The organism is Brevundimonas sp. GW821-FHT09G01 (assembly GCF_059416065.1).
This window is the reverse complement of sequence record NZ_JBWKOL010000001.1, coordinates 495,882-719,762: the sequence shown is the minus strand read 5'-3', so window position 1 is coordinate 719,762 and position 223,881 is coordinate 495,882. Positions and strand designations below refer to the sequence as shown.

Here is a 223,881-nt window from a genome sequence, read left to right as displayed (position 1 = left end):
GCCGTAGACCCGGCTGCGCTGGTCGTATTCCGGCGCCAGCACAGAGGCCCAGCCCAGCTGGCCCAGGGTGGCGATCGAGAAGCCGAGGTAGAGCACCAGCAGCCAGGCGAAGAGATAGGCCGCCCCGGCGCCCGGCTGAACCAGCACGAACATCATCAGGGCCGACAGCATCAGGACCGGGGTCGAGGCCACCATCCACGGGCGGTAGCGGCCGAACCGGGTCTTGGTCCGGTCCATGGCCCAACCGATGAAGGGGTCGAAGGTGATGTCGATCAGGCGCACGGCCATGAACACCGTCGCCACCACGCCCAGCTCCAGGCCGACGAAGGTGGCGTAGAACTCCGGCAGGGTGACCGGCAGGGCCACGCCGAAGGCCGCCAGCGGCAGGCAGACGGTCGAGAAGGCGGCGAGCACGGCGTTGGAGCGGCGAGCCGGGGCGGGCGGAGCGGCGTCGGTCATGGACAGGTCCGGTGCGACGGTCCCGAGTCGCCGTCCGCGCCACCATGCCGCCTTTGCCGTCCGCGCGCGAGGGTCGCGAAGGGCCTTGCCGCCGACATGATCTCCGGGCCACCATCCCTCCATGATCCGGGGCGTCCTCCTGTCGAGACTCGCGGCCAGCGCGGCCCTGCTGGCGGGCCTGTGCCTGGCCGGCGCCGCCTCGGCCCAAGGACGTGGGGAGGGGCGCGGCGGCTGCGAGGCCGATCCGGTCGAGTGGGGCGGCCCGGCCTTCGCCAACGCCGTCTCCTTCCAGCGCATGGAATGGGCGCCCTTCAGCGCGACCGAGTTCGGCTGGGAGACCTATCTGCCGCTGATCCAGAAGGAGATCGGCACGGACTGCGCGCCCGCGTCGCCGCGCTTCTCCCGGGCGCTGGCCGAGTTCCAGTACAGCCACGGCCTGCCGCCGACCGGCTGGTTCGACGCGGCGACATTCCAGGTGTTCCGCGGCGTCTGGCAGGAGCGGCGGCCCTTCATCATGGCCCGAGTGCGCGAGCAGCCCTGTCCCGATCCGCCGCCGCTGTACCAGCTCGGCTATCTGGTCGAGTCCGAGGAGCACGCCGACCGCCTGACCCGGCTGCTGCGCCGCGACGTGCTGGACGCCTATCGCGAGCTGGTCGCCGCCGCCCGCGCCGAGGTGCCCGAGGTGGCAAACGATCCCGAGTTGCTGCAGATCTTCTCCGGCTTCCGGGATCCCGAGGCGGACGCCGCCCGCTGCGCCCAGCAGGGCAATTGCGACGGCCTGCGCCGCGCCGCCTGTTCGCCGCACCGGACCGGAACGGCCGTGGACCTCTACGTCGGTCAGATCGCCGGGCTGGGGGTGGACAACACCTCGGCGGTGAGCCGACTGCACATGACGCGCGGCCCGACCTATCGCTGGCTGGTCCGGAACGCGGGGCGGTTCGGCTTCGTCCCCTATGTCTATGAACCCTGGCACTGGGAGTGGGTCAGCCCGACCGGCGGCTACGTCGGCGCGCCCCCGCCGCCCTGATGCGTCCGCTGACGCCGGGCGAGACCGCGCTGGCCCGCGAGGCCTTCGGGGACAGCCTGGAGTGCGAGACCATCCGCTTCCTGCCGGCCCCATGGCCGTTCGATCGGGCCTTCGTGCCCGGCCGCTGGTTCTGGCGGGACTGGATCGTCTGGCCCAAAAGGTCGCTGCCGGCCGACCTGTCGACCGCGCCGCTGGGCCGCCAGTCGACCTTCATCCATGAGCTGACCCACGTCTGGCAGGCGCAGCACGGCGTGAACCTGCTGACCGCCAAACTGGGGGCAGGGGACAGCCTGGCCAGCTACGCCTATCCCCTGGCCGCCGACTGCGACTGGGACCATCTGAACATCGAGCAGCAAGCGATGGTGGTGGAGCACCGCTTCCGGCTGTCGCGCGGAATGACCGTTCCCGCGGACCAAGCCTTCTACGACCGGGTGTGTCCGATCAACCGTGCCTAGTGCATGGGACCCGCGACGATCTCCAGCTTGTTGCCGTCCGGATCCAGCAGCACGGCGCCGTAGTAGTCCGAGGCGATGTCCGGGTGGGCTCCGGCCGGGCGGACGACGGTCGCGCCCAGGGCCACGGCGGCGTCGAAGGCCTCGTGCACGGCGGCGCGGCCGGGGGCCGAGAAGGCGATGTGGCTGCCCAGGCCGGCGACGCGTTCGCCCGACACCGGATAGACGAAGAACTGACGCACCAGACCGCCGGGGCCGAAGGCGAGCTCCGAGTCCGAGGCCGCAGCCTCGCCGTGGCCCAGGGGCGAGAAGAGGGCGGCGTAGAAGCGCCGGGCCGTGTCGAGATCACGAACGCCGACGGAAAGATGATCGAACATGAGGGCTGCTCCCGGCCTGTTTGGATGGACGTGGGAAACCGGAACGGTCTTCGCAACATTCCTGCGGCGGGCTCTTGCGCCTCACCGGCCGACCGCTCAAATGGGCACTGATACTGTTGCTGTATCTAAACCCTCAGGAGATGCCTTATGGCCCGCGTTCTGGTTCTCTATCACTCCACCTACGGCCACATCGAAACCATGGCCGAGGCGGTCGCAGAGGGCGCGCGCTCGATCGAGGGCGTGACGGTCGATATCAAGCGCGTGCCGGAACTGGTGCCGGAAGAGCTGGCCAGGGAGAGCGGCTACAAGCTGGATCAGAGCGCGCCGATCGCGACCGCGGCCGATCTGGAGAATTATGACGCCGTCATCGTGGGCGCGGGCACCCGCTACGGCACCGCCGCCTCGCAGATGCGCAACTTCTGGGACCAGACCGGCGGCGTCTGGATGAAGGGCGCGCTGGTCGGCAAGGTCGGCGCGGCGTTCACCTCGACCGCGACCCAGCACGGCGGTCAGGAAACCACCCTGATCGGCCTGATCCAGACCCTGCTGCACCACGGTATGCTGATCGCGGGCCTGCCCTACGCCTGGAGCGGCCAGCAGACGATGGACGAGATCACCGGCGGCTCGCCCTACGGCGCCTCGACGATCACGGGCGGGACCGGCGCCCGCATGCCCAGCGACAACGAGCTGGACGGCGCCCGTTTCCAGGGCCGCTACGTCGCCGAGACGGCGAAGAAGCTGTTCGGCTGATCATGCGGCAGCCGGCGATCTTCTTCGGTCACGGTTCCCCGATGAACGCGCTGGGCGGTCCGTTCGCGGACGCCTGGCGCGCGCTGGGCGAGGCCGTGGGCAAGCCGAAGGGCGTGGTCATGGTCTCGGCCCACTGGGAAACCGGCGGGCTGGGCGTGACGGCGCAGGCGCAACCGGAAACCATCCATGATTTCGGTGGCTTCCCTGAAGAATTGCATGCGATGCAGTATCCCGCGCCGGGGTCGCCGGAGCTGGCCGCGCGGGTGTCGGAGCTGACCGGCGCCATCCTGACCACCCAGTGGGGGCTGGATCATGGGACCTGGTCCGTGCTGGCCCACGTCTGGCCCGAGGCCGATGTGCCGATCGTCCAGCTGTCGCTGAACCGCCAGTTGGACGCGCGCGGTCACTATGAACTGGCTCGACGCCTGGCGCCGCTGCGGAACGAGGGGATCATCATCGCCGGTTCGGGCGACTTCGTGCACAACCTGCGCGCCTGGAAGCGCGCGGGCGGCGAGCCGTATGACTGGGCGGTGCATTTCAACGAGGCGGTGAAGTCCGCCTTCGTGCGCGGCGACGACGACGCCCTGGTCGACTGGGTCGGCCTGGCCGAGGACGCCCAGCTGAGCGTGCCGACCGACGAACACTATCTGCCGCTGCTCTACGTCGCCGCCCAGCGGATGCCGGGCGACGACGTGAGCTTCTTCAACGACGTCATCGAGGGTGGATCGATCTCGATGACGGGCGTCAGGATCGGCTGATCAGCCGCCCTTCTTCATGGCGCTGTCGACCGACCACGGGCCAGGGCCCGCGGCGACGAAATACAGGAAGACGAAACAGTACAGGGCGATGGTCTCGCCGCCATTGACGATCGGGAACGCGCCCATCTTGGCGTGGACCATCCAGTAGCCGACGGCGCAGAAGCCGGAGGCTAGGAAGGCGACCGGACGGGTGAACAGGCCGATCAGGAACAGGGCGCCCAGCACCAGCTCCAGCGGACCCGACAGGCCGGCCAGGCTGAGGCCCGGGGGCGGCACGCCGTCGACGGCCGGGAAGCCCAGCACCTTGGCCGTGCCGTGGCTGATGAACAGAAGACCCGTGACGATCCGCAGGACGCTGAGCAGCTGCGGCTGATAGGCGGAGAACTTGTTGAACATGGAACCCTCCCTCTCGTTTCAGAGAACGGCACTCTGAGCCGAGTCGGGCGGGGTACAAGTCAGACCGGCCTGATCAGGCGGCCCAGGTCACGCGGCCTTGTCGACCTCGGCCATCTGCTGGATGGCGACGTAGTCCGTCTTACCCGTGCCCAGGACGGGCACCTCGCCGACGCGCATGATCTTCTTGGGCACCGCCAGCTCGGGTGCGCCGTGCTCGCGGGCCCATTCGGCCAGGCGGGCGACATCGGCGTCCTTGCGGTCTGTGACCAGCACCAGCTTCTCGCCCTTGCGGCTGTCGGGGATGGAGACCACGGCGTGGCGCGATTCCGGCCAGACGGCGCTGGCTAGGCCCTCGACGGCGGTCAGGGAGACCATCTCGCCGCCGATCTTGGCGAAGCGCTTCACCCGACCGAGGATCTCGATATAGCCCTCGTCGTCGATGGCGACGATGTCGCCGGTGTCATGCCAGCCGTCCTTGAGCGGCTCGATGGCGCGGGGGTCGTCGGCGGACAGATAGCCTTCCATGACGTTGGGGCCGCGCAGGTACAGCCGGCCGCCCTCGGCGATGCCGGGCACCTCTTCCAGCTTCCAGTCCATGCCGGGCAGGATCTGGCCGACCGAGCCGGGGCGGTTGCGGTCCGGATGGTTCACGGCCACCACAGGCGCCGCTTCCGTGGCGCCGTAGCCTTCCAGCAGCTTCAGGCCGTGGAAGCGGGTGTTGAACAGGTGGTGGGTCTCGTCGCGCACCCGCTCGGCGCCGGCGACCACGAACTGGAGCGTGGAGAAGTCGTCCGGCCCGGCGACGCGGGCGTACTGGTTCAGGAAGGTGTCGGTCGCGAACAGGATCGAGGCCTTCACCTGCGGCAGCAGCTCGACGATCTGCTTGGCGTGCAGCGGTGAGGGGTATTGGAAGGCTTTCATGCCCTGCAGCAGGGGCAGCAGCACGCCGCCGGTCAGGCCGAAGCAGTGGAAAGTCGGCAGCGGGTTGAACATCACCCACTCCGGCTTCAGGTGGATGTGCTGGGCGACCTGGCGGCAGTTGGCGACCAGGTTCAACTGGCTCAACACCACGCCCTTGGGCGCGCCGAAGCTGCCGGAGGTGAACAGCACCACGCCGGGCGACGATGGGTCGGCCTTCACGGCGAAGCGCTTGGGCATCATGCCGGCCATCAGGCCGTACAGCTTGTCCTGCAGGCCGATGGAGGCGCGCACGTCGTCCAGCCAGACGATCTCGGCCACGGTCTCGATGTCGGCGATCAGCTCGTCCAGCTTGGCCTGCTGGATGAAGCGGCGGGCGGTCAGGACCTTCTTCACGCCCGCGGCGGCCAGCGCCGCCTTGATGTTCCGCTCGCCTGCCGTGAAGTTGATCATCACCGGCACGCGGCCGTGCGCGTGCAGACCGTAGAAGGTCACCACCACGCCCATGCTGGACGGCAGCAGGATGCCGACGCGTTCTTCCAGTTCGGTTACCGCGGCGATCTTGCGACCCAGGACGAAGGCGGCGCGGATCAGGCCGGTATAGGTCAGGGGCTTGCGATCCTGGTCCTCCAGGATCTCCTTGTCGCCATAGGTCTCACGCGCGGCGATCAGGGCGTCGAATATGGTTTCTTCGCCGACCTTGGCTTCCAGCGGTACGCGCAAAACTCATCCTCCGTCGGCGCGTTGTCCCGCGCCCGTGCTTTAGAGCGGGGAAACTAGTGCGCGGCGTTCACCTTGAAAAGATGCGTTACCTTGCGTGAGGTTCCGCCGCGCCTTGCCTTCGCCGCAGGGAAAGACGACATACCGCCTTCAAGCCTTCGGAGCCCGAGCCCGCCTTGGTCACCCTGATCGACACGTTGAAGAAGACGCCGTCCGAACTGCGTCACCCGGAAAAGCAGAACCGCCCGGAGACCGCGGTGCTGAAAAAGCCGGACTGGCTGCGCGTCAAGGCGCCCGGATCGGGCCAGTACAACGCCACCAAGGAGATCGTCCGCTCCAAGGGGCTGGTGACCGTCTGTGAAGAAGCGGCCTGCCCGAACATCGGCGAGTGCTGGAGCCAGAAGCACGCCACCCTGATGATCATGGGCGACACCTGCACGCGGGCCTGCGCCTTCTGCAACGTCAAGACAGGCCTGCCCCAGCCGCTGGATCCGGAAGAGCCGGCCAAGGTCGGGCTGGCCGTCGCCCAGATGGGCCTGAACCACGTCGTGATCACCTCGGTGGATCGTGATGACGTGTCCGACGGCGGCGCGGCCCACTTCGCCGAGGTGGTGCGCCAGATACGCCTGCAGGCGCCCAACACCACCATCGAAATCCTGACGCCTGACTTCCTGCGCAAGGACGGGGCGGCCGAGGTGATGATCGACGCCACGCCCGACGTCTTCAACCACAACCTCGAGACGGTTCCGCGCCTCTATCTGAAGATCCGGCCCGGCGCCCGCTACTTCCACTCGTTGCGACTGCTGCAGATGGTCAAGGAGCGTGACCCGAACCAGTTCACCAAGTCCGGCATCATGGTCGGCCTGGGCGAGACCAAGGAAGAGGTCATGCAGGTGATGGACGACATGCGCTCCGCCGGCGTCGACTTCATCACCATCGGCCAGTACCTGCAGCCGACCCGCAAGCACGCGGCCATCGAGCGCTTCGTCACGCCGGAAGAGTTCAAGGCCTATGAGGCGATCGCCCGCGCCAAGGGCTTCCTGATGGTGTCGGCCAGCCCGCTGACCCGCAGTTCGCACCACGCCGGCGACGACTTCGCGCGGCTGAAGGCGGCGCGCCTGGCCCAGACCGGTCGCTGAGCCGCGCTTGGCCGTCCACCGCGTCACGAAAATCCTGCCCTATCAACCGGATCAGCTGGCCGAGCTGGTAGCGGACGTGAAGGCCTATCCCCAGTTCGTGAAGTGGGTGACGGGCATGCGGACCTGGAACCGGCGCGAGGAGCGCCCGGGCGTCTGCGTCGAGGACGCCGAGGCCTCGGTCGGCTTCTCCTTCCTGACCGAGAAATTCTCGACCTGGGTGCGGCATGACCAAAACCGGCCGATGGTCGAGGTCGGCCTGCTGCGCGGGCCATTCCGGCACCTGAAGAACCGCTGGGAGTTCTTCCCCGACCCCAAGGGAACCCGGGTGGAATTCATGATCGACTTCGCCTTCCGCTCGCACCTGCTGAACGGGATGCTGCAGGCCAATTTCGACCGGGCGGTCTCGGCCCTGATGTCCAGCTTCGAGGCCGAGGCGGCGCGGCGCTACGGGCCGCGAGCATGAGCTTCGATTTCGACGCGACGGTGGTGGGCGCCGGCGCGGTCGGGCTGGCCTGTGGCCGGGCGCTGTCCAGGCGCGGACTGACGGTGCTGGTGCTGGAGGCGGCGCCGCACATCGGCCAGGGCGTGTCCTCTCGCAACAGCGAGGTCATCCATGGCGGCCTCTACTATCCGACCGGTTCGCTGAAGGCCCGGTTCTGTGTCGAGGGGCGGCGGCTGCTCTACAGCTTCCTGGACAGCCATAAGGTCGACTACCGCAAATGCGGCAAGCTGGTCGTGGCGACCGAGGAAGCCGAGGTCGAACGCATCGAGGCCATCTTCGACCAGGCCGCGGCCAACGGCGTCGAGGGGCTGGAGCACCTGACCGGAGCCCAGGCGCGGGCCCTGGAGCCGGGTCTGAACGCCCACGCGGCCATCCTGTCGCCCGAGAGCGGCCTGTTCGCCAGCCACGACTACATGCTGGCCCTGCAGGGCGAGATCGAGGACGCGGGCGGCTCCGTCGTCGTATCTACCCCCTTCGAACGCGCCGAGCCCCTGCCTGCCGGCGGCTTCACGATCACGGCGGGCGGGCCAGATTCGGGGGAGGGCGGCGCGACCCTGACGACCGGCCTGTTGGTCACCGCGCCGGGTCTGCAGGCGCAGGATGTCGCCGCGCGGATCGAGGGCTATCCTGCCGACCGCATCCCCAAGGGGCGTCTGGGCAAGGGCGTCTACTTCCGTCTGACCGGCAAGGCGCCGTTCGAGCGGCTGGTCTATCCGCCGCCCATCCCCGGCGCGCTGGGCACCCATTACCGGAAGGATCTGGGCGGGCAGGGAGTGTTCGGCCCGGACCTCGCCTATGTCGAGACCGAGGACTATTCGGTCGATCCCGCCAAGGCGGCGGAGTTCGAGCACTACATCCGCCGCTTCTGGCCCGGCCTGCCGGACGGCGCGCTGACGCCCGACTACGCCGGCATCCGGCCCAAGCTGCATGGCCCGGGCGAGCCGCAGCCGGACTTCCAGCTCAGGGACCGGTCCGATCACGGGCTGGACGGGCTGGTGGCCCTGTTCGGCATCGAGAGCCCTGGCCTGACCAGCTCCCTTGCCATCGGCGAACGGGTCGCCGACATGTTGGCGCATGACTGAGCTGACGATCCGGGACGCTACCCCGGCTGACATTCCCGCCCTGCACGCCCTGGTCGAGAGCGCCTATCGCGGCGAGGCGTCGCGCGCGGGCTGGACGACGGAAGCGGACCTGCTGGAGGGCCAGCGGACCGATGTCGAGGAGCTGGTCTCCATCCTGGCCGATCCGGAGCAGGGCCTGTTGACCGCATGGCGGGGCGACGACTTGATCGGCAGCATCCTGATCGCCCGACGCAGCGAGGGCGTCGGCTATTTCGGCATGCTGTCCGTCAGCCCCACGAGTCAGGGCGGCGGCCTGGGGCGAGCGCTCGTCGGCGCGGCCGAGGCGGCCCTGGCCGACCGATTCGGCGCCCGGCGGGTGTCCATCTGGGTCTTTCCCCAGCGTGAGACCCTGATCGCCTGGTACGAACGGCTGGGCTATGCGGCCACCGGCGAAACCCAGCCGTTTCCTTATGGCGACGCGCGTTTCGGCCTGCCGCTGCGGGATGATCTGAGCTTCATCGTCATGGAAAAGGCGATCGGCTAGGTCTGTCGCCGCAACTGCCTTGAAATCGCCAGCGGGTTCATGCATAAGCCCGCGCTCGCTGGCGGCTCGTTCGGGCCGCCGCTGTTGTTTTCGCGCCCTTACCGGCGCCCGACCAGAAGATTGAGACGGAAATGGCCGTTCCGAAGCGCAAAGTATCGCCCTCGCGTCGCAACATGCGCCGCGCTCACGACTCGCTGGGCGCGAACGCCTACGTCGAGGACAAGGACACGGGCGAGCTGAAGCGCCCGCACCACATCGACCTGAAGACCGGCACCTACCGCGGTCGCCAGGTTCTGACCCCGAAGGAAGACTAGTCTTCTGACGGACCCGGCTTCGGCCGGACGAAAGATTTTAACGGCGCGCGATGACCTCGCGCGCCGTTTTCGTGCGTTTATGGCCCCAGACCATCTTCTGGAGCGCCCCATGATCCGTCGTATCCTGCTGACCACCGCCGTCATCGGCTCCATCGGGGCCCTGGCCGCCTGCAATCCGCCCGAGCCCGCCGCGCCGCCAGCCGAGCCCGCGCCGGCCCCGGCGCCCGAGACCCCGACCCCAGCGCCGTCCAACGTTCTGACCGCCAACGGCTTCGGTCCGCTGCGAATCGGCATGACGACCGCCGAAATCGAGGCGGCGCTGGGAGCGGACTCCAATCCGAACGCCGTCGGCGGCGCCGATCCGGCCAGCTGCGACATGTTCCATCCGGCCCGCGCGCCCGAGGGGCTGCTGGTCATGACCAACGACGGCGCCCTGGCCAGCGTCTGGCTGACCCGCGCCTCGACCGTGACCACGGATCGCGGCTTCAAGATCGGCGACGAGGCCGCGGCGGTGAAGGCCGCCTACGGCGCCTCGGCCGTCGTGGTCCCGCACAAGTACGAGGCCGCGCCCGCCGAATACATCACCGTCTGGGCCACCGCCGACCACACGGGTCCGGCCGCGCGAGGCGTGAAGTACGAGATCGGTCAGGACGGCAAGGTGAAGTCGATCGCCGGCGGCGGGCCGTCCATCGAATACGTCGAGGGCTGTTCCTAACCCTTCGGCATCTCGAAGGTGAGCGTCACGGCGTCGGCGGAGCGATCCGCCGGCCCGTGATAGACCGCCTCGATGTTGTTGCCGTCGGGATCGAACAGGAAGGCGGCGTAGTAGCCGGGGTGGTAGATCGTCCGCTCGCCGGGCGGTCCGTTGTCCCGGCCTCCAGCTTTCAGGCCCGCGTCGTGGAAGCGGCGCACCGTCTCCTGATCCGGCGCCTGGAAGGCGAGATGGACGTGGGTGGGCTGATCGCCCGCGTCGATCCAGAATTCGTCCGCCCAGAGGTGGGTGTCCTCCTCGGTGAAGGGGATGCCGAGCGCGTCGAACACCGCCTTGTAGAAGGTCTTCGCGGCCTCCAGGTCGGGCGAGCGGAGGTGCACATGGTCGATCAGCCGGCCGCGTTTCAGTTCCATGAGAGGGCTCCTTTGAAGAGCTAACGCATGACGGGTTGAGCCGGGTTCCTTGCCGTGCCGGGGCAGGGCGGGCTAAACGCGGCGTCTGATCGCCTCGCACAGCAGAGTCCTCCCATGACCGACATCGCCGAAATCGTCGCCCGCCAGATCCTCGACAGCCGGGGCAATCCGACGGTGGAAGTGGATGTGATCCTGGACGACGGCTCGTTCGGCCGCGCCGCCGTGCCCTCGGGCGCCTCGACCGGCGCGCACGAAGCCGTCGAACTTCGCGACGGCGACAAGGATCTGTGGGGCGGCAAGGGCGTCCAGAAGGCCGTCGACGCCGTCAACGGCGAGATCTTCGACGCCCTGTCCGGGATGGACGCGGAAGACCAGCGCCGCATCGACGAGTCGCTGATCGGTCTGGACGGCACGGCCAACAAGGGCCGCCTGGGCGCCAACGCCATCCTGGGCGTCTCCCTGGCCTGCGCCAAGGCCAGCGCCGTCAGCTCGAACCTGCCGCTGTACCGCTATCTGGGCGGCGTCTCGGCCCGCGTGCTGCCGACCCCGATGATGAACATCATCAACGGCGGCGCCCACGCCGACAATCCGATCGACATCCAGGAGTTCATGATCCTGCCGACCGGCGCGGAGACCTTCTCGGAAGGCCTGCGCATGGGCGCCGAGATCTTCCACTCTCTGAAGAAGGCCCTGAAGGACGCGGGTCACAACACCAACGTCGGCGACGAGGGCGGCTTCGCCCCCAACCTGCTGTCGGCGGAAGCGGCGCTGGAGTTCATCACCAAGGCCGGTCAGGCCGCCGGCTACCTGGCGGGCGAGGACTTCCACCTGGGCCTGGACGTGGCCGCCACCGAGTTCTTCAAGGACGGCAAGTACGTCATGGCCGGCGAGGGCAAGACCTTCGACGCCGACGGCATGGTCGGCTACCTGGCCGACTTGTGCGAACGCTTCCCGATCGTCTCGATCGAGGACGGCTGCGCCGAGGATGATTTCGACGGCTGGCGTCTGCTGACTGAACGCCTGGGCGACCGCGTCCAGATCGTCGGCGACGACCTGTTCGTGACCAACCCGGCCCGTCTGGCCGCCGGCATCGGCGAAGGCCTGGCCAACTCGATCCTGATCAAGGTCAACCAGATCGGCACCCTGTCGGAGACGCTGGATGCGGTCGATATGGCCCACCGCGCCGGCTACACCGCCGTGATGAGCCACCGTTCGGGCGAGACCGAGGACTCGACCATCGCCGACTTGGCAGTCGCCACCAACTGCGGTCAGATCAAGACGGGCTCGCTGGCCCGCTCGGACCGGACGGCCAAGTACAACCAGCTGCTGCGCATTGAGGAACTGCTCGGCGACCAGGGCATGTACTACGGCGACGGCATGCTGCTGAAATAGGCGGAGCGCCGGAACTCATTCTTCCGGGCCGAGAATTCAGAAGACTGCAGATTCAACATGAACCGGCGCCTCGGGTGGGGCGTCGGGGGATGCGGCTGTCAAAGACGGGAGCGCGGTTTGGCGCGCTGGCGCGCCAAAAACGGATGAGTCAGCGGGGCTGGCGCCGGCGCCAGATTCTACGGCCAAGCTACGGTTCGTTAGGGCTTTTCGATCATCACTCGTCAATCACGAGTCCACGCTCAGAAGGAGCGTCCGAGTGCCCGATCGTATGAAGCCTTACGTCCCCTCCTGCGTCCTCCTGCTGCTGATCGCCTATCTGGGCGTCCAGGCCCTGACGGGCGAACGGGGATTGCTGAGCGGCGGAGAGCGTGACGCGCTTCTGCAAAGGCGTGAGAGCCAACTGGCGGATATTCTTGAACAAAAACAGGATCTGGAAGTGCGCGTGCGCTACCTCCGGACCGACAGCCTGTCGCGTGATCTGCTGGAAGAGCGGGCCCGCGCCGTGCTGGGCTTCGCCGACCCTCGCGACTATGTGATCCGGGTCGCGCACCCCGTCGAACAGGGCGCCGCGCCGCGCCGTTCGTGAACTTTAGTTACAGCTTGGCCGGGGCGCTTTGCGTTTCGGGAACGAAGGCTGCTAAAGCCCCTTTCCGTAACGACAAGAGACCCTGCAGAGTGGGGTCCAACCGGGAGATGACGGATGGCGAAAGCCCCCGCCGCCAAGACTGATTCAAAGAAGATTCCCAATACGCCGACGGCCTCCAAGGAGGACCTGCTGCGATTCTACCGCGAGATGGTGCTGATCCGCCGTTTCGAGGAGCGCGCGGGCCAGCTGTACGGCATGGGCCTGATCGGCGGCTTCTGCCACCTGTACATCGGCCAGGAGGCCGTGGCGGTGGGCGTTCAGGAGAGCGTCAAGCAGGGCCACGACAAGATCATCACGGGCTATCGTGACCACGGTCACATGCTGGCCGCGGGCATGGACCCGAAAGAGGTGATGGCCGAGCTGACGGGTCGTATCGGCGGCTCGTCCAAGGGCAAGGGCGGCTCGATGCACATGTTCGACGTGCCGACCGGCTTCTACGGCGGTCACGGCATCGTCGGCGCCCAGGTGGCGCTGGGCACCGGCTTGGCCTTCGCCGGCAAGTACCGCGGCGATGACTCGGTGGCCTTCGTCTACTTCGGCGACGGCGCCTCGAACCAGGGTCAGGTCTACGAGAGCTTCAACATGGCCCAGCTGTGGAAGCTGCCGGCCATCTACATCATCGAGAACAACCAGTACGCCATGGGCACGAGCATCGAGCGCTCGTCGTCCACGACCGAGCTGTACATGCGCGGCGCCAGCTTCGGCATCCCGGGCGAGCAGGTCGACGGCATGGACGTGCTGGCGGTCCGCGACGCCACGGCCCGCGCCGTGAAGCGCGCCCGTGAAGGCGGCGGCCCCTACATCCTGGAAGTGAAGACCTACCGCTATCGCGGTCACTCCATGTCGGATCCGGCCAAATACCGGTCCAAGGAAGAGGTCGACGAGGTCAAGAAGACCCGTGACCCGATCGATCACGTGAAGATGCTGCTCGAACAGGCCAAGGCCACCGAGGACGAGCTGAAAGTCATCGACAACGAGATCAAGGCCATCGTCGCCGAGGCCGTTCAGTTCGCTCAAGAGAGCCCGGAGCCCGATCCGTCCGAGCTCTATACCGACGTCTACGTGGAGGCCTGATCGTGACGGACATTTTGATGCCGGCGCTGTCCCCCACGATGGAAGAGGGCACGCTGACCAAGTGGCACATCAAGGCCGGAGACGTCGTGTCCGCGGGCCAGGTGATCGCCGAGATCGAAACCGACAAGGCGACGATGGAAGTCGAGGCCGTGGATGAGGGCGAAGTGCTCGAAATCCTGGTTCCCGAAGGTTCGGAGAACGTGAAGGTCAACACGCCCATCGCCCGTCTGGCGGGCGAAAACGGCGCCGCCGCGCCGGCGCCCAAGGCTGACGCGCCCAAGGCCGAGGCCGCTCCGGCGGTCGCGACCTCCGGCTCCGGCGAGAAGGAAGAGAAGACCGACGACACCGCCGCCGGTCCGAAGGTCGAACTGCGCGACCCGGAAGTCCCGGCCGACGCCAAGCTGGTCAAGACGACCATCCGCGACGCCCTGCGCGACGCCATGGCTGAGGAAATGCGCCGCGATGACCGGGTCTTCCTGATCGGCGAGGAAGTCGCCCAGTACCAGGGCGCCTACAAGGTCAGCCGCGAGCTGCTGCAGGAGTTCGGCGACCAGCGCGTCGTTGACACCCCGATCACCGAGCACGGCTTCGCCGGCCTGGGCGTCGGCGCCGCCATGGCGGGCCTGAAGCCGATCGTCGAGTTCATGACGTTCAACTTCGCCATGCAGGCGATCGATCACATCATCAACTCCGCCGCCAAGACGCTGTACATGTCGGGCGGTCAGATCCGCGCGCCGATCGTGTTCCGCGGCCCCAACGGCGCCGCCAGCCGCGTCGGCGCCCAGCACAGCCAGGACTATTCGGCCTGGTACGCCCAGATCCCGGGCCTGAAGGTCGTCGCGCCCTATGATGCGGCCGACGCCAAGGGCCTGATGAAGGCGGCGATCCGCGATCCCAACCCCGTCGTCTTCCTCGAGCACGAGATGATGTACGGGCTGGAGTTCGACGTGCCGGAGATCGAGGACTGGGTCGTGCCGATCGGCAAGGCCAAGGTCCGCCGCGAAGGCACGGACGTCACCATCACCGCGCACAGCCGCATGGTCGGCTTCGCCCTGCAGGCCGCCGAACAGCTGGCCGGCGAAGGCATCAGCGTCGAGGTCGTAGACCTGCGCACCCTGCGTCCGCTGGACACCGAGACCATCGTCGAGAGCGTCAAGAAGACCAGCCGTCTGGTCTCGGCCGAAGAAGGCTGGGGTCCGATGGGTGTCGGCGCCGAGGTCGTGGCCCGGGTGATCGAGCATGCCTTCGACTACCTGGACGCTCCGCCGCTGCGGGTGCACCAGGAAGACGTGCCGCTGCCCTACGCCGCCAACCTGGAAGCCCTGTCGCTGCCGGGCGTGGACAAGATCATCAAGGCCGTGAAGCAGGTGATGGCATGAGCGAGCCCAGCGATTTCCAGCTGACGACGCCCGAGAGCATCGCCGCCGATCCGGAAGCCATCGAGATCATCCGCATGTGGTGGTCGAAGAATCAGCCGGTGATGTCGGTGAAGCCCGCCTTCAACAACCCGGCCCAGTTCGGCGAGCTGCTGGCCATCGCCGCGCGCCACATGGCCTACGGCTACGCGGTGCGTCACGGCCACAATGAGAAGGAGGCGTACAACCGCATCCTTCAGGGGCTGAGCGAGGCGATCAAGGCCGACAACGTCCAGACGGTCGCGGAGCCGACCGCGCCCTCCGGGAGCGTGCAATGACCGACATTCTGATGCCCGCCCTGTCTCCGACCATGGAGGAGGGCGTCCTGAGCAAGTGGCACGTCAAGGCGGGCGACGTGGTCAAGGCCGGCGACGTGATCGCCGAGATCGAAACCGACAAGGCCACGATGGAAGTCGAGGCCGTCGACGAAGGCGAGATCACCGAGATCCTCGTGGCCGAAGGGACCGAGGGCGTGAAGGTGAACACCCCCATCGCTCGTCTGAAGGATGAAGGCGGCGCGGCCGCTCCGGCGCCGAAGGCCGACGCGCCCAAGGCCGCTGAAGCGCCGAAGGCGGAAGCCGCGGCGCCGGTCGCCGCCGAGGCCCCCAAGGCAGCTCCGGCTCCGGTCGCCGCTCCCGCCTCGGTGAAGACCGCCGACGGCGGCCGCCTGTTCGCCTCGCCCCTGGCGCGCCGTCTGGCCGCCCAGGCCGGCGTGGACCTGGCCTCGGTCAAGGGCACCGGCCCGCACGGCCGCATCGTCAAGCGCGACATCGAGGCCGCGGGCAAGGGCGGCGCCAAGCCGGCTTCGGCCGCTGCCGCCGCTTCGGGCATCGCCTCGCGTCCGGTGCAGTCGCTGGCCCAGATGGGCATCCCGGACGGCAGCTACGACCTGATCCCGCTGGACGGCATGAAGAAGGCCATCGCCCGGCGCATGGTCGAGGCGGTCCAGCAGGTGCCGCACTTCCCGCTGTTCATCGACGTCGAGATCGACGCCCTTCTGGCCGCCCGCGCCAAGGTCAACACCCTGCTCGAAAAGAGCGGCGTGAAGGTCTCGGTCAACGACTTCGTCATCAAGGCCGCCGCCATGGCCCTGAAGGCCGTGCCGGAAGCCAACGCCAGCTACACGCCGGAAGGCATCGCCATGCACCACAACGCCGACGTGGCGATGGCGGTGGCGATCGACGGCGGCCTGATCACCCCGATCATCCGCAAGGCCGAGCTGAAGTCGCTCTCGCAGATCGCCACCGAGTCCAAGGACCTGGCCAAGCGCGCCCGCGACCGCAAGCTGAAGCCGGAAGAGTTCCAGGGCGGCACCTTCTCTGTGTCCAACCTGGGCATGTTCGGCATCAAGTCGTTCTCGTCGATCATCAACGAGCCGCAGGGCGCGATCATGAGCGTCGGCGCGGGCGAACAGCGCCCTGTCGTCAAGAACGGCCAACTGGCCGTCGCCACGGTGATGACGGTCACGATGACCTGCGATCACCGCGTCGTCGACGGCGCGACCGGCGCCCGCTTCCTGCAGGCGTTCAAGCCGCTGATCGAAGATCCCGTGACGATGCTGGCGTAAGACGAAAGGCAGGGCATGACCTCGGTCTATGACTTCACCGCTACCGGTATCGACGGGACCGAGGTCCCGCTGTCCCGGTTCGAGGGGAAGGCCCTGCTGATCGTCAATGTCGCCTCGCGCTGTGGCTTCACGCCCCAGTACGAGGGGCTGGAGACCCTGCATCGCGAGCTGGCGGACCAGCCGTTCGAGGTGCTGGGCTTCCCGTGCAACCAGTTCGGGGCGCAGGAGCCGGGCAAGGCGGACGAGATCGCCAGCTTCTGCTCCACGACCTACGGCGTCGACTTTCCCATGTTCGACAAGATCGAGGTCAACGGCCCGAAACGGCATCCGCTCTACGACTGGCTGACCAGCCAGAAGAAGGGCTTTCTGGGCAGCCGTGACGTGAAGTGGAACTTCACCAAATTCCTGACCGACCGGGAGGGCAGGGTGATCGCCCGCTACGCGCCCCAGGTCGAACCCCGGGCCATCAAGGCCGACATTGAGAAGTTGATCTGACCATGGCTGCTGAATTCGATCTCGTCATCATCGGTTCGGGCCCGGGCGGCTATGTCGCCGCCATTCGCGCCTCGCAGTTGGGCCAGAAGGTCGCCATTGTGGAGCGCGAGGCGCTGGGCGGCATCTGCCTGAACTGGGGCTGTATCCCGACCAAGGCCCTGCTGAAGTCGGGCGAGAAGTACGAGAGTCTGAGCCATCTGAAGGACTACGGCCTGTCGGCGACCGGCGCGTCGTTCGACTTCGACGCCATCATCCAGCGGTCGCGCGGCGTCGCGTCCACGATGAACAAGGGCGTCACCTTCCTGATGAAGAAGCACAAGGTCGAGGTGATCGAGGGCGAGGCGAAGCTGGAGAAGGGTGCGGGAGCGCCCAAGGTGGTCGTCGCCCTGAAGGCCGGCGGCAGCCGCTCGGTCGAGGCCAAGGCGGTCATGCTGGCCGTCGGCGCCCGCGCCCGCGCCCTGCCGCAGATCGGCCTGGAAGCCGACGGCGACAAGATCTGGGCTTACCGCGACGCCCTGGCCCCCAAAAAGCTGCCCAAGACCTTCGTGGTCATCGGCTCCGGCGCCATCGGCCTGGAATTCGCCAGCTTCTATCGGGCCTTGGGCGCGGAAGTTACCGTGGTGGAAGCGGTCGATCGCATCATGCCGGTCGAGGACGAAGAGGTCTCCAAGGCCGCTCAGAAGGCCTTCGAGAAGCGCGGCATCAAGTTCCGCGTCGGCGCCAAGGTGACCAAGGTGTCCAAGACCGCCGCGGGCGTGAAGGTCGACGTCGAGATCGGCGGCAAGGCCGAAGCACTGGAGGCCGAGGTCTGCATCTCGGCCGTGGGCATCACCGCCAACACCGACGGCATCGGCCTGGAGGCGCTGGGCGTCGAACTGGATCGCGGCCACATCAAGATCGACAGCCACTGCCAGACCAATGTGAAGGGGCTGTTCGCTATCGGCGACTGCGCCGGCGCCCCGTGGCTGGCGCACAAGGCCTCGCATGAGGGCATCCACGCCGCCGAGTTCATCGCCGGCTTCAAGACCCCCAACGTCAACTCGCCCATCGCCGGCTGCACCTACACCCAGCCGCAGGTCGCCTCGGTTGGGATCACCGAACAGGCCGCTCGCGAGGCCAAGCGCGAGGTCAAGGTCGGCCGCTTCCCCTTCAAGGTGAACGGCAAGGCCGTGGCCGCCGGCGAGACCGAGGGCTTCGTGAAGACCATCTTCGACGCGAAGACCGGCGCCCTGATCGGCGCCCACATGATCGGCCACGAGGTCACCGAGATGATCCAGGGCTACGTCACCGCCATGACCATGGAAGCGACGGAAGAAGACATGTTCGGCATCGTCTATCCGCACCCGACCATGTCGGAGGCGATGCACGAGGCCCAGCTCGACGCCTATGGCCGCGTGCTGCACATTTGATGCTGACGGTCCGCTACGCCCTGACCCGCGAGGAGCTGCGGGCCTGGTACAAGGTCACATGGCTGCGCAAGCTGTGGATGTTCCACCTGGCCATCGTCGTCCTGCTGTGCGGGAGCTTCGCGCTCGGTCAGGTCGGCGGATCGACCCTGTCCGGGCTTCAGCTCGGCGTGGCGGCCAGCGTGCTGATGATCCTCTTCATGGTCGTCTGGCCGCAACTGCGCTACCGACCGGAAGAACGCGCCCTGACCTTCGACGCCGAGGGGTTGTCGTACGTGCGTGGCCCGCAGACCGGACGCATGCCGTGGGCCCAGATCGGCTCGGTCGCCGACGCCGAGGGCGGCATCATCGTGACCGGTCGAAATCATAACGCCTTCATCGTTCCGACGCGGGCGTTCGGCGGCGAGGCGGAAAAGATCGAGGCGTTCGCCATGATCAGCGGCCTGTATCGGCAGGCGCTCTAGCGCTTCTTGCCCAGCTCGGCGGCGATGTCCTTGGTCATCCGGCCGACCTTGCGGTGGGCGGCGGTGATCTGGTCGCGGGTCACGCCCCAGCGCTTCATCCAGTACTCAACGGCCTGACGTTCCGACAAATCCAGCCGGTCCTTATCGATGAAGCCGCGCTTGTCCTTCAGACCCGCCATGTTCGCACCTTTCGTGAACGGACAGGCCTACGCCGATGCGGGCGTTCAGTGAAGCTCCGTGCTGGATCCCGGCAGGCCCAGCCGGGCCAGCTTGTCGGGATTGCGGGTGATGTAGACGGCGACGATCCGGCCGTTCTCGACCTCCAGGGCCGTGGTCTGCAGCGTGCCGTCGCGTTCGTAGCTGATGTAGCCGGGCAGGCCGTCGATGCGGGTCCAGCGCACCAGGATCGCCGGCAGGGTCAGCTTGCGGTGCAGGCCGCTGAACAGGCGCACGAGACGGTCCATGCCGACGATGGGGTGCAGCCAGGCGTTGGCCTTGCCGCCGCCGTCGGAGGTCAGGATGACGCTGTCGGCCAACAGCGCGCGTAGGCTCGTCACGTCGCCGTTGTTAGTGGCGTGGAAGAAGGCCTTGGCGATCCGCTCGCCTTCCTCCGGCGCCACCGGGTAGCGAGGGCGGGCGTCCTGAATGTGTTTCCGGGCGCGGACGGCGAGCTGGCGCACGGCCGCGGGGTCACGACCCAGGGCGGCGGCGATCTCGTCCATGGGCGCCGAGAAGACGTCATGCAGCAGGAAGGCCGCGCGCTCGAGCGGCGACAACCGCTCCAGCGCCATCATCAGCGTCAGGGTCAGTTCATCCTCGGCCGGGGTTTCCTCATCCGGCTCGAACACCGGCTCGGGCAGCCAGTTGCCGACATAGGCCTCGCGGCGGGAGCGGGCGGACTTCATGACGTCGAGGGACAGGCGTGTGACGGTGCGGACCAGAAAGGCCGCCGGCTGGCGGACCTCGTTCAGGTCCACGCCCTGCCAGCGGATCCACGCCTCCTGCACCACATCCTCGGCCTCCGCGAAGGAGCCGAGCATGCGGTAGGCGATGCGGACCAGACGGGTCCGGTTCGCCTCGAAGAGGTCGGTGGCGCTCTGATCCCCGGTCATGCGTCCATTCGCACCCGCCGCGGATTTCAAAGCAAGCCCTCGGCGGTCATGGACGCGCGCACCGCCGGTCGGGCGCGAAGCCGGTCGCGCAGCGCGGTGAGCCGGTCGGGCGTCTCCACCCCGAACCGCTCGGCCCAGAGCAGCATCACGAACAGATAGAAGTCCGCCACCGACGGCGTGGCCCCGAACAGGAAGTCGTCCGTCAGGGACGCCTCCAGCGGCGCCATCAGCGTCTGGATCGTGGCGGCGGCCGCGGCCTTGTCGGCGGCCGTGCCGGCGTGCCACATCGGCTTGAAGGCCCGGTGGATCTCGGTCGTGATGTAAGTCAGGGCCTCCAGCACCCGGGTCCGGCCCAGCGGACCGGGGTGCGTCAGGGTGGGGGACTGGCCGGCGATCCAATCCAGCAGGGCGACGTTCTCGGTGATCATCTGGCCGTCGTCGAGGATCAGCGCCGGGACGTAGCCCTTGGCGCTGACGGTGTGGAAATCCACGCCGGTCTCCGTGCGGTGGGTGCGCAGGTCGACCAGTTCCAGATCGAACGTGAACCCGGCTTCGCGCAGGGCGATGTGGTCCGCGAGGCTGCAGGCGAGGGGAGAGTAGTAGAGCTTCATGGTGCTTTCCCTCAGTCCGCGCTGATCGACTGGCGCAGCCAGTCTTCGAGCGTGTCCTTGCCCAGCAGCGGGTTCGGCCCCGGCGTCAGGGTGTCGTCCCGCAGGGCCGCGCCGAAATACAGGGTGGCCGGGTCGGCGATCACCGGGCGGCGATCCTCCACCGTGCTCAGATATTCCTCGGCGAAGTCGGTCAGGCGAATGGCTTCGGGGCCGGCGATCTCCACCGTGCCGTTGACCGGCGCGCCCAAGGCCAGGTCGACGAGCGCCGCCGCCACGTCGTCGGCCGAGACCGGCTGGATCAGGGCGGCGGGCAGACGCACTTCGTCGCCCACGGCGCCGGACTGGATGATGCCAGTGATGAAGGGGAAGAACTGGGTCGAGCGCAGGATGGTCCAGGGCGTCGGCGACGTCCTGATCAGCTCTTCCTGCACCAGCTTGGCGCGGAAATAGCCGCTGGCCTGCAGCCGCTCGGTCCCGACGACGGATAGGGCGATGTGGTGGCCGACTCCCGCGGCGGCCTCGGCGGCCAGCAGGTTGGTCCCGGCGGTGCGGAAGAAGTCCATCGCCGCCTCATCCGTGAACGACGGCGAGTTGGCCACGTCGATCACGACCTGGGCGCCCTGCAGCGCCTCGGCCAGGCCTTCGCCGGTGAGGGTGTTGACGCCGGTGTTGGGCGATGCGGCCAGCACCTCATGGCCTTGCCGGCGCAGCCCTTCCACGACGCGCGAGCCGATCAAGCCGGTGCCTCCGATGACGACGATCTTCATCCTGCTTCTCCCTGCGTGCGCCGGCCGTTTGGCCGGGCTCATGCCAGCAAGGACGAAGCGCGGACGCGGAGGGTGACATGGCCGACGCAGAATTCGCTGCGGCGGTCAGCGGTTCTTTGTTTTCTTTCGGCTATTCAGTTCAATCGCCGCCCGGATCAGGGCCTTGAAGGCGGTCGGGTCAAGCGCCGCGCCCTCTGGGAGGTCGATGGCGCGGCGGGTTCCGCCGTCCAGGCCGGCGTTGAACAGGCCGGTCGGGTCCGGCAGGGCGGCGCCCTTGGCGAAGGTCAGCTTGACCGCGGCCTTGTAGGTCTCACCAGTGCACAGGATGCCCGCGTGCTCCCACACGGGCACGCCGCGCCATTTCCAGGTCTCGACCACCTCGGGATCAGCCTCGTGGATCAGGGCGCGGACGCGGGCCAGGGTCTCGCCGCGCCAGTCGTCCAGCGTTGCGATCCGGCCATCGATCAGGGCGGAGGCGGAGGGCCCGATGTCGTCGGACACGGTGGAGGTCATTGTCATGGTCGTCGCGCCTTTCACATCTTTTCGCCGGGCAACCGGCCGGCCTGTTTCACCCAGTCGACGAACCGGGCCTCGTCGAGCGTGTCCGCCTCGTGGATGTCGAGGTAACGCACCAGCTTCTGTTTGGACGGTCCGGGCGGGGGCGGTTCCAACTCGGCCCCTTGGAAGAAGCTGACCTTCACGTAACGGGTGAAGCCATGCATCCCGAGGAACCAGCAGCCGTCCTCGACGCCATAGAGCGGCGAGTTCCACTTCACGGCCTTGCGGACGCCGGGGACCGCCTCGACGATCAGGGCGTCGAGGCGGCGGGCGAGAGGGCTCTTCCAGCCGGGAATGGCGTCGATCCACGCCTGCACCGGGGCGTCGCCATAGCCCTTGGCGATCTGCGGGTTGTCGCCGGACAGCAGGACGGGCTTCCCGGTCACTCGGCGCCCCGCACCAGCAGTTGATCCAGATTGTCGAGGAACTGCCGCCAGCCGTGGGTGGCGCCGCCGAGCGCCTGTTTCTGGTCGGGTCGGAAGCCGGCCTGCTCCATGCGAAGGTGCGTGCCGTCCGCTGTCGGGGTCAGGGTGAAGGTCACCAAGCTGGACAGGTTGTAGGCCGGGTCGTCGTGGGCGAAGTCCCAGGTGTAGGCCAGGGTCCGGTTGGGCTCGACGGTCAGGACCTCGCCGTCCAGCACGCCGCCCCATTCGCCGCGAAGGTTGAATTTGCAGCCCACGACGGGTTCGAAATCGGTCTTCATCAGCCATTCCTCCATCAGGTGGGGCTGCGTCAGGGCGCGCCACAGCTTTTCGGGCGGGAAGGCGAACTCCCGCTCGATGATGACGGAGCGGGTTTCGGTCGAGGTCATTGGTCCATCCTTCTGAGCAGGTTTTCGAGGTGGTCGAAGCGGTTTTCCCAGAAGCCGTTCATTCGGCCGGTCCAGTCCGCCAACGGCGCCAGGGCCTCCAGCTGCGCGCTGTAATGGGTCTGACGGCCCTCAGGCCGGTCGCGCACCAGTCCGGCCTGTTTCAGCACCCCCAGGTGTTTGGACACCGCAGGCTGGGACACGCCCGCGCGCGCCGTCAGGGCCGCGACCGTCTGCTCCCCGTCGCGGCACAGCCGCTCGAAGATGGCGCGCCGCGTCGGATCGGCGAGCGTGCGGAACAGGATGTCATGGGCTTCGGTCAAAACGTATAACTCTGTGGCTATGAGTTGTCTCATAACTCGAGATATATGAATGTGTCAAATGCCTGATGGGTGTTTACGGGCGCCGTCCAGCGGCCTGCCTAGAGGCAGTCTTCGTTGAACCGGCTGACGCCGGCCCACCTGCAGGCGCCGTCGATGCAGTCGATGAGATTGCTGGAGAAGGCGTTGGCGTCGTGGTCGAAAATCTGGAACCAGCCGCCGTCGTCCCAGACGGCGGTGGGCATGCCCATCGCCTTGGCGTGGACCGCGTCGAAACGCGCGTACCAAAGCCGGATGTTGTTGCAGTTCATGGTCGCGTGGCGGCTTTTCCAGCCGACGCCCCATTCGCCGATGAAGACCGGCATGCCGCCGCCGGTCGTCGCGGCCCAGTTCGCCATCACCCGCATCGGGCCGGCCATGTCCTCTTCGGTCCAGGGGTCGGCGTAGTCGCCCTGGTTGTCGCCGGCGAAGGTCCAGGGATTGTAGTGGTGGAAGGTCGCCATGACGTAGGGGTCGGCGCCGCCACCCACCGCGTCGAGGTTCGGCCATGTCGTGGCCATTTCGTGCGCGCCGAACCACTGGTTGCCGCCTATGACCACGATGCGCTCAGGATCGGTCCGCCGGATGCGCGCATACGCCTGTCCGGTCATGGCCCGCAGGGTTTCGGGCGGCATGGGGTCATGATTGCTCAAGTGGGGCTCATTGAGGATCTCGAAGATCAGCCGTCCGTCCCGGTCGTGGAAGGTCGTGCTGATATCGGCCCACAACTGCGCCAGGACGTCGCCGCGCCCGTGATCCTTCAGTCTGCTCTCATGGTGGGCGTTGATCACCACGTGTAGGCCGGGGCGGGAGAGAGCGTAATCGATCACCGCCTCCAGCTGGGCGAGGCGCGGCGAGGCTCGGTCCAGGCGACCGGTGTCGGGATCGGCCAGGGTCGCGCCATCGACAGCCTCGGTCCAGGTGACCGGAATCCGGACCGCGCGAAAGCCGCGCGCGTAGTAGGCGTCGATCTTCGGGCGCGCGGTTTCAAGCGTGGCCGGATGCTGACTGTTGTCGAACATCTGGCCCAGGTTGAAGCCCTTGCCCATGGCCTCCGCCGCCTGATGGGCGGTCGGCCGATCCGCGGCGGACGCTGGGAACGGCGCAGCGATGCACAGCAGCAGGACCGTCGACAGGAGCAGCAGGGCGCGTGGCCGAATGGAACGGTGAAACATCGCGGCTCCCGAGAGATGACGGGGGAGGGCAACAGGGCGATCCCGCCGCCGTCAAGGCTGCTCGGTCCCGCCGACGGACAACTCTCGTATCAGCGCACCCGCCGAACCCCCAGCACGGCGGCTCCGCCGAGAAGGGCGATCACGGCGATCAGGCTCATCAGTTGCGGCCAGGACTGACGGTCCGCACCGAGGGCGACGAGGACCAGCCCGGGCGCCAGCACGGTAGGCAGGGTGTTGGTCAGGTTCATGATCCCGAGGTCGCGGGCCGCGTCCCGGCGGGACGGCAGAACCTGCGCCACCAGGGCGGCGTCGACCGTCGTATAGAGGCCGAACCCGACGCCATAGAGGCCGTAGCCGATGAGCGGGCCTGGCCATCCGGGCCAGCCGGCGAACACCATCAGACCCGCGGCCATCAGGCCGGCGGCGAGCAGGATGAAGCCCTTGCGCCGGTTGCATCGGTCCGAAGCCAGACCGCCCAGGAAGCCGGAGACCACGACGAGAACCGTGGACAGGGCGATCAGTCTGGCCAGGCCGCTCTCGACGGTCGATCCCGGAAACTGCTCGGCGTAGCGGGCGTGATCGGCGAGATAGAACAGCATGTAGGCGTTCACGACGCTGGCTGCGATCTGAAGGCAGAAACGCGAGGTCCAGGCGAAGCCGAAATCACGCGAAAGCCGGGGAATGGACCAGGACCGCCGTTCCGGAACCCCCGCCGCCGGCCCTTCACGATAGGTCAGCAGGAAGGGTAGGAGGCAGCCGACGACCAGTAGGCCGAGCAGGGTCATCCGTGGCCCGGTGTCGGCGAAGAGCGGCGCGGTGATCAGCACGCCGCTGGCGGCCCCCAGCGGCGCACCGAGGCCCAGGAAGGCGGCGACGCGGCCCTTCTGTCCATCGGGAACACGGTCCGCCAGGACGGCGGTCAACGGCGCGAACATCATGTTGAAGGCCAGCTGGAACAGCATCACGCCGGCGACGAGGACGAGCGGGCTCCGCGCCGCCGCGATGAGCGCATAGGCGAGGAGCACGCCCGCCAGGCCGGCCATGATCCACGGGCGGCGCCGCCCCAGCCGGTGCCGGGTCCGGTCGCTGGCCCAGCCCACGGCCATGTTGGCGACGCTGGCGACCAGCGCGCCCCAAAGGGTGACGAGACTGAGGAGGCCTATCTTGTCAGCCGGGGCCAGGCTCTGGGCCTGCAGCGGAACCAGCAGGGAGAGCAGGGGGACAAAGGCGATGAACGCCCCGACATAGGCCAGGGTCAGGACGGCGATGAAGCCTGCTCGGACGGGGGTCGCGGGACCGCCCTCAAGGTCTTGGACAGCCTTCATGGTGCGCGGACAGTGGCCAATGTCGATTTATGGAGCGAGCGAAATCTTGCGTGATGCGCGGCGAAGACCGCATATCAGTCCCGCTGACGGACCACTGGACACCGTCACCGGGGAGACTGCCGCCACGATGACCGCGACGATCTACGATGTCGCCGCCCTTGCGGGCGTCTCCATAAAATCCGTGTCTCGCGTGCTGAACCGTGGACCGAATGTCAGCGCCAAGCTCGAGGCCAAGGTGCTGGCCGCCGTCGAGAGCCTCGACTACCGGCCCAATCTGTCGGCCCGCGCCCTGGCGGGCGCGTCGTCCTATCTGATCGCCGCCTTCGTGGACGCCGAGTTGACGCTGGAGCACTGGCGCAGCGGGCGCGGCAACGACTACCTCAGTCGTCTCGAATACGGCGCGCTCGTCGAATGCCGCAAGGCCGGCTACCACCTGATGGTCGAACTGGTGGACTACGGATCGCCGAGCCTGGAGTCCTGGCTCCTGGCCCTGCTGCGGTCGCTGAAACCCGACGGCGTGCTGCTGACGCCGCCGAACTCGGACGATCCCCGTGTGCTCGAGATTCTTGAGCGCAACGGCACGCCCTTCGTGCGGCTGGGCGCGGAGGTCGACCTCGACCGCGGCATGCGGGTGTTCATGGACGACCGGCAGGCCGCGGAGGACATGACCGCCCACCTGATCGCGCTGGGACACCGCCGTATCGGTTTCATCACTGGACCGGGCAGTTATGCGGCGAGCCGCAAGCGCCGCGAAGGCTTTGAGGCGGCGATGGAGCGGCATGGCCTGGAGATCGACCGCGGCCTGATCGTTGAAGGCGACTTCACCTTCGATTCGGGACGGCGGGCGGGAACCGCCATCCTGAGCCGGGCGGAGCGCCCGACCGCCATCTTCGCCAGCAATGACGACATGGCTCTCGGCGTGCTCAACGCCGCGGCCGCGCTCGGCGTGGCGACGCCGGCCGCCCTGGCGGTCTGTGGGTTCGACGACACTCCCAGCGCCATGCTGAGCACGCCGCCCCTGACCACTATTCGCCAGCCGGTGGCCGAGATGGCGGCGGCGGCCACGCGGCTGCTGCTTCCCTCGTCCGCCGGGCGACCGGGCCATGCGGAACGGGTGGACTATACTTTGGTCGACCGGTTCTCGACCCATCCGGCCGGTTGATGGGAGGCTCCGTGACAGCGCTGTCAAATTAGATTGACAGCGCTGTCAAATCTGAACAGTGTAACCTGAGGAAACGGACGGGCCTGTGAGCGCGTCGGTATGATGGAATCCTGGTGAACAGGGTCCACGGGGAGGGAAGACCATGACCACGTTCAAGCGTTCGCTTCTGCTCGGCTGCGCGTCTCTGGCCATAACCGCCGGTGCAGCCCAGGCGCAGACGGCTCCGGCTGCCGCCGCGGCGGAAAGGCAGGACGAGGCCACTGACATCGGAGAGGTGGTCGTCACCGCCGAACGGCGCGAGCAGACGCTCCAGAACTACGCCGGGGTGGCCCAGGTCATCACCGGCGAAGACCTCCGGGCCGTTGGCATCGATCAGATCGAGGATCTCCAGTCCGCCATCCCGGGCCTGTCCATCTCGAACCAGGAAGGCAACGTCCAGATCTACATCCGCGGCGTGGGCACGGCCAACAACACCGAGCTGGGCGATCCTTCGGCGGCGACCCACCTGAACGGCGTCTATCTTCCGCGTCCCCGAGGTCTCGGCGGACTGTTCTTCGACCTCGCGCGGGTGGAGGTGGCCAAGGGGCCGCAAGGCACCCTGCGCGGTCGCAACGCCGTGGCCGGCACGCTGAACATCATTCCGAACATGCCGCGTCTGGGCGTGTTCGAAGGATTCGCCCAAGGGGAAGTCGGCACGCTGGAGACGGCCGGATACGAAGCCGCCGCCAACATGCCGATCGGCGAGAACCAGGCCCTGCGCCTGGCCGTGTACGGCGTGGATCGCGGTACCGCCTATGAGAACGTGGGCAACGACCAGAGCCTGGATCCGACCGGCGAGCAGCAGCTGTTCTCGGCGCGCGCGACCTACCTCTACCAGCCCAACGAGCGCTTCCGCCTGACTTTCATGGGCGACTTCGAATCCGAGCGCGGCACCGGCTATCCCGCAACCAACATCCGCAACGGCCTGGTCAACGGCGGCACGCCCGATCAGCTGGAGCTGCGCGAGGTCCTGTATCGCGGCCCGCAGGGCCTGGTCGAGAACGACAACTGGGGCCTGGCGCTGAACGCGTCCTACGACTTCGGTCCCGCGGTGCTGGAATACACCGGCAGCCGCCGCAACGTGGACTACTACCAGGTCAACGCGTCCAACGAGGGCGTGGTGCGTCCGGGCTATGGAGCGGCCAACGTCGACTACGACAATTTCGGCACGCAGTACTGGCTGACCCTGTCGGAATCCGACGTCCATGAGCTGCGGCTGTCGTCCGCGCCCGGCGCCGAGACGGTCTGGTCGACCGGGCTGTTCTACTTCAAGGAAAGCCAGCAGGTCGGCTTCCTGTCCGTGGTCGACAAGGGCCAGTTCTACTCGGGTACGGAATTCACCTTCCCGGACGTCCAGTCCGATTCCTTCGCGGCTTATTTCGACGTCACCTATCCGGTCACCGACCAGCTGCGCCTGAAGGCCGGCTATCGCTACACCGAGGAGAACAAGTCCCGGCGCGGCATCGGCGGCAACTGGGTGCTGGGTCTCGGCTCGGACGGCTTCGGCTGCTGCTTCACCACGCGCCTCGGCACCGAGGGTTTCCGGCCTAACTTCACCGGTCGAGCGAGCTATGCTCCGCCGACGCCGGGCAACAATCAGGAGGCCGCGCGCTACTTCCTGGGCGCCTTCACCCCTGGCGCGCGCGACACCTTCCTGGACCAGATCGCCGGCGTGGCCGACGGCTCCCGGCCGAACGGAACCTGCGTCAATCGCCCCGACACCCAGCCGGGCGGCGGCGGACAGGTCTGCCCTCCCAACGGCCAGCACAGCTTCTTCCAGATCTCGGCCCCGGGAGAGCAGGTTGGATCGTATGAGGACTCGTTCAGCGATTACCGCATCGGCTTCGAGTACGACCTGACGACCGACAACCTGTTCTACGGAGCCATTTCGACGGGCCACAAGTCCGGCGGCTTCAACGATACCATCGTCATCAACGGCGTATCGACGGCGCCGACCTTCGCGCCGGAATCCGTGACCCTGTTCGAACTGGGGACAAAGAACACCTTCCGCCCCGCCAGCGGCCGGATCGACGTCAACGCCAACATCTTCCTGTACGACTATGCCGACCAGGTGTTCCAGACGCTGGTGTCCCTGGGCAGCGGTCCCGGCGGCGCCAGCGCCGGCTTCTCGCAGCAGAACATCAACGTCGCCCAGTCGACCATCCAGGGCTTCGAAATCGAAACCCGTTTCGACCTGCCGTTCGGCATGCGTCTGGACCTCATCGGCTCCTATATCGACGCCCAGGCGGACGAGGGCGCGCTGACCGACACCCGGGGCACGGACTACGGGGACGGCACGCCGAACTTCAACGTCGATATCGGCGGCAACGACCTGCCGAACGTGTCCAAGGTGAACCTGAACGCCCATCTGCAGCAGACCATCGACCTGTTCGGGGGGAGGGCGGACTTCCACCTGCTGGCCAACTATCGCTCGTCCTACTACCTCAACATCTACAACGAGCTGCCGGTGATCCAATTCACCGCGCGGCCGGCGGATCCGGCAGGGCAGGCGGCCTATGACGCCTTCAAGGCGTCGGTCGCCGGGACCACCATCAACCCGAACGCCCCCCTTTCGAGCCCGTACCTGCGCAGCACCGACGCGCGCGCGGGCGGTTTCTGGGCGCGCCAGGAGGGCTATGTCACCGTCAACATCGGCGCCGGCTGGGAGCCGTCGAGCGGCCGCTACCGGATCGAGGGCTATGTGAACAACCTGTTCGATGAGACCGTCGTCGAAAAGCAGCTGGTCTCCGATCAGGTCGTCAATGTCCTGTTCCTGAACCAGCCACGGACCGCCGGCCTGCGCCTGCGCGCCAACTTCTAATCTCCTGAACTGGGGCGACGCGGTCCTTTGGACGCGTCGCCGCTTTTTTCAGTATCGCGTCGTCTCGAGGTTCAGCATGTCCGTGTCCCGCCGAACGCTTCTGTGCGCTGCCGCCCTGGCGGCCGTTCTTTCGGGTTGCGCGCCTCTGACAGCCCAGGCTCAGAACATCGGAAGCGCCACGGCCGATCCCGCCGTATGGCCCGCAGCGGCCAGCCCGGCGGCGATCACGGACGCGCGCACGGAGGCCATGATCGACGGCCTGCTGGCCCGCATGACGATCGAGGAGAAGGTCGGCCAGCTGATCCAGGCCGACATCGGCTCCGTGACGCCGGCCGATCTGGCGACCTATCCGATCGGATCGATCCTCGCGGGCGGAAACTCGGCCCCGGGCGGCAACGAACGGGCGCCGCTGGCGGACTGGGTCGCCTTGTCCCGCGCCTTCCGCGCGGCGGCGGCGAACCGTCCCGGCGCGGCCATTCCGCTAATGTTCGGCATCGACGCCGTCCACGGCCATAACAATATCGTCGGCGCGACCCTGTTTCCGCACAATATCGGCCTGGGCGCGGCGCGTGACCCGGGCCTGATCGAGCGGATCGGCGCGGCCACCGCCCAGGAAGTCGCCGCCTCGGGGGCGGACTGGACGTTCGGCCCGACCCTCGCGGTGCCGCGCAACGACCGCTGGGGCCGCTCGTACGAGGGCTACGGAGAGAACCCGGAGATCGTCTCCAGCTACGCGGGACCCATGACGCGCGGCCTGCAGGGCGAACTGGTGGCGGGCCGGTCTCTCTCGCGCGATCACATCGCCGGATCGGCCAAGCATTTCCTCGCGGACGGCGGCACGACGGACGGCGTCGACCAGGGCGATGCGGTGATCCCGGAGGCCGAACTCATCGCCCTCCACGCCCAGGGCTATGTGCCGGCCATCGACACCGGCGTCCTGACGGTCATGGCCTCTTTCTCGAGCTGGAACGGCGTGAAGATCACGGGCAACCACTCGCTGCTGACGGATGTCCTGAAGGGGCGAATGGGCTTCGAGGGCTTTGTCGTGGGGGACTGGAACGCCCACGGCCAGATTCCCGGCTGCAGCAACGAAAGCTGCCCCGAAGCCATCAACGCCGGGCTGGACATGTTCATGGCGCCGGACAGCTGGCGCAACCTCTACGTAAACACCTTGGCGCAGGCACGGGCAGGGGAGATCCCGGCCGCTCGCCTCGATGACGCCGTGCGTCGCATCCTCAGGGTCAAGATCAAGCTCGGGGTCTTCGATCGCGATCGGTCGCTTGAAGGGCGCGCCGACATCCTCGGTTCAGCGGAGCACCGCGCCCTGGCGCGCGAGGCGGTCCGGAAATCCCTGGTCCTGCTCAAGAACGAAGGCGTGCTGCCGATCCGGCCCGGCGCGCGCGTCCTCGTCGCGGGCGACGCCGCGGATTCCATCGGACAGGCGTCCGGCGGCTGGACGGTGACTTGGCAGGGCGCCGACACGACCAACGCCGACTTCCCCGGCGGCGTCTCGATCTGGGCGGGGCTCGAGGCCGCGGTGAAGGCGAGCGGCGGCGCCGCCGAACTGAGTGCGGACGGATCATGGGCCGCCCGGCCGGATGTCGCCATCGTCGTGTTCGGCGAAACGCCCTACGCCGAATTCCAGGGCGATATCGAAACCCTCGACTTCGAACCCGAGGGGCCGCTGGCCTTGCTGCGCCGTTACAAGGCGGCCGGCATTCCGACGGTCTCGATCTTCCTCAGCGGACGCCCGCTGTGGACGAACCCGGAGATCAACGCCTCGGACGCCTTCGTCGCGGCCTGGCTGCCCGGCACGGAAGGGGCCGGCGTGGCCGATGTGCTGGTCGCGGGTCCCGACGGCCGGGCGCCGTTCGACTTCACGGGCCGTCTGTCCTTCTCCTGGCCGCGAGACGCGGGCCAGGACGTCCTGAACGTGGGCGAGCCGGGCTATGCGCCGCAGTTCGCCTATGGCTACGGCCTCAGCTATGCGGCGCCGGCCCGCACCGGCGCGCTGTCCGAGGATCCCGGCGTGACCGTCAGCCGAAGCAATGTCGATCGCTACTTCACCGACGGCCGCGTCCAGTCGCCCTGGTCGTTGATGCTGCGGGACGAGGGCGGCGACAGCCGGGCGGGCGCTATTCTGGCCGCGACCAGCCCGCGCGGCGCCTTGCAGGTTCGATCGACGGACGGCGCGGCGCAGGAAAGCGCGATGAGCCTGACGTTCAGCGGGCCGGCCGAAGCCCTGATCACGGGACCGCCCGTCGATCTGTCCCGCCAACGTAACGGCGACATGGTGCTGGGATTCTCGATCCGTCTCGACGGGCCGCTTTCCGGACCGTTGGAGCTCGGTTTCGGGCGGGCGCGCACCGACATCGCGCCACTATTGCGCGACGCCCGTCCGGGCGTCTGGCGCTCGATCCGGATTCCGCTGGCCTGTTTCGACGGGGATGGTTCGGGCGTGGCGGCTCTGGAAACGCCGTTCCTGCTTCGATCAGGGCAAAACCAGCGCGTGTCGGTCGCGGAGATCGGCCTGATCAGCAACGAAGGCGGGCTGGGTTGCCCGGCGGTGGGGCCGCGCTAGCGGCCGGCACGGGCTCAGGCGGAGATCTGGAGCCGGAAAAGCCGACACGCGGTTGTCGGTTTCTCCGGCTTTCGCGATTCCGGTCCATTGAAATCAATGTCAAATCGACAGGTTGCCGTTTCCTCGTGAGCTGAGCTCGCTGCGGGCGGCCGAGACATGGTCGAAGGGCATGGGCTTCAGCCGTGTCGCGCTGGGTGTTTTCGCGAGCAACGATTGCGGGCGGCGCTTCTGCGAGACCGCTGGATTTCGGCCCGAAACTTCCGCGTGGTGAAGCGACGCTAGCAAGGCGACTTGAGTAGAAGCGGCCCGTTGGGGGCTGCGGCGCCGAGGTCCGCTCCATGGCGCAATCGCGCCGTCATTTTACGCTCTAGGTCACGGCGTTGCTTTGGTGGGGGGATGGCCGCCGGCGTGTTGGGAGGGTGAGGGGCGTCGCCAGCCGTCCCCCGGCATCGACCTTGCGCCATGAGCGGCGCCCGACGGACGCGCCTACCGTGGCTGTCCTGCAACGCTCGCTTGAACCGGTCCCCGCAAAGCGCCTTTCGGCGTATCGATGCGCAGAAAGCGAACCAATTGGTATATTATAAATTCTGAAAGACCGGTCCAACTGGCTTGACTTAGTGGTCCGCCCAAGGAAGCTTCGGGCCAACAAAACAAAAGGCTCAAGGGAGGGCCGCATGCAGGTTTGCTTTGGCGCGCGGAGGCCGCGCGCAGTCGCGCGTGGTCGGTCGATCTTGCTGGCGGGTGCGTCGGCGATCTGTTGGGCGGCCGCCGCGCCGACTTTCGCCCAGGACGCCCCGGTCGTCACCGAGGACGCCACCCTCGACGAGGTCGTCGTCACCGGCACCCGCCGCACGATGCAGACCTCCATAGAAACCAAGCGCCAGGAAGCCACCATTGTGGACGCCCTGACGGCCGATGAAATCGGTGATCTGCCGGCCCTGTCGGTGGGGGAGGCGATCGAGACCATCACCGGCGCGGCGTCCCACCGCGAGAAGGGCGGCGCATCTGAAATCGCCATTCGCGGCATGGGGCCGTTCCTGGGCGCCTCCACCTTCAACGGTCGCGAGGCCTCCAACGGCAGCGGCGACCGATCGGTCAACTTCAACCAGTTCCCCTCCGAACTGATCAACCAGATCAAGGTCTACAAGACCCAGCAGGCCAATCTGATCGAGGGCGGCGTGTCCGGCCTGGTGGAACTCGGCACCCTGCGGCCGCTGGATTTCAACCGACGTCGCATCCAGATCGAGGGAAAGATCAACTACAATCCTTATGAGGATCGGCTGCTGAACGAGCCCTCCCCGGGCTATCGGGGGACCCTCAGCTTCGTGGACCAGTTCGATCTGGGCGGTCTGGGCAAGCTCGGCCTGTCGCTGGGCTTCCAGCGCAACGACGTCACCAATCCGGAAGAGGTCTACAACGCCAGCTCGACCTGGGTGGCCTGTAACGCCAGCACCACCCAGACCGGCAACTGCGCCGAGGTGTCACGCGCCCAGGCCGCGGCCGGCACGCCCTTCTATCTGGTTCCGAACAGCTACATCTTCCGTCAGATCGAGGAAGACGACACCCGCGACGCCTGGTTCGGCGCGATCCAGTGGCGGCCGAACGACCGCCTGAACATCAACCTCGATTATCAGTACTCCGATCGCTCCTACAATGAGCGGCGCAACGAGCTGGGCATTTCGGAAGGCCGCTATGGCCTGACCAATCGGGTCGTTGACGAGAACCACGTGCTGCTGGCCGTGACCGGCAACAGCTCCATCGAGACCAACTCGACCTTCAAGAACCGTTCCGAGACCTATGAGGGCGCGGGTCTGAACGTCGAGTATTTCGTGAACGAGTCCCTGACCCTGAGGGGCGACGTGTCCTGGTCGCACACCTTGCGCAACGAGACCGACCGCAATGTTCGCCTGCGCTCGGATCCGCTGGACATCTACGGCGTCCGCACCCCGATGAACAATCAGCGGGTGCCCTACACCATGGATCTGCGCAACGGTCCGGTCCCGACCTTCACCATCGATCCACGTTTCGACATCACCAACCACGATCTGTTCAGCGACGACGCCCGCATCCGCCGCGACCAGAGCCAGCGCGATCACGAGATCTTCGCAAGCCGGTTTGACGCCACCTATGAGCCTTCGGACGGGTTCTTCACCGCCTTTGACGCCGGCGTCCGCTACTCGACGATGACGTTCAAGGACTTCGACAATCGGGTCGAGTTCACCCAGGACGATCGCGCGGTGGACCGCGCCGCCAACCTGTTGTGTCGTACGGCCTTCCCGCAGACCGACTTCCTGGACAGCTCGTCGTCGAACAGCATCAAACGATGGGCGACCTTCGACGCCGTCTGTCTGTTCGAAGCCTATTCGGGGGTGCCGGACACCGGCCTGCCGCTCGACATCCGCGCCGTTGAGAACCGCGACGTCTCGGAAGACGTCTGGGCCGGCTACGGCATGGCCAGCTTCGCCGGCATGGCCGGCGACCTGCCGTTCCGCGGCAATGTCGGTCTGCGTGTCGTGGACACGCAGGTCGCCTCCAAGGGCCTGCGCGCCGATCTGAACGTGGTGGACAACGGCGACGGCACGATCAGCCTGGTCCCGACCGGCGAGTTCGATGAAACGGTCATCGAGCACGGCACCACGCGCTGGCTGCCCAGTCTGAACCTGACCTTCGAGCTGAAGGACGACCTGCTGCTGCGTGGCGGTCTCTTCCGCGCCATGTCGCGTCCGGCGCCGAGCGCCCTGGGCGCGGGGCGGATCATCACCGTCGACAGCGGCGCGGACTATTCGAACGTGGCCGAGGCCCTGCGCAACATCACCGCCAACGGCAGCCCGCGCCTCGAGCCGCTGATGTCGTGGAACGCGGACCTGTCGCTGGAATACTACGCCAACCGCGACTCGATGTTCGCCTTGGCGGTATACGCCAAGCAGTTCACCGGGGGCTTCCGGCCCGTCGCCTATGACGAGACCTTCGTCATCGATGGCCAATCGGTCACCGTGCCGGTCGTCCAGACCGAGAACAGCGACGACGAAAGCACCCTGCTGGGTTTCGAGGTCACGGGAGCCTACCGCTTCTCAAGCCTGCCGGCGCCGTTCGACGGCTTGGGGATCAAGGTCAGCTACAGCTACGCCGACCTGGACTTCGAGAATGAGGATGTCCGCCTGGGCGATGTCATCGACGCCGCGACGGGGGTGGTGACCGAGGGCATGATCCCGCCCGCCGGTCTTTCGGGTCTGTCCAAGGACGTTCTGTCGGCCCAGATTTACTACCAGATCGGCGACCTGGATCTGCAGGCGATCTATAAGTACCGCTCCGACTATTATCAGGACTTCGTCGGCGGCAATTCGCAGCTGCGCTACGTCCATGGGGCAGGAACGGTGGACTTGCGGGCCAGCTACCAGTTCGGCCGCGACACCCGACTGCAGTTCGAGGCGATCAACATCACCGATGAACCGCGCATCGAGGATATGCCGGTGTGGGGATCGACCCGCGGCTACTACGCCTACGGGAGCAAATACTACGTCTCGATGCGGCGCAGGTTCTGATCGAGTGAGGGGTGTCGGACCGATTGGCCCGACGCCCCGGTTCGGCTAGGCTGCACGTATGAGTCAGAAGCGCCTATTCCATACCGTATCCGAACAGATCCTGCAGTTGATCGCGGATGAGGGCTACGGCCCTGGCGCGAAGCTGCCGGGCGAACGCGAGTTGGCGGAGCAGTTCGGCGTCAGCCGCGTCACGGTGCGTGAAGCCGAGGTGGCGCTGCAGGCCCAGGGCAAGCTGGTCATCAAGACGGGTTCCGGCGTCTTCGTTTGCGGCGTCGCGGCCCCCCACGCCCTGCCGACGGTCAGTCCCTTCGAGGTGACGGAGGCCCGCTCCCTATTCGAATCCGAAGCGGCCGCCTTGGCCGCCTCGGTGATCACGCCGGAGGCGCTGGAGCGTCTTGAGTATCTTGTCCGGTCGATGGACGGGAGCAATCCCGACCTGGACGCCGACGCCGCCGACCGGGAGTTTCACCGGGTCATCGCGGCGTCCGCCAACAATGTCGCCGTTTTGCACACCATTGAAACCCTGTGGCGCATGCGGACCGAGCAGCCGCAGGTGATGGCCGCTCACAAGGCGATCTGCGAGATCGACGACTCCTCCCGGGTCGAGGAGCACATGGCCATTCTCCATGCTCTTCAGGCGCGCGATCCGTCGGGCGCCCGGCGCGCCATGCGCGCCCACTTCAACCGCCTTCTATCGGCCATGCTAGACGCCAGCGCGGCCCAGGCGCAGCAGGAGCTGGAACGCCAGACGGCGGCCAGCCGCGAACGGTTCCTGATCAGCACCCGAGCAGTCTAGCGACAATCGACCGGACCAATTGGTCTGTAATCTATACCGGTTTTTCAGAACCAAGTGGTTGGCGCGGCCGGTTCTTACTGTTAGCGTCCCCCTGTCGGCCGCAGAGCCGTCAGCGAGTCCGCGTCAAGCCGGACCGAATGGGAGGCGAGAATGTTTGCCAGATGGGCGGCCGCCGCGGCCGTATTGCTTTGGGCGGGAGCCGCCGCAGCCCAGACCTCGACCGTGGTCAACGATCCGCAGGCGTATCAGCGGGCCGTTCGCGCCGCGAAACCGGGCGACACCATCGTCCTGGCGGACGGCGTATGGACCGACTTCCAGATCCTGTTCGACGCCGAGGGGCAGCCGGGCCGCCCCATCACCCTGACGGCCCAGACGCCGGGGCGGGTCATTCTGTCGGGGCAATCCAATTTGCGCATGGCCGGTCGGCAGCTGGTGGTGTCGAACCTCGTCTTTCGTGACGGCTACTCACCGACCGGAGAGGTGATCTCGTTCCGCCGTTCGCGGGATCGTCGCGCGGTGGAGAGCCGCGTCACCGGCGTGGTCATCGACGGCTTCAACAAGCCGGATCGCGGGACCTCGGACAACTGGGTGGCCCTGTACGGCTCGCACAATCGCTTCGACCACAACCATCTGACGGGCAAAACCAATCTGGGCACCACCCTGGTCGTCGTCCGCGACGAGCAGCAGGGGCTCGATAACCGGCACCGCATCGACCACAACTATTTCGGCCCGCGCCCGAACCTGGGCTCGAACGGCGGCGAGACGATCCGCGTCGGCTCCAGCGCCGACTCCCTGTCGGCATCGAACACCGTGGTCGAGAATAACTGGTTCGAGGGCTGCGACGGCGAGGTGGAGATCGTCTCCAACAAGTCGGGCGGCAACACCTACCGCGGCAATGTCTTCTTCCAATCGCGCGGGGCCCTGGTGCTGCGTCACGGCGCCGGAAATCTGGTCGAGTCCAACGTCTTCATCGGCGGAAACAAGCCGCACACCGGCGGCATACGCATCATCAACGGAAACCAGACCGTCCGGAACAACTACATGGAAGGCCTGGCGGGCGACGGCTTCGGCTCGGCCTTCAGCATCATGTACGGCGTGCCGGACTCGCCGATCAACCGCTACCATCAGGTGGACAATGCGGTGATCGAGAACAACACCATCATCGGCGCGCGCAGCATCTTCCTGGGCGCCGGCATGGATGAGGAGCGGTCGGCCGCGCCGATCAACAGCCGCTTCGCCAACAACCTGATCGTCGCCGCGGACGGCCGCCGCGATCCAGTACGTGTTCTGGGCGATCTGTCCGGCATCGCCTTCGCGGGAAACATCCAGAGCCCGGCGGTATCGGACAGCCTGACCCGGGGCTTCGAGGGCCGCGCGGTCACCCTGACCCGCGGACCCGGCGGGCTTCTGGTCCCGAACGGGCTTGACGGCGTCGGCGCCTCGCGGGACCTGCGCATCGTGGCCCGGGGCGGCACGGGGGTGGACTGGTATCCCAAGCACGGCCAGCAACCCCGTCTGGACACCGGCGGGGAGGTGGCGGTGCCGCCCGGCGAGGGCGCTCTGGCCGATGCGGCCGAAGCCGCCGCGCCCGGCGCTGTACTGACCCTGGCCGCGGGACGCTATTCGGTCGATCGCACAATCCTCGTCGACGCCCCGCTGACGGTGCGAGGACCCGCCGAGGGTGAGGCCGAGATCTCCTTCTCCCGTCCGGCGCTGTTCCAACTCCAACGGGGCGGCTCGCTGAAGCTGTCGCGCGTGGCCGTCACCGGGCGCGACGCGCCCGACGAGGTCGGCAATGCGGTGATCAGAGTCGCGGCCGGTTCGAACGCCGCCAATTTCGAGATCATCGTCGAGGACAGCCGGGTCTCGGACCTGATCGTCAATCGAGGGTTCGATGTCATCGCCCTGGGCAAGGGCAGCATGGCGGATCGGGTGCTGCTCAAGGGCGTCACGGTGGACAACGTCAGCGGCGCGGTCGTTTCAGCCGCCGCCGAAACCGACGACCGTGGGACCTACAACGTCGAGACGATCCGGATAGAAGGCGGGACCTTTCGCCGGGTCGGCGGGCCGGTTGTCGACCTGTATCGCGGCGGTACGGACGAGAGCACCTTTGGGCCGCGCCTGTCGGTGACCGACGCGGTCTTCGACAAGGCGGGGTCCGTCACGACCCCCGCCTTGTTGATGCGCGGGGTCCAGTTCGCCGAGGTCACGGGCAACCGGCTGACCGACAGCGGCGCCATTCGCTTCAGCCATCGTGTCGGTGAACCCGTACTGGTCGTTCGCGACAACCAGTTGGTGCGCACGCCGCCGCTTGAGTCCGACGCCGCCTCGGTGGCGGTCCTGCCGGAGACTTTGTGATGATCCTCAGGCTTTCCCTGTCGGCCCTGCTGCTGGCCGGAGCGGTGACCGGCGCGACGCCTGCCGCAGCCGCTGCGGTCCCGTCCGCCGTGGTCCAGGCCCGGACGGCGACGACGCCCGTATTGACCAGTCCCGACGACTGGCGGCGCATGGCCGAGGCTGGCGGTCAGTATCCCATGTTCGCCGCCGAGCAGGCGCGGGTCGAACGGATGGTGCGCGCCGCCATGGGGCGCGAGATCGACGTGCCGGTCCCGCGCGATCCGGGCGGCGGCTATACCCATGAACAGCACAAGCGGAACTATCAGGCGATCTATAACGCCGGGGCCCTGTACCGCCTGACCGGCGATCGCGCCTACGCCGACTTCGCGCGCGACCTGCTGCTGAAGTACGCCGATCTGTATCCGACCCTGGGCGCCCACCCGGCCGGACGCGGCCAGATTCCGGGCCGCATCTTCTGGCAGACGCTGAACGACTCCGTCTGGCTGGTCTATTCGATCCAGGGCTATGACGCGATCCGCGAGACGCTGAGCGCCGAGGACCGTGAGAAGATCGACGGCCAGGTCTTCCGCCGCATGGCGCGTTTCCTGTCGGACGAGACGCCGAACAATTTCGAGCGCATCCACAACCACGCCACCTGGGCCGTCGCCGCCGTCGGCATGACCGGCTACGTCCTGCGCGACGCCGAGATGTCCGAGAAGGCCTTGATGGGTCTCAAAAGGGATGGCTCGGCCGGCTTCATCGCCCAGATCAATCAACTGTTCTCGCCGGACGGCTACTACGAGGAAGGGCCGTACTATCAGCGCTATGCGTTGGCGCCCTTTATCATTTTCGCGCGGACGATCGAACAGAACGACCCGGAACGCGGCATCTTCCACCACCGTGACGGCGTGCTGTTGAAGGCCGTCGACGCGGTGATCCAGTCCAGCTACGGCGGCTACTTCATCCCCATCAACGACGCGATCCTGGACAAGGGGCTGGACACCGAGGAACTGGTGACCGGCGTGGCCGTCGCCTATGCGCGATCGCAGGACTCCGGCCTGCTGTCCATCGCTGAGCGGCAAGGGCGCACCCTGCTGTCGCCGGACGGCCTGCGCGTGGCCCAGGGCGTGGCGGAGGGCCGGGCGCGTCCGTTCGACTTCCGCTCGATTCTGTTGCGCGACGGCGCCGACGGCGCGCACGGCGGCCTAGGCATCCTGCGCGAGAACGGCGAGGACGGTCAGGCCCTCGTGTTCAAGGCCACGGCCATGGGCATGGGCCACGGCCATTTCGACAAGCTGAACTGGCTCTTCTACGACAACGGCCAGCGGGTGGTGACCGACTACGGCGCCGCGCGGTTCCTGAACATCGAGGCCAAGGCGGGCGGCATCTATCTGCCGGAGAACAACAGCTGGGCCAAGGCGACCGTCGCGCACAACACCCTGGTGGTGAACGAACGCAACCAGTTCGGCGGCGACTGGCGCATCGGCGAGGATCGGGCGCCTGAAGTGCTGTTCTTCGAAAAGGGGGAGGGGACCCAGATCGTTTCCGCCCGCCAGACAGGGGCCTATGACGGCGTGGTCTTCACCCGCACCCAGGCGCTGGTCGAGCATCCGGATCTGGGCCTGCCGATCGTCATCGACCTATTGCGGGCCACCAGTTCGACGGCGGCGCGGTTCGACCTGCCGCTGCACTACAACGGCCACATCATGAACGTCGGCTTCGAAGCTCAACGGGCCGTGGCCGAGCGGCCGGTGCTCGGCCGCGCCGACGGCTATCAGCACTTGTGGGTCGACGCCTCCACGGCGGCGGCGGAGCAGACCCGAAGCCTGACCTGGTTGCTGGACGGCCGCTTCTACACCTGGCGCTTCGGAGCCAGCGCGCCGTCGCGCGCCATCCTCGCCGAAAGCGGCGCCAACGACCCCAGCTTCAACCTGCGTCGCGAGCCGCTGTTGATCCAGCGTGTCGACGGCCAGTCCGAGGTGTCCTTCTTCGGCGTGCTCGAGCCGCACGGTCGCTACGACGGCACGGCCGAGACGGTGACCGGCGCCGACAGCCGCATTCAAGACGTCAAACGGGTGCGCGGCGACGGGGCGGAGGTGATCGTCCTGACACTGGCCTCGGGCAAGACCCTGGCCCTGGGCATAGCCGACGATGTGACGGCGGGCGTGGCCCATTCGGTCTCGGCCGACGGGCAGACCTGGCGCTGGAGCGGCCCCTGGGCCCGACTGGATCGATAGAGAGGCCGGCGCGCAGGCGACCGACCCGTGACGGGAGTGCGAGAGTGATGCAGAAACGATCCGCAGTGCGGTGGCTGATCATCGGCCTCATCGCCGTGGCCACGGTGATCAACTACATCGACCGCAACGCCCTGGCGGTGATGTGGCCGGAGATCGCCGACGACATTGGCGCGACCAAGGAGGACTACGCTCTTCTGGTCACCGTCTTCATGCTGTTCTACGCGGCCGGCCAGTTCGTCTTCGGCCGGTTGTTCGACAAGATCGGCACCCGGATGGGCTTCGCCCTGTCGATCGGGGTCTGGTCGATCTCGATCGCCCTGCACGCCGTCGCCAATTCGATCACCTCTTTCGGCGTCTTCCGCGCCGTGCTGGGCATCAGCGAGGCCGGCGCCTGGCCGGGCGCGGTCAAGGCGAACGCAGAGTGGTTCCCCCCCAGGGAACGCGCCTTCGCCCAAGGCATCTTCAACGCCGGCGCCTCGATCGGCGCCATCATCTCGGCGCCGCTGATCGCCCTGCTGTTCCTGTGGTTGGGCTGGAAGGGCACCTTCATCCTTGTCGGCGCCCTGGGCTTCATCTGGTTGCTGCCCTGGCTGGTTATCTACCGCGCGGGTCCGGACAAGCATCCTTGGGTCAGCGAGGCCGAACGGGTCCTGATCCTGGACGCCCAGGCCGACGCCGGCGGCCCGGTCGGTCCGATCTACACCCCGACGCTGAAGCAGATGATGTCCCATCGCCAGAGCTGGGGCCTGGTCCTCTCGCGCTTCTTCCTGGACCCGATCTGGTGGCTGTTCGTGTCCTGGCTGCCGATCTATCTGGCCGAGACCTTCAACTTCGACATCAAGCAAATCGGCATCTTCGCCTGGGTGCCCTTCGTCGGCGCCATGATCGGCAGCCTGTCCGGCGGCTGGCTGTCGGGCAAGCTGATCGCGTCGGGCTGGAGCGCCGACCGCGCCCGCAAGTGGGTCATCACCCTGGGCTGCGTCATCATGGCGCCGGCGCTGCTAGGGGCCGTCCTGGCGACCGACCCGACCCTGGCGGTGCTGACCATCGCGGTGGTTCTGTTCGGCTTCCAGGTCGCCATCGGCAACATCCAGACCATTCCGGGCGACCTGTTCCACGGCAAGTCCGTGGGGTCGCTGGCCGGCGTCGGCGGCATGGCGGCCGTGGCCGGGACCCTGATCACCACCTGGCTGGTGCCGACGATGACCAAGGTCTCCTACGCCCCGATCTTCATCCTGGTGGCGTCGCTCATCCCGCTGAGCCTGATCGCGATCTGGTGGATCACCGGACCGGTCCGGAAGCTGGATGCTCCAGACAGCGAGACGTCCGGCGCCCGGGCTCCGGGCGACCAGGCCTGACAGCGTTTCCAATCCCTTCTTCCCTTAGGACCACGACAGACATGACGTTCAAGAACAAGGTGGCCATCGTCACCGGTGGCGGCCGCGACATCGGCCGGGCCGTTTCGCTTCAACTGGCGGCTGAGGGGGCGAAGGTCTGCATCAACTTCGCCAATGACGAAGCCAGCGCGCAGGAAACTCTGCGCCTGATCCAGGAGGCCGGCGGCGAAGCGATCCTGCACCGCGCCGACGTCACGGACGCCGCGGCCGTGGACGGGCTGGTCGCCGCGACCCAGGCGGCTTTCGGCCGCAAGATCGACGTGCTGGTCAACACGGCCGGCGGCATGGTGGCGCGCAAGCCGCTGGCCGAGATCGACGAAGGCTTCTTCCACACGGTCATGGACCTGAACCTGAAGTCGGTCTTCCTGACCACAAAGGCCGTGGTTCCGCACATGGAGGCGGGCGCCGCCATCGTGAACTTCGCCTCGCTGGCCGGCCGTGACGGCGGCGGTCCCGGCGCGGCGATCTACGCCACGTCGAAGGCCGCTGTGATGACCTTCACCCGCTCGATGGCCAAGGAACTGGGCCCCAAGGGCATTCGTGTGAACGCCCTGTGCTGCGGCATGATCTCGACCCGTTTCCATGACGACTTCACCAAGCCCGAAGTCCGCCAGGCCGTGGCGAACGGCACGCCTCTGCGTCGCGAAGGGCGTCCTGAGGAAGCCGCCGCGACGGCGGTGTTCCTGGCGTCCGACGCGGCCGGCTTCATGACCGGCGCCAACGTCGACGTGAACGGCGGAACCTTCTTCTCTTGATCCTGAACGCCGAGGGGTGCTGACGATGCGTGGTATGATGACGGCCGTGGCGTGCGCCGCCGCCCTGGTCCTTGCGGCCGGCCCCGTCCGAGCCCTGGCCGCTTCCGGCGAGCCGGTCTGGGTCGCGGCCTGGACCGCTTCGGCGGCCCCGGACCGCAAGGATGGAACGCCCGAGGCGCCGGTGCTGTTCAACGCACAGACCGTGCGTCAGGATATGCGGATGGGGACTTCGGCGACCGCCCTGCGGTTCCGTGTCACCAACGAATTGGGCGTCGCCCCCCTGCACCTCGACGACCTGTCCGCGCGCCTGACGAACAGGCAAGGCGCCGTCGTGCCCGTCACCTTCGGCGGCCGAAGCGAGGTGGTCATCCCGGTCGGGGCGGCCTGGATCAGCGATCCGGTCGCGCTGACGGTGCCGGCGTTCGGCGACGTATCACTGAGCATCCACTTCCCGGAGGCGACCCAGCCGGCCGTGCGTCGCACGCCGGTGCGGATCGTCGAGGGGCGTGGCGACGTGCCGGACAGCGCCCGCGTCGTCCGCCGTCAGAACGTCATCTCAGCCGTCTACGCCCAGCGTGACAGCGCCCCGACCGTGGTGGTCGCCCTGGGCGATTCCATCACCGAGGGGGCGACGGCGACGCTGGACGCGCACCGGGAGTGGACCAGCCTTCTGGCGCGCCGCTTCGAGGCGACCTGCCCGGGCCAAATCGTCGTGCTGAACCAGGGCATCAGCGGCAATAGGCTGATGGACCACGGCCGCAGCCATTCCGCCCTCGCGCGGTTGGACCGTGACGTCATGGCCCTGCCGCAGGTCGACTATGTGATCCTGCTCGAGGGCATCAACGACATCCGTCACAACGGCGATCCGGCCCGCCCGGGACGAAACGCGGCGGACATGATCCTCGGCTACCGTCAGGTGGTCAGTCGGTTGCATGACCGGAATATCCGCGTCATGGGCGGCACCTTGACGCCCTTCGAGGGCTCTGAGCGCTATGAGCCTGTGTCCGAGGGCACGCGGCAGGCGCTGAACCGCTTCATCCGCGAGGACGGGGTGTTCGACGGGGTGATCGACTTCGACGCCGCTGTCCGCGACCCGGCCAAACCGGAGGGCTTCCGCGAAGGAGCCAGCCGCGACGACCGCCTGCATCCAAGCGATGAAGGGTATCGCCTGATGGCCGAGAGCATCGATCTGGCCCTGTTCGGCTGCCGCCCGGCATGAATGATCCGATGACCGGCTGGGCGGTCCCGGCCGCCGAAGGCCGGGCCTGGGACTGTGTCGCTCTGGGCGAAGTCATGCTGCGCCTCGATCCCGGCGAGGACCGGGTGCGTAGCGCCCGTGCCTTCAACGTCTGGGAAGGCGGCGGCGAGTACAACGTCGCGCGCGGCCTGAGCCGCACCTTCCGCCGTCCGACCGCGGTGCTGACAGCCCTGCCGCGCAACGAACTGGGCGTGTTGACCGAGTCCCTGATCGCCTCGGCGCGGGTCGATGTCCGTCATGTCCTGTGGCGCGAGTGGGACGGCATCGGGCGGAACACCCGTATGGGACTGAACTTCACCGAGCGGGGGTTCGGCGTCCGGGCGCCCTTGGGCGTGTCGGACCGGGCCAACTCCGCCGCCTCGGCCCTGACGCCCGAGGATTTCGACTGGGACGCCCTGTTCGGCTCCGGCGGCGCGCGTTGGCTCCACACCGGCGGCATCTTCGCGGCTCTGTCGGAGAGCACGGCGCGCACCGCCGTCGCGGCGGTGAAGGCGGCGCGTCGGCATGGGGTGCCGGTCTCCTACGACCTGAACCATCGCGCCAGCCTGTGGAACAGCCATCCCGATCCATCGGCGGCGCGCGAGGTGAACCGCTGCATCATCGCCGAGGCCGACCTGCTGTTCGGCGATGACCATGGACTGCGCGCCTGTCTGGGGCTGACCGACGATTGGGCCGGTCGCCGCGGCTGGCCGACGGATCCCGCGCCCCCGGCTAGGGCGGCCACTCTGGCCTTCGGCATGTTCCCGAACCTGAAGGGCGTCGCCTATACGCTGCGCGATCCGCGCAGCGCTTCGGCGAACAGCTGGCAGGGCGTCTTCCATGACCGGATCGATCGGCACGTCTCGGTGCTGCGATCCGATCTGGAAATCCTAGATCGGGTGGGCGGCGGCGACGCCTTCGCCTCGGGCGTCATCCACGCCCTGCTGAACGGCGAGGACGGACGGCGCGCCGCCGAACTCGGTGCAGCCCACGGCGCCCTGGCCATGACCACGCCCGGCGACAACGCCAATGTCGGTGAGGACGAGGTCGAGGCCCTGGTCCGCGGCGACAAGGCCGCCGCCCGGCGCTGAGCGGAGGCGGAGAGGTTCGGAGCAAGAGGCCCGAAGCCATCCGGCGCGCCCGAACGGCCGGCGTTGGTCACGGGCCGGCCGAGTCCTTCCAGCTCCGCCTGGAGCCGGACCGGAAGGGCCGCCCCCGGGGCGCAGGCCGTAGCCGGCGGTCAGGGAGTCGCCGAGCAGGGTCAGCCGGGACGGCTCAAGCGGCCAGGGTTCGCAGCTCAAGCGGCTCCGAGCAGAAGCCAAAGGCGGGATTGGCCAGCACCGAGACCGCGCGTTCGCCGTCATAAAGGGCGATGGTCTCGAACGCCGGCCAGAGCTCGGCCAGCCGGGCGAGTTCCGCGTGCGCCGCCTCGTCGTCCGCCGCGCCGAGAGCCGCGATCTCGCGGACCGGCGCGCCTGGCAGGTTGACGATGCAGTAGTAGGACATCACGCCACTCTCTTTCACGACGGCGCCGGAAACGGCGGACCCCGTCCAAGGTTCCCTGCCGAGTGAAAGCGGGCAGGGGGACAACGGGCACGGGTCGCACGCCGCCGACAGCGCCAAGGGCTCCGCCCCCTCGCGCCAGTCAGGGCGAAGCGGCTGCGCCGTCGGGCCGGCGGGTCCAACGGGCCCTAGCTATCCTGGTCTCGCCGACGGGGAGGGTTTCAGGCGCGGTTCGCGTGCCTGAATCCATGTAGTCATAAAGCGCCGACGGCCGTAAGCGGCTCAGGTCGCCCGCTCACGGGGCAGGCGGTCAGCATGTTGAAGGCGTCGATCGAGATGGTCATCTCCCGGCGGAGCCAGGTAGTGAAAGCGCGCTCCGCGGCGCTCTGAACCTGGCGGCGGCCGGACCGGTACAGGCGATAGGCGGCGTTCAGTGGTCGGGCCTCGCCGCCGCACCGGCGCAGGCGGCCGTCGGCAAGGAAGGGTTCGGCCAGTGTAACCAGCCCTGTTTGATTCCCGCGTTTGTCACGGTTGATTGCCGACCCTAGCCTCGCAAAACCCGCGCAAAATTTCTGCTGAATCCACAATTGCTCCTCGACGCCTGATCCAGAATTACTACCGTCTGGGCCAAAGTAGCATTTCTGAATTCCCTGCCGTCTAGTGCGAGGCTGCATTAGGGCGTTTGGTCATTGGCGATAGGAATCGCCGATCAATGCCATCTGGACCCAGAGATCATGAGGAGTGGCTAAGGCAACGGTTCTACGTTGCTCGGCGCATCGCTGCCGGCGAGTTCGGTGGCTTCGCTCTTTCAACGAGCGTGCTCAAGGCGACGCTGCAGGTCTCCCTGAAGACCCATCAAGGCGACATCAGGCGCGCCAAGATATTTGAGACATTCGAACAATGGCGGCCCGCAAAGACAGGCCCCAAGCCCGGAACTCGAACGTCCACTCGGGTAGCCCGCGTCATCGAAGAATGGGCCTATCAACGCGCGGGCGAAAAGCGGAACGATCGGAAGCTCAGCCGTGACCTTGCTTCTCATTTCGAGCTCCTAGGCCTGTCAGCCAGTGAGCAGCCCTCGGAGTCGACGATCACGCGGGCCCTCATCGGGATATACGAGCGCGATCCGGCGCATTTCGCCGCCCAGCGCCACGGAAGGCAGGGGCGGCGGCTCCACATGTTGCAGAAGGGATCGCTGGAGGCGGAGCGTCCACTCCAGTACGTGGTCATCGATCACACGCCCGGTGACGCCCGATGCTTCAGCATCGAGGGGAAGGAGGTGATCATCAGACCGACGCTGACCACGGCGAGCGACGTGTTCACGGGCGTCTACCTGGCGGGCTTCCTTTCGAGATTTCCGCCCAGCCGACAGACCGTGGCCTTGGCCATGGCGATGATCACGACCGACAAAACCAGCATGCTGCGCAGCTATCTCGTCCCCGGAGAGTGGGAGTGCGCGGGAGTTCCTGAGTGCATCATGGTGGACGGCGCAGCGGAGTTTGCGAATGATACCTTCAAATGGTCGTGCGACCGGTACTCCATCGATCTTGAGATCGGGCTGCCGGGGCTTCCTGAAGCCCGGTCAAGGCACGAGCGATCTTTCCGGACGCTGAACTCCGACATCCATGAATGGCCAGGCGCCACGCTCAGCAATCCGCAAGAGCTGAAAGCCCATGGCGGCGAGCGGCCCGTTGAACTGTCATTCGAGGAAGCGCAACGCCGCTTGTTGCTGGCGATCATGGAATTCAACAACGAAACCTTTTCCGGCATGGAGCCGCCGCGCATCTTCAAGTGGCGCCAGTACGTCAAGGCGCACCCCGCACGCCGCTTCGAAACCCTCGATCAGCGCACGACCTTCATAGACTTCCTGCCGCACAAGTTCGCCAAGCTTCAGGCTAGCGGGATTCAGTTTGAAAACTGCTGGTTCAGATCCGGGGATCTTGCGAAACCTCTGTTCGAAAATACCAAGCAAGTCCGTTTTCATTGGGATCCCCGCGACACGACCGAGATCTACGTCTCGATCGCCGATGGTCCCTATCTAACGATCCCGAGGGCGACGCGGCGGCATGCGCCGCGGGATTTGTACGAGCTGCGCTTGTACAACAAGGGGCTTCGCGAGAAAGCCAACGAGGCCAAGGACTCCCTGCTGCTGGCGCAAATCCGGGCCGCCAAGAAGGCTGACGTGTCCGGGTACCTTCGCCACATGAGCGATGATTTCGCCCCCGAACGGCTGCGCCTTCCGCCGCCTGCCCCTACCTCCACCCTGGACCTGTCAGGCTTCGCTCCCAAGCGGCTTGACGTCGACCCGCCTGTTCGGGTGAACGAGCCGCCTCCCGCGCCGGGGCTTGGTGATCGGCCGCCCGCCGGATTGGACGTTCCCGAGTTTCCGACGAGGCTGAAATGACTGCGATCGACCTGGAGTCGTTCGGACACCTGATCCCTGAAGCAGCGCGCCTAGTGAATGCTTCCGAAGCGACGCGGTTCGCCTTCATCGGACGCGACAAGGTGATCGAGACCCCGGCCTTCCAACAGGTTCAGCAATACGGGGAAGAACTGTACGCCCACGCACAGATTCAGCGGCCCCCGAATGGTTTGATCACCGGGCCATCCGGCATCGGCAAGACTCATGCGGTCGAGGCCCTCCTCGACCGCCATCCGCCCCGCCGCCACAAAGCCAGCGGTGAACTGCGGGTGCCGATCCTGATGCTGGAATATCCCCCGGAGCCGAGCAAGCGCTGGTTCGCTACCGCGATCGCCGAGGGGCTGGGCTACACGATGCCCTTGCCCCGCCAGAGCTGTGACATCTACGCTTTGCTGTTGCGGCGCATGGACCTGGCCCGGACTCGCCTCATCATCTGCGAAGAAGTTGGGCAGATCGACGACTGGGGCCGAGAGCACGTTCTTTATTTCTACGGGCTGACCCGGTGGCTTTCCAATCAGACCAAGATCCCGATCATCTACACCGGTACTGATCAGGCCGCCGACCTGATCGACGGCGATGTGCAGCTCAAACGACGCTTCGAACGGCTGCGACTTGATCCGTGGGAGGCCGACGCGAGCTTCGGAGGCTTCATCAAAGCCTATCTGCGAACGCTGCCGCTACGCCACGAAACCGTCGTCGACCTCAGCCTGATCGACCGTGTACATGAAGCGGGGGAGGGGATCACCGACACCGTCGTAAAAATCCTCAACCGGGCGGCCAAGCGCGCCATTCAGACCGGCGCCGAGCGGATTACCGCCTCCGATATCGTCGCCGACGCCGTGTTGCCCCCAGTCACCACGATCGGGCGGCCTCTCGCGCGGCGCCGCAAGCGCAGGCGGCGGGTTTGAATATTGTATCTCGCCGCCCGCCCGGATTCGGGCGCACTCGACAATGGGGGTCCCATTGAGACCTCGGAGGCGTCGGCCGACGTTCAGCTACGCTCCAGCTCCTGTCGAGGACGAGACCCTGGGATCTTGGGTCCAGCGTGCCGCGTGGGGGCAAGAGACTTGCGGCTCCCGGCTTGCCGGCCCGGGCGACATCGACTGGTTTCCACCCACCGAGATCCTGTCGTTGTTGGCCGAGCGGGGCGAGCAGACCATCGAGACGCTCGGAGCCATGGCTTTGAGTCGACGCTATCCCCTCGCCACACGCCGCGACTTCGCCTTGGCCGAGGGTCTCGTATTTCCGGCCTGCCACGCCTTCTGCCCGCTGTGCGCCGGGCGAGATCTGGATCAGTTCGGTCACGTGATCCTGCGCGCTGGGAACGCCGGGCTGTGGCGGCTGACATGCGCGGAGCACCGTTGCCTGCTCGACAGTGTCGAGGCCGAGTATGAGATCACGCCTCACCGGATGATCACCCAACGGCAATGGCTGGATGGCCGCATCCGCGCGGGACGGCCCGCGTTCCCGGCGCCACCGGTCGCGCTGGCTTTCGAACGCGCAATTGAGCGGGCCGGCAAAGCGTGCAACCCGGGGCCGCTATGGTTGGAGCGCGATCCTCAGCAGTTTCTGGCCGCTGCGGCCTTTCTGACCAACTATGTGCTGATGCTGAGGCGGGCTGGCGGCGGGCGGGCTCCGTCACCTGCTTGGGCCCTATTGGGTGCGCGCATGCCTGGCGTGTTTGGTGAGGGGGTGAGTGTCTGGGACGAGGGTTTGCTGCACCGCCTGCCGACTTGGCTTCGGGTGCGGGCGATGACGGCCTGCGCTCGGCTCTTGCTCAGGCCTCGGGCAGCGGATCGCTTGGGGGAGACTTACTGGTGGACGCCGCCTGGCGCGCAGCGCGATCACTTCGGTTCGGCCTGGACCGCGGCTACAGGCACCTTGGGGCGTGCCTCCCTCGAGATGCTGTGGGAGGCCGCAACAGCGTGGTCGCCGCCGTTGCGGACGGAGGTTCGCAAGGTGGTAGCGCATCGTTTGGCAGCCATCGGTGCGTTCGGACGCTGACACCGATGCGAAATCGCTTGATCGCGGGCGCGGCTCGCTGTCTGATTCGATCATGGCCGCTACCGCCCAACGACCGACCTATATGGAGGAGCGCCGCGTGGCGCTCAGCGTGCGGCTGCCGCGCGAAATGCACAGCCGGATGCGCAAACTGGCGATCGACAGGGATTGCCGGGTCAATGACCTCTATCAGGAAGTCCTGCGGATCTATCTGGTCGAGCGCCTTCCAGGAGAGCCCTTCTTGCAGGCGCCGCCGACTAACGCCGCGCCGGTGACGTTGTGGCTGGAACCGGCGTTCAACGAGCAGCTCAAGGCTGCCTTGGAGAAGCGTTGCCTGACCGCGACCAACATGGTGGTCACCGCGCTGCTTTATCATTTCGGCGAGGGCGATCCGACGTCACCGACTCGAGCGGCTTTCGTCACTGCCGCCTGACACGTCGGCCCGTTCTAACCCGAGAAAGCGCGAGGCCGTACGGGAGTCAGGAGATTTACGGCTACGAGCCAACTCACGCCCGCCGGATAACCGCCTTCAAGCGGTTCTCTGAGGGGGCCTGAGGACGACGAGGCGGACCGCCTACGTGGGGGTGCTCTATTTGCGAACCCGGAACGAACCACTCTTCTGGCTAACGCTTGCTCCATCTTTGAACGGAATATCGCAAGCACTCCGATCGTCCAGGAAGGTTTCAGCGAAGTACTTCAGGAGCCGGGAATCGCGCATTACCTCAAGATCGCCGGGCAGATGGTTGATGACCTCCTGGCTGGCTAGAACGATGAGCTTAGCTCGGGGCCTGGACGCCATGACGTTGAAGCGATTCAGCGACAGCAGGAACTCATCCTCGTCGGCGATCGCGTCCGGATCTCCCAGCGCATAGCTGGCGATGATCACGTCGCGCTGCTGCCCCTGAAAACGCTCGACCGTGTTCACCGCGTCACGGATGAGACTGCGGTCATCGCCGAGCGGCTCGAACAGCGCCTGCAGCTTGGACACCACTAGCGCCTTATGCGCCCGGTGCGGCGTGACCACGCCAACGGCCTTGGTCCAGAAGCTTTCGGCGTCATGCACTCCGGTGCCCAGGGCCTCCGGATCACCGTTCAGGACAGCGCCCAGGCGGTCGCGCAGCATCCACAGCAAGGCCGCCACGGTCTGGGCTTCAAACTCGTTCCACTGACTGCTGCGTCCTTCCGGATAGATAAAGGCGCAGATCGGCTGGTGGGGGTCGAGCAACTGGGCGAACGCCGCGCCGAACGCCAAGCTCGAAGGCCAGTTCGCCGGCGTCGTCGAGGGGAGGGGAGCCTCCAGACGCATGCGCAGATCAGGAAAGCGGGCAACAAGACCCGCCGGGTATCCCGCGAACCGTCCCAGACCGACAATCTCGCGGTTGGACCGGTAGTTTTCCAGCAAGTCCTTCGAGACCACCCCGCGGTAGTCGGCGAGGAAATCGTAGACTGAGCCGACCAGCGTCTCCAGGCCGAGCGGCGCCTGGACCGACTGGATCGGCGGAAGCTGCTTGGGATCGCCGACGACGATCGCCGACCCACCCTGCGCGAGCGGCGCAAGCGCCAGCACCGCGTTGGCCATGTCCATCTGCGAGGCCTCGTCGATCAAGACCACGTCGAAGAGCGCCTGGGCGACACTGCCTTTCAGGCCCGCGAACTTGGTCGCCTGCTGGGGCGGCGCCGACACGATTACCGACATCGTCCCGCCGGATAGAAGGTCATGGAGGTCGCAGATGTCCGGCGAGGCCTTGTCGTTGAGGAGATTGACGCCCGCCGGAAGCCCCGGGGCGTCCGGCTTGGCGTCCGAACGCAGGCGGGCCAGCCGAACCTTGCCGGTCGTCGCCTCCCCCAGCGCGACGATCTGGCTGAAGGTGCGCAAGACGACGTTGTCGGTCGCATCATAGGTGTTGCTCGTCACCAGGATCCGGATGGGTTTGTCGGCGGCGTGCGCTTCCAGAAGCAGGCCGAGCAGGATGGCGCGAAGTGTCTGGGACTTTCCGGTCCCCGGGGGGCCCCAGATGAGGGCGAGGCGGTTTTCCATCGCCTCCCGCCAGGCCTCCCACTGACTGTCGTTGAGTAGAACGCCCAGTCCCTCCAGCGTCGCCCGCGCCGCGGCGGCGTTGCGGCCAGTGGGGGCTAGGGCGGTGTTCCGGGTGTCCCAGAGCACGTCCGCCACGGGCACGTGGGCTGTCGCGGTCTTGGGCGCGGCCTTGCCGATGACATGGGCGGTCGGGGCGCCGGCGCTGATCGCCAGGGGCGGGTTGCCGATCGCCTTGAGGGCGGCCTCAAGCCTGTCGGTCAAGAAGTCCTTGACCTGGTGATCCAGGACAACGTCCCGACGCAGGTCGAGCGTGGACTCGATGCGTCTCAGGAAGGCTTCGACCTCGGGCTTGAATTCGACGGCGACCAGGCGCGCGTCACGATCGATCGCGACCAGCTGAGTCGACGTCAAGGCCCCCGGAGAACCGAAGTCGTTGATCCAGGGCGGCAGATTTTGCGGGAGCGGCACGCCCCCAGTGAAGTCGCTGACGCGCCGCGAGTAGAAGCCCGGTTCGGAGGCCGGAGACAGCGCGCAGAGGAAATCACCCTCCTCGAACTTCGCCTCGCGCGACCCTTCGGCCAGGGTGTAAATCCGCACCCCGGGGCGCAGCATGACGCCCAAGGTCTTGGCCGCGGCCGTCAGCGCCGGTCCCGCCAGCTCCTGCTCCAGCCGCGCGGCCAGATATTTCGCCTCCCGCTCGTGCACGGGCATGGCCAGGGAAATGCCGTGCTCCAGGCTGACAACCTGAGCGTTGAGCTTGGCAAAGGCGTACCAGACCTGCCCGTCGGCGCTCACGCCGCGCAGCGACGCCGGCGGCTTGATGTCCGAAATCTTCGGCGCGCGGCTGCGCAGCTGGCCCTGCAGATCGAGACGCAGGCGCCACATGATCGAATGCAGCGCGCGCAGCTTAGTCGTCACGGTCGAGCGCAGCTGGCCGACCTGCTGGCTCCAGGGGCGGGGCTGGCCCATACGGGTCCAGATTTCGTGTGCCCGCTCCGACGGCACCTGATCGGACAGGGGGTCCTCGAAGATCACCGGAACGCGGAACTCGAACGGCGCACCGCCCGGCTTCGTCGGCGGCGCATAGGTCCGCGCCAACTCCAGCAGAGAATAATAGTGGGGAATGGGCGCGGCCACGAGCGCCTGAATCGCGTTGCGCACGATCGTGATGGGCGCGTTCACCGAGCGCAGCCTTGCGTTCTCGATGATCTCCTCGGGCGGAAACAGCCAAGCCAGCTTCTTCAGGCTGCCGTCGGCCAGGACGTGCTGGAGGTTGCGGCCGATCACTCGCATCATGTGGTCGTAGGTGACGGTGTCCCAGATGTAGATCTGAACCGTCGCATCGGCTTTGGCCTTGGTCGCGTCCGAAAGCGCCCTTTCGACATAGGCCAAGAAGCTCAGCAGCTCGCGGGTCTCACTCTGGACGCTGCGGGTGTCGTTCACGAACACCTGCGCCTCGATCTTTTCCCGCTGGCCGCTGGCGTAGGAGTGGCCGCCGACGCCGAAGGCCAGCGTCAGGCCGCTGCCGAGGTCGAAGTCGGCCGACAGATAGAGATTTAGATCGGCCCAGTTAGGGATGACCGCCGAGGTCCCCGACCCGGCCGGAATCTGGCTGTCGCCGCTGGCCAGAGCCTGGGCGCGGCCCGCCACGACCGTTCTGGTCGCGCGTAGCTTGGGATGGCAGTCGAACGCGGCGTCATCGGCCTGCAGCGGTGCCAGCGATCCGGTCGTGCTGATGTTGCGGTCGACGAGGGCCCGGCGGGCTCCGCGCGGCAGGAAGGCGATGGAGCTGAGATGGCCCTGCGCCCTCGCCAGGGGCATGCAGTGGTCCGGGTTCTCCGGCGTGGTCGCGTTCCACACGTAGCCGAGGTACTCGCATCCACTGCATCCGGTGCTCACGTGCCAGTCGAGATCCTTCCAGGGACGCGAGAGCGCCTCCGGCAACTCGACGACGAAGAAGTGTCTCAGACGCGGCGCAAAGACGTCGATCTCGAGAGTCTCGATGTCCTCATTCAGGGCTATGGCCAGTTCGTCGGCCGTCGCCACGGTCCCGGCCCTTTGCCGCTCCGCCTGGAGGCGGACGATCGCCGCCGCGTCGTGGGAACCTGGCCAAATGGCGGCCTCCGCGACGACGGCGAAGCGGTCGGCATAGCCGTTGTCGGCGAGCCAGCCAGCCAGGGCTAGCGAGTAGTATGTGATCTCGGCGAAATAGGACGCGCTCGGCTCGGCGGTCATCTTGATGTCGATAACCCGCAGGCCGGTCCGGCCATCGGCGTCGTGCACCGAGCCATCGGCCTCGACGACCCGGCCCACATCAGCGGGGGCCAGCACCTGGATCAGGTCGGGGACCAGTTTGGCGAAACCGAGGGACTGGGCAGCGGCCAGGGCGTCGATGCCGATGGCGGTCTGAAAGGTTGGTCCCACCTCAAACGCCGGCCGCACCAGGAACACCCCCGGTTTGGCGGCGGCCATCACATTTCGAAGCTTCTGGTCCTGGAAGTCCGCGCCGGTCACGACGCCGACCACCGACGCCGTGCCGAAGGTCGTCTGCAGGTCCTTCAGCTTGTCCTGCTCCCAGCGCCCGCCCTCCTGCATGAGCGCCGCCATGCCGGTGCGAGCCACCGCCTTGGCCGGCATGCCCTGGGCGTCACGTTCCGGTTGATAGTCCTTGTTTTCAGGCGAAAGGAGAAGTCGCAGCTGTCTCGGGCAATCGGTGCGGAAGTAATTGCTAATCACGCGTTTGCTGAGATATGGCACCGGCAACCCCCCAATACTTGGGGACACCCTAGGGTCGTCGTAGCGCATCCTCAAGCGAGATCGGGTTCGACTCTTTCTGTCTTCGCCCCGGGGCCAAGGCCTTGCCGACCAAGGCGGCCCTGCGCAGCGCCGCCCCGTCGATGGTGTTGAACGGAAGCGGCAATTGGCCATAGCGGTCGAGCCACCGGGCGACCTCGGCATCGACCTCGGCGACGTCCTTGTCGCTCACCCAGAGGAGCGGCGTGGGCCCCGCGCCGTGGCGAAGGACGAATACGGCGTCCCACAAGCCGCGATCACCCTGGGCATGCAGGCCGCTGCCAGCCTCTCCAGGCATGGGAAGGACGCTGGTGATCCGCAGGTCCGTGCGCGCGATCGCCTCGGCGAGCGCCCTCCAGGCGGGCGCGTCGGTATGGCGGAAGGAGAACGCCACGATGCCGTCGGGCTTCAACACGCGAGCGATTTCCGCGAAGGCCTGGCCAAGGCCGTCGGTGTAGCGTTCGACGCTGCCGGCCCGCGATGTGTTGGCCACGAGGCTGTGGGCCAGAATGTCCTGCTGCTCGCGCGCGTCCAGCACGTTGAGACCCTTCAGCCAGGGACCGAAGAAGCGTGCGAGTTCGGAATAGGCGATGTTGTCGAAATAGGGCGGATCGGTCATCACAACGTCGATCGACCCGGTTTCGAGGAAGGCCAGATTGCCCGCCGTGCCCATGTGGATCTGGTTGATTCGCCGCTGGGCTCGCGTCGGCACCTCAACGAAGTCCTTGGCACCGACCGGTTCCTTGGGCCTACGCGCGTAGGCCGCCGCCGCGCTCAGCTTGCGGATCGCGTTCGGAAACGAGCCGCGGCCCGCCCGTTCGATCCAGGGATTGAGTTCGACCGGGCGCTGGATATGGCGGAACGCCCGCAGCGAGAACAGCGGCGTCAGGCGCCGCCAGCCGCCGGCGTAGGACGCCATCATGCAGTTGGTGGTCAGATGGTCGCTGAACGCCATCGCCACCGCGCCGCGCAAGGGTTGGTCCAGACGGGAGATCTCGTTGGCGAGTAGGCCCAGATGCAGCAATTGGCGGTCGTTGAAGAGGTCACGCCAGCGGCGATAGCCATAAGCGCTGAGCCGCTCGTCCGACCAGCCGGTCGTGTCGATCGCGTCGTCGGGGATCAGCACCTCGCCCGCCTGCTCGGCCTCGGCGAGCGCCGCTTGCGCCCGCTCGTAAAGCCGGACGTCCTCGTCGGTGGCCTGGCGGAACGTGCGTTGCGACATGGGGACGACGCGATTGCCTATTCCGGGCGCGATCGTCTCTACGGCAAACAGCCGCCAGCGGGGGGCGCCGCACCGCCGGCCGTGATCGATCAACTGCTCGCCATGCTCGCAGCGCGGGCATTGTGCCCGTCCGCGCAAGACCGCACCATGGTCGCAATCGGTGTGATGTCCGCAGCTGGCGCAGTCGAACGCCGTCGTACGCGCCGGTAGGGTGTGGATCGCGCCGCACGCGGCGCAAAAGGCGTGACGCTTGACGCCGTCATCGGCCAGGACGTGGTTGGGATGGGCGTCGAAGTGGTGGCCACAGCGGCCGCATTCGACGACCTGAACCCAGAAGTGATGCACCGTCTGGTCGTCGCCCTTGCAATGGAACGCCGCCAATCGCGCCCCGACCTTGGCCTTCAACTCGGCCAGGATCGGCCGCAGGTCAGGAAGGTCAGCCGCGGCCAACTCCATCCGGCTGACGGCGCAGGCAACGGGGTCCACGTCGCAGCCGTAGGCCGTCGCCCCCAGGCGCGAGGCTTCGAACACGGACGTGCCGCCGCCAACGAACGGGTCCAGCACCTTCAGACCGCTGAGGTCCGCGCCGCCATAGTACAGCTTGTTGAAGTCGGCCGTCGGCGACGCGGTTACGCCGATAAGCAGGCTGCGGAAAACCGATCCAAGCCGCCGCGCGAACCACTTGTGCGCGGTATAGATCGGGCGTGGCCGGCGTCCCTCCCGGATGGCGAACCCGACCAACTGTCCGATGGGAAGCTGTCCAGCCTCCACCAGGGACCGCCGATAGACCCTGGCGCGTCCCCGCGCCCTCTTCTCGTTCTGCTTAAGGGACGTCGGCATTACTTTCCTCTGGAAGATTCTCCAAGCCGCGTCACTATTTCCAGCCTTTAAAGCGGGGTCGCCTCCTCGTCCACCGGTGAAGCCTGTTCGCCAACAAGTTGCTCGCTCCCTTGGCATGCAAAGACGGTGCTCGACGCGCCGACGCTTGTGCCGGGGCGTGCTCCCACCGCGCCCACTTCCACGGCGAAGACGTCGGCGCCGACGACCATCTCCACACTCAAGCCGCCCCCGGTTGCCCGGCCGCCGAGGATCACTAACCGCGGCACGAGACCGGAATCGGATGATGCGAACGAAGCCCTAGCTGGTGCGAAAGTGCCAGTCTGCGTTGGCGGTTGTACGTCTTGATTTTGGCCCGATCCCAAGGACGGCTTCTGGCGCTCTCCGCTAGCTGGCCAGCGGGACATGAGCGAGTTTGTCCAGGTTTGGACGATATAGATCGCGCGGATCCGCCCATCCTTGTGATCCAGGGCGGTAGTTCGAAGGCGCCGTCCGTTCCAAGCCATCGCCAATGTGGGCCAGCTCGAGCCCACATCCCCCAATCCAAAAATGTCCAGACCGGGCAGGGTCCTTCGGTTCAGAACGGTGGTCATTCAAGTCATGCCGTGCTCTATTGCTACGCTTGGTTGAACTGTCGCGGGAGGCAACTTGGAAAGGGACAGCGCGGATATCGCCCAGATCTCCTTCTACCTCGCCAAGGCTGACGCGACGTTGGAGACCATCGTCGACCCCGAAGCTGCTTTAGCGGCCCGGCAGGCGCTGCGGATTGAAGACTTTGAGGTTGGAGATGCGAAATGTCGCGTCGTCTACTTCGAGACGCTGACCACCAAAACGAATCCGCCCTGGCTGGATTTCCTCAATGACAGGTTGGAGGGCGAAGCGAAGATCGCTTTCCGCTCGGCTAGTCGAAGCGCTAACGGCCTCCTCCTTGTCGAGGTCGAGGGCCGGCTCCTGGCGGCGACGTTCGGTCGGAGCGCCTCATCTTGCCTAGACCGCCGCCGCCTAGTGCTGGATTTTGGCATCAAGACCGCAATGAACCTGTGCGGAAACGAGGCCATCCGGCAGACCAAGACGCAAAGTACAGCGATTACGACTACTCATATCGATCGTCAGGTCGCGAAGCCGTCCGACACCTTCGTCTTCGGGCTCTCGGAGGCGGAGGACCTCAGCTATATCTCGGCGCATCTGAAGGGGAACAAGCGGGTCACCCTGCAAGGCCGGGACAGCCTTACCTACAAGATCATCGGCGAGGAGAAGCTCAGTTGGGACCGCCTGGTCGCTGAGTGCCGTACCTTCATCGCGATGTACGACAGCAAGGAGTACGTCGATCTCTTCCCGAACTACCGCAATCTCCAGCCGGCGACGGACAATCAGCGGGATCGGCTCAACGAAGCCCTGATTATCGCCTTGAGGAGCGGAGACTTCACCAAACTGACGCTGACCGTTCCCGAATTTCTGTCCGACGACGAGTTCAGCTTCGCCTTCTCGAACCGTCCGCAGCGCGACAACCACATCTATGCCTATCTGGATGTCGAGCAGCTCGGCCGGGAGGTGAAGCTGGCCGACATCACCATCGAACGGTTGCAGAAGCGTTGGGTCTACGCCTACTCGGCCGCCGAGGACCGGATTCTCGAGCATCGGAAGTGGCGGCTGTTCAACTGCCTTGGCCATGAGCAGACTCTCGATGGACAATACTTCATCCTGAGTGACGGCCGATGGCTCCGCTTCGACGACGACTTCTACAAGAGTATCGTCGACTTCACCGCCCATCGGCTTCGTATCGAACCGTTCGAGGCGCTCTATGGCGGGATCGACATCAGTGACGACGCCTCCAAGAAGAATCTGGAGGGCAAGTTCAATGAAGAAGTCGTTCGGCGCCGTCCAAGCGCGATCCTGTTCGACCGGGCGAAGCTGAAGATCGGCGCGGGGCGTAAGGACAAGGAATTCTGCGACATTCTCGATCTGACCGACGACGGCATGATGCGCATCGTCAACGTCAAGCAGTTCAAGGATGCTTCCTCGATCAACTACCTATTCGCGCAGTCGAAATTCTACTGCGAAGCCTTCCTTCAGGACGAAGTGTTCCTGTCCGAGATCCGCGGCCATATTGCGGCGAGCGCTTGCGGATCGAGAGACCGCTACCTCGACTATATCAAAGAGACGGTCGAAGCGGTGCGGGGCGAGGCTTACCGCGTCTGTCTCTGGCTGTTGTACCGAGAGCGCGACCCTGCCCCTACAAAAGACGACATCCCGCTCATCTCGCAGTACGAGTTGAAGCTGATGCACGACCATCTCAAACGGATCTGCAAATTCGACGACATCGTCATGCGCTTCGTCCCGGTCGCCACCAAGCAATATACGACGAGCAAGAATCCGAAGCCGAGAGACGGTTGATCACGTCATGATCGATTGAATGCCTGGTTTCTGGCTCCGCCTCGATGTCCGCTGGTGGCGCAGCGCAGATACCAGACGCCCGATCTCAGCCGGACGCGTAAGCTCCCGGAGGGATTGGGCTAGGAACATCGCCATCTGCGGTCAGCGTCCGGTTCGGTCTCTGCTGGCGGCCCGTGGTACATCCGCGCTTCCGCATGTGGCGACAGGAGGACTGGCGGGGTGACTTCCCGACGATCGGCGACATAGCGCGTCGCGGCTGGTCGCTGAGCGTGTCGTAGCCCCGGGCGAGCACCCGGTAGCCTGTGTAGGACGCCAGGAGGACGATCAGTTCACCGTTGCCGCGCCCGCTGAACGCCACGCCCAGATTGGGGGCAAGGGGTAGATCTTCTGGACGAGGGGGCCGGCTCGCCCTCCGCCGTCGTCATCAAGGTGTTCGCCAGGACCACCAGTTCGTTCGCTTGAAGTGACCAGACCAGAGCTGTCATTTCGGAATTTCCTCGGGAGCTTGTACGGAGACGAGCCTGCGACCCGTGGGATCAACAAGGAGTCTCAGGATTATGGAGCTGGAGGAGATCTCTATCGAGGGCGAGGAATATTATGTCGTCCCGGAGGAAGCGTTCGAATTCCTGCCGGAGGAATGGCGGCAACAGTTCCAATCGCTCGCCGCTGACGGCCGCGCTGTCCTCAAATCGGTCGATCCCGAGATTTCTCGATTGAGCCGTTTGGCCAACTCGTTCGCCACCTTGGTGACCCTCAAACATATCAAGGCGCGATTGGCCGGCTACCGGTTCTCGCCCGACCTGGAGTCGATCCTGGAACTCGAGATGCTGACCACGGCATTCGCGGTGACCTATGCACGTCTGTTCCATGGCGGCCGGGCCAGTGGTTTCTCGCGCGCTGATCTACCGGCGCGCCTACGGCCAGTCCATGATGAGATACTTGAGCTTCGCAACAAGCGGTTCGCTCACAACGACGGTCACCCTTCGATCGAGAACGCCATGCACATCGACTTCAACCAGCAGCAGTTCTCGGTACGCTTTGGTCTCCAGCTGGGGTTCTACGTCGGCGGGGCCAAGCCGTGGCACGACCTGGTGAATCATCTGGACGAAGCGGTCGTCGACCGTCTTGAAAAGCTCACCGGACGCCTGAAGGCGAGAACGGGCTATGACTGGACCTTTGCGACAGGGCCCGAGTCCGCCTGAAACACTACGGAAAGGGGGCCGATTGCACTTGCTGTCAGGCAGGCGACCCCAGCGCTGTGCCAATTCTCGCGTTCGGCTGGACGCGTCCGTGAAGCTCGTGACAACTTGTGGTCCTGCCGCAGCGGGCGCTCGGAGCGATGCAAGTGACCGAAGAACTCATCGCAGTCTCTGAGGATGTTTCCGTCGAACCGACGGCTCCAGTCACGACCGAAAGCGCGTCGCGCTACGTACAGGGCATTTTTGACCGGGAACTTGGGTTGACGCTGCATGGCGTCGAGGTCGGCTCCAGCCGCGACGACGCGATGCGCGAACTGACCAATACCACAGCCACCCTCTATGCCGACCGCGTCCTGCGCGAGTTGATCCAGAACGCCTACGACGGAACGCTGGGAGCCAAAGACCCGCGGATCGTTCTGCGTCTGGACGAGCGCCAAGGCGAGTTTGGCGCGCTCTATGTCGCCAATGACGGAGCCGGCTTCGGCTTTGACAACGTTGACGCTGTCACCAACGCCGCGCTGAGCAACAAGCGACCGGGAAACTTTATCGGCCATAAGGGGCTGGGGTTCCGGAGCGTCCTTCTTCTGTCCGACCATCCCGAAATCTATTCAGCGGGAGCCGCCAGGCCGGGGGACCGCTTCGACGGGTTCCGCTTTCGCTTCGCCCGCCCGGACGATGAGCACGAATGGCTCCAGGTCCGGGGACGGATCGACATGGCGGGCGGCGTGGTCGGCCGCACGCACACCCTCCAGCTTCCTGTGGCATTGTACGACGAGCCGGATGACGTGTCGGCGTTCGCCCGTGAAGGCTTCGCCACTGTCATCAAGCTTCCACTTCGCGACGCGTTCGCGCTGGAGCGCGCGCGCAATGAACTCACGACCTTGTTAGAAGAGGCGACCCCGCTTGCTCTGTTCCTGGAACGCCTTGCGTCCCTGTCCATCGAGCGGGTGTCGGAGGACGGCGCGGCCCAGAAGCGGGACACCTCGCGCAAACCGACCCCCTGCGAGTTGAAGGATCCGAGCGGGATCATCACCCTGACTGAGGTTCATATCGATCGACGGCGCTATCTCCATGCCCGGATGACCGCGCCGCCCGCACGATTTTTCAAGGCGATTGAAGAGGCGATCGCCAAACGTCATCCGGTCGAGAAGTGGCGCGAATGGAAGGGGCCCGCGGTCGTGTCCGTCGCGCTTCCGCTTACCGGCGACGCCAAGCCCGGCGTCTATTACGCCTTCTTGCCGACCACCAAGGCGTCGCCGTTCAACGGGTTCGTCGACGCGCCCTTTTTTCCCAATCCCGATCGACAAGACATCGCGCTCGACAATCCACTGAACAGCCTTCTCATGGATGTCGCTGCGGAGCTGTGCGTCAGGTTGTCGGAGTTGCTGGCGCAGCTAAACGACACCCAGGCCGATCGGTGCCAGGCTGCGGTCGACGCGCTGGCCTGGCGGGGCGACCCTGACCGCTTGGCGGCTGCAGCCGAACGCCTCGACATCTCCGTGGGCGGATTGAAGCTCCCGGCGCTCCGGCGTCCCACGACGGAAGCGCGTTGGGCGCGGTTCGACGAGATACTAGACTGGGATGACGCGGCCTGGAAGTTGATCGATGGCGCGCGACTGGTCCGTGTGTGCGACGTGCCCATGCTGAGACGGTCGTTGGGCACCGAACGGACTGCAGCCCTAACCGAGATGTTCGAGGCGGTCGATTATGGCCTCGAAGCCCAGCCGGAGGTCTGGTCAGAGTGGGCGCCGAAGTTGTGTCTGGATCTTGCGCGGCGCAGCAAGACCACGCGTCGCGACTGGGAGGGATTCTATTCCGATCTCAGTCGGATGCCGGACGTACTGCCGCATTTGCAGGGGACCGTCATCTTCCGGACGGCGGATGGAACGATCGCACCGGCCAACGCGGAGGGGCAGGAAACCCAAATCTTCGTCAATGCAGATTTAGGAGACGAGGGGATCGCTTCGCGTCGTCTGACTGGAGCGCGGCGCGCCGTCATGCCCCCCGGGGGCATGGCCAAACGTATGAAGCTGGCCGATCCAAGCCTTTCCTGGCCGCGCCCGGTGGTGGACGCGTTGGTCACAGCAGGCCTCGTCAACGAGTACAATGTTCCCAAGCTGTTGGCGCAGTCCGGCGCCCTGCTCGGCAAGAAACCCCAGAAGCAGACTGTCATCGCCGCCTTGGGTTGGGCGTTCGCTCTTTGGAAGGACCATCGGTCGATCCCCGCAGATGAAGCGCTGAAACTGTCGGATCTCATGGTGCCCCTGGCCTCGGGCAAGCTCGTCAGAGCCGCGGCGGCCCGCTTCTCCAGCGGCTGGCGCGACACCCAAGGCGATCTCCTTGCGGATTTCTGCCGGGAAGGCGGAGCGGTATCCGCCGGCGTGGCCAATCTGGCGGCCTCCCTGTTGCCCGAATGGGAGGCCTGGCCTCTCAAGGATCGCGGAACAGCCGCAGAGTGGGTGACCTTTCTCCGATTGGTCGGCGTCGGCGATGGGCTGATGGTCGTCTACCATCCATTCACCCCTCAAGGACCGTCCTTCTGGTGGCTGCTGAAGCAGGCGGATGGACAGCCTATCGCATTGGAGCGTCGGGTCGGGCCGGAATGGCGGCGGGAGCTTTCGACCGTTCCACAGCAAGGCTTTGCGTACCAAAGCAATCTCTACGATCCGGGCCAGACGTTGGTCGCCCTCCCGGGGCAGGGAGATTACGGCGACATGCCGGACGCCGCGAGACTCGCCTATGCGCGATTGATCGTGCGCCACCTCGAGACCATGCCGGTGTCGCGGTGGAAAACAACGTTGCTTCGGCAGGGCGGCAACTACGACAGGGTGCTGTACTCCAGCCCCCTCAAGGCCTTTTTGACCCAAGCCGCGTGGTTGCCCCTGGCGAGGGGGGACGACATCGTTTGGACGAAGCCGGCGGACGCCTGGTTCGCGCCCAAGTCTGATCCTCTGCCTCGTTTTGTTAGACGGATCGAGCAGAGCGTCCGGGACGTGATCGAGACCCTTCCGGCGGTGCGAAAATCCCTCGTGGAGGTCTTGGGTCTCAGGCTCTGGAATGAACCGGCCTCGGCGACCGCGCGCGTTCAAGCGCTCGGCGACTTCCTTCGAGAGGGGATCAACGACGCGGATCACGACCAGTTCAAGAAGGAGTATCGTGACGCCTGGCAGGACTATCTGGCGGGCGTCTCAGCGCGGCCTCTGGGGGGGCGGCTTGTTCTGCCGGTCGACGTAGGCGGCCGGCTCACGGCGCTTTCGACCAGTCGTGACGACGTCGACCGACCTACGATATTCGTAGGGGAAGCAGCTGGCGGAGGTCTCGAGCAGTTGGTCGGCGCGCTGGGCCACCCCGTGGTCACCGCGCCGATCGACAAGTCCGACGATGTGGTCCAGGCGCTCGGGGGTGCGGTCGGCGGATCGTTCCGACGTGTCGATGACGCCGGTGTCGCGATTTTCGCGGATGGCCAAGCCCTGGTTGACCTGGGCTCGGCTCCACTTCTGATCGAGCCGGGCCGCGAATGGCTCGCCGAAATATTCGTTCTCGTCTTGGAGCAGGCCGGCGGTTTCAGCAGCCGCAACACTCCGCGGGTGCGACAGAGCCTGTACGACGATCTCAAAAAGGTTCGGGTCTACAAGTCGACGTCGCTCGAGGTCGAGGTGGACGGCATTCGAGGTGCTATACCGCCGTCGCTCCAGGGCGTGATCCCGATACCGGACGACGCGGCACCCGCGGTCGCGCTAACCGCCGCGCCGGGCGACATCACCTGGGGGGATCTGACCCGCACCGCCCAGGCCATCGCCTTGGCCATCGGGAGAGGTCACTTGAAGGTGAACTTCCGGGCTGTGATCCTGGCGCTGGCCGAAGGACGTCATTCTGACCCGCTCGAGGCACCGGAGGACCAGGACGTCGCGCACGCCCTGATGATGTCGCTTGAGCGTGTTCAGGAGCTTCAGCGCTCCCTTCGATCGACCAACCGGCGGCTCATTGAATGGCTGGCTCCGATCGTTCACGCGCTCTACGGCGCAAAGGCCGCTGACGCCCTGATCGCCCGGTCCGATGTTTTGTTCGAGGATCATGATGTTCTGAGGACCCTGACCGGTGCCGGCGTCAGCCAGGTCGAAGCGGAATCGATCCTGAAGATCTGCCGCGATGTCGACAGTCTCGACAGCGCCCGGCGCCGCCTGAACATCGATTTCGCCTCCTTCAATCGCAGCCTTTCGAGCCTCGGCGCTGGCTGGGCGCCGATTTCATTCGAAGCCCGTCTCAGGAGTCAGTTCGACGCGCGCCTTAACGAGCGGCGTCCCGTCCTGGAGGCACTTGTCCGGGATGCTTATCTGAAGGCGTATGACGCCGGATCGCCGCTTTCGGACTATCTGACGGCCAAGACGCTCTCATGGGCGACCTTCGATGAGCAATGGATTGAACGCCTTGACAATCTGGCGGCTGAGCTGATCGACGAACGGATCGAGGACCAAGCCGGTCAGACCCTGCCGCCTGGGGCTGCGGCGACCCTTGAGCCCATGGATGACTTGCGGCGGCGGGCGCGCGAAGTTCTGGCCGCGGAAATCGAAGCCGTTCGACGCATTGTCCGGATTTGGGTCAATCGCAACCCGACCGCCGTTCTGCCGGCCGTCTGGAGCGAGCCTGCAGACCAGATCATTCGAATATGTCTAGCCTCCGGCGTCTTCGACTTCCGGGCCGTTGGTGCGGTGGAGCTGCCGGTCGCCTTGCGCCGGGCGGGGCTCTGGCCGGCTGGGATGCCCGACAGTCTGTCGATAGACGCCTTGGGCATCAAGGCCGCCGACCTCGAGGACGAGCGCCAGAAGGAAGCCCAGCGGGTTCTCGAAGCTCAGAAACGGCGTCGCACCATCGCGTTCGGAGCCACCGACATCGATGGGGGCAGCGAGACATGTTTGACGGAAGTGTCACAGGCCCTGGACGCCATCGTCGGGTCATCGGCGTTCTGGAAGCGATCCGGACCGGCGGTTCTGCGACCGGTGGCCGCCCCCGCTCGATCCGGACGGTCGTCGGGCCGGCGCACCTCCGGCAGGGACCCGGAATATATGACCGACGAGCAGAGGAACCTTCTCGGCTTCGCCGGCGAATTCGCAGCTTACCATTATCTCAGGCGGGCGGCACCAAGCTTTGCGGATGAACATTGGGTTTCGTCATTAGGACGGCGCTATCTGGGCCTGGCACCGATGGCCGATGACGACGGGGCGGATTTTTACATTCCCCGATCGCGGATTCCGCTCTTCTACGAAGTCAAGGCGCACACAGGCGATCCGGGCTATGTCGACCTCGGGCCTACCCAGGTCGCGCGGGCGGCGGAGTTCGCCAATGATCGACAGGGACGCTGGCGAATCCTCTACGTGACCCACGTCAGCAACCCCGCCCTCGTGACGGTCCACGAACTCGACAATCCGTTCTCCACCCGAGCCCAATCGTCTTATCGGCAGGCGAGCGGACAAGGAGTCCGCTTTTACATGGACCGCGAACCCTAGTTCAGGCCGAGCGGCCCGTAGAGGCAAGTGTCGCGACGGCCCCTCTCGATAGGCGGCAAGAGGGGGGGCTCTTTTTACTGAGGGGCTGCGTCTGTGTTGTCCCTGGCCAACGCTCGATAGAGCGTGCTGCGCGAGACACCCAACGACGAGGCGATCCCTTCCATAGTCTGGTCAGGGTGGTTCAGGAGGAGTCGGGCCTGCGCGATCTGTCGACCCGTGAGCGCAGGCTTGCGGCCACCCTTACGGCCGCGCGCCCGGGCAGCAGTAAGACCTGCCATGGTCCGCTCGCGAATGAGATCCCGCTCCATTTCCGCAAGCGCCGCCATCATGTGGAAGAAAAACCGCCCAGCGGGAGTCGTGGTATCGATAGCGTCGGTGAGGCTGCGGAAGGCGACACCGCGCGTTTTCAACTCGGAGATCAGGTCGACCAGTTGGCGAACGGTGCGACCGAGCCGGTCCAGCTTCCATACGGTGAGCGTGTCGCCCTCACGCAAGTAACCGAGAGCTTCCGTCAAACCCCGACGCCGCCTCGGGCGCCCGGGGCGGCGTCGGTGAAGATCTGGCCGCAGCCGACAGCCTTCAGGGCGTCGGTCTGCAGATCAACGGTCTGATCCATCGTCGAAACGCGGGCATAGCCGACCATCATGTCGCAAAACTCATCGAAGGAGTGATTTGCGGCACATAGAATCAGCGACAGGGTTTCGACACAAGCGCCATACGATTTCATCGACCAAGCGGAGAGGAGAGGGCGGTTGTTTCAGAAACGATCGTTTGTGCGACATGTTTGGGCGCTGCAGATCGCGTCGATGCCTGCATCAGTTCAATCAGGCAGCCGAAGATGCGGACCTCTCCTTGCGATCGCCAGCAGTGCCAAAGCCGGGAGCGGGCTTGAGGCCCAGTTCGTCGTCCGGCGCGGCAAAGATCTGGTTGTCCACAGTTCAATTCCGAAGACGAAATCCGAGCGCTGGATATTCCCGGATTGCGAATCGCCCACGAATCACAGCATGAGGTTCACCGACGCGATATACATGCGTTATCCCCAGAGGAACCACTAGATGTGGGGCCTTGTGGATAACTCCGCCCAGATTTGGGCCTCAATTTGACTTCGCGTTTTTCCTGCCGCAGATCATGATCAGCGACGCCTCGTTAACGAACGAAGCCGCCGGGTGGCGACCCGACGGCTTCACATTCGAGAACGAGGACCTGGCCATCCATTGCCTGGCTGCCGGGGCTTCGCCTGGACGAACACTGCGGTTAGAATCCGCAGCCGGTCGAATGTCAAGCTGGGCGGTTCACCCCCGTAAGGGATTGCCGTCCTATGTCTTGGTCACATCAGACCGCGCTTGCTCGCATTCAGAAACACCAGCAGTCCGTCCCGCAGACGGACATCACCGTCGAGAGTTTCACCGACTTCTTGGCCGATCGGCGTCGGATGGCCGAGGTCGCGCACCGTCTCGGAACGACGCCGGAGCCGATCTGGCGGGTCGGCCGCAATCGGGCGGTGACCACCCACGCGGTGCACGTCTACGCCAATCTCATGGATTTCAACGATGCCCTCCTCGAGGCCGGGCGGGAGACGGAAGCCAGCCACGAACGGGCCCTGCAGCTTCTGCATCTCCACTACGGGGCCTGCGACGCCCTGATCGAGACGTTTGATGTTCAACGCGTCGATTTCCACGGGTCTCGCCTTCATGCCGTGGTCCTGACCCCGGCCGGCCCGGAACGGGAAGCCGAACGGATCGCGAAGGCTCTGGCTTTCAGCGCCGCCCTGATCCAGATGGTCGACCAAGCCGGTCGACGATATGGCGACGACTTGCGGACGCGGGTGCGCATCGGCATCGACAGCGGCGCGGCGGTGGCGATCAACAGCGGGACCCGCGGCGAGCCGGACCCGCTCTTCGTCGGGTCGCCCGCCAATCACGCCGCGCATCTGGCGGACGGCGATGAGCCGGGAATCTACGTCAGCGAGCGGATCGAACGGGCGCGCCGGATGGGACAGCCCCTTGCGTCGGCGGGGACCTACCGTCTCCGTGACGACGTTGTGGCCAGCGCCTTCCAAGGCTCGATCGACGTCCGCGGCGCCGAGCTGGGCGGCGTCGGCCGGTTCGACCGCGCCTTCGCCCAGTTCGTCGCCGACCGCGACGCGATGAAGGCGACGGCTGGCGGGCCGCGACCGGCCAGCTTCGCCTTCCACTATCGAGCACCGCCGCTGCGCACCCTGGATTTCGCGGACCATCCGCCGAGCCGGGCGATCCGCATGCCGGTTGTGTCCGTCTTCGCCGACATCGCCGGCTACACGCGCTACGTCGATGAGGCCATCCGCACCGGCCGCGTTGCCGAGGCCGTAGCGAACCTCTACATCCTGCGCGCTGAGATGGCCGACGTCCTCCAGAAGGATTTCGGCGGTCGCAAGATCCGCTTCATCGGCGACTGCCTCCACGGCCTAATCGCGGAAGGTGACGCCCGCCAGACCCATTCCAGGGACTCCGTCCGTCAGGCGGTTCTCGCGGCTGGCGGCATCCGGTCGTCCTTCGAACTCTGCCTGAAGCTGCTTCCGGGCCTTGGCAATCTCGAGGGCGTGGCCATTGGAATTGAGCTGGGGCAGACGCCGATCTGCCGGATTGGTCTGGCGGGTGACGCGAGCGTCCGGTGTTCCGCGAGCAAGGCCACATGTCTGTCCGAAGCGATCCAGCAGGAGTGCAGCGGTCATGAGACCGCCATCGGCGATCGCGCCTTCGCTGAGGGCGATGCGCGCGTCCGTCACCTGTTCGGGGACGCGCATTGCGTCCCGGGCCTGACCTATGAGGCGGCTGAGGCTCAGCTGGCGGGCGTGTCGTCGCCGGCGGTAGTGTCTCACCAGCCTCCGATGGAGGCGCACAGCCGGTCATGAGCGCGCTCGACTTCCTTGAGGCGATCCGTCCGGACTGGTTCCGCTTCAGCGAGCGGACGAACTTCGGCCTCGCGGGGTCGGCTCATTTGGGCGCATGGGCTGACAGCGGCCTGCGGCTCCACATCAGCGACGAGAAAGAGCCGCGCGCCCGCGAGGCCACCGTGGGTCATCTGCTCCCTCACGCCTGTTCCGAGCGGCATATCGAGTTTGATGGCCGGTTCTGTCTCGGGCTGAACCGGCCGGGGATCGCGTCACGGAGACAGGCTCGTCTCTGGTGGACGCATCTGGAAGCCTTCGTCCGGTGTCAATCCGCGGCCGCGGCGACCGGCGTCTGGCCGCTGGGCCACGGTCTCGATCATGGGGACGCGGGCGAGTACCATCGGCGAGCGCTTCGCCTTTCGGAGTCGCTCGGGATCGCCGAAGCCTATCTGGACGCATGGCTCGGTCAGCCGTCGTGGATCAGCGGGGAAGGCCTTCTGGCGATCGGCGACACGGCCGGGCGCGCAAAGGTGACGGGTCCGCGCCCGCGAAAGCCGAAAGTGTTCGGCGGGCGGCGCGCCCGATTGAAGTTGCTGGAACTGGTCATCCTTGAGCGGGCGCGCCGCCGGCGCGTCGAAGAGTTCTGGAAGCGGGCGAAGCAGTCTGGACGGACGTGCTGCGGCACGATGCGGAACTGTCGCCTCGAACGGGTGATGCCCGACGGCACCGGCAAGGAGATCGCGGCATGAAGGCCGGAGACACCAAGGCCCTTGAGCCAATCCTGCTGACGAACCTGACGCGGGCGATCGACTTCGTGAAGTTCGGCGAGGCCAAGAACGCCGCCCTGCTCACATTCGCTTCCGCCTGGCTTCTCGGCTCGGCGAACCTGGTGATGAACCCGGCCGCGCGGGCTATTCCCCAGATCCTATGGGGTGTGATCTTCGGTGCGCCCTTCCTCGGTGTCGCGGCCTTCTTTGCGGTCCTGTCCTTCTTGCCGCGCGACAGCCTGAAGAGCTTTCTGCGCAGGGACCCGGACGCGACAAATCTCATGTTCTTCGGTCACCTTGGAGCCTTGGAGCCTAAAGAGGGGTTTAAGCATATAGCGGATCGCTACCTGGACCGCACAGGCCGCGGGGAGTTGACCGAGGCCTATCTGTGTGACCTCGGCTGTCAGATTGTCGTCAATAGCAAGATCGCCAGCTGGAAGTTCGGCTTGTTTCGGAAGGGTGTCTTCGCGCTCCTGCTCGGACTCCTTATCTATTTCTTCAACGCCGTCCTTCTCGTCCTCGATCGAGGGTTCTGAGCGACCTCGAATGACCAACGGAGTGCCCAGCCTCGCTGCGCACCACAAGCTCGGATCAGAAGGTGAGGGGCCTATTGCCCAACGCTCACTCCGATGATCAGTCGCAACTGCTCGAAGCCGAACTATCGCCGCCAGCTGAGCTGTCCGAGTTGCAGGACGACGAGGTGTCCGCGGTAACGGCCGAAAGCACGGCTACCGATTGCATCGCGTCATCAGCAAGTTCGCTGTCGATTTGCGCTGGCCGATGCCGATCCTCCGGCTTGGGCATCGGCCAAAACATGACGAGCAACGCTAGAAGCAAGGTGGTGACGACCGCTACGGTCACAATCAAACCGAGGAACTCAAGAACCGAGAACGTCATAGGGCCCAACTTCGCAATCTGCCATCGCGAAGGATGGTGCCTGACTGCTTCGATGTCATTTGGAGAAAGACTCTGACGCAACGCGGCAACCAATTGTGAGGCAGAATTGGAAACCAATCGAAACGGCGGTCAATTGTGGGCCGCTACACCAGCAGCGGAATAGCGAGGGCGACTCTTTTATCGCCTAAGATATATTATGCGAAATAAGAGCTGAAATTTCAGATCGATTTGAGGCATTCCGTCGATTTCACAAGGCTCTAGCTGAAAATTTGCAGAAGCCGTCTCAGCGGATTCTTACCGCGCGCGATCCTGCAGGCGGGCTGCGAGGCTCGAGGTGTCCCAGCGGGCGCCGCCCAGGGACTGAACTTCGGAATAAAATTGATCGACCAGCGCGGTCAGCGCCAGGTGGCTGCCGTTGGCGCGGGCTTCGTCCAGGACCAGGCCCAGATCCTTGCGCATCCAGTCGACGGCGAAGCCGAACTCGAACTCGCCCCTGGCCATGGTCTTCCAGCGGTTGTCCATCTGCCAGGACTGCGCTGCGCCCTTGGATACGGCGTCATAGACGGCGTCGGTGTCGAGGCCCGCGCGCTCGGCGAAATGCACCGCCTCGGCCAGGCCCTGGACGACGCCGGCGATGCAAATCTGGTTGACCATCTTGGTTAACTGGCCCGCGCCGGACGGCCCCATGTGCTTGACCGCCTTCGAATAGGCCATCAGCGTCGGCTCGACCCGCGACAGGGCCCCGGCGTCGCCGCCCGCCATGACGCTGAGCTGGCCGTTCTCGGCGCCCGCCTGGCCGCCGGATACCGGGGCGTCGATGAAGAAGGCCCCCTGCCCCGCCGCCAGGTCCGACATCTCGCGCGCCACCTTCGCCGAGGTCGTAGTGTGGTCGACGATCACCGCGCCCCTGGCCAGATGCGGCAGGGCTTCCGTCACGACCTGGCGCACGTCGTCGTCGTTGCCGACACACAGCACGAACAGTTCTGCGCCGACCGCGGCCTCCGCCACCGTGGCGGCGAAGGCGCCGCCATGGGCGTCCGCCCAGGTCCGGGCCTTGTCCGGGGAACGGTTGTAGCCCGCCACCGCATGGCCCGCGGCGACCAGATGGCGCGCCATCGGTCCGCCCATGACGCCCAGGCCTGCGAAACCGGTCTTCATTCGTCCACTCCAAGGGATCCGTAGCGACCGCGCCAGAAGGTCAGGGCGTCGCCGTCCGAGGCGGAAAAGGCCTCGACCCGGCCGATGACGACCATGTGGTCGCCCATCTGGATGCGGTCATGCACGGTGCATTCGAACCGGGCCAGCGCCTCGGGCAGGCACGGCGGGCCGTCCAGGCGGCGTTCGAACTCGCCGGGCTCCAGCAGGGCCACGCCCCGGGCGAAGCGCGCGGCCGTCTCTCGGTCCGTGGCGGGCAGGATGTGAACGGCGAATCGCTCGGCGGCGGCGAACACCGGCCAGCGTTCCGACCGCTCGTCGATGCACCACAGCAGCAGGCGCGGCTCCAGCGACACCGAGGTGAAGGAGTTGATGGTCAGGCCCAGCGGCCCTTGGGGGCTGTCGGCGGTGACCACGCAGACGCCGGTGGCGAACGCGCCCAGCGCCCGGCGATAGGCCAGGGTCTCGTCGGTCGGGTGTTCCGGAGGCGGTTCAAGCGTCACGTCCCCGACCTAGGGGGCCGCGCCCGGCAAAACAAGCGCCGTCTGAGCAAGGCGCCGTATGGGAAACGTCGCCTTAACCCTGTTGCTTCAAACCTCGATCAGTTTCGCCGGTTGAGGCCCGTATTCCATGTCCATGAGCGATCGTCCGATCCTCATCAAGAAGATCAAGAAGGGTGGCCACGGCGGCCACCACGGCGGCGCGTGGAAAGTCGCCTACGCCGACTTCGTGACCGCGATGATGGCCTTCTTCCTGCTGATGTGGCTGATCAATACGACCGATCCGGAGCAGAAGCGCGGCATCGCCGAATACTTCGCTCCCGCCAGCGTGTCGGCGACGACCTCGGGCTCGGGCGGCATCCTGGGAGGAACCTCGCTGGGCGACGACGGCGCCAAGTCGTCGGGGTCCAACTCGGTCATCACCCAGCTGGCGCCGGAAGCGCCGCAGGATCCGGCCGAACAGGCGGGGCAAAGCTCGGATCTGACGGGCGCCAGCGAGGCGCAGCTGCGCGAGGAGATCGCCCGCCGAGAGGCCGCCGACTTCGCCTCGGCCGCCGAATCCCTGCGTCAGGCCATGCAGTCGATGCCGGAGCTGGCCGAGCTGTCGAAACAGCTGATCATCGACCAGACGCCGGAGGGCCTGCGCATCCAGCTGGTCGATCAGGAAGGCCGCTCGATGTTCGAGCAGAACTCCTCGCGCCCGAACGCCCGCGCCCAGGTCCTGCTGCGCGCCATCGCCCGGGTCATCAACCAGCTGCCCAACCGGATCTCCATCACCGGCCACACCTCGGCGGCGCCGGGGTCGAACCGGGCGACCGGCCCGAACGACTGGACCCTGTCGGCCGAGCGGGCCAACGCCTCGCGGCTGGTGCTGCAGGCGGCGGGCGTCGATCCGGACCGCGTCTACCAGGTCTCGGGCAAAGCGGGTTCGGACCCCCTCTATCCCGACGATCCGACCCTGGCGGGCAACCGCCGGATCGCCATCGTGCTGCTGCGCGAGGCGCCGGTCCTGCCCACGGACACCAGCCTGTGACCGCCCGCCCGTCACGACCGGTTCGGGTGACGGGCGAACGGGCTTGCGCTGCGCTGCAACACGGGGCCAAATCCCGTCATGGACAGGTCGCCCGAATTCGGACCGGATTGGATGCGGACCTAGACGCGTGACCCGGTTCGTTCCCCAGCGCCAGCTTCGCTTCTACATGACCTCGGTCGCGCCGTGCCCCTATCTGCCGGGCCAGACCGAGCGGAAGGTGTTCGCCAACCTGCCGTTCAGCGAGGGCGCCCACGTCAATGACGAGCTGACCCAGGCCGGTTTCCGCCGCAGTCAGAACATCGCCTACCGCCCCGCCTGTGAGACCTGCGACGCCTGTGTCTCCGTGCGCGTGCCGGTCGCCGAGTTCGCCTTCTCCCGCTCGCAGCGGCGGGTGCTGAAACGCAACGAGAGCCTGTCGCGCGATCTCGTCGAGGCCGAGGCCACGGCCGAACAGTTCGATCTGCTGCGCCGCTACCTCGCCGCCCGCCATTCCGAGGGCGGCATGAACGGCATGGGCTGGGCCGACTATGTGGCCATGGTCGAGGATACGGCCGTGCGCACCCATGTGATCGAGTACCGGGCGCCCTCCTCCGACGGCGGGCCGGGCGATCTGGTCGGCGTCTGCCTGACCGACCTGCTCTCCGACGGCTTGTCGATGGTCTACAGCTTCTTCGATCCGATGCTGGAGGACCGTAGTCCGGGCCGGTTCGCCATCCTGGATCACATCCGGCAGGCGGCGTCCGTGGGCCTGCCGTACGTCTATCTCGGCTACTGGGTCCGCGGGTCGCAGAAGATGGACTACAAGGCCGGCTTCCGGCCGATGGAACAGCTGACCCGGCTGGGTTGGGAACGGCTGACCGACGAAGCGGTCAGGCCTTCCGAAGGCGGACCGGGGAACGATCACCCCGCCTGATGACGCCCTTGGCTTCCAGGTCCAACTGAACGCATTTCGCCCACCAGCCCGCCGTGGCCCCGCCGGGGAACAAATCCTGCGGCAGGTCGCCCTTCAGCGAGGAAAGGATATCCGCCGGCGTCGCCCCGGGTTCGCTGGGCGGCACGGCTTTCAGATAGGCGGCCCGCATCGCCTCGTACTTGTCGGCGTCCACGGACTGGACCGAGCCGGGGCTGGTGAAATTCTCGACCTCGATCTTCCGCTTCGCCATCGGCGGGTCCAGTTCAGGTTATGGGGACCGAGGTGCTTGCGGAGAAGGATGAGCCATAGGCCTCCTCGCCCGTCCAGGGACCGGGGTCGCGCCCTCCTCCGAACCGGATCAGGGCGTCTATACGCTTCTGGATCGGCGGATGGCTGGCGAACATGCCTTCCAGCCCGACGCCGTCCGGCTGGTTGTCCAGGAACAGCTGCTGCAGCTCGTCCGGCCCCTTCAGGCTGGAGCGGCCCTCGACCTTGCGCAGTGCCGAGATCATGGCGTCGGGGTTTTTGGTCAATTCGACCGCGCCGGCGTCGGCCACATACTCGCGGGTCCTCGACAGCATCATGCGGATAACGATGGCCAGGACGAAGCCGACCACGGCGAACGCGATGCCGATCAGGATCAACGGCATGGCGTTCTTGTTGTCCTCGCGCCGCCGTCCGCCGCCGGAATAGAGCAAGGCCCGAAACACCAGCTCGGCCAGCACGCTGATAATCCCCGCGAAGATCGAGGCGATCACCATGGTCCGCACGTCCTTGTTGATGACGTGGGTCAGTTCGTGAGCCAGCACGGCCTCCAGCTCGTCGCGGGTCAGGCTCTGCACCAGTCCGCGCGTGACGGTGATGCTGTACTGCCCCTCGTGCAGACCGGTGGCGAAGGCGTTCAGGCTGTCGTTGTCGATGACCCGCAGCGTCGGCGTACGCAGGCCGCGCGAAATCGAAAGATTCTCAAGCATATTATAGAGTTCCGGCTCGGTCCTGCGTTCGACCTTCCGCGCGCCGGTCAGCATGTCGACCATGGTCTGGCTGCCGAAATAGGCGATGGCGAACCAGACGGCGGCGACGAGGAGGGCCAGCGGAATGGTCGCCCCCAGCCAGGAGGCGGCCAGGGCCATGTCGTCGCCCAACGCCTTGCCGGAGCCCGGCAGGACACCCAGCCCCATGAGGATGAGCTGGATGCCGTAGATGATGCCGATCAGCAGGATGGGGAAGGTCACCAGCAGGATGACCGACCGCGTGTTGTTTGCCCAGATGTGGGTCTGGAGCCCGACGGCGCCCATGATCGGTTCTTAGAACTTCACCTGCGGCGGGGCGGCGTTCATGGCGGCGCGGTCGCCCTCGCCCACGTCGAAGAAGGGCTTGTCCGAAGCGAAGCCGAACAGGCCGGCGAACAGGACGGTCGGGAACTGGCGGCGCACGGCGTTGAACTCGCCGACCGCATTGTTGAAGAAGCGGCGGGCCGCGGCCAGCTTGTTCTCGATGTCCGACAGTTCAGCCGACAGCTGCTGGAAATTGGTGTTGGCCTTCAGGTCCGGATAGGCCTCCGACACGGCGAACAGGCGGCCCAGGGCGCCGGTCAGCATGTTTTCGGCCTGCACCTTGTCGTTGACCGAAGTGGCCCCGGCGGCGGCGGCGCGCGCCTGGGTCACGGCGTCCAGGGTGCCGCGCTCGTGGGTGGCGTAGCCCTTCACCGTCTCGACCAGGTTCGGGATCAGGTCCTGACGCTGCTTCAGCTGCACGTCGATGTCGGCGAACGACTGGTCCGCGCGCTGGTCCAAGGCGACGAGCTTGTTGTAGCCGCCGACGACGACAAACAGCAGCACCAGAACGACGACGCCGATGATGATCCAGGTGATCATTGCATTCTCCAACCGGGCCAGATCTCCGGCCCCTTCCGGACAGTATGAGGCCGAGGCCTTGGGCCGAATAGTGAAATCGGCGTCATCGGCTTACGCCTTCGTTGCGTCCGCCGCGGAGGGCCTTGGCGACATAGCCGGGCACGGCCTCCGCATGGGCAGGGACGTGCCAGGTCGCGACCGCCTGCCCCGCCGCACGGGCCGCGAACCGGGCGACGTCGGTCGCGGCGGAGCGGGCGGCGGCGTGCGAGGCCAGCGATAGACGTTGAACCTCGGCCAGGTCGAGCGCTCGACGGCCTTCGGCCCAGGCGCGGATCGCTTCGACGGCCGCCCGGGGGCGCCCGTCATCGGGATGTTCGCGCTCGAACAGGGCGAGCACGGACTCGGCCTGGCGGGCGGCCTCAAGGGCCAGGGCGCGATGGGCGGCGGTTTCCCGCTGGACCCGCGCCCCGGCCGTCACCGGAACTTCCGCATGCCCCGCGGCCCCTGACGGCCCGCCTGGGCGCGCTTGCCCAGCCAGTCCTTCCAGTCGGGCCAGTTGCGGCGGCGGCCGCCGCCGTCGGCCCATTCCGGCCCCTGTTCGGCGTTGAAGGTGGCGACGTCCACAAGGCCGCCCTGCTTGAAGCTTTGCAGCTTCACGCCCTTGCCGCGGCCCATCTCGGGCAGTTCGGCGACGGGGAAGATCAGCGCCTTGATGTTCTCGCCGATGGTGGCGACGTGGTCGCCGGTGACGCGCAGCGCCGCCAGCAACTCGCCGTTCAGCACCTGCTTGCCGCCGCGCTTCTGGGCCAGAAGTTCATCTTCGGGGGCCACGAAGCCGTAGCCGGCCTTGGACGCGATCAGCAGCTTGCCGCCCGGCTGATGGGCCAGCAGGTTGATGATCTCGGCCTTCTCATCCAGTTCGATCATCAGGCGCAGCGGCTCGCCGTGGCCGCGGCCCGAGGCCAGCTTGTCGGCGCCGACGGTGAAGATACGCCCGTCCGAGGCGGCGACCAGCAGCTTGTCGGTCGTATAGGTCGGGACGAGGAAGGCGAGGCTGTCGCCCTCCTTGAACTTCAGCTCCGAGGGATCGTCCACCTTGCCCTTGGCGGCGCGGATCCAGCCGCGTTCGGACAGGATGACGGTGATCGCCTCGCGCGGAATGAAGGCCTCGACCGGCGCGAAGGCCGAGCTGTCGACGGCTTCGGCGATGGTGGTGCGTCGCGGCGAGATCAGCGCCTTGCGCACAGCCTCCAGATCCTTGCCGACCTGTTTCCACTGCTTCGCCGGCGAGGACGAAAGCGATTGCAGGTTGGCAAGTTCGTCCGACAATTCCTTGTATTCGTTCTCGATCGCCATTTCCTCGATCCGCGCCAGCTGACGCAGGCGGGTGTCGAGGATGTAGTCGGCCTGCATTTCGGACAGGCCGAAGCGCGCGATCAGGACCGCTTTGGGCTGCTCCTCCTCGCGGACGATGCGGATGACTTCGTCGAGGTTGAGGAAGACGATCCGCAGGCCTTCCAACAGGTGCAGCCGCTTCTCGACGCGCTCGATGCGCCACTGGGCGCGGCGGACCAGCACCTCGCGGCGGTGATCCAGGAAGGCCTGCAGGCAGGCCTTCAGGCCCATGACGCGCGGCGTGTTGGTGGCGTCCAGCACGTTCATGTTGATCGGGAAGCGGACTTCCAGATCGGAAAGCTTGAACAGGCTTTCCATAAGAACTTCAGGTTCTACCGTCCGGGACTTCGGCTCGATGATGAGGCGAATGTCCTCCGCCGACTCGTCGCGCACGTCGGCCAGCAGCGGGGCCTTCTTGTTCTCGATCAGGTCGGCGAGGTCAGCGATCAGCTTCGACTTCTGCACCTGATAGGGCATCTCGGTGACGACGATGCGCCAGACGCCGCGGCCCAGGTCCTCGGTCTCCCAGCGGGCGCGCAGGCGAACGCCTCCTCGCCCGGTCTCATAGGCGTCCAGGATGGAGGTGTGACCTTCCACGGCCACGCCGCCGGTCGGGAAGTCCGGCCCGGGCACGATCTGCACCAGTTCTTCGGTCGTCGCGTCCGGCCGTTCCAGCAGCAGGTGGCAGGCGTCGATGAGTTCGCCGACGTTGTGCGGCGGGATCGAGGTGGCCATGCCGACGGCGATGCCCGACGAGCCGTTGGCTAGCAGGTTGGGGAAGCCGGCGGGCAGGACGACCGGCTCCTCGTCCTGGTCGTCGTAGGTGGGGCGGAAATCGACCGAGTTCTGGTCGATGCCGTCCATCAGCAGCACGGCGGCGGCGGTCAGCTTGCACTCGGTGTAGCGCATGGCCGCGGCGTTATCGCCGTCGATGTTGCCGAAATTGCCCTGTCCGTCGACCAGAGGATAGCGTTGGGCGAAATCCTGGGCCAGGCGCACCAGGGCGTCATAGATCGAGGCGTCGCCGTGCGGGTGATAGGTGCCCATCACCTCCCCGACGACCTTGGCGCACTTCCGCGCCGCGGCCTGCGGGTTCAGGCGCATCTGGTGCATGGCGTACATGATGCGCCGGTGCACCGGCTTGAAGCCGTCGCGAACGTCCGGGAGGGCCCGGTTGGTGATGGTCGACAGGGCGTAGGCCAGATAGCGCTTGGACAGCGCCTCGCTCATCGGCTCATCGACGATGCGACCGCCTTCCGGCGGGGGGGTATGAACGGTCATGGGTTCCGAATCGGACGATTTGAACCGCCAGTCTAGCCCCTGAACCGCCCGCTCTGTGGATGGAAGATCGGGCCGTCAGATCAGCGGTCCGGATAGCGGATGGGGCGCGACTTCACGCCCCATCCGCCGGACCCGATCAGAAGTGGCGGCGCAGCGAGATGAACGCCTGACGCGGTGCGCCCGGCAGGAAGGTCTGGCGACCCGCGCCGTTCTGGAACCCGCCCGAACCGACCGTCGAAATATAGTCTTCGTCGAGCAGGTTGGTCACGTTCAGCTGGATCTCCGTGCCATTCAACCAGGAGGCGCCGTCGGTGAAGCGGTAGCCGGCGGTCAGTTCGACCAGGGTGAAGGCGTCCGCCGACTCGTCGTTGAGGTAGCTGGAGTACCGTTCGCCGGTGAAGGCGCCGGCCAACGTGCCGAACAGGTTGCCGTCGTCATAGGCGACTTCGGCCCGGGCTAGGGTCTCGGGGGTGTTGACCACGGTCTTGCCGGCGGTGGCCGCGACCAGCGCGCCCACGCCGTCACGGACGTCGTCCTCGTAGGTCGAGTCGTTGTAGCTGAACGAACCGAACGCCGACCAGTTGTCCGCGAACGACCACACCGCCGCCGCCTCCAAGCCGCGGCTGCGGACCGACCCGACGTTCTGGATGCCGTTGCCGAGACCCAGGATCGGCGCGCCCAGGGCGACGCTCAGCAGACGGTCTTCGAACTCGACATGATAGGCCGCGACCGATCCCTGGATCTGGTCGAAGCGGAAGCGCCAGCCGGCCTCCAGCGTCTTGGAGCTTTCCGGGCGCAGATTGTCGCGAAGCGCGGCGAACCCGGCCGCCGTCGCCGAGAACGGGCCGCCGGTGTTCGAAGACTCGAACGCCCGGATGTTCTCGGCGTACGAGGCGAACAGCTGGTGGTCCCCGTTGAGGTCATAGGCCACGCCGATCTGGGGCAGGAAGTTGTCTTCGGCCTTGATCGTGCCGGTCTTGTTCTCGCCGACCAGAGTGGTGGCCGAGTTCTCGACGCTGAGGGATTTGAAGCCGGCGTTGACGGTCAGGCCGTCCATCACGGTCCAGGTGTCCTGCACGTAGAACTGCCGGGTCTCGGTCTCGAAGTCATAGGCCCACTGGGTGGAGAACGGGTTCTCCAGGAAGTCCAGGGAGTTGCGCGTGTTGGCCGCGCGGGCGAGGCCGTAGAACCGCCGGGCGTGGTTGAAGTCGTTGTTCTCCAGCCAGAAGCCGCCTTCGATCTCGTGAGCGCCAAGGCGAAGGTTGGCCGAGCCGATCACGCCGCGGCGTTCGATATCGTACTCGGTCGTGCGGACCGAGATCGGGCTGGGGGCGGTGATCGCTGCCCCGGACTGATCCGGAGCGCCGACCGGCGTCGCCAGATAGGGGGTCCACCACAGGCCCTGCCCCTTGTTGTCATGGCCGTAGCCGGTCAGCGACACGTCCAGGGCGTCGGTGATCGGATACGAGAAGGTCAGGGCCGCCAGGGTGTCATCGCGCAGGCCCGCCGCGTTGAAATAGGCGTCATCGACGCATCCCACGCCGCCCGGGTAGTTGTTGGCGCCCGTTCCGCCGCCCAATTGCGGGCAGTCGCCGCCTGGGTTGGCCTGGTAGATGTCGGCGATACGCACCGCCAGGGCGTAGTCGCCCGAGATGTTGTCCCAGTCGCGTCCCAGGCGACCGATCTGCTCCAGCGACATGTCCTGATAGTCGTTTTCGCGACGCTCGGAGTGATTGACGAACCCGTACAGCTGGCCGCGGCCGATCGGCAGCACGGCGTTGAAATTGATCTGCTGCTGCTTCTGCTCGCCGACGCCCTTCCACTTGTCGCCCTGCTGGTTGACGTAGGAAAGCGAGGCCCGCAGCGAGTCGGGGCCGAACAGCTCACCTGTGTCCAGGCGGACCAAGCCGCGCATGGTGCTTTCGTCGCCGTAGGTCCCGGCGACGTCGACGCCGAACGCTTCGGCCGGCCGACGGCTGAGGAATTGGATCGTGCCGCCCAGATTGCTGCTGGAGGCCGTGCCCAGCGCGCCCGAACCCTGGGCCACGTCAACGCGGCTGACGTTCTCGGAAATGATGGCGCGCGAGATGTGCAGGCCGTTGTGATTGCCGTAGCTCATGTCGCCCAACGGCACGCCGTCCAGCGTGAAGCCCAGTTGGTTCTGGTTGAAGCTGCGCAGGGTCACGCGCGCCGACCATTCGTAGTTCCCGAAGGCGTCGGCCGACTGGAAGCTGACGCCCGGCAGGCGTTCGATGGCCTTCAGCGGGCTGGTGCCCGGCGCTTCGACGGCGATGGCGGCCTCGGTGATCGACGCTTGCTGGCGGGTTTGGCCGCGTCCGAAGACAACGACCTCATCAAGCGCGGTCGCCGGATCGGGGTTCGCGACGACGGTCTGGGCCAGGGCCTGCCCCGGCGACAAGAGCGCTCCGCCGAAAACGAGCGCGAGCGTGGAAGCGCCTGCCAGAAGGCGATGAATGGTCATGGTTGTCCCCGAGAAACGTTGTCGTGCGAATGCACGTCTCGCGGCCTTAGGCGTGGCTGGCGACGGCTCGGCGAAGTCTCGGCGGCGGTTCCATGACGGAGGTCTGTTCAGTTGGGTTTGCCCGCCGCCGTGGCCGAACGGCTACCCTTGGTCCGTGGGCGTCCTATCCATGGGCGGCGGGTTCACAGCCGCCCCGCGTCCCGCAGCTTGTCGATCATCCAGACCCGCGCGGGCGGCAGGGGACGGTCCATGGGATGGAAGACGAACTGTTCGAGGAAGTGCCCGGTCAGGTCAAAGCCGGCGCCGATATCGCCTTCGCCCAGCCCGGCCTGCGCGCCCAGCATGAAGGGCGGCAGGCGCAGCAGCTTGTCGGCATACGGCGCGCCCGCCTCGCGGCTGACGGCGCGGCCGGTGCGGGGGCTGACCCAGATCAGGTCGTCCATCGCGCCGGTGACGGCGCAGCGGCTCAGGTCCAGGCCGAACCCCAGATCCTCCAGCAGCCCCGCCTCGAAGCGCACGAAGACGGCGGGCCAGACGTCCGGCATCATGAAGGCCGACATCAGGGCCTCGAAGGCCAGGAAGGCGCCGGGGTGCGGCTCCCGTTCCGGCAGCGCGCCTTGCGCCACCGCGGCGGCGGCGGCCAGCCCCGTCAGCGCCAGCGGATCGTCGAACAGGGCGCTGGGCCCCTCCCCCACCGGCTCCAGTCGGGCCGAGCCGAGATGATCCGAGGTCCGCGCCCGCACCTCGGCGACCACCCGGGCGCCCGGCTGCAGGAAGGGCTTCATCCGCCGCGAGGCCCCGCCGGCGACATAGGCCGCGCGGCGTCCCTGCCCTTCGGTCAGCAGGTCGACCACCACTCCGGTGTCGCCGTGGGCGCGGGCGGAAAGGACGAAGGCGTCTTCGGTGAAGTCCATGGCTTCAACTAGCCCGGAGAACGTCCCGGGAACAACCGTGTGATTTCCCGGACGACGCCGGCTTGTGGCGGGGCGATGCGGCGGGCTAGCGTGACGCTTGCAGAAGTTCGCGGGGGCGCGTGCGATGACCGATTTTCCAACCTCGAATTCGCGCCGGGCGAAGCCGCGAAAGCCGGGCGCCGCCGGGCCGGTGATCGGCTCCATCCTGGTCTTCCTGTGGGCCTTCGTCTTTTCCGTCTCCCAGAGCTTCACGACGGTCAACGGCACGGCGAACATGCCGCTGGACCTGGCCGCGGGTATCGGCGTCGGCCTGCTGGGCGGGCTAGCGGGCGCGATCGTCGTCTGGCTGATCCTCTATTTCATCCTGGGCGGCCGCCGCTCGCCCAAAGGCGCGATGGTGCTGGCCCTGTTGGCCGGGGTGGCGATCGTCGGCGCCGTGCCCGCCTCCGGCCTTCGCGCGCTCGGCGCCGGAATGAATGCGGAGGACGAGGCGGCCGCAGCGGTGCGCGCGCGGATCGACGCCCGTCGGGACGCCGAGGCTGAGCGGGTCGTCGCAGAGCGCGACGCCATCGTCAGTCAGGACTTCTTCGAGCCTCGGGCGTTGGGCGCGCCCGGCGGATTGGCCCGCGCCCGCAACAAGCTGAAGGCCCTGCGCGAGCTGTCGGCCCGAGCCGAGGCCGGCGATGACCGGCTTCGGGATCAGGCGCGCGCGGAACTGGCCCGGGTGCCGGTCTCCGCCGCTCGTCGCCAGGCGATTTTGCGCGACTTCGACGCCGCGGTCGCCCGCGAATACGAACAGGCCGGGATCGGCGCCGAGCTCAGTCAAATGCTGTTCACTGAGATGGACGCCCAGCTCGACATCCTGTCCCGCACTCGCTGGAGCGTGGAGAGCGGCCAGATCATGTTCACGACGGACCGGGACATGACCGCCTTCAACGTCCGGGCTGACCGGGTCGACGAGATCCAGCGGGAGCTGCAGAAGATGGAGCAGGCGCGGCAAACGCGCCTGAACGCCGCCCGCCAGGTTCGCTAGTTCGCGGCCTTGATCGCCTCGACCACGGCCCGGGCGCGGTCGTTCGGCACGGTGAAGCTGAGCACATACTGCTCGATCTTCCAGCCGTCTTCGGTGAGGCGCAGCACGCCCGAGCCGCGCGTCACGCCATAGCTGTCGTTGTCCAGCACCTCGTCGAACCAGGCGAGGCAGCGGCAGTCGATGGGCGCGATGGTGATGACCCGGTTCCGCGGCGTGTAGGTCCAGCCCTGCCCCCGGGCGAAGTAGGGTTCCACATAGGCGCGGAACTCCGGCAGGGACCAGCGTTCGGTCGCATCGGTGCCGATGAAGCGGGCGTCCGGCGTGAACAGGTCGAAATAGACGGTCGTGTCCGCCGCGGTCGAGGCGACGTTCAGCTGATCCAGCACGTGGCCGATCTCGACTTCGGCGGACGGCGCCGGCGAGGGGGCGGCTTGCGGCGCGGCGGTCAGCATCAGGGCGGCGATCAAGGGCGTCATGGCGGGCTCCGTCTTGGTCTGCATTGGTAGGTCGGATTTTTAATTTAACCGAATGGTTGACAACGCCTCGGCCCGGGCGCATTTAACCTATCAGTTAGATACGAAGCGCCCCGATGGAAACCGATCCCCTCTCCGCCAAGTTCGCCGCCCTGGCCGACCCGACCCGTCGGGCCATCCTGGCGCGGCTGACCGAGGGCGAAGCCAGCGTCAACCAGCTGGCCGAACCGTTCGACATGAGCCTTCCGGCGGTGTCGAAACACCTGAAGGTGCTGGAGAAGGCCGGGCTGATCAGCCGGGGCAAGGAGGCGCAATGGCGCCCTGCCCGCCTCGAACCCATGGCGCTGAAGAGCGTCGCCGACTGGCTGGAACACTACCGCCGGTACTGGGACGCCAGCTTCAACCGCCTCGATGCCTACCTGAAGAAAATCCAGAAAGGAGACCCTGACAATGGCCCAAGAAACTGACACCAATCCCTGCAACACCGACGGCGTGGCGCACGAACATTCGCTGACCCTGCGCCGGACCATCGATGCGACGCCCGAGCAGATCTGGAAGGCGTGGATGACCCCGGAGATCCTGCAGCAATGGTTCGTGCCGCGCCCGTGGACCCTGTCGGACGTCCGGATCGATCCGCGTCCCGGCGGCGTGTTCAACTTCGTCATGCACGGCCCCGACGGCGAGACCATGCCCAACAGCGGCATCTTCCTGCATGTCGAGCCGGGCAAGCGCTGGATCACCACCGACGCCCTGACGCCGGACTGGAAACCGGCCGGTCAGCCGTTCATGGTGGCCACCGTCGAGCTGACGCCGACGGCGGACGGCAAGACGGAATACGTGGCCACGGCCCGTCACTGGAACGCCGAGACCATGAAGCAGCATGAGGCCATGGGCTTCCATGAAGGTTGGGGGACCTGCGCCGACCAGCTGGCCGAACTGCTGAAGACCCACTGATCCGTCCCGCCGAGCGCCCCGCATGACCCTCGCTGAAGACCTAACCCAACGCCCGACCCTGAACATGCAGCGCGTCTTCGATGCGCCGCGGCCCTTGGTCTGGCGGGCGTGGACCAATCCCGAGGCGATGGTCATGTGGCTGGGGCCGGTCGAATGGCCCGCGGTCAGCGTCAAACAGGACCTGCGGGTCGGCGGCGAATGGCGGGCTTGTCTGCGGTCGCCCGAGACCGGCCAGGACCTTTGGCAGGGCGGCGTCTATCGCGAGATCGTCCCGCCCGAGCGACTGGTCTTCACCTTCAAGTGGGACGAGTCCCACGAGGACGGCCCGCCGGTGGAGACGCTGGTGACCCTGGTCCTGACAGAAACCGAAGAGGGGCAGACGCGTATGGATTTCACCCATGAGGGCCTGAAGTCCGAACAGAGCCTGACCGGCCACAAGTACGGCTGGAACAGCACCGCGGACCGGCTGGAGACCTGGCTGGCCGCCAACAAATAGAACCCGAGGAAACGCCATGCAGATCGTGACCAGCCTCAGCTTCCGGGGCCAGTGCAAGGAAGCGTTCGAATTCTACGCCAAGGTCTTGGGCGGCGAGATCACCGCCGCCTTCCCCTACGGCGAAGGCCCGCCCGACATGCCCGTCGGCCCGCAGTACAAGGACTGGCTGATGCACGCCTGGCTGCAGGTGGGCGATCAGGCGATCATGGGCGCCGACATGGACGTCGACTGGGCGCCCAATATCAACAAGCCCAAGAACGGCTTCGACGTCACCCTGCACACCCAGGACGGGGCTGAGGCCCGTCGTTGGTTCGACGCCCTGTCCGAAGGCGGCAAGGTGATCATGGACTTTTCCGAGACTTTCTGGTCGCCGGGCTACGGCAACTTCGTCGACAAGTTCGGCGTGCCGTGGATGGTCAACACCATTCCGTCGGCCGACTGGAAGCCCGCTCAGGGCTGACGGCTTTCCGGGGCGGCCGTATCGCGCCGCCCCCTTCCCCCATTTCCGGAGATTCCCATGAAGGCCACCCCCATGGTCTGGACCGGTCGCGTGCTGACCGGACTGTTCGCCTTGTTCATCCTCGGCGCCTCGGTCTTCCCCAAACTCAGCGGCATGCCGGTGGCCGAGGAAACCATGGCCCAGCTCGGCTGGCCGCACGGCTACGCCTTCGCCATCGGCCTGATCGAGCTGGGCTGCCTGATCCTGTATCTGATCCCGCGCACCAGCGTGCTGGGGGCGGTGCTGTTCATGGGACTGCTCGGCGGGGCCGTGGCGACCCAGATCCGCGCTGGCGCCCCACTGTTCAGCCACCAGCTGTTCAGCCTCTATCTGGGCCTGGTCATGTGGGGCGGATTGTGGCTGCGTGACGCCTCCCTGCGCGCCCTCTTCCCCTTCCGCCGCGTCGCCTGAGGAGGCCGCATGTCCGTCGCCGCGACCATTCCCGAGGCCCTGACCCGTCTCAACATCGTGCGTACCTTCGACGCGCCTCGCGCCCTGGTGTGGAAGATGTGGACCGACCCGGCCCACGTGGCCGTCTGGTGGGCGCCTGAACATTTCACCACGCCCGTGGTGAAGATGGACGTCCGGCCCGGCGGCGCGATCCACATGGTCATGCGCGGCCCTGACGGGAGCGACTATCCGTTCGACGGTCGCTTCATCATCTTGGACGAGCCTGAGCGTCTGGTGATGCGGACCTGGGTGAATGCCGCCGATGGGGATGTCTGGTTCGAGGTCGAGCAGACCATCCGCTTCGACGAGGAGGGGGATCAAACCATCATGCGCTTCGAGGCCGTCGTGCAGCAGGCCAAGGCCGACGCGGTCGGCCCGCTTAGCGGCATGGAGGCCGGCTGGACCGGCAGCCTGAACAAGCTGGAGCGTCACATCCGAACGCTTTGGGAGGCCTGAGCCATGCAAAAGGTCCCGCCTCCCGCCTCTCCCGACGCCTATGTCGCCGGCATGGCCGGCTGGCAGGCCGACCTCGTCACGCGACTGCGCACGGCGGCCCTGTCGGTCGGCGGCCTGGACGAGGTGATCAAGTGGGGCCACCTCGTCTATCTTTCGAACGGTCCAGCCTTGCTGATCCGGGCCGAGGGCCAGCGCGTGCTGCTGGGCTACTGGCGCGGTCAGCGGCTGCAGGACATCGAGCTTCGCCTGAAGTCCGGCGGACAGTTCGAGATGGCCAGCATCGGCTTCGCTGAAGGCGAGACCATCGATGCGGAGGTTGTCGTTCGCCTGACCCGGGCGGCGATCAACCTCAATACCGAACTCGGCGACCCCACCAAGGCGGCGAAGAAGATCGTCTGATTCAACGCGCCACGCTGGTGGGGAAGCTGCGGCCCAGCGCCTCGGCCATGCCCTGCTGGGACAACAGGAAGACCGCATCGCGCTGGTGATAGTTGTTCGACAGCACGATCACCGTCACGTCCGCGTCCGGCTGGTAGGTGACCAGGTTACGGAAGCCGGACCAGCTTCCGGTGTGGAAGATCTGGTTGTCGGTGAAGTCCGGCCGGACCTGGCGGCCCAGTTCCTTGTCGTAGACGCCATAGCCCCATAGCCGGCGCGGGTTGCCCCTTTCGTCCGGCGTGCCGTCCGGCGCGTGGTCGGCGATCATCTGGGCGTAGCTGTGCGGCGACAGGATGTGGCCTCGGTGCAGGGCGCGCTGCCAGACCAGCAGGTCGTCCAGCGTTGAATACAGCGCGCCCGCGCCGAAGATGATGCTGACGTTGGCGTCCGGCTGGGGCGTCGGGCCGCCAGCCAGATTGGCGTAGCCCATGACCACGTCGGAGGCGCCGTCGTCATAGCCCGTGTCGGCCATGCCGAGCGGCTCGAAGAAGGCGGTCCGCAGATAGGCGTGCAGGCCCATGCCGCTGACCTTTTCGACCACGGCGCCCAGCAGGTTATAGCCGGCGTTGTCGTAGCGGACCTTTGTCCCGGGTGGGAATTGAAGTCCATAACGCATTGAATCAGCAGTCAATTCTTCCGGCGTTGCTGGCGTGACGCGGCGCAACCCCCAGCCCGGACGGGCCATCAGGTCGGGAATGCCCGAGGTGTGCGACAGGAGGTGATGCAGCCGGATCGGCTCCCAAGCGGCGGGGCAAGGCTGGATGTATTTGCAGACCGGGTCCCAGACCGACAGCTTGCCCTCGTCCTGCAGGCGCAGGATGGCGGCGGCGGTGAACTGCTTGCTGACCGAGGCCAGGCGGAAGCGGGAGTTGAGCTCCAGCGGCTTCATCAGGCTGCGGTCGGCCCAGCCGTGGACCTGGCGGTACAGGACCTGATCGCCCTTGGCGACCAGCACCCCGCCCGTAAACTGGCCCGAGGCGCTCCAGCGGTCCATCTGCGCCTTAAGATCCGGCAGGCGCTCGACCACCTCGAGCGGCGGGCGCGGCGGCAGGGGATCGGGCGTCACGCGCACGGTCGGCCTGTGGACCGTGGCCCAGGCGATCAGGCCGGCGGCGACGATGACGAGAACGACCAGAAAGCCGAAAGTCAGCCGGGGATGGTTTCCGGCGCGACGGGGAACATGAAACACGGAACGCGGGCTCTTAGACGTCGTAGTCCAGCCCGAACTGGGCATAGAGGGCGCGGCTATCCTGCCACTTCGGATCGACCTTGACCGTCAGGAAGAGGTGAACCTGGCGGTCCAGCAGCTCGGTCAGCTCCTCACGCGACTTCTGGCCGATCCATTTCAGGGTCTGCCCCCCCTTGCCCAGCACGATCGGGCGCTGGCTCTCGCGCTCGACATAGATGGTCTGCTCGATGCGGACCGAGCCGTCGGCGCGGTCCTCGAACGCGGTGGTCTCCACCGCCGCCGAATAGGGGAGTTCCTCGTGGACGCGCAGATAGACCTTCTCGCGGGTGATCTCGGCGGCCAGCACGCGCATGGGCACGTCGGCGGACTGGTCTTCCGGATAGAGCCAGGGACCGGCGGGCATGGCGGCGGCCAGCCGCTGGCCCAGATCGTCCACGCCGTCGCCGCTGAGGGCCGAGATCATGAAGACCTCGCTGTAGACGCCCGTCTCGAACAGGGCGTGCGACAGCGCCAGCAGGGTGTCGCGGCGCATGCCGTCGATCTTGTTCAGCGCCAGGATGACCTGTTTGCCGGCGGCCTTCAGCGCGGCGATGATCGTCTCGGTGTCTTCGGCCGAGCGGCGGTCGGCGGCCTGACCTTCCTTGCCCTCGGCGGCGATGTGCGAGGCGGCGTCGATCAGGTGCACGACGATGTCGGCGTCATCGGCTCCGCCCCAGGCCGAGGCGACCATGGCGCGGTCCAGACGGCGGCGCGGGCTGAAGATGCCGGGGGTGTCGACCAGCACGATCTGGGCGTCGCCGTAGATGGCGATGCCGCGCACGGGGAAGCGGGTGGTCTGCACCTTCTGGGTGACGATCGAGACCTTGGTCCCGGTCAGCCGGTTGACCAGCGTGGACTTGCCCGCGTTGGGAGCGCCGATGATGGCGGCGAAGCCGGCACGCTGGTTTTGAGGTTCGGTCAAATCACGCCTTCACGTTGAAGAAGGGCCGTTGCGGCCGCTTTCTCCGCGTCCTGACGTGATCGCCCCTGCGCGGTCAAGGGCGGATATCCGGCTACGCTTGCTTCAACGGTGAATGTCGGGGCGTGATCCGAGCCCGTTCGCTCCACGATCCGGTAGGTCGGAAGCGCCCTGCCCTGTCCCAGCGCCCATTCCTGAAGCGCCGATTTGGGGTTGGTCAGCGCCTTCTTTGGATTGGCCGCGAACTCCGCCCGCCACGCCTTGTCGAAGACCTTGCGGGCCGCCTCGATGCCGCCGTCCAGCCAGACCGCGGCGAGGATGGCTTCCATGGCGTCGCCCAGAACGCCTTCCCGGCGTCGCCCGCCCTGCTTGGCCTCGCCGGGCGATAGTCGCATGGCCGGTCCGACCTGCAACCGGTCGGCGACCCGGGCGCAGGCGGCCTTGTCGACCAGGGCGTGAAGGCGCGCGGACATGTCGCCCTCGTCGGCCTCGGGGAAGTCGCGCATCAGGGTGTCGGCGACCAGCAGGCCCAGCACGCGGTCACCGAGGAACTCAAGCCGCTGGTTGTCCAGAAAGGGCCGTCCGCGCGCATCGCGCTCGGCGCCCTCGCCCACGCTGGCGTGGGTCAGGGCCTGCTCGAGCAGGCCCGCATCCCGGAAATCGTGGCCGAGGTTGCGCGTCAGCGCATGGATGGCCTCGGCCCGACGATCCGCCATCAGTCGAGAACGTTGAACCAGCGGCTCAGGCGGACCTTGGTGAACCAGCTGACCGGATTCCACAGCGAGGCGCCCTCGTTCCACGAGAACAGAATGATCTCGGCCTTGCCGATCAGGTTCTCGGCCGGGACCAGGCCGACGCCGTTCTGCGACTGGTCGACACGGCTGTCGATCGAGTTGTCGCGGTTGTCACCCATCATGAAGTAGTGGCCCGACGGAACCTCGAACACAGGGGTGTTGTCCAGATCGTTGCCCGGCCCGAAGTCCTGGATGCGGAAGGTCTTGGAGCCGTCCGGGAAGGTCTCTTCGGCCTGGATGATCGGCATGCCGTACATGTTGGTGACATCGGCGTCCGACACGACCACGTCGCGGACGGGCGCGTTGTTGATGTGCAGCACGTTGTTGATCATCTGGATCCGGTCGCCCGGCAGGCCGATCAGGCGCTTGATGTAGTCGGTCTTGTTGTCGCGCGGCAGCTTGAAGACGACGATGTCGCCCCGCTCTGGCGCATGGCTGACCACCGGCAGGGAGACCCGGCCGTTGAAGACCGGCGGGCTGAACGGGATCGAGTGCTTGGAATAGCCGTACGACCACTTGGACACGACGATGTAGTCGCCCTGGTAGAGGTTGGGCTCCATCGAGGCCGACGGGATGGTGAAGGGCTGGAACAGCAGGACGCGCAGGACCAGCGCGATCAGCAGGGCGAAGAAGATCGTCTTGAGGACTTCCCAGCCCTCGTTGGCGCTTCCGCCCGAGGTCTTCTTGCTCTTCTTGGTGCGGGCGTAGACCGGGGTGGCGTCGACATCCTCGAACGGGGCGTCGCCGGCGTCGCTCCAGACGGGGCGCTTCTCCGGTTGAGGAGCGGCGACCGCCACACCGGCCGCGGCGGCGACCGCGGCGGCCTCCACGGGCGTCGGGTGGGTTTCGGCGGCGGGTTCGTCGTGCGCGGCCTCTACGGGCGCGGCGTGATCGTCATGAACTGCGGGGCCGTGATCGTCATGGACGGCCTCGGCCGGCGCGTGGTGTTCGGCCTCCGCGGCAGGGGCGTGATCGTCGTGAACGGGCGCGGGGTGGGCGTCATGATCGGCCTCGACGGCGGCGGGCGCATGGTCGTCGTGCGCGGCGGCCGGCTCTTCGTGCCCATGCGCGTCGACTTCGGGCTCGTCATGAGCGGCGGTCGCATGATCGTCATGGCCATGCGCGGGCGCGGCGGGTTCGTCGTGGCCGTGACCGGCGTCCGGCCCATGGCCGTGGTCGTCGTGCGGCTTGTTCTCGTCGCTCATGACTCTATCCCCCAGCCGCTGTGCGCGGTCTTTCAGCGGCGAAATCGGTATAACGTGATTAAGCGACGGGCAAGGCTTCGATCACCACGAAGGCGAGTGCGTACGGATGCTCGTCGCTGAGGGTGAGATGTATACGGACTTCATGTCCCGCAGGCGTCATGCGGGCCAGACGTTCCGCTGCCGGACCGGTCAGCGCCATGGTCGGCTGACCCGACCGTAGGTTCACCACCCCCATGTCCCGCCAGTAGACATCGGCGCGCATGCCCGTGCCGAGGGCCTTTGCGCAGGCCTCCTTGGCCGCGAACCGCTTGGCGTAGCTCCAGGCGGGGTCCGGCTTGCGGTCCGAACGGGTGCGCTCGAGCTCGGTGAAACAGCGTGTCTTGAAGCGTTCGCCGAAGCGATCCAGCGACGTCTGGATGCGCCGGATGTCCGACAGGTCCGCGCCGACGCCGAGGATCATAATTTTGCGTCCATGGCGGCGCGCATGCGCTGGATCGCCGTCGCCAGCCCGACGAAGACGGCCTCGCCGATCAGGAAATGGCCGATGTTCAGCTCGCGCACCTCGGGGATGGCCAGCATTTCGGCGGCGGTGTCGTAGTCCAGGCCATGGCCCGCATGGACTTCCAGCCCGAGGTCGGCGGCGCGGGTCGCGGCGGCCTGCAGCCGTTCGAACTCGATCGCCCGGTCGTCGCCCGACAGGTGGCAGTAGCGGCCGGTGTGAAACTCCACGACCTGGGCGCCGACGGCGGCGGCGGCCTCGACCTGGGCGATCGATGGCTCGATGAACAGGGAGACGCGGACGCCCGCGTCGGCCAGGGCCTTCACCACGGGCGCGATGCGGGCCTCGTGGCCGGCCACGGCCAGGCCGCCCTCAGTCGTCACCTCCTCGCGCCGCTCGGGCACCAGGCAGGCGGCGTAGGGCCGGTGACGCAGGGCGATGGCCAGCATCTCCTCCGTCACCGCCATTTCGAGGTTCAGCGGCTTGCCCGCCGTAGCGCACAGGTCGCTGAGCGCCGCGATGTCGGCGTCGGTGATGTGCCGGCGATCCTCTCGCAGGTGGGCGGTGATGCCGTCGGCGCCGACCGCCAGGGCCTCCCGGGCCGCGCGGACCGGATCGGGATGAATGCCGCCGCGGGCGTTCCGCACGGTGGCGACGTGGTCGATGTTGACGCCCAGACGGACAAGACCGGCCATTGGCGCGTCCCTATTTCGAGAGCCGGCGGCTGCCCGGATCCTCGACCGGGATGGCGGCCAGTTCGGGCGGCAGGGCGTCGGCGGGGTATGCGGGCACGTCCAGGGTCGCCAGGGCGATCAGGGGCACGCCCACGTCGGCGCGGCCGCCCGAGCGGTCGACGATACAGGCGGCGGCGATCACCTCGCCCCCGGCGGCGTTGATGGCGGCGATGCACTCGCGCGAGCTCAGGCCCGTGGTGACGATGTCCTCGACCATCACGACCTTCTGGCCGGGATCGACGTGGAAGCCCCGGCGCAGCTTGAACTCACCGTCCACGCGCTCGACGTACATCGAAGGAACCTTGAGCCAGCGGGCGGTCTCATAGCCGGGGATGATGCCTCCCACGGCTGGGGAGATGGCCACGTCGACCGGGCCGACGGCGGCCACGATCTTCTCGGCCAGCGCCTTGCACAGCCGCCCGCAGCGCTCGGCGTCCATGAACACCAGGTTCTTCTGCAGGAAGGTCGGGCTGTGCAGGCCCGACGACAGGACGAAATGGCCTTCGCGCAGGGCGCCGGCGTCGCGGAATTCGTTGAGTACGTCTTCGGAGGTCATGACCCCTCCCCTAACCCGTGACGGGCTCGCTTTGAAGGGCCGGTTGCGCCGGATCGGCGCTGTTTTCAGCGCCGGGGTTCAGGCCGCGCGCCAGAAGTTCGGCCCAGGCGGTCTCGGCGTCCTCGGCGAAGCTGATCAGATCCAGGTCCGCCGCCTTGACCATGCCGTGCTCGACCAGGGCGTCGAAGCCGACGACCGAGGTCCAGTAGGCCTTGTCGACGAGTACGATGGGGATGGCCCGCTCCTTGCCGGTCTGGCGCAGGGTGAGGATCTCGAACAGTTCGTCGAAGGTGCCGAAGCCGCCGGGAAAGACGACCAGCGCATTGGCGCGCATGGCGAAGTGCATCTTACGCATGGCGAAGTAGTGGAAGCGGAAGGTCAGCTCCGGCGTCGACCAGGGGTTCGGCTCCTGCTCGTGCGGCAGGGTGATGTTGAAACCGATTGACGGGGCCCCGACGTCGTGCGCGCCCCGGTTGGCCGCGCCCATGATGCCCGGTCCGCCGCCCGTGGCGATGACGTTGTCGCGCGGTTGGCCGATCTCGCCCCGCATGGCCCCGCCCCGTTCGGAGGCGATACGGCCGAACTCGCGGGCCTGAGCGTACCAGCGGGCGTGATTGGGGCTGGTCTCCTCCCCCACCCGCGCGCTGCCGAAGACGACGATGGTGGAGCGCACGCCCCAGGCCCTCAGCGCCTCCTCGGCCTTCTCGTACTCCATCAGGAAGCGCACGCCGCGCATGCCCTCGCTGAGCAGGAAGTCCTGGTCGAGGGCCGCCAGCCGATAGGACGGCGACGCCATCTGGGCGGCGTTCAGGGGGCGATCGTCGCTCACCCGCGCGCGCGCTCGACCGTGTCGACCGACGGATTGGCGCGCAGAGCGGCCATGATCATGGTGGCGTGGCGTGCGTCCTCGACCTCAACGTCGATGTCCACGTCGAAGAAGTCCTGCTGCCGGTGGCTCATGGACAGGTTGATGATGTTGCCGCCCGCCTCGCCGATGATGGTGGTGACCTGACCCAGCACGCCGGGGGCGTTCTTGATCGTGGCGCGCAGACGGGCGGCGGCGACCGCGCCCTGCTCGGCCTGCGGCGTCCACTGCAGGTCCTGCCAGACCGAATCGTCATCGGCGAACTCGGCCAGCTTCTGGCAGTCGATGGTGTGGACGGTCAGGCCGGCCTCGGGCTCTAGAATGCCGACGATGCGGTCGCCGGGCACGGGCGAGCAGCAGTGGCCGAAGTGGACGCTGACGCCGGGGGTCAGGCCCCCGCCGCGCACGAACAGGCGGGCCTGGTCGTCGGCGATGCGCTTGCGGTCCGGCCCGGCCTTGAGGCGGCCCTTGAGCGCGGGGAACAGGGTCTCGCCGACCTTGGCGGCCGACAATCGGCCCCGGCCGATGGCTTCGAACAGGTCCTCGTCGGTCTCGACGGCCAGGGTTTCCAGCGCGGGCTTCAGCGACACCTCTTCCAGCGCCTTGCCGGCGCGGGCCAGGGTCTGTTCCAGGGTGGCGCGGCCCAGCTTCTGGAACTCGCCGCGCTCGGAGGTGCGGATGTGGCGGCGAATCGCCGACCGCGCCCGTCCGGTGACGGTCAGGGATCGCCAGTCGGCGGGGATTTCGCGTTTGGCCCCGCGGATGATCTCGACCACGTCGCCGTTCTGCAGCTGGGTGCGCATCGGCTTCAGCTCGCCGTTGACCTTCACCCCGACGGCGGAGTCGCCCACCCCGGTGTGGACCGCGTAGGCGAAGTCCAGCGGCATGCCGCCGCGCGGCAGGGTGATCAGGGCGCCCTTTGGCGTGAAGACAAAGACCTGGTCCAGGTACATCTCGAGTTTGGCGTGCTCGACCCAGTCCTCACCGCCCTCTCCGTGCTCGATGACCTGCACGAGGTGGCGCAGGTTCTGCAGCGGATCGCGCCCGCCGTCCTTCTCCATGGCCTCCTTGTCGAAGCCATAGGACTTGTTCTTGTAGGACCAGTGCGCGGCCACCCCGTCCTCGGCCACCCGGTCCATGGCCTCGGTGCGGATCTGCATCTCGATGCGTAGGCCCGAGGGACCGACGACCGTGGTGTGCAGCGAGCGGTAGTTGTTCGACTTGGGCGTCGAGATGAAGTCCTTGAACCGCTCCGGCACCATCGGCCAGGCGCGGTGGATCACGCCCAGTGCGCGATAACAGTCGTCCTCGGCCTCGACGATGACCCGGAAGCCGTAGATGTCGGACAGGGACGAGAAGCCGACCGACTTCCTCTGGAGTTTTCGCCAGATGGAGTACGGGGTCTTCTGGCGGCCGGCGACGCGGGCGCGGACCCCGGCCTCCTGCAGCACCCGTTCGACCTCGCTGGACACCCCGCCGATGGCGCGGCCGTGTTCCAGCTTCAGCGCTTCCAGGCGGCGCTCGATGGCGGTCTTGGCGGTCGGGTTCAGATAGGTGAAGGCTAGCTCTTCCAGCTCGGACGCGATCGAGTGGATGCCGATCGACCGGCCCAGCGGGGCATAGACTTCCAGCGTCTCGCGGCTGATGCGCTCGCGCTTCTCGGGCTTCACATACTGGAGCGTCCGCATGTTGTGCAGGCGGTCGGCCAGCTTGACCAGCAGGACACGGACGTCGCGGCTGATGGCCAGGATGAATTTGCGCAGGTTCTCGGCCTGGCGCGTGTGCTCGGCCTGCAGCTCCAGTCGCGACAGCTTGGTCACGCCCTCGACCAGGACGGCGATCTCCTCGCCGAACATGCGGGCGATGTCGTCGCGGGTGGCCGAGGTGTCCTCGACCACGTCATGCAGCAGGGCGGTGACGATGGTGGCCGTGTCGAGCCGGTAGTCGGTCAGGATGCCGGCGACCTGGATCGGATGGGCGAAATAAGGATCGCCCGAGGCCCGCAGCTGCGAGCCGTGCATCTTCATCGCATAGACGTAGGCGCGATTGAGCAGGTTCTCGTCGGCGGTCGGGTCATAGGCCCGGACCGCCTCGACCAGCTCGAACTGGCGCAGGACCTTGCTGCGCTGCGGCTCCAGGTCCTTGACCGGAGCCGCGCTGTCGGCGGGATCGTTCAGATTGGCAGCTTCAGGGGTCGGCGCGGACTGCCGCGCCGGCAGGATGGTGATACCGTTGGCGGGTTCGGCCGTCAGTACCGCTCCTCCTGGCCGCCGTCGCGGTCGCTTTGCAGCGCGCGGATCAGCTCGGCCTCGGCCATGTTCATGTGCTGCGGTTCGGCCAGCAGGGCGACGACTTCGGCTTCGTCCTCGGCTTCGGTGCGCTCATCGACGCGTTGCAGCGTCACGATGATGTTCTCCAGCAGTTCGGCCGGCACGACGGTGTCGTCGGCCAGTTCGCGCAGGGCGACGACCGGGTTCTTGTCGTTGTCGCGGTCGATCGTCAGGGCGGCGCCGTTGGCGATGTTGCGGGCGCGGTGACCGGCCAGCAGAACCAGACCAAAGCGGTTCGGCACCTTCTCGATGCAGTCTTCGACAGTGACGCGGGCCATGAATTTCCTCGGACGCGGGAGAGAACCGCGCAAAATATAGATGTGGACCGCTTTGTGCAACGCCACATGGGCGTATTTTGGGCGTTCTAGCCGCCCGTCGTCGCCATCAACCCGCCCAGGACGAGTCCGACCACCGGCACGATAAAGGCCCAGTAGCGGGTCGGGACGAAGAAGAAACTGCCCGCCGTGGGCTTGAGCAGGACCCGCTCCCCCGTCTTCTCATCCAGCAGCACCCGGCCCTCGCGGCTGTCCAGGGCGCGGGCCGTGAAGAAGATGGCCGCGCCCGCCAGCAGGCCTGTCAGGATGAAACCGATCGCGGGACCCCACGGATCCGGAGCGCCTGTCGCCGTGACGCCGACGATGCTCACGCCGAAGGCGACGATGACATACAGCGGGACCAGCAGGCCCCAGCCCGACCAGATGATCATGGCGTCCCTTTCGGATGTCCGCGGCCACAGTCTTCCGGTCCAGGCGTCCGGGTCAACCTGTGCCGACTACGCGATCGGCGCTGCGTCCAGCCCGACGGACGCCGTCTGCGCCAGCCAGGCGGCCGTTTCGCCGCCCGGATGCCGCCAATCCGGGGCGATCTCGGCCAGCGGCCCCATGACGAACAGGCGCTCGGCCGCGCGGGGGTGCGGCAGGATCAGACCGTCGAAATTTCCGGTGATGCGGCCATAGGCGATCAGGTCCAGGTCCAGGGTTCGGGGGGCGTTGCGGACGTCGCGCTGGCGCCCGAAGGCCTCCTCGATCCGTCCCAGGGCCGCCATCAGGGCATGCGGATCATGGGCGGTGCGGACCAGGACGACCCCGTTCAGGAACGGCGGGTCCTCGCGGTTCGGCCAGGCGTCCGAACGCCACCAGGACGACCGGGCCAGCACATCGATCCCTTCGCACCGGAACCGCGCCAGCGCCGCCTCCAGCGCCTCGCGGCAATCGGCCCAGGCCCCCTTGTCATTGCAGCCCAGCGCGACGATGACGGCGGAGTCCGGATCGGGCTCGCTGTCTATTTCGACGGAGGGTGGGACGCCCATTTCTGCGGAGACCTTTTCCATGACGCCCAATCCAGCCGATCGCACGGCCCTGTTCATCGACGGGGCCAATCTTTACGCCGCCGCGAAGGCGCTGAACACCGATCTCGATTTCCGCAAGCTGGTGGAGATGTATCGCACTCGGGGCGATCTGGTTCGCGCCCTCTATTACACCGCCGTGGTCGAGGGCGAGGAATTCTCCCCCATCAAGCCGCTGGTGGACTGGCTGGACTACAACGGCTTCACCGTGGTGACCAAGCCGGTCAAGCGCTTCACCGACGCCCAGGGCCACACCCGCACCAAGGGCAATATGGACATCGAGATCGCCGTCGACATGCTCGAACTGGCGCCCCGGCTGGACCACGTCGTGCTGTTCTCCGGCGACGGCGACTTCCGTCGGCTGGTGCAGGCGATTCAGGCCAAGGGGGTGAAGGTCACCGTGGTCTCGACCGTGAAGACCCAGCCGCCTCACATCGCTGACGACCTGCGCCGCCAGGCGGACCTGTTTGTCGACCTCAACGACCTGCTGGCCGAGATCGGGCGGCCCCGCGTCAACGGCGGCCCCCCGCTGCGGGACGACCGCGCCTAGGCCTTGCCCCGCCGGCCGGGTGTGGCTCTCGCGCAACGCGAATCACACCACGAAGAACCGTGATCCGCAGCCCGGGAACAGCGCCCTCTTCGTGACGTTTCACGGACAGCTTTGGAGGCTGTCATGGGCAGGAGAAACGGGGTGTTCACCCCGCGCGAACGTAGAACGGCGCTGATCGCGCTACTGGCCGCCGTCGCGGTCGCGGCCGGGGGGATGGCGATCCAGCCGCTGATCAAGCCGTCGCTGGGACCGGGCGGAGCCGACGCCTATCTTTCTGCGCCGACCCCGGGCGTCCTGGACGCGACGCCGCTGGTCGGCTGATCGCCGCCTAGCCGCGTTCCTTCATCAGCCGCGCCTTGTCGCGCTGCCAGTCGCGGTCGGCGCTGGCCTGGCGCTTGTCGTGCAGCTTCTTGCCCTTGGCGAGCGCGATCTCGATCTTCGCCTTGCCCGCCTCATTCAGATACAGCCGCACAGGAATGATGGTCTGGCCGTCGCGCTGGACCGCGCCGATGAATTTGTCGATCTGCTTGCGATGCAGCAGCAGCTTCCGGTGCCGCCGCGGCTCGTGGTTGAAGCGGTTGGCCTGTTTGTAGGGCGGGATGTCGGCGTTCACGAGCACGATCTCGCGCCCCTCCACCGCCGCGTAGGATTCGGCGATGTTGGCCCGGCCGTCCCGCAGCGCCTTGATCTCGGTTCCGAGCAGGGCGATGCCCGCCTCGGTGTAGTCCTCGAGGAAATAGTCGAACTTGGCCCGGCGGTTCTCGGCCAGCACTTTCATCTTCGGTTTGTCGGAGGCCATGCGCCCTTGATCCTATCCCAACCCGGCGTCGGCCATCGCACGGTCGATCGCGGGCTTCACGGCGTCGGCGGTCGGGGCGAGCGGGAGGCGGACCTCCTCGGTGCAGAACTGCAGACGCGACAGGGCGTATTTGGTGGGCGACGGCGAATTGTCGAGGAACAGACCCTTGTGCAGGCCGATCAGGCGGTCCTGCCACTCGCGCGCGGCGGCGTAGTCCCCGGCCTGCGCCGCCTCGTGCAGGGCGACCATGCCCTCGGGCGCGACGTTCGAGGTGACCGAGATTACTCCCACCCCGCCGTGGGCGTGGTAGCCGAGATAGCTGGGGTCGTCGCCCGAGATCAGGTCGAACTGGCCGCCGATGTTGGCGCGCATCCAGCTGACGCGGGCCAGGTCGCCGGTGGCGTCCTTGATGCCGACGATGTTCGGATGCGCCGCCAGCCGGGCGACCGTCTCATTGGCCAGGTCCACGCCCGTCCGGCCCGGGACGTTGTAGAGCACGATGGGCAGCTGGACGGCCTCGGCGATGGCCTCGAAGTGGGCGGCCAGGCCGGTCTGCGACGGACGATTGTAGTAGGGCGTGACCACCAGCGCCCCGTCAGCGCCGACGGCCTTGGCGTGGCGAACCAGGTCGATGGCCTTGTCCGTCGAGGACGAGCCCGCGCCGGCGATGACGCGGACGCGTCCGGCGGCGACCTGCACGCACAGTTCGACGACCCGCTGATGCTCTTCCGGATGCAGGGAAGCGCTCTCTCCGGTCGTGCCCATCGGCACGACGCCGTGAACTCCGGCGGCGATCTGGCGTTCGAGCAACCGCGTGAAGGCGGCTTCGTCCACCTTTCCGTCACGAAGTGGTGTGATCAGGGCGGTGATCACGCCCTTGAACAAGGGGGCGGTCATTGAAACGATGGTCCTGCGTGGAATTGGGCGACACTCGCCCGGAAGCGAAGCGCCGGAGGGTAGGTTGCCGGTTCACGGACCGCAACCACGACGAATGGGGATAGGACACGGAATGATCGGAACTAGCCTCGCGGCCGCCCTGGCCCTTCTCGCCCCCGCGCCCGAGAGCGTCCTGCCGCAGGAAGTCCCCTACTACGCCTCCGCCCCCGCCGGTCCGGTCAGCAACCAGCCGCGCACCCTGAGCGATCAGGACACCGCCCTCTTCCGCCAGGGGCTGGCCGCCGCCCGCGCCCGCGATGTGACCGGCGCCCGCTCCGCCATGGCCCAGATCAGCGATCCGGCCGCCCGCAAGCTGGTCGAATGGGCCCTGCTGGACACCGCCGCCGACCAGATGTCGTGGGGCGAGTTGGCTGACGCGCCGACCCGTTTCGCCGGCTGGCCGCGGGCCGACAGCCGCCGTCAGGCGGTCGAGCGCGCGCTGGACCGTTCCTACGCCGGTCCCGACGCGGCCCTGGCCCTGTTCGAGCGCGACGCCCCGACGACGGTGCAGGGCGCCATCGCCTTGGCCGACGCCCTGGAGCAGCGCGGGCGCCGCGACGAGGCGCGCCGCCTGATCAAGGACTGGTGGCGGACCCGCAGCTTCGAGGCCGACCAGCAGTCGCGCATCCTGACCCGCTGGGATTCGGCCCTGACGCGGGATGACCACGAGACTCGGCTGAACATGCTGCTGCTGGGGCCGCACGGCCCGGCCACGCGCGCCATGATTCCCCTGGTCTCGCCCGAGCGGCAGGCCGTGGCCAACGCCGTGGTCGCGTTGCGCACCGCCTACAGCCCCGACGCCATCGTGGCCGGCCTGTCGCCGTCGCAGGCCATCGAGCCCGCCGTGGTGCTGGAACGGGTGCGGATCCTGCGTTCGCAGAGCCGTCAGTCGGAAGCCTTCCCGATCCTGCGCTACCTGCCGGCCGCGCCGTCCTCGACCGACGCCCAAAACACCCTGTGGAGCGAGCGCCGCAACTACTTCCTGGACGCCCTGCAGGCCCGCAACTGGCAGGCCGCCTACGACGCCTTCGCCGGTCACGGCTTCCCGTCCGGCGACCGCAAGGTGGACGCCGAGTTCTTCGCCGGCTGGGTCGCGCTGGTGAAGCTGAACGATGCGGCGCTCGCGACGCGGCATTTCGAGACCCTGCGCCAGTCCTCGACCACCCCGATCACCCAGGGCCGCGCCCTCTACTGGCTGGGGCGCGCCGCCGAGGCGCAGGGCAGCGTTCCGGCCGCCGTGAACTACTACCAGGCCGGGTCGCGCCACTTCCAGACCTTCTACGGCCAGCTGGCCGCCGAGAAGGCCGGACAAACTTCGATCACTCTGCCCGCCGACCCCGAGCCGTCCAACGCCGACCGCGCCGCCTTCGAACGGAACGAGGTCGTGCGCGCCTGGCGCGTCCTGGGCGAGACCGGCGAGGCCAGCCTGTTCCGCGTCTTCGCCTATCAGCTGGACGACGATGTCCCGACGGTCGAGCAACTGGCCCTGATGATGGATACGTCGCGCGGCTACGGCGAGGGCTTCACCGCCATGATGATCGGCCGCGCCGCCAGCCAGCGCGGCTATCTGCTGCCCGAGCGTCAGTACCCCATCCGCATGCCGCCGAGCGTGCCGGGCGCCGCGCCGCTGGAGTTCACCCTGGCCATCACGCGGCAGGAATCCAGCTTCGACCCGCGCGCGCGCTCGCACGCCAACGCCCGGGGCATGATGCAATTCCTGCCCGCAACCGGCCGCGGCGTGGCGCGCCAGCTGGGTCTGCCGTTCTCGGACGAGCGTCTCTACGATCCCGACTTCAACATGACGCTGGGCAGCTTCCACCTCGGCGACCTGATGAACAATTTCGGCGGCTCGATGCTGCTGACCACGGTGGCCTACAACGCCGGTCCGGCCCGTCCGCCGCAGTGGGTGGCGCGCTGCGGCGACCCGCGCGCGGGGACCGTGGACCCGATCGACTTCATCGAGTGCGCGCCCTTCACCGAGACGCGCAACTACATGATGCGGGTCATGGAGAACATGTCGATCTACAAGGCCCGGCTGAATGGCGGGGCCGCGCCGCTGAGCCTGTCGCAGGACATCCGCCGCGGCGTGCCGCGCGGACCCCAGCCCTATGCGACGGTGTCGGGTGAGGAGCCGCTGCGCACCCCGGACCCCGAACCGGGCGAGTAGCGCAAGCCGGACAGCAGCGGGCCGTCCGGGGTTTCGATCCAGCGTGCGGACAGGCCGAAGACGCGCGCCATGATGTCGGGTGTCAGGGCGTCCAATGGCGCGCCGTCGGCGACGGTCCATCCCTCGTGCAGCACGGCCACCCGATCCGCGTACCGGGCTGCCAGTGTCAGGTCGTGCAGGCTGACCAGCACCGCCTGCCCGCCCCTCGCCCGCGCCTTCAGCCGTTCCAGCACCAACAGCTGGGCGTCGGGGTCCAGGCCGGCGATCGGCTCATCGACCAGCAGGGCCTTCGCCGGACTCGCCAACGCACGTGCCAGCAGCACCCGCGCCCGTTCTCCGCCCGACATCTCGGCCACGCCCCGGTCCGCCAGATGCCCAGCCTCGACCTCGTCCAGCGCGGCTTGAGCGGCCTCTCGCGCCGCGCCGCCGGACAGGAAGGGCGCGCCCAGGGCGGCGATCTCGATGGCGGGCAGGTTCCAGGCGATGCGCCGTTCCTGCGGCAGGTAGGCGACCCGCTCGGCGCGCTGCCGGGCGGACAGGGTCCGAACGTCGTCCCCCTGCAGGCGGGCGACCCCGCCGGTCAGGGGCAGAAGGCCCGCGAAGGCCCGGATCAGGCTGGACTTGCCGGCCCCGTTCGGACCGACGACGGCCACCAGCTCGCCCGCGTGAACCTGCAGGTCGGCGCCGTCCAGCACCTGACGCCCGCCCAGCCGGGCGTCGGCGTCCCACATGGTCAGCGATGCGATCATAGCCGCCACTCCTTCGCGGCCCGCCAGGCGATCATGGCGAACAGGGGCGCGCCGACCAGGGCGGTGAACACCCCCAGCTTCAGCTCCTGATCCGTCGGGGTGATCCGCGCCAGCAGGTCCGCGCCGACCAGCATCAGCCCGCCCGCCAGCGCCGCCGGGGCCAGCAGTCGGGCCGGATCGCCCCGCACCGCCGCCCGCACCAGATGCGGCGCCGCCAGACCGACGAAGCCGATGACGCCGGACACGGCCACCGCCGCGCCCGTCGCCAGCGCGGCCGCCAGCAGGGCCAGCAGGCGCAGGCGGGCCATCGGAAGGCCCGAGGTCCTCGCCGTCTCTTCGCCCAGGCTCAGCATCTTCAGGCCGGGCGCGGCCAGGGCGGCCAGACCGGCGGACAGCGCGACGGCGGGGGTGACCCACAGCACGTCGATCCAGCTGCGGTTCTGCACCGAACCCAGCAGCCAGCTCATCACCTCGGCCGAGGCGATGGGCGACGGCGACAGGTTGAAGATCAGGGCGGTCAGGGCGCCGGCGAAGCTGGAGATCGCCACCCCGAACAGGATCAGGGCCTCCGGCGCCCGCACCCGGGCCGAGAACAGGACCAGCAGGCCGCCGGCGAGGCCCGCGCCCGCCAGGGCCGAGACCTCGACCGCCCCAGGCACGCTCGCCGCGCCCAGCACGATGGCGCTCGCCGCGCCCAGCGCAGCCACGGCGGACACGCCCAGCACGCCGGGATCGGCCAGCGGATTGCGCAGCAGTCCCTGCATGACCGCTCCGGCCAGACCGAGGGCGGCGCCGACCATCAGGGCGGTCATGGCGCGGGGCGCCCGCACGGCCCACAGCACCTCGCCGGGACCCGAGGTCGGGTCGCGCAAGGCCTCGCCGAACTGGGCCAGGGTCAACGGGCTCTCGCCGAACAGCACGGCCAGGGCCAGCGCGGCGGCGATGGCCAGCGACAGAATGAGGATCAGGCGTCCGCTCACGATCCGCCCTCCGCCAGCATCGCGGCGGCGTCGGCGGCGAACCAGGCCGGACAGGTCAGGGCGGCGGCGGGCAGCCGCGCGGCCACCCTGCCCTGCGCCGCCTTGCGCACGACCGGATGTCGTCCCGGACCGCGCCAGTCGCCGCGCGCCTGGTCGAAGAAGCCGAGCACGAAGCGGACGGGCGGAAACAGGGCGACGCGCTCGACGCTGACCGGGTTGAAATAGGGCTTGTCGGCGGCGTTGCGGAAGCCGGCGGCGCTGAAGATGGCGTCCACCAGCGTCTCCTTGCCCGCCGTGAAGCCGCCCGGCGTCAGATACAGGGCCGTGGGCCGCGCGGCGGTCTTGGGCGCCGCCTGCAACAGCCGCGCGTCCATCCGCTCGATCAGGGCCTCGCCGCGGTCATGCGCGTCCAGCGCCTGCGCCACGCTGCGAATATTGGCGCGTATGCCATTGAAATCCGTGGCGTCGCTGATGATCGCCGTCGGCGTGCCCCGCGCGTCCAGTCGCGCCAGAAGCCGGGGCTCGCCGCCCCAGTAGCGAACGACCACATCGGGCCGGAAGGTCACCGCGGCCTCCAGCGTGGGCCGAACACGCGCCCTGCCCCGGGCCGCCTCGCGCAGCCAGGCGTCGGGATCGTCGGCGCGCGGCGACAAGGCCAGCTCCGCATCGGGTCTCAGGGCCAGCACATACTGGTCGGCGCACTGGTCCAGCGACAGAATCCGCGTCGGTCGGGCCTGCGCGGTCCCGGCCCCAAGGATCAGCAGCCCCCCGGCGGCGACGGCCGCCAGCCGCCTCAAGACTTGAGCAGGCCTGTGAACAGCCCCTCCAGCAGGGTCGTCACCAACTGGTCGCGGTCGACCCAGTCGAAATAGGGTTTGGAGATCATCAGCGAGACCGCGCCGTGCCCGCCCGCCCAGACGGCCTGGGCCGTGGTCTTGGCGTCGTAGCGCAGCCGCCCGGCGGCCTCCAGCTCATCGATCACGTCCTCGAAGGTGCGGAACAGCTCCACTCCCATCTCGCGCGCCGCCGACTGGGCGCCCTCCCGCAATTCGATCGGGCGGGTCATGTAGACCAGCCGGTAGGCGTTGGGGTTGGCGAAGCCGAACTCGACATAGGCGCGCATCATCTCGCGCATCCGCTGTTCGGGCGAACGGGTCTCGGCGATGATGACCTGGTTGGCCTCCATCAGGGCTTCGAAGGCTTGCCGGCAGATCTCCTGCAGGATTTCGCCCTTCTCGGAAAAATGCATGTAGAGGGCTGTCGAGGACAGCCCGACCTCGTCGGCGATCTTGCGGATCGTGGCGCCCTCGTAGCCGTGCTCGACGAAGATCCGTTCCGCCGCGGCCAGGATTTCGGCGCGCCGCTCGTGGCCCTCGCCCTTGGGCTTGCGCGCGGATCGGGAACTGACGGGGATAGCGGTCACACGCGGCTCCGAATACGTCTGTCCCTTGAATAGCGGTAATCGGGCGGCAGCGCCAAGCGGTTGCGAGGGGTGATGTTTCTACGTTAACCATTACGTGTGAGGGCGAATACAGACAGCGAAAACGGGAATTCGGACCTGGTTCGGTCCGCCGCGTTGCCGCCTGCGCTGAGCGCGGCGCGCCGAGGCCTGTCGCCGGGACAGTGGATCATGGTCCTCGTCCTGATCGCGGGCGCGGTCTGGCTGATCGGGCGCGATCCGGCCGGAGCCCTCTTGGCGCTGGAGGTGTCGGCGGGCGCCGCCTTCCTGTTCGTGGCGGTCTGGCGGTGCCTGCTGATCCTGGTTCGCCCTGCGCCCGCGGTGGAGACGCCGCCGCCGGACCTGTGGCCCCGTTACACCGTCCTGGCCGCCCTGCATGACGAGGCCGAGGTGGTGGATCAGCTGATCACCCGTCTGGCGGCCATCGACTATCCGCCGGATCGGCTGCAGGGCATTCTGGTGCTGGAGGCGCATGACGGGGCGACCCTGGCCGCCGCCCTGGCGGCGCCTCGTCCCGACTGGCTGGAGATCTTCATCGCGCCGCCGGGGCGGCCAGGCACCAAGCCACGCGCCCTGAACTGCGCCCTGCCCTACGCCACCGGCGACCTGCTGACTGTCTACGACGCCGAGGACCAGCCCGATCCCGGCCAGCTTAAGGAGGCGGCGGGCCGGTTCCTGGCGGACGCCGGCGGGCGGCTGGCCTGCCTGCAGGCGCCGCTGCGCATTCGCCCCGCGCCGGGGTCGCGCTCGTCCTTTCTCGATCGGCAGTTCGCGGCGGAATACGCCAACCTGTTTGAGGTCGTCCTGCCCGGCCTGACCCGGCTGGGCCTGCCGTTCCCGCTGGGCGGGACCAGCAATCACTTCCGGATCGATGTGCTGCGCGGCCTCGGCGGCTGGGACTCGTGGAATGTGACCGAGGATGCGGACCTGGGCTTTCGCCTGTGGCGCGGCGGCTGGCGGATCGGGGTGATCACCCGGCCCACCTGGGAGACGCCGCCCGGCCCCCTGCACGACTGGCTGCCCCAGCGCACCCGTTGGCTGAAGGGCTATCTGCAGACCTGGGGCGTGCACACCCGCAATCCCGGCGCTTTGGGCCCGCGCGGACTGTTCGCCCTGATCATGACGCTGGGGGTCGGTCTCGCCTCGGCGGCGCTCTATGGGCCGACCCTGTGCTGGGTGCTGGCCTCGGTGCTGGTGTCGACGGTGTCGGGCCTGTCGCCCGAGACGCCGCGCCTGGCCTTGAGCGTACTGGTCCTGGGCGCGGCGTCGGCCTGGCTCTCGTGCGTGCTGGGCGCACGGCGTGCGGGCGTTCCCTACGGACCGCGGGACATGATCGCCGCGCCCGCCTACTGGAGCCTGCTCAGCCTGGCCTTCACCCAGGCCCTGTGGCGCCTGGTGTTCGAGCCCTTCGCCTGGGACAAGACGCGGCATCGGCGCGACATCCCGGCGGTCCGCGCTGACGCCGCGCTGGACGAGGCGGGGTCGCACCGCCTATCAGCGACCCATGCCGCCACGCCTGAACCCGTCGCCTGAAACGCTCTTCACCCGAGGCTGGGAAGACTACGCCCTGCTGGACAGCGGTCACGGCCGCAAGCTGGAGCGCTATGGGCGCTTCACCGTCGTGCGGCCCGAGCCCCAGTGCTTTTGGGCGCCGCGCGATCCCGCCGCCTTCGACAAGGCCGACGCCGTGTTCGATCCGCAGGCGCAGGATGACGATGACGACGGCCGCTGGCGCTTCTCCGGCCGGCCGGTCGAGACCTTCCCGCTAGCCTGGCGCGACGTGCGCTTCACCGGCCGCTTCACCCCCTTCCGCCACCTGGCCTTCTTCCCGGAGCAGGCTGCGAACTGGGAATGGCTGGATGCGCGGGTGCGCACTCTCTCGCGCTCAAGTCGCCCGAAGGGCGATGGCGCAGCGAAGAACGCGCCCAAGGTCCTCAACCTGTTCGGCTACACCGGCGTGGCCAGCCTGGCCTGTTCGGCCGCGGGCGCCGAGGTGACCCACGTCGACGCCTCCAAGAAGTCCGTCGCCTACGCCCGCGAGAACGCCGAGCAGTCGGGGCTGGCCGACCGGCCGATCCGCTGGATCGTCGAGGACTGCCGCAAGTATGTCGCCCGAGAGGTCCGGCGCGGCGTGAAGTACGACGGCATCATCCTGGATCCGCCGAAGTACGGGCGCGGGCCGACGGGGGAGGTCTGGCGGCTGTTCGAGGACCTGCCCGGCCTGCTGAAGGACTGCGCCGCCCTGCTGTCGGACGACGCCTCCTTCCTGCTGCTCAACGCCTATGCCGCGCGCATCTCGGGCCTGTCGCTGGCCCATCTGATGGCGGAAGCCACGGCGGACCGCGGCGGCGTCATCGACTGGGGCGAGCTGGCGCTGGCCGAGCATGGGCCGGACGGTCGAGCCATCGGCCTGAGCTTCTTCGCCAGGTGGAGCGGGCAATGACCGATCGCCTGATCACCTCCCTGACCAACGACACGGTCAAGAATGTCCGCGCGCTCAACATGCGCAAGGAGCGCGAGAGCACGGGCCGCTTCCTGGCCGAGGGACTGAAGTTCATCGGCGAGGCGCTGGATCAGGGCCGCACGCCCAAGCTGCTGCTGGTCGGCATGGAGGCGCGCGAGCATCCGCTGCTGGACCGCGCCAAGGCCGAGACCCGCGCCGCCGGCGGCGAGGTCGTCATCGTCACCCATCCGATTCTCGAGAAGATCAGCCGCCGCGACAATCCGCAGACGGTCCTGGGCGTGTTCGAGCAGGTCTATACGCCCCTGTCGGCCATCCAGCCGAACAGCGCCCCCTGCTGGGTGGCGCTGGAGCAGGTGCGCGACCCGGGCAACCTGGGCACCATAATCCGCACCGCCGATGCGGCGGGCTGTGGTGGGGTGATCCTGATCGACGACTGCGTCGACCCCTATTCCACCGAAGCCGTGCGGGCGACCATGGGTTCGGTCTTCGCCGTAGCCATCGCAAGGGCCACCTCGGCGGAGTTCATCGCCTGGCGCCAGTCGTGGCCAGGCAGCGTCATCGGCACCCGACTGGACGCCACCCACGGCTATCGCGACGCGGCCATCCAGCATCCGGCCCTGGTCCTGATGGGCAATGAGCAGGCCGGGCTGACTGACACGCTTGCCGCCGCCTGTGACGTCAACGTCAAGATCCCGATGCGCGGCCGTGCCGACAGCCTGAACCTGGCCATCGCCACGGGCGTGATGGTCTATGCGGTGACCGACGCGGCCTGACGGCCCGCGCCTGTCCGGAGTTTAACTTGCCGGACGGAGGCCCGCGTCACAGCTTCACCGCCATGCGTATCCTGCTGATCCTCGCCGCCCTGCTTCCCTTCGCCGGACCCGTCCACGCCCAGACGCCTGACCTGCCGCCCGCGGCCTTTCGCGCCGACGCCCTGTCGATCGAGGGGCTGATCAACGGTCAGTACGCCTATCTGGACCGCTTCCCCGGCGGCGTCATGCCGATGAGCGACGTCCTGCGGGCCGAGGCGTCGGCGGTGCATGACCGGTCGTCGCTTCTGCTCTACGCCGAGCACGCGATCACGGCGCTGGCGGACCACCACGCCATCACCGGCAGCTCCTTCAGCGACAGCCGGGCGCTCGTCCCCAGCTATGCCGATCTGTGGATCGAGAAGCAGGGGCGGGCCTGGCGCATCACGGCCGTACGCGAAGGCTCTCCAGCCGAGGCGGCGGGGGTGCGTCCGGGGCAGGCGCTGGAGGCCGTGGGCGGCGTGGCGACCGGCGACGCGGTGCGCGCCTTCTGGGGCGAGCTGGGGCTGGAGCCCGGCGGTGACCGGGACGGCTTCGCGGCCCGGGTGCTGGCGGCGGGCCGACGGGACAGGGAACGGGACCTGACGATCTCGGGACGACGACTGACCCTGCCGAACCTCTATGCGACCGGCGGCGCGGATCGGTCGCCCCTGACGGTCAGCGAGACAGGCGGTCGGCGGGTCATCCGGTTCAACGACTCGTTGGGCGACAACGACACCGTCGCGGCCTTCGACGCCGCCATGGCCGGCGCCCGGCCCGGGCAGCCGATCCTGATCGACCTCACCGACACCGCCAGCGGCGGCAACACGGTCGTGGCCCGTGCGGTGATGGGCTGGTTCGTGACCGAGGCCCGCCCCTACCAGATCCACAACCTGCCCTCGGAAGAACGCGAGACCGGCGTGCCGCGCCAGTGGATCGAGCAGGTCCTGCCCCGCCCCGGCAAGCATCACGACGGCCCGGTCACGGTCCGCGTCGGGCGCTGGACCGGCAGCATGGGCGAGGGCCTGGCCATCGGCTTCGACGCCCTGGGCGCGCGGGTCGAGGGCGGCCGGATGGCGGGCCTGCTGGGCGCCGTCTACGACCTGCGGCTGGAGAACTCCGGCCTGACGATCAAGATCCCGGCCGAGCGGCTCTACGCCGTCGACGGGACACCGCGCGAAGCCTTTGAGCCGCGCCGCCGCTAGAAGCTGCGTCCGTCCACCCGTTGGGCGGTCCAGCTGAAGGGCTCGAGGTCGGTCAGGGTGCGGATGTTGATCGCCACCATGGGATCGCCCTTGGGCGTCTTGCCCTCGGCGAACGGCTGGACCCCGCACGTGTCGCAGAAGCGGTGCTGGATGTTGTGGGTGTTGAAGGTGTGGGTGCTCATCGCCCCCTCGCCCGCCTTCAGGCGGAAGGCGTCGGGGCTGACGAAGGTCAGGACCAGCCCCTTGGGGTAGCAGTGCGAGCAGTTGCACTCGATCAGGCCCTGCAGGTCGGTGTCGACCTCATAGGCCACGGCGCCGCAGTGGCAGGAACCCTGATGGGTTTTCGGTTCGCTCATCACGCATCCTCCAGATAGCTGACGCCCGGGGCCGACTTCAGGGCGCCGCGCAGGGCGCCGTCGAGGCGGTACCGGCCGGGCAGTTTCATCTCGACCTCGCGGCGGCCGTCCAGGGCTGCGACCAGGAAGACCTCGCCACCCTTGCCGCCCTCGGCGGCGGCGCGCTCCAGCCGGGTGCGCAGGGCCGCGGCGTCGGTGGCGCGGGCCGAGACGTGGATCCGCAGGCCCATGCGCCCGTCGTCGATCAGCGTGTCCAGCCGGCTGGCGTCGTCGCCGAAGAAGCGCACCTCGCCGTCGGCGCTCTTGGCCCGCACCTTGACCATGACCGAGGCGCCGGTCTCCAGCACCTCGCGGCATTTGCGCAGCTGTTCCGGCGGGAACAGGCATTCGAACTCGCCGGTCGGGTCCGAGAAGGTGACGAAGGCGAACTTCTCCCCCGTCCGGGCGCTGGCCCGCTCCTGGCGGCGGCGCACGACGCCGGCCATCATGAACGCCTCGTGGCCGCTCTCGGCCAGGGCGGTGGCTTCGGCGACGAAGGTGACGCGCTTGCGCTTGAGGGCCGGCGCCATGTCCTCCAGCGGGTGGCCGGACAGGTAGAAGCCGACGGCGGCCAGTTCCTGGTCCAGCTTTTCGGGTCCGACCCAGGGCTCGACGGGCGTGAGGCGCGGGCGGCCCGCGGCGACCTGATCGCCGCCGAACAGCGAGACCTGCGACGAGGCGCGCTCGGCGGCCACGCTCTGGCAATAGGCGATCAGCTTGTCGGCCTGTTCGACCAGCTGGCGGCGGTTGGTGTGGAAGCCGTCGAAGGCGCCGGCGCGGGCCAGGTTCTCCAGCGCCCGCTTGTTGACGAATTTCGGATCGACCCGCTCCAGGAAGTCGAAGATGTCGGTGAAGCGGCCCCCGGTCTCGCGCACCTCGACCAGGTGCTTCATGGCCTCCAGCCCGACGTTGCGGATGGCGCCCAGGGCGTAGAGGACGCTGCCGGTCTTCTCGCCCTCGGCCCCCTCCTCCCAGGCGACATCGAAGTCGGCCGAGGAACGGTTCACGTCCGGGGCCTTGACCGGCACCTCGAAGCGACGGCAATCCTGATAGAAAACAGCCAGTTTATCGGTGTTGCTGAGATCGAGAGACATGGACGCGGCCATGAATTCGACCGGGTGGTTGGCCTTCAGCCAGCCCGTCTGGAAGGAGATCAGCGCATAGGCGGCGGCGTGCGACTTGTTGAAGCCGTAGCCCGCGAACTTGGCCACCAGATCGAAGATGCCGCCCGACTGCTGCTCCGAGACGCCCTTCTCGGACGCGCCCTTGATGAAGCGGGCGCGCTGGAAGTCCATCTCCTCCTTCTTCTTCTTGCCCATGGCGCGGCGCAGAAGGTCGGCTTCGCCGAGGGAGTAGCCGGCCAGGATCTGGGCGATCTTCATCACCTGTTCCTGGTAGATGATGACGCCGTAGGTCTCCGACAGGGTCTCCTGCAGCGAGGCGTGCAGGTAATCGACTTCCTGGCGGCCGAACTTCCGGTCGATGTAGGTGTCGATCATCTCCATCGGGCCCGGCCGATAGAGGGAGATCAGGGCGGTGATCTCCTCGATGGAGCCGCAGCGCATCTTGCGCAGCGTGTCGCGCATGCCCTGGGATTCCAGCTGGAACACCCCGACGGTCTGGCCCGAGGCCATCAGTTCATAGGTCGGCTTGTCGTCCAGCGGCAGCTGGTTCCATTCGGGCGCGGCGCCGCGGCGCTTCAGATAGCCGTGGGCGCGATCCAGCACCGTCAGGGTCTTCAGGCCCAGGAAGTCGAACTTCACCAGACCCGCCGGCTCGACCCACTTCATGTTGAACTGGGTGGCCGGGATGTCCGAGCGCGGGTCCTGATACAGGGGCACCAGCTCGGTCAGGGGCCGGTCGCCGATGACGATGCCGGCGGCGTGGGTCGAGGCGTTGCGGTACAGCCCCTCCAGCTCCAGCGCCGTATCCAGCAGGGTGCGCACCGAGGCCTCGCTGTCGCGGGCCTCCTTCAGACGCGGCTCCAGCTCGATGGCCTGGGCCAGGGTGACCGGGTTGGCCGGGTTGGCCGGCACCATCTTGGCGAGGCGGTCGACCTGGCCCAGGGGCATCTGCAGCACCCGGCCGACGTCGCGCAGCACGGCGCGGGCCTGAAGGGTGCCGAAGGTGATGATCTGGGCGACCCGGTCCTTGCCGTAGTGCTCCTGGACGTAGGTGATGACCTCCTCGCGCCGCTCCTGACAGAAGTCGATGTCGAAGTCGGGCATGGAGACGCGTTCCGGATTGAGGAAGCGCTCGAACAGCAGGCCGAACCGCAGGGGGTCCAGATCGGTGATGGTCAGGGCCCAGGCGACCAGCGAGCCGGCGCCGGAACCCCGGCCCGGCCCCACGGGAATGCCGTGGGTCTTGGCCCATTTGATGAAGTCCGCCACGATCAGGAAGTAGCCGGGGAAGCCCATCTGGGTGATGATCCCGACCTCCCACTCCAGCCGGGTCCAGTACTCCTCCTCGGGGAAGGCGGGCGTGACCTCGGTCAGGCGCTGCTTCAGCCCCTCGCGGGCCTGATGCAGCAGCTCGTCCGGCTCGGAGCGGCCCGCGCCGGTGTCGAAGCGGGGAAGGATCGGCGCCCGGGTGGTGACCAGGAAGGCGCAGCGGCGGGCGATATCGAGCGTGGTGTCGCAGGCCTCGGGCAGGTCGGCGAACAGCTCGCGCATGGCGGCGGCGGTCTTGAACCAGTGCTCGCCGGTGATGCGGCGGCGGTCCTCCTGGCCGGTGAAGGCGCCGTCGGCGATGCACAGCAGGGCGTCATGGCTCTTGGCCTGGGAGGCCTTGGCGTAGTGGACGTCGTTGGTGGCGACCAGCGGCACGTCGTTCTCATAGGCCCAGGCGACGAGGCCCCGCTCGCCCTGGGCTTCGCTGGCCAGGCCGTGGCGCTGCAGCTCGACATACATGCGGTCGCCGAAGGTGGCGAACATCTCGTTGAGGGCGGCGTTCCCCTCCCCTGCCTTGCCCTGCACGAACAGGGGATCGACGGGGCCGTCGGGGCCGCCGGTCAGCAGGAGCAGGCCGTCGGAATGCTCGACCACCTTGTTCCACGGCACGCCCGGGTCATCCATCGACCCGGCGTCGAGGAAGGCCGAGGATGACAGCTGGCACAGGTTCAGCCAGCCGGTCTCGTTCTGGACGATCAGGACCACGGTCGGGACCTTGGCCCAGCGTTCGGCGACCTGGCCGCCGATGCCGGTGACCGGCAGGGCGCAGGCCACGATGGGCTGGACGCCCGCGTCCTTGGCCGCCTGGCTGAACTCCAGCGCGCCGAACAGATTGACCCGGTCGGCCACGGCCACGGCCGGCATGCCCGCGTCGGCGGCCATCTTGGGAACCTTGCCCGCCTTGATCGCGCCTTCCAGCAGCGAATAGGCCGAGCGGACCCGCAGGTGGACGAAGCCCTGACTGTTCAACGCTTCGCTCACCGCGTCTTCGCTCCGCTCTTCAGACTGGCCGTCATCCTGAACCGAGTCTCACATCCGGCCCGCCGGAAACACCGGAAAGCGACCGGCGCCGAAGCCTCGCCGGGGAGCATTTGTGGACAGGTCCTGCCCGGCGTCGGAGACGTGCGTTTCGCACCGTAAAAAACACAGTGCGAAGAGTGCGAAACCTGAGCTCAAGCCATTGAAAATGCTGAGGCGGAGAATCGCACTGTTTGCACTCCGGCTCAGGCGGCCGGCACCATCAGCGCGACCTGCCAGACGATCCAGACGAAGCCGGCGCACGAGGCCAGCGACAACGATTCCCTCACCCAACGCGCCATGACAGCCTCCGGATTGATGTTCCGGGTATGTTCTATGTTCTCGTTGCGTTCACGTCAACCCGGTCGCCCAACCTCTCACCCCGGAGGGTGGAAGCCGAGCAGGGTCAGCGTCGAGGCCAGGGCGGCGGAGTTGGTGGACTGGGTCTTGCGCAGCAGGCTGCCGCGGAAGAACTCGACCGTCCGGGGGCTGAGGGACAGGGTCTGGGCGATCTGTTTGGTGGTGCGGCCGGCGACGATCAGTTCCGCCACCTGGCGCTCGCGCCGGGTCAACGTCATCAGCTCCTGCCGGGGCGCCGTCTTCAGCACCTCCAGGCCGCGCTTCACCGCCGCGATGAGGACGTCGGGATTGGTCGGCTTCTGGATGACGTTGTCGACCCCCAGGCGCATGGCGTCGACCGTGGTCGTCACGTCCACGAAGGCGCTGATCAGCACCACGGCGTGGCGGCCCAGCGCGCAGAAGGCGGCGACCAGATCCAGGCCCTCGACGCCCGGCAGCTTCAGGTCGACCACGATACAGGTCGGGTCGGCGTCCGACGCCCACATCAGGGCGTCCAGGGGATCGGAGAAGCCGACCGGGTCGTAGCCCGACTCCCGGAACAGGAGCAGCAGGGTCTGCAGGATCGCGGGGTCGTCATCGATGACCAGGATTTCCCTGGTGACCGCCGCGTCCGTCTGGCGCGACCGGTTGGCGGCGGGGGGAACGAGCTCGCCGCGATCAGGTTTGCCGCCGGGGAACAAAGTATCGGGAATCCTGTCGCACCTTCTACTGGCTGCCCGAAAAGGGAGGCTTGGGTCGCTGCTCATCGACCGCCGCCCAGACTAGAGGGCCGTGTCCGCTGCCGTAACCTCGTAGTCTCACGCAATTGCTCGCTGTGGGGGCGGTCTGTATCGCCCGATCGTTCGGAATCGGACTGGAAGGCGTCGGAAATCCCGCTCAATGTCTGCCCTTGAACGACTGATGTACAGGTGGCGAATCCGCCGGGACGCCGAGGGCGAACGCCTGCTGGACCTCAAGATCGAAGCGACGCGGCTGTTCAGCCTGACGGGGACGACCGCCGCGTCCGAGACCTGGGGCCTGCATCTGGTCGAGGGGGCCACGCCCTGCATCGACGCCATGCTGCTGGTGCTGGATTGCTGCCACAGACCCGGAGAGCATTGGGTGATCGAACGCCGCGCGATCGTCGCCCGGGAGTTCGCGGGCCCGACCGCCTCGCGCGTGCGGCTGATGCCCGTGGAGGGCCAGTGGCTCGACCGGGAGCTGGCGCGCACGAGCCCCGATCAGGTGCGCTTGCGGGGCCTGCTCAGCTGGTCCGCCTTTCGGCAGGCCGAAACGACCGCCTCCTGCCAAGGGGAGCTGGCATGGCGCTCGGAGAGCGAATTCCCAGACCTGCGCCTGAACTGAGGCCTGGCCCGATTGTACGGGTGGTCGGCGCCGAACGGCTGTAGACTCGGTTGGGACGCCGCCAGTCATCCGCCTTTTCGGCGGCAGGCGTCCCGGGAACGCCGCCATGGCCAAAGGTCAAGCACGCAGCAACAAGGAAGTCCGCAAACCAAAGGCCGAGAAGCCGAAGCCGCCGATCTCGGTGGGCAGCTCGCCGTTCACCCAGCCGCCGGGGAAGAAGTGAGAGCAGGCAGTAGGCAGTAGGCAGTAGGCAGTAGGCAGTAGGGGCAGAGCGCCCGAAGGCTGCCTACCGCCTTGCCCCTCAGTACTCGTGGCTCTCGGCCGGGCGCTCTTCCAGGTGCCCGTCCTTGATGGCGAAGACGCGGTCCATATGGCCGGCCAGCTCCATGTTGTGGGTGGCGATCAGGGCGGCGACGCCGGTCTGCTTGACCACGTCGTGCAGAGCCTCGAACACCGTCTGGCTGGTGGCCGGGTCCAGGTTGCCGGTCGGCTCGTCAGCCAGCAGCAGGCGCGGACGGTTGGCCAGGGCGCGGGCCACGGCGACGCGCTGACGCTCGCCGCCCGACAGCTGGGACGGCTGGTGCGTCAGGCGCTCGGACAGGCCCAGGGCGACCAGAAGCTCCTCGGCGCGGGCGCGGGCGACGGCCAGCTTGTGGCCGGCGATACGCAGCGGCAGGGCCACGTTGTCCCGGGCGTCGAACTCGGGCAGCAGGTGGTGGAACTGGTAGACGAAGCCGATGCGGTCCAGCCGGATGCGGGTGCGGTCGTGGTCGCTGAGGTCGGCGACGGCCTCCCCGTCGATGCGGACCTCGCCCTCGGTCGGATGCTCCAGCAGGCCGGCGGCGTGCAGCAGCGACGACTTGCCCGAGCCCGAGGGCCCGATCAGGCCGACGATCTCGCCCGGCATGATGTCCAGATCCACGCCGCGCAGCACGGTCAGGCCGCCGGTGGCGGTGTCATAGGTGCGGGTCAGGCCGCGGACAGAAAGGACGGGAGCCGCAACCTTACTCATAGCGAAGCGCCTCGACCGGATCGAGCTTGGCGGCCTGCCAGGACGGGATCAGGCCCGCCACGCAGCTCATGAAGAAGGACCAGACGGTGACCCAGAAGACATCGACCGGGTCGACGAGGGCGGGCACGGCGTCCAGCATGTAGACGTCGGCGTTGAACAGCTGGGTCTGGAACACCCATTCCAGGAAATGCTGGATGGCGCCGATGTTCAGGCAGAACAGCAGGCCCAGCAGCAGGCCGGTCAGGGTGCCCGCCACGCCGATCATGGCGCCGGCGACGAAGAAGATCCGCAGCATGGACGACTGGCTGGCGCCGACGGTGCGCAGGATGGCGATGTCGCGCGTCTTGTTCTTCACCAGCATGACGATGCCGGAAATGATGTTCAGCGCGGCGATGGCGACGACGAGGCCCAGGATGATGCTCATCGCCACCCGTTCGACCTTCAGCGCGCCCCAGAAAGCGGCCAGGCGGTCGCGCCAGTCGGTGACCATGGCGCGGGGGCCGGCGGCGCGTTGCACAGGGATGCGCATGGCCTCGACCCGGTCGGGCTTGTCGATCTTGAGCTCGATCACGTCCCAGCGGCCTTCCTTGCCGTAGAAGATCTGAGCCTGTTCGAGCGGCATGAAGATGAAGGCCTGGTCGAAATCGGCGGTGCCCGAGCTGAACACGCCGCCGACGCGATAGGTCTTCTCCAGTCCGCCCAGGCTGCCGAAGGCGCTCGAGGCGCCGGTCGGGGAATAAAGGGTGATGGGGTCGCCGACGCGCAGGCCCAGCCCCTCGGCCAGGGCCTTGCCGATCAGGACGTTGTCGCCGCCGTAGGCGCCGACGCCGAAGGTCTGTTTCGCGCGGTCGTCAAGGCTGGAGTTGACGTACTCCATCGACGCCAGATCGCCCTTGGAGACGCCGCGGACGATGGCGCCCGTGGTCGCCCCGCCGGCGCGGACGATGCTCTGGTCGTTGGTCATGGGGGTGACGTAGGTCACGCCGGGCACGGTCTTCAGCCGCGTCACGGCGGCGTCGCGGTCGGGCGACTGCAGGATGTCGCCGGTGACGTACATATGGCCGTTGAAGGACAGCATCCGGTCCAGCAACTCGGCGCGGAAGCCGGCCATGATGCTCATCACCACGATCAGGGCCATGACCGCCAGGGCGATGGCGACGTAGGAGATGATCGCGATCAGGGCGATGCCGCCCTCCTTGCGCTTGGCCCTCAGGTAGCGCGCCGCCAGCCCCAGCTCCCAGGCGGAGAAGGGACCGGCGGGCTTCGTCGGCTTCACTGCCGGCGCGGCGTTCGTCATCCGACAAGCCTCGCGATCGCTTCGTCCAGCGGCACGGAGATCTTCTCGCCGGTCGCGCGGCGCTTCAGCTCGACCACGCCGTCGGCCAGGCCCTTGGGCCCGATGGTCAGCTGCCACGGCACGCCGATCAGGTCCGCGGTGGCGAACTTGCCGCCCGGGCGCTCGTCGGTGTCGTCGTAGAGGACGTCCTTGCCCAGGCCTTCCAGCCTGGCCACGGCCTCTTCGCAGGCGGCCGAGACGGCCTCGTCGCCGGCGCGCAGGTTGATCACCATCACGTCGAACGGCGCGACCGAGTCCGGCCAGATGATGCCGCCGGCGTCGTGGCTGGCCTCGATGATGGCGCCCAGCAGACGCGACACGCCGACGCCGTAGCTGCCCATGTGGACCTCGGTGTCCTGGCCGTCCGGGCCGGCGACCTTGGCCTTCATCGGGGCCGAGTATTTGGTGCCGAAGTAGAAGATGTGGCCGACCTCGATGCCCCGCGCCGACAGGCGGTCGCCCTCGGCGGTCTGGGCCTCGAACGCGGCGGCGTCGTGCATTTCCTCGGTCGCGGCGTACAGGGCCGTGCGGGCGTCGAAGACGCCTTCCAGCTGCTCGACGCTGAGGTTGTGGCCCGGCGCATCCATCTCGACCAGCTTGCGGTCGCAGAAGACCTCGCTCTCGCCGGTGTCGGCCAGGACGATGAACTCATGGCTCAGGTCGCCGCCGATGGGGCCGGTGTCGGCGCGCATCGGCACCGCCTTCAGGCCCAGACGCGAGAAGGTGTTCAGATAGGCGGCGAACATCCGCTTGTAGGCGATGCGGGCCGAGGCCTCGTCCAGGTCGAAGGAATAGGCGTCCTTCATCAGGAACTCGCGGCCGCGCATCACGCCGAAGCGCGGACGGCGCTCGTCGCGGAACTTCCACTGGATGTGGAAGAGGTTCAGCGGCAGCGCCTTGTAGCTCTTCACGAAGCTGCGGAAGATGTCGGTGACCATCTCCTCGTTGGTCGGTCCGTACAGCAGCTCGCGCTCATGACGGTCGGTGATGCGCAGCATCTCCGGACCGTAGGCGTCGTACCGCCCCGATTCGCGCCACAGGTCAGCCAGTTGCAGCGTCGGCATCAGCAGTTCGACGGCCCCTGCCCGCTCCTGCTCCTCGCGGACGATCTGCTCGATCTTGCGCAGCACCCGCAGGCCCAGCGGCAGCCAGGCGTAGATGCCCGCCGCTTCCTGTTTGATCAGGCCGGCGCGCAGCATCAGCTGGTGGGAGACGATCTGGGCGTCCGAAGGCGCCTCTTTCAGCGTGGGCAGGAAGTAGCGCGACAGGCGCATGGGGAGAATCCGGCAAGACGGGCGTGGGACAGGAGCTTTAGCCGGGTCAGAGGGGCGAAAGCTAGGCGGTCGTGGTCGCGGCCTGTCTTTGCGTCAACACCCGCGCCAACAACCGGCGCGCCGGTCCGTCGAACCAGCGCGCCGCGACAAATGCGGCGACCAGGCTGACGGTTCCCCCGAGCGCCGAGGCCAGCGGCCTCTCGCCCAGCATCTGGCCGAAGCCCATCACGATCGGCCCGTGCAGGATGTAGAGCGGATAGGACATCAGGGCGAGGACGGCGGCGGCCCGGCTCGCGCGCGGCGACAGACGGGCGGTGATCGCCGAGACGGTGATCAGAGGCAGGACCAGCAGGACGGCGGCGGCGTCGATCAGGCCGTTCCAGCCGGCCACGTCCGGCAGCAGCATCACGGCCACGAACAGGCCGAACGCCACGGCGGCGGGCCAGTGCAGCGTCAGCCGCCCGGCCGCCCACATCCGGTGCAGCAGGACCCCCAGCGGGAAGGCGAACAGGATGCGCGCCGCGCCTCCGGCCATGGACGCGCCATGATGACCCAGCGAGCCGCTGTCGGCGGACAGGAAGGTCGTGGTCACGGCGATGGCGCCCAGGGCGACCAGCATGGTCAGGATGCGGTCGCTGAGCCGCCGGGCGAAGATCGCATAGAGGATGTTGGCGGCCATCTCGAAGAACAGCGACCAGGCGGGCCGGTTCAGGTTGAAGATCTGCACGTCGGCGCCCAGCGGCAGCGGGATCATCAGGACCGCGGCGGCGATAAGCACGGCCAGGGCGGCGAAACCGTCGAGGCCAGTGGCGACGCTGGCGAACACCGCCGCGCCGATCGCCGTGCCCAGCAGGTACAGCGGCCAGAGCCGGACGATCCGCGTGCGGATGAAGGCGCCGACGCTCCAGCCGTCCAGCAGCCGACGCTCATAGGCGTGGGCCACGACGAAGCCGGACATGATGAAGAACAGATCGACCGCCAGGTAGGCGTGAGGGACCAGCCGGTCGAGCGGCGGCAGGTGCAGGGCCAGGACGGCGAAGGCGGCGACGCCGCGCAGGCCGTCCAGGGCCATGAAATGGCTCTTGGGCGCCTCCGCCCGCGTGATCTCATCCGCCCCCATCGGCGAGGGATGTAACCGGCAAGGGTTAAAGCGCGGTGCAGGGCAATCTAGGGGTGCGGCAGGCCGATGCCGTAACGCGCCGCCAGATAGGGGATGATGGCCTCGTCCTGCAGGAAGCGGCGGCCGGTGGCCGCGCTGGTGTTCGCCTCGGGCCAGTCGAAGGTCTGGTCTAGCACCAGCAGCGGACAGGACTGGTGGTCCTCCCCGACCTCGGCGATCACGGCCGGACGCGGGCGCGGGTGGTCCAGGTATCTGATTTCCAGCTGCTCGCGCAGGGCCGGATAGAAGGACAGCACGCCCTCGACGATCGCGCCCGCCGGGCAGTACCAGGGGCCGCCGGCGTCGTCATGCCAGCCGGGGTTCAGGAGATAAAGGCGATCAGTCACGGCGCGTTCCTAGACCGGCGGCGTGAGGTCAGGCAGGGGCATCCAGCCGGTGCCGACCAGCACCATGATCAACAGCCAAACCAGCGCCGACACCCAGGTGGTGGTGATGAATTTGCGCTTCAGTTGCGGATTGACCGGCGCTCCCCACTGGCTGCCGTCGGTCGGCTTTTCCTGGGCCTGCTGGTTCATGCCGATCGGCAGAACGGCGAACAGCACAGTCCACCAGCAGACGAGATAGATGCCGATGATGGTCGGTATGCCGATCGGGAAGGACATCAGTGGGCTCCGTCCTTGGGGGTTTCCATCAGTTCGACCAGCACGCCGCCCATGTCTTTCGGGTGGACGAAGATGATCGGGGTTCCGTGGGCGCCGATGCGCGGTTCGCCCGTCCCGAGGATAGTCGCGCCCTTGGCCCTGAGGGCGTCGCGGGCGGCGAGGATGTCCTCGACCTCGAAACAGACGTGGTGCTGGCCGCCCTTGGGGTTCTTGGCCAGGAACCCGTGGATCGGGCTGTCCTCGCCGAGCGGCTCGATCAGCTCGATCTGGCTGTTGGGCAGGTCGACGAAACAGACGCGGACGCCCTGCGCCGGCAGGTCGAACGGCTCATGGGCCTTCGAGGCACCGAGCAGGTCGCGATACAGGGCGACGCTGGCCTCGATGGAGGGCGTGGCGACGCCGACGTGGTTCAGTCTACCGATCATCCGGCTGCTTTAGCGGGTGTCCTCGCCCGCTCAAAGAGAAAGGGCGTCGCAGCCGTCGCCGCGACGCCCTCCTTTTCACTCTCCGACCGTCCCTACTGCTGCAGCGGGAACGGGTCCGTCGGCGTGGGCCGGGTCGGGACCGGCATGCGCGGCAGGGGCTCGTCGCTGTTGGCGGCGTTCAGCAGGAAGGTCGCCAGGATGACGGCGGCCTGGCGCAGGTCGTCGGCCCGCATGTGGTCATAGCTGTCGATCGAGGTGTGGTGCAGGCGCGCGCCGTAGTCGAGCGGGTCCTGGATGAACTGGAAGCCCGGCACGCCGACGGTTTGCATGTAGACGTGGTCAGTGCTGCCCGAGGTGCGCATCGACACCGTGGTGGCGCCCATGGCGTTGAAGGGCCTCAGCCACTCCTGGAAGATCGGCGCGGCGGCGACATTGCCCTCGGCGTTGATGCCGCGGATCTTGCCCGAGCCGTTGTCCAGGTTGAAGTAGGCGACCAGATCGCCGTGGCCGGCGCGCGGCTGGATCGGCCAGCGCTGGCGCCAGGTGCGGTTGTTCGGCAGGGCGTCCAGCTGGGCGTCGCCCAGCGGGGCGCGGGTGGCGACGTATTTGTCGACATAGGCCAGCGACCCGAGAATGCCCTGCTCTTCCCCGCTCCACAGGGCGAAGCGGATGGTGCGCTTGGGCCGCACGTTCATGGCCCGCAGGATGCGCGCGGCCTCCATGACGACAGCGCTGCCGGCGGCGTTATCGACGGCCCCGTCCGAGGCGGCCCAGCTGTCCAGGTGGGCGCCGGCCATGACGTATTCGCCCGAACGGCCCGTGCCCGGAATGTCGGCCAGGATGTTGTAGGCGTTGGTGTCTTCCTCGTGGAAGCGGACCTCGCTCATCAGTTCGAGGCGCGGCTTGGCGTCCTCGGTCAGGGCCAGGCGGGCCAGACGGCGATAGTCCTCGGCCGCCAGCTCCATGCCCGGCGTCTTGCGCTGGTCGTCCATGCGGTAGCCCGAGCCGTTGCCGTGCAGCAGGCCGCCGTCGCGGGCGGACATACGGACCCAGGCCAGGGCGCCCTCTTCCTGCAGGAAGGCGTCCATCTGCCGGGCGAACTCCAGCTCGCGCAGCGCGCCGGTCGACGGCGCCGAATGGTTGGGCAGGTTATAGGTGTTGGCGTTGCGCAGGTCGTCTTCGGTCAGCCGACGGAAGGCCGGATCGGTCGGCTCGGACCCGGCGGTGGGGCGCGAGACCAGCACGATCTTGCCCGCAAGCTTGCCGCGCCACTTCGCGAAGTCGCCGGCGGAGGTCATCGGGGCGACGACCACGTCGCCGCTGATCACGCCGTTGGTGCCGGGCGTCCAGGCGATCGGGATGGCGCGCAGGTCGAGCGGGCGCGGCGCGGTCATGCGCGCGCTGGAGCGGACGACCGACCAGCCGCGGCCGAAGTCGAACGGATCGGCGCGGACGTTGGACAGGCCCCAGTCGCGGAACTGCTGCTGGGTCCAGGTCTCGGCCTGGCGCATCTGCGGCGAGTTGGTCATCCGCCCGCCGATCCGGTCGGTCAGCCAGGCGGCGGTCTGCATGACCTGGCTGTGGTTCAGTCCCTGGTCGATGATGCCGTTGACGGCGACGAGATCCGGCGACTGGGCGGCGGCGGACGTGGCGAACGGAACGGCCGTCAACGCCAGGGCGGTGGCGGACAACAAGGCGGCAAGACGCATGGAAACTCCCCTGAATCACTGAACGGCGGCGATAGGACCCCAAGCCTGACCGTTGTGCAAAGGAAGAACGTCGCTGACGTGTCAGTCCGTCGCGTCGTCCACGTCGATCGCCTCGGCCACCAGCCGGCGCCAGACCGGATCGGCAGCATCGACCAGATCGCAGTCCTCCAGCAGGGCCACCGCCGCGCCGCCGTCAGGCAGGATCAGGCCCAGCACGTCCATCTCGTCGCCGTCGGGTCCGATATGGCTTTCAGCCTGGACGGCGACCGCCGCCTGCTCGCCGTCGGCCTCCCACCAGATCAGCGGCTGGGGCAGGTCCATGTCGATGACGCGAGGGTCCTCGGTGTCGCCCAGGGCGAAGACGGCCTTCTTGGCCTGCACGTCGTCCAGGGTCGCGACCCGGCCCGTGAAGGGGATCAGGCGGGTCCAGTCGTCGGCGTCGTAGCCGCCGCCATCCTCGCCGAAGTCGATCTGGTCGTCGCTCATCGTTCGCTCCCGCTGCTCGCGTACGAAAAAGGCCGACGGTCGAAACCGTCGGCCTTCGTCATTTTATCAGCTCCGTCCGAAGACGGAACGGACGGGCTTAGTTACCGCCCATCATGGAGGCGACTTCGGCGGCGAAGTCCGGGCCTTCGACCTTCTCGACGCCTTCACCCAGAGCCAGGCGGACGAAGCCGGCCAGGTGCAGGCCGGGGGCGCCCAGTTCCTTGCCCGCGTCGGCGACCAGCTGCTCGATGGTCACGTCGGGGTTCATGACGAACGGTTGCTTGGTCAGCACCACGTCCTTCTGGAACTTGTTGATCTGGCCTTCCACGATCTTGGCGATCATGGCTTCCGGACGGCCTTCTTCCTTGGCCTTCTCGGTCAGGACCTGACGTTCCTTCTCGATCGCGGCCGGGTCCAGATCGTCGGTGTTCAGCGACAGCGGGGCGGTCGCGGCGACGTGCATGGCGATCTTGCGGCCCAGTTCGCGCAGGGCGGCCTTGTCGCCGCCGCCGTGCAGGGCGACCAGCACGCCGATGCGGCCCAGGTTCGGAGCCACGGCGTTGTGGACGTAGGAGGCGACGACGCCTTCATCGACCGACAGGCGAGCGGCGCGACGCAGCTGCATGTTCTCGCCGATGGTCGCGATCATGTTGGTGACCTCGGCCTCAACGGTGTTGCCGTTTTCCAGCTCGGCGCCGTGCAGGGCTTCGACGCTGTGGTGCTCCAGGCCCTTCAGGGCGAAGGCCTTGGCGGCGTTCTGGAACAGCTCGTTGCGGGCGACGAAGTCCGTTTCCGAGTTGAACTCGATCGCGGCGCCGATTTCGCCCTTGCCGTCTTCCTTCGACGCGACGGCCACCAGGCCCTCGGCGGCGACGCGGTCGGCCTTCTTGGCGGCCTTGGACAGGCCCTTGGCGCGCAGCCAGTCGATCGCGGCGTTGATGTCGCCGTCGGTCTCTTGCAGCGCCTTCTTGCAGTCCATCATGCCGACGCCGGACTTGGCGCGCAGTTCCATGACGAGGGCGGCGGTGATCTCGGCCATTGTATAGCTCCTTGGGGTATTCGAATGCGGTAACGGCCGGGAGTTACCCCGGCCGTATGTCAGTTAGACGTACGGCCTTCATACGAAGGCCGGTGCGATCCTCAGACCGCGGCCTTGTCGGTTTCGACGGCGTCGAGCGCTTCGGTCGTCGCTTCCTGGGCGGCTTCGTCAGCGACGGCCGGTTCGGCAGCGGCGGCTTCCAGCTCGGCGGCGACGGCTTCCGTGCCGGCCGGAGCGGCGTCAGCGGCGACCGGGGCCGAGGCCTCGCGCAGCATCGGCTCTTCCGGGTTCACGGCGGCGCCCAGGTCCACGCCCGAGGCCGACTGGCCGGCGGCCAGGCCGTCCAGGACGGCGTCGGCGACCAGGTCGCAGTAGGTCTGGATGGCGCGGGCGGCGTCGTCGTTGCCCGGGACCGGATAGGTGATGCCGTCCGGATCCGAGTTGGTGTCCAGGATGGCGACGATCGGGATGTTCAGCTTGCGGGCTTCCTGGATCGCGATCGCTTCCTTGTTGGTGTCGATCACGAACATGATGTCGGGGATGCCGCCCATGTCCTTGATGCCGCCCAGCGAGGCGTCCAGCTTGTCACGCTCGCGCTGCAGGCTCAGCAGCTCGCGCTTGACGCGGCCTTCGCCGCCGGATTCCAGCAGGCTGTCCAGTTCGCGCAGGCGGGCGATCGAACCCGAGACGGTCTTCCAGTTGGTCAGCGTGCCGCCGAGCCAACGGTTGTTCATGTAGTACTGGGCGCAACGCTTGGCGGCTTCGGCCACCGGGTCCGACGCCTGGCGCTTGGTGCCGACGAACAGGACGCGACCGCCCTTGGCGGCGACGTTGCGGATCTCGACCAGCGCCTGGTGCAGCAGCGGCATGGTCTGCGACAGGTCGATGATGTGGATGTTCGAGCGGGCGCCGAAGATGTAGCGGTCCATCTTCGGGTTCCAGCGGTGCGTCTGGTGACCGAAGTGAGCGCCGGCTTCGAGCAGCGAACGCATGGAGAATTCAGGCAGAGCCATGATCGGGTGTTCCTTTTTCCGATAGACGTTGCGTGGGCGTTTTAAAGATCCGGACGGACCCTCGGAATGGAGCGGTCGGGGATGTCTCCCCCGGCTGCGCCACGCCCACGTGCGAAGTGCGCGGGCCAAATAGGCGGGATGGGCCGAAATAGCAAGCATGGACGGCGTCCGCAGGTTCGATCATCCTGCCCGTTCGCTTTCCGAGGGGCCTGTAGAATGCGAAATCCGATCATCGCGGCGGTCGCCGCCGTCCTGCTGTTCGCGTCGCCGGCCGTCGCGCAGAGCGACCTGGAGGCGCGCCGCGCCGCCGCCCATGCGCTGATCGACGCCTCGCTTGCGAGCTTCCTCAATGACAGTGCTCCGAACCAGCGGGCCCAGCTGGCGGCGCTGCCCGGAATCAAACCGAGCGAGCGGGCGGCCCTGAACAAGGCGTTCGACGAGGGTTTCCCCGCCATGGTCCGCGAAGCCCAGGATTTCGCCGCCAACGCCGTGGCGGACGAATGGCCGCTGGAGCAGTTGCAGGATCCGTCCAATGTGGACGGGGCGCGGCTTGACGCCCTGATCGCGCGCATGGAGCCGACGATGACGGCCGTGGGGGAGCGTTTCGCCTTCAAGGTCGTCCAGACCGGCTGCTCGGCCGACGCCGAACCCTCGGTCGCCTGCACCCGGATACTGACGGCAATTCGCGGGAGAGAAGCCGCGCGCTAGTCCGGATGGCGCTCCAGCCGGATGTCCCGGACCGCGGTCCAGGTTCCGTCCGGCGTCCGGTCCAGCCGCACGATCCCCGATCCGCCCCGCCCCTCCTGCCGGGCGCGATAGGCGGCGTCGACGCCGAACTCGCCGTCGAAGACCACGTCATCGATGTAATAGGGCCGCCGCCCCGGTTCCCGCAGGAACAGGTGCACATGGGCAGGCATGGTCATGTCCGGATAGGGCGCGGGCTTGATGGTGTCGAAGGCGTACCGTCCCTGGGCGTCGGAGCGCACCCAGCCGCGCAGGCGGCCGTGACGCCGGCTCCAGGTCGTTTCCGTCGTCCCGTTCGCATAGAGGCCGGCGGCGTTGGTGTGGTGGGCGTAGATGACCACGCCTTCGACGGGCGCAGCGCCGTCGGCGGACAGGACCCGGCCGGTCAGCCGCATCCGTTCGCCCGGCTCGTTAGGGCCGGCCAGGCGGAGGCTTGGCGGCAGGCCGGAAGGCTCGCGCTCCGACACCGCCTCGCAGCCTTCGCAGGCGTAGAGGTTGGGGCGGACCTGGGCATTCCCGGACGGCGGTTCTTCGGCCCGGGTCTCGGCCGAGCGACTGCCGCAGGCGCAGACGACAAGCGCGCCGCCGAACAGGCTGAGACCGAACGCGCGTCTGTCCATGGCTCCGTATCCACCGCACCATCGATGACGATACGCCCGAACCGCGATCCGGAAAAACGGCGTTTCGCCGCATGGACGGCTGATGAAAGGCCGCCCAGGCCGGTTCCTTCGCCTAGCCGTCATCCTCGACGGGATAGTACTCGAGGCCGTTTCCGACCTGTTCGATGGTCAGGAGCGGGCCGGCCGGCAGGGTGGACCAGACCGCCGGCGGATCCTTGTCCACGTCGATGGTCGACCGCACCGTGCTGACACGCCGCGTCAGGAAGTTGACGCTGCGGTCCAGGGTGGCGCCGGTGTTGCGGCTGACCTCGGCGTAGTCGTGTCCGATCAGGCGCAGGGCGCCGTCTCGCCAGCGGAAGCGCGAGACCGAATTCCACATGGTCCAGCCGCCGGCCGACGCGAAGTAGTGCAGCGGGATCGACAGCGTCCCGTTGCGGATCTCCGGAGCGCTTTCCAGCACGTCCTCCAGCGCCGGTTCGAGGGGGCGCGGGATGAAGGTGTGGTTCCGCACCACGAGGTCATAGCCGCCGTCCCGGGCCAGGGCCACGATCAGGAGGCGGGGGTTGGTATCCAGCGTGTCCGCTCCGAAACCGTCATTCCGGACTCGGTTGGCCGGGTCGTGCTGTTTCAGGACAAGGACCACGTCCGCGGCGCCGTCGCCGTTCAGGTCGCCCGCGACGCGATGTTCGATCCGCCAGCCCTCCGGCGCCAGGGCCGCCGGATCGCTGAAGCGGGACGGCAGGGGCGGATAGACGGCGGGCGGGACGCCGAGGGGGGTGTCGTCACCGACGGGCACGACCGCGCCCGCCAAGACTTGCGGCGGCGTCGGCGAGGCGGGAGCCTGGGGGGTGGTCGGCGGAACCGGCGCGCGCGGAGCATCGGGCGCATCGGTCGGCTGCCCACAGGCCGCGAGGAGCAGGCAGGCGGCTGTCGCAAGACTCGGTTTCATAAGGGGCCCCTTTCGGCCACCCTGCAGCACTTCCGGGCCGCCGTCACGTCCCGCGCGGCTTGACCCGGTTTGTCGGCGCGGCGACGGACGGGTCTTCTGGCCAGGGGTGGCGCGGATAGCGGCCGCGCATGTCGGCGCGCACGTCCTTCCATGAGCCGGCCCAGAAGCCCGGCAGGTCCTTGGTCATCTGGATCGGCCGTCGCGCGGGCGACAGCAGAGCCAGGGTCAGCGGCGTGCCGCGCCCCACGGTCGGGTGGACCTTGACCCCGAACAGCTCCTGCACCCGGATATCGACGCGCGGACCGCCTTCGGCGGCGTAGTCGATGGACGCCGAGCCCAGCGGCGTCTCCAGCCGTTCGGGCGCGAGATCGTTCAGGGCGCGCTGGCGGTCCCACGGGATAAGGGTGCGCAGGCCGTCGGCCAGGGCGCCGTCCGGGATGGCCGTCAGCGACTGGACACTGTCCAGCAGGGGCCAGAGCCAGGTCTCGCGCTGCGCATGCAGGCCGTCGTCCGACACGTCCGGCCAGCCGTCGTCGAAGGTGCGCAGGAAGGCGAGGCGCGCGCGCAGGGCCAAGGCGCGCTCGCCCCAGCGGATCGCCTTGAGCCCGTCGGTCTCGGCCTCGGTCTTCAGGGCGGCGGTGACGGCCTTGCGGTCGGGCGCGCCCATCAGCTTCTCATCGACCACGATGGCCCCGATCCGGCGGATGCGCTTCAGCACCATCCGGCCGGAGGGTTCGCGGGTCAGCCGGTCCTCGACCTCGAGGCGATGATCCAGCGCGGCGGGATCGACCGGGGCGGCCAGGCGGATGCGGTCGCGGGCGTCCCCTCCCCCGAGTTCGGCCACCGCCAGCCAGGCTTCGCGGGCCATGACGTCGGTGGGGTCCAGGAACGCGCCGCGGCCCGAGGCCAACAGGAATTCGCCGGGCTTGCCCCGCGCCTTGGCCACCCGCTCGGGGAAGGCCTCGGCCAGCAGGGCCCCGGGATCGGCGTCGCCGCCCTTCCCGCCTCCCGCCGCCTTCGCCCAGCGCTCGACCAGCTTCATGGCGTCGCGGGCGCGCGGCGAGCGATCGCGTTCCAGCCCCTTCAGCCGCTCGGACAGGTCGACGCCATTTCCGCCCAGACCCGGTTCGCTGAGCACGGCGGCGATGCGGGCGCCCAGGTCGGCGTCTTCCTGATCGCTGGCTACGGCGACCATGTGCGCCAGCCGGGGCGACAGGGGGATGCGGGTCAGGCGCCGCCCGTGCTCGGTCAGGCCGCCGTCGGGGTCCAGCGCGTCCAGCCGCTGCAGCACCTTGCGCGCCTCGGCGAAGGCGCCGGCGGGGGGCGGGTCCAGCAAGGCCAGCCCCTCCGGCGAGCGCGCGCCCCAGCGGGCCAGATCCAGCGCGAACGCGGTCAGGTCAGCCTCGAGGATTTCCGGCCGCTGGTGCGCCACCAGTCCCCGCGTCTGTTCCTCGTCCCAAAGGCGGTAGCAGACGCCCGGCTCGACCCGGCCCGCGCGGCCCCTGCGCTGTTCGGCGGAAGACCGGCTGACCTTGACGGTCGCCAGCCGGGTCAGGCCGCTGGAGGGTTCGAAGCGGGGCACGCGGGACAGGCCGCCGTCGATGACCACGCGCACGCCCTCGATAGTCAGGCTGGTCTCGGCGACCGAGGTGGCCAGCACGATCTTGCGGCGTCCGGCGACGGCTGGTTCGATGGCGCGGTCCTGCTCGCCCTTGTCCAGCGCGCCGTACAGGGGGATGACGCCGGCGTTGGCGGGCAAGCGCTCGCCCAGCGCTCGGGCGACCCGATGGATCTCACCCTGTCCCGGCAGGAAGACGAGGATGGAGCCGGTCTCCTCTGCCAGCGCCTGGCGCACGGCGCGGGCGACGGCGTCCTCGAACCGTTCAGCGGCGCCGCGGCCCAGATAGCGAGTCTCGACCGGGAACATCCGGCCCTCGGCCTCGATCACCGGCGCCCATTCCCCCAAAGAATTGGCCAGAAGCTTCGACACTCCGGCGATGTCCAGCGTCGCCGACATGACCAGCAACCGCAGGTCCTCGCGCAGCAGGCCCTGCGCCTCCCGCGCCAGCGCCAGGCCGAGGTCGGCGTCCAGGCTGCGTTCGTGGAATTCGTCGAACAGCACCGCGCCGACCCCGTCCAGCGCCGGGTCGTCCAGAATCATGCGGGTGAAGACGCCCTCGGTGATGACCTCGATGCGGGTCTTCGGCCCGATGCGACTCTGCAGACGGGTGCGGTAGCCGACGATTCCGCCCGCCTGTTCGCCCAACGAGGCGGCCATGCGGTCGGCGGCGGCGCGTGCGGCGAGGCGTCGCGGTTCCAAGACCAGCACCCGCCCCTCGCCCAGCCACGGCTGATCCAGCAGGGTCAGAGGCACGACCGTGGTCTTGCCCGCGCCCGGCGGGGCGGCCAGCACGGCGGCGTTGCTCTGCGCCAGCGCGGCCTTCAGCGGTTCAAGAACGGCGTGGATGGGAAGCGTCGTCATGCGGCTCAGTAGCGCAATGCGCGAGGAGCGCGCCAAGAAAGCTGCGGTCTAGCGGCAACGAGGCAGGTCATCAAAGCGTCGCGACAGGTTCACGCTTCGGAAACCGCGTTGCCACTGGCCCTTCACCCCGCTAGCGTCCGCGCCAAAGCAGCGAGAGGGCTGCTAAATAAGTCGGAGGGGTAATCTTATGTGGCGCGTTAAATCGCTCGACGCGATTCTGGCCACGGCCGAGAAGAAGTCGCTTCATCGGTCGCTCGGCCCGGTTCAACTGACCCTGTTGGGGGTCGGCGCGATCATCGGCACCGGGATCTTCGTACTCACCGCGGCCGCCTCGCAGAAGGCCGGCCCGGGCATGATGTACAGCTTCATCATCGCCGGCGCCGTCTGCGCCGTCGCCGCGCTCTGTTACTCGGAACTGGCCGCCATGGCCCCGGTTTCGGGCTCGGCCTACACCTATACCTACGCCGTGATGGGCGAACTGCTGGCCTGGACGGTCGGCTGGGCGCTGATCCTGGAGTATGCGGTGGCCGCATCCGCCGTGTCGGTTGGGTGGTCCGGCTATGTGCTGGGGTTGATCGAGAACGCGCTCCACTTCGACTGGCCTGACAAACTTCAGGCCGGACCGGTCTGGACGATGAACGGCTTCATTCCGACGCCGGACTTCTCGGCGGGGCTCATCAACGTGCCGGCGATCGTCGTCGCCCTGGCCGTGACCCTGCTGCTGATGATCGGCACCACGGAAAGCGCCCGCGTCAACGCCATCCTGGTGGCCATCAAGGTTGCCGCCCTGACCGCCTTCATCGTGCTGACCCTGCCGGTCATCAAGTCCGGCAACTTCCAGCCCTTCGCGCCGAACGGCTGGTTCGGACCGGCAGGCACCACGGGCATGGGCATCGTCGGCGCCGCGGCGTCGATCTTCTTCGCCTACGTCGGCTTCGACGCGGTCTCGACCGCCGCCGAAGAGACCAAGAACCCGCAGCGCAACGTGCCCATCGGCCTGATCGGCTCGCTGGCCATCTGCACCATCTTCTATCTGCTGGTCGCGGCCGGCGCGGTCGGCGCCATCGGCGCCCAACCGGTGCTCGGCGCCGACGGTCACGCCGTCCAGCCGGGCTCGCCCGCCTTCACCGCCGCCTGCGCCCTGGCCCAGAACTCCAGCCAGCTGGTCTGCTCGAACGAGGCCCTGGCCCACGTCCTGCGCGAGATCAACTTCCCGGCCGTCGGAAACGCCCTGGGCATCGCCGCCATGCTGGCCCTGCCCTCGGTCATCCTGATGATGATCTACGGCCAGACCCGCATCTTCTTCGTGATGGCGCGCGACGGCCTGCTGCCGGAGAGCTTCGCCAAGGTTCACCCGAAGTGGAAGACGCCCTACATCGTCACCCTGTTCACCGGTATCGCGGTCGCCATCGCCGGCGCCCTGTTCCCGGTCGGCCAGCTGGCGGACATCTCGAACTCGGGCACCCTGTTCGCCTTCTTCATGGTGTCGCTGGCGGTGCTGATCCTGCGCGTGAAGGAGCCGAACCGTCACCGTCCGTTCAAGACGCCGCTGGTGTGGATCATCGCGCCGATCTCGGCCGCCGGCTGCGCCTTCCTGTTCTGGAACCTGCCGCACGACGCCAAGATGGTGCTGCCGATCTGGGGCGGCATCGGTCTGGTGATCTATTTCCTGTACGGCATCCGCAAGAGCCACATGCGCAAGGGCCATACCGAGGTCCACGAGCAGGACGCCGACATCCCGCCGCCTCCGGGCACGACCTGATCGCCGGCGGAAGACCACAAGACGAAGGCCCGGGAGCGATCCCGGGCCTTTTCCTTTGCGGCGGTCTCGCCTAGAGGCTTCAGCCTACCTATGCGGATGTGGCGGAACTGGTAGACGCACCAGATTTAGGTTCTGGCGCCGAGAGGCGTGGAGGTTCGAGTCCTCTCATCCGCACCATCCTTGTCGGCCTAACGCTCGGGACGCGGCCCTCGCTGCTTGAGGTCGATACTCCTGGCCTATCGCTTGCGGCGCGGCCGCGCGCTGCTTGAGGCCGGCTCAGTCCCAGCTCGGCCAGGTGCTCTCGCCCGTGGGCGCGGGCTGGACGCTGCCGTTGCCGAAGATCAGGTTGATCAGGGTTCCGATCTCCGTCCGCTGCGAGAGCCGCCAGCGCGCCTTGGACACCACCACCAGATCCCAATGGTCCGAGAGCCATCGGCTGTTGCCGAACTGATGCCAGTTCTCATGCTTGCCGGCGTCCAGTTCGCCGTTCTGGACGAGCGCGAAGGTCAGGTTGTCGGGGCTGGCCTGGGTGAGGCTGACCGACAGGCTGTAGACGTCGCCCAGGAGGGTCCCGCTGTCGTCGGCCCGGCCGTCCCAGACGTATTCTCCATTGCTGTGAACCGTCAGGGTCGAGGAGATCTCGACGTCGTTCAGGTCCATGTCGCTGCGGAAGGTCAGGGTCTCCGGACTGAGGACGTCCATCAGGGCCCGGAGCGACTTCGGATAGATTGTCATTCCCGCCTTCTGGAAACGCTCTTCCACGCTCCCCGCCGACGTCCCGAACCGCAAGGCTGTGCGCACGCTGTCTTCCATAGCCGCGTCTCTCCTGCCGGCGTCGCCGACCGTGATCCGGTCGCGCTCGATGCGGGCCCGCCTACCGGCGACCGGCATCATCACCCAAGGTTGCGACACGCACAACATTGTTAGGCCAGTCAGCTGATTTCATATTGTTCTTGATTTGTTCTTATTCTGCGGTACCGTCCGTCCATGGTCGAGATTGCGAAGGGGCGAGGTGCGAGGTCGAACGCGACCGGGCGCTACGAACCGGAAACGGTCGAGGCCTTCGATGACGGATGGACCGATCAGGACGCGGAGGCGGCGCCGCTGCGCACCACCCTGACGCCTGAGACGGCCCGGACGATCATCGCGCGCAACACCAGTCCGGACGTCGGTTTCGACCGGTCCATCAACCCCTACAAGGGCTGCGAACATGGCTGTATCTACTGCTACGCCCGTCCGTCCCATGCCTGGATGGGCCTATCCCCGGGCCTGGATTTCGAGAGCCGGCTCTTCTTCAAGCCCGGCGCAGCGGACCTGCTGGAACAGGAGCTCTGCAAGCCGCGATACGTCTGCAGGCGCATCCACATAGGCGGCAACACCGACCCCTATCAGCCGGTCGAGCGCGAGCTGAAGTCGACGCGGTCGATTCTCGAGGTCCTGCAGAGGTTCAGGCATCCGTTCAGCATCATCACCAAGTCGGTGCTGATCACGCGCGACGTGGACATCCTGGGGCCGATGGGGCGCGACGGGCTGGCTTCGGCCTTCGTCTCCATCACCACGCTTGACCGCAAGCTGGCGCGCGCGATGGAGCCGCGCGCCTCAACCCCTGCCAAACGGCTGGAGGCCGTCTCGCGGCTCGCCGAGGCGGGCGTGCCGGTGGGCGTCGGCTTCGCCCCGGTGATCCCGGGGCTCAACGACCACGAGCTTGAATCCATCCTGGAAGCGGCGGCAAAGGCCGGGGCGACCAGCGCCATGTATGTGACCCTGCGCCTGCCGCTGGAGATCAAGGATCTGTTCCGCGAATGGCTGGCGGACGCCCGGCCGGACCGGGCGGCGCGGGTCATGTCTCTGGTCCGCCAGACCCGGGGCGGCAGGGACTATGATCCCGACTGGTCGCAGCGCATGAAGGGCTCGGGCCCGGTGGCCGAACTGATCGGGACCCGCTTCCGCGCGGCTGTCAAACGCTACGGCCTGGACGGCCCGCGTCCGCTGCTGGACGAAAGCCGTTTCCGCGTTCCCGCCAGCGCCCGCAAGCAGGGCGACCTGTTCGACGCGGCCTGATCCAGCACGCTCACAGAGCGATGGCCCGCCTCAGCCGAACACGAACCCTTTCACCTGCCCGCGATGGGTGGACGAGACCGGCGCCCGCGTTCCGTTCTTCAGAACCACCTCCAGCCGTCGCCCGCTGCGCGCCAGGCGGACGACCGCATCGGCGGCGACCCACCAGGAGCGGTGAACCTGGAGGCCCGGATAGTCCTTCAGTTCGCCGAGCGCGTCGCGCATCCGCATCAGGATCAGGGCCTCGCCGTTGCGCGTGGTGACGCGCAGATAGTGGTCCTCCATGCGGATGCAGACCAACTCGCCCGCGACGCCGGCCGGCAGGCGCGAGAGGAAGCGCACGCCCGGTTCGGCCACGGCCTTCACCGGTTCCGCCCGGCGGCTGGCGGCCAGCTGCAGCAGGCTGATCCCGCCGACGATCAGGGCCGTCACCAGGCAGACGGAGACATAGGTCGCCGTCAGGGTGAGAAACCCGCCGACGAAGGGCGCCTCGGCCACGTCGGAGCGTCCGAACAGCGGGGCGATGACGGCGGCCAGGACCCAGTCCAGTCCTTCGACCAGCGCCCATAGCGGAAGGGCCGCCACGGCGCAGGCGGCGCCGAGGATGACGAGCGCCGAAACCGCGTGGGCCCGCGCCAGCCGCCGGACCAACCGGACCGCCAGGGGAAAGGCCAAGCCGAGCGCGCCGAGCAGGACGGTCCAGTAGGCCAGCCGCAGGGCGAACGGCAGGCCGCCGCTGTCGAACGGCTCCAGCAGCGTCAGGATGAGGACGGGGGCGGCCAGGAAGGCGAGACTCCGCACCAGCGTCCGCCGGTCGTCGGCCGCCCAGAAGGTCACGATATCAAGATCCCGTCCCCGCAATCCTCCCTCCCCTCCGCAGCCCGCCGCTCCGGGTTAGCGCCGGTCCGGGCGACGGACAAGGCGAAGGGGCGGCGGTTTCACGAAGCGCGAATGCGTCGGCGGCGGTTTCACGACACGGCGGGCCGTCTTCACGAAACCGCTGTTGTCCCGTGGCGAGGCCTGGACCCAAAGGCCGGACCCGGAGCCGAGACGCCCGGCGCGATGGTCGGGGCGGGCTCCTGGAGATCGCCATGCCTTCCGTACACCGCCTTGCCGCCGCCGCCCTGGTCGCGGCGTTCAGCCTGTCCCCCGCCCTCGCCCACGCCTCTGACGAAGATCGGCTGGTGCTCGGCGCCGGCGCCCTGGCCTACCGCTCCCCATTCGAGGGGGAAGGCGTCTCGGTCTTCCCGATCCCGATCCTCGTGGCCCGGCGCGGCGCCCTCTATGTCGATGGGCTGGAGGCGGGCGCGACCTGGAGGCCTGGGTCTGACGGCGATCACGGGTTCTCGGTCGACGCCTTCGTCGCCGCGCGCGCCCTACCGGGCGAGAATCGCGAGCAGGTCACCGCCGACGTCGGCGTCCGCGCCTCGTTCGCCGGCGCCGCCGGAACCGTCTCCATCGACTACCGCCGGGACATCACCGGCGAGTTCGAGGGCGGCGAGGCGACGGCGCGCTACGAGGTCACCGTTCCTGTCGGCGGGGTGACGCTGACGCCGGGGGTTCAGCTCGCCTGGCAGGACCGGGCCACCGCCAACCACATGTACGGCGTCAGCGCCGAGCAGCGCCGCGAGATGATCGAGGACGGCGTCACGACGCCGCTTCCGGTGTTCGAGGTTCGGGAGGGCGGCCTGAACGTCGGCGCCGACCTGACGATGCTGTGGCCGGTGACGGACCGCATCGTCGTCATCGCCCAGGTCAGCGGCGCCTATCTGGGCGAGTCCGCGCGCGAGAACCCCGGCCTGCGTGACGACTTCGAGGTCCAGACGCTGATCGGCTTCGGCTACAGCTTCTGATGACCGGGATCGTTCGAGGTGCGTTGAAGTGGAGCGTCCGCGCTCTGGCGGGCGGCCTGCTTCTGCTGACGGCGAGCGCCTCCGTGGTCTACTTCCTTGGCCCGGACGCGTATGACGGCTTCTTCGGCGAGCGGGATCCGGAACGGCGCCGGCTGACGGCGACCCTGCTGCACGCCGGCGCGGCGGCGGTCGCCCTGCTGGCCGGCGCGCTGCAGTTCAGCCTGGTCGGCCGCATCCGCCCCCTGTTCCACCGGCTGCTGGGCGGCGTCTATGTCGTCGCCGTGGTCCTGTCCGCGACCGGCGCCGCCCTGATCCTGCCCTTCGCCCGGGGCGGACCCGTCGGCATCGCCGGGTTCCTGCTGCTGACCCTGTTCTGGCTGTCGTGCACGACGATGGGGGGGCTGGCCGCGATCAGCGGGAACAGGGCCGAGCACCGGACCTGGATGATGCGCAGCTTCGCCCTGACCCTGGCGGGCGTCAGCCTGCGCCTTCAATTGCTGGTCCTGACCGGCCTGGCCGACATCCCGTTCGACGTCGCCTATGTCGTCACGGCCTGGAGTTCGTGGGCGCCCAATCTGGTGGTCTGCGAAATCCTGATCCTGGCGGCGGCGATGCGCGTTAGCGCCGGAACACCGCCACCAGCTCCACATGCGCCGACCACAGGAACTGGTCCACCGGGGTGACCGTCTCCAGCCGGAACCCGGCGTCGATCAGGACGCGGGCGTCGCGGGCGAAGGTGACCGGATTGCATGAGACGTAGACGACGGTCGCCGCCTTGGTCTGGGCGATCTGCTTGGTCTGCTCCAGCGCCCCGGCGCGCGGCGGATCCAGCACGATGGCGTCGCAGCCGCGCAGATCATAGGGGGCCATGGGGCGGCGGAACAGGTCGCGGGCCTGCGCCTCGATCGGCTTGATGCCCTTGGCGGTCTTGAAACCGGCCTTGAGCGCGGCGATGCCGGGCGCGGAGCCGTCGGCGGCCAGCACCGGGGCGACCTTGGCCAGGGGGAAGGTGAAGGTCCCGGCCCCGCAGAAAAGGTCGGCGATCTTCTTGGCGCCCTTTACGGCGGCGACGGCGCGCTCGACCATGGCGACCTCGGCGGGCGGTGCGGCCTGCAGGAAGCCGCCCGCCGGCACGGGCACGGTGGCCGGGCCGAACTGGACATGGGGCTGGCGCGCCATGACCAGGGTTTCGCCCGCGAGGCTGAGACGGGCCAGGTCGGCGGCGTTCGACGCCGCGATGGCTCGCATCTGGGCGTCGCGTGACAGTCCGCCCGAACGGCGCTCGACCCCCGTCACGTCTACGTCCAGCCCGTCCAACGTCAGGGTGACGTGCAGGGTCGGCGCGGACTTGGGATGTTCCAGGAAGGCGTCGGCGACCCGCGCCAGCGCCGGCAGGGCCGCGACCAGGCGGGGATCGGCCACCGGGCAGGCGGCGATCTCGACCAGCCGCCAGCTCTTGCGCGCCTTGAAACCGAGTATGGCCTGTCCGTCCGGCCCGCGCCGGGCGTGCAGGGCCAGTCTGCGGCGCGTGCCGGGGGCGATGGCCACCGTCGGCTCAACCGCGATCTCGATCCGCTCGCGGGCCAGGGCCAGCCGGACCTGCTCGCGTTTCCAGTCCAGATAGGGTTCCGCCGCCCAGTGCTGCAGCGAACAGCCGCCGCAGTCGCCGTACTGCGGCGAGACCGGGGCGATCCGGTCGGGGCTCGGGGCGACGATCTCGACCTCTTCCAGCCGCCCCTCGCGGACCACGCCGCGCACGGTCTCGCCCGGGAGGGTCAGAGGGGCGAAAACGGGCCCGGCCGCCGTCTCGGCGATCCCGTCCCCCTGCCCGCCCACGCGCGCGATAGTCAGTGTTTCCGTCATCGGACGCTTCTAGAGGGAACGCCCCCCGAGCGAAACATGAACGAAGATGAACGCCGCGATCAAAGGCCGTTCAGCTTCGAAGCTTCATAACCGATGCAACAGACAGGGGGCCGATCCGTTCGGCATTCAGGTTTGAACCGTCATTCAGGATGAAGCCGATGTTCGCATCTTTCACCAGCAAGGCCGCCAGCGCCGCCGTTATCGCCGCGACCGCCGGTCTGCTGCTGGCCCCCGCCACGGCGTCGGCCCAGGCCTACAGCTATCAGGGCGCCGACCGTTACGGCTCGTACGGCGGCTACGGCCAGCAGTACGACCGTTACAACGACAGCTATTACGGGCAGCCGGACCGCTATTCGTCGCGCTACGACAGCGCCGAATACTGCCGCAGCGACCGCAACCAGCGCCGCGGCGCGGGCGCCACCATCGGCGCGGGCGTCGGCGCGGTGGCCGGTTCGCAACTGGCCGCGCGGGGCCGCCGCACCGAGGGCAGCATCCTGGGCGGCGTGCTTGGGGCGGTCGTCGGCGGCGCGATCGGCAACGACTCCGCGCGTGACTGCGACCGATACCAGGACAGCCGCGGATACTCGTACGGCGACGACGGCTACGGCCGTTACGACAGCCGGTACGACAATCGCTATCAGGACCGGTACGACGACCGCCGCTATGATGACCGGTACGACGACCGCTACCGCTATGACGACCGGTCGGACTACCGCAGCGACCGTTACGGCTGCCGCACCGTGTCGACCCAGAGCCGCGACTGGAATGGTCGCCTGGTGACCCGGTACGAAGAGGTCTGTAACGGCTACTGACGAGATCGCGTCGCCGGTTACTTATCAGCCCCCCTGTCGATCGGCGATGTGACGGAGGCCCCCGGTGGAGAAATCCACCGGGGGCTTTTCCATTTCTGGAGGGCCGCGGACCGTCGGCCCTGCGGGACCTCCCGACCCGACGCGGCCTGGCTTCGCGCAGACTGGCGCTCAAGCAGCGAGCGATAGCGCTCGAAACGCTTCGCTAGATGCGTTTCGCCCAAAGAAGATATTCCACGTTGCCGTCGCCGCCGGTGATGGGGCTTTCGGCGGTGGCTTGAACCGTCCAGCCGCGGGTTTCCACCCAACCGGAGACGCGTTCCAGAGCGGCCTGACGGGCCTCCGCGTCCTTGACGACGCCGCCCCGGCCGATGTCGGCGCGGCTGTCCATTTCGAACTGGGGCTTCACCAGGGTGACCAGGTCGGCGCCCGGCGCGGCCAGAGCCAGGGCGACGGGCAGAACCTTGGCCAGGCCGATGAAGCTGGCGTCGCAGACGATCAGGCCGGGCGCATGGGGGATCAGATCCGGCGTCAGGTCGCGCGCGTCGGTCTTCTCCAGATCGATCACGCGCGGGTCGGCGGCGAGGCGTGGGTGCAACTGCCCCTGCCCCACATCGACGGCGTAGACCCGCGTCGCGCCGCGTTCGAGGCAGACCTCGGTGAAGCCGCCGGTCGAGGCGCCCACGTCCAGCACCGTCCGTCCTTCGACGGTCACCGGCCACAGGGTCAGGGCGTGATCCAGCTTCAGCGCGGCCCGGCCGACGAAACGGTGGGCCTCCATAAAGGTGAGCTCGGCGTCGTCCGACACCCTCTGCGAGGCGGCCCGGGCGGGCCGACCGTCGATCGTGACGCCGCCGGCTTCGATGGCCGCCTTCGCCCGCGCCCGGCTTTCGGCCAGACCGCGGGCGACGAGGAGCTGGTCGAGCCTGACCTTGCTCACCCCACCCCGTCCAGACGCGCCAGGGCGGCGGCCTGCTTGGCCCGACCCGCCTCGGCCTCGGCCAGCTTCTCGCGCTGTTCCTCGACGACTTCCGGCGCGGCGCGGGCGATGAAGTTGGGGTTGCCCAGCTTCTTGTTCACATGCCCGATGTCGCTCTCGAAGGCGGCGATCTCCTTGGTCAGGCGCGCGCGCTCGGCGTCCAGGTCCACCAGCCCCTTGAGGGGCATGAAGGCGGAGGCGCCGCCGACCAGCAGAGTGATGGAGCCCGGCGGCTGTTCGCCGACCTGCTCGATGGCCTCCAGGCGGGCCAGCGACTGGATCAGTTCGCCGTGCTTGTCGAACAGCGCCTTGATGTCGGCGGTCGGGTTGTAAAGCGCCAGCGTCAGCCTGGCCCCCGGCGGCACGCCGATCTCGGCGCGGCTGGAGCGGATCTCCGAGACCGTGCGAATCAGCCAGCTGATGTCGGCGCTGGCCTCCATGTCGAGATAGCTGTCGGGCAACGCCGGCCAGGCGGCGCCGATCAGGGTCGGTTCGCTGCGGGGCACGCCTTCCTCAGCCAGCTTGTCCCACAGTTCTTCGGTGATGAAGGGCGTGACCGGGTGCATGAGCTTGAGGGTCTGGTCCAGGGTCCAGGCCGTCATGGCGCGGGTCTCGGCCTTGGCCGCGTCGTCGGAGCCCTGGAAGACCGGCTTGGCCAGCTCCAGATACCAGTCGCAGAAGACGTTCCAGACGAAGCGGTACAAAGCCGAGGCGGCGTCGTCGAAACGGCCCGCCTCGATGGCGCTGGAGATTTGGCGCTCGGCCTTGGTCAGCTCGTCCCGGACCCAGAGGTTTATGGTCTGCTCGACGTTCGCCGGGTCGAAGCCCGCGACGCGACGCGCCTCGTTCATCTGGGCGAAGCGGGCGGCGTTCCACAATTTGGTGCCAAAGTTCCGATAGCCCTCAATGCGTTGCTTCGACAACTTGATGTCGCGTGTGCCCGACAGAATGGCCATGGTGAAGCGCAGCGGGTCGGCGCCCAGCTCGTCGATGATGCCGAGAGGGTCGATGACGTTCCCCTTCGACTTGCTCATCTTCTGGCCCTTCTCGTCGCGGACCAGGCCATTGATGATGACCCGCTTGAACGGAACTTCATCCATGAAGTGAAGCCCCATCATCATCATCCGGGCGACCCAGAAGAAAATGATGTCCGCGGCGGTGACGAGGTCGCTGGTCGGATAGAAGCGCTCGAGGTCCTCGGTCTTCTCGGGCCAGCCCATGGTCGAGAAGGGCCACAGGGCCGAGGAGAACCAGGTGTCCAGAACGTCCTCGTCCTGGGTCAGAGGCTTGCCGCCGGCCTGGGCGATGGCGTCCTCCTCGGTCTCGGCGACGTAGATATTGCCGTCGGCGTCGTACCAGGCCGGGATGCGGTGGCCCCACCAGAGCTGGCGCGAGATGCACCACGGCTCGATGTTGCGCAGCCATTCGAAGTAGATTTTCTCGTAGCTCTTTGGCTCGAACACCGTCGCACCGGTCTCGACGGCCTTGATGGCCGGCTGGGCCAGGGTGTGGGCGTCGACGTACCACTGGTCCGTCAGCCACGGTTCGATGACGACGCCCGACCGGTCGCCGTGCGGGACCATGTGCCTGGTCTTCTCGATCTCTTTCAGCCAGCCCTCTTCCTCGGCTCGGGCGACGATGGCCTTGCGCGCGGCGAAGCGGTCCATGCCATCGTATTCGGCGGGGACGTCCGGTGTGTCGGCGGCGGTGACGCGGGCGTAGGCGTCCAGGATGTTCAGCGACGGCAGGCCCGCCCGCTTGCCGACCTGGAAGTCGTTGAAGTCGTGCGCCGGGGTGATCTTCACCGCGCCCGAGCCCTTGGTCGGGTCGGCGTACTCATCAGCGACGATGGGAATGCGGCGGCCGACGATGGGCAGGGTCACGACCTTGCCGACCAGACCGGCGTAGCGCTCGTCCTTTGGGTGCACGGCGACGCCGGTGTCGCCCAGCATGGTCTCCGGCCGGGTCGTGGCGACGACGATGTAGTCGCGGGTCTCGTACTCCGTCGCCTTGCCGTCCTCGTCGAAGGCGATCGGATGCTCGTAGGTGACACCGTCCGCCAGCGGATAGGCGAAATGCCAGTAGGCGCCGTCGACCTCCTTCTGCTCGACCTCGAGGTCGGAGATGGCGGTCTGGAAATGCGGATCCCAGTTCACCAGCCGCTTGTCGCGATAGATCAGGCCGTCCTTGTGCAGCTGGACGAAGACCTTGCGGACGGCGGCGTTCAGGCCCTCATCCAGGGTGAAGCGCTCGCGCGACCAGTCGCAGCTGGCGCCTAGACGGCGCAGCTGGCCGACGATGGTCCCGCCCGACTCGGCCTTCCATTCCCAGACCTTGTCGACGAAGGCCTCGCGGCCCATCTCGCGGCGCCCGACGTTGCCGGCTGCGGCCAGCTGGCGCTCGACCACCATCTGGGTGGCGATGCCCGCGTGGTCGGTGCCGGGCAGCCACAGGACGGCCTTGCCCTGCATCCGGTGATAGCGGGCCAGGATGTCCTGCAGGGTGTTGTTCAGCGCGTGGCCGATGTGCAGCGACCCCGTCACGTTCGGCGGCGGAATGACGATCGAATAGGCGTCGGCCGCGCCGTCGGTGGCGGTGGCGGCGCGGGGCGCGAACAGGCCGCTGTCCTCCCACATCGCATACAGGCGGGGTTCGGCGGATTTCGGGTCGAAGGTCTTGTCGAGCATGGGGGAGGTCATTCTTTTGCCCTACCGCGACACGCGCGGCGTGTCGCTATTCAAGGGCGGAGCGGAAACGGAAAAGGGCGGCTCCGCCGGGAGCCGCCCTGTCGTGATCTAGTGAAGATCGGTGCGCAGGTGAAGCTAGCCGGCCGAGCGGGCGATGCGTTCGACTTCCTTGCGTACCTGTTCCTCCACGATGCCCGGCAGGTTGGCGTCGAGCCAGTCCTTGAGCAGCGGGCGCAGCATCTCGGCGACCATGGCCTCGACGGTCGAGCCGCTGGCGAAGGTCAGGTCCGGGCCCGAGGCGGCCGGAGCGGCGGCCGGCTTCTGGAAGCTGGCGGCCAGACCGGCGAAGGCCGAGGCGGCGCTGGCGGCGGCGCTGTCGCCGACGAGGGAGTCGTAGTTGTTGGTCGGCACGGAAGGTTGCTCCGGCGTGTGAACTTCGGCGGGCGGGGCGAAGACCGACTCGCTGACCGGCTCGGCCGGGAAGGGTTCGGGCTCGGCGGGCGACAGGTCCAGGTCGCCGATGCTCTCGGCGGCCGGGGCTTCGTAGGTGTCGGTCAGCTCCAGCACGTCTTCTTCCGACGCCTCGGGCTCCTGCACCGACGGGGTCTCATCCATCAGGGCGGGCGACGGCGCGGGTTCCGGTTCGGGCTCGGGAGCCAGTTCAGGCTCCGGCGCGGCGGCGACCGGCGCGGTTTCAGCCGGCGCGTCGTCCTCGGAGATGATCCGGCGGATCGACGCCAGGATTTCCTCCATCGTCGGTTCCTGGGCGGTCTGGTCGGTCATGGCGAAATCCCGGACGCCCACTCAGGCGGGCGGACTGATCGAAATGGCTGGGCCTGCGGAGCGGTTTCCCCCTCCGCAGGGCTGTCGTCGCATCTACGCCCGTCGGAATCAACGGGCGTTTTTCCCCTGAGGCGCGAGCCCCGGAGCGAAATCGGCCGAGCTGGACGCCGTACGGCTGAGCTCAGATTTCGCTCCAGTCGATGCGGGACCATTTTTTGGCTTCGGGTCGGGACGACCTGAAACAAAAATGGTCTGAGGATCAGTTGCGCGGCGCGGTCCGAACGACCTCGGACTTCAGCTGGGTGTCGATCGGCGCGTCCTCGGCGTCCGTGGCCGGAACGATCGCCGGGGCGGCCAGGCGGTCGAAGCTTTCGATCGCCGCATCCCACGGCAGGGCGCCGCGGTTGCGCACGCGCTGATAGTTGGCGGCCGGGTCGTAGACCGTGATGGTCGGATCCAGGTCCTGGCCCTCCAGGCGGCCCATGGCGGCCAGCAGATTGGCCTGGGCCACGTATTCGTTGCGGCGCGAGCTGGCCAGAGTCACCTCGGCGTTACGCAGCTCCAGCTCCTGGTTCAGCACGTCCAGGGTGGTGCGCAGGCCGACCTGGGCCTCCTGGCGCACGCCCTCGGCGGCCACCGTGGCGGCGCGGACGGCTTCCTGACCGGCCTGCAGGGTGGCGCGGGCCGAGATCGACTGGGCGTAGGCCGAGCTGACCGATTGCAGGGTGCTGCGGCCCTCGCCCTCGACGGCGATCTGGGCGGCGTTGGCGCGTTCCAGCGCCTGGGCGACGCGCGACGAGTTCAGGCCGCCGGTGAACAGCGGCACCGACAGGGTCGCGCCGGCGGTCAGACGGGTGTTGTCGGCGATGTCGCCGAAGCGGTCGAAGTCGTTGTTCGACCCGCCATAGCTGGCGGTGGCGCGCAGCGACGGCAGGTACTCGGCCTTGGCGGCGGCGACGTTGGCTTCGGCGGCGCGCAGCGAATAGGTGGCCGCGCGGATGCCCGGATTGTCGACCAGGGCCACGTCCAGGGCGTTGTCGAAGTCGGTCGGCACGCCCGGCAGGACCGGCATGGGGGCCAGATCGCCCGGCGACTGGCCGACGACGGCGGCGTAGGCGGCGCGCGACACCGACAGCTGGGCGCGGGCGTTGGCCAGATCGGCCTCCGACTGGGCCAGGCGGGCTTCGGACTGGGCGACGTCGGTGCGGGTGATCTCACCGACCTCGAAGCGGGCGCTGGCTTCTTCCAGCTGGCGCTGGAGGACGTTCAGGTTGGCTTCGCGGATGGCGAGGATCTCGGTGTCGCGGATCACGTCGGCGTAGGACTGGATGACCAGCGCCAGGACATTCTGTTCGATGTCGCGCAGGTTTTCGCGGCCGGCCAGGATGTTGGCTTCGGCGGCGGTGATGCCGTGGCCGATGCGGCCGGCGCTCCACAGGGTCTGGCCGACGCCGATGCTGGCCGAGGCGCTGTCGCTGTCCGGATTGACGAGGGGGCCGTCGCCGTAGTCGCGCGTGTAGTTGGCGCCGATGGTCACATCCAGGGTCGGGCGCAGGCCGGCCCGGGCCTGGACGATCGATTCGTCGAGCGCCCGCTGATTGGCCCGCTGGGCCAGCAGTTGCGGATTGGTGCGATAGGCCAGCGCAATCGCTTCCTGCAGGGTCTCGGCCCAGGCGGGAGCGCCCATGCCGGTGATCACAGCGATGACGGCGACCGAGGCGAGCGCACGCGAACGTTTCAGCATGATGGTTCCTGCCTGGCGCGGGGGATGCGCGCCCTTCGTATCCCAAGGCCTGATGCGGGACGGTTTAGTCCCGCGCCAGTTAAGTTTTTTTCACGCGCAAAGCCCAGCCCCTCCGTCGGAGGGGAAGGATCAGAGCGCGAAAGTGGGTTCGGGCGTCAATTCCGCAAGCACCGGCGGCGCCGCATCGAACAATTCCCGGCGCGATATGCCCTGTTCCCCACGCATGTAGAGCACGGCCTTGCCGCCCGGCCCCGTGCGCTCGACCACGGCCAGACGCCCGCCGACGGACAGGGCTTTCAGCCAGGCCTCGGGGCGACCGGGCACGGCGGTCTCGGACACGATCACGTCGTAACCCTCGCCCGCCGGGGCCGACAGGGGCGCGACGACGGCGGCGACGCCCTCGTCAGCCAGGGCCGAGCCGACCACGTCGAATACGGCGGCGTCCGATTCCTGGGCCGTGGCGTTCAGGCCCATCCGAGCCAGCACGGCGGCGGCGTAGGGGCCCGCGATGCTGAGGGCGCGCTCGCCCTCCTTCCCGCCCAGGGCCATCAGCAGCTTGGACAGGTCCCGCGCCAGCATCAGGCGGCGGCCGCCCGCGATTTCCGGCTCGATCTCCGCATAGGCGGAGAAGGCGCGGTCGGCGGGCACGAAGCGCTCGCGCGGGACCGCCAGAAGCGCCGCCTGCAGGGCGCGGTCGGTGACATCGTTCACCCGGACCTGGCTGTCGACCATGACCTTGCGTGCGGCGGCGAAATCCATCTTGGGGGAATCCTGCTGAAATCTGGCGCGCTTATAGGTCTGTGCGTTGCGGCGGACAATCCGATCTGATAGCGAACCCGCCTCGCGATGGATGGCTTGGTCACCAAGGCTCTACGGCCTGATGGCGGAGTGGTTACGCAGCGGACTGCAAATCCGTGTACGCCGGTTCGATTCCGGCTCAGGCCTCCATCGCGAGTTTTTCAGCCTTCCGACGCCATCGCCCGCCACGTTCGCGCGGCCAGGTCGCCGAGGCCGTAGCTCACCAGATCCCTGTCCGGACACCACCACGAACCGTGTCCGCGATCCGTATAGCGGAACCGGCCGGGCCGTCCGGGTTCGGAAATCAGGTGGGTGGTCTCGTGCACCAGGGTGTTCACCAGCGCCGCCCGCCGCTCCGGATCGCCGCTGAGCCAGCCTTCGAATCGTTCCGGACGGATCCGCATGCGCTGGGCCCCCACGCTGGTGGACGCCACGGCTCCCGGATTTTCATAGACCAGCTGAAAGCGCGCGCCCGCGTCCGCCATCGCGTCCCTGACCGAGGCTCCGCTCACCCAGCGCCGGTTCGGCAACGGAAGGATCGAGCAACCCGGCAGCCAGTCCCGCGCGGCCGCTCCGGCGGCGAAGGCCTGCGATCGGCGGACGGCGCAGGCGGCGTCCAGCGCGGCCCTGGCGGCCCCGGCCGCATAGGACGGGAAGTTGACCAGTTCGACGGTCGAGCACGGCGTGACGTGGATCTCCGGCGGAGCCAGCGACGCCTTCCGGCTCGCGTCATGATCCACGCCGTCAGCCAATGAGCCGCAGCCCGAAAGCAGCATGAGCCCCGCGAGGCCCGCGATTGCGGTTGAACGCATCTCACCCCTCCATCTTGACGAGTGCGATGCGTAGCATGGGGCGCCGCGGGGGAATACCTGCGTTACGCGAGCCCTAGACGGGCGCAGTCATCCAGCCGATAGCCGTGGCCGCGCCCACCGCCGCCGCCGCGATGGCGACCACGATGCCGACCCGCGCGTTGCGATGCACGAAGACGAAGATTCCGCCCAACATTGTTCCACTCCCCCGGACCCGGCCACAGCGACACAGCTCGGACGGTTCATCAAGGTGTACAAAGCGTTAATCGCGATTTGGTGATCATTTTACGTGTGTCGCGCGAAATGATGCAGGGCTATGCCCCCCGCGACGGCGACATTCAGGGAATCGAAGCCGCCCGACATGCGAATCCCCACCGGTTCGCAGCGCGCGATCACCGTCTCGTCCAGTCCAGGCCCCTCCGGCCCCAGAACGATCGCGACCCGTCCCCCGACAGGGGCGGCGTCCAGCGTCGTCGTCGCGGCGGGGGTCATGGCCAGCACGCGGAAGCCGGCGGCTTTCAGCGCCTCGACCGCCGTGACGGGATCGAGCCCCGTGGCCATGGGCGTGCGCAGGACCGCCCCGACCGAGACCCGGATGGCCTTGCGGTAGAAGGGATCGCAGCAGCGGGCGTCCAGCAGCACCGCATCGGCGCCGAAGGCCGCTGCGTTGCGGAAGATCCCGCCCATGTTGTCGTGGTTGCCGATCCCGGAGGCCAGCACGACCAGCGCGTCCGGCCCCATGGCCTCCAGCAGACTGTCCAGCGCGGCGGTGGGCGGCTTCTCGCCCAGGGCCAGGATGCCCCGGTGCAGGGGGAAGCCCGCGATGGCGTCCAGCACCCCCTGCCCGGCCGAATAGACCGGCACGCCGTCCGCCAGGCCGGCCAGGGCGTCGGCCAGTCCCTCGACCCGGGTCTCGGCCAGCAGCACCGCGTGGGGGCGGCACAGGGCATGGGCCGAGGTCAGGACGCGCAGCACCACCTCCCCCTCCGCAACGAACAGGCCCTGACGCCCGGTCAGGTCCCGTTCCCGGATGTCGCGGAAGCCCGCGATGCGGGGGTCTTCAGGGTTATCGATGCGGATGATTTCCAAGTTCCGACTTTTCCCGTTGCGTTGATGAGATTCCCGCTGCTATAGCGCCCGCCTTCCCGAGCGATACCTCTTCCGCGGTAGCTCAGTGGTAGAGCAGCCGACTGTTAATCGGCTGGTCGTAGGTTCGAATCCTACCCGCGGAGCCATCGCCCTACGTTTGCCCCCGCCCGGGGCGTGAACGGGACCCCCTCGCCCTCAGCGTCATCCGCCGTTTCTTCGACGCAGCGCAAGGCAAACAGCCGCCCACGGCGTCCACGATCCGAGAGCCGCCGAGCGGCGCCGTCCCGGATCCCGTCCATGATTTCGTCCAGCCTGGCAGCCCGCCCGCAAATCCTGCGGCCGAGGCAGGCGCCCGCCGTCATCGAACTGCGTCCCCGCGTCCGCACCGCGATCCTGCTGCCTTCCGGCAGCCGATTCTCCGCTGGGGCGCCGAACTCCATGGAAACCGTGGTCCGGACCCTGGCCGGGCCGCTGAGCGACCAGGACGTGCGAATCTTCTGCTGCGCCGGCGCGCATGACCATGAGTCTCCCGGGGTCGAGACGCTGCCGTCGTCCGGGCCCAGCCGTCTGCGCGTCCTGCTGGACCGGCTTCGCGCCTTCAAGCCGGACGTCATCGAGCACCATCAGCAGGTCAAGCAGGCCACCCAGGTGTCGCGGGCCATGCCCGAGGCGGCCCACCTGCTCTATCGCCACAACGCCCTGAAGACCGGGCGGCACTGGATCGACACCTGGCGTTATAACGCCCGCTACGGGCGGATGGACGGACTGGTCTTCGTCAGCGCGGCGGAACGCGATCTCTTCGCCCGCGACTATCCCGATCTGGCGCAGAAGGCCTGGGCGGTTCCCAATCCGATCGACACGACCCCGTGGCTGGCCCCCCCGGAGCATCGCGAGCCCGTCATCGCCTTCGCGGCGCGGGCGATGGCCGAGAAGGGCCTGGCCGAGGTCTGCGCCGCCCTGCCCGTCGTGCTGGACCGGCAACCGGCGTGGCGCGCCGTGCTGATGCTCAACGACTGGGACGAACACGGGCGCTGGGCCCGGCCGCATGTGGCGCCCCTGGAGCGATACGGCGCGCGGGTGACCGTGCTTCGGTCCGCGCCCCTGCCCGAGGTGCGCAAGCAGATGAAGTCCGCGGCCATCGCCCTGACGCCCTCGCTCTGGGCCGAGCCGTTCGGCCTGACCGCCGTCGAGGCGCATGCGGCGGGGGCGGCGCTCATCTCCTCGGGCCGCGGCGGCCTGCGAGAGGCCAGCGGCCCCTACGCCGTCTACCTGGATCACATCACGCCGCAGACCCTCGCTGACGCGATCAACCGGCTGATCGAGCATCCGCAGGAGCGAATCGCGATGGCGCAGGCGGCCCAGCGGTATGTGATGGAGGCGCACAGTCCCGAGGGACGCGCCGCCGAACTGCTGCGCGTCCGGCAGGCCGTCAGGCTTCAGCGGCGCGCCCGGGCGGCGTAAGAAAAAAGCCCGACGCGAGCGCCGGGCTGAGAAGTTCGGTGATGGTGGGTGTCCTCGAAGAAGAGAAGACAGTCCCTCCGTGGGACTGAATTGGTTAACCGCAAGTAAATCATGCCGCCGGGATGGCGTCCGGCAGCCAGGTCCACTGGCGCGCGCCGCGCGGGCCGGTCCAGCCGACCCGCCATCCGGCGCCGGCCCGTTCGACCTTCAGGTCCGGGGTGTCGGCGCCGGGGCCGGGCCAGACGAAGGTCTGGCCGCCGACCGTGACCACGCTGTCCGGGGCGACGGTGTCCAGCAGCACGCTCCAGAGCCCGGCCTGGCCGGATTCGACCTCCAGGGCGTTCCTGCCGGCGGAAACGTCCACGGCCTGGCCCGCCGTTCCCGTGCGGCCCGAGGCCAGCAGGGACTGGGCGTCGCTGTCGATCGCGCCCAGCGCGGGGGCGGGATCCAGCCGTCGGGTCGGGCCGCCCGACCGCAGGATGGCGATGGGCCCGCGCCCGCCGGCGATGATCAGCAGCCGGTCGGGCGACGCCGCCGCATCCTGGCCGACCTGGGTTTCCGGCCGCAGCAGCAGCAGGTCCGAAGGCGCGGCCATGCGAATCTCGAATCGCCCGTCGGGATCGGCGGCCGCCGCATAGGCCGCGCCCTCGTCGTTGCGCAGCACCACCCGCGCGCCCGGTTCGGCCTGGCCGGAGAAGATCAGGCTGGCCTGGGCCCGGCGCACGGCCAGGATCTGGGGCGGCTGGGTCCAGCCCGTGGCGTTTCCGGCGGCGTCGCGCTCCGGCTGCTGGGGGGCGGGCATGCAGCCCGCGAGGGCGGCGAAGGCCGCGGCGGCGGCGGCGACACCGATGGCCCGTTTCATCCCGTCTCTCCGGCGGTTAAGTAGGCCCATCGGATAGCGCGGCGAGGCCGCCGCTGTCTCCCTATCATCGAGGCTCCATGACCATCACCATCCAGCCGTTCGACGGCAAGTCCGTCTGCCTGTTCTGCGGCTCGTCCGACCTGTCCGATCCGGCCTACACCGTCGCGGCGCGCCAGTTCGGCGCGCAGACGGCGCAGGCGGGCTGGCGGCTGGTCTACGGCGGCGGCGGCGTAGGCCTGATGGGCGCCTCGGCCCGGGCCGCGCACGAGGCCGGCGGTCGGGTGCTGGGCGTCATGCCGGGCTTCCTGCGCAGCCGCGAGCGCCTGTTCGACGAGGTCGAGACCCTGGTCGTCACCTCGATGCACGAACGCAAGACCATCATGTACGACCAGTCGGACGCCTTCGTGGTCGCTCCGGGCGGCGTCGGCACGCTGGAAGAGGTTATCGAGGTGCTGTCGTGGAAGCGGCTGGACCTGCACCATAAGCCGGTGATCTTCCTGAATCTGAACGGTTTCTGGGACACCCTGCTGGCGGCGATCGAGCACGGCATCACCGAGAAGATGACGCCCGAAACCTTCCGCCAGGGCTATAGCGTGGTCAACACGGTCGAGGAGGCTGTCGCCCTGATGCAGGCGGCGGACGATATGCCTCACTTGCAACATGATCGGCGTTAAGTAATCGTCGATCAGTTCGCGCGTCGCTGCGTTTCGTTTGGCAACGCGCCCTTGACAGTTTTTAATAACAACGCACACTGAAGCGGCGGGCTCGACTGCGAGACCCGGCCCCATTCGGAGATCTCCCCATGCGCGCCTTCATCGTCGCCGCGGCCCTGTTCGCCGCCGCCCCCGCCTTCGCCCAAGCCCCCGCCACCAGCGCCGTCCTGGCCGACGCCGCCCGCGCCCCGGCCGGCCGCACCATCATCGACGGCGCCAACTGGCGTTGTGAAGGCGCGACCTGCACCGCCAGCGGCGGCGCCAACCAGCCGGCCGCCCGCGCCTGCCGCCGCGTCGCCGCCCGCTTCGGCGCCGTCTCGGCTTTCACCTACAAGGGCGTGACCCTGTCGAACGAAGAAATCGCCGCCTGCAACGCCTGATCGGCGCGCACGGCTGAAAAGAAGAAGGCCGCCCTCGCAGGGCGGCCTTTTTGCTGTCCGGCGTCAGGGAAGACGGTTCAGGCCGTCTCGCCCTGGAGCCGCTTCACGATGCGCTCGCGGCCGATCATGGGGGCGATGGCCGCCATGTCCGGGCCGTGCGGCTGGCCGGTCAGGATCAGGCGCAGCGGCATGAACAGGGTCTTGCCCTTGGCGCCCGTCGCCTCCTTCACCGCATTGGTCCAGGTCGGCCACAGAGTGTCGTCGACCGTCTCCGGCAGCACCGCCAGGGCGGCGGCGGCGAAGGCCGGGTCCTCGATCACCGGCGTGACCGGACCACGCACGATGGCCGCCATTTCAACGACATCGGCGAATTTCTGAAGGTTCGGTCGCACTGCGTTCCAGAAGCCCTCGCCCAGATCGGCGTCCAGTCCGGCCAGGCGCGGCTGCGCCACGGCGTAGTCCATGGCGTGCAGGGCCTGGGCGTTGAGGCGGTCCAGATCGGCGGTGTCGTAGCGCGCCGGCGAACGCCCCATCTTGGAGAAGGCGAAGCTGTCGCCCAGCGCCTGCACCGAGGTTCCGACCTCCAGCGGGTCCGAGGTGCCGATGCGGCCCAGGTGGCTGGTGATGGCGATCGGCTCGTAGCCCAGGTCGCGCATCTCCGAGATCGAGAGCGAGCCCAGGCGCTTGGACAGGGCCGCGCCGTCGGCGCCGACCAGCAGCGGCATGTGGGCGAACGCGGGGACCGGGCCGCCCAGCGCCTCGAAGATCTCGATCTGGGCGCCGGTGTTGGTGACGTGGTCTTCACCGCGGATGACGTGGGTGATGGCCATGTCGATGTCGTCGACGACCGAGGGCAGGGTGTAGAGGAACAGGCCGTCCTCGCGGATCAGCACCGGGTCCGACATCGACGCGGTGTCGACCTCGGCATGGCCGCGCGCCAGGTCTTCCCAGGCGACGCGCTTGCCTTCCAGCTTGAATCGCCAGTGCGGACGGCGGCCCTCGGCCTCATAGGCGGCCTTTTCGGCGTCGGTCAGGTCCAGAGCGGCGCGGTCGTAGATCGGCGGCAGGCCGCGCGACAGCTGCACCTTGCGGCGGCGATCCAGCTCTTCGGAGGTTTCGTAGCAGGCGTAGAGGCGGCCCGAGGCCTTCAGGCGGTCGGCGGCCTCCTCGTAGCGGTCGAACCGCTTGGACTGGTTGTGGCGCTCATCCCAGAGCATGCCCAGCCAGGTCAGGTCGTCCTCAATGCCCTGTTCGAACTCCGGCGTGGAGCGGGCCAGGTCGGTGTCGTCGATGCGCAGCACGAAGCTGCCGCCCTGCCCTTTGGCGAACATCCAGTTCACCAGGGCGGTGCGCACGTTCCCGACGTGCAGCTTACCCGTCGGAGACGGGGCGAAACGGACCTTGACGGACATTGAGACGACCTTGAAACGCGAGGCGCGGTAGGTCGCGCCCGCAGCCCCTCAAGTCAAGGCCGACGGCCCGTCGGGCCGCCGGAATCAGTCGTCGCGGTGAACCCGTTCGCGGCGCTCGTGCCGTTCCTGGGCTTCCACCGACAGCGTCGCCGTCGGGCGGGCCTCAAGACGGCCCAGGCTGATGGGCTCGCCGGTTTCCTCGCAGTAGCCGTACGATCCGTCCTCGATCCGGCGCAGGGCCTCGTCGATCTTGGAGATCAGCTTGCGCTGACGATCCCGCGTACGCAGTTCCAGCGCACGATCAGATTCGGAAGACGCCCGGTCGACGAGATCCGGATGGTTCTCCGTCTCGGCCTTCAGATTGGTCACGGTACCCTTCGACTCGCGAAGGATATCGTCCTTCCAGTCCATGAGCTTGCCCTTGAAATAGGCCAGCTGCCGTTCGTTCATGAACGGCTCATCGTCAGACGGCCTGTAGGCGGCCGGCTCGATCACAGACGCCAATGCGTTCATCGCACTCACGCTCTAAGCAGCGCCCCCCTGTGGCGCACCGCTGCGTATAGGGATGACGAAGAGTCGCGGCAACAGGCTTGCGGGAGCGCGCGACCTGTGAAGGTTCAACGATCACTGTGACCGTGACATTTCTTCCTCACCTGACACGCGTGGCGGGTGATTTTGGGGACGATTATGCCGTTTTACGCTGCGTTGCGGCGAAGATCGGCCTTGGCCAGTTCAACCGCGGCGCGCAGATCGATCTGATCCAGCAGGCTGGTCAGAGCCGGGTCGGCGTCTTCCGGGCGGTCTTCGCGCAGGGTGCGGCTCAGGCGCTCCAGCGCGCCCTCCCCGGCTTCGCCCGACAGCAGGGCCAGCTTCAGCTCGTCCAGCCGGTCCAGAAGCCCGCTTCCCCGCCGAACGGCCCGGCGGCGGCGCTCGGTGGCGTCCTCGACCCCCTGCAGGGCCATGAGGGCGTTCATGCCGGCGACGCCCGAGACCGAAGCCGCGGTCGCCGGCGCGCTGGCCGGGGCGGCGGACGAACCGCCGGACACGGAAAAGCCGCCCGCAGCCCTGGCGGGACGCGAACCCTGGGAGGCCGAGGGGCCGGTGGCGCCGGTGACCTTCATGCGGTGCGACTCCAGAACATGCCGGACCATCAGGCGGCGCAGGTCACCGTTTGGTTAACGGCCCGGCAGAAACTGCCGCCGGCGCCGGGCTACAGACCCACGCTGTCTTTGATTTCACTGACGTTTTCATCTGGCACGCCGCTGGCATCACGAGGCGCACAACTGTTCGCGGACCTCCGACCGATGCAGAAACTGCTCGCCTCCCTCCTGACCGCCGCCGCTTTGGCCGGATTCGCCGCGCCGGCGACGGCCCAGTCGCGGATCAAGGACATCGCCGCCATCGAGGGCGTTCGGTCCAACCAGCTGGTCGGCTACGGACTGGTGGTCGGCCTGGCCGGCACCGGCGACTCGCTGCGCAACTGCCCCTTCACCCGGCAGTCGCTGGAAGGAATGAGCGAGCGGCTGGGCAACAACATCCGCGGCTCGACGGCGAACACCAAGAACATGGCCGCGGTCATGGTCACCGCCGACCTGCCCGCCTTCTCCACCCCGGGGGCGCGCATCGATGTGAACGTCTCCTCCATGTGCGACGCCAAGAGCCTGCTGGGCGGAGCGCTGATCGTCACCGGCCTGCAGGGCGCGGACGGTCAGGTCTATGCGGTGGCCCAGGGCTCGATCCAGACCGGCTCGGTCTCGGCCTCGGGCGCTTCGGGCTCGTCGGTCACGCGCGGCGTGCCGACCGCCGGACGCATCGCCTCGGGCGCCACGGTCGAGCGCGAGACCGGCTTCGAACTGGCCAATATGAACGAGGTGCGGCTGACGCTGCGCAATCCCGACTTCACCACGGCCCAGCGGGTCGCCGCCGCGATCAACCAGTCCTATCCGAACACGGCCCTGGCCGAGAACGGCTCCGTGGTCGCTCTGCGCGCCCCGACCGGCTTCGGCATGGCCGGCTTCATCAGCCGGGTCGAGAACCTGCCGGTCCAGGTCGACGCCCCGGCCAAGGTCATCATCGACGAGGTCAACGGCGTCATCGTCATGGGCGAGGCCGTGCGGGTCTCCACCGTGGCCATCGCCCAGGGCAATCTGACCGTCTCCGTGCAGGAGAACCCGCAAGTCAGCCAGCCCGAGCCCTTCAGCCGCGGCGGCCAGACCGTGGTCGTGCCCCAGTCGGACGTCTCCGTCGAGGAAGAGCGCGGCGTGCAGATGCGCATGCTGGGCGGCGGAACCTCGCTCTCCAGCCTGGTCAACGGCCTGAACGCCCTGGGGGTCAGCCCGCGCGACATGATCAGCATCCTGCAGGCCATCAAGGCCGCCGGGGCGCTGCAAGCAGACATCGAGGTGATGTGAGCATGACCGATCTGACCGTCTCCTCCGCCCTGCCCACGACCGCCGCGGCCGCGCCGCAGGTCACCGCCCGGATGCGCGAGACCGCCAAACAGTTCGAGGCGTCCTTCCTGTCGCAGATGCTCAAGCCGATGTTCGAGGGCCTGAAGACCGACGGGATCGGCGGTGGCGGCGAGGCCGAGGGCCAGTGGCGCAGCTTCATGATCGACGCCATGGCCCAACAGACCGTCAAGGCGGGCGGGATTGGCCTGGCCGATCAGGTCGTCGCGCAGATGCTGAAGATGCAGGAACAGGGACAATGACCGAATCTCAAGTCGTGAACGCCACCGCCCGGGTTCGGCAGATGACCGACCTGACCGAGCGGCTAACCGCCTGCCTCATCGAGGAATCGAAGGCCTTCGAGGCGCGCCGGCCGCAGGACGCCGCCGCCACGGTCGCCGCGACCCAGGAACTGGCCAACGCCTACCGCCGCGAGTCGGCCCAGCTGAAGGCCAATCCGACCGCCATCGCCGCCGCGCCCGCCCCGCTCCGTGACGCCCTGATCAAGGCGACCCGGCTGTTCGAGGCCGTGCTGTCGCGCCACGCCCACGCCGTCGAGGCCGCCCGTGTCATCTCCGAAGGCCTGGTCAAGACGATCGCCGCCGAGGTCGCCAGCCAGCGCGGCTCCCCTTCCGCCTATAGCGCGTCGGGTCACGCGAACGCGGGCGACGGCCGCGCCGTGGCGCTGAACCGGACGGCCTGAAAACGGCGTTCGTGCAAAGGCGGCTTTAACGTCGTGCGCGTTAGATCTCCGGAATGACGATCAAATCGCGCCTTCTCGGCATGGCCTTCGCCTCCTCCGACGTGCTCTTTGAGCTTGATCGGGACAAGATCACCTTCGCCATCGGCGTGGGTCCGGTCGCGGGCGTCGATCCGGCCGCCGCATGGACCGGCCAGGGGCTGAGCGCCCTGCTCGGCAAGTCCTGCCTTGAGCACGTGAAGGCCGCCCTGGCCGCCCTGAAGCCAGGCGTGCGCTCCGCGCCGATCGAGGTCGAGGTCCTGGCCGGCGAGGATCGGGTCCGCCGCGCCGTCCTGCGCGCCTTCCTGCTACCCGACCTCGCTCCCTTCGTCTCCTGCGCCATGGCCTGGCAAGGGGCGGCCTACCAAGCCGTCGCGCCGAAGACCGAGCCGCTGCTGGACGCGCGGGGGCTGCTGAAGCGGCTCGGCGCCCTGCTGGCCGTCGGCGGCACCGGTCCGGAACTGTCCATCGACTTCCTTGAGATCCCTGGACTGGGCGCGCTGGACGAGCCGCACCGCAAGGCCGGCGCGCGGATCGAGGCGCGGCTGCAGCTGGCCTCGGTCGGCGGCGTCAGCGCGGCCCGCCTGGCCCCCGACCGCTTCGCCCTGATGCGCGACTCCGCCGACATCGTCGATCTGGCCGAGGAAATCCGCGCCATGGGACTGGCCGAGGGGGTGAACCTGTCGCCGGTCGCCACTCGCGCCGAGATCGGTCGGGCCGAGGCCGCCGTCGCCGTGCGCACCCTGCGTTTCGCGCTGGAGGACTGCCTGAAGGACGGCGCGGCCGCCGGCGACCGGTTCAGCGCCCGCCTGCAGCGCACGGTGCAGGACGCCGACCGCTTCCGCGCCATCGTGCGCAGCCGCGACTTCAGCCTCGTCTGGCAGCCCATCGTCGCTCTGGACAGCCGGGCGGTGCACCATTTCGAGGCCCTGAGCCGCTTCGGCGGCGCGGCCTCCGCCCCGACCGGTCCGATCGCCATGGCCGAGGAACTGGGCCTGATCGACGATTTCGATCTGGCGGTGGCGGAGAAGGCCCTGACCCAGCTGCGCCGCCCCGGCTTCGGCCTGGTCAAGGCGGCGATCAATGTCTCGGGCGCCTCGCTGGCTGACGGCCGCTATGTCGAGGGCCTGCTGCGCATGACCGCCGCGTCCCCGGACATCCGCAAGCGGCTGATGGTCGAGATCACGGAGACGGCCGACGTGGTCGATCTGGACGGCGCCAACCAGCGCCTGGCCGGCCTGCGCGAGGCGGGCATCAAGGTCTGCCTGGACGACTACGGCGTCGGCGCGGCCTCCCTGACCTATCTGCACAAGCTCTCGATCGACATCCTGAAGCTGGACGGCGGCTTCGTGCGCGAGATCGAGACCGACGCCAAGGTCCGTACCCTGGCCACCCATCTGGTCGGCCTATGCCGCGACCTGAAGATCGCCACCGTGGCAGAGATGGTCGAGACCGAGGGGCAGGCGGCGGCGATAAAGTCGCTCGGCGTCGACTTCGGCCAGGGCTGGCTGTTCGGCCGTCCGACCGAGACTCCGGTCGCCGCCGCGCCCGTGACGCCCGCCCGCCGCAAGGGCGAGGTCGCCGGCTGGGGCTAAAGCGCCAGCGTCCGCTCGATCCCGACGGCGTCCAGGAAGTCCGGATCGTGGCTGACCACGACCAGGGCGCCGCCATAGCCGCGCAGGGCCGCCTCCACCGCCGCGACCGAGTCCAGATCGAGGTGGTTGGTCGGCTCGTCGAGGATCAACAGCTGCGCGGGACGGACGCCGCCGGTGACGCAGGCCAGCGCCGCCCTCAGCCGCTCGCCGCCTGACAGCGTTCCCGCCGTCCGTTGCGCCGCCGTGTTACGGAACAGGAACCGCGCCAGCGCCGCATGGGCGTCGTTGGCCGTCGCCTCCGGATTGATCCGGCGATAGGCCTCCACCAGCGTCTCGTCCGGGTGCAGGAGGGCCGCCTCCTGATCCAGCAGGGCCGCGGTCACCGGTCGCGCGATCCGTCCCGAGGTCGGTTCCAGCGTTCCCGCGATCAGCTTCAGCAGGGTCGACTTGCCCGCGCCGTTCGCGCCGGTCACCGCCACCCGCTCAGGCCCCGTCAGCTTCAACGAAACCGGCCCCACGATCCGCCGTCCACCCGGCGCGTCCCAGGCGACGGCGTCCAGCTCCAGCACCGTCCGTCCCGCCGCCAGCCTCGTCGGCGGCATCGGAATATCCAGCGCCCGTACCCGCTCCACCTTCTCACGCGCGGCGGCCAGGTCCGCCTCCGCCGCCTCGGCCCGGCGTTCGGCCAGCCGGTTTTCGCGCGCGCCGGAATTCTCCGCGCGCTCGGCCAAGGCCCCCAGCAGGATCTTCGGCTCGGACTTCTTCATCGCGAAGGCGCGGCCGGCCCGATCGCGGCGGGCCTTCTTCTCGACGGCCTTCTGACCTTCGCGGGCGATGCGGGCCGCCTCGCGCCCGGCCGCGTCCAGATCCCGCTCGGCGGCGGCCCGCTCGGCGGCCTTGCGTTCGGCGTAGAGGTCGTAGCCGCCGCCGTAGACCGCGGCCCCGACGCTCGACAGCTCGACGATGCGGTCCATCCGGCGCAGCAGGGCCCGGTCATGGCTCACCACCAGAACGCCGCCGGGCCAGCGGCCCAGAACCTCGGCGATGCGCTCGCGTCCGTCACGGTCCAGGTGATTGGTCGGCTCGTCCAGCAGCAGCAGGTCCGGCGGATCCAGCAGCAGGGCGGCCAGCCGCAGCCGGGTCTGCTCGCCGCCACTCAGCGAGGCCGTCTCGGGCGACAAATCCAGCGCCTGCAGCCCGACCTCCGCCAGGACCTCGCCGATGCGGCTCTCCAGCGTCCAGTCGGCGGCGTCGAGATCGTCCGCCGTCCCCTCGCCCGCCAGAATGCGCGCCAGCACGGCCAGCGCGGCGGCCGCGCCGAGCGTCTCCGCCGCCGTCTCGCCGGGCGCGGGCTCGCCGCGCTGCTCCAGCCAGGCGACGGTTCCGACGCGGCTGACCGCGCCCTCGGCGGGGGCGGACAGGCCGGCGATCAGGCGCAGCAGCGTGGTCTTGCCCGAGCCGTTGCGGCCGACAAGTCCGGTGCGCTCCCGCCCGAAGACGAGGCTCAGATCAGAAAATAGGGTGGTTCCGTCAGGCGTTCGGGCCGCGACGCGATCGAGCGTCACGAGTGCGGATGCGGACGGGTTTCGGCCTGGGAGCGAGGACATAGGCGAGCACGAGCAGCAGAGGAGCGGAAAGGGCGAAACCGATTTCCAGCGTGCTGATCATGATCGTCGGGCCTCCAGTGAACTCACTCGAAGCCAAGAGGATGGGCGCCCGGAGCCCCGCACGCAACCCCTTTCCGCTCTGGCGGCGCTGACGAGACCGTGAAAGGCTGGGGGCCTGGAGGACCTTCCATGCGTCTTTTCGCCCGCCTCGCCGTCGCCGCGACCCTGCTCTCGGCCGCCGCCTGTGCTCATTCGACGCCGGACGCCGTTCCTCCGGTCTCGCCCGACTACGCCCCGCTCGCGGAACAGCCCACCGGACCCCACGCCCGCCTCTACGCCGAGTGCATTCGCCAGGCGGCGGGCTCAGGCGCCTACCGGCAGGTGATCGACGGCGGCGAGGAACTGCTGCTGTTCACCTGCACCGGCCCCCTCGCCCGGAGCTTCTATGACGCCCTGGGTCCGCACAGCGCGGCGATGGGAACCGGCTTCGCCCAGGACGGTCGCAGCGCCCGCTCGACCGCCCGGGTCCAGAAAAACCTGGTCGGGGTCGACTATTGCTCGGTCGATGCGTCCGGCGGCGATCCCCGCTGCGTCCTGACGTTCAACGCCGGCGACTTCCTGATCGCCGACTGACGCGGGGTCGCACGGTCTGGCCGGGCCGGCTCGGGCGGCCTAGAGGATCGCCATGACCCACGCCGACACCGCTGAAGCCTTCGCCGCCCGCCGCAAGGCCGCGACGGACCGCATTCGCGCCGAGACCGGCATCGACGAGGCCATGATCGACCGGCTGGTGGAGACCTTCTACGGCAAGGTCCGCGACGACGCCCTGATCGGCCCAGTCTTCGCCGCGCGGGTCGAGGACTGGGGCCCGCACCTGGCGCAGATGAAGCTGTTCTGGTCGTCGGTGGCGCTGTCGACCGGCGTCTATCAGGGCCGCCCGATGCCGAAGCACCTGCCCCTGCCCATCGATGCGACGCATTTTGACCGCTGGCTGGCCCTGTTCGAGGAGACGACGCGGGAGGTCTGCCCGCCCGTCGCAGCCGCCCACTTCATGGAACGGGCGCGCCGGATCGCCGAAAGCCTGGAGCTGGGCGTGGCCAATGCGAACAGCGTCCTGCTGGGGTCCGGCGAGCGCTACCGACGGCCGTGGACGCCCCGGGATTGAGGACTGCTGCCACCTGCTGTCAGCAGTCTGGCGCCGGCGGCCGCCAGTTCCTATAATGTTCTTGCTGATCTCAGCGAAACATCCCCCATATAGCGTTGTCGCGCCGGACCCTGCCCGGCCCTCTCCGCGTTCCCGGATTCCATGACCGAAAAGCACAACTTCATCCGCGTGCGCGGCGCGCGCGAACACAATCTCAAGGGCGTCGATCTCGACATTCCGCGCGAGAAGCTGGTGGTCATGACCGGCCTGTCCGGCTCGGGCAAAAGCTCGCTCGCCTTCGACACCATCTACGCCGAGGGTCAGCGCCGCTACGTCGAGTCGCTCAGCGCCTACGCCCGCCAGTTCCTGGAGCTGATGGGCAAGCCCGACGTGGACCTGATCGAGGGCCTGTCGCCGGCCATCTCCATCGAGCAGAAGACGACCTCCAAGAACCCGCGCTCGACGGTCGGCACGGTGACCGAGATCCACGACTACATGCGCCTGCTGTGGGCGCGGGTCGGCGTGCCCTATTCGCCCGCCACCGGCCTGCCGATCGAGAGCCAGACCATCTCCATGATGGTCGACAAGCTGACGGCGCTGGCCGATGGCGAGCGCATCCTGCTGCTGGCTCCGGTCGTTCGTGGCCGCAAGGGCGAGTACAAGAAGGAGATGGCCGAGTGGCAGCGCTCGGGCTTCCAGCGCGTGAAGATCGACGGCGAGTTCTACGCCATTGAGGACGCCCCGGCGCTGGACAAGAAGTTCAAGCACGACATCGACATCGTCGTGGACCGCATCGTCACCAAACAGGGGCTTGAGAGCCGCTACGCCGACAGCCTGCAGACCGCGCTGGGCCTGGCCGAAGGCATCGCCGTGGCCGAATGGGCCAACACCATGGAAGGCGAGACCGGCCCGCGGCGCATCACCTTCTCCGAGAAGTTCGCCTGCCCGGTCTCGGGCTTCACCATCAGCGAGATCGAGCCGCGGCTGTTCTCGTTCAATAATCCCTTCGGCGCTTGCCCGGTCTGCGACGGCCTGGGCGTCAAGCTGGCCTTCGACGCCGACATGGTGGTGCCGGACAAGGACAAGACCCTGCACGGCGGGGCCGTCGCCCCCTGGTCGCGCGGTCCCTCGCCCCTCTACACCCAGACGCTGCAGTCGCTGTCGACCCACTACGGCTTCTCGATGGACAAACCGTGGCGCGAGCTGCCGGGCAAGGCCCAGACCGTGATCCTGCACGGCTCGGGCGGCGAGAAGATCAAATTCACCTACGACGACAACGCCCGGAAGTACGAGACCTCCAAGGCCTTCGAAGGCGTTCTGCCGAACCTGGAGCGGCGCTGGCGCGAGACGGACTCGGCCTGGGTGCGCGAGGAGCTGGGCCGGTTCCAGTCCGAGACCCCGTGCGAGGCCTGCGGCGGCAAGCGCCTGAAGCCCGAGGCCCTGGCGGTCAAGGTCGCCGGCGAGGACATCGCCGAGGTGTCCTGGCTGTCGATCAAGAAGGCCTACGAGTGGGTCAGCGCCCTGCCCGACCAGCTGACCGAAAAGCAGCTGGAGATCGGCCGCCGCATCCTGAAGGAAATCTCGGATCGCCTGCGGTTCCTGAACAACGTCGGCCTGGACTACCTCAGCCTCTCGCGGGCCTCGGGCACCCTGTCCGGCGGCGAGAGCCAGCGCATCCGCCTGGCCTCGCAGATCGGTTCGGGCCTGACCGGCGTCCTCTACGTGCTGGACGAACCCTCCATCGGCCTGCACCAGCGCGACAACACTCGCCTGCTGGAAAGCCTCAGGGGGCTTCGCGACCTGGGCAATTCGGTCCTGGTGGTCGAGCATGACGAAGAGGCGATCCTGACCGCCGACTACGTCATCGACATGGGCCCCGCGGCCGGCGTCCACGGCGGCCAGGTCTGCGCCGAGGGCACGCCCGCCGACGTCATGGCCAATCCGAACTCCCTGACCGGCAAATACCTGACCGGCGAGCGCGAGATCGAACTGCCGGTCGACGGCCGCCGTCCGGTCGACCGCAAGAAGATGCTGAAGATCAGCGGCGCCACCGGCAACAATCTGAAGAACGTCACCGGCGAGATCCCCGGCGGCCTGTTCACCTGCGTCACCGGCGTGTCCGGCGGCGGCAAGTCGACCTTCACGATCGAGACCCTGTACAAGGCCGCCGCGCGCCGCCTGCACAATGCGTCCGACGCCCCGGCTCCCTTCGACCGGATCGAGGGACTGGAGCTGTTCGACAAGGTCATCGACATCGACCAGTCGCCCATCGGCCGCACCCCGCGCTCGAACCCGGCCACCTACACCGGCGCCTTCGGCCCCATCCGCGACTGGTACGCCGGTCTGCCGGAGTCCAAGGCCCGCGGCTACGGTCCCGGCCGGTTCTCCTTCAATGTGAAGGGCGGCCGCTGCGAAGCCTGTCAGGGCGACGGCCTGATCAAGATCGAGATGCACTTCCTGCCGGACGTCTACGTCACCTGCGATGTGTGTCACGGCAAGCGCTACAACCGCGAGACGCTGGAGATCGTGTTCAAGGGCAAGTCCATCTCGGATGTGCTGGACATGACGGTCGAGGAAGCCGCCCGCTTCTTCACCGCCGTGCCCTCTATCCGCGACAAGATGCTGACGCTGGAGCGGGTCGGCCTAGGCTACGTCAAGGTCGGCCAGTCGGCGACCACCCTGTCCGGCGGCGAGGCCCAGCGGGTCAAGCTGTCCAAGGAGCTCAGCAAGCGGGCCACCGGCAAGACGCTCTACATCCTCGACGAGCCCACCACGGGCCTGCATTTCGAGGACACCCGCAAGCTGCTGGAGGTGCTTCAGGAACTGGTCGAGAACGGCAACACCATCGTCGTGATCGAGCACAACCTGGATGTCATCAAGGTCGCCGACTGGCTGCTGGACTTCGGGCCCGAGGGGGGCGACGGCGGTGGCGAGATCGTCGCGGTCGGCACCCCCGAACAGGTCGCGGCCAATCCCGCCAGCTGGACCGGCAAATACCTCAAGGAGGTGCTGGACCGGCACGAACAGCGCCGCAAGGCGCGCGTGGCGGGCCTTGTCTCGACGGCGGAGAAGAAGCCGGCCCGGGCGAAGGCGCGGGCCTGATCCCCGGTCAGTCCCGTGGCGGCAGGTTCCGGCACATGGCCGCATAAGGCGCCCACAGGATCGTGGTCACCAATGTGGCGCCCAGCGGGATCAGCAGCAGCAGGAGCAGGAAGCTGATCGTGGACAGCGGGGTGACCGCGCTCGCCCCGCCGGTGACGGCCTGTTGCAACGGCAGGCCGATCATCAGCAGCAGGATGACCACGATGGCCGCCATCGTCATCGACAGCACGGTGATGCCCAGAAGCGGCCAGAACCAGCGGGCGGACACGTGCCAGCCCTCGACGAACGAGATCTTGCCGCGCAGCAGGGTGATCGGCGCCACCAGCGACAGCCGCACGGTGATCGCGATCGAGGTGGCGAACACGGCCATCGACACGACCAGGGCGCCGACCGCGCCCATCGTCTGGGCGGCGGCGGTCTCAAGCCCGGAACTGATCAGATTGAGCAGCACGGACACGGCCCCGAGGCCGAGGGCGACCAGGAACATGCGCAGTTCGTCGGACCCGAACCGGAGGTAGCCGAAGCCTTTGGGCTCCGGACGCAGCACCGCCCGGTACAACGCCGGCATCAGCACGGTCTGGATCAGCAGCACGACCGGCAGGACGGCGTAGCCGGCGTTGCTGATCGCCGCCAAGGCGGGCGCGGACAGTTTGGATATGTCGCCGTTCGCTGTCGTCATCTCCGGCGTCCAGGGAGACAGCATCGGGAAGGTCGCGACCGCCGCGGCGATCAGACCGACCAGCCAGACCGCAGCCCAGATCAGGATCACACCCGGATTGTGACGCGTCACGCGGAAGCCTTCGAAGGTCGCCTCGGTGGCTGAAACGGTCATGGGGCGACTCCGCTCGGTGCTCATGCCCGCTTCATGCGTCCAGCCGCCCCTCCGGCGCAAGGCTCCCGGCGAAATCCCCGCCGCGGCCATAAAGCACTGGCGTACCCGGCGGGGCGGGCTAGAACCCCGCTCATGAGCTCCACCTCCCCCTCTCCCGTCCACGTCATCGGCGGCGGCCTCGCCGGTTCGGAAGCCGCCTGGCAGATCGCCAACGCGGGCGTGCCCGTCATCCTGCACGAGATGCGCGGCGTCCCCGGCGTGAAGACCGACGCCCACCACACGGACGGCCTGGCCGAGCTGGTCTGCTCCAACTCCTTCCGTTCGGACGATTGGGAGTTCAACGCCGTCGGCCTGCTGCACGCCGAGATGCGGGCGCTGGATTCGATCATCATGAGCTGCGGCGACGCCCATCAGGTGCCCGCCGGCGGCGCCCTGGCGGTCGATCGCGACGGCTTCTCCCAGGCCGTGACCGCGAAGCTGCAGGCCCATCCGCTGGTCACCGTCGTGCGCGAGGAGATCGCCGGCCTGCCGCCGGAGGCGTGGGACAATGTCATCGTCGCCACCGGCCCCCTGACCTCGCCCGCCCTGGCTGACGCCATCCTGAAGGCCACCGGCGAGGAGAGCCTCAGCTTCTTCGACGCCATCGCGCCCATCATCCACGCCGACTCGATCGACTTCGACATCGCCTGGCGTCAGTCGCGCTATGACAAGGAAGGCCCGGGCGGCGACGCCGCCGCCTACGTCAACTGCCCGATGGACAAGGCCCAGTACGACGCCTTCATCGACGCCCTGCTGGACGGACCCAAGGCCGAGTTCAAGGAATGGGAGAACGTCCCCTATTTCGACGGCTGCCTGCCCATCGAGGTCATGGCCGAGCGCGGCCGCGAGACCCTTCGCCACGGCCCGATGAAGCCCGTCGGCCTGACCAATCCGCGCAACCCGACCGTCAAGGCCCACGCCATCGTCCAGCTGCGCCAGGACAACGCGCTGGGCACCCTGTTCAACATGGTCGGCTTCCAGACCAAGCTGAAGCACGGCGCCCAGGCCGAGACCTTCCGCATGATCCCGGGCCTGCAGAACGCCCAGTTCGCGCGTCTGGGCGGCCTGCACCGCAACACCTACCTCAACAGCCCGCAGCTTCTGGACAAGCAGCTGCGCCTGAAATCCATGCCGCGACTGCGCTTCGCCGGCCAGGTGACGGGTGTCGAGGGCTATGTCGAGAGCGCCGCCATGGGTCTGCTCACCGGCCGCCTCGCCGCCGCCCAGGCGCTCGGTCGCGACCTGTCGGCCCCGCCGCCGGAAACGGCGATGGGCGCCCTGGTCGAGCACATCACCGGCGGCCACCTCGAGGGTTCGAAGTTCCAGCCGATGAACATCAACTATGGACTGCTGCCCCCGCTGGAGGCGCCCAAGGTCGATGAAGACGGCAAGCGCATCCATCCCAAGGAGCGCGGGCGCGCCAAGAAGCGGCTGATGAGCATCCGCGGCCTGGAGGCCCTCAAGGCCTGGCGGGACGCGGGCTGATGGCGGACCCGACCGAGCTTGAACGCCTGACCGACCGCCGCGTCACCCTGATCTACCGCCTCGACCTGATCGCCCAGGGCGCGCAGCTGAAATACGAAGACGGCTCGCCCGTCGACATGGCGTCCGAACAGGCCCGGCTGGAGGACGAGGTCGCCCGCCTGGACAAGAAGATCGCCCTGCTGGGGCCGGCCGCCGGTCAGGCCTGACCGGCGCGTCCCGGGTCAGCGTCCGATCCGGGCGCCCGTAAGGACGAAGTCGAACCGTCTGCCCTCCGCGGCCGCCCGATCGCTGACCTGCACCCGGGTTCCGTCGGCGCTGCGGGCCGTAGAGGTTCCGGCCCTCCGATTCAGCGGTCGCTGGCGCTCCGAAAGACACCCGGTCAGCCGACCGTTTCTGATCAGACAGCTCACGTACACCGTCTGCGCGCCCCCATCCTCCCGCATGGCAGCCTCCGGCATCTCGACCTCAGGAGGCGCAAGCACGAGACCTGCGGCGTCCAGCAGCCGGTCCCGGTCGCGGGTCAGGGGCGCGTTGCACGCGTTCAGCACCTGATCCACCGCGGCGCCCGATGCGGGAAGGGCGAAAGCCATCCTGAACGGCGCGGGATCGCCCTCCATCGATTCCAGGGTCACCGGACCACCCATCCGGAGGAAGCGTGGGATGCGGGGGTCCTGACTGACGGCGGAGCCGCTCTCGGCCGAGAGGTCCCATTCGGTGTTGGGGGAAAATACGTCCCCCCTCGTGAGAATGGCGCGACGCGACGCGGCGTTTGACAGCGGCGTGCCCGCGATCCCGGTGATCAGGACGCCCGCCTGGCACTGCACGAGAATGGCCGCGCCAGAAGCGTATTCGACGCTGGCGCTGACGGTGTCATTCGCGGCGTCGACGAAAATGTCCCAGCCATCGGCGTCCTGCGCCTGAGCCGGGGCGGAGGCGGCCAGGGCGGCGGCCGTCAACGCCGCCAGTCTTGCAGATGCTTTCATTTCCTCCCCCTTGGACCGTCGCGAAGCGATGACATCACGTCTACCCTGCATCAACTCGACACCCCCGGACAGGCATGACTCCCCAGGCTCGCTCATCTTTCGACTCGGTTCGCCGCGCCATCCGCCAGAAGATCACCGATGTCTTCAATGACGCCGACAAGGGTGAGCGGCCCGTGCTGCGCCGGGCCGACGCCCTGTTCCCGCCGGACTGCGTGGCGGCCCGAGTCAACGGCGACGTGGTGACCATGATGATCGGCGGCGTCTCGGGCCTGCTGCTGCAGATGCTGCACCCGGCGGTGCTGGCCGGGGTTTGGGACCATTCCGACTTCCGCGCCGACATGCACGGCCGCCTGAGGCGGACGGCCAAATTCATCGCCACCACCACCTATGACCATGCCGAGCGGGGCCAGGCCGCCATCGACAAGGTCAACCGCATCCACGCCAAGCTGGCGGGCGTTCTGCCCGACGGCACGCCCTATCGCGTCTCCGACCCGGCCCTGCTGGCCTGGGTCCATGTCACCGAGACCATCAGCTTCCTCGACGCCTGGATCCGCTACGCCGAGCCGGACATGCCGATGTCGGATCAGGACGCCTATTTCGCCGAGACCGCGAGGATCGCCGAAGCCCTGCACGCAGACCCCATCCCCCGCAGCCGCGCCGAGGCCGAAGCCCTGATCCGCAGCTATCGCCCCCAGCTGCGCGCCGACGCCCGCACGCGCGAGGTGGCGCGGATGGTGATGCGTCAGCGGGTCGGCTCCCCCGCCGTCGACGCCGCTGCGGGCGTGATCATGCAGGCGGGTCTCGACCTTCTGCCGGACTGGGCCCAGGCCATGCACGAGCGCCCCTTCGGCCCGCCCCGGCTCCTGACCCGCGCGAGCGCCCTGTCCACCGCCCGCTTCATCCGCTGGGCCTTCCGCGGTTCGCCCAATACGACGGTCCATCCGCCGGAGGTGCTGAGCTACCCATGACCGCCGCGTTTAGTATCCGCATCGACGATCTGACGGGGGCGCCGACCCGCGACCTGCTGGCGCTGCATCTGAAGGGCATGCAGGCCTATTCGCCGCCGGAGTCGGTTCACGCTCTGGACCTATCGGGGCTGAGCGGACCTGACATCACGGTCTGGAGCGTGTGGCGCGACAACGCCATCGCGGGCATCGGGGCCCTGAAGACACATCCCGGCGGACAGGGCGAGCTGAAGTCGATGCGCACCCATCCGGATCACCTGCGTCAGGGCGTGGCGGCGGCCCTGCTGGATCACATCATCGCCGAGGCGAAGGCGCGCGGCCTGTCCCGCCTCAGCCTGGAGACCGGCTCCGGCCCGGCCTTCGACCCGGCCCTCGTCCTCTACCGGCGGCGCGGGTTCGCGGACGGTCCGGCCTTCGGCGGCTATGCCGCCACCGACTTCAACCAGTTCCTGCATCTCGATTTGTAGCGGGGCATGTCACATCCGGCGGGCCCGTCTCGTCTCCCTGATGACGGACGGATCTGACGCCATGAGGGCGCAGGGCGGTCGTCCTTATGGAGCCCCGACATGCGCCTTTCCCGTACCCTGCTCGCCATGCTGCCCGACGCCCAGAAGGCCGTGCAGACCCTCTACGCCTCGGCCCATCAGTCGGGCGCCCCGGTCACCGTTCTGCACCTGGTCCATCTGCGCGCCAGCCAGATCAATGGTTGCTCGGCCTGCGTCGCCTCCGGCGCGAAGGAGATGCGCAAGGCCGGCGAGACCGACGAGCGGCTCGACACCGTCTCGGCCTGGCGCGAGACTCCCTACTTCACCGACGCCGAGCGCGCGGCCCTGGCCCTTGCCGAAGCCGCCACCCGCCTGGCCGACAATTCCGTCGGCGTGCCGGACGACGTCTGGGACGCGGCCAAGGCCCATTTCGACGAGCCGGCGCTGGCGGGCATCGTCCTGTGGATCGCCACGACCAACTTCTTCAACCGCCTGAACGCCACCCTGCATCATCCGGCGGGCGCGCCCTGGTTCTGATCCCGGGCCAGCTCCCTGTCGCCTGCGCGGCCTAGATCCGGCCTCTCAGCGCGGCCCAGACCAGCCTCAACCGCTTCGCCGCCTCGGGCGCCTCAGGGTCGGCCAGGGCGGCGGGCGCGACCGCCGGGAAGGCGGCCACGGGCAGGCCTTTCAGGGCCCGGTTGGCGGCGGTCTTCAGCGCTCCGGCCTCATCGCGGCGCCCTGTCTGGCTCAGGCCGCGCACGCGGCCGGCGTCCGCCACCGCCTCGTCCAGACCCGGTCCCGCCAGCATCCGCGCCGCCAGCTGCATCGGGCCGACGTAGAAGGCGTCCAGATCGTGGGGCTCGCCGTGCACCCGGCCGATATGCGCCTCGATCAGGCCGTCGAACGGGGCGCGCGGCAGGTCGTGACGGGCGACCATGTCGGTCAGGGCCTCCAGCACCGGATGGCCCTTGCGGGCGGTTCCGGCGAAGACCCCGTCCATCTGCTCGCGCCACCAGGCGTAGCGCATCTCGGCCAGCAGCGGCTGGGTGACCCGGGTGGGGATGGCCATCAGCTCGGCCTCGAAAGCGTACAGCACGATCAGGTCGGCGCGGGCCTGCGCATCGGCCACGAACCGGCTGGACAGCCAGCGGTCGGTGTCGGCGTCGCGGACCTGGGCTTCGAGGACAGTCATCGGCTCCCCATAACGCGGAAGGCCGGGAAGGTCGCCCTCCCCGGCCCCGCATTGCGATCGGTTCGGCGGATCAGCCGAACAGGGTCTGGTACATGGCCATCGCCGTCAGCATCGGCAGCGACAGAAGCAGGTTGGTGCGGCTGCCCAGCATGGCGATGCGGGCGGCCTTGGCCTTGGCGGCGTCATCGACCACGACGATGCCCAGGGCGCGCTTCTGGTTCGGCCAGATCACGCCCCAGACGTTCAGGAACATGACGATGGCCAGCCACACGCCGACGCCCATCAGGGTGAAGCCCTTCTGGTCTTCCGTCAGGCCGCCGGCGAAGCCGAAGCTCAGCACTTCCATGGCGTAGGCGTGGCCGCGGGTGAACATCACCGCCAGGCCGAAGACGACCGTCGCCAGCGCCGCCCAGCGGAACCAGAACAGGGCCTCGGGCGCGATATGCTTGCCGATGGCCGGCTTCAGCTCCGCCGGGATCGCCGGCATGACCCGGATCTGGACGAAGTTGAAATAGTACAGCAGGCCGATCCACAGGATGCCCGACGCCAGGTGCGCCCAGCGGAACGTGGCCTGCCAGAAGCCGAGATCGAAGCCGCCCGGCGCGGTGCGGCCGAAGGCGAAGATCATGACCGCCGCCAGCGCGAGGCTCAGCAGGATGGTGGTGCGGAAGTTGGAAAGCAGCTTGCCCATGTCGTCGCCCCTCCCCGGGCGAGAATCGTTGAAGCGGCACCGTACCCCTCCCTCCCCTTCATGGGGAGGGATGTCGGCGCGTCAGCGACGACAGGGTGGGGTCCGCATCCGAGCGCTCGGTTCCCCCACCCGTCCCGCTACGCGGTCCACCCTCCCCACGAGGGGAGGGAGAACCTTCCGGATTACGGGCGCGAGGCCATGCCCAGCTTGATCGGCTTGGCGTCGTCGGCGGCGCCGCCGCGCTTCACGCCCCACAGCAGGATGATCGGCGCGCCGACATAGATCGACGAATAGGTGCCGATGATGATCCCGAACATCAGGGCGATGGAGAAGCCGAACAGGGCTTCGCCGCCAAAGACCGCCAGGGCCGCGAGCACCATGACCGCGGTCACGCCGGTGATGATCGTCCGCGACAGGGTCTCGTTCAGCGACAGGTCGATCACGTCGCGCAGCGGCATGGTCTTGTACTTGCGCAGGTTCTCGCGAAGACGGTCGAACACGACGACGGTGTCGTTCATCGAATAGCCGATGACGGTCAGGATCGCGGCCACCATGGTCAGGCTGAATTCCAGCTTGAACACCACGATCAGGCCGAAGGTCAGGACCACGTCGTGCAGCAGGCCGGCGACCGCGCCGAAGCCGAACTGCGGCTCGAAGCGGAACCAGATGTAGAGGAACATCAGGACGATGGCGGAACCCAGCGCCAGCAGGCCGGACTGGAACAGTTCGCCCGACACCTTGGAGCCGACGACGCTGACGCCCGAATAGGTGACCTCGCCGGTCGCCTGGGTGATGGCGGCCTCGACCTGGTTCACCACGACGGTCTGGTCGCGGCCGTCCGGCACCTGGAAGCGCACGATGGCGGTGGAGCCGTCGTCGATGTTGTTGTCGCGCCGGGCGATGCCCTGCACGCCGACGTCACCGAGGTCCAGGCCGCTGACCGCGCCGCGAACCTCTTCCAGGTTGACGACCTGGCCGGCCGGCTTGGACACTTCCAGCGAGGCGCCGCCCCGGAAGTCGATGCCCATGTTCAGGCCGGGAACGAAGCAGGCGACGATCGAGGCGACGCACAGGATCACCGACAGGAAGGCCGCATAGCGGGCGTACTTCACGAAGTGGAAATTCGTCTTCTGCGGCAGCAGTTTGATGAGAGGCCATCCACGCATCGCCATCACTCCGCGATCGGCAGTTTTTTGGGCTTGGCCGTCTTCAGCCAGAACGCCAGCAGCACCTGGGCCACCAGCACGGACGACAGGACCGAGGTGAACACCCCGATGCCCAGCGTCCAGGCGAAGCCGCGAACGGGGCCGGCGCCGAAGACGAACATGATCGCCGCGGCCACCAGGGTGGTGACGTTGGCGTCGATGATGGTGGCCATGGCCTTGGAGAAGCCGGCGTCCATCGAGGCGATGACGCTGCGGCCCGCCCGGGCCTCGTCGCGCATCCGCTCATAGATCAGCACGTTGGCGTCGACGGCCACGGCGAAGGTCAGGATCAGGCCCGCGATGCCCGGCAGGGTCAGGGCGGCGCCGACAAGACTCATACACGCCACGATCAGCAGGCCGTTCAGCACCAGGCCGATGACCGAGATGCCGCCGAACAGCATTCCGTAGGCCAGGATCATGAACAGCACGATGATGCCGAAGCCGATGGCCGTCGACAGGGCGCCCGCCGACACGGCGTCCTCGCCCAGTTCGGCCGACACGGTCCGGCGCTCCTCGACCTTCAGCGGAGCCGGCAGGGCGCCGCCGTTCAGCAGGTTGACCATCTCGGAGGCTTCCTGGATCGAATAGTTGCCTTCGATGACGCCGGAGCCGCCGGTGATGGCGCTGCGGATCGACGGCGCCGAAATGACCTTGCCGTCCAGGATGATGGCAAAGGGCTTGCCGATGTTGGCCGCGGTCGCCTCGCCGAAGCGACGGGCGCCGGCGCCGTCGAAGCGGAAGCCGATGGCGGTGCGCTGGTTCTGGTCCTGCGTGACCTCGGCCTTGGTCAGGTTCTCGCCCGAGACCAGGATGCGGCGCTTCACAAGGTAGAAGGCGGGCCCGCGCGGGTCAGCGCCAGGGAGAACTTCGGAATCCGGCGGCACCGAACCGTTCAGCGCCTCCTGGATCGAGTTCTCGACGTCGACCATCTGGAAGGTCAGTTGGGCGGTCTGGCCGATCAGGCGTTCCAGCTCGGCCGGGTCGCTCTGGCCCGGAGCCTGGACCACGATGCGGTCCGCGCCCTGGCGGGTGATGGAGATTTCCTTGGTGCCGGTGCTGTCCAGACGGCGGCGCACGACTTCGATCGACTGGGTCACGGCGTCGGACGCCATGGAGTTCATCGTCGCTTCGGTGAAGGCGTAGCGAAGACGGTCGGAGCCTTGACGCTGGACCAGGCGGTCCGTGCCGGTCGGGCTGTTGACGACCAGGGCGCGCATGGCCGCCTGCGCCTGTTCCATCTGCGACGGATCCGCCAGGGTGACGATGACGCCGTCGCTCTGGCGGGAGATGGTGCTGACGCCGATGCTGGCTTCGGCCAGCACGGTGCGGGCGTCCTCGGCCAGGTTGTTCAGCCGCGCGGCGCGCATGGCCGGCACATCGACCTCCAGCAGCAGGTACGAACCGCCCTGCAGGTCGAGACCCAGGTTCAGGATGCTCTTCGGCAGCCAGCCCGGCAGCGCGTCACGCTGGGCCGGGCTCAGCATGTTGGGCGCCGCGAACAGCAGGCCGAAGACGACGGACAGGGCGAGAAGGATGACCTTCCAGCGCGACAGATGGATCATGCGGGCTGTCCCGAACCTTTCAGGAGACCGATCAGGCCTTGGCGTCGTTGGCGGCGACCGCGGTGCGGTTGCGCACGTCGGCGATCATGGACTTGATCACGCGGACGTTCACGCCCTGGGCGATCTCGACCATGGCTTCATCGTTCTCGACGCGCGTGACCTTGCCGATCATTCCGTTCGACAGGGTGACGGTGTCGCCGCGCTTGACCGCCTCGATCATCGTCTTGTGCCGCTTCATCTGTTGCTGCTGCGGGCGGATCATCAGGAAGTAGAACAGCACGATCATCGGAACGATGAAGACGAACGTTCCGGCGGGGCCGGCCAGGATTTCCTGCACTTTGTTCTCCGAGAAGCGCCGGGCGCGCCCTTGGCGCAGCCCCTGAAAATGAGGCGCGGAACCTAGGGCGCGTCGTCACACTTTGCAACGCGGCGCGAGCGCGCGCCGCATAGGTTGGGTTATCGCGGCAACACGGTAAGCGGGTCGACGGCCGTGGGCTGGTCGCCGCGAACCCGCCAGGTCTCGAAATGGATCGAGGGACGGCCGTCGCCGGCGGTCGTGCCGACCGTGCCGATCTGCTGTCCGGCGGTGACCTCGTCGCCGTCGCGGACCACGGCCGAGCCCAGGTGGCCGTAGACCGTGCGCCAGCCGTCGCGGTGGACGATCAGAACCGTCAGCCCCTGCCCGACCAGGTCGTCGCCGACATAGCCGACCCGTCCGGCGGCCGAGGCGCGGACCTCGGTTCCCGCCGCGGCGCCGATGTTCACTCCGTTGTTGCGCTCGCCCATGCCCACCGGTCCGAAGCGGCGCAGCACGTCGCCGCGCACCGGCCAGTCGAGGCCCGCGTTCCCGGCGGGCGCCGCGGCGGCCGGGGGCGCGGTCGCCGCGGGCTGGCGCGGCGGCGGCAGGGTCGAGGACGGCGGAGGCGGCGGGGGCGGCGGAGGCGCGGTCTCCTCCGGAACGGTGACGCCGAAGGGCGACGGACCGGTCGCATAGGGGTCGCCGCCGATGTCCACGGCCCCGGCGGGCAGGATGATGCGCTGGCCCGGCGTAATGGCGGCGCGCGGCCCCAGGCCGTTCAGGTCGATCAGCGACTGCACCGGGGTCTGGAAGCGGCGGCCGATGCCGGAGATGGTGTCGCCGGGCTGGATCTCGTAGGCGGCGCCGGCCGTGGGCGCGCCCCGGGCGGGCGGCGGCGGGCTGGCGAAGCCTTCCGAAGCTGGGCCGGCCGCGGGGCGCGAGCCGTTGGGGGTCGCCTCCGGGACCCCGGTATAGGGCCGGGTCGGCGCGTCATAGGGCCGGGGGCCGGTCGCCGTCGGCGCATCCAGGGCGCCGCCCTCGATGGCCTCGACGGGCGCGCCGCGCGGCGGCGGCGCCTCGCGGGCCGGATCGGTCGGGCCGCGCACGCCCTCCCCGGTCGGCTGCGGCCGGGTCGGATAGACAGGGCCCGACGGCGGCGGCGCGGGCGGGCCGTTCGGCTGGTCGGCGTAGATCGAATAGCGCGGTTCGGCGGGATAGCTGGAACAGGCCGCCAGCAGGCTCATCGCCCCCAGCGCCATCAGGATGCGGAATCCGCCGCCCATTCGATTCATTCGCCCGCTCCGCTTCTGCGCCCAGCCTGTCATCCGAACAGACCCGGAAAACCGCGCCAAAGTTGGGCGGGAAGGTTAACCAAAGCTTGCCGGAGCCGTAATCACCCCTCCTTGGCCGTCCCCTCGACCAGCGGCACGAACCGCACTTCGGTCAGGCTTTCGCGACGGAAGCTGCCGTCGGGCTGGCCGACGTAGCGGTGCAGCATCTGCACCGAACTGCGGCCCACGGGGCAGACCAGGATGCCGCCGGGCTTCAGCTGCTTCAGCAGTTCGGTCGGCTCGCCGGGGGCCGCGGCCGTGACCATGATCCGGTCGAAGGGCGCCTGTTCGGGCCAGCCCAGGCCGCCGTCGCCGTGGCGGGTGATGACGTTGTCGATGTCCAGCGTCCGCAGCCGCGCCTCGGCCTCGGTCAGCAGGCTGCGATAACGCTCGACCGAATAGACGTAGCGCGCCAGCCGGCTCAGCACCGCGGCCTGATAGCCGCTGCCGGTGCCGATCTCCAGCACCCGGTGCCGCAGCTGCACGTCCAGCGCCTGGGTCATCAGACCGACGATGAAGGGCTGGCTGATGGTCTGGGCGCAGTCGATCGGCAGGGCCTGGTCCTCCCAGGCCTGGTCGAGGAACTTCTCGTGCACGAAGACGGCCCGGTCGATGGACTCCATCGCCTGCAGCACGCGCGGCTCCGTCACCCCCTGCTGCCGCAGACCGAGGATCAGGCGTCCGGCGCGGTCGTCCTTCAGGTTCATTCGGCCGCCACGACCGTCTTGGGCGGAACCCCGCCCAGTACGCCCCTCAGGTCGTGCAGGCTGGCCATGTGGGTCAGGTCGATGTGCAGAGGCGTGACCGAGATCTTGCCGTCGTCCATCGCCTTCAGGTCGGTGCCGTCCGGATGGTCGTGCTTCGTGCCCCGGAAGCTCATCCAGTAGTAGTCGCGGCCGCGCAGGTCGGTGCGGCGCACCGCATGCATCTCGCCGATGTCGCGGAAGCCCTGGCGGGTGACCTCGATTTCGGCCACGGCCTCGGGCGCGCGGGCCGGGAAGTTGAGGTTCATCACCACCCCCGCCTGCCACGGCTGGGCCAGCAGGCGGCTGATGATGGCGGGGGCGTAGGCCTCGGCCGTCTCCCAGTGGGCGGTGACCTCGTCGTGGAAGCGCTCCAGCGACTGGGACAGGGCGATGGAGCGGATGCCGAAGGCCATGCCCTGCAGCGCCCCGGCGACCGTGCCCGAATAGGAGCAGTCCTCGCCGACGTTGTGGCCGCGGTTGACGCCCGACAGTACCAGGTCCGGCTTCTCCGGCATCAGGTCGTTGACCGCCAGCACGACGCAGTCGGTCGGCGTCCCCGTCACGGCGAAGCGCTGCGGGCCCAGCCGGTTGACCCGCAGCGGCTCGGTCAGGGTGATGCCCCGCCCCTTGCCCGACTGCTCGACGGCGGGCGCGCACACCCAGATGTCATCGGACAGGGTCCGCGCGATCCGTTCCAGGCATTCGAGGCCCTCGGCCTCGATTCCGTCGTCGTTGGTCAGCAGGATTCTCATGATCGGTCTGACCTAATGCGAAGACCCGACCGGCGCACTCGAAAAATCCGGCGGGGTCCCGCTACTGGATGACTTCCACGCGGTCGGCCAGGATGACCGTGTCGCGGCGGCAGTTGTTGACGAGGCGCGAACCCTGCCACTGCATCGTCTGGGCGCCGTCGCGGCCGGCCCAGGCGGCGGTGCGACCGAACAGCCGGACCTTGGCCCCGTTCAGGTCGGCGGCCGCGCGCTGGGCGTTGCGCGGCAGGACGGCGCTGACGCAGTCGGTCGGGAAGCCCTGGGTCAGGTCGCGCTCCCGGGCGTAGAGCCGGATCTCGCCGTCGTCGACGCGGGCCCAGCCCTCGAACTGGGTGGCCGAGGCGTCGAAGCCGGCGGGCGGCGGGGTGACGCCGCCAGGCGTCGAGGCGCAGGCGCCCAGGACCAGAATCAGGGCGGCGGGGGCCAGGAGGGAGAGGGTTCGCATCGTTTCGTTCCTGTGGCGCGTCTCCGGGGGGCGGAGACCGGACAATGGACCGGAGCCGCGCGACGTCCTGATGACGCCGCCGCTCCGCTCCCTGCGCAATGCCTGACGCCGCCGGGGGCTCCCCGCCTTACCGGAGCGTCCGGGTGTTCAGGCCCCGCCGACCTGCGTCAGCCCGCCCATGTAGGGGACCAGAACGTCGGGGACCCGGATCGAGCCGTCGGCCTGCTGGTAGTTCTCCATGATCGCCACCAGGGTGCGGCCGACCGCCAGGCCGGAGCCGTTCAGGGTGTGGACGAACTCGGTCTTCTTCTCGCCGTCGCGCTTGAAGCGGGCGTCCATGCGCCGGGCCTGGAAGTCGCCGCAGTTCGAGCAGGAGCTGATCTCGCGATAGGTGTCCTGCGACGGCAGCCAGACCTCGAGGTCGTAGGTCTTGCGGGCCGAGAAGCCCATGTCGCCCTTGCACAGCAGCATCTTGCGGTAGGGCAGCTCCAGCGCCTGCAGGATGGCCTCGGCGCAACCGACCATCCGCTCGTGCTCGGCGTCGGAGTCCTCGGGCCGGGTGATGGAGACCAGCTCGACCTTGTGGAACTGGTGCTGGCGGATCAGGCCGCGCGTGTCGCGCCCGGCGGAGCCCGCCTCGGCGCGGAAGCAGGGCGTCAGGGCGGTCATGCGGATTGGGGTCGCCAACTCGGCCTCGGGCAGGATCTGCTCGCGGACGAGGTTGGTCAGGGAGACTTCAGCAGTGGGGATGAGCCAGCGCTGATTAGCAATCTGCTCGCTTCCCGGTGCCGAACTGACCATCGAAGCCAGCACACCCGGGGAAAGTTCGTGTTGTTCCATGGCGCTCAGGATCGTCGCCGTGAAGTGGTCCAGAGTTTCTTTCGAAAGGTCGACGCCAAGCCAGCCCCGCCACCAATCCGGCGAGTTCAGAGCGACTTCATCTTGTTGATCCGTCGGCGAGGCCAACTGCACAGCAGCAAAAAGATCTTCCTTAAATTTCGGAAGCTGCCCCGTCCCGAACATCGCCTCGTCGCGAACCAGATACGGCGGGTTCACTTCCAGATAGCCGTTCCGGTCCGTCTGGAAGTCGAGCATGAACTGGCCTACGGCCCGTTCCAGCCGCGCCAATTGACCCTTCAGCACGGCGAAGCGCGAACCGCTCATTCTGGCGGCGGCCTCGAAGTCCAGCAGGCCCAGGGCCTCGCCGAGATCGGCGTGATCCTTGGCCGGGCCGCCGGCGCGGGGCGTACCCCAGCGGCTGACCTCGACATTGCCCGCCTCGTCCTCGCCGTCCGGGACCTCGTCGGCGGCCAGGTTCTTCAGGCCCGCCAGCAGGTCGCGCAGCTCCTTGCCGACGCTCGCCTCGACAGCCTCGGCGGCGGCGATGTCGGCCTTCAGGGCCTCGACCTCGGCCTTCAGCCGGTCGGCCTCGGCCATGTCCTTCTTGGCCATCGCGGCGCCGATCAGCTTGGAGGCGGCGTTGCGCTTGGTCAGCCCCTCCTGCGCCGTCGTCTGGGCGGCGCGCAGCTCGCCGTCGAGGCGCAGCAGGTCGGCCACCAGCCCGTCGGCCTCCTCGACCCCGCGCGACGACCAGCCGCTCACGAAGGCGGCGGGATTGTCACGGATGGCGCGGATGTCGTGCATGGCTCTGAACTCTTGGGAGGAAGAGCGATGCTCTAGCGGGCGGCGGGGATTCCGCCAACTCCCTGGCGCCATCGTCATCCCGGGCGCGCGGAAGCCGCGCATCGACTGATGCGCGGGGCCGGAATGACGATGGCGATCACTATGAGGGTTCAAACGCCGCTTCATCGTCGTCTTCGCCCCTCGCGGAAGGTCCGACGGCGGTCAGGATGGGGCGCGAAGGCCGGAGTGAGCGTCGCCCGAACTTTTTCCGGCGCATCGGAAAAAAGCGGGTGCGAAGAGGGCGGATCGTCGTGCACCCGTCCGGCCTCGATGCGGGCGGCGAAGCGCAGGGCGCGCAGGGCTTTGACGGCGAGGCGGCGCCACAGACGGATCGTGCGGGCGTCGCCCTGACGGCGAGCCGTGGCGGTCCTGCTCATGGCGAAGCGATGGATCGCCCGGATGTCGGGAGGGCCGTCTTTCGGGATCAGAACTTCGCGGGCCATGTCCGAAAGGATGACACGACCATGCGTCAGGATTGGACGTGGGGACGCGGCAGTCGCTTCCCTCTCGCGATGGGAGAGGGCTTGAGCGCACGGCGCGCAGCGTCGTTCTTGCGCGAAAGGGTGAGGGCCGACCGCCAGCATCCGGCGATGAGCCGCACCGCTGTTCCGGGCGGCCGGCTTGGGCCGGACTGCACCAGTCGACCCTCATCCGACGGGGCTCCGCCCCGCCACCTTCTCCCACCGGAAGAAGGAAGACCGATCCTAGATCAGCCCCGACAGCGGCGAGCTGGCGCTGGCGTACATGCGCCGGGGCATGCGCCCAGCGAGATAGCCCTGACGGCCGGCGATGACGGCGTGCTTCATGGCCGACGCCATCAGGATCGGATCGCCGGCGCCGGCGATGGCGGTGTTCATCAGCACGGCGTCGCAGCCCAGCTCCATGGCCAGGACGGCGTCTGACGGCGTGCCCACGCCCGCGTCGACCAGCACCGGCACCTTGGCCTGCTCGACGATCAGGCGGACGTTGACCCGGTTCTGGATGCCGAGGCCCGAGCCGATCGGGGCGGCGGCGGGCATGATGGCGGCGGCCCCCGCCTCCTCCAGCCGCCGGGCCATGACCACGTCGTCGGTGCAGTAGACCATGACCTGGAAGCCGTCCTTCACCAGCAGGTCCAGCGCCCGCAGGGTCTCGATCATGTCCGGATACAGGTGGGCGGTGTCGCTCAGCACCTCCAGCTTGACCAGATCCCAGCCACCCGCCTCGCGCGCCAGGCGCAGGGTCCGCACCGCGTCCTCGCCGGTGAAGCAGCCGGCGGTGTTGGGCAGGAAGGTGAAGCGGTCGGGCTTCACATAGTCGACCAGCATAGGCTGGTTCGGATCGGTCAGGTTCACCCGGCGCACCGCCACGGTGACGATCTCGGCGCCGGCGGCTTCGGCCGCGTCGGCGTTCTCCTGATAGGTCTTGTACTTGCCGGTGCCGACGATCAGGCGGCTGTTGAAGGTCCGGCCGGCGACGGTCCAGCTGTCGGTCGCGGCGGATGCGGAAACGGGGACATGAGCGTTCATGTCCCCGTCCCTACGCCTTCAAAGACACCGTTTGAACCCTTACGCGCCTCGCGGCAGCGCGTAGGCGATCACTTCGTCTGACACCGGCGTCTCCATGAAGTGGTGCCCGCCCGGCGCGATGACCAGGAACTGGCGGCCGCCGACCTCATAGACCATCGGCCCCGCCTGGCCGCCGCCCGGCAGCTTGTCGGTCCACAGGGTCTTGCCCGTCTTCAGGTCGATGGCGCGGATCAGGTCGTCCGTCGCCGCCGCCACGAAGATGACGCCGCCCGCCGTCACGACCGCGCCGCCGTTGTTGGGGGTGCCGATCTCTATGGGCAGCATGGACGGGATGCCGAACGGCCCGTTCTTGGTCGCCTGGCCGAGCGGACGGTCCCAGATGGTCCGGCCCGTGCGCAGGTCGATGGCGCGGATGCCGCCATACGGGGGCTCCTTGCACAGCAGGCCGGTGAAGGGCATCCGCCAGCCGGCGTTGACGCTGATCGCATAGGGGGCGCCCGCCTGGGGGTCGCCCGCGCCCTCGGCCCCACCCTTGCGGGCGTTGGGTTCGCCGCGCGGGACCCAGCCGCGACGGTCCGCCTCGGCACGGGGCACCAGCCGGTTGTAGTTGGGCATGTCGTTGTAGTTGGCCACGATGACGCCGCGCGCCGGATCGATGGCGACGCCGCCCCAGTCCGAGCCGCCGTTGTAGCCGGGATACTGGATGTAGCGCCGGTCGGCCGTCGGCGGGGTGTAGAAGCCCTCATAGGCGGCGCTGCGGAACTGGATGCGGCAGATCATCTGGTCGATCGGCGACATGCCCCACATCTGGCGCTCGTTCAGGTCGTGCTCGCGGCGCAGGGTGTGATAGCCGCTGGTCCGCTGGGTCGGGGTGCGCATCTGCGGCTCCACGCCGCCACGGGGCACGGTGATGTTGTTCACCGGTGTGAGCGGCTGGCCGGTGGCCCGGTTCAGCACATAGATGTCGCCCTGCTTGGACGGCAGCACGACCGCCGGGACCGCGCCCGCCGCCGTCGGGAAGTCCACCAGCGTCGCCTGCGAGCCCAGGTCGTAGTCCCAGACGTCGTGGTGCACGGTCTGGAAATTCCAGCGCGGCTTGCCGGTCGTCACGTCCAGCGCGACCAGCGAGGTGGCGTAGTCCAGCTGCGGTCCGGTGCGGTCGGCGCTGACATAGTCGGCGGCGGTCGAGCCCAGCGGCAGATAGACCAGCCCCAGCCGCTCGTCGCCCGAGGCCGTGGTCCACATGTTGGGCGTGCCCAGGGTGTAAATCTGGCCTTCCGGCGGGGTGGTGGCGATGTCCGGTCGCATCATGTCCCAGGCCCAGCGCAGCTGGCCGGTGACGGCGTCGAAGCCCTTGATCACGCCAGACGGCGCCTGGCGGTACTGGCCGTCCAGGATCTGGTGCCCGGTCACGACGACGCCGCGCACGATGGTCGGGGCCGAGGTGATCGAGACCATGCCCGGGATCAGCTTGCCCATATGCTCGGACGTATCGACCTGGCCGTTCCGGCCGAAGCCGGCGCAGCGTTGGCCGGTGCGGGCGTCCACGGCGATCAGGCGGGCGTCCAGCGTGCCCCAGATGATCCGCGTCGCGCAGGGATCGGCCGGGGCCGCGTTCGGCACGACGTAGTAGCTCACGCCCCGGCAGGCCGCCGTATAGGGGATGTTGTCGTCGCTGACCTGCGGGTCGTGCTTCCAGATGTTGCGTCCGGTCGCGGCGTCCACGGCCAGCACCATGTTCTTGCCGGTGCAGATGTAGAGGGTGTTCCCGACCTTCAGCGGCGTGTTCTCGGAGGCGTATTTGTTCTGCGCGCCGGGCCGGTCGCCGGGCAGGTCGCCGGTGTGCAGGCTCCACACCCGCTCCAGCCGCCCGACGTTCTCGGGCGTGATCTGGGTGAGGGGCGAATAGCGCTGGGCGTGGTAGCTGCCGCCGAAGGCCGGCCAGTCGGCGCCCACCGGGATGGCGTCCGGATCGCTGGAGGCGACGGCCCGCGCGGCGGGAAGCTCGGACTGCACATTGATCCTGGCCGCATTGGCCGAGGCGACGCCGCCGATCATCAGCAGGGCCACCAGGCCGACCGCGCCGCCGGCGGCCCAGACCTTGCCCCGTCCGGGCCACAGGGCCGGAAGCGCCGCCAGCACGAGGGCCAGCAGCACGGCGGGGGCGATCACCCGCGGCACCAGGCCCCAGCCGTCGATCCCGACCTCCCACAGCGCCCAGAGCACCGTCAGCACGAAGACGCCGATATAGATGAAGGCGCCCAGCCTGCTCCGCCGGATCAGCAGGACCCCGCTGGCCAGCAGTCCCAGTCCCGCGAGCAGATAGTACCAGGAGCCGCCCAGTCCGATCAGCCAGCCGCCGCCGATGGTCAGGGTCAGGCCGATGAGGGCGAAAATGACCCCGAGGGCCATGATCAGGCCCCCGGCGAGGCCTCCCGGTTTGCGCTCGACGGACATGAAAACACTCCAGCGTGGCAAGGGATTCGGGAGCGCAACACCTCGCCCGTCGTACGGTTCCGGACAAAACCGTGCGCGCCGGATGGACGCCGATCACATTCCGTCGCACGCATCAGGTCCCGGCGCCTTTCGTCAGTTTTCATCGCGCCGCCGGCATGTGTGACTGGGCTCACGTGTTGTTCTGTGAAGGAGTGTCGTCATGCGCATCAGGTCCATCGTCGCCAGGAGCGCCGTCGCGATCCTGCTGGCGTCCACGGCGATCACCGTCATCGGCTGCAGCACCGCCGGCGGGCCGGCCATGGCCCCGCCCCCCGCCGTGGCGCCGCCGCCTCCGCCGCCCCCTCCTCCGCCCGCGCCGTCACGCCCCGCCGTGGTCGGCGAGGAGGCGACCTCGGTCGACGACGTCGTGGTGACCGGCAGCCGGATCCGCCGCGAGGGCGAGGCCGGCGCCGGGGACGACGCCCGGATCGCCGCGCCCACGCCCGTCGCCCTGCCCGACCGCGGCACCCGCCCGGCCCAGCCGCGCCCCCCGCAGGCCGGCCTGCTGACCGCCGGCGACTATGACGACCTGCTGAACCCCACCTGGTACGCCGACTATGTCGGCCGCTATCTGCAGGATCAGGGCGGCGTGAGCCTGCCCTGGGTGGACACCCGCCAGGCCATCACCATCGCGGTCAGCGACGCCGAGGGCCGTCCCGCGCCCTTCGTCGAGGTCTCGGTGTCTCGGCCGCAGGGCGAGCCGCTGCGGCTGCGCACCCTGGCGGACGGGACCGTGGTCCTGTTCCCCGGTCTGGACCGGCTGGGCCGCACGGCGAACGTCACCGTCGACGGCGCGACCCGCCGGCTGACGGTCGGACCGGATCGCCGGCTGGAGATCCGCACCGCCGCCCGCGCCGCCCAGGTGCGCGCCTTCGACCTGCTACTGGTCATCGACGCCACCGGCAGCATGGGCGACGAGATGGAGTATCTGAAGCGCGAGCTGGCCTCGATCATGGCCTCGCTGGCCGAGCGCCACCCGCGCGTCGACACCCGCATCGGCCTGATCGTCTATCGCGACAACGGCGACCAGTATGTGGTCCGCGACTTCCCCTTCACCGGCAATGTCGATGGACTGGTGCGCCAGCTGGAGGCCCAGCGGGCCGACGGCGGCGGCGACTATCCGGAGGCCATGGACCAGGCCCTGACGCGGGCGCTGGACTATCCGTGGCGCGACGACGCCGTGCGCTCGGTCGTGCTGGTCGCCGACGCCCCGCCGCATGACGACCGCATCTCCGCCACCTGGGAGCAGGTGCAGGAGGCCCGCGCCCGCCGCATCCAGATCACGCCCGTCGCCGCCAGCGGCGTAGGCCACCGGGCCGAGTTCGTCCTGCGCGCCGCCGCCGCCGCGACCCAGAGCCGCTATCTGTTCCTCACCGACGACAGCGGCGTGGGCAATCCGCACGCGACGCCCGAGGTCAAATGCTACGTCGTCAGCCGCCTGGACAGCCTGCTGCGCCGGGTGCTGGACAGCCAGATCTCGGGCCGCCGCATCGAACCGACGGAAAACGAGGTCATCCGCACCGTCGGCCCCTACGACGCCGGGGTCTGCGCGCCGAAATAGGCCGACTCAGCCGCCGCCGACGAACTGGACGACCTCGATCCGGTCGCCGGCGGCCAGGGCCGTGACGCCGTGACGCGAGCGGGGCACGATCTCCAGATTGCGCTCCACGGCCACCTTGCGGATATCCAGCCCCAGCTCCTCCACGAGGGCCAGGATGGTGTCCGCATGGACCTCGCGAAGCTCGCCGTTGACCTGGATTTGCATGACCTTGCGTCACTCTCTTGCGGCGCGCGGCTTGCTTGCGGCCACGCCTGAGCTAAAAGGCCGGTCCGATTCCGGTCGGAACGTCACCTTCGCGAGCGAATGCCCGACAGTCCTGTCCTCTACGTCCTGAACGGCCCGAACCTCAACCTGCTTGGGGTCCGAGAGCCTGAAATCTACGGGCGCGAGACGCTCGCGGACGTCCAGGCGCTGTGCGAACGGACCGCCCAAGGCGCGACCGTGGTGTTCCGCCAGACCAATCACGAGGGCGAGCTGATCGACTGGGTCCAGGAGGCCCGCGAGAAGGCTGACGCCCTTGTGATCAACCCCGCCGGCTACGGGCACACCTCGGTGGCCCTGCTGGACGCCCTGAAAACGCTGACGGTTCCGATCGTCGAATGTCATCTGTCGAATCCGGCGGCGCGCGAGCGCTTCCGGCATCGCACCTATGTGTCGGCGATCGCCGCCGGCGTGGTTTCGGGTTTCGGCCCGATGAGTTACGAACTGGCGGTCAAGGCCGCCCTCGGACTGGCGCAGGAACGCCGCCGGTCCGCCGACCGTTCGGTTTAAAGGACAACAAGAGGCTCCCATGGCCGATCCGAAGACGACTGCCCCCAAGCTCAAGAACGAAGCCGAGATCGACACCATCCTGGTGCGGCAACTGGCGGACATCCTGAATGACACCTCGCTGACCGAGATCGAGGTCGAGCGGGGCGAACTGCGCATCCGCGTGGCGCGTGAAGCCGCCCCGGTGATGCAGTACGCCGCCGCGCCGGCCCAGGCCGCCCCGGTCGCCGCCGCCGCGCCCGCCGCCGCCCCGGCCTCCATGCCGTCGGACCCGGCCACCATCGTCGCCAAGTCGGGCGAAGAGGTGAAGTCGCCCATGGTCGGCACCGCCTATCTGCAGGCCTCGCCGGAAGCCCCGCCGTTCGTCCAGCCGGGCGACAAGGTGAAAAAGGGCCAGACCCTGCTGATCGTCGAGGCCATGAAGACGATGAACCCGATCCAGGCTCCCCGCGACGGCGTCGTGAGGGAAGTGCTGGTCGGCGACGCCCAGCCCGTCGAGTTCGGCGAACCCCTCGTCCTGCTCGAGGCGTAAGCCATGTTCACGAAGGTCCTGATCGCGAACCGCGGTGAAATCGCCCTGCGGATCCACCGCGCGTGCAAGGAGATGGGCATCTCCACCGTCGCCGTGCACTCCGAGGCCGACCGCGGCGCCATGTGGGTGCGCCTGGCCGACGAGAGCGTCTGCATCGGCCCGGCGCCGGCGGCCAAGTCGTACCTGAACATCCCCTCGATCATCGCGGCGGCCGAGATCACCGGCGCCCAGGCGATCCACCCCGGCTACGGCTTCCTGTCCGAGAACGCCCGCTTCGCCGAGATCGTCGAAGCCCACGGCATGACCTTCATCGGTCCCAAGCCCGAGCATATCCGGGTCATGGGCGACAAGATCAGCGCCAAGCAGACGGTTCTGGCGGCCGGCATTCCCTGCGTCCCCGGCTCGGCCGGCGAGGTCGAGACCATCGAGGCCGCCATCGAGGCGTCCAAGACCATCGGCTTCCCCCTGATCGTCAAGGCGGCGGCGGGCGGCGGCGGACGCGGCATGAAGGTGGCCCTGACCGCCGACGACCTGGTCGAGGCCGTCCAGACCGCCCAGTCCGAGGCCCTGGCCGCCTTCGGCAACGGCGCCGTCTACATGGAGCGCTACCTCCAGAAGCCGCGCCACATCGAGATTCAGGTCATCGCCGACAGCCACGGCAACGTCGTGCACCTGGGCGAACGCGACTGCTCGCTGCAGCGCCGCCACCAGAAGGTGCTGGAAGAAGCCCCCTCGCCCGCCCTCTCGGCCGAGGGCCGCAAGGCCATCGGCGAGACGGTCAACAAGGCCATCGCCGCCATCGGCTACCTGGGCGTCGGCACCATCGAATTCCTGTGGGAAGACGGCGAGTTCTTCTTCATCGAGATGAACACCCGCCTGCAAGTCGAGCATCCGGTTACGGAAATGATCACGGGCGTGGATCTGGTCCGCGAACAGATCCGTATCGCCGCCGGCCTGCCGCTGTCGTTCACCCAGGACGACATCCACTTCGAAGGCCACGCCATCGAGGTGCGGATCAACGCCGAGAACGCCGAGACCTTCACCCCGTCGCCGGGCACCATCACGGACTTCCACGCCCCGGGCGGCCTGGGCGTGCGGCTGGATAGCGCCATCTACGCCGGCTATTCGATCCCGCCCTATTACGACAGCCTGATCGGCAAGCTGATCGTCCACGGACGTGACCGCGAGGAGTGCATCGCACGCCTGAAACGGTCCCTGGGCGAGATGGTCATCGGCGGCATCGACACCACCATTCCCCTGTTCCAGAAGCTGCTGCAGGAGCCGGACATCCTGTCCGGCGACTACGACATCCACTGGCTGGAGAACTGGGCCAAGCGCCAGAAGGGCGAAGCCTAGCCCCCGGTGGAGGAACCCGGCTTCAGCGCCTCATCCCCCTTCGGCGGCTTCGGGCCGGACGAACTGCTGAACTGCTACGCCACCGGCGTCTTTCCCATGGGCGAGGCGCGCGATGACCCGCGCGTCTTCCTGGTCGAACCGGACCAGCGCGGCGTCATCCCGCTGGACGGCTTCCACATTCCCACACGGCTAAGGAAGACCGTGCGATCCACGCCGGTCGAGGTGCGGGTCGACACCGCTTTCAGCGCCGTGCTGGACGCCTGCGCCGCCTCCATGCCGGGCCGCGAGGACACCTGGATCAACGCGCCGATCCGGCGGCTCTACATCGCGCTTCAGGCCCGCGGCCACGCCCATTCCGTCGAGGTCTGGCGCGACGAGCGCCTGGTCGGGGGGCTGTACGGCGTGACCCTGGGCGGGGCCTTCTTCGGCGAGAGCATGTTCAGCCGCGAGCGCGACGCCTCGAAGGTCGCGCTGGTGCATCTGGTGGGGCGGCTGAAGCGCGGCGGCTGGCGGCTGCTGGACGCCCAGTTCTTGACCGAGCACCTCAGCCAGTTCGGAGCGGTCGAGACGCCGCAGGCGGCCTATCTGCGGCAGTTGAAGGCGGCGCTGCGCGCGCGGCCCCAGGTCCGTTCGCTGTTCGAGCCGATGACGGGCGCCGAAGCGGTCTTCTACGCCCTGCAGCCGACGACCCAGGCGTCGTAGATCGGGTGCTGCAGGCCGTTCACGGCCGGCGCGGACGCGAACATCCATCCCCGGAAGATCTGGCGCGGCGCGGCGGTCTGGACGACGCCGCGCGGCTGGAGGCTGACTTCCAGATAGGCGATGGAGTCGCCGACCTGTTCGTCCGAGGCCGAGACCTCGCAGGCGCGGGCGGTGAAGATCAGGGTGCGCTGGAAGCGGACGGGACGACCGCCCACCTCGACCTCGAAGCGCATGCGTTCGGCGGTGATCTTGTCGACGGCCTCGACGATGGCGACGCGGCGGCGCTGGCGGCGGCCCGGCGTGGTCGAGGGCTCGCCCCGGACTTCGGCCTTCTGGTCGGCCTTTTCCTCGTCCGCCTTCTCGGCGTCGGTCTCTTCGGCGACAGGGGCGACGACGACCGGTCCGGGCGGGGTGATGGCGATGGGGGCGGCGGGCGCGGGCGCGGCCTCGGGGGCCGGTTCGGCGGGCGGGGTCGTCTGCGGCGTCGGCTGGCGGTTCAGCTCAGCCGTGGGATCCACGGGACGGGCGTCCTGGGGCATGTCGTTCAACGCGGACGCCACGACGCCGCCGGCGACGAGGATCGCCGCGGCGGTCACGCCCGCGAGGATGAGCCCGCGACGCTTCATTCCGGACGCCAGGCCTCATAGTCGCCGGTCGCGGCCGGGCGCTGGCCCTCGGCGGCCAGCGAGCCCTGCGGGCGCCACGCCATCGGCGTGCCGGTCAGGTTGGGCAGGTGGTCCTTTTCCCACGACCGGCGCGGCAGCGGCTCCACGGTCGGCGGCTCGTCGTAGGTGTAGTGCATCCAGCCGTGCCACTCGGGCGGCACCTTCGAGGCGTCGGCGTAGCCGTTGTAGATCACCCAGCGGCGCTTGCGGCCGTCATAGCTGACGTTGTCGCGCGACTGGTAATAGGTGTTCCCGAATTCGTCGGTGCCGATCTTCTCGCCACGCTTGGCGATGGTGAAGAAGGTGCCGATGGTGGCGCCGCTGGTCCAACCGAAGATTCTGCCTAGCACGTCGGGAATTCCACTCGTCTCGCGCCGCCCGGAACACCCCGGCGACAGCGACGCTGATCATAGAAACCGCGAAGGCTTCCGTCCAGCGGAACGCGGCGACGGCGAAACTCAACATCTTGGGGGTAACCCTGATGCGACACGCCAGATTTATTGCGGCGGACCGGTTTCAACCGGTAGCATCGGCAAAAGCCGCCTCGAGACCCGCATGCGTCCCCAGCCTCGCTTCGCCGTCCTCGCCTCCGCCGTCCGCCGCTCCGTGCGCGAGATCGAGCGTGGCGGCCGGCTGGTCGAGGTCGTGGCGCCCGAGGACTGGTCCGACGCCCGGGCCGAGGCCTGGCTGGACTGGGCCGCCGCGGAAGGCCTGCCGCTGGAGGGCGAGGACCTGATCGTCGAGGCCGCGAACGCCTTCGCTGCCCGTCAGGCGCCCGACGAAACCCTGGCCGCCGAACTGGCCGCTACCTTGCGCCTGGGCCTGGCCACGCCCGCCCGGCCGCAGGCGGTGGCCGCCGGGGACGCCCTGATCCTGTCCGATCCCGCCGCCGCCCGCCTGCTGGCCGCCGAAACCGCGCGCCGCCGCGCCCTGCGCCTGGCGGCCGGAGCCGTCGACGCCGTGGCCGCCGCCCTGGCCGCCGTCAGCGAGGCCGTCAGCCGCTGCGAGGGACCGCGCGGCGACTGCGCCGATCCGGCCATCAACCCCGCGCTGGCCCGGGCCGCGATGACCGCGCGCCGGGCCGGAGCCTCGGACGCCGACATCCTGCGGGCGGTCGCGGGCGAATCATTCGAGGCCGCGCCCCTGCCCGCCCGCCCCGCGGCGCCGTGGACGGCCGTCGCCGACCGCGGCCTGATCGCCTCGGGCGCGCCGGAGGCCGTGCTGGCCGCCGAGGGCGCGCTGGACGGGGACCTGATCCTGGCCTTCGACCCCGAGACGGCGGAACTGGCCGCGGAGGCCGCGCGCGGCGCCGGGGTGCTGATCTCGCTGACCGCCCTGCGCGCCCTGACCCGCGACGGCTTCGAGGCGGCGCTGGGCGACCTGGCCGGGCTGTGGGTCACGGCCCTGTCGGACGGCGGTTCGGTTCCGGTGAGCGTCGGACTGGCGGACCTGGCGGACCTGGTGCTGGTCGAGGGCGCGGCGGATCCGCTGGCCCGCGCCGCCGAGCTGGCCGCGGTGATCGCCGAAGCGGGCGCGTCCGGCCTGTTCATCGACGACCGCGAGGCCATGCTGCGTCTGGGCGCCTCGCCCCTGACCGCGCTGGACCGGTTCGAGACCGCCGACGGCGAGGCCGCCCCCCGCCTGAGGCCCGCCTTCGCCCGGGCGATTGAAGACCAAGGCGGCGAGGTCGAGGACGCCGAACGGCATCTGCTGGGCCGCCGCACGCTGGCGGGGGCGCCGGGCGTCGACCACGCGGCCCTGCGCGCCCACGGCTTCACCGATGTGGAGCTGGAGGGCGTCGAACTGGCCCTGGCCCAGGTCGAGCGGCTTGAGGACGCGTTCCGCGCCCCGGTGCTGGACGCCGGCTTCCTGCGCGACGTGCTGGGGATAGAGGACGCCGCCGAGGACGATCTGCTGACCCGTCTCGGTTTCACCGACGACGACATCGCCGCCGCCGGCGGCTGGGCCTTCGGTCACGGCGACCTGGAGGGCTGGACGGGCGCGCCCGAGGCCCTGTCGGCGGTCCTGGCCGACCCGGCGGGCTTCGAGACCGGCCTGCGGACGGCGCTGGACCGGTTCAGCGGCGCGCCGGACCTGTCGCCGGTCGCGCTGGACTGGAACGCCACCCCGGCCCAGGCGGCTCGCGTCCTGGCGGACGCCGCCCGCGACGGGCGCCGGGCCGTCCGTCTGCGCCGCGCCGCGCCGCCCGCCGGGCCGCTGCTGGACCTGCCCGACAGCGCCGGGCAGGAGCGCGAGCGCCGCCGCGAACCCGAGGTCCGCAATGTCGAGCGGGTGATCGAGAAGGTCATCGAGCGCGACCGCACCCGGCGCAAGCTGCCCGACCGCCGCAAGGGCTATATCCAGAAGGCGGCCGTTGGCGGCCACAAGGTCTACATCCACACCGGCGAGTACGAGGACGGCGAGCTGGGCGAGATCTTCATCGACATGCACAAGGAAGGCGCCGCCTTCCGCTCGCTGATGAACAATTTCGCCATCGCGATCTCGATCGGCCTGCAATACGGCGTGCCGCTGGACGAGTTCGTGGACGCCTTCGTCTTCACCCGGTTCGAGCCGGCCGGACGGGTCACGGGCAACGATTCGATCAAGTCGGCGACCTCGATCCTGGACTACATCTTCCGCGAGCTGGGCGTGTCCTATCTGGACCGGCAGGCGCTGGCCAATGCGGACGCCGGGCCGGGCGACGGCCTGGGCGGCGCCGAGGGCGAGGTCGCCGAGACGGTGCCGGCGGCCCGCTTCATCTCCAAGGGCTTCGCCCGCGGCGCGGCGCCCGACAACCTGGTGGTCCTGCCCTTCGGACAGAAGAAGGAGGCCGCGGCCGCGCCCACAGCCCCGGTCGTCTCGGGCGAGGCCACCGCCTGCCCCGCCTGCGGCGACCTGGCGCTGCAGGAACGCGGCGCGGGCTGGATCTGCGACACCTGCGGGGCCGCGCCCTCGATGCAGGGTTAAATCAACGATTTCATGCGAGGCTGCCCAAGCTCAACAGAGCGCCGGAGCCTGAGATGAAGCTGTTCCTGACCGCCGCGGCCCTCGCCGCCGCCCTCGCCTCGCCCGCCGCGGCCCAGAACGCCGGCCAGATCGCCAGCGTGCGCGGCGGCGCCAGCTGTTCCGGCTGCAACCTGTTCCAGGCGGCCCTGTCGGGGCTGGAGCGCAACGGTCTGAACCTGTCGCGGGCGCGCCTGCGCCAGGCGGATCTCAGCCTGTCGGTGATGAACCGCACCCGCTTCTCCAACGCCGACCTGCGCGACGTGGAGGCCTACGGCGGGGTCTTCTCCGGCTCGAATTTCTCGGGCGCCGACCTGACCAACGCCAGTTTCGTGGGCGCCTATCTGGAGGGCGCGAACTTCACCGGGGCGACCCTGACGGGCGCCAATTTCTCCGGCGCCTCGCTGGTTCGGGCGACGGGGCTGAGCCAGTCGCGGCTGAACCAGGCCTGCGGCGACGAGGCCACACGGCTGCCGGCGGGCCTGTCCATTTCGCGCTGCTGAACGGCCACCGACGTTACGGCGATTTAAGTAGGGTTCTTCGGGGTTTGGCCTCATGAAGGTGGCGTGAAACAGATTGCCGACTCCTTCTTCCGTCGCGTCATGGTCACCGGTGTCTCCGGCGCGGCCTTCGCCGCCGCCCTGTGCGCCGCGGCTCCAGCGGCGGCCGAGATCCAGCTGCAGTTCCAGGATCGCGACGTGGCCCGCATGGTCTCGCTGGGCGGGTCCTGCAACCGCTGCGAACTGTCGGGCCGTGACCTGACCGGCGCGGCCTTCACCGGCGCCAGCTTCACCAACGCCACCCTCGTGGGCGCCGTGATGCGCGGCGCCGAGCTGGTGGGCTCCAACTTCTCGGGCAGCGACTTCAGCCGGGCCGATCTGACGGGCGCCGAACTGGTCGGGGCCAACTTCACCGGCGCCAACTTCACCAGCGCGAACATGACCGGCGTCTCGGCCATGGGCGCGACCATGGTCCGGGTCCGCATGGACCGGGTCAACGCCACCGGCGCCGAGCTGAACGGCGCCAATATGAACGGCGCGGTCATGGGCAACGCCAACTTCACCGGCGCCGAGATCAACGCCGCGACCCTGGCCAACGTCAGCGCCCGGGGGGCCAATTTCGGCGGCGCCGAGATCGGCATGTCGAACCTGTCGAACGGCGACTTCCGCGGAGCCTCCTTCCAGAGCAGCGAGCTGAACGGCGCGCGGCTGACGGGCGGCAATTTCGCGGGCGCCAACTTCAGCGAAGCCGAGATGAACCGGGCCGACATCCGCGGCGCGGACCTGTCGGGGGCGCACGGCCTGACGCAGGAACAGGTCGGCCGGGCCTGCGGCGACGCCAACACCCGCCTGCCGGGCCGCCTGACCGCCCGGACCTGCCGCGGCATCTCCGGGGTCCGCGTCGCGCCGCCCGCGCCTCCGGTCCCGGCGGCGCCCCCGGCTCCGCCCCGGGTCAGGAATTTCGTGGTCGCCAGCGGCCGCTGACAAAAAAAGGCCCCCGTCTCGGACGAGGGCCTTTTCCTTTATCCCAGGCCCGTCAGACCTTGATCGGCACGGCCGTGCGGATGTGCACGTCCTTGAGCTGGCGCTCGCCGGCCTCGGTCGGGGCGTTCATCAGCAGATCCTCGCCCTGCTGGTTCAGCGGGAAGGCGATGACCTCGCGGATGGCGGTCTCGCCGGCCAGCAGCATGACGATGCGGTCGATGCCGGGGGCCAGGCCGCCGTGCGGCGGCGCGCCGTAGCGGAAGGCGTTCAGCATGCCGCCGAACTGCTCCTCGACGACCGAGGCGTCGTAGCCGGCGATGCCGAAGGCCTTGAGCATGATCTCGGCCTTGTGGTTCCGGATCGCGCCCGAGCACAGCTCATAGCCGTTGCAGACGATGTCGTACTGATAGGCCCGGATGGTCAGCGGGTCCTGGGTCTCCAGGGCCTCCAGACCGCCCTGCGGCATCGAGAACGGGTTGTGGCTGAAGTCGACCTTTTTCTCTTCTTCCGACCATTCGAACATCGGGAAGTCGACGATCCAGCAGAATTTGAACTGGGCCTCGTCGATCAGCTTCAGCTCCGCGCCCACGCGGGTGCGGGCCAGGCCGGCGAATTTGGCGAAGACGCCGGGATTGCCGGCGACGAAGAAGGCGGCGTCGCCCTTGCCGAGGCCGAGCGCGGTCATCAGGGCCTCGGTCGGTTCCTGACCCAGGTTCTTGGCGATCGGGCCGCCCCAGGCGTTCTGGTCGTCGGACCAGAAGATGTAGCCGAGGCCCGGCTGGCCCTCGCCCTGGGCCCAGGAGTTCATGCGGTCGCAGAAGGCGCGCGAGCCGCCGGTCGGGGCCGGGATGGCCCAGACGGCGTTCTTTTCGTCGGCGCCGAGGATCTTGTTGAACAGGCCGAAGCCGCCGTCGCGGAAGTGGTCCGAGACGTCCTGCATCTTGATCGGGTTGCGGGTGTCCGGCTTGTCGGTGCCGTACCAGGCCATCGACTGGGCGTAGGTCAGGCGCTGGAAGCCGCCGTGCTCGAACTGCTCGCCGAAGTCGTTGGTGAAGGTATGGGTCCCGTTGATGGGCGAAACCGGCAGGCCTTCCGAGAACTCCTCGAACACGCCGTGCATGACGGGCTCGATGGCGGCGAAGACATCCTCCTGCGTGACGAAGCTCATCTCGACGTCGAGCTGGTAGAATTCCAGCGAGCGGTCGGCGCGCAGGTCCTCGTCGCGGAAGCAGGGCGCGATCTGGAAATAGCGGTCGAAGCCCGAGACCATGAGCAGTTGCTTGAACTGCTGCGGGGCCTGCGGCAGGGCGTAGAACTTGCCCGGGTGCAGGCGCGACGGGACCAGGAAGTCGCGCGCGCCTTCGGGCGAAGACGCCGTCAGGATCGGCGTCTGGTACTCCAGGAAACCCTGGCCGACCATGCGCTGGCGGATCGAGGAGATGACCTTGGAGCGCAGGACGATGTTCTTGTGCAGACGCTCGCGGCGCAGGTCGAGGAAGCGGTTGGCGAGGCGGATTTCCTCCGGATACTCCTGATCCCCAAAGACCGGCATCGGCAGTTCGGCGGCTTCCGACAGGACCTCGAGGCCCTGGACGCGGACTTCCACTTCACCGGTCGGCAGCAGGGCGTTGACGGTGCTGGCGTCGCGCATGACGGCCTCACCGTCGATGCGGATGACGCTTTCGGCGCGCAGGCGCTCGACGATCTCGAAGCCCGGCGTCGACGGGTGCAGCACCAACTGGGTGATGCCGTAGTGGTCGCGCAGATCGACGAACAGCAGGCCGCCGAGGTCGCGCTTGCGGTGCACCCAGCCCGACAGGCGGACATTGGCGCCGGCGTCGGTCGAACGGAGGGCGCCGCAGGTGTGGGAGCGGTAGGCGTGCATGGTCGGTTCGTCTTGGATTCGGGCCCGCGAGGGGCGGAATTCGGGAGGCCGGAAGGGCGCATCATCGCCTGCGAAAGTCAAGGCCGACGGCGATTTCGGGCCGCGCCGCGCACCGCGAAACCATGGTGCGAAGCGTGTGAATCGTGCGAACGCGCCGGACCGCGGAAAACACCGTCCGAAGCGTCCGATGCGTCCGGAGGGTTCGCTTCCCGGCCTTGCTGTTCGATCCGCGCCATGAGCCCAGTCTACCGGGCAGACACGTCAGGATCGGACGCAGGCGGTCCACAGGCGGCGGCGTTCCGTCCACGGACGAAGCGTCCGGATGGATGGCGAAGGCGGCGCATCTGCTATGGTGAACGCAATGACCGCCCGCCCCGCCCCGCCCGACCAGATGCGCCTGCCCCTGCAGAGCGACCTGCCCGAGGGGCCCGACGGCTTCGTGGTCTCGGACTGCAATCGCGCGGCGGTCGAGGCGCTGGCGGACTGGCCCAACCTGATCGGCGGCGTCATGGCCATCTGCGGCCCGGCGGGCAGCGGCAAGAGCCGCCTGGGCCAGATCTGGGCCGAACGGGTCGGCGCGGTCGCCTTCCACGGCGGCGAGGCGGCCCTGGTCGATCCGCTGGAGATCGAGGGCCGTCCCGTCCTGCTGGACCGGGCCATGGACGCCGACGACGAGACCCTGTTCCACCTGATCAATCTGGCCCAGGCCCCTGGCGGGGCCATGCTGATGATCTCGCGCCCCGCGCCCTCGGCCTGGGCCGTCACCCTGCCGGACCTGCGGTCGCGGCTGGACGCGGTGATCAGCGTGCCGGTCGAGGCGCCGGACGACGCCGTGCTGGCCGCCATGCTGGAGGCCCGCTTCGCCGAGCGCGGCATCCGCCCGGCCAAGGACGTCATCCCCTATCTGCTGCGCCGCATCGACCGCTCGGCGGCGGCGGCCGAGGCCGTGGTGGAGCGGCTGGACGCCCTGCACCGCCCCGTGACGCGGGCGCTGGCGCGCGAGGCCCTGGAAGGGGCGGATGAGAGCGACGAACCGTTCGAGTAAGGCGATGCGCGAGACGGCGCCCGCCCGAGCCAGGCTTGAAGGCCTGACGTCAGTGCGCCGCAGCGTCTTCCAGGCCGAGCAGGCTGGTTGCACTGAACGTCGGGGCCAGGATGGCGATATCATAGCCCAGCGCCAGATCCCGCCATTCCGGCGGTGCGGACGCCAGACCCTCAGCCCTGAGCGCCCGGAGATCGACCAGCATCCATGATCCCGGCGCGGCGTCAGCCGGCTGGGCGAGGACGACATCCTTGCGCCAGTCCGGCCCCTCGTCGTCGGCCATGTTGAAGGCCTGTATGGCGGCGGGCCGCCCGACGCCGGCGTAGCCGGCCGTAGACCCCTTGGCGCCCACCACCATGATATGAAGGGCCGTGACGCCTTCACCCTCGGCGCGCTCGGCCACATAGGCGCCGAGGTCGCGCTGATCGAGCGGATTGAGCGACTTGTAGAAATGCCAGGCGCCGAATTTCAGCAGGACCCTCGCGCCGGGATTTTCGGCGAGGTGGGCGGCGAGCGTGCGCTTCATCAGCCGCGCGCGGCGTCCGTTGGGATCGCCCTGGCGCGCCTGCGACGCCAGATAGATGGCGCGGGTTTCGGTCAGCAGGCCGAACAGATACTGGGCGCGCGCCCCGCCGTCCTGCGCGATCGCGGCGGCGGCCTGATCGAGGTCGCCCTGCGTGACGGTGAGCAGGAAGAGATCGCCGGGCGAGCCTGAGGCGAGTGCGGCGGCGGTCGCTTCCTGATCCTGCGCGGCCAGACCAGTCAGCGCGGTCCGGGCGAGCGGACCCGGGTTGGCGGCCAGCATTTCCTGAAGCAGATGGCCGCTGGAACCGAGGAACTCCTGATCCAGTCCCCAGAGCTCGAAATCCGGGCCCGCCGCGGCGGCGCAGTCCCCCGCCGTCCGGACTTCATCGCGCCCGCTGTAGAAGGCGATACCGTCCGGATGGGCGCCCAGGAAGTCGGCCATCCGGGCTTCCCGGTCGTCCGATCGCATGACGGAATCGACAACGCGGGCCGCTTCCGGGCCGGTCTCGATGGCCATGGCGGTCAGGCCGGAGGGCGCCATCATGCGGCAGATCTGGGTCGTGAAGGCGGGGATCTCGCGGGTCATGTGGCTTTCGCCGATCAGGACGTAGCGGCTGGCGGCGACCGCGTCGGACAGAATGCGCGCGCCCGCGCCTGACAGACCGTCCGGATTGACGTCCAGAGGGGCGATGGCCCGGGCGAGGCGCGACGGGAAGAGCGAGGGCGACGCCTCCTCGGCGACCGAGCTGGTCGCAAAGGCGCCGAGACCGGCCAGAAGGACCGCCGACAGACCCCAATGAATTCTACGCACGCGCCCCTCCGAAAACGACTCAACGGGGTGTCGTCTAGCAAGGCCCGGAGGGAGCGGCCAATGAACTCCGAACCGTCTTAACCCTGACGGCCCCGTTCAGCGGGGGTTCATGGCGCGGGGTCGAAACTTCTCCTCAGTTGGTTCATCCGCTGTCGTCCTTCGGGTCGGCGGCGACCTGCAAGGAGACGCATGATGAAAACGAGAACAGCCCTGATCGCCGGGTTCGCGGCCCTTTCAATGGTCGCCACCCCCATGGCCGCCGCCGCCCAGTCGTGGCGCGACCATGATCGCCACGACCGCTATGAGCGCCGCTACGACCGTGACGGCCGCTATGATCGTCACGATCGCCGCGACTATCGCCACGACCGCCGTGACGACCGTCGTTGGGAGCGGGAACAACGCCGTGAGTACCGCCGTTGGGCGCGCGGCCAGGCCATTCCGCGCGAGTACCGCAGCCGCTGGTATGTGAACGACTACCGCCGCTACGGCTACGCCCCGCCCCCGCGCGGCTACGGCTACTACCGCACGGACACCGGCGACGTGGTGCTGGCCGCCATCGCCACCGGCGTGATCATCTCGCTGCTGTCGAATTAAGACCGCCGGAATGAAAGAGCCCGCCCGGAGCGATCCGGGCGGGCTTCTTCATGCGCAAACCTCAGCGGCGGATGGCCTCGAACCCGCCGGTGAAGACCGCCTCCATGGCGTCGCAGATGGCGACCATCTCGGAGGATTTGCACAGGCCGTCGGACAGGACGTCGATCCGGCCCGTCTGGGCCAGCGACAGGGTCAGGGCGCCGGACAGCAGGTGGTAGAACCAGAACAGCTGACGCTCGGGCGTGTCGGGCGAGACTTGGCGCAGCAGGCCGATGAAGCGGTGGATCACCGGATCGAAATGCTGGTGCATGGTGTCGCCGCCCCAGACCGGGGTGTTGTTCACCTGGGCCACCAGGGCGGCGTAGTTCAGCCAGGCCGGATCGCCCTCGTTGAGCAGCAGGAACAGGGGCCTGAGGAAGGCGTCCAGGACGCCGCGCACCGTCATGGCGTCGCCGTGCTCGGCCTCGTAGCGGTCCAGGCTTTCCAGCCGCATCTGGTTCACCACCTCGGCGCGGCGACCGAAGGTCGAGGTGAACAGCCGGGCCTTGTCCTCGAAATAGTAGTGGACCAGGGCCGTATCCACGCCCGCCTCGGCGGCCACGGCCCGGAGCGTCACACCGTGCAGGCCGTCGCGGGCGAACAGGCGCTCGGCCGCGTCCAGGATGCGCGTGGTGGTCTCCTCGCGGCGCTGGGCCTTGGGCTTGAGCGGCACCCGGGGTCGGGTGGATTTTGGCCGGGCGGCGGTGTCGGTCATCACCCTCTTGTACCCGAGAACACCGGTCTCAGGCGATCCCGCACGCGCAGCAGCAGGATCAGCAGCTTCGCCTTGCGCGTATGATGATCCAGGGCCGCCCGCCACCAGCCGCGCCGCACCCGGCCGCCGGGCGTGGCGTCGAACACCATCCAGTCGTCGTTGCGGGGGTCGTAGGCGGGCCAGTCCTCGCCCGGCGAGCCGTCCCGGGCGAAGGCGATCCAGCGGGCGTGCATCCCGGCGCTGACGGCGCGGTCGGCTTCGGTGGCGGCCGGGGCGCCGTCCGGGCGGCGGTCCAGCGTCTCGAAGACATGGAAGATCTCGGCGGCGTGGTTGGCGCGCGGCATGGTCTCGCGCCGGGCTTCCTCAACATAGTCAAAGGCGTAGAGCCAGGCCTTCGACCGCCGCGGACGGCCGGCGATCCAGCGGGCCGGACCGGCGAAGCCGAAGTCGCGGAAGCCCAGGCGGACCAGTTGCTCCTCGTTCCCGTCGGCCTCCGGATAGAGGCGGGCCAGTGCGGCGTTCGGCTTGATCATCTGTCCGAACCGCTTCAGGCCGCCGCCGTAGTTGAGCAGCGAGTCCTCGCCGCTGTTGGCGCCGATCATCAGGGGCACGTCGGCGAAATCCCCTCTCGCGAAGGCGCCGATCGGGTCGCGGGTCAGGAGCCGGCCGTCGATCACCGGCCCGAAGGCGGACTCGACCGCGACCAGCCGGTCCGCCGGAACAGCGCGCAGGGCGGCGGCGTCGGGATCGGCCAGGCCCAGCGCCGTCGCGGCCGCCACGCCCTTGGCCTCAGCCGCCTTCAGGGGCGCCGCCGGCAGCCAGCCGCCGCCGGACTGGACGACCGCCTTGTGGAACAGCCCCCTCGCCCGCCGGGCCGTCATCAGGGCCAGGATGTCCAGCCCGCCCGCCGATTCCCCGAACAGGGTGACGTTGGCCGGGTCGCCCCCAAAGGCGGCGATGCTGTCGCGCACCCATTCCAGGGCCGCGATCTGATCCAGCAGGCCCGGCGCGCCGAGCGGCTCGTCCGCCGGAGCTTCGGCGGTCAGGGCGGGATGGGCGAAGAAGCCGAGCTGGCCCAGCCGGTAATTGACCGTGACCAGCACCACTCCGTCCCGGGCGAAGGCCGCGCCGTCGTAGAAGGGCAGCGATCCGGCCCCCATCCGGTTCGAGCCGCCGTGCAGCCAGACCATCACCGGCGCCGGGGTCGTGGCCTCGGCCGGGGCCCAGACATTCAGGGTCAGGCAGTCTTCCGAGGTCGGTTCGGGCGCGCCGCCGATGCTGGCGATGTCGGCGACATCGGAGGGCCCGGCCTGCGGCGGGGCGCAGCCGAACGCCGCGGCGTCACGCTCTCCGTTCCAGCGCGGATGCGGCTGGGGCGGCCGCCAGCGCAGGTCGCCGACCGGCGGCGCGGCATAGGGGATCCCGCGCCAGACATGGGCCGCGCCCTCGCGCCGTCCGCGCAGGGCGCCGGCCCGTGTGTGCGCGACGGGAGCGGCCGCGCCGGTGTCGATCTGAGCCATCTGTTTCCATCCCGGCGCGATCTGCGTCGCGCTCAAGTTCTCGAATGTGGACGCTCACCTTGGCCCGGTCGAGCGGCTTCGGCAAACATCATTCATGAGAAAATGAAGAATGTTGACAGCGTGGCCGTTCGTGGCTCACCGTCCCGCCCAATCCAGATCAGCGGCGATCAACGCCGGCGCGTGGATGAGGAAACGGACCGATGCGGAAGACAGGACAACTGCGCCTGGCGCTGATGAGCAGCGTCTTTTTGACGGCCCCGCTGTTTGCGGCGCCCGCCCTGGCCCAGGAGGCGCCGGCCGGCGAGGAACAGGCCGCCGACCTGGGCGAGGTGGTGGTCACCGCCCGCCGGCGCGAGGAATCGCTGAAAGACGTGCCGGTGGCCGTCACCGCCGTCAGCAGCGAGCGGCTGGAACAGACCGGCGCGCTGGACATCACCGCCCTTCAGCAGCAGACGCCGAACGCCACGGTGCAGATCGCGCGCGGCACCAACTCGACCCTGACGACCTTCATCCGCGGCGTCGGTCAGCAGGATCCGCTGTGGGGCTTCGAGCCCGGCGTGGGCCTGTATGTGGACGACGTCTACATCGCCCGGCCGCAGGGCGCTGTGCTGGACATCTTCGACATCCAGCGCCTGGAGGTCCTGCGCGGTCCGCAAGGCACGCTGTACGGCCGCAACACCATCGGCGGCGCGATCAAATACGTGACCAAGCGCCTGAGCCAGGAGCCGGAGCTGACCCTGCGCGGCGCCTACGGCAGCTACAATCAGGTCGACCTGATCGCCTCGGGCTCGACCCCGCTGACCGACACCCTGCGCATCGGCGGGGCCATCGCCCGCTACACCCGCGACGGCTATGGCGAGAACCTGACCACGGGCGCCGAGCACTACAACAAGGACGTCACCGCGGGCCGCGTCAGCCTGGAGTGGACGCCGACCGAGGACCTGTTCTTCCGCCTGTCGGGCGACATCACCGAGGATGAGTCCAACGCCCGCCACGGCTATCGCATCGTCGCGCCGTCGCCGGACAGCGTCTATGACACCCGCGCCGGCATCGGCGACGACGGCTATGTGCGCACGCGGGGCCTGTCCTTCACCGGCGAATGGGCGGCGAGCGACAGCCTGACCTTCAAGTCCGTGACCGCCTGGCGGGACGGCGACACCAAGGGCGACGGCATCGATTTCGACGGCCTGCCGCAGCCGATTCTCGACATCCCCGGCTACTACGCCGACAGCCAGTTCACCCAGGAATTCCAGCTGCTGTTCCAGGGCGAGCGCTGGCAGGGCGTGGCGGGCGTCTTCTACATGGACGCTTCGGCCGAGGGGGCGTTCGACACGGTGATCGGCCTGTATCCCAGCATGGGGCCGGGCCTGCCCGCGGGCCTGACCACCTACACCGGCGGCAAGGTGGACACCGAAAGCTTCGCCGTCTTCGCCGACTTCAGCTACGACCTGACCGACCAGCTGTCGATCTCGCTGGGCGGCCGCTGGACGCGGGACGAGAAGAGCGTCACCCAGCTGCGCCAGAACTACCTGGGCGTCCGCAGCCCGTTCTTCGGCAACGCCGGCGCCATTCCGGCGGGCGCGCCGTCGACCAAATACAGCGCCTCGGACACCTATTCGGAGTTCACGCCGCGGGTCAGCGCCAGCTACAAATTCACCCCTGAGCTGACCGGCTACGTCTCCTTCGGGCGCGGCTTCAAGTCGGGCGGGTTCGACATGCGCGGCGACGCCTCCCTCTATCCGGACACGGTCAAGGGCTATCAGCCGGAGCTGGTCGACACCTATGAGATCGGCCTGAAGGGCTCGCTGCTGGACCGCCGCGTCAACTTCGCCACGGCCCTGTTCAAGTCGGACTACACCGACCAGCAGATCACCTCGCAGTTCTTCATCCCGCCCGCCTCGGTCGTCAGCTTCGTCGACAACGCCGGGTCCAGCGAGATCTGGGGCTGGGAGCTGGAGGCCAGCGCGCGGATCACGGACAGCTTCATCCCGCGCCTGACGCTGGGTTACCTGGATGCGCAGTTCAACGACTTCGTCACCTTCAACCCGCTGACCGGCCTGCGCGAGAACATGGCCGACCAGCGCAAATTCCAGAACACGCCCGACTGGACCGCCTCGGTCGCCCTGCCCTACAGCCTGGACCTGGGCGACAAGGGTTCGGTGATCTTCACGCCGACCGCCTCGTATCGCGGCGCGACCCAGATGTTCGAGACGGCCATCCCGCTGCTCGATCAGGGCTCGTACTGGCTCTATGACGCGACCCTGATGTGGACGGCCCCGGACGGCGGCTACCGCGTCAGCCTGGCCGGCCGGAACCTGGGCGACGAGCGCTATCGCGCGGGCGGCTACAACTTCCCGGGCGCGATCACCGGGGATTCGGTCATCGGCTTCTACGGCGCGCCGCGCACGGTCACGCTGAGCGTCACCGCGTCTTTCTAGGAGCAGGTGGAGACAAGCGATCGGGGCCGCGGCGAACGCGGCCCCGATTTGCGTTTCAGAGGCCCAGCTTGGTCTTGAGGATGTCGTTCACCGCGGCCGGATTGGCCTTGCCGCCGGTGGCCTTCATGACCTGGCCGACGAACCAGCCGAGGGCCTGGGGCTTCTCGGCGACGGCGGCGGCCTTGTCGGGGTTGGCGGCGATGATGTCGTCGACGGCCTTCTCGATGGCGCCGGTGTCGGTGACCTGTTTGAGGCCGTGCTTCTCGACGACCTCAGCCGGACTGCCCTCGCCGTTCCAGACGTGGTCGAAGACTTCCTTGGCGATCTTGGACGAGATCACATTGGTCTCGATCAGCTCGACCAGTTGGGCCACATGGGCGGCCGGCAGGGTGTTCTCGCTGAAGTCCTTGCCGTCGGCGGCCAGACGGGCGGAGACCTCGTTGGTGACCCAGTTGGACACCAGCTTGGCGTCGCGGCCCTTCGCGGCCTGCTCGAAATAGTCGGCCTTGGCCTGATCCGAGATCAGGACCACGGCGTCGTATTGCGACAGGCCGTACTGGCTCATCAGGCGACGGCGCTTCTCGTCCGGGAGTTCCGGCAGGCCGGCCTTGATCTCGTCGATCCAGGCCTGCTCCAGCTCGAGCGGCAGCAGGTCGGGGTCGGGGAAGTAGCGATAGTCCATCGCCTCTTCCTTGGACCGCATGGAACGGGTTTCGCCGGCGGTCGGATCGTAGAGACGGGTCTCCTGGTCGATCTTGCCGCCGTCCTCGAGGATCTCGATCTGGCGGCGCGCCTCGTACTGGATGGCCTGGGAGATGAAACGGAACGAGTTGACGTTCTTGATCTCGCAGCGCGTGCCCAGGTGGCTGAAGTCGCCGGTGGCCTTGAACTTCTCGTACTGGCCGGGGCGGCAGACCGAGACGTTGACGTCGGCGCGCAGGTTGCCCTTCTCCATGTCCCCGTCGCAGGTGCCCAGGTACATCAGGATGGTGCGGATCTTCTTGACGTAGGCGACCGCCTCATCCGGCGAACGGATGTCGGGGCGCGAGACGATCTCCATCAGGGCCGTGCCCGCGCGGTTCAGGTCAACGAAGCTTTCGGTCGGCGACAGGTCGTGGATCAGCTTGCCCGCGTCCTGTTCCAGGTGCAGGCGCTCGATGCCGACGTTGAAGAAGGAGCCGTCCTCGGCCTCGACCTCGACGACGCCTTCGCCGACGATCGGATAGAAGAGCTGGCTGATCTGATAGCCGGTGGGCAGGTCGGGATAGAAGTAGTTCTTGCGGTCGAACTGGCTGCGCAGATTGATCTGCGCCTTCAGGCCGAGGCCCGATTTCACCGCCTGTTCGACGCAGTGTTTGTTCAGCGTCGGCAGCATGCCGGGGAAGCCCGCGTCGACCAGCGACACCTGCTCGTTCGGACCCGCGCCGAAGCCGACGGCGGCGCCCGAGAAGAGCTTGGCCTTCGACGCCACCTGGGCGTGGATTTCCAGCCCCATGACGAGTTCCCACGGGCCGGTGCGGCCCTGGATGGTCTTGGTGTTCGAAACGGTGTCGGTCATGGGGTCCAGATGGCCTACCGGCCCGGCGGGGTCAAGAAATCGGAGGGCGGAAAACGGCTTCCCATCGCCACGGCGACGGATCAGGGTTCGCGGGCCGTTCATTCCCTATCGCGCACCGAACCGAGGCCTTGATGACCCGCACCGGACCGCTGGACGCCGCCGTCGCCCTGACCCGCTTCGGGATGGGCGCCCGACCGAGCGAGATCACGACGGTCGCGGCGGATCCGAGAGGCTGGCTGGAGGCCCAGGCGCGGCCCGGCGGCGCGCCGATCCCGGCGGGCGCGTTCGAGACCTCCGAACAGCGGCTGGAGGCCTATCAGGATTATCAGGCGGAAGCAGTGCGGGCCCGGCGGATGCGCGAGGCCCCGGCCGCTGCCGGAACCGCCGCGATGGCGGCGGACGCCCCGCCCTCCGCCGCGCAGGAGGCCGCCGACGCCCGCCGCGACAGCCGCCGCAACCTGGTTCAGGACACGGCGCGGGAGTTCCTGGCCCGGGCCCAGCTGGGGGCCGAAACCGAGGCCGGCTTCGCCGAGCGCTGGGCCCTGTTCTGGGCCAACGCCTTCACCGCCTCGGCGAGCAAATTCCAGTCCGCCGTCTTCGTGGGCCAGTACGAGCGCGAGGCCATCCGCCCGCACGTCTTCGGCAAGTTCGAGGATCTGGCGCTGGCGGCCGAGAGCCATCCGGCGATGCTGCTGTATCTGGACCAGGCCCAGTCGGTCGGGCCGAACAGTCCGGCGGGGGAGCGTCGGCAGGCCGGGCTGAACGAGAACCTGGCGCGGGAGATTCTGGAGCTGCACACGGTCGGGGCCGACGGCGGCTACACCCAGGCGGACGTGACCGAGTTCGCCCGCGCCCTGACCGGATGGTCGACGGCGGCGGGGCGGCGGCAGGAGGAAGGCCGGGGCCAGGGTCGGCGCCGGGCGGCGATGCTGGCCGGGGAGCCGGGCGAGAACGGCTTCACCTTCCGCGCCGTGGTGCATGAGCCGGGCGAGCGGACGGTGATGGGCCGCCGCTATCCGGCGGGCGGCGCCGAACAGGGCCGGGCCATCCTGAAGGACCTGTCCAACCGGCCCGAGACGGCCCGGCGGCTGGCGCGGAAGATCGCGGTCCACTTCGTCGCCGACGAGCCGCCGCCCGCGCTGGTCAACGCGCTGGAACGGGCCTGGATCGGGTCCGGCGGCGATCTGGCCGTGGTCGCCAGGGCGCTGATCGCCGCGCCCGAAAGCTGGGCGCCCGAGGCGCGCAAGGTGAAGACGCCCTATGAGTTCGTGATCTCGTCGCACCGCGCCATGGGCACGCGGCCGCAGCGGGTGCAGCCGTTGCAGCAGGCCCTGGTGCAGATGGGGCAGCCGGCCTTCGCCGCCCCCTCCCCCGAAGGCTGGCCGGACACGGCGGCGGACTGGGCCGGGCCGGACGCCCTGGTCAAGCGGCTGAACTGGGCCAAGGCGGCGGGCGACCTGGCCGCCGAGCGCGACGCCGTGGCGATGGCGCAAGGCGCCTTGGGCGAACGGCTGGGCGATCGCAGCCGCCAGTTCATCGCCCGCGCCGAAAGCCGGGCCGAGGCCGTCACCCTGTTCCTGATGTCGCCGGAGTTCCAGCGCCGATGACCGATCTGATGATGAACCGCCGCCTGCTTCTGGGCGGCTCCATGGCCGGGATCGGCCTCGCCTTCGCCGGACAGGCGGGCGCGCAGGCGCGCGGCCCCAGGCCGAAGCTGGTGGTGGTGGTCGCGCGCGGCGCCATGGACGGGCTGTCGGTCACCGTGCCGTACGGCGATCCGAACTACGCGGCCCTGCGCGGCGGGTTGGCGGTGGAGGGCGCGTTGGAGATGCGCGACGGCTTCGGCCTGCATCCGTCCCTGCCCGGCCTGAAGACGATGTACGACGCGGGCCAGCTGCGCTTCGCCCCGGCGGCGGCCATACCGGTACGGGTGCGCTCCCATTTCGACGCCCAGGACGTGCTGGAGAACGGCGGCGAGGGCCTGAGGGAGCAGAACGACGGCTGGCTGAACCGCGCGCTGGCGGCGGCCGGCGGCGGCGGGCTGAAAGGACTGTCGGTCGGGGCGCAGACGCCGCTGATCCTGCGCGGCGCGGCGGAAACCTCCAGCTGGGCGCCCGGCGGTCAGGTGAAGGGCGAGGACCGGATCGCGGCCCTGCTGCAGGACCTCTACGTCGACGACCCGCTGCTGCAGGGCAATCTGGCGCGCGGGCTGGAGACCGAGGCCATGGCCATGGCGGCGGGGGATGGAAGCACGCTGCGCCGCAACGATGTGAACGGACTGGGACAGGCGGTGGCGCGGCTGATGACCGGCGACAACGGGGCCGATGTGGTCGCCCTGTCCGTCGACGGCTGGGACACCCATGCGCGCCAGAACGGCCAGCTTCAGACGCGGCTGACCGGACTGGATCAGGTGATCGGCGGCCTGCACGACGGGCTGGGGGAGCAGTGGGCCAATACGGTCGTCGTGGTGGCCACCGAGTTCGGCCGCACGGCGCGGGCCAACGGGACCCAGGGCACCGATCACGGCACGGGCTCGTCCCTGCTGGTGGCGGGAGGGGCGCTGAAGCCCGGCGGTCTTATCGGCGACTGGCCGACCCTGGCCGACAACCGCCTGTTCGAGGGCCGCGACCTGGCGCCGACCATCGACGTGCGGGCGGTGTTCAAGGGCGTGCTGCGCGATCACCTGGGGGTGGACCGCGCCGCGCTGGACAGCCGGGTGTTCCCCGGCAGCGCGGCGGAGGCGCCGACGCTGGACGGGCTGGTCTAGCCTGCCGGGATGATTTTGCTGGCGAGGATGGTAGTCGTGTCGGGCAAGGGCGTGTCCGGGACGAGGAAATCGATGAGCGTGGCCAGTGACCGGGGGGACTCACCGGGGACGTCGGGCGAGATCGTCCTTCCGTTTTCCAGGCTGGTGCGGACGGCGCTGGTGATCGTCATGGCCTGGATCGGCGTGGCGGCGGTTCTGGCGCTGCAAGGCTACCTCACCAGCCTTTCCAGCGGATCGCCCCAGCCGTGGGGAGCCTCGTTCCGCTACAGCCTGGCGATCGCCTCCGTCTGGGCGGTCCTGACCCCGTTCATCCTCGAGGCCGTCCAGAGCGCCCGCTGGAGCGGGAGCCTGCGGCGCCGTTTCTCCATCCTGCTGCTGGGGTACGTGGCCGCATGCGTGGCGCATGTCGCCCTGTTCAGCCTGGCGTACTGGCCGCTCTACGGCGCCGGACAGCACGACACGCTGTGGGGCATGGGGCGGCACATGCTGGTGCGGAACATCGGCCTGAACGCGCTGTTCTACGTCGGCCTTGTCGCGGCCGGATGGCGGCGCAAGCCCGCGCCTCCGGCGGCCACGCCGCCCACATTCCTCAAGGTCCGCCGCAAAGGCGTGATCCATTTCCTGCCGCTGGACACGGTGCGGTGGCTTCGCGCCGCGGGAAACTACGCCGAAGCCATGACCGACAAGGGCCCCCTGCTGGTGGACGAGCCGCTGGCCGACCTGGAGAAACGCCTTCCCGCGGACCAGTATGCGCGGGTGCACCGGGCCGCCATCGTCAGGCTGGATCTCATCGGGGAGGTGCGCAGCCGGGGTCACGGCGACGCCGATCTGGTGCTGCGCTCCGGCGACGTCGTCCGGATGAGCCGCCGGTACCGCAAGAATCTGGCGTCCGTGTCCGCCGCCTGACCCGCCGGTCCATTCCCGGGTCCCGCTTGTCCCGCCGCCATGGCCGGCGCGGTGGGCGTGGGTGCATTCCGGCGACATGACCAGCCCCCTCCTCCGCTTCATCCTCGCCCTGGCGCTTTGCGTCACAGCCGGCGCCGCTTCCGCACAGACCCGGGACGGGCTCGCGCCCGACGCCGTGGTCATCCTGGCGCCGCTGCACGGCCTGCACGAACGGGAGCCGAGCTTCTCCTACGACGACCTGCGCACGATCCTGGACGCCGCCGAGCCGGACGTTCTGCTGGTCGAAACCCGGCCTGACGAGTTGTCCGGCCGTACCGAGACGCCCGGCCGTCCCGAATATCCGGCGGTGATCTGGCCGTGGCTGGAGGGGCGAACCCTCGTGGTCGAGGCGATGGAGCCAGGCGGCGAGGTCTTCGCCGCGATGACCGGGGCGGCCGGGGCGAAATACGCCCGCTTCAATACGGAGCAGCCGACCGCCGCCGCACGGGCCGACGCCCTGCGCCGCTCCCTGACCCTGGCGCTGCTGCAGCACTGGCGGCATCCCGCCGACGCGCACGACGCGCTGACGCGCGACCTGATGCAGGCGTCGGTCCTGAGCGAGCGAGCGCTCGGCGGCCCCGGCGACGACGAGGGCCAGACGGCGTGGGACGGCTATATGATCGCCCGCGCCCAGGAGACGATCGCCCGAAACCCGGGACGACGCGTCGTCATCCTGGCGAGCTATCGCAACCTGCGCGCCTTCCAGGACGGCCTGGCGGGCGAGAGCCGGCTGACCGACGCCGAGCCGTGGCTGCGGACCCTGCCCTTCCCGAACGCGGAAGGGCGCTAGGCCCTCACCACCATTTGGTCGGACGGGCCGTGAAGCCGGCGGCCTGCTCCAGCACGTCGGCGACCTGGAAGACGGTCGCCTCGTCCAGCGCCTTGCCGATGACCTGAAGGCCTAGCGGCAGGCCGCCGGAATCGACGCCCGCGGGCACCGAGATGCCCGGCAGGCCGGCGAGGTTGGCGGTGACCGTGAAGACGTCGTTCAGGTACATCGTCACCGGGTCGATCTGCTTGTCGCCCAGGGCGAAGGCGGCCGACGGCGTGGACGGCGTCAGGATGGCGTCGACCTGGCCCCAGACGTCGTCGAAGTCCTGGGCGATGCGGCGGCGGACCTTGAGCGCCCGGACATAGTAGGCGTCATAGAAGCCGGCCGAGAGGACGTAGGCCCCGATGGTCAGGCGGCGCTGGACCTCCTTGCCGAAGCCCTCGGCGCGCGAGGTCTCGTAGAGGTCGGTCAACGACTTCGCGTCCGTCGCGCGGTGGCCGAAGCGCATGCCGTCGTAGCGCGCCAGGTTCGAGGAAGCCTCGGCCGGAGCGACGATATAGTAGGTCGGCAGGGCGTATTTGGTGTGCGGCAGGCTGATCTCGACGATCTCGGCGCCGGCGGCCTTCAGCCACTGGACGCCCTGGTCCCACAGAGCCTGGATCTCGGCGGGCATGCCGTCGACGACGTATTCCTTGGGCACGCCGATGCGCAGGCCCTTCACACCCTTGCCCAGGCTGGCGGTCCAGTCCGGCGTCGCGACATCCAGGCTGGTGGAATCCTTGACGTCGAACGAGCACATCGAACGCAGCAGGATGGCGGCGTCCTCGACCGTCTTGGTGATCGGCCCGGCCTGATCCAGCGACGAGGCGAAGGCGACCATGCCGAAGCGGCTGGCGCGGCCGTAGGTGGGCTTGATGCCGACGGTGCCGGTGAAGGCCGCGGGCTGGCGGATCGAGCCGCCGGTGTCCGACGCCGTGGCGGCCAGGCAGAGGTCGCCGGCGACGGCCGAGGCCGAGCCGCCCGACGAGCCGCCGGGGGTCAGCTCGGCGTTGGAGGTCGAGGACTTCCACGGGTTGACGACCGGACCATAGGCCGAGGTTTCGTTGGACGAGCCCATGGCGAACTCGTCCATGTTCAGCTTGCCCAGCATAACCGCGCCGTCCGCCCACAGGTTGGCGGTGACGGTCGACTCATAGGGGGGCACGAAGCCGCGCAGCATGTTGGAGCCGGCGGTCGTCTGGACGCCGTCGGTGCAGAACAGGTCCTTGATGCCCAGCGGCGCGCCTTCCAGCGCCCCGCCCTCGCCCTTGGCCAGACGGGCGTCGGAGGCGCGGGCCATGACCAGCGCCTTGTCCGTCGTCTGGACGACATAGGCGTTCAGCTTGGGATTGGCGGCGTCGATGTTGGCGACGAAGGCGCGGGTGATCTCCTCCGACGAGAATTCGCGGGCCTTGAGGCCGTCGAGCGCGGCCTTGAGGGTCAGTTTGGTCAGGTCGGTCATGGCTTACTCGACCACCTTGGGCACGACGAAGAAGCCGTCGGCGGACTTGGGCGCATTGGACAGGACGGCATCGACCTTGGCGCCGTCGGTGACGACGTCGTCGCGCAGGCGGAGCGGCTGGGCCACGTTCGAGGTCATGGGCTCGACGCCCGCGACGTCGACCTCGTTCAGCTGTTCGATCCACGCCAGGATGCCGTTCAGCTCCTGGGCCAGCGGTTCGAGCCGCTCTTCGGGGGTCTTGATGCGAGCGAGGTGCGCCACCTTGCGCACGGTCGCGACGTCGACGGCCATGCGGCCCTCCAAATGCGAAACCTGAGCCGGCGGGATTAGCGGTCCGGGCCCGGATTCACAAGGATTCCGATGGGCGCAATCAGTTGCGGAAGAGCTGGAGTAGCAATGACGGCGCCTGACTGGCGATGGACAACGCCTTGATCGCCAGCTGCTGCTGCACCTGCAGGCTTTGCAGGCGGGCGCTTTCCTTGGCCATGTCGGCGTCGACCAGGCGGCCGACGGAGGCGTCGATGGTGTCCTGCATCTTGCGGACGAAGGTCAGGTGGGTGTCGAGCTTCCTGGAGCCCGTGCCGAGATTGCCCAGCGCCTGGCCGACCTTGTCGATGGCGGCGGCGATGTTGGGCAGATCGACCGCGTTGTTCAGGCTCATCAGATCGGCGGGCAGGCCTGACAGGATCGCGCCGGAGGTCGACAGGTCGATGGCGTCGACGTCGATACTGGTCCCGCCGCGCGTGTCGGCCAGCGCCTTCACGCCCCGGGCGGAGGCGGCCGGGCCGACGAGGTTCAGACCGTTGAAGCCGGCGTTGCCGACGACGATGTCGATCTGGCTGCGCAGCGCCTTGTAGTCCTCGTTCAGCGCCTGCCGGTTGGCCGTGGTCAGGGAGGTGTCGGACGCCGCCGTCATCTTCTCGCGCATCTGGGACAGCAGGTCCGAGACGGTCTCGCCCGCGGCCAGGCCCACATCGACGGCGGACTGACCCCGCTGCAGCGAGGCGATGACGGCGTTGTAGGCTTTGGACTCCGCGCGCTGTCCCTGGGCGATGGCCCAGATGGCGCCGTCGTCCTTGGGGCTGGAGATCTTCAGGCCGGTGGAAATGCGGTTCTGGGTCGTCAGCAGCTCGCGGTTGATCACCGCGAGGTTCTGCAGGGCGATCATGGCGCCCACGTTCGTATTGACGCTGAACAGCGACATCGACGTACGTCCAGTTTTCCGGAGCGGACGCGGGGCGCGACCGCGGGACGTTTTGTCCCGCGCCTACCTTGGCCGATGAGGCGTTAGCCGGAGCTTAACCGTCGCCGATCGGGTGGGCATCCTCCGTTCGGCGCGCGATCACCGTGATCCACTGCCCTTCCCGGCCCTCGAACACCCAGCGGCGGTCGATCAACAGCCCGTGACGCGACAGGAGCGCCGCCATGGCCGCCTCGGCCCACTGGACCACCTGATAGACGCCTTCCGGCGCCTCCGAGAGCCGCTCGCCGTCACCGGCCTGAAACGACATCAGGAGCGTTCCGCCCGGATGGAGCGCCGCCGCGATCCGGGCGACCACGCCCTCGACCAGGTCCCGTCCGATATGCTGGATGACGTAGAGGGCGACGATCCCGTCCCAGGGACCGCCGAGGTCGCCGGTGATCACATCCAGAGACTCGACGACGCGTCCGCGGTTCCGCTGGAAGGCGATAAAGCCGTCCGACGGATCGGTGCGCCGGACCTGCACGCCCATGGCCTCGAGCCGGTCGGCGTCCCAGCCGGGGCCGGACCCGACCTCAAGCACCCGACCGCCCGGCCCGACCCCGGCGACCAGACGCTCCAGGGCCTCGACATGGTCCGATGTCGGCGCGTGATCCGTTTCCGCCGCATAGCTCTCGGCGGAGGCGTCATAGCCCGCGACCGTCGCCCGGTTGCGGGCCAACTCGTCGGATCGGGTCACCGGGCCGGCGTGACGGTGATGGTCGCGGGCGGCGCCTCGTCCGCGCCCGGCGTCCAGGCGACGATGAGGCGACGCTCGCGACGGCCGATCTGGCCGGTCGCCTCGTCCATGACGCTCTCCGAGATCTGCAGATCGACGCGGCCCGGGGCCTCGGACAGGACGCGGTAGTCGAGGAAGTCGCCGATACGGAACACGGCCCAGCCCTCGGACGACGACCGGAAGAAGGCGATGTCGGTGTAGAGGCCGTTCATGGCCGGGTCGCCGCCGGCCGTGCCGAACAGCTTGACCGTCGGCCCGCCTTGCTTCGTCAGCGTATCCAGCTGCACGACCGAGGCGGCCCACTGGATGTTCATGTCGGTCGACGGCTGGACCGTGGCGGCCGGGCCGACGGCGACCAGCGGCGTGGCCGCAGCCTGCTCGGCGGCGGCCGGCGGGCCCTCGACGGTCGGGACGACGTCCTTGCGGCTTTCAGTACCGGAATCGCAGGCTGCGAGAACGACGAGGGCGGATACGAACAGGAGCGGATGCTTCATCGGATGCTTCCCCATATCAGCGATAGGTCTGTTTGCACTTTGACACAGCCGACCGCCAGTCCTACCGCGACGGTGTGACAGTCCTGACCCTTGAAGAACTGGCCGAACAGACCCCCCCGGGCACGCCGTGGCTGGGACTGGATCTGGGCGAGAAGACCATCGGCGTGGCCGCGTCCGACGCCACCCGGATCATCGCCAGCCCGCTGCAGCTGATCCGCAAGACCAAATTCACAGACGACGCGAACGCCGTGCTGAAGCTGATGGACGGACGCCGGGCCTCGGGACTGGTCATCGGCCTGCCGCTGAACATGGACGGCAGCGAGGGGCCGCGCGCCCAGTCCTGCCGCGCCTTCGCCCGCAATCTGCAGCGCATCCGCGCGGTGCCCTGCGCCTTCCAGGACGAGCGGCTGTCGACCAGCGCGGTCGAGCGCTTCCTGATCGAGGAGCTGGACCTGAACCGCAAGCGCCGGGCCAATGTGGTGGACCGCACCGCCGCCGCCTGGATCCTGCAGGGCGCGCTGGACCGGCTGCGTCCCTGATGGCGGCGCTGCTGGCCGGGGTCCTGCCCGTCTTCGTGCTGATCGCCATCGGCTACGGCCTGCGCAAGTCCGACTTCCTGCCCGACGCGGCCTGGCGGCCGATCGAGAAGCTGTCGATCCACATCCTGTACCCGGGCTTCCTGATCCCGGCGATCTGGAACGCCGACATCTCGGGCGGCGGCGCCGGCGCGGCGGGGGCGGCCTCGGTCACCTCGGTGCTAATCATCGCGACCCTGACGCTGGCCCTCAAGCCGCTGATGAAGATCGACGGCCCGGCCTACACCAGCGTCTTCCAGGGCGCGATCCGGTGGAACAGCTTTGTCTTCCTGCCGGTCATCCTGTCGGTCTACGGCCCCGACGGACTGGCGCTGGCGGCGGTGGTGATCGCGGCGATGATCCCGGTGACCAACATCCTGTGCGTGATCGTGCTGGTGAAATGGGGCGCCGATCAGCGGTCGATGTCGCCGTGGGCGCTGACCAGGGCGATCCTGTCCAACCCCATCCTGCTGGCCTGCCTGATCGGGCTGGCGCTGAACCTGGGCGGCGTGCCGCGCCTGCCGGGGATTTCCGACACCCTGGAGCTGCTGGGCGGGGCGGCCCTGCCGCTGGGCCTCATCGTGGCGGGCGCGGGCCTGAGCTTCGCCGAGGTGGCGCGGCGCAGGCTGACCATCGGGGCGGTGTCGTTCGTGAAGCTGGTGATCACCCCGCCGCTGATGTGGGGCCTGTGCGTCCTGTACGGCGGCGACGAGACGGCGCAGGGCATCGCCCTGCTGTGCGGCGCGGCGCCCGGCGCGGCGGCCAGCTACATCCTGGCGCGGCAGATGGGCGGCGACGCCCCGCTGATGGCCGGGATCGTGGCGTTGACGACGGTCGGCAGCGCACTGAGCATTCCGATCCTGCTGGCGCTGTTCCATTTGGCGTAGCGACCGCCTATAGGCGGGCCTCGATGACCCAGCCTGATGTCACCGACCTGATTCACGAACGGCTGGCGCCGTTTCCCCGCGACCATTTCCTGTCCGCAGGCGATCTAAACGCCGCGACCGTCCCGCCCCTGCTGGACCTGGCCGACGCCTTCGTCGACTTCAACCGGCAGAGCGCGAAGTCCCTGGACATCATGCGCGGCCGGACGGTGATGAACCTGTTCTTCGAGAGCTCGACGCGGACCAGCGCTTCGTTCGAGATCGCGGCCAAGCGGCTGGGCGCCGATGTGACGGCGCTGTCGCCCCGGACGTCCTCCGTCACCAAGGGCGAGACCCTGATCGACACGGCGGCGACGCTGAACGCCATGAAGCCCGACGTGCTGGTGGTGCGCCACGGGGCCTCGGGCGCGGCGGCCCTGCTGTCGCAGAAGGTCGGCTGCGCGGTGGTGAACGCCGGCGACGGACGCCATGAGCACCCGACCCAGGCTCTGCTGGACCTGCTGAGCCTGCGCCGGGCGTTCGGCGACGTGGGCGGACTGACGATCGCCATCTGCGGCGACATCGCCCACAGCCGGGTGGCGCGCTCCAATGTCGCCCTGCTGTCGATGATGGGCGCACGCGTGCGGCTGATCGGGCCGCCGACCCTGGTGCCCGGCGACGCCGACCGCTGGGGTTGCGAGGTCTTCCACGACATGAAGGATGGCCTGCAAGGCGTTGATGTCGTGATGATGCTGCGTCTTCAGCTGGAGCGCATGGAGGGTGCGCTGGTGCCCTCGACCCGCGAGTATTTCCGCTTCTGGGGCCTGGACCGCGAAAAGCTGTCCTGGGCCCGGCCCGGTGCGAAGGTGATGCACCCGGGACCGATGAACCGGGGCGTGGAGATCGATTCCGAAGTGGCCGACGACCTGACGGTGTCGCTGATCCAGGACCAGGTGGAGATGGGGGTGGCCGCGCGCATGGCCGTGCTGGCCGCCCTGTCCACGCGCCGCGAAGGAGCCTCGGCATGACGGCCCTCGCCATCCTGAACGCCCGCCTGCTGGATCCGGCCACGGACTATGACGGCCCCGGCGCGGTCCTGATCGTCGACGGGGTCATCACCGAGGTGATCCACGGCGCCCATGCCCAGGCGCCGGACGGGGTCGAGGCGGTCGACGCGGGCGGCCTGTGCCTGGCGCCCGGCCTGATCGACATCCGGGTCAAGACCGGCGAGCCGGGGGCCGAGCCGAAGGAGACGCTGAAGTCCGCCAGCCTGTCGGCGGCGGCGGGCGGCGTCACCACCATCGTGGTGCAGCCCGACACCGACCCGGCGATCGACGACCCGGCGATGATCGACCACATCCAGCGGCGCGGCGCGGCCCTGAACCTGGTCAACGTCCGCGCGGCGGGCGCGGCGACCAAGGGGCGCGACGGCCAGCGCATGGCCGAGATCGGCCTGATGGACGAGGCCGGGGCCCTGTATTTCACCGACGGCGACCATGTGATCGCCAACACCCGCACCCTGCAGCGGGTGATGAGCTACGCCGCCGCCTTCAACGCCCTGATCGCCTGCCGTCCGGCCGACCCGTGGCTGAGCGAAGGCGCGGTGGCGACCAGCGGCGAGCTGGCGACGCGGCTGGGCCTGTCCTCCGTCCCGGCCATCGCCGAACGCATCCAGCTGGAGCGCGATCTGGCGCTGGTGGAGCAGACCGGGGCCCGATTCCTGGTGGACCAGATCTCGACCGAGGGCGCGCTGGAGACCCTGGCGCGGGCGCGGAGCAAGGGGCTGGAGGTCGCCGCTTCTGTGTCGATCAACCACCTGTGCTTCAACGAGATCGACATCGGCGACTACCGCACCTTCTACCGGCTGGATCCGCCGCTGCGTCCCGAAAGCGACCGGCAGGCGCTGATCGAGGCGGTGCGCGAGGGCCTGATCGACGCCATCACCTCCGCCCACGCCCCGGCCCCGGCCGAGGACAAGCGCCGCCCGTTCGCCGAGGCGGCGCCGGGCGCGATCGGGCTGGAGACCCTGCTGCCCGCCGCCCTGACCCTGCACCACGAGGACGGGCTGGACCTGCTGGACGTGCTGCGGCCGCTGACCTCCGGCCCGGCGGCCCTTCTGGGGCTGGACGCCGGCGTGCTGAAGGCGGGGGCGCCGGCTGATCTGGTGCTGTTCGATCCAGGGGCGCCCGTGGTCATCGACGCCGAGGCGCTGAAGTCCAAATCCAAGAACTCGCCGTTCGACGGTCGGCGGCTGCAGGGGAAGGTGATCGGAACCTTCGTCGGCGGGCGCCGCGTTTATCAGGCCTGATCCGGACAGGCCGACGCGCCATCACGGAGTGGCGCCGAATCAGCGGAAACTGTGGCTTCAAGACGCGTGAAGTCATGATACACACGCATTGGCTGTATGGGGGTTGAAGTGCAGGATCTGGTCGGACCCGCAATCGGGACGCTCGCCCTCGTGGCGGTCGGCGGCTACCTGCTGGGCTCCATTCCGTTCGGCGTGATCCTGACCCGCGCCGCGGGCGCCGGCGACGTGCGCCAGATCGGTTCGGGCAATATCGGCGCGACCAATGTGCTGCGCACCGGCCGCAAGGACCTGGCCCTGGCCACCCTGCTGCTCGACGCGGGCAAGGGCGCGGCCGCCCTGCTGATCGCGCGCCATCTGTTCGGCAGCGAGATCGCCGGCGCCGTCGCGGGCGGCGCGGCCTTCCTGGGCCACCTGTTCCCGGTCTGGCTGGGCTTCAAGGGCGGCAAGGGCGTGGCCACCTTCTTTGGCCTGCTGCTGGCCGCCGCCTGGCCGCTGGGCCTGCTGGCCGGGGCGACCTGGATCCTGGTCGCCGCGCTCTTCCGCATCTCGTCGCTGTCGGCGCTGGTCGCCTCGGCGGCGGCGCCCGTCTACGCCCTGCTGCCCCTGGCGGCCTTCGGCCTGCCCGCCCCCGGCGCCATCGTGCTGCTGGCGGCCTTCACGGCCGTGCTGATCTGGATCCGTCACGCCGAGAACATCGGCCGGCTGCTCAAGGGGGCCGAACCCCGGATCGGCGCGAAGAAGGCGTGAGCCTGTCGCAGGCCGAGCGTTTCGCCCGCCTGCGGCTCGCCCGCGCCGAACGCATCGGCCCTGTGACCTTCCGGCAGTTGCTGGACCGCTTCAAGACCGCCGAGCGCGCCGTCGAAGCCCTGCCCGACCTGATCCGCAAGAGCGGCGCGGGGCACGCCGTGCCTCCCACCGACCACATCGAGGCCGAACTGGCCGCCGGGGACCGGATCGGGGCGCGGCTGATCGTGCTGGGCGACGCCGGCTATCCGGACATGCTGGCCGCGGTCGATCCGCCGCCCCCGGTGCTGTGGACCCTCGGGGACGCCGCCCTGATGGCCCGGCCCTGCATCGCCGTGGTCGGGGCGCGGATCGCCTCGGCGGGCGGACAGCGGATCGCGCGCGGGCTGGCGCAGCAGCTGGGACAGGCCGGGCATGTGGTGGTGTCGGGACTGGCGCGCGGCATTGACGGCGCGGCCCACGCCGGGGCCCTGCCGACGGGGACGGTGGCCGTGCTGGGCGGCGGCGTGGACGACGTCTATCCGCCCGACAACGCCGGCCTCTACGCCCAGATCGTCGAACAGGGCTGCATCGTCTCCGAAAGCCCTGTCGGCCACCGGGCCCAGGCGAAGGACTTCCCGCGCCGCAACCGCATCATCTCGGGCCTGTCGCGCGGGGTCATCGTGGTCGAGGCGGAGATCAAGTCCGGCTCCCTGATCACCGCCCGCCTGGCCAATGAGCAGGGCCGCGACGTCTTCGCCGTGCCGGGATCGCCGCTGGACCCGCGCTCCAAGGGGCCGAACGAGCTGCTGCGGCAGGGCGCCATCCTGTGCGAGGGGCTGGAGGATGTGGAGCGGGAGTTCGGCCGGCTCAGAGCCGTGCGCGAACCGGCGCCAGACAATCCGTTCGACGGCGCGCCGGACCAGGTGGACAACGCCCTGATCGAGCGGGTGGCCGCCCTGCTCTCGCCCACCCCGACGCCGCGCGACGAACTGGCGCGGGCGGCCGGGGCGCCGATCGGAGCGGTCGCGGCGGCGCTGCTGGAGCTCAGCCTGGCGGGGCGGGCGACGCTTCTTTCCGGCGGAATGGCGTCGCTCTGACACCATAGATTCCCTGGCCGATTGACAGCGAGGCTTCGGCCAACCACGTTCCCGCCCCTTCGAAAGGCCCCTCCCCTTATGAATCTCGTCGTCGTCGAAAGCCCCGCGAAGGCCAAGACCATCAACAAGTACCTCGGTCCGGACTACACCGTCCTGGCCTCCTACGGCCACGTCCGCGACCTGCCGTCCAAGGACGGCTCGGTCCTGCCCGACGACGATTTCGCCATGAGCTGGGAGATCGACGCCAAGGCCTCCAAGCGCCTGAGCGAGATCGCCGAGGTCGCCAAGAAGTCCGACCGCGTCATCCTGGCCACCGACCCGGATCGCGAGGGTGAGGCGATCAGCTGGCACGTGCTGGAGATCCTGCAGAAGAAGAAGGTGCTGAAGGACACGGTCGTTCAGCGGGTCACCTTCAACGCGATCACCAAGGCCGCCGTGCTGGAGGCCATGGCGGCCCCGCGCGACGTGGACATGGAGCTGGTCGAGGCCTATCTGGCCCGCCGCGCGCTGGACTATCTGGTGGGCTTCACCCTGTCGCCGGTGCTGTGGCGCAAGCTGCCGGGCGCCCGTTCGGCCGGCCGGGTGCAGTCGGTCGCCCTGCGCATCGTCGTCGATCGCGAGATGGAGATCGAGAAGTTCCGGGCCCAGGAATACTGGTCCGTCGAAGCCGACCTGGCCGCCGACAGCCCGCCCTTCGTCGCCCGCCTGGTCAAGCACGCCGGCAAGCGGGTGCAGCGCCTGGACATCATCTCGGAAGCCATGGCGAGCGCCGCGCGCGACGCCATCAACGCCGGGACCTTCACGATCAACTCGGTCGAGAAGAAGCCGGTCAAGCGCGCGCCCAGCCCGCCGTTCATGACGTCGACCCTGCAGCAGGAAGCGTCGCGCAAGCTGGGCTTCACCGCCCAGCGGACCATGCAGGCGGCGCAGAAGCTGTATGAGGGCGTGGACGACCAGGGCGGCCTGATCACCTATATGCGGACCGACGGCCTGTACGTCAGCCCGGAGGGGATCGCCCAGGCGCGGGAGGTGATCGCGTCCCGGTTTGGTCCGGCCTACGTTCCGGAGCAACCTCGATATTACAAGACGAAAGCCAAGAACGCTCAGGAAGCGCACGAAGCCATTCGTCCGACGAACATGGCCCGCGCGCCCGAGACCCTGCGTCTGGAAAGCGACCTGCAGCGCCTCTACGAGCTGATCTGGAAGCGGACCATCGCCAGCCAGATGGAGTCCGCGCGCCTGGACCGCACCACGGTCGAGATCGAGGAGCCGACCGGCCAGACGGGCCTGCGCGCCACCGGCCAGGTGGTCGCCTTCGACGGCTTCATGGCCGTCTATGAAGAAGGCCGCGACGAGAAGCAGAAGGGTGCCGAGGACGACGAGGACGACACCACCCGCCTGCCCGCGCTGAAGGAAGGCTCGACCGCCAAGGTCGAGGCGATCCGCACCGAGCAGCACTTCACCGAGCCGCCCCCGCGCTTCTCGGAAGCGACGCTGGTGAAGAAGCTGGAAGAGCTGGGCATCGGCCGTCCCTCGACCTACGCCTCGATCCTGACGACCCTGCGCGACCGTGAATACGTCCGCATGGACAAGAACCGCTTCTATCCCGAGGACAAGGGACGGCTGGTGACGGCCTTCCTGGAGCAGTTCTTCCGCAAATGGGTGGAGTACGACTTCACCGCGGCGCTGGAGACCCGTCTCGACGAAGTGTCGGCGGGCGAGCTGAACTGGAAGGTGCTGCTGCGCGACTTCTGGACCGACTTCCATGCGGCCACGAGCGCCGCGGGCGAGCTGCGCACCACGGCCATCCTGGACGCGCTGAACGAGTCGCTGGGGCCGCACATCTTCCCGCAGAAGGAAGACGGATCGGATCCGCGCGAATGCCCGCTGTGCCATCAGGGCCAGCTGAGCCTGAAGACCAGCCGCTTCGGCGCCTTCGTCGGCTGCTCGCGCTATCCGGACTGCAAATACACCCGCCCGGTCGCGGCGCCCGACGCCGAGGGCGGCGGGGCGGACGGCGGCGACCGCACCCTGGGCAATGACCCGGCGACGGGCCAGCCGGTCGAGCTGAAGATCGGCCGCTTCGGCCCCTATGTGGAGACCATGCCGCTGGACGCGGACAAGCCGAAACGCTCGTCCCTGCCCAAGGGCTGGTCGCCGGCGTCGCTGTCGCTGGAACAGGCCCTGCGCCTGCTGGCCCTGCCGCGCGAGGTGGGCGTCCACCCGGAAGACGGCAAGATGATCACCGCCGGCCTGGGCCGCTACGGGCCCTTCGTGCTTCACGCGGGGACTTACGCGAATGTCTCTGACATCGAAGAGGTTTTCGAAGTCGGCCTGAACCGCGCCGTGGCCTTGCTGGCCGAGAAGCGCGCCGGACGTCCGGGCCGCGGCTCGGCGGTCGCGCCGCTGAAGGAGCTGGGCGAACACCCCGAGGACAAGGCTCCCGTGCAGGTCATGGCCGGCCGCTTCGGCCCCTATGTGAAGTGGGGCAAGGTCAACGCCACGATCCCGAAGGGCACCGCGCCCGAGGACATGACGCTGGAGGCGGCGATCCCGCTGCTGGCCGAACGCGCGGCCAAGGCTCCGGCGGCGAAGACGAAGAAGGCGCCCGCCAAGAAGGCCGCGCCGAAGAAGGCGGCGGCGAAGAAGCCCGCCGCCAAGAAGGCTCCGGCCAAGAAGAAGGCCGCGGCGGCGGAGGAGTAATCCTCCGCCTCGCCTATCGCTTCAGCAGATGATCCCGCGCCGCGTTCAGGCGCGTGGCCAGGCCCTGCGTCCCGCCCTGATCGGGGTGGGCGCGGGCCATCAGCCGCTTCCAGGCGGCGTTGATCTCGGCTTTCGTGGCGTCGGCGGAGACGCCGAGGAGCGAGCGAGCCTCACTATCCGTCATGCCCTCGGCGCGCGGCGCGACGGCCCGTTGGCGCGAGGCGATGGTCAGCCACAGGCCGGCGCCGATCAGTCCGGCGCCGAACAGCCATGAGCCCCGGCTGACCGCCAGCACGCCGCCGCCGATCATCACGGCGCTGAACAGGGTGGCGGTGATGCGCCAGTGCCCCCGCCCCGCCCGCTCGCCCTGACGGCCGAGACGAACCAGGGCCCAGACCGCGATCGCCGCCAGAACCAGCCAGAGCGGGCTCAAGCCGCGGCATCGAGCGGATTGTCGAGCGTGCCGCCCTCGAGGCCCAGCGACTGCATCAGGTTGCGCAGCTCCTGCCGCGCGGCGACGTGGGCCAGCGACACGGCGACGGGACGCACGTCGTTGGACAGGTCGGCGACCGTGAGACCGAACGGGAAGAGTTCGCGGTAGATGACCCGGTCGCGCAGGCCCGGGCCCATGCGGAAGCCGACGCGCTTGGCCAGCTTCTGCATCCGCTCTTCCAGGCGGCGGCGGTTGCGAGCCTCGGCCACGGCGAGACGGTTGGTGACGACGATCCAGTCGATCTGGGCATGACGGCCCTGGGTGATCGCCCGGTGCTTGCGGGCCTCCCAGACGCTCTCGGAATAGATCGAGGGCTTGAGCAGTTCGAGGGTGACCGGATCGACCTGACCCAGCAGGTCGAAGTCGACGAAGCTGTCGTTCATCGGGGTGACGATCTGGTCCGCCAGGCCGTGGGCCGTGCGCGACAGGACGGTGTCGCCCCCGGGCGTGTCGATCAGGATGACCTCGGCCCTGTTCCGGGCCTCGGCGAAGGCGGCCTCGAACCGGATCAGCTGTTCGGCCTCATCGGCTTTCGCGAGGGCCTTGCCGTCGCCCAGGTCGGGCTCGATCGGCATGGGCAGGGTCTGGCCGTTGCCGGCCATCCAGGCCGCGCGGTTGGCGAAGAAGCGGGCCATGGAACGCTGGCGCAGGTCCAGGTCGATGATGGCCACGCGCTTGCCGGCGTGAAGCAGGCCGGTGACGATGTGGATGGCGAGCGTGGACTTGCCCGCCCCGCCCTTTTCGTTGCCGACGACGATGACCGTGGGGTCAGCCATGGGGGTTCAATCCTCAGCGCCGCCGACTCACATGCGGCCTGTTCGAGCGTCAGAATCGTCGGCGCGGGCGCGCCCGTCAACGAACGCGTGTCAGCTGTCTGTGGACTGGCCGGTCGGGTCGAGCGGCGCGCGGACGGCGCTGTCCAGGTCGCCGCGAACCGCAAGGCGGCGCGACAGGGTGGCTTCACCCCGGATCGCCATCGGACGGACCCACATCACATAGACGGCCGCGGCGGCGCTGAAGACGAAGATGAGGAGGTGGATGCCGAGCACCGCGCCGAAGCCGTCGGGGTCGGCCCCCTGATCGTAGACATGTCCGTGTTTGCCCTCGATCTGGCCGGTCCCGAGCGCCATGACCAGCACCCAGCCGGCATAGATCGCCGTCAGGCCGGCGCAGGCGGCCCAGAAGAGGAAGGTCGGGCCGGTGCGGCGCTCGGGTCTCATACGGCCCGGCGGCACCAGGGATCGTCCACTCCGGCGGCGGCGCACAGGGCGGCAGCGCCAGCGGCGGGCGCGCGGACCTTCAGGCGCACGAGCTCGCGTCCGTTGACCGAGACGGCCTCGAAGGTCGGCGAAAGCCCTTCCAGCGCCCAGCCGGCGGCGCCGCTCCTGAGCCGGGACCAGGCGGCGCGGGCGGACTGTTCGCTGGAGAAGGCGCCCAGTTGCACCAGGCCGCCCGGCGCGCGGGGCGCGGCGGCGGGACGGTCGGCGGGCAGCGCGGGACGCAGGGGCGTACGCTCGACGGCGTGCTGGATGCGGGCGCGGGTCTCGGCGACGGCGGCCTCGACCACCACGGGCGCGGCGGCCCTGGCGGCGCTGCCGACGGCGTCTTCCATGACCCCATAGCGGGCGTCCCAGAGGGCCGTCGGCTCCATGACCTCGACCTTCAGCGCCGGGCGCAGGCCCAGCTCGGCGACGCGGAGGGGCGCGGCGGCGGGCGCGGCCGGAACGGCGGCCCGCTCACGCGGCGCGGGTTCGGAACCGTCCAACGGCACCGAGGCGATGCGCTCGGCGAGGGACTCGAAGCGGTGCGGGTCGCTTTCGACCATGCCGCAGGCGCTGACGCCCGCGGTCAGGAGGAGGGCCAGCACTGGACGGATCAGGAGGCTCGGCGTCATAAGCCACCCCTACCCCGGCAGGTTTTGCCGCACGGTGCACAAGCACGACTAACGCAGAAGGTTAATCCATTCACCATGGCCGCCGACCCTGTCACGCCTGCCCTGCCCATCGTCCGCACCATCGCGGACCTGCGCGAGACCGTAAGCGGCTGGCGGCGTCAGGGGTTCACCGTTGGATTCGTTCCGACGATGGGAGCGTTGCATGACGGCCACTTGTCGCTGGTGCGCGAAGCCGGACAGCAGGCGGACAAGGTGGTGGCCAGCGTCTTCGTCAACCCGACCCAGTTCGCCCCCACCGAGGATCTGGACGCCTATCCCCGGCAGGAAGGGCGCGACGCCGAACTGCTGGCCGGCGCCGGCTGCGACCTGCTGTACGCCCCGGCGGTGGCCGAGATGTATCCGGACGGCGTGACCACCACCATCAATGTCGGGCCGCCCGCCGAGGGGCTGGAAGGCGCGTTCCGCCCGCAGATGTTCGGCGGCGTGGCGCTGGTGGTGTCCAAGTTGCTGCACCAGGTCCAGCCGGACGTGGCCGTGTTCGGCGAGAAGGACTGGCAGCAGTTGATGGTGGTGCGCCGGATGGTGCGCGACCTGGACATGCCGGTCCGGATCGTGGGCCTGGCCACCGCCCGCGACGGCCATGGCCTGGCCCTGTCTTCGCGCAACGCCTACCTGTCCCAGACCGAGCTGGAGACGGCGCGCAAGCTGAACGGCGTGCTGGCCGAGGCCGGGGCGAAGGCGTCGCGGGGCGAGCCGGTCGCGCAGGCCGAACAGTGGGCCGAACAAGCGCTGAAGGCCGCCGGTTTCGACAGCGTCGACTATGTCGCCATCCGCCGGGCCGAGGATCTGTCGGTCTTCGACGGGGCGCTGGACGGCCCCGCCCGCATCCTCGCCGCCGCGAAGATCGGGCGGACCCGGCTGATCGACAATATGGCGGTCTGACCATGCTCGACCGTGCGGCCTTCGAGCCCTGGATGAGCGACTGGGCGCTGGAGGCGGACGGGGCGCCGATCCTGACTCCGATGGGCCGCTTGCTGCCGGTGCGGCAGGGCGGCGAGCCCGCCATGCTAAAGATCGCGACCGAGCCGGAGGAGCGGCTGGGCTGGACCCTGCTGGACTGGTGGGACGGCGAAGGCGCGGCGCGGGTGCTGGCGATCCGGGGCGACGGCCTGCTGATGGAGCGGGCGACGGGGACGAAGGCGCCCCTGGCGGACATGGCGCGATACGGCGACGACGCGGCCGCGACGGCCATCCTGTGCGACGCCATCGCCGAACTGCATCGCCCCCGCGGGAAGGCCCCGCCGCAAGGTCTGGCGACCCTCGAGGACTGGTTCCGGGACCTGTGGCCGGCGGCGGCCGAGGGCCTGGTCCCGCCGGTGATGGCCGAGACCGCGCGGCGTCTGCTGGACGACCAGCGCGAGGCGCGGCCGCTGCATGGCGACCTGCACCACGAGAACGTGCTGGACTTCGGTCCCCGCGGCTGGCTGGCGATCGACCCCAAGCGGCTGATCGGGGACCGGGCGTTCGACTACACCACCCTGTTCTGCGATCCGGACCTGTCGGACCTCGACCCGCCAACGGCGGTGCGGCCCGAGATCTTCAGCCGGCGGGTGGAGGTCGTGCTGGCCCGCTCCGGACTGGAGCGCGCCCGGCTGCTGGACTGGATCGTGGCGTGGTGCGGGCTGTCGACGGCCTGGTTCCTCCAGGACGACGACCATGAGAACGCGGCGGTCAACCTGCGGGTGGCCGAG

General features: G+C 68.5%; 219 protein-coding genes and 3 tRNA genes (2 of these 222 running past the window's edge). 107 read left to right on the top strand and 115 right to left on the bottom strand.

The features are described 5' to 3' along the window. A protein-coding gene (locus tag AC07NB_RS03545) for an MFS transporter (protein WP_494570936.1) crosses the window boundary here: on the bottom strand, positions 1-459 show its start. It extends 900 nt beyond the left edge of the window; only the first 459 of its 1,359 coding nucleotides appear in the window; the start codon lies at positions 457-459; its stop codon lies off the left edge, out of view. A gap of 121 nt (positions 460-580) precedes the next feature. On the opposite strand from AC07NB_RS03545, the gene AC07NB_RS03540 reads away from it, so the two are divergent. Both AC07NB_RS03540 and AC07NB_RS03535 read left to right on the top strand, forming a co-directional pair. Continuing rightward, complete coding sequence (locus tag AC07NB_RS03540) at positions 581-1,486, top strand: D-alanyl-D-alanine carboxypeptidase family protein (protein ID WP_494570935.1); 906 nt, start codon at positions 581-583, stop codon at positions 1,484-1,486. Further along, on the top strand, positions 1,486-1,941 hold the full coding sequence (locus AC07NB_RS03535; protein ID WP_494570934.1) for a hypothetical protein: 456 nt from the start codon (positions 1,486-1,488) through the stop codon (positions 1,939-1,941). Before AC07NB_RS03540 ends, AC07NB_RS03535 begins: the two co-directional genes overlap by 1 nt. On the opposite strand, the gene AC07NB_RS03530 is transcribed toward AC07NB_RS03535, so the two are convergent. Continuing rightward, on the bottom strand, positions 1,938-2,315 hold the full coding sequence (locus tag AC07NB_RS03530; protein WP_494570933.1) for a VOC family protein: 378 nt from the start codon (positions 2,313-2,315) through the stop codon (positions 1,938-1,940). The two genes, AC07NB_RS03535 and AC07NB_RS03530, sit on opposite strands and share 4 nt — an antisense overlap. Before the next feature lie 147 nt (positions 2,316-2,462). Between AC07NB_RS03530 and wrbA the strand changes: the two genes are divergently transcribed. After that, complete coding sequence (gene wrbA / locus AC07NB_RS03525; RefSeq protein WP_291834726.1) at positions 2,463-3,065, top strand: NAD(P)H:quinone oxidoreductase; 603 nt, start codon at positions 2,463-2,465, stop codon at positions 3,063-3,065. A gap of 2 nt (positions 3,066-3,067) precedes the next feature. After that, positions 3,068-3,823, top strand: a complete 756-nt coding sequence (gene ygiD, locus AC07NB_RS03520; protein WP_494570932.1) for a 4,5-DOPA-extradiol-dioxygenase — start codon at positions 3,068-3,070, stop codon at positions 3,821-3,823. On the opposite strand, the gene AC07NB_RS03515 is transcribed toward ygiD, so the two are convergent. Together AC07NB_RS03515 and AC07NB_RS03510 are read right to left on the bottom strand one after the other, a co-directional pair. Beyond that, on the bottom strand, positions 3,824-4,219 hold the full coding sequence (locus AC07NB_RS03515; RefSeq protein ID WP_492313069.1) for a DoxX family protein: 396 nt from the start codon (positions 4,217-4,219) through the stop codon (positions 3,824-3,826). Positions 4,220-4,306: 87 nt separating this feature from the next. Beyond that, entirely contained in the window at positions 4,307-5,860 is a 1,554-nt protein-coding gene (locus AC07NB_RS03510) for an AMP-binding protein (RefSeq protein WP_494570931.1), read from the bottom strand. A gap of 173 nt (positions 5,861-6,033) precedes the next feature. Here AC07NB_RS03510 and lipA point away from each other — a divergent pair, with 173 nt between their 5' ends. The 6 genes from lipA (at position 6,034) to AC07NB_RS03480 (ending at position 10,132) form a co-directional block, all read left to right on the top strand. Further along, positions 6,034-6,996 (top strand): lipoyl synthase, encoded by a 963-nt coding sequence (gene lipA / locus AC07NB_RS03505; protein ID WP_291834715.1) that lies wholly within the window; start codon positions 6,034-6,036, stop codon positions 6,994-6,996. Positions 6,997-7,003: 7 nt separating this feature from the next. Beyond that, the gene (locus tag AC07NB_RS03500) at positions 7,004-7,459 is read left to right on the top strand and encodes a type II toxin-antitoxin system RatA family toxin (protein ID WP_494570930.1); all 456 of its coding nucleotides are present in this window, start codon (positions 7,004-7,006) and stop codon (positions 7,457-7,459) included. Next, complete coding sequence (locus tag AC07NB_RS03495; RefSeq protein ID WP_494570929.1) at positions 7,456-8,580, top strand: NAD(P)/FAD-dependent oxidoreductase; 1,125 nt, start codon at positions 7,456-7,458, stop codon at positions 8,578-8,580. Before AC07NB_RS03500 ends, AC07NB_RS03495 begins: the two co-directional genes overlap by 4 nt. Continuing rightward, a complete protein-coding gene (locus AC07NB_RS03490; protein WP_291834708.1) occupies positions 8,573-9,103 on the top strand; it encodes a GNAT family N-acetyltransferase in 531 nt (176 codons plus the stop codon). Before AC07NB_RS03495 ends, AC07NB_RS03490 begins: the two co-directional genes overlap by 8 nt. A 131-nt stretch (positions 9,104-9,234) precedes the next feature. Further along, the gene (rpmF, locus tag AC07NB_RS03485) at positions 9,235-9,417 is read left to right on the top strand and encodes a 50S ribosomal protein L32 (RefSeq protein ID WP_332653200.1); all 183 of its coding nucleotides are present in this window, start codon (positions 9,235-9,237) and stop codon (positions 9,415-9,417) included. 109 nt (positions 9,418-9,526) lie between these two features. After that, positions 9,527-10,132 (top strand): hypothetical protein, encoded by a 606-nt coding sequence (locus AC07NB_RS03480; protein ID WP_494570928.1) that lies wholly within the window; start codon positions 9,527-9,529, stop codon positions 10,130-10,132. Here AC07NB_RS03480 and AC07NB_RS03475 read toward each other — a convergent pair. Then, entirely contained in the window at positions 10,129-10,542 is a 414-nt protein-coding gene (locus AC07NB_RS03475) for a VOC family protein (RefSeq protein ID WP_494570927.1), read from the bottom strand. The two genes, AC07NB_RS03480 and AC07NB_RS03475, sit on opposite strands and share 4 nt — an antisense overlap. A gap of 114 nt (positions 10,543-10,656) precedes the next feature. Between AC07NB_RS03475 and eno the strand changes: the two genes are divergently transcribed. The 9 genes from eno to AC07NB_RS03430 all read left to right on the top strand — a co-directional run bounded on the left by eno (position 10,657) and on the right by AC07NB_RS03430 (position 19,001). Then, positions 10,657-11,934, top strand: coding sequence for a phosphopyruvate hydratase (eno, locus tag AC07NB_RS03470; protein WP_492313075.1), 1,278 nt, complete (start codon positions 10,657-10,659; stop codon positions 11,932-11,934). Positions 11,935-12,202: 268 nt separating this feature from the next. Further along, entirely contained in the window at positions 12,203-12,520 is a 318-nt protein-coding gene (locus AC07NB_RS03465; protein ID WP_492313600.1) for an FtsB family cell division protein, read from the top strand. A 114-nt stretch (positions 12,521-12,634) separates the two neighbouring features. After that, positions 12,635-13,654 (top strand): pyruvate dehydrogenase (acetyl-transferring) E1 component subunit alpha, encoded by a 1,020-nt coding sequence (gene pdhA / locus AC07NB_RS03460; protein WP_291840412.1) that lies wholly within the window; start codon positions 12,635-12,637, stop codon positions 13,652-13,654. 2 nt (positions 13,655-13,656) lie between these two features. Next, the gene (locus tag AC07NB_RS03455; protein WP_492313076.1) at positions 13,657-15,033 is read left to right on the top strand and encodes a pyruvate dehydrogenase complex E1 component subunit beta; all 1,377 of its coding nucleotides are present in this window, start codon (positions 13,657-13,659) and stop codon (positions 15,031-15,033) included. Beyond that, positions 15,030-15,347: a DUF5076 domain-containing protein gene (locus tag AC07NB_RS03450; protein WP_492313077.1), complete on the top strand. Its 318-nt coding sequence runs from the start codon at positions 15,030-15,032 to the stop codon at positions 15,345-15,347. Before AC07NB_RS03455 ends, AC07NB_RS03450 begins: the two co-directional genes overlap by 4 nt. Next, positions 15,344-16,636: a pyruvate dehydrogenase complex dihydrolipoamide acetyltransferase gene (locus tag AC07NB_RS03445; RefSeq protein WP_494570926.1), complete on the top strand. Its 1,293-nt coding sequence runs from the start codon at positions 15,344-15,346 to the stop codon at positions 16,634-16,636. The genes AC07NB_RS03450 and AC07NB_RS03445 overlap by 4 nt, the downstream gene beginning before the upstream one ends. 15 nt (positions 16,637-16,651) lie before the next feature. Then, a complete protein-coding gene (locus tag AC07NB_RS03440; protein WP_291840837.1) occupies positions 16,652-17,131 on the top strand; it encodes a glutathione peroxidase in 480 nt (159 codons plus the stop codon). A gap of 2 nt (positions 17,132-17,133) precedes the next feature. Next, positions 17,134-18,540 (top strand): dihydrolipoyl dehydrogenase, encoded by a 1,407-nt coding sequence (gene lpdA, locus AC07NB_RS03435; protein WP_291840834.1) that lies wholly within the window; start codon positions 17,134-17,136, stop codon positions 18,538-18,540. After that, positions 18,540-19,001, top strand: coding sequence for a YcxB family protein (locus AC07NB_RS03430; protein WP_291840831.1), 462 nt, complete (start codon positions 18,540-18,542; stop codon positions 18,999-19,001). The genes lpdA and AC07NB_RS03430 overlap by 1 nt, the downstream gene beginning before the upstream one ends. On the opposite strand, the gene AC07NB_RS03425 is transcribed toward AC07NB_RS03430, so the two are convergent. The 10 genes from AC07NB_RS03425 to AC07NB_RS03380 all read right to left on the bottom strand — a co-directional run bounded on the left by AC07NB_RS03425 (position 18,998) and on the right by AC07NB_RS03380 (position 25,716). Continuing rightward, entirely contained in the window at positions 18,998-19,180 is a 183-nt protein-coding gene (locus tag AC07NB_RS03425; protein ID WP_047413801.1) for a DUF3606 domain-containing protein, read from the bottom strand. The genes AC07NB_RS03430 and AC07NB_RS03425 overlap by 4 nt on opposite strands. Before the next feature lie 45 nt (positions 19,181-19,225). Further along, on the bottom strand, positions 19,226-20,113 hold the full coding sequence (locus AC07NB_RS03420; RefSeq protein WP_494570925.1) for a sigma-70 family RNA polymerase sigma factor: 888 nt from the start codon (positions 20,111-20,113) through the stop codon (positions 19,226-19,228). Between the two features lie 26 nt (positions 20,114-20,139). Then, entirely contained in the window at positions 20,140-20,724 is a 585-nt protein-coding gene (locus tag AC07NB_RS03415) for a glutathione S-transferase C-terminal domain-containing protein (protein WP_494570924.1), read from the bottom strand. Positions 20,725-20,735: 11 nt separating this feature from the next. Then, complete coding sequence (locus AC07NB_RS03410) at positions 20,736-21,491, bottom strand: SDR family oxidoreductase (protein WP_494570923.1); 756 nt, start codon at positions 21,489-21,491, stop codon at positions 20,736-20,738. A 105-nt stretch (positions 21,492-21,596) separates the two neighbouring features. Then, positions 21,597-22,010 carry a DUF1801 domain-containing protein gene (locus AC07NB_RS03405; RefSeq protein WP_494570922.1) on the bottom strand — a complete coding sequence of 138 codons (414 nt, stop codon included), beginning with the start codon at positions 22,008-22,010 and terminating at the stop codon, positions 21,597-21,599. Positions 22,011-22,024: 14 nt separating this feature from the next. Further along, on the bottom strand, positions 22,025-22,435 hold the full coding sequence (locus AC07NB_RS03400; RefSeq protein WP_494570921.1) for a DUF1801 domain-containing protein: 411 nt from the start codon (positions 22,433-22,435) through the stop codon (positions 22,025-22,027). After that, positions 22,432-22,860 carry an SRPBCC family protein gene (locus AC07NB_RS03395; RefSeq protein WP_494570920.1) on the bottom strand — a complete coding sequence of 143 codons (429 nt, stop codon included), beginning with the start codon at positions 22,858-22,860 and terminating at the stop codon, positions 22,432-22,434. Before AC07NB_RS03395 ends, AC07NB_RS03400 begins: the two co-directional genes overlap by 4 nt. Next, positions 22,857-23,180: an ArsR/SmtB family transcription factor gene (locus AC07NB_RS03390; RefSeq protein WP_494570919.1), complete on the bottom strand. Its 324-nt coding sequence runs from the start codon at positions 23,178-23,180 to the stop codon at positions 22,857-22,859. Before AC07NB_RS03390 ends, AC07NB_RS03395 begins: the two co-directional genes overlap by 4 nt. Positions 23,181-23,278: 98 nt before the next feature. Further along, complete coding sequence (locus AC07NB_RS03385) at positions 23,279-24,391, bottom strand: glycoside hydrolase family 5 protein (RefSeq protein ID WP_494570918.1); 1,113 nt, start codon at positions 24,389-24,391, stop codon at positions 23,279-23,281. 89 nt (positions 24,392-24,480) lie between these two features. After that, positions 24,481-25,716 carry an MFS transporter gene (locus AC07NB_RS03380; protein ID WP_494570917.1) on the bottom strand — a complete coding sequence of 412 codons (1,236 nt, stop codon included), beginning with the start codon at positions 25,714-25,716 and terminating at the stop codon, positions 24,481-24,483. 127 nt (positions 25,717-25,843) lie between these two features. Here AC07NB_RS03380 and AC07NB_RS03375 point away from each other — a divergent pair, with 127 nt between their 5' ends. The 11 genes from AC07NB_RS03375 (at position 25,844) to AC07NB_RS03325 (ending at position 45,711) form a co-directional block, all read left to right on the top strand. Beyond that, a complete protein-coding gene (locus AC07NB_RS03375) occupies positions 25,844-26,878 on the top strand; it encodes a LacI family DNA-binding transcriptional regulator (RefSeq protein WP_291840947.1) in 1,035 nt (344 codons plus the stop codon). Positions 26,879-27,020: 142 nt separating this feature from the next. Further along, the gene (locus AC07NB_RS03370) at positions 27,021-29,738 is read left to right on the top strand and encodes a TonB-dependent receptor (RefSeq protein WP_494570916.1); all 2,718 of its coding nucleotides are present in this window, start codon (positions 27,021-27,023) and stop codon (positions 29,736-29,738) included. A 247-nt stretch (positions 29,739-29,985) separates the two neighbouring features. Beyond that, entirely contained in the window at positions 29,986-32,319 is a 2,334-nt protein-coding gene (locus AC07NB_RS03365) for a glycoside hydrolase family 3 protein (RefSeq protein WP_494570915.1), read from the top strand. A 731-nt stretch (positions 32,320-33,050) separates the two neighbouring features. Further along, on the top strand, positions 33,051-35,861 hold the full coding sequence (locus AC07NB_RS03360) for a TonB-dependent receptor (RefSeq protein ID WP_494570914.1): 2,811 nt from the start codon (positions 33,051-33,053) through the stop codon (positions 35,859-35,861). A gap of 58 nt (positions 35,862-35,919) precedes the next feature. Then, a complete protein-coding gene (locus tag AC07NB_RS03355) occupies positions 35,920-36,657 on the top strand; it encodes a FadR/GntR family transcriptional regulator (RefSeq protein ID WP_291832401.1) in 738 nt (245 codons plus the stop codon). A gap of 150 nt (positions 36,658-36,807) precedes the next feature. Then, entirely contained in the window at positions 36,808-39,015 is a 2,208-nt protein-coding gene (locus tag AC07NB_RS03350; protein ID WP_494570913.1) for a polysaccharide lyase 6 family protein, read from the top strand. Then, positions 39,015-41,231, top strand: a complete 2,217-nt coding sequence (locus AC07NB_RS03345) for an alginate lyase family protein (RefSeq protein ID WP_494570912.1) — start codon at positions 39,015-39,017, stop codon at positions 41,229-41,231. The genes AC07NB_RS03350 and AC07NB_RS03345 overlap by 1 nt, the downstream gene beginning before the upstream one ends. Positions 41,232-41,278: 47 nt before the next feature. Next, the gene (locus AC07NB_RS03340; protein ID WP_494570911.1) at positions 41,279-42,589 is read left to right on the top strand and encodes an MFS transporter; all 1,311 of its coding nucleotides are present in this window, start codon (positions 41,279-41,281) and stop codon (positions 42,587-42,589) included. A gap of 41 nt (positions 42,590-42,630) precedes the next feature. Continuing rightward, positions 42,631-43,383, top strand: coding sequence for an SDR family NAD(P)-dependent oxidoreductase (locus AC07NB_RS03335; RefSeq protein ID WP_494570910.1), 753 nt, complete (start codon positions 42,631-42,633; stop codon positions 43,381-43,383). 25 nt (positions 43,384-43,408) lie between these two features. Beyond that, the gene (locus AC07NB_RS03330; RefSeq protein WP_494570909.1) at positions 43,409-44,602 is read left to right on the top strand and encodes an SGNH/GDSL hydrolase family protein; all 1,194 of its coding nucleotides are present in this window, start codon (positions 43,409-43,411) and stop codon (positions 44,600-44,602) included. Between the two features lie 8 nt (positions 44,603-44,610). Then, the gene (locus AC07NB_RS03325) at positions 44,611-45,711 is read left to right on the top strand and encodes a sugar kinase (RefSeq protein WP_494570908.1); all 1,101 of its coding nucleotides are present in this window, start codon (positions 44,611-44,613) and stop codon (positions 45,709-45,711) included. Positions 45,712-45,895: 184 nt separating this feature from the next. On the opposite strand, the gene AC07NB_RS03320 is transcribed toward AC07NB_RS03325, so the two are convergent. Both AC07NB_RS03320 and AC07NB_RS03315 read right to left on the bottom strand, forming a co-directional pair. Further along, complete coding sequence (locus AC07NB_RS03320; RefSeq protein ID WP_494570907.1) at positions 45,896-46,126, bottom strand: hypothetical protein; 231 nt, start codon at positions 46,124-46,126, stop codon at positions 45,896-45,898. A gap of 251 nt (positions 46,127-46,377) precedes the next feature. Next, positions 46,378-46,710: a hypothetical protein gene (locus tag AC07NB_RS03315; RefSeq protein ID WP_494570906.1), complete on the bottom strand. Its 333-nt coding sequence runs from the start codon at positions 46,708-46,710 to the stop codon at positions 46,378-46,380. A 125-nt stretch (positions 46,711-46,835) separates the two neighbouring features. Here AC07NB_RS03315 and AC07NB_RS03310 point away from each other — a divergent pair, with 125 nt between their 5' ends. From AC07NB_RS03310 to AC07NB_RS03295, 4 genes are all read left to right on the top strand, one after another. Continuing rightward, positions 46,836-48,524, top strand: a complete 1,689-nt coding sequence (locus tag AC07NB_RS03310; protein ID WP_494570905.1) for a Mu transposase C-terminal domain-containing protein — start codon at positions 46,836-46,838, stop codon at positions 48,522-48,524. Then, positions 48,521-49,450, top strand: a complete 930-nt coding sequence (locus AC07NB_RS03305) for a TniB family NTP-binding protein (protein ID WP_494570904.1) — start codon at positions 48,521-48,523, stop codon at positions 49,448-49,450. Before AC07NB_RS03310 ends, AC07NB_RS03305 begins: the two co-directional genes overlap by 4 nt. Before the next feature lie 226 nt (positions 49,451-49,676). Then, a complete protein-coding gene (locus AC07NB_RS03300; protein ID WP_494570903.1) occupies positions 49,677-50,546 on the top strand; it encodes a hypothetical protein in 870 nt (289 codons plus the stop codon). A 52-nt stretch (positions 50,547-50,598) separates the two neighbouring features. Further along, the gene (locus AC07NB_RS03295) at positions 50,599-50,976 is read left to right on the top strand and encodes a hypothetical protein (protein WP_494572557.1); all 378 of its coding nucleotides are present in this window, start codon (positions 50,599-50,601) and stop codon (positions 50,974-50,976) included. A 156-nt stretch (positions 50,977-51,132) separates the two neighbouring features. Here the strand turns inward: AC07NB_RS03295 and AC07NB_RS03290 are convergent, their stop codons facing one another. Further along, positions 51,133-55,218, bottom strand: coding sequence for a DEAD/DEAH box helicase (locus tag AC07NB_RS03290; protein ID WP_494570901.1), 4,086 nt, complete (start codon positions 55,216-55,218; stop codon positions 51,133-51,135). A gap of 148 nt (positions 55,219-55,366) precedes the next feature. Then, positions 55,367-57,436, bottom strand: a complete 2,070-nt coding sequence (locus AC07NB_RS03285; protein WP_494570900.1) for a hypothetical protein — start codon at positions 57,434-57,436, stop codon at positions 55,367-55,369. Between the two features lie 645 nt (positions 57,437-58,081). Here AC07NB_RS03285 and AC07NB_RS03280 point away from each other — a divergent pair. The 3 genes from AC07NB_RS03280 (at position 58,082) to AC07NB_RS03270 (ending at position 66,530) form a co-directional block, all read left to right on the top strand. After that, positions 58,082-59,827 carry a DUF6119 family protein gene (locus tag AC07NB_RS03280; protein WP_494570898.1) on the top strand — a complete coding sequence of 582 codons (1,746 nt, stop codon included), beginning with the start codon at positions 58,082-58,084 and terminating at the stop codon, positions 59,825-59,827. Between the two features lie 557 nt (positions 59,828-60,384). After that, entirely contained in the window at positions 60,385-61,029 is a 645-nt protein-coding gene (locus tag AC07NB_RS03275) for a hypothetical protein (RefSeq protein ID WP_494570897.1), read from the top strand. Between the two features lie 143 nt (positions 61,030-61,172). After that, positions 61,173-66,530 (top strand): sacsin N-terminal ATP-binding-like domain-containing protein, encoded by a 5,358-nt coding sequence (locus AC07NB_RS03270; RefSeq protein WP_494570896.1) that lies wholly within the window; start codon positions 61,173-61,175, stop codon positions 66,528-66,530. Between the two features lie 74 nt (positions 66,531-66,604). Here AC07NB_RS03270 and AC07NB_RS03265 read toward each other — a convergent pair whose 3' ends face one another. Both AC07NB_RS03265 and AC07NB_RS03260 read right to left on the bottom strand, forming a co-directional pair. Then, the gene (locus AC07NB_RS03265; protein ID WP_494572556.1) at positions 66,605-67,024 is read right to left on the bottom strand and encodes a recombinase family protein; all 420 of its coding nucleotides are present in this window, start codon (positions 67,022-67,024) and stop codon (positions 66,605-66,607) included. Between the two features lie 17 nt (positions 67,025-67,041). Beyond that, positions 67,042-67,176 carry a recombinase family protein gene (locus tag AC07NB_RS03260; RefSeq protein ID WP_494570894.1) on the bottom strand — a complete coding sequence of 45 codons (135 nt, stop codon included), beginning with the start codon at positions 67,174-67,176 and terminating at the stop codon, positions 67,042-67,044. A gap of 672 nt (positions 67,177-67,848) precedes the next feature. Between AC07NB_RS03260 and AC07NB_RS03255 the strand changes: the two genes are divergently transcribed. The 3 genes from AC07NB_RS03255 to AC07NB_RS03245 are packed head-to-tail and all read left to right on the top strand — an operon-like array spanning position 67,849 to position 70,702. Next, positions 67,849-69,420 (top strand): adenylate/guanylate cyclase domain-containing protein, encoded by a 1,572-nt coding sequence (locus AC07NB_RS03255; protein WP_494570893.1) that lies wholly within the window; start codon positions 67,849-67,851, stop codon positions 69,418-69,420. Continuing rightward, complete coding sequence (locus AC07NB_RS03250) at positions 69,417-70,148, top strand: E2 domain-containing protein (protein ID WP_494570892.1); 732 nt, start codon at positions 69,417-69,419, stop codon at positions 70,146-70,148. The genes AC07NB_RS03255 and AC07NB_RS03250 overlap by 4 nt, the downstream gene beginning before the upstream one ends. After that, positions 70,145-70,702, top strand: coding sequence for a Pycsar system effector family protein (locus AC07NB_RS03245; protein WP_494570891.1), 558 nt, complete (start codon positions 70,145-70,147; stop codon positions 70,700-70,702). The genes AC07NB_RS03250 and AC07NB_RS03245 overlap by 4 nt, the downstream gene beginning before the upstream one ends. 97 nt (positions 70,703-70,799) lie before the next feature. Here the strand turns inward: AC07NB_RS03245 and AC07NB_RS03240 are convergent, their stop codons facing one another. The 3 genes from AC07NB_RS03240 to AC07NB_RS03230 all read right to left on the bottom strand — a co-directional run bounded on the left by AC07NB_RS03240 (position 70,800) and on the right by AC07NB_RS03230 (position 72,721). Continuing rightward, positions 70,800-71,063 (bottom strand): hypothetical protein, encoded by a 264-nt coding sequence (locus tag AC07NB_RS03240; protein WP_494570890.1) that lies wholly within the window; start codon positions 71,061-71,063, stop codon positions 70,800-70,802. A 294-nt stretch (positions 71,064-71,357) separates the two neighbouring features. Continuing rightward, on the bottom strand, positions 71,358-72,221 hold the full coding sequence (locus AC07NB_RS03235) for an NAD(P)-dependent oxidoreductase (RefSeq protein WP_494570889.1): 864 nt from the start codon (positions 72,219-72,221) through the stop codon (positions 71,358-71,360). Further along, positions 72,218-72,721, bottom strand: a complete 504-nt coding sequence (locus AC07NB_RS03230) for a flavin reductase family protein (RefSeq protein ID WP_492313107.1) — start codon at positions 72,719-72,721, stop codon at positions 72,218-72,220. The genes AC07NB_RS03235 and AC07NB_RS03230 overlap by 4 nt, the downstream gene beginning before the upstream one ends. Before the next feature lie 127 nt (positions 72,722-72,848). Between AC07NB_RS03230 and AC07NB_RS03225 the strand changes: the two genes are divergently transcribed. Both AC07NB_RS03225 and AC07NB_RS03220 read left to right on the top strand, forming a co-directional pair. Beyond that, on the top strand, positions 72,849-73,751 hold the full coding sequence (locus AC07NB_RS03225; protein WP_492313108.1) for a flagellar motor protein MotB: 903 nt from the start codon (positions 72,849-72,851) through the stop codon (positions 73,749-73,751). A 127-nt stretch (positions 73,752-73,878) separates the two neighbouring features. Then, positions 73,879-74,664 (top strand): arginyltransferase, encoded by a 786-nt coding sequence (locus tag AC07NB_RS03220; protein ID WP_492313109.1) that lies wholly within the window; start codon positions 73,879-73,881, stop codon positions 74,662-74,664. Here AC07NB_RS03220 and AC07NB_RS03215 read toward each other — a convergent pair. The 7 genes from AC07NB_RS03215 to recO form a co-directional block, all read right to left on the bottom strand. Then, positions 74,621-74,914, bottom strand: coding sequence for a DUF6958 family protein (locus AC07NB_RS03215; RefSeq protein ID WP_494570888.1), 294 nt, complete (start codon positions 74,912-74,914; stop codon positions 74,621-74,623). The genes AC07NB_RS03220 and AC07NB_RS03215 overlap by 44 nt on opposite strands. A 13-nt stretch (positions 74,915-74,927) precedes the next feature. Continuing rightward, positions 74,928-75,962, bottom strand: coding sequence for a M48 family metallopeptidase (locus AC07NB_RS03210; RefSeq protein ID WP_494570887.1), 1,035 nt, complete (start codon positions 75,960-75,962; stop codon positions 74,928-74,930). Positions 75,963-75,971: 9 nt separating this feature from the next. Further along, complete coding sequence (locus tag AC07NB_RS03205) at positions 75,972-76,541, bottom strand: LemA family protein (RefSeq protein WP_492313112.1); 570 nt, start codon at positions 76,539-76,541, stop codon at positions 75,972-75,974. Between the two features lie 82 nt (positions 76,542-76,623). Further along, the gene (locus AC07NB_RS03200) at positions 76,624-76,998 is read right to left on the bottom strand and encodes a putative immunity protein (RefSeq protein WP_494570886.1); all 375 of its coding nucleotides are present in this window, start codon (positions 76,996-76,998) and stop codon (positions 76,624-76,626) included. Then, positions 76,995-79,196 carry a DNA topoisomerase IV subunit A gene (gene parC, locus AC07NB_RS03195; RefSeq protein ID WP_494570885.1) on the bottom strand — a complete coding sequence of 734 codons (2,202 nt, stop codon included), beginning with the start codon at positions 79,194-79,196 and terminating at the stop codon, positions 76,995-76,997. The genes AC07NB_RS03200 and parC overlap by 4 nt, the downstream gene beginning before the upstream one ends. Before the next feature lie 136 nt (positions 79,197-79,332). Further along, positions 79,333-81,678 (bottom strand): TonB-dependent receptor, encoded by a 2,346-nt coding sequence (locus AC07NB_RS03190; RefSeq protein WP_494570884.1) that lies wholly within the window; start codon positions 81,676-81,678, stop codon positions 79,333-79,335. 182 nt (positions 81,679-81,860) lie between these two features. Next, on the bottom strand, positions 81,861-82,592 hold the full coding sequence (gene recO, locus AC07NB_RS03185) for a DNA repair protein RecO (protein ID WP_494570883.1): 732 nt from the start codon (positions 82,590-82,592) through the stop codon (positions 81,861-81,863). Between the two features lie 124 nt (positions 82,593-82,716). Here recO and AC07NB_RS03180 point away from each other — a divergent pair, with 124 nt between their 5' ends. Further along, entirely contained in the window at positions 82,717-83,625 is a 909-nt protein-coding gene (locus AC07NB_RS03180; protein WP_494570882.1) for a hypothetical protein, read from the top strand. On the opposite strand, the gene AC07NB_RS03175 is transcribed toward AC07NB_RS03180, so the two are convergent. Continuing rightward, positions 83,622-84,101: a nuclear transport factor 2 family protein gene (locus tag AC07NB_RS03175; protein ID WP_291833753.1), complete on the bottom strand. Its 480-nt coding sequence runs from the start codon at positions 84,099-84,101 to the stop codon at positions 83,622-83,624. The two genes, AC07NB_RS03180 and AC07NB_RS03175, sit on opposite strands and share 4 nt — an antisense overlap. Positions 84,102-84,214: 113 nt before the next feature. Between AC07NB_RS03175 and AC07NB_RS03170 the strand changes: the two genes are divergently transcribed. From AC07NB_RS03170 to AC07NB_RS03140, 7 genes are read left to right on the top strand one after another with little or no spacing between them, the layout of a single operon-like run. Further along, positions 84,215-84,565 (top strand): ArsR/SmtB family transcription factor, encoded by a 351-nt coding sequence (locus AC07NB_RS03170; protein WP_492313119.1) that lies wholly within the window; start codon positions 84,215-84,217, stop codon positions 84,563-84,565. Next, positions 84,549-85,052: an SRPBCC family protein gene (locus AC07NB_RS03165; protein WP_291833748.1), complete on the top strand. Its 504-nt coding sequence runs from the start codon at positions 84,549-84,551 to the stop codon at positions 85,050-85,052. The genes AC07NB_RS03170 and AC07NB_RS03165 overlap by 17 nt, the downstream gene beginning before the upstream one ends. Before the next feature lie 22 nt (positions 85,053-85,074). Beyond that, positions 85,075-85,548: an SRPBCC family protein gene (locus AC07NB_RS03160; protein ID WP_494570881.1), complete on the top strand. Its 474-nt coding sequence runs from the start codon at positions 85,075-85,077 to the stop codon at positions 85,546-85,548. Between the two features lie 16 nt (positions 85,549-85,564). Further along, complete coding sequence (locus AC07NB_RS03155) at positions 85,565-86,008, top strand: VOC family protein (protein ID WP_494570880.1); 444 nt, start codon at positions 85,565-85,567, stop codon at positions 86,006-86,008. 57 nt (positions 86,009-86,065) lie between these two features. Then, positions 86,066-86,458, top strand: coding sequence for a DoxX family protein (locus AC07NB_RS03150; protein WP_494570879.1), 393 nt, complete (start codon positions 86,066-86,068; stop codon positions 86,456-86,458). Positions 86,459-86,467: 9 nt separating this feature from the next. Continuing rightward, the gene (locus AC07NB_RS03145) at positions 86,468-86,953 is read left to right on the top strand and encodes an SRPBCC family protein (RefSeq protein WP_291833737.1); all 486 of its coding nucleotides are present in this window, start codon (positions 86,468-86,470) and stop codon (positions 86,951-86,953) included. A gap of 3 nt (positions 86,954-86,956) precedes the next feature. After that, on the top strand, positions 86,957-87,352 hold the full coding sequence (locus AC07NB_RS03140) for a DUF1801 domain-containing protein (RefSeq protein WP_494570878.1): 396 nt from the start codon (positions 86,957-86,959) through the stop codon (positions 87,350-87,352). A 1-nt stretch (position 87,353) separates the two neighbouring features. Here the strand turns inward: AC07NB_RS03140 and AC07NB_RS03135 are convergent, their stop codons facing one another. From AC07NB_RS03135 to folK, 12 genes are all read right to left on the bottom strand, one after another. Then, positions 87,354-88,580, bottom strand: a complete 1,227-nt coding sequence (locus AC07NB_RS03135) for a serine hydrolase domain-containing protein (protein WP_494570877.1) — start codon at positions 88,578-88,580, stop codon at positions 87,354-87,356. 13 nt (positions 88,581-88,593) lie between these two features. Continuing rightward, entirely contained in the window at positions 88,594-89,541 is a 948-nt protein-coding gene (era, locus tag AC07NB_RS03130) for a GTPase Era (protein ID WP_291833728.1), read from the bottom strand. Beyond that, positions 89,538-90,254 (bottom strand): ribonuclease III, encoded by a 717-nt coding sequence (gene rnc, locus AC07NB_RS03125; protein WP_492313125.1) that lies wholly within the window; start codon positions 90,252-90,254, stop codon positions 89,538-89,540. Before rnc ends, era begins: the two co-directional genes overlap by 4 nt. Continuing rightward, positions 90,254-91,162, bottom strand: coding sequence for a signal peptidase I (gene lepB / locus AC07NB_RS03120; RefSeq protein WP_494570995.1), 909 nt, complete (start codon positions 91,160-91,162; stop codon positions 90,254-90,256). Before lepB ends, rnc begins: the two co-directional genes overlap by 1 nt. A gap of 433 nt (positions 91,163-91,595) precedes the next feature. Then, complete coding sequence (acpS, locus tag AC07NB_RS03115) at positions 91,596-91,997, bottom strand: holo-ACP synthase (RefSeq protein WP_291833722.1); 402 nt, start codon at positions 91,995-91,997, stop codon at positions 91,596-91,598. Further along, complete coding sequence (locus AC07NB_RS03110) at positions 91,994-92,731, bottom strand: pyridoxine 5'-phosphate synthase (RefSeq protein WP_494570876.1); 738 nt, start codon at positions 92,729-92,731, stop codon at positions 91,994-91,996. The genes acpS and AC07NB_RS03110 overlap by 4 nt, the downstream gene beginning before the upstream one ends. Before the next feature lie 10 nt (positions 92,732-92,741). Then, a complete protein-coding gene (gene pyrE, locus AC07NB_RS03105) occupies positions 92,742-93,326 on the bottom strand; it encodes an orotate phosphoribosyltransferase (protein WP_492313127.1) in 585 nt (194 codons plus the stop codon). A gap of 10 nt (positions 93,327-93,336) precedes the next feature. Beyond that, entirely contained in the window at positions 93,337-94,122 is a 786-nt protein-coding gene (locus AC07NB_RS03100; RefSeq protein ID WP_291833759.1) for an LOG family protein, read from the bottom strand. Between the two features lie 29 nt (positions 94,123-94,151). After that, complete coding sequence (locus tag AC07NB_RS03095; RefSeq protein WP_492313604.1) at positions 94,152-96,218, bottom strand: RelA/SpoT family protein; 2,067 nt, start codon at positions 96,216-96,218, stop codon at positions 94,152-94,154. A gap of 221 nt (positions 96,219-96,439) precedes the next feature. After that, positions 96,440-96,799, bottom strand: coding sequence for a DNA-directed RNA polymerase subunit omega (rpoZ, locus tag AC07NB_RS03090; protein ID WP_291833710.1), 360 nt, complete (start codon positions 96,797-96,799; stop codon positions 96,440-96,442). Positions 96,800-96,885: 86 nt separating this feature from the next. After that, on the bottom strand, positions 96,886-97,227 hold the full coding sequence (locus AC07NB_RS03085; protein WP_291833705.1) for a hypothetical protein: 342 nt from the start codon (positions 97,225-97,227) through the stop codon (positions 96,886-96,888). A 66-nt stretch (positions 97,228-97,293) separates the two neighbouring features. After that, a complete protein-coding gene (gene folK, locus AC07NB_RS03080; RefSeq protein WP_291833702.1) occupies positions 97,294-97,851 on the bottom strand; it encodes a 2-amino-4-hydroxy-6-hydroxymethyldihydropteridine diphosphokinase in 558 nt (185 codons plus the stop codon). On the opposite strand from folK, the gene AC07NB_RS03075 reads away from it, so the two are divergent. Both AC07NB_RS03075 and AC07NB_RS03070 read left to right on the top strand, forming a co-directional pair. After that, positions 97,850-98,416: a LabA-like NYN domain-containing protein gene (locus tag AC07NB_RS03075; protein ID WP_494570875.1), complete on the top strand. Its 567-nt coding sequence runs from the start codon at positions 97,850-97,852 to the stop codon at positions 98,414-98,416. The two genes, folK and AC07NB_RS03075, sit on opposite strands and share 2 nt — an antisense overlap. Positions 98,417-98,539: 123 nt before the next feature. Then, complete coding sequence (locus AC07NB_RS03070) at positions 98,540-98,737, top strand: hypothetical protein (protein WP_291833696.1); 198 nt, start codon at positions 98,540-98,542, stop codon at positions 98,735-98,737. 7 nt (positions 98,738-98,744) lie between these two features. On the opposite strand, the gene smpB is transcribed toward AC07NB_RS03070, so the two are convergent. After that, positions 98,745-99,215 carry an SsrA-binding protein SmpB gene (gene smpB / locus AC07NB_RS03065; protein ID WP_291833694.1) on the bottom strand — a complete coding sequence of 157 codons (471 nt, stop codon included), beginning with the start codon at positions 99,213-99,215 and terminating at the stop codon, positions 98,745-98,747. A 12-nt stretch (positions 99,216-99,227) separates the two neighbouring features. Continuing rightward, positions 99,228-100,112 carry a 4-hydroxy-tetrahydrodipicolinate synthase gene (gene dapA / locus AC07NB_RS03060; RefSeq protein ID WP_291833691.1) on the bottom strand — a complete coding sequence of 295 codons (885 nt, stop codon included), beginning with the start codon at positions 100,110-100,112 and terminating at the stop codon, positions 99,228-99,230. Positions 100,113-100,224: 112 nt separating this feature from the next. Here dapA and AC07NB_RS03055 point away from each other — a divergent pair, with 112 nt between their 5' ends. Next, positions 100,225-102,318, top strand: a complete 2,094-nt coding sequence (locus tag AC07NB_RS03055; RefSeq protein WP_494570874.1) for a lytic transglycosylase domain-containing protein — start codon at positions 100,225-100,227, stop codon at positions 102,316-102,318. On the opposite strand, the gene AC07NB_RS03050 is transcribed toward AC07NB_RS03055, so the two are convergent. From AC07NB_RS03050 to AC07NB_RS03035, 4 genes are read right to left on the bottom strand one after another with little or no spacing between them, the layout of a single operon-like run. Beyond that, entirely contained in the window at positions 102,258-103,067 is an 810-nt protein-coding gene (locus AC07NB_RS03050) for an ABC transporter ATP-binding protein (RefSeq protein ID WP_494570873.1), read from the bottom strand. The two genes, AC07NB_RS03055 and AC07NB_RS03050, sit on opposite strands and share 61 nt — an antisense overlap. Further along, positions 103,064-104,047, bottom strand: a complete 984-nt coding sequence (locus AC07NB_RS03045) for a FecCD family ABC transporter permease (RefSeq protein WP_492313133.1) — start codon at positions 104,045-104,047, stop codon at positions 103,064-103,066. The genes AC07NB_RS03050 and AC07NB_RS03045 overlap by 4 nt, the downstream gene beginning before the upstream one ends. Next, positions 104,044-104,844 (bottom strand): ABC transporter substrate-binding protein, encoded by an 801-nt coding sequence (locus AC07NB_RS03040; protein WP_494570872.1) that lies wholly within the window; start codon positions 104,842-104,844, stop codon positions 104,044-104,046. Before AC07NB_RS03040 ends, AC07NB_RS03045 begins: the two co-directional genes overlap by 4 nt. Further along, on the bottom strand, positions 104,841-105,470 hold the full coding sequence (locus tag AC07NB_RS03035; protein WP_291838243.1) for a TetR/AcrR family transcriptional regulator: 630 nt from the start codon (positions 105,468-105,470) through the stop codon (positions 104,841-104,843). Before AC07NB_RS03035 ends, AC07NB_RS03040 begins: the two co-directional genes overlap by 4 nt. A gap of 207 nt (positions 105,471-105,677) precedes the next feature. Between AC07NB_RS03035 and AC07NB_RS03030 the strand changes: the two genes are divergently transcribed. The 4 genes from AC07NB_RS03030 to AC07NB_RS03015 are packed head-to-tail and all read left to right on the top strand — an operon-like array spanning position 105,678 to position 109,963. Continuing rightward, positions 105,678-107,039 (top strand): glycosyltransferase family 2 protein, encoded by a 1,362-nt coding sequence (locus AC07NB_RS03030; protein ID WP_494570871.1) that lies wholly within the window; start codon positions 105,678-105,680, stop codon positions 107,037-107,039. Further along, a complete protein-coding gene (locus tag AC07NB_RS03025) occupies positions 107,011-107,949 on the top strand; it encodes an RsmD family RNA methyltransferase (RefSeq protein ID WP_492313137.1) in 939 nt (312 codons plus the stop codon). The genes AC07NB_RS03030 and AC07NB_RS03025 overlap by 29 nt, the downstream gene beginning before the upstream one ends. Continuing rightward, positions 107,946-108,743: a TrmH family RNA methyltransferase gene (locus AC07NB_RS03020; protein WP_291838252.1), complete on the top strand. Its 798-nt coding sequence runs from the start codon at positions 107,946-107,948 to the stop codon at positions 108,741-108,743. Before AC07NB_RS03025 ends, AC07NB_RS03020 begins: the two co-directional genes overlap by 4 nt. Positions 108,744-108,769: 26 nt before the next feature. Next, positions 108,770-109,963: a PDZ domain-containing protein gene (locus tag AC07NB_RS03015; protein ID WP_494570870.1), complete on the top strand. Its 1,194-nt coding sequence runs from the start codon at positions 108,770-108,772 to the stop codon at positions 109,961-109,963. On the opposite strand, the gene AC07NB_RS03010 is transcribed toward AC07NB_RS03015, so the two are convergent. The 3 genes from AC07NB_RS03010 to AC07NB_RS03000 all read right to left on the bottom strand — a co-directional run bounded on the left by AC07NB_RS03010 (position 109,960) and on the right by AC07NB_RS03000 (position 114,868). Beyond that, the gene (locus tag AC07NB_RS03010; RefSeq protein WP_291838262.1) at positions 109,960-110,319 is read right to left on the bottom strand and encodes a GFA family protein; all 360 of its coding nucleotides are present in this window, start codon (positions 110,317-110,319) and stop codon (positions 109,960-109,962) included. The genes AC07NB_RS03015 and AC07NB_RS03010 overlap by 4 nt on opposite strands. After that, positions 110,319-113,792 (bottom strand): DNA polymerase III subunit alpha, encoded by a 3,474-nt coding sequence (gene dnaE, locus AC07NB_RS03005; RefSeq protein WP_494570869.1) that lies wholly within the window; start codon positions 113,790-113,792, stop codon positions 110,319-110,321. The genes AC07NB_RS03010 and dnaE overlap by 1 nt, the downstream gene beginning before the upstream one ends. Before the next feature lie 413 nt (positions 113,793-114,205). Beyond that, positions 114,206-114,868, bottom strand: a complete 663-nt coding sequence (locus tag AC07NB_RS03000) for a response regulator transcription factor (RefSeq protein ID WP_291837045.1) — start codon at positions 114,866-114,868, stop codon at positions 114,206-114,208. A gap of 220 nt (positions 114,869-115,088) precedes the next feature. Here AC07NB_RS03000 and AC07NB_RS02995 point away from each other — a divergent pair, with 220 nt between their 5' ends. Next, entirely contained in the window at positions 115,089-115,532 is a 444-nt protein-coding gene (locus tag AC07NB_RS02995) for a hypothetical protein (protein ID WP_494570868.1), read from the top strand. A 106-nt stretch (positions 115,533-115,638) separates the two neighbouring features. Then, positions 115,639-115,755, top strand: a complete 117-nt coding sequence (locus tag AC07NB_RS02990) for a hypothetical protein (RefSeq protein WP_291837049.1) — start codon at positions 115,639-115,641, stop codon at positions 115,753-115,755. A 78-nt stretch (positions 115,756-115,833) separates the two neighbouring features. On the opposite strand, the gene AC07NB_RS02985 is transcribed toward AC07NB_RS02990, so the two are convergent. From AC07NB_RS02985 to rpsB, 11 genes are all read right to left on the bottom strand, one after another. Further along, on the bottom strand, positions 115,834-116,544 hold the full coding sequence (locus tag AC07NB_RS02985) for an ABC transporter ATP-binding protein (protein ID WP_492313144.1): 711 nt from the start codon (positions 116,542-116,544) through the stop codon (positions 115,834-115,836). Continuing rightward, the gene (locus tag AC07NB_RS02980; protein WP_494570867.1) at positions 116,537-117,841 is read right to left on the bottom strand and encodes a lipoprotein-releasing ABC transporter permease subunit; all 1,305 of its coding nucleotides are present in this window, start codon (positions 117,839-117,841) and stop codon (positions 116,537-116,539) included. Before AC07NB_RS02980 ends, AC07NB_RS02985 begins: the two co-directional genes overlap by 8 nt. Continuing rightward, on the bottom strand, positions 117,838-119,154 hold the full coding sequence (proS, locus tag AC07NB_RS02975) for a proline--tRNA ligase (protein WP_291837055.1): 1,317 nt from the start codon (positions 119,152-119,154) through the stop codon (positions 117,838-117,840). The genes AC07NB_RS02980 and proS overlap by 4 nt, the downstream gene beginning before the upstream one ends. A 61-nt stretch (positions 119,155-119,215) precedes the next feature. Continuing rightward, the gene (locus tag AC07NB_RS02970) at positions 119,216-120,226 is read right to left on the bottom strand and encodes an acyltransferase family protein (RefSeq protein WP_494570866.1); all 1,011 of its coding nucleotides are present in this window, start codon (positions 120,224-120,226) and stop codon (positions 119,216-119,218) included. 95 nt (positions 120,227-120,321) lie between these two features. Further along, positions 120,322-120,660, bottom strand: coding sequence for a DUF3088 family protein (locus tag AC07NB_RS02965; RefSeq protein ID WP_291837059.1), 339 nt, complete (start codon positions 120,658-120,660; stop codon positions 120,322-120,324). Positions 120,661-120,669: 9 nt separating this feature from the next. Next, positions 120,670-120,936, bottom strand: coding sequence for a DUF1467 family protein (locus AC07NB_RS02960; RefSeq protein WP_494570865.1), 267 nt, complete (start codon positions 120,934-120,936; stop codon positions 120,670-120,672). Further along, the gene (gene mce, locus AC07NB_RS02955; protein ID WP_494570864.1) at positions 120,936-121,361 is read right to left on the bottom strand and encodes a methylmalonyl-CoA epimerase; all 426 of its coding nucleotides are present in this window, start codon (positions 121,359-121,361) and stop codon (positions 120,936-120,938) included. Before mce ends, AC07NB_RS02960 begins: the two co-directional genes overlap by 1 nt. Positions 121,362-121,453: 92 nt before the next feature. Continuing rightward, complete coding sequence (locus AC07NB_RS02950) at positions 121,454-123,070, bottom strand: M20/M25/M40 family metallo-hydrolase (protein ID WP_494570863.1); 1,617 nt, start codon at positions 123,068-123,070, stop codon at positions 121,454-121,456. Between the two features lie 81 nt (positions 123,071-123,151). Further along, positions 123,152-123,556, bottom strand: a complete 405-nt coding sequence (locus tag AC07NB_RS02945) for a hypothetical protein (protein ID WP_291840885.1) — start codon at positions 123,554-123,556, stop codon at positions 123,152-123,154. A gap of 97 nt (positions 123,557-123,653) precedes the next feature. Further along, on the bottom strand, positions 123,654-124,595 hold the full coding sequence (gene tsf, locus AC07NB_RS02940; RefSeq protein ID WP_291840888.1) for a translation elongation factor Ts: 942 nt from the start codon (positions 124,593-124,595) through the stop codon (positions 123,654-123,656). Positions 124,596-124,696: 101 nt separating this feature from the next. Continuing rightward, complete coding sequence (rpsB, locus tag AC07NB_RS02935) at positions 124,697-125,608, bottom strand: 30S ribosomal protein S2 (RefSeq protein ID WP_492313150.1); 912 nt, start codon at positions 125,606-125,608, stop codon at positions 124,697-124,699. A 216-nt stretch (positions 125,609-125,824) separates the two neighbouring features. Between rpsB and AC07NB_RS02930 the strand changes: the two genes are divergently transcribed. Next, positions 125,825-126,316 (top strand): hypothetical protein, encoded by a 492-nt coding sequence (locus AC07NB_RS02930; protein WP_494570862.1) that lies wholly within the window; start codon positions 125,825-125,827, stop codon positions 126,314-126,316. On the opposite strand, the gene AC07NB_RS02925 is transcribed toward AC07NB_RS02930, so the two are convergent. From AC07NB_RS02925 to hrpB, 3 genes are all read right to left on the bottom strand, one after another. Further along, positions 126,313-126,972 (bottom strand): dioxygenase family protein, encoded by a 660-nt coding sequence (locus AC07NB_RS02925; protein WP_494570861.1) that lies wholly within the window; start codon positions 126,970-126,972, stop codon positions 126,313-126,315. The two genes, AC07NB_RS02930 and AC07NB_RS02925, sit on opposite strands and share 4 nt — an antisense overlap. Positions 126,973-127,084: 112 nt before the next feature. Further along, complete coding sequence (locus AC07NB_RS02920; protein WP_494570860.1) at positions 127,085-127,921, bottom strand: hypothetical protein; 837 nt, start codon at positions 127,919-127,921, stop codon at positions 127,085-127,087. A 43-nt stretch (positions 127,922-127,964) separates the two neighbouring features. Continuing rightward, the gene (hrpB, locus tag AC07NB_RS02915) at positions 127,965-130,403 is read right to left on the bottom strand and encodes an ATP-dependent helicase HrpB (protein WP_494570859.1); all 2,439 of its coding nucleotides are present in this window, start codon (positions 130,401-130,403) and stop codon (positions 127,965-127,967) included. 187 nt (positions 130,404-130,590) lie between these two features. Here hrpB and AC07NB_RS02910 point away from each other — a divergent pair, with 187 nt between their 5' ends. Beyond that, the gene (locus AC07NB_RS02910; protein ID WP_492313155.1) at positions 130,591-132,165 is read left to right on the top strand and encodes an amino acid permease; all 1,575 of its coding nucleotides are present in this window, start codon (positions 130,591-130,593) and stop codon (positions 132,163-132,165) included. A 92-nt stretch (positions 132,166-132,257) separates the two neighbouring features. Then, a tRNA-Leu gene (locus AC07NB_RS02905) sits at positions 132,258-132,342 on the top strand. A gap of 99 nt (positions 132,343-132,441) precedes the next feature. Here the strand turns inward: AC07NB_RS02905 and AC07NB_RS02900 are convergent. Continuing rightward, entirely contained in the window at positions 132,442-132,900 is a 459-nt protein-coding gene (locus AC07NB_RS02900) for a hypothetical protein (RefSeq protein ID WP_494570858.1), read from the bottom strand. A 252-nt stretch (positions 132,901-133,152) separates the two neighbouring features. Here AC07NB_RS02900 and AC07NB_RS02895 point away from each other — a divergent pair, with 252 nt between their 5' ends. Further along, positions 133,153-134,226 carry a PA0069 family radical SAM protein gene (locus AC07NB_RS02895; RefSeq protein ID WP_492313157.1) on the top strand — a complete coding sequence of 358 codons (1,074 nt, stop codon included), beginning with the start codon at positions 133,153-133,155 and terminating at the stop codon, positions 134,224-134,226. Positions 134,227-134,256: 30 nt separating this feature from the next. Here AC07NB_RS02895 and AC07NB_RS02890 read toward each other — a convergent pair whose 3' ends face one another. Then, positions 134,257-135,060 (bottom strand): LytTR family DNA-binding domain-containing protein, encoded by an 804-nt coding sequence (locus tag AC07NB_RS02890; RefSeq protein ID WP_494570857.1) that lies wholly within the window; start codon positions 135,058-135,060, stop codon positions 134,257-134,259. A 254-nt stretch (positions 135,061-135,314) separates the two neighbouring features. Here AC07NB_RS02890 and AC07NB_RS02885 point away from each other — a divergent pair, with 254 nt between their 5' ends. Together AC07NB_RS02885 and AC07NB_RS02880 are read left to right on the top strand one after the other, a co-directional pair. Beyond that, positions 135,315-136,076, top strand: coding sequence for a MipA/OmpV family protein (locus AC07NB_RS02885; protein WP_494570856.1), 762 nt, complete (start codon positions 135,315-135,317; stop codon positions 136,074-136,076). After that, complete coding sequence (locus tag AC07NB_RS02880; RefSeq protein ID WP_494570855.1) at positions 136,076-136,759, top strand: DUF2306 domain-containing protein; 684 nt, start codon at positions 136,076-136,078, stop codon at positions 136,757-136,759. The genes AC07NB_RS02885 and AC07NB_RS02880 overlap by 1 nt, the downstream gene beginning before the upstream one ends. Here the strand turns inward: AC07NB_RS02880 and AC07NB_RS02875 are convergent. Further along, positions 136,695-137,939, bottom strand: coding sequence for a class I SAM-dependent RNA methyltransferase (locus tag AC07NB_RS02875; RefSeq protein ID WP_494570854.1), 1,245 nt, complete (start codon positions 137,937-137,939; stop codon positions 136,695-136,697). The two genes, AC07NB_RS02880 and AC07NB_RS02875, sit on opposite strands and share 65 nt — an antisense overlap. A 158-nt stretch (positions 137,940-138,097) precedes the next feature. Between AC07NB_RS02875 and AC07NB_RS02870 the strand changes: the two genes are divergently transcribed. Then, entirely contained in the window at positions 138,098-138,751 is a 654-nt protein-coding gene (locus AC07NB_RS02870) for a glycine zipper 2TM domain-containing protein (RefSeq protein WP_492313162.1), read from the top strand. Between the two features lie 202 nt (positions 138,752-138,953). Here AC07NB_RS02870 and AC07NB_RS02865 read toward each other — a convergent pair whose 3' ends face one another. The 5 genes from AC07NB_RS02865 to AC07NB_RS02845 form a co-directional block, all read right to left on the bottom strand. Further along, the gene (locus AC07NB_RS02865; protein ID WP_494570853.1) at positions 138,954-139,688 is read right to left on the bottom strand and encodes a TlyA family RNA methyltransferase; all 735 of its coding nucleotides are present in this window, start codon (positions 139,686-139,688) and stop codon (positions 138,954-138,956) included. Beyond that, positions 139,685-142,414, bottom strand: a complete 2,730-nt coding sequence (locus tag AC07NB_RS02860) for a valine--tRNA ligase (RefSeq protein ID WP_494570994.1) — start codon at positions 142,412-142,414, stop codon at positions 139,685-139,687. The genes AC07NB_RS02865 and AC07NB_RS02860 overlap by 4 nt, the downstream gene beginning before the upstream one ends. 135 nt (positions 142,415-142,549) lie before the next feature. After that, positions 142,550-143,197 carry a DUF2497 domain-containing protein gene (locus AC07NB_RS02855; protein ID WP_494570852.1) on the bottom strand — a complete coding sequence of 216 codons (648 nt, stop codon included), beginning with the start codon at positions 143,195-143,197 and terminating at the stop codon, positions 142,550-142,552. A gap of 259 nt (positions 143,198-143,456) precedes the next feature. Then, positions 143,457-144,941: a TolC family outer membrane protein gene (locus AC07NB_RS02850; RefSeq protein WP_492313164.1), complete on the bottom strand. Its 1,485-nt coding sequence runs from the start codon at positions 144,939-144,941 to the stop codon at positions 143,457-143,459. Between the two features lie 129 nt (positions 144,942-145,070). After that, entirely contained in the window at positions 145,071-145,700 is a 630-nt protein-coding gene (locus AC07NB_RS02845) for a protein-L-isoaspartate O-methyltransferase family protein (protein ID WP_494570851.1), read from the bottom strand. Positions 145,701-145,815: 115 nt separating this feature from the next. On the opposite strand from AC07NB_RS02845, the gene AC07NB_RS02840 reads away from it, so the two are divergent. Continuing rightward, a tRNA-Cys gene (locus AC07NB_RS02840) sits at positions 145,816-145,889 on the top strand. An 11-nt stretch (positions 145,890-145,900) separates the two neighbouring features. Here the strand turns inward: AC07NB_RS02840 and AC07NB_RS02835 are convergent. Then, positions 145,901-146,551 (bottom strand): hypothetical protein, encoded by a 651-nt coding sequence (locus tag AC07NB_RS02835; RefSeq protein WP_494570850.1) that lies wholly within the window; start codon positions 146,549-146,551, stop codon positions 145,901-145,903. 282 nt (positions 146,552-146,833) lie between these two features. After that, positions 146,834-147,637, bottom strand: coding sequence for a TrmH family RNA methyltransferase (locus tag AC07NB_RS02830; protein WP_494570849.1), 804 nt, complete (start codon positions 147,635-147,637; stop codon positions 146,834-146,836). 71 nt (positions 147,638-147,708) lie between these two features. On the opposite strand from AC07NB_RS02830, the gene AC07NB_RS02825 reads away from it, so the two are divergent. Next, positions 147,709-147,783, top strand: a tRNA-Asn gene (locus AC07NB_RS02825). A 151-nt stretch (positions 147,784-147,934) separates the two neighbouring features. Continuing rightward, positions 147,935-149,098, top strand: a complete 1,164-nt coding sequence (locus AC07NB_RS02820) for a glycosyltransferase family 4 protein (RefSeq protein ID WP_494570848.1) — start codon at positions 147,935-147,937, stop codon at positions 149,096-149,098. 109 nt (positions 149,099-149,207) lie between these two features. Here AC07NB_RS02820 and AC07NB_RS02815 read toward each other — a convergent pair whose 3' ends face one another. Next, positions 149,208-149,960: a hypothetical protein gene (locus AC07NB_RS02815; protein WP_494570847.1), complete on the bottom strand. Its 753-nt coding sequence runs from the start codon at positions 149,958-149,960 to the stop codon at positions 149,208-149,210. A 77-nt stretch (positions 149,961-150,037) separates the two neighbouring features. Here AC07NB_RS02815 and AC07NB_RS02810 point away from each other — a divergent pair, with 77 nt between their 5' ends. After that, the gene (locus AC07NB_RS02810; protein ID WP_494570846.1) at positions 150,038-150,634 is read left to right on the top strand and encodes an LOG family protein; all 597 of its coding nucleotides are present in this window, start codon (positions 150,038-150,040) and stop codon (positions 150,632-150,634) included. Between the two features lie 128 nt (positions 150,635-150,762). Then, complete coding sequence (locus AC07NB_RS02805) at positions 150,763-151,053, top strand: DUF8200 family protein (RefSeq protein WP_492313170.1); 291 nt, start codon at positions 150,763-150,765, stop codon at positions 151,051-151,053. A 77-nt stretch (positions 151,054-151,130) separates the two neighbouring features. Here AC07NB_RS02805 and gltX read toward each other — a convergent pair whose 3' ends face one another. The 3 genes from gltX to AC07NB_RS02790 all read right to left on the bottom strand — a co-directional run bounded on the left by gltX (position 151,131) and on the right by AC07NB_RS02790 (position 153,586). Beyond that, positions 151,131-152,465 carry a glutamate--tRNA ligase gene (gene gltX / locus AC07NB_RS02800; protein ID WP_492313171.1) on the bottom strand — a complete coding sequence of 445 codons (1,335 nt, stop codon included), beginning with the start codon at positions 152,463-152,465 and terminating at the stop codon, positions 151,131-151,133. A gap of 84 nt (positions 152,466-152,549) precedes the next feature. After that, complete coding sequence (gene dksA, locus AC07NB_RS02795; protein ID WP_291841099.1) at positions 152,550-152,978, bottom strand: RNA polymerase-binding protein DksA; 429 nt, start codon at positions 152,976-152,978, stop codon at positions 152,550-152,552. 182 nt (positions 152,979-153,160) lie between these two features. Beyond that, the gene (locus AC07NB_RS02790; RefSeq protein ID WP_291841101.1) at positions 153,161-153,586 is read right to left on the bottom strand and encodes a flagellar assembly protein FliX; all 426 of its coding nucleotides are present in this window, start codon (positions 153,584-153,586) and stop codon (positions 153,161-153,163) included. Between the two features lie 183 nt (positions 153,587-153,769). On the opposite strand from AC07NB_RS02790, the gene AC07NB_RS02785 reads away from it, so the two are divergent. From AC07NB_RS02785 to AC07NB_RS02770, 4 genes are read left to right on the top strand one after another with little or no spacing between them, the layout of a single operon-like run. Then, entirely contained in the window at positions 153,770-154,876 is a 1,107-nt protein-coding gene (locus AC07NB_RS02785; RefSeq protein WP_492313172.1) for a flagellar basal body P-ring protein FlgI, read from the top strand. A gap of 2 nt (positions 154,877-154,878) precedes the next feature. Beyond that, positions 154,879-155,175: a rod-binding protein gene (locus tag AC07NB_RS02780; protein ID WP_291838925.1), complete on the top strand. Its 297-nt coding sequence runs from the start codon at positions 154,879-154,881 to the stop codon at positions 155,173-155,175. Then, positions 155,172-155,615, top strand: coding sequence for a flagellar basal-body protein FlbY (locus AC07NB_RS02775; RefSeq protein ID WP_291838922.1), 444 nt, complete (start codon positions 155,172-155,174; stop codon positions 155,613-155,615). Before AC07NB_RS02780 ends, AC07NB_RS02775 begins: the two co-directional genes overlap by 4 nt. 53 nt (positions 155,616-155,668) lie before the next feature. After that, entirely contained in the window at positions 155,669-157,246 is a 1,578-nt protein-coding gene (locus tag AC07NB_RS02770; RefSeq protein WP_494570845.1) for an EAL domain-containing protein, read from the top strand. On the opposite strand, the gene AC07NB_RS02765 is transcribed toward AC07NB_RS02770, so the two are convergent. Continuing rightward, positions 157,243-158,853, bottom strand: a complete 1,611-nt coding sequence (locus AC07NB_RS02765; protein ID WP_494570844.1) for an ABC-F family ATP-binding cassette domain-containing protein — start codon at positions 158,851-158,853, stop codon at positions 157,243-157,245. The genes AC07NB_RS02770 and AC07NB_RS02765 overlap by 4 nt on opposite strands. A 189-nt stretch (positions 158,854-159,042) precedes the next feature. Here AC07NB_RS02765 and AC07NB_RS02760 point away from each other — a divergent pair, with 189 nt between their 5' ends. The 3 genes from AC07NB_RS02760 (at position 159,043) to uvrA (ending at position 163,099) form a co-directional block, all read left to right on the top strand. After that, the gene (locus tag AC07NB_RS02760) at positions 159,043-159,486 is read left to right on the top strand and encodes a hypothetical protein (protein WP_494570843.1); all 444 of its coding nucleotides are present in this window, start codon (positions 159,043-159,045) and stop codon (positions 159,484-159,486) included. A 52-nt stretch (positions 159,487-159,538) separates the two neighbouring features. Next, complete coding sequence (locus AC07NB_RS02755; RefSeq protein ID WP_494570842.1) at positions 159,539-160,018, top strand: group III truncated hemoglobin; 480 nt, start codon at positions 159,539-159,541, stop codon at positions 160,016-160,018. Between the two features lie 141 nt (positions 160,019-160,159). Further along, positions 160,160-163,099, top strand: coding sequence for an excinuclease ABC subunit UvrA (uvrA, locus tag AC07NB_RS02750; protein WP_494570841.1), 2,940 nt, complete (start codon positions 160,160-160,162; stop codon positions 163,097-163,099). A gap of 7 nt (positions 163,100-163,106) precedes the next feature. Here the strand turns inward: uvrA and AC07NB_RS02745 are convergent, their stop codons facing one another. Next, positions 163,107-163,931 carry a hypothetical protein gene (locus tag AC07NB_RS02745; protein ID WP_494570840.1) on the bottom strand — a complete coding sequence of 275 codons (825 nt, stop codon included), beginning with the start codon at positions 163,929-163,931 and terminating at the stop codon, positions 163,107-163,109. Positions 163,932-164,063: 132 nt separating this feature from the next. Between AC07NB_RS02745 and trmFO the strand changes: the two genes are divergently transcribed. Together trmFO and AC07NB_RS02735 are read left to right on the top strand one after the other, a co-directional pair. Continuing rightward, the gene (gene trmFO, locus AC07NB_RS02740) at positions 164,064-165,455 is read left to right on the top strand and encodes a methylenetetrahydrofolate--tRNA-(uracil(54)-C(5))-methyltransferase (FADH(2)-oxidizing) TrmFO (protein WP_291836784.1); all 1,392 of its coding nucleotides are present in this window, start codon (positions 164,064-164,066) and stop codon (positions 165,453-165,455) included. Further along, positions 165,455-165,661: a hypothetical protein gene (locus AC07NB_RS02735; RefSeq protein WP_494570839.1), complete on the top strand. Its 207-nt coding sequence runs from the start codon at positions 165,455-165,457 to the stop codon at positions 165,659-165,661. The genes trmFO and AC07NB_RS02735 overlap by 1 nt, the downstream gene beginning before the upstream one ends. Positions 165,662-165,676: 15 nt before the next feature. Here AC07NB_RS02735 and AC07NB_RS02730 read toward each other — a convergent pair whose 3' ends face one another. Continuing rightward, positions 165,677-166,438, bottom strand: coding sequence for a hypothetical protein (locus AC07NB_RS02730; protein ID WP_494570838.1), 762 nt, complete (start codon positions 166,436-166,438; stop codon positions 165,677-165,679). A 74-nt stretch (positions 166,439-166,512) separates the two neighbouring features. On the opposite strand from AC07NB_RS02730, the gene AC07NB_RS02725 reads away from it, so the two are divergent. The 3 genes from AC07NB_RS02725 (at position 166,513) to AC07NB_RS02715 (ending at position 168,425) form a co-directional block, all read left to right on the top strand. After that, positions 166,513-167,406, top strand: a complete 894-nt coding sequence (locus AC07NB_RS02725; protein ID WP_494570837.1) for an oxygenase MpaB family protein — start codon at positions 166,513-166,515, stop codon at positions 167,404-167,406. Then, positions 167,403-167,870 carry a GNAT family N-acetyltransferase gene (locus tag AC07NB_RS02720; RefSeq protein WP_494570836.1) on the top strand — a complete coding sequence of 156 codons (468 nt, stop codon included), beginning with the start codon at positions 167,403-167,405 and terminating at the stop codon, positions 167,868-167,870. The genes AC07NB_RS02725 and AC07NB_RS02720 overlap by 4 nt, the downstream gene beginning before the upstream one ends. A gap of 99 nt (positions 167,871-167,969) precedes the next feature. Continuing rightward, a complete protein-coding gene (locus AC07NB_RS02715) occupies positions 167,970-168,425 on the top strand; it encodes a carboxymuconolactone decarboxylase family protein (RefSeq protein WP_291836776.1) in 456 nt (151 codons plus the stop codon). A 31-nt stretch (positions 168,426-168,456) separates the two neighbouring features. On the opposite strand, the gene AC07NB_RS02710 is transcribed toward AC07NB_RS02715, so the two are convergent. The 13 genes from AC07NB_RS02710 to AC07NB_RS02650 form a co-directional block, all read right to left on the bottom strand. Continuing rightward, a complete protein-coding gene (locus AC07NB_RS02710; RefSeq protein ID WP_492313183.1) occupies positions 168,457-169,080 on the bottom strand; it encodes a squalene/phytoene synthase family protein in 624 nt (207 codons plus the stop codon). 70 nt (positions 169,081-169,150) lie between these two features. Next, on the bottom strand, positions 169,151-169,771 hold the full coding sequence (locus AC07NB_RS02705; RefSeq protein ID WP_291836773.1) for a hypothetical protein: 621 nt from the start codon (positions 169,769-169,771) through the stop codon (positions 169,151-169,153). A 182-nt stretch (positions 169,772-169,953) separates the two neighbouring features. After that, the gene (gene secF / locus AC07NB_RS02700) at positions 169,954-170,943 is read right to left on the bottom strand and encodes a protein translocase subunit SecF (protein ID WP_291836770.1); all 990 of its coding nucleotides are present in this window, start codon (positions 170,941-170,943) and stop codon (positions 169,954-169,956) included. After that, on the bottom strand, positions 170,943-172,538 hold the full coding sequence (secD, locus tag AC07NB_RS02695) for a protein translocase subunit SecD (RefSeq protein ID WP_291836769.1): 1,596 nt from the start codon (positions 172,536-172,538) through the stop codon (positions 170,943-170,945). The genes secF and secD overlap by 1 nt, the downstream gene beginning before the upstream one ends. Before the next feature lie 31 nt (positions 172,539-172,569). Continuing rightward, positions 172,570-172,875 carry a preprotein translocase subunit YajC gene (gene yajC, locus AC07NB_RS02690; protein WP_494570835.1) on the bottom strand — a complete coding sequence of 102 codons (306 nt, stop codon included), beginning with the start codon at positions 172,873-172,875 and terminating at the stop codon, positions 172,570-172,572. A 119-nt stretch (positions 172,876-172,994) separates the two neighbouring features. Continuing rightward, complete coding sequence (locus AC07NB_RS02685) at positions 172,995-174,128, bottom strand: peptidoglycan DD-metalloendopeptidase family protein (RefSeq protein ID WP_492313186.1); 1,134 nt, start codon at positions 174,126-174,128, stop codon at positions 172,995-172,997. Between the two features lie 101 nt (positions 174,129-174,229). Beyond that, on the bottom strand, positions 174,230-174,874 hold the full coding sequence (locus AC07NB_RS02680) for a protein-L-isoaspartate(D-aspartate) O-methyltransferase (RefSeq protein WP_291838529.1): 645 nt from the start codon (positions 174,872-174,874) through the stop codon (positions 174,230-174,232). After that, the gene (surE, locus tag AC07NB_RS02675; RefSeq protein ID WP_494570834.1) at positions 174,871-175,665 is read right to left on the bottom strand and encodes a 5'/3'-nucleotidase SurE; all 795 of its coding nucleotides are present in this window, start codon (positions 175,663-175,665) and stop codon (positions 174,871-174,873) included. Before surE ends, AC07NB_RS02680 begins: the two co-directional genes overlap by 4 nt. Positions 175,666-175,726: 61 nt before the next feature. Next, positions 175,727-176,128, bottom strand: a complete 402-nt coding sequence (locus tag AC07NB_RS02670) for a hypothetical protein (protein ID WP_494570833.1) — start codon at positions 176,126-176,128, stop codon at positions 175,727-175,729. Between the two features lie 147 nt (positions 176,129-176,275). Continuing rightward, positions 176,276-177,772, bottom strand: coding sequence for a serine--tRNA ligase (serS, locus tag AC07NB_RS02665; RefSeq protein WP_494570832.1), 1,497 nt, complete (start codon positions 177,770-177,772; stop codon positions 176,276-176,278). Positions 177,773-177,933: 161 nt separating this feature from the next. Further along, positions 177,934-178,188 carry a hypothetical protein gene (locus tag AC07NB_RS02660; protein ID WP_494570831.1) on the bottom strand — a complete coding sequence of 85 codons (255 nt, stop codon included), beginning with the start codon at positions 178,186-178,188 and terminating at the stop codon, positions 177,934-177,936. Between the two features lie 327 nt (positions 178,189-178,515). Continuing rightward, positions 178,516-179,319 (bottom strand): thiazole synthase, encoded by an 804-nt coding sequence (locus AC07NB_RS02655; protein WP_494570830.1) that lies wholly within the window; start codon positions 179,317-179,319, stop codon positions 178,516-178,518. A 39-nt stretch (positions 179,320-179,358) separates the two neighbouring features. Then, positions 179,359-181,776, bottom strand: coding sequence for a membrane-bound PQQ-dependent dehydrogenase, glucose/quinate/shikimate family (locus AC07NB_RS02650; RefSeq protein ID WP_494570829.1), 2,418 nt, complete (start codon positions 181,774-181,776; stop codon positions 179,359-179,361). Positions 181,777-181,975: 199 nt separating this feature from the next. Here AC07NB_RS02650 and AC07NB_RS02645 point away from each other — a divergent pair, with 199 nt between their 5' ends. Further along, positions 181,976-183,376, top strand: coding sequence for a vWA domain-containing protein (locus tag AC07NB_RS02645; protein ID WP_494570828.1), 1,401 nt, complete (start codon positions 181,976-181,978; stop codon positions 183,374-183,376). A 6-nt stretch (positions 183,377-183,382) separates the two neighbouring features. Here the strand turns inward: AC07NB_RS02645 and thiS are convergent, their stop codons facing one another. After that, entirely contained in the window at positions 183,383-183,580 is a 198-nt protein-coding gene (thiS, locus tag AC07NB_RS02640; RefSeq protein ID WP_492313194.1) for a sulfur carrier protein ThiS, read from the bottom strand. A 99-nt stretch (positions 183,581-183,679) separates the two neighbouring features. On the opposite strand from thiS, the gene AC07NB_RS02635 reads away from it, so the two are divergent. Genes AC07NB_RS02635 through aat form a run of 4 tightly spaced genes read left to right on the top strand, consistent with a single transcriptional unit; the run spans position 183,680 to position 186,734 of the window. Next, on the top strand, positions 183,680-184,147 hold the full coding sequence (locus AC07NB_RS02635) for a type II 3-dehydroquinate dehydratase (protein WP_492313195.1): 468 nt from the start codon (positions 183,680-183,682) through the stop codon (positions 184,145-184,147). Positions 184,148-184,166: 19 nt separating this feature from the next. Beyond that, positions 184,167-184,676 carry an acetyl-CoA carboxylase biotin carboxyl carrier protein gene (accB, locus tag AC07NB_RS02630; protein WP_492313196.1) on the top strand — a complete coding sequence of 170 codons (510 nt, stop codon included), beginning with the start codon at positions 184,167-184,169 and terminating at the stop codon, positions 184,674-184,676. A gap of 3 nt (positions 184,677-184,679) precedes the next feature. Further along, the gene (accC, locus tag AC07NB_RS02625; protein ID WP_492313197.1) at positions 184,680-186,032 is read left to right on the top strand and encodes an acetyl-CoA carboxylase biotin carboxylase subunit; all 1,353 of its coding nucleotides are present in this window, start codon (positions 184,680-184,682) and stop codon (positions 186,030-186,032) included. A 6-nt stretch (positions 186,033-186,038) separates the two neighbouring features. Continuing rightward, positions 186,039-186,734, top strand: a complete 696-nt coding sequence (gene aat / locus AC07NB_RS02620) for a leucyl/phenylalanyl-tRNA--protein transferase (RefSeq protein ID WP_492313198.1) — start codon at positions 186,039-186,041, stop codon at positions 186,732-186,734. Here the strand turns inward: aat and AC07NB_RS02615 are convergent. Both AC07NB_RS02615 and AC07NB_RS02610 read right to left on the bottom strand, forming a co-directional pair. After that, positions 186,701-187,360 (bottom strand): DUF2155 domain-containing protein, encoded by a 660-nt coding sequence (locus AC07NB_RS02615; RefSeq protein WP_494570827.1) that lies wholly within the window; start codon positions 187,358-187,360, stop codon positions 186,701-186,703. The genes aat and AC07NB_RS02615 overlap by 34 nt on opposite strands. Next, positions 187,357-187,749, bottom strand: coding sequence for an NADH:ubiquinone oxidoreductase subunit NDUFA12 (locus tag AC07NB_RS02610; protein WP_492313200.1), 393 nt, complete (start codon positions 187,747-187,749; stop codon positions 187,357-187,359). The genes AC07NB_RS02615 and AC07NB_RS02610 overlap by 4 nt, the downstream gene beginning before the upstream one ends. Before the next feature lie 205 nt (positions 187,750-187,954). On the opposite strand from AC07NB_RS02610, the gene AC07NB_RS02605 reads away from it, so the two are divergent. From AC07NB_RS02605 to AC07NB_RS02595, 3 genes are all read left to right on the top strand, one after another. Beyond that, the gene (locus AC07NB_RS02605) at positions 187,955-190,366 is read left to right on the top strand and encodes a TSCPD domain-containing protein (protein ID WP_494572555.1); all 2,412 of its coding nucleotides are present in this window, start codon (positions 187,955-187,957) and stop codon (positions 190,364-190,366) included. 53 nt (positions 190,367-190,419) lie between these two features. Beyond that, a complete protein-coding gene (locus tag AC07NB_RS02600; RefSeq protein WP_492313202.1) occupies positions 190,420-190,905 on the top strand; it encodes a pentapeptide repeat-containing protein in 486 nt (161 codons plus the stop codon). 63 nt (positions 190,906-190,968) lie between these two features. Next, entirely contained in the window at positions 190,969-191,886 is a 918-nt protein-coding gene (locus tag AC07NB_RS02595) for a pentapeptide repeat-containing protein (RefSeq protein WP_494571638.1), read from the top strand. 52 nt (positions 191,887-191,938) lie between these two features. Here the strand turns inward: AC07NB_RS02595 and aspS are convergent, their stop codons facing one another. Continuing rightward, positions 191,939-193,771 (bottom strand): aspartate--tRNA ligase, encoded by a 1,833-nt coding sequence (aspS, locus tag AC07NB_RS02590; protein ID WP_494571637.1) that lies wholly within the window; start codon positions 193,769-193,771, stop codon positions 191,939-191,941. A gap of 361 nt (positions 193,772-194,132) precedes the next feature. Between aspS and AC07NB_RS02585 the strand changes: the two genes are divergently transcribed. Then, the gene (locus AC07NB_RS02585) at positions 194,133-194,816 is read left to right on the top strand and encodes a P-loop NTPase family protein (RefSeq protein WP_291836278.1); all 684 of its coding nucleotides are present in this window, start codon (positions 194,133-194,135) and stop codon (positions 194,814-194,816) included. 49 nt (positions 194,817-194,865) lie between these two features. On the opposite strand, the gene AC07NB_RS02580 is transcribed toward AC07NB_RS02585, so the two are convergent. Further along, positions 194,866-196,149: a hypothetical protein gene (locus tag AC07NB_RS02580; RefSeq protein WP_494571636.1), complete on the bottom strand. Its 1,284-nt coding sequence runs from the start codon at positions 196,147-196,149 to the stop codon at positions 194,866-194,868. 192 nt (positions 196,150-196,341) lie between these two features. Here AC07NB_RS02580 and AC07NB_RS02575 point away from each other — a divergent pair, with 192 nt between their 5' ends. Beyond that, positions 196,342-196,743: an RcnB family protein gene (locus AC07NB_RS02575; RefSeq protein ID WP_494571635.1), complete on the top strand. Its 402-nt coding sequence runs from the start codon at positions 196,342-196,344 to the stop codon at positions 196,741-196,743. Between the two features lie 61 nt (positions 196,744-196,804). Here AC07NB_RS02575 and AC07NB_RS02570 read toward each other — a convergent pair whose 3' ends face one another. Next, positions 196,805-197,497 carry a TetR/AcrR family transcriptional regulator gene (locus tag AC07NB_RS02570; RefSeq protein ID WP_494571634.1) on the bottom strand — a complete coding sequence of 231 codons (693 nt, stop codon included), beginning with the start codon at positions 197,495-197,497 and terminating at the stop codon, positions 196,805-196,807. Continuing rightward, on the bottom strand, positions 197,497-199,017 hold the full coding sequence (locus AC07NB_RS02565; RefSeq protein WP_494571633.1) for a carboxylesterase/lipase family protein: 1,521 nt from the start codon (positions 199,015-199,017) through the stop codon (positions 197,497-197,499). Before AC07NB_RS02565 ends, AC07NB_RS02570 begins: the two co-directional genes overlap by 1 nt. Before the next feature lie 200 nt (positions 199,018-199,217). Between AC07NB_RS02565 and AC07NB_RS02560 the strand changes: the two genes are divergently transcribed. After that, a complete protein-coding gene (locus AC07NB_RS02560) occupies positions 199,218-201,455 on the top strand; it encodes a TonB-dependent receptor (RefSeq protein ID WP_494571632.1) in 2,238 nt (745 codons plus the stop codon). Between the two features lie 55 nt (positions 201,456-201,510). Here the strand turns inward: AC07NB_RS02560 and gatB are convergent, their stop codons facing one another. Further along, positions 201,511-203,013, bottom strand: coding sequence for an Asp-tRNA(Asn)/Glu-tRNA(Gln) amidotransferase subunit GatB (gatB, locus tag AC07NB_RS02555; RefSeq protein ID WP_492313208.1), 1,503 nt, complete (start codon positions 203,011-203,013; stop codon positions 201,511-201,513). A gap of 131 nt (positions 203,014-203,144) precedes the next feature. Here gatB and AC07NB_RS02550 point away from each other — a divergent pair, with 131 nt between their 5' ends. Continuing rightward, positions 203,145-204,620: a DUF1800 domain-containing protein gene (locus AC07NB_RS02550; protein ID WP_494571631.1), complete on the top strand. Its 1,476-nt coding sequence runs from the start codon at positions 203,145-203,147 to the stop codon at positions 204,618-204,620. Beyond that, positions 204,617-205,780 (top strand): DUF1501 domain-containing protein, encoded by a 1,164-nt coding sequence (locus AC07NB_RS02545; RefSeq protein ID WP_494571630.1) that lies wholly within the window; start codon positions 204,617-204,619, stop codon positions 205,778-205,780. The genes AC07NB_RS02550 and AC07NB_RS02545 overlap by 4 nt, the downstream gene beginning before the upstream one ends. Here the strand turns inward: AC07NB_RS02545 and AC07NB_RS02540 are convergent. Then, positions 205,777-205,950 (bottom strand): hypothetical protein, encoded by a 174-nt coding sequence (locus tag AC07NB_RS02540; protein ID WP_494571629.1) that lies wholly within the window; start codon positions 205,948-205,950, stop codon positions 205,777-205,779. The two genes, AC07NB_RS02545 and AC07NB_RS02540, sit on opposite strands and share 4 nt — an antisense overlap. Here AC07NB_RS02540 and AC07NB_RS02535 point away from each other — a divergent pair. Further along, positions 205,949-206,686, top strand: a complete 738-nt coding sequence (locus AC07NB_RS02535) for a LytTR family DNA-binding domain-containing protein (protein ID WP_494571628.1) — start codon at positions 205,949-205,951, stop codon at positions 206,684-206,686. The genes AC07NB_RS02540 and AC07NB_RS02535 overlap by 2 nt on opposite strands. A gap of 76 nt (positions 206,687-206,762) precedes the next feature. Beyond that, positions 206,763-207,515 (top strand): hypothetical protein, encoded by a 753-nt coding sequence (locus AC07NB_RS02530; RefSeq protein WP_494571627.1) that lies wholly within the window; start codon positions 206,763-206,765, stop codon positions 207,513-207,515. A gap of 4 nt (positions 207,516-207,519) precedes the next feature. Here AC07NB_RS02530 and gatA read toward each other — a convergent pair whose 3' ends face one another. From gatA to AC07NB_RS02505, 5 genes are all read right to left on the bottom strand, one after another. Continuing rightward, complete coding sequence (gene gatA / locus AC07NB_RS02525) at positions 207,520-208,998, bottom strand: Asp-tRNA(Asn)/Glu-tRNA(Gln) amidotransferase subunit GatA (RefSeq protein ID WP_494571626.1); 1,479 nt, start codon at positions 208,996-208,998, stop codon at positions 207,520-207,522. Positions 208,999-209,001: 3 nt separating this feature from the next. Next, on the bottom strand, positions 209,002-209,289 hold the full coding sequence (gatC, locus tag AC07NB_RS02520; protein WP_492313213.1) for an Asp-tRNA(Asn)/Glu-tRNA(Gln) amidotransferase subunit GatC: 288 nt from the start codon (positions 209,287-209,289) through the stop codon (positions 209,002-209,004). A 79-nt stretch (positions 209,290-209,368) separates the two neighbouring features. Further along, positions 209,369-210,202: a flagellin gene (locus AC07NB_RS02515; RefSeq protein ID WP_494571625.1), complete on the bottom strand. Its 834-nt coding sequence runs from the start codon at positions 210,200-210,202 to the stop codon at positions 209,369-209,371. 94 nt (positions 210,203-210,296) lie between these two features. After that, positions 210,297-210,938 (bottom strand): class I SAM-dependent methyltransferase, encoded by a 642-nt coding sequence (locus AC07NB_RS02510; protein WP_494571624.1) that lies wholly within the window; start codon positions 210,936-210,938, stop codon positions 210,297-210,299. Beyond that, entirely contained in the window at positions 210,935-211,471 is a 537-nt protein-coding gene (locus tag AC07NB_RS02505; protein WP_494571623.1) for a hypothetical protein, read from the bottom strand. Before AC07NB_RS02505 ends, AC07NB_RS02510 begins: the two co-directional genes overlap by 4 nt. Before the next feature lie 74 nt (positions 211,472-211,545). On the opposite strand from AC07NB_RS02505, the gene ruvX reads away from it, so the two are divergent. The 7 genes from ruvX to topA all read left to right on the top strand — a co-directional run bounded on the left by ruvX (position 211,546) and on the right by topA (position 219,743). Then, complete coding sequence (gene ruvX, locus AC07NB_RS02500; protein ID WP_492313606.1) at positions 211,546-212,010, top strand: Holliday junction resolvase RuvX; 465 nt, start codon at positions 211,546-211,548, stop codon at positions 212,008-212,010. Beyond that, a complete protein-coding gene (locus AC07NB_RS02495) occupies positions 212,010-212,933 on the top strand; it encodes an AEC family transporter (protein ID WP_494571622.1) in 924 nt (307 codons plus the stop codon). The genes ruvX and AC07NB_RS02495 overlap by 1 nt, the downstream gene beginning before the upstream one ends. 23 nt (positions 212,934-212,956) lie before the next feature. Then, the gene (locus AC07NB_RS02490) at positions 212,957-213,937 is read left to right on the top strand and encodes an aspartate carbamoyltransferase catalytic subunit (protein WP_494571621.1); all 981 of its coding nucleotides are present in this window, start codon (positions 212,957-212,959) and stop codon (positions 213,935-213,937) included. Beyond that, a complete protein-coding gene (gene pyrC, locus AC07NB_RS02485; RefSeq protein ID WP_494571620.1) occupies positions 213,934-215,217 on the top strand; it encodes a dihydroorotase in 1,284 nt (427 codons plus the stop codon). Before AC07NB_RS02490 ends, pyrC begins: the two co-directional genes overlap by 4 nt. 108 nt (positions 215,218-215,325) lie before the next feature. Beyond that, the gene (gene plsY / locus AC07NB_RS02480; protein WP_494571619.1) at positions 215,326-215,964 is read left to right on the top strand and encodes a glycerol-3-phosphate 1-O-acyltransferase PlsY; all 639 of its coding nucleotides are present in this window, start codon (positions 215,326-215,328) and stop codon (positions 215,962-215,964) included. Further along, positions 215,961-217,040 (top strand): DNA-processing protein DprA, encoded by a 1,080-nt coding sequence (gene dprA / locus AC07NB_RS02475; RefSeq protein ID WP_494571618.1) that lies wholly within the window; start codon positions 215,961-215,963, stop codon positions 217,038-217,040. Before plsY ends, dprA begins: the two co-directional genes overlap by 4 nt. A gap of 78 nt (positions 217,041-217,118) precedes the next feature. After that, positions 217,119-219,743 carry a type I DNA topoisomerase gene (topA, locus tag AC07NB_RS02470; protein ID WP_494571617.1) on the top strand — a complete coding sequence of 875 codons (2,625 nt, stop codon included), beginning with the start codon at positions 217,119-217,121 and terminating at the stop codon, positions 219,741-219,743. Positions 219,744-219,756: 13 nt separating this feature from the next. Here topA and AC07NB_RS02465 read toward each other — a convergent pair whose 3' ends face one another. From AC07NB_RS02465 to AC07NB_RS02450, 4 genes are all read right to left on the bottom strand, one after another. Beyond that, positions 219,757-220,176: a J domain-containing protein gene (locus AC07NB_RS02465; RefSeq protein WP_494571616.1), complete on the bottom strand. Its 420-nt coding sequence runs from the start codon at positions 220,174-220,176 to the stop codon at positions 219,757-219,759. Next, the gene (locus AC07NB_RS02460) at positions 220,173-221,012 is read right to left on the bottom strand and encodes a division plane positioning ATPase MipZ (protein WP_494571615.1); all 840 of its coding nucleotides are present in this window, start codon (positions 221,010-221,012) and stop codon (positions 220,173-220,175) included. Before AC07NB_RS02460 ends, AC07NB_RS02465 begins: the two co-directional genes overlap by 4 nt. A 90-nt stretch (positions 221,013-221,102) precedes the next feature. Then, entirely contained in the window at positions 221,103-221,471 is a 369-nt protein-coding gene (locus AC07NB_RS02455; protein WP_494571614.1) for a hypothetical protein, read from the bottom strand. Next, positions 221,453-222,130 (bottom strand): SPOR domain-containing protein, encoded by a 678-nt coding sequence (locus AC07NB_RS02450; protein WP_494571613.1) that lies wholly within the window; start codon positions 222,128-222,130, stop codon positions 221,453-221,455. Before AC07NB_RS02450 ends, AC07NB_RS02455 begins: the two co-directional genes overlap by 19 nt. 75 nt (positions 222,131-222,205) lie before the next feature. Between AC07NB_RS02450 and panC the strand changes: the two genes are divergently transcribed. Continuing rightward, entirely contained in the window at positions 222,206-223,072 is an 867-nt protein-coding gene (gene panC, locus AC07NB_RS02445) for a pantoate--beta-alanine ligase (protein WP_494571612.1), read from the top strand. 2 nt (positions 223,073-223,074) lie between these two features. Continuing rightward, on the top strand, positions 223,075-223,881 hold the 5' portion of the coding sequence (locus AC07NB_RS02440; RefSeq protein ID WP_494571611.1) for an aminoglycoside phosphotransferase family protein. 27 nt of this gene lie beyond the right edge of the window; the window shows 807 of its 834 coding nt (coding positions 1-807); its start codon is at positions 223,075-223,077; its stop codon lies beyond the right edge, outside the window.

Bases quoted from the DNA above. Each gene is read 5' to 3' on its own strand.
- AC07NB_RS02715 (WP_291836776.1), top strand. From the start codon at position 167,970: ATGCGCCTTTCCCGTACCCTGCTCGCCATGCTGCCCGACGCCCAGAAG.
- accC (WP_492313197.1), top strand. From the start codon at position 184,680: ATGTTCACGAAGGTCCTGATCGCGAACCGCGGTGAAATCGCCCTGCGG.
- AC07NB_RS03490 (WP_291834708.1), top strand. From the start codon at position 8,573: ATGACTGAGCTGACGATCCGGGACGCTACCCCGGCTGACATTCCCGCC.
- AC07NB_RS03290 (WP_494570901.1), bottom strand. From the start codon at position 55,218: ATGCCGGCCAAGGCGGTGGCTCGCACCGGCATGGCGGCGCTCATGCAG.
- AC07NB_RS02575 (WP_494571635.1), top strand. From the start codon at position 196,342: ATGAAAACGAGAACAGCCCTGATCGCCGGGTTCGCGGCCCTTTCAATG.
- AC07NB_RS02705 (WP_291836773.1), bottom strand. From the start codon at position 169,771: ATGGGCAAGCTGCTTTCCAACTTCCGCACCACCATCCTGCTGAGCCTC.
- AC07NB_RS02930 (WP_494570862.1), top strand. From the start codon at position 125,825: ATGCGAAATCCGATCATCGCGGCGGTCGCCGCCGTCCTGCTGTTCGCG.
- AC07NB_RS03275 (WP_494570897.1), top strand. From the start codon at position 60,385: ATGGAGCTGGAGGAGATCTCTATCGAGGGCGAGGAATATTATGTCGTC.
- AC07NB_RS02820 (WP_494570848.1), top strand. From the start codon at position 147,935: ATGATTTCGTCCAGCCTGGCAGCCCGCCCGCAAATCCTGCGGCCGAGG.
- AC07NB_RS02885 (WP_494570856.1), top strand. From the start codon at position 135,315: ATGCCTTCCGTACACCGCCTTGCCGCCGCCGCCCTGGTCGCGGCGTTC.
- AC07NB_RS02535 (WP_494571628.1), top strand. From the start codon at position 205,949: ATGGCCTGGATCGGCGTGGCGGCGGTTCTGGCGCTGCAAGGCTACCTC.
- AC07NB_RS03180 (WP_494570882.1), top strand. From the start codon at position 82,717: ATGACCGATTTTCCAACCTCGAATTCGCGCCGGGCGAAGCCGCGAAAG.
- folK (WP_291833702.1), bottom strand. From the start codon at position 97,851: ATGGAAAAGGTCTCCGCAGAAATGGGCGTCCCACCCTCCGTCGAAATA.
- AC07NB_RS02660 (WP_494570831.1), bottom strand. From the start codon at position 178,188: ATGAGCAGGACCGCCACGGCTCGCCGTCAGGGCGACGCCCGCACGATC.
- AC07NB_RS03215 (WP_494570888.1), bottom strand. From the start codon at position 74,914: ATGGCGAAGCGGAAGATCGAGGTCGAGAATTTCACCAGCCCCGGCTCG.
- AC07NB_RS03475 (WP_494570927.1), bottom strand. From the start codon at position 10,542: ATGGAACTGAAACGCGGCCGGCTGATCGACCATGTGCACCTCCGCTCG.
- AC07NB_RS03330 (WP_494570909.1), top strand. From the start codon at position 43,409: ATGCGTGGTATGATGACGGCCGTGGCGTGCGCCGCCGCCCTGGTCCTT.
- AC07NB_RS02755 (WP_494570842.1), top strand. From the start codon at position 159,539: ATGACCCACGCCGACACCGCTGAAGCCTTCGCCGCCCGCCGCAAGGCC.
- pyrC (WP_494571620.1), top strand. From the start codon at position 213,934: ATGACGGCCCTCGCCATCCTGAACGCCCGCCTGCTGGATCCGGCCACG.
- AC07NB_RS03205 (WP_492313112.1), bottom strand. From the start codon at position 76,541: ATGATCACCTGGATCATCATCGGCGTCGTCGTTCTGGTGCTGCTGTTT.
- AC07NB_RS02605 (WP_494572555.1), top strand. From the start codon at position 187,955: ATGCGTCCCCAGCCTCGCTTCGCCGTCCTCGCCTCCGCCGTCCGCCGC.
- smpB (WP_291833694.1), bottom strand. From the start codon at position 99,215: ATGGCCTCCGACAAACCGAAGATGAAAGTGCTGGCCGAGAACCGCCGG.
- AC07NB_RS03050 (WP_494570873.1), bottom strand. From the start codon at position 103,067: ATGATCGCATCGCTGACCATGTGGGACGCCGACGCCCGGCTGGGCGGG.
- AC07NB_RS03310 (WP_494570905.1), top strand. From the start codon at position 46,836: ATGCCATCTGGACCCAGAGATCATGAGGAGTGGCTAAGGCAACGGTTC.
- AC07NB_RS02835 (WP_494570850.1), bottom strand. From the start codon at position 146,551: ATGCGTTCAACCGCAATCGCGGGCCTCGCGGGGCTCATGCTGCTTTCG.
- AC07NB_RS03260 (WP_494570894.1), bottom strand. From the start codon at position 67,176: ATGATGGTCGGCTATGCCCGCGTTTCGACGATGGATCAGACCGTTGAT.
- AC07NB_RS02560 (WP_494571632.1), top strand. From the start codon at position 199,218: ATGCGGAAGACAGGACAACTGCGCCTGGCGCTGATGAGCAGCGTCTTT.
- AC07NB_RS02910 (WP_492313155.1), top strand. From the start codon at position 130,591: ATGTGGCGCGTTAAATCGCTCGACGCGATTCTGGCCACGGCCGAGAAG.
- AC07NB_RS02900 (WP_494570858.1), bottom strand. From the start codon at position 132,900: ATGACAATCTATCCGAAGTCGCTCCGGGCCCTGATGGACGTCCTCAGT.
- AC07NB_RS03365 (WP_494570915.1), top strand. From the start codon at position 29,986: ATGATCGACGGCCTGCTGGCCCGCATGACGATCGAGGAGAAGGTCGGC.
- AC07NB_RS02720 (WP_494570836.1), top strand. From the start codon at position 167,403: ATGACCGCCGCGTTTAGTATCCGCATCGACGATCTGACGGGGGCGCCG.
- secD (WP_291836769.1), bottom strand. From the start codon at position 172,538: ATGATCCATCTGTCGCGCTGGAAGGTCATCCTTCTCGCCCTGTCCGTC.
- AC07NB_RS03110 (WP_494570876.1), bottom strand. From the start codon at position 92,731: ATGGCCGGTCTTGTCCGTCTGGGCGTCAACATCGACCACGTCGCCACC.
- AC07NB_RS02870 (WP_492313162.1), top strand. From the start codon at position 138,098: ATGTTCGCATCTTTCACCAGCAAGGCCGCCAGCGCCGCCGTTATCGCC.
- AC07NB_RS03415 (WP_494570924.1), bottom strand. From the start codon at position 20,724: ATGAAGCTCTACTACTCTCCCCTCGCCTGCAGCCTCGCGGACCACATC.
- AC07NB_RS02860 (WP_494570994.1), bottom strand. From the start codon at position 142,414: ATGCTCGACAAGACCTTCGACCCGAAATCCGCCGAACCCCGCCTGTAT.
- pyrE (WP_492313127.1), bottom strand. From the start codon at position 93,326: ATGACCTCCGAAGACGTACTCAACGAATTCCGCGACGCCGGCGCCCTG.
- uvrA (WP_494570841.1), top strand. From the start codon at position 160,160: ATGACCGAAAAGCACAACTTCATCCGCGTGCGCGGCGCGCGCGAACAC.
- thiS (WP_492313194.1), bottom strand. From the start codon at position 183,580: ATGCAAATCCAGGTCAACGGCGAGCTTCGCGAGGTCCATGCGGACACC.
- AC07NB_RS03055 (WP_494570874.1), top strand. From the start codon at position 100,225: ATGATCGGAACTAGCCTCGCGGCCGCCCTGGCCCTTCTCGCCCCCGCG.
- AC07NB_RS03155 (WP_494570880.1), top strand. From the start codon at position 85,565: ATGCAGATCGTGACCAGCCTCAGCTTCCGGGGCCAGTGCAAGGAAGCG.
- AC07NB_RS02565 (WP_494571633.1), bottom strand. From the start codon at position 199,017: ATGGCTCAGATCGACACCGGCGCGGCCGCTCCCGTCGCGCACACACGG.
- AC07NB_RS03445 (WP_494570926.1), top strand. From the start codon at position 15,344: ATGACCGACATTCTGATGCCCGCCCTGTCTCCGACCATGGAGGAGGGC.
- panC (WP_494571612.1), top strand. From the start codon at position 222,206: ATGGCCGCCGACCCTGTCACGCCTGCCCTGCCCATCGTCCGCACCATC.
- AC07NB_RS02765 (WP_494570844.1), bottom strand. From the start codon at position 158,853: ATGTCCTCGCTCCCAGGCCGAAACCCGTCCGCATCCGCACTCGTGACG.
- AC07NB_RS03450 (WP_492313077.1), top strand. From the start codon at position 15,030: ATGAGCGAGCCCAGCGATTTCCAGCTGACGACGCCCGAGAGCATCGCC.
- AC07NB_RS02490 (WP_494571621.1), top strand. From the start codon at position 212,957: ATGACCCAGCCTGATGTCACCGACCTGATTCACGAACGGCTGGCGCCG.
- AC07NB_RS03430 (WP_291840831.1), top strand. From the start codon at position 18,540: ATGCTGACGGTCCGCTACGCCCTGACCCGCGAGGAGCTGCGGGCCTGG.
- AC07NB_RS02875 (WP_494570854.1), bottom strand. From the start codon at position 137,939: ATGACGGAAACACTGACTATCGCGCGCGTGGGCGGGCAGGGGGACGGG.
- AC07NB_RS02650 (WP_494570829.1), bottom strand. From the start codon at position 181,776: ATGTCCGTCGAGCGCAAACCGGGAGGCCTCGCCGGGGGCCTGATCATG.
- AC07NB_RS03140 (WP_494570878.1), top strand. From the start codon at position 86,957: ATGCAAAAGGTCCCGCCTCCCGCCTCTCCCGACGCCTATGTCGCCGGC.
- AC07NB_RS02850 (WP_492313164.1), bottom strand. From the start codon at position 144,941: ATGCTGAAACGTTCGCGTGCGCTCGCCTCGGTCGCCGTCATCGCTGTG.
- AC07NB_RS03515 (WP_492313069.1), bottom strand. From the start codon at position 4,219: ATGTTCAACAAGTTCTCCGCCTATCAGCCGCAGCTGCTCAGCGTCCTG.
- AC07NB_RS02920 (WP_494570860.1), bottom strand. From the start codon at position 127,921: ATGAAACCGAGTCTTGCGACAGCCGCCTGCCTGCTCCTCGCGGCCTGT.
- rpsB (WP_492313150.1), bottom strand. From the start codon at position 125,608: ATGGCTCTGCCTGAATTCTCCATGCGTTCGCTGCTCGAAGCCGGCGCT.
- AC07NB_RS02450 (WP_494571613.1), bottom strand. From the start codon at position 222,130: ATGACGCCGAGCCTCCTGATCCGTCCAGTGCTGGCCCTCCTCCTGACC.
- AC07NB_RS03210 (WP_494570887.1), bottom strand. From the start codon at position 75,962: ATGGGCGCCGTCGGGCTCCAGACCCACATCTGGGCAAACAACACGCGG.
- AC07NB_RS02770 (WP_494570845.1), top strand. From the start codon at position 155,669: ATGACGATCAAATCGCGCCTTCTCGGCATGGCCTTCGCCTCCTCCGAC.
- mce (WP_494570864.1), bottom strand. From the start codon at position 121,361: ATGATCGGTAGACTGAACCACGTCGGCGTCGCCACGCCCTCCATCGAG.
- AC07NB_RS03145 (WP_291833737.1), top strand. From the start codon at position 86,468: ATGTCCGTCGCCGCGACCATTCCCGAGGCCCTGACCCGTCTCAACATC.
- eno (WP_492313075.1), top strand. From the start codon at position 10,657: ATGACCGACATCGCCGAAATCGTCGCCCGCCAGATCCTCGACAGCCGG.
- AC07NB_RS03375 (WP_291840947.1), top strand. From the start codon at position 25,844: ATGACCGCGACGATCTACGATGTCGCCGCCCTTGCGGGCGTCTCCATA.
- AC07NB_RS03095 (WP_492313604.1), bottom strand. From the start codon at position 96,218: ATGAAGATGCACGGCTCGCAGCTGCGGGCCTCGGGCGATCCTTATTTC.
- AC07NB_RS02670 (WP_494570833.1), bottom strand. From the start codon at position 176,128: ATGCGAACCCTCTCCCTCCTGGCCCCCGCCGCCCTGATTCTGGTCCTG.
- gatA (WP_494571626.1), bottom strand. From the start codon at position 208,998: ATGACCGACCTGACCAAACTGACCCTCAAGGCCGCGCTCGACGGCCTC.
- AC07NB_RS03425 (WP_047413801.1), bottom strand. From the start codon at position 19,180: ATGGCGGGTCTGAAGGACAAGCGCGGCTTCATCGATAAGGACCGGCTG.
- AC07NB_RS03085 (WP_291833705.1), bottom strand. From the start codon at position 97,227: ATGATCATCTGGTCGGGCTGGGGCCTGCTGGTCCCGCTGTATGTCATC.
- AC07NB_RS02855 (WP_494570852.1), bottom strand. From the start codon at position 143,197: ATGACCGACCAGACCGCCCAGGAACCGACGATGGAGGAAATCCTGGCG.
- AC07NB_RS02815 (WP_494570847.1), bottom strand. From the start codon at position 149,960: ATGAAACGGGCCATCGGTGTCGCCGCCGCCGCCGCGGCCTTCGCCGCC.
- AC07NB_RS02880 (WP_494570855.1), top strand. From the start codon at position 136,076: ATGACCGGGATCGTTCGAGGTGCGTTGAAGTGGAGCGTCCGCGCTCTG.
- acpS (WP_291833722.1), bottom strand. From the start codon at position 91,997: ATGATCCTCGGCGTCGGCGCGGACCTGTCGGACATCCGGCGCATCCAG.
- AC07NB_RS03395 (WP_494570920.1), bottom strand. From the start codon at position 22,860: ATGACCTCGACCGAAACCCGCTCCGTCATCATCGAGCGGGAGTTCGCC.
- AC07NB_RS03160 (WP_494570881.1), top strand. From the start codon at position 85,075: ATGACCCTCGCTGAAGACCTAACCCAACGCCCGACCCTGAACATGCAG.
- AC07NB_RS02530 (WP_494571627.1), top strand. From the start codon at position 206,763: ATGACCAGCCCCCTCCTCCGCTTCATCCTCGCCCTGGCGCTTTGCGTC.
- wrbA (WP_291834726.1), top strand. From the start codon at position 2,463: ATGGCCCGCGTTCTGGTTCTCTATCACTCCACCTACGGCCACATCGAA.
- AC07NB_RS02730 (WP_494570838.1), bottom strand. From the start codon at position 166,438: ATGAAAGCATCTGCAAGACTGGCGGCGTTGACGGCCGCCGCCCTGGCC.
- lpdA (WP_291840834.1), top strand. From the start codon at position 17,134: ATGGCTGCTGAATTCGATCTCGTCATCATCGGTTCGGGCCCGGGCGGC.
- AC07NB_RS02585 (WP_291836278.1), top strand. From the start codon at position 194,133: ATGACCGCCCGCCCCGCCCCGCCCGACCAGATGCGCCTGCCCCTGCAG.
- AC07NB_RS03440 (WP_291840837.1), top strand. From the start codon at position 16,652: ATGACCTCGGTCTATGACTTCACCGCTACCGGTATCGACGGGACCGAG.
- AC07NB_RS02785 (WP_492313172.1), top strand. From the start codon at position 153,770: ATGCAGAAACTGCTCGCCTCCCTCCTGACCGCCGCCGCTTTGGCCGGA.
- pdhA (WP_291840412.1), top strand. From the start codon at position 12,635: ATGGCGAAAGCCCCCGCCGCCAAGACTGATTCAAAGAAGATTCCCAAT.
- AC07NB_RS02845 (WP_494570851.1), bottom strand. From the start codon at position 145,700: ATGGATTTCGCCGCCGCACGCAAGGTCATGGTCGACAGCCAGGTCCGG.
- rnc (WP_492313125.1), bottom strand. From the start codon at position 90,254: ATGGCGGATCGTCGGGCCGAGGCCATCCATGCGCTGACGCGCAACCTC.
- AC07NB_RS02655 (WP_494570830.1), bottom strand. From the start codon at position 179,319: ATGAACGCTCATGTCCCCGTTTCCGCATCCGCCGCGACCGACAGCTGG.
- gatC (WP_492313213.1), bottom strand. From the start codon at position 209,289: ATGGCCGTCGACGTCGCGACCGTGCGCAAGGTGGCGCACCTCGCTCGC.
- dksA (WP_291841099.1), bottom strand. From the start codon at position 152,978: ATGAACGCATTGGCGTCTGTGATCGAGCCGGCCGCCTACAGGCCGTCT.
- AC07NB_RS03320 (WP_494570907.1), bottom strand. From the start codon at position 46,126: ATGTCCTACTACTGCATCGTCAACCTGCCAGGCGCGCCGGTCCGCGAG.
- AC07NB_RS02950 (WP_494570863.1), bottom strand. From the start codon at position 123,070: ATGCGTCTTGCCGCCTTGTTGTCCGCCACCGCCCTGGCGTTGACGGCC.
- hrpB (WP_494570859.1), bottom strand. From the start codon at position 130,403: ATGACGACGCTTCCCATCCACGCCGTTCTTGAACCGCTGAAGGCCGCG.
- AC07NB_RS03010 (WP_291838262.1), bottom strand. From the start codon at position 110,319: ATGAGCGAACCGAAAACCCATCAGGGTTCCTGCCACTGCGGCGCCGTG.
- AC07NB_RS03420 (WP_494570925.1), bottom strand. From the start codon at position 20,113: ATGACCGGGGATCAGAGCGCCACCGACCTCTTCGAGGCGAACCGGACC.
- AC07NB_RS03345 (WP_494570912.1), top strand. From the start codon at position 39,015: ATGATCCTCAGGCTTTCCCTGTCGGCCCTGCTGCTGGCCGGAGCGGTG.
- AC07NB_RS03355 (WP_291832401.1), top strand. From the start codon at position 35,920: ATGAGTCAGAAGCGCCTATTCCATACCGTATCCGAACAGATCCTGCAG.
- AC07NB_RS02685 (WP_492313186.1), bottom strand. From the start codon at position 174,128: ATGAATCGAATGGGCGGCGGATTCCGCATCCTGATGGCGCTGGGGGCG.
- gltX (WP_492313171.1), bottom strand. From the start codon at position 152,465: ATGTCCGTCAAGGTCCGTTTCGCCCCGTCTCCGACGGGTAAGCTGCAC.
- AC07NB_RS03165 (WP_291833748.1), top strand. From the start codon at position 84,549: ATGGCCCAAGAAACTGACACCAATCCCTGCAACACCGACGGCGTGGCG.
- AC07NB_RS02735 (WP_494570839.1), top strand. From the start codon at position 165,455: ATGGCGGACCCGACCGAGCTTGAACGCCTGACCGACCGCCGCGTCACC.
- AC07NB_RS02745 (WP_494570840.1), bottom strand. From the start codon at position 163,931: ATGACCGTTTCAGCCACCGAGGCGACCTTCGAAGGCTTCCGCGTGACG.
- rpoZ (WP_291833710.1), bottom strand. From the start codon at position 96,799: ATGGCCCGCGTCACTGTCGAAGACTGCATCGAGAAGGTGCCGAACCGC.
- AC07NB_RS02550 (WP_494571631.1), top strand. From the start codon at position 203,145: ATGACCCGCACCGGACCGCTGGACGCCGCCGTCGCCCTGACCCGCTTC.
- AC07NB_RS03240 (WP_494570890.1), bottom strand. From the start codon at position 71,063: ATGACGTTCTCGGTTCTTGAGTTCCTCGGTTTGATTGTGACCGTAGCG.
- AC07NB_RS02635 (WP_492313195.1), top strand. From the start codon at position 183,680: ATGCCCGACAGTCCTGTCCTCTACGTCCTGAACGGCCCGAACCTCAAC.
- ygiD (WP_494570932.1), top strand. From the start codon at position 3,068: ATGCGGCAGCCGGCGATCTTCTTCGGTCACGGTTCCCCGATGAACGCG.
- AC07NB_RS02945 (WP_291840885.1), bottom strand. From the start codon at position 123,556: ATGAGCGACGACCAGATCGACTTCGGCGAGGATGGCGGCGGCTACGAC.
- dapA (WP_291833691.1), bottom strand. From the start codon at position 100,112: ATGACCGCCCCCTTGTTCAAGGGCGTGATCACCGCCCTGATCACACCA.
- AC07NB_RS02505 (WP_494571623.1), bottom strand. From the start codon at position 211,471: ATGAAGCATCCGCTCCTGTTCGTATCCGCCCTCGTCGTTCTCGCAGCC.
- AC07NB_RS02990 (WP_291837049.1), top strand. From the start codon at position 115,639: ATGGCCAAAGGTCAAGCACGCAGCAACAAGGAAGTCCGCAAACCAAAG.
- AC07NB_RS03535 (WP_494570934.1), top strand. From the start codon at position 1,486: ATGCGTCCGCTGACGCCGGGCGAGACCGCGCTGGCCCGCGAGGCCTTC.
- AC07NB_RS02545 (WP_494571630.1), top strand. From the start codon at position 204,617: ATGACCGATCTGATGATGAACCGCCGCCTGCTTCTGGGCGGCTCCATG.
- AC07NB_RS03150 (WP_494570879.1), top strand. From the start codon at position 86,066: ATGAAGGCCACCCCCATGGTCTGGACCGGTCGCGTGCTGACCGGACTG.
- secF (WP_291836770.1), bottom strand. From the start codon at position 170,943: ATGGCGATGCGTGGATGGCCTCTCATCAAACTGCTGCCGCAGAAGACG.
- AC07NB_RS03255 (WP_494570893.1), top strand. From the start codon at position 67,849: ATGTCTTGGTCACATCAGACCGCGCTTGCTCGCATTCAGAAACACCAG.
- AC07NB_RS03235 (WP_494570889.1), bottom strand. From the start codon at position 72,221: ATGAAGACCGGTTTCGCAGGCCTGGGCGTCATGGGCGGACCGATGGCG.
- AC07NB_RS02970 (WP_494570866.1), bottom strand. From the start codon at position 120,226: ATGGCCCTGGACGGCCTGCGCGGCGTCGCCGCCTTCGCCGTCCTGGCC.
- AC07NB_RS02810 (WP_494570846.1), top strand. From the start codon at position 150,038: ATGACCATCACCATCCAGCCGTTCGACGGCAAGTCCGTCTGCCTGTTC.
- AC07NB_RS02710 (WP_492313183.1), bottom strand. From the start codon at position 169,080: ATGACTGTCCTCGAAGCCCAGGTCCGCGACGCCGACACCGACCGCTGG.
- topA (WP_494571617.1), top strand. From the start codon at position 217,119: ATGAATCTCGTCGTCGTCGAAAGCCCCGCGAAGGCCAAGACCATCAAC.
- AC07NB_RS02790 (WP_291841101.1), bottom strand. From the start codon at position 153,586: ATGAAGGTCACCGGCGCCACCGGCCCCTCGGCCTCCCAGGGTTCGCGT.
- AC07NB_RS02895 (WP_492313157.1), top strand. From the start codon at position 133,153: ATGGTCGAGATTGCGAAGGGGCGAGGTGCGAGGTCGAACGCGACCGGG.
- AC07NB_RS03385 (WP_494570918.1), bottom strand. From the start codon at position 24,391: ATGTTTCACCGTTCCATTCGGCCACGCGCCCTGCTGCTCCTGTCGACG.
- aspS (WP_494571637.1), bottom strand. From the start codon at position 193,771: ATGCACGCCTACCGCTCCCACACCTGCGGCGCCCTCCGTTCGACCGAC.
- AC07NB_RS02995 (WP_494570868.1), top strand. From the start codon at position 115,089: ATGTACAGGTGGCGAATCCGCCGGGACGCCGAGGGCGAACGCCTGCTG.
- trmFO (WP_291836784.1), top strand. From the start codon at position 164,064: ATGAGCTCCACCTCCCCCTCTCCCGTCCACGTCATCGGCGGCGGCCTC.
- AC07NB_RS03030 (WP_494570871.1), top strand. From the start codon at position 105,678: ATGGTCCTCGTCCTGATCGCGGGCGCGGTCTGGCTGATCGGGCGCGAT.
- AC07NB_RS02925 (WP_494570861.1), bottom strand. From the start codon at position 126,972: ATGGACAGACGCGCGTTCGGTCTCAGCCTGTTCGGCGGCGCGCTTGTC.
- recO (WP_494570883.1), bottom strand. From the start codon at position 82,592: ATGGACTTCACCGAAGACGCCTTCGTCCTTTCCGCCCGCGCCCACGGC.
- AC07NB_RS03285 (WP_494570900.1), bottom strand. From the start codon at position 57,436: ATGCCGACGTCCCTTAAGCAGAACGAGAAGAGGGCGCGGGGACGCGCC.
- rpmF (WP_332653200.1), top strand. From the start codon at position 9,235: ATGGCCGTTCCGAAGCGCAAAGTATCGCCCTCGCGTCGCAACATGCGC.
- accB (WP_492313196.1), top strand. From the start codon at position 184,167: ATGGCCGATCCGAAGACGACTGCCCCCAAGCTCAAGAACGAAGCCGAG.
- AC07NB_RS03075 (WP_494570875.1), top strand. From the start codon at position 97,850: ATGACGCCCAATCCAGCCGATCGCACGGCCCTGTTCATCGACGGGGCC.
- AC07NB_RS03070 (WP_291833696.1), top strand. From the start codon at position 98,540: ATGGGCAGGAGAAACGGGGTGTTCACCCCGCGCGAACGTAGAACGGCG.
- surE (WP_494570834.1), bottom strand. From the start codon at position 175,665: ATGAGAATCCTGCTGACCAACGACGACGGAATCGAGGCCGAGGGCCTC.
- AC07NB_RS02540 (WP_494571629.1), bottom strand. From the start codon at position 205,950: ATGACGATCACCAGCGCCGTCCGCACCAGCCTGGAAAACGGAAGGACG.
- AC07NB_RS03370 (WP_494570916.1), top strand. From the start codon at position 27,021: ATGACCACGTTCAAGCGTTCGCTTCTGCTCGGCTGCGCGTCTCTGGCC.
- parC (WP_494570885.1), bottom strand. From the start codon at position 79,196: ATGACCGTTCATACCCCCCCGCCGGAAGGCGGTCGCATCGTCGATGAG.
- AC07NB_RS03225 (WP_492313108.1), top strand. From the start codon at position 72,849: ATGTCCATGAGCGATCGTCCGATCCTCATCAAGAAGATCAAGAAGGGT.
- AC07NB_RS03190 (WP_494570884.1), bottom strand. From the start codon at position 81,678: ATGACCATTCATCGCCTTCTGGCAGGCGCTTCCACGCTCGCGCTCGTT.
- AC07NB_RS03405 (WP_494570922.1), bottom strand. From the start codon at position 22,010: ATGACAATGACCTCCACCGTGTCCGACGACATCGGGCCCTCCGCCTCC.
- AC07NB_RS02780 (WP_291838925.1), top strand. From the start codon at position 154,879: ATGACCGATCTGACCGTCTCCTCCGCCCTGCCCACGACCGCCGCGGCC.
- AC07NB_RS03465 (WP_492313600.1), top strand. From the start codon at position 12,203: ATGAAGCCTTACGTCCCCTCCTGCGTCCTCCTGCTGCTGATCGCCTAT.
- AC07NB_RS02460 (WP_494571615.1), bottom strand. From the start codon at position 221,012: ATGGCTGACCCCACGGTCATCGTCGTCGGCAACGAAAAGGGCGGGGCG.
- AC07NB_RS02985 (WP_492313144.1), bottom strand. From the start codon at position 116,544: ATGAGTAAGGTTGCGGCTCCCGTCCTTTCTGTCCGCGGCCTGACCCGC.
- AC07NB_RS02570 (WP_494571634.1), bottom strand. From the start codon at position 197,497: ATGACCGACACCGCCGCCCGGCCAAAATCCACCCGACCCCGGGTGCCG.
- AC07NB_RS03480 (WP_494570928.1), top strand. From the start codon at position 9,527: ATGATCCGTCGTATCCTGCTGACCACCGCCGTCATCGGCTCCATCGGG.
- AC07NB_RS02600 (WP_492313202.1), top strand. From the start codon at position 190,420: ATGAAGCTGTTCCTGACCGCCGCGGCCCTCGCCGCCGCCCTCGCCTCG.
- AC07NB_RS02645 (WP_494570828.1), top strand. From the start codon at position 181,976: ATGCGCATCAGGTCCATCGTCGCCAGGAGCGCCGTCGCGATCCTGCTG.
- AC07NB_RS02495 (WP_494571622.1), top strand. From the start codon at position 212,010: ATGGCGGCGCTGCTGGCCGGGGTCCTGCCCGTCTTCGTGCTGATCGCC.
- AC07NB_RS02725 (WP_494570837.1), top strand. From the start codon at position 166,513: ATGACTCCCCAGGCTCGCTCATCTTTCGACTCGGTTCGCCGCGCCATC.
- AC07NB_RS02805 (WP_492313170.1), top strand. From the start codon at position 150,763: ATGCGCGCCTTCATCGTCGCCGCGGCCCTGTTCGCCGCCGCCCCCGCC.
- AC07NB_RS02680 (WP_291838529.1), bottom strand. From the start codon at position 174,874: ATGAACCTGAAGGACGACCGCGCCGGACGCCTGATCCTCGGTCTGCGG.
- AC07NB_RS02760 (WP_494570843.1), top strand. From the start codon at position 159,043: ATGCGTCTTTTCGCCCGCCTCGCCGTCGCCGCGACCCTGCTCTCGGCC.
- AC07NB_RS03350 (WP_494570913.1), top strand. From the start codon at position 36,808: ATGTTTGCCAGATGGGCGGCCGCCGCGGCCGTATTGCTTTGGGCGGGA.
- AC07NB_RS03305 (WP_494570904.1), top strand. From the start codon at position 48,521: ATGACTGCGATCGACCTGGAGTCGTTCGGACACCTGATCCCTGAAGCA.
- AC07NB_RS02775 (WP_291838922.1), top strand. From the start codon at position 155,172: ATGACCGAATCTCAAGTCGTGAACGCCACCGCCCGGGTTCGGCAGATG.
- AC07NB_RS03335 (WP_494570910.1), top strand. From the start codon at position 42,631: ATGACGTTCAAGAACAAGGTGGCCATCGTCACCGGTGGCGGCCGCGAC.
- proS (WP_291837055.1), bottom strand. From the start codon at position 119,154: ATGCGCCTGTCGCGCTACTTCCTGCCCACGCTGAAAGAGGCGCCTTCG.
- AC07NB_RS02960 (WP_494570865.1), bottom strand. From the start codon at position 120,936: ATGTCCTTCCCGATCGGCATACCGACCATCATCGGCATCTATCTCGTC.
- AC07NB_RS02980 (WP_494570867.1), bottom strand. From the start codon at position 117,841: ATGACGAACGCCGCGCCGGCAGTGAAGCCGACGAAGCCCGCCGGTCCC.
- AC07NB_RS03025 (WP_492313137.1), top strand. From the start codon at position 107,011: ATGCCGCCACGCCTGAACCCGTCGCCTGAAACGCTCTTCACCCGAGGC.
- AC07NB_RS03175 (WP_291833753.1), bottom strand. From the start codon at position 84,101: ATGACGCCCTTGATCGCCGCCCTGATGCTGACCGCCGCGCCGCAAGCC.
- AC07NB_RS03530 (WP_494570933.1), bottom strand. From the start codon at position 2,315: ATGTTCGATCATCTTTCCGTCGGCGTTCGTGATCTCGACACGGCCCGG.
- AC07NB_RS03380 (WP_494570917.1), bottom strand. From the start codon at position 25,716: ATGAAGGCTGTCCAAGACCTTGAGGGCGGTCCCGCGACCCCCGTCCGA.
- AC07NB_RS02615 (WP_494570827.1), bottom strand. From the start codon at position 187,360: ATGAAGCGTCGCGGGCTCATCCTCGCGGGCGTGACCGCCGCGGCGATC.
- AC07NB_RS03170 (WP_492313119.1), top strand. From the start codon at position 84,215: ATGGAAACCGATCCCCTCTCCGCCAAGTTCGCCGCCCTGGCCGACCCG.
- AC07NB_RS03325 (WP_494570908.1), top strand. From the start codon at position 44,611: ATGACCGGCTGGGCGGTCCCGGCCGCCGAAGGCCGGGCCTGGGACTGT.
- AC07NB_RS03020 (WP_291838252.1), top strand. From the start codon at position 107,946: ATGACCGATCGCCTGATCACCTCCCTGACCAACGACACGGTCAAGAAT.
- tsf (WP_291840888.1), bottom strand. From the start codon at position 124,595: ATGGCCGAGATCACCGCCGCCCTCGTCATGGAACTGCGCGCCAAGTCC.
- AC07NB_RS03340 (WP_494570911.1), top strand. From the start codon at position 41,279: ATGCAGAAACGATCCGCAGTGCGGTGGCTGATCATCGGCCTCATCGCC.
- AC07NB_RS02515 (WP_494571625.1), bottom strand. From the start codon at position 210,202: ATGTCGCTGTTCAGCGTCAATACGAACGTGGGCGCCATGATCGCCCTG.
- AC07NB_RS03540 (WP_494570935.1), top strand. From the start codon at position 581: ATGATCCGGGGCGTCCTCCTGTCGAGACTCGCGGCCAGCGCGGCCCTG.
- AC07NB_RS03100 (WP_291833759.1), bottom strand. From the start codon at position 94,122: ATGGCGTCGCCGTCCTATCGGCTGGCGGCCCTCGACCAGGACTTCCTG.
- AC07NB_RS03245 (WP_494570891.1), top strand. From the start codon at position 70,145: ATGAAGGCCGGAGACACCAAGGCCCTTGAGCCAATCCTGCTGACGAAC.
- AC07NB_RS03250 (WP_494570892.1), top strand. From the start codon at position 69,417: ATGAGCGCGCTCGACTTCCTTGAGGCGATCCGTCCGGACTGGTTCCGC.
- AC07NB_RS03495 (WP_494570929.1), top strand. From the start codon at position 7,456: ATGAGCTTCGATTTCGACGCGACGGTGGTGGGCGCCGGCGCGGTCGGG.
- serS (WP_494570832.1), bottom strand. From the start codon at position 177,772: ATGCACGACATCCGCGCCATCCGTGACAATCCCGCCGCCTTCGTGAGC.
- AC07NB_RS03295 (WP_494572557.1), top strand. From the start codon at position 50,599: ATGGCCGCTACCGCCCAACGACCGACCTATATGGAGGAGCGCCGCGTG.
- gatB (WP_492313208.1), bottom strand. From the start codon at position 203,013: ATGACCGACACCGTTTCGAACACCAAGACCATCCAGGGCCGCACCGGC.
- AC07NB_RS03410 (WP_494570923.1), bottom strand. From the start codon at position 21,491: ATGAAGATCGTCGTCATCGGAGGCACCGGCTTGATCGGCTCGCGCGTC.